Raw genomic sequence first — 179,807 nt, 5'->3', positions numbered from 1 at the left:
ATTCCCCTATTCCCCTATTCCCCTATTCCCCTATTCCCCTATTCCCCTATTCCCCTATTCCCCTATTCCCCTATTTCCTCACCCCATCCCCGTGACATGGCGCAGCCAGAAGGCCAGCGCGATGAAGCCGATGATGGTGGTGACGCCGGTCCAGTCGACATTGGCCTTCTTCACATCGCTGATGATCTTCACCAGCAGCATCCAGGCCACGAAGATGATCGGGAGAATGATGACTAATCTGATCATGCGACACCTCTGCGCAAAGCGATTGCACCTTCCCCAGATGTAGGAAGCAATCTAGGGCTTTTCAGGATGCCCTCGCCGACGGGCCACGCGGCATGCCAGGAAAAAACGGAGTTTTGTCTTTACTGGCGCAACAAATATGCTAACCGGAGCGCCGTGCCCTTGTAGCTCAGCTGGTAGAGCAGCGGTTTTGTAAACCGAAGGTCGGCGGTTCGATTCCGTCCGGGGGCACCAGCACAGTGCGAAATGACAGATTCAAGCAATTAAATCTATCGTCGCCGAGTTCGACCTGCTGCCATTGCGACACCTTTTAAGAGTCGCCCCGCCCAAGGACAATTCCTACGGCAACCGTTCTGTAGAGGCTCAACGTCGACAAGGCGCCGCGCGTCCGCGTGCAACCATTGATCCCTTTCTGCATTGTTACCCGCATAACGAGCGGAGATAGCAACAATGTGGATCTTGGCGGCTGTTTGTATTGGGTTCGCGTTAGCCTTGTCTCTGGGGTGGGCTATGGGGCTTTCGAAGTAGGTGCACATAGTGATCCGCCCACTGAAGCAGTGTTCGCCTTCCAATACGCGGACTTGCTCTAATGAGAGGGTCGCCTCCGTTCGCTGCTGTTGGGTGTTGCTGATTGAGCAGTGTCGACAGCGCCGTAATAATCTGGGGAGGAAGAATGGCTTGACGATCATCACGCTGTCTGGGACGCCTTCAGACCCCCACAAATCTGCACTATCGCCGCTGATGTAGACCACAGGTAGGCTTGAGTTGCCTCGCCTTACATGCCTGGCTATTTCCCACCCAGATTCTCCTGAGCCGAGGCGAATGTCCGTAAGGAGGCCGGCGAACTTGCTTGGATCCTCATCAAACGCCTCCACGGCGGCTTCGGCATTCGGCACTCCTACGACGAGAAAGCCAGCTTCCTGCAAAGCTGTTTCAAGGTCGAGCAGGATCAGGGGTTCGTCTTCGACGACCAGAATAGCAATGTCGCTCATGAGGCCCCCTACGTCGGCCAAAGCAACGGCGGGACAGAACTTTAGTTCCATCTAAAGGGTAACTTGGATGTGATATGGCTTGGTATGAAACCAACCTACGCCTCGCTTTTGACCCGCCTATGAACGCCATTGACACCGTGCTGAATGACCTGGAGCTAGCACGTGCCCTGCGCGCCAGCCTTGCGCATGAGCGGGCCCGAATGCGTGCGCTGCTCGACGATATTGCTCATGTTCGCATGGAAGTCAGAGACGCCGCCGCAATCCGGTCTCATGTGCGTTCTTCACCCGACGACAAAAAGTTCTTACGGTTTGAAGAGGCCAGCGCGCCGTGTCTCTTCCCGCCCGCAACATAGCAACGGAGCCATTGTACGAATCGTACCCAACGGCTGGTTTGACGTTTAAATGTAGCCACTGATCGGTTTCAGGAGGATAAATCTCCATCGCCTGCTAACTTTTTGGGCGCAGGCGACTGAGAGATAGCTGAGATGCGGTGCTCTTGCCCCAAACTGGGAGGCGAGAGCGTGGCTCAGCTTCATCAACCGCACATCCGTAATCGGCTACTGACGTCTTTGTCGCCAGATGACTTCGCGCTCATCGCGCCGCATCTCGAACCGGTCACGTTGGGGGTCCGCGAACACTTGTTCAAAGCGGAGCAGCAGATCACGCATGTAACCTTCCCGGAACGAGGGATTGCCTCAATTGTCGCCGACACTGAGGAAGGACGGTTTGAGGTAGGCATGGTCGGATCAGAGGGCCTCGCGGGAATTTCTGTCGTGCTCGGCGTCGACCGCACGCCTCATACCTGCATGGTTCAGGCTGCGGGTGAAGCATTTCGTATTGGGGCGGCCGAGTTGCAGGCGGCGATGGACCACAGCCCCACGCTGCGCGAGCTTCTTCTTCGCTTCGTGCATACCTTCATCGTGCAAGTCAGTCAGACCGCGTATGCCAATGCTGGCTACTCCATCGAGGAGCGGCTGGCGCGCTGGCTGCTTATGACCCATGATCGGCTGGAACAGGACGACATGCCTGTAACTCATGAGTTCATGAGCATCATGCTGGGCGCGCGTCGCCCCGGTGTGACCCTTGCGGTGCAGATGCTGGAGGGCGTCGGTGCGATCAAGAACACGCGTGGTCAGATCCTGCTGAAGGATCGCGCCAAGCTGGAATCGATCGCAGGACAGGCCTATGGTTATGCCGAGAGGGAATACTCGAACGTGTTCCAGTTCCCCATCAAGCGAGAGCAATGAGAGGGGCACTTGCGCTACTTCATGAACGTGCGCTGCCGGGGAAGGCTAATCCCCGACCACGAGGGCGACGAACTGGCCGATGACAGCGCCGTGCACGGCCATGCATTGGCGAACGCGCGTGATCTCGTTTTCAACACTCGCATGGACACGATGCGCAGTTGGTTCGACTGCAGCTTCGAAGTCACGGACGAGAGCGGCAGAACGGTGCTCGTGATGCCGTTCAGCGAGGTGGTTGAGGATCGGTTCTGAACTGCCACCCGCTGCCCCATTCACGGCAGCGGCGGGCGTGTCCAAGGAGGACGTGCCGGGAGGGCGGTCCCTGCCAAGCCATAACCATTAGCATTACCTGATGTTCCATCAAGTAGGCCCGGACCACTTGGGTGAGTACCGATGCGGGTCCGACCAAGGTTGCCCTTTCTTCGACCAGCAGCGCGGGGCGCGCTGCCGCTAAGAACCCCTAAATCATCGGGCAGCCCTCATGTCCCTTCATTGGTAAGCGGTCTCGGCCGCACAATGTTCAAATCAAACTTGGTTGGCAGGTCGGGTCCCGTATTGTGAATGGCGGTGGTCGTCATTCGATGGACGGGCGGGATGATTACCATCCGGACGTTTCGTTCAGGCCAGAGCGGCTTTCCGAAGATCAGGAACGCGACTGCTATCAGGACGGCGACCAACCCCGCTGCAAATGCGTTCGCAATGATCTGGCCAAGCTGCATGCGCTCTCCGTGAATGATTACCCGCCACGCCAAGCGAGCCGTGGCGGGTAATCAACGAACCGGCGATGAAGGGACGATGATCGACGGCCACGTTCCCAATGTCGAAAAGGCTGTGTTGTTTCAGGGGTCAGACCTTTGCGCCTCGGCATCGGGCTTTAGTCGGACCCAAACAAGGCCTTCGCGGTTGCGTCATTGGCAGAGGGTTGGCGTAGCAGCGTCAACGCGAAGGCCCGTCACTGATCAGCAATGACGAGCCCAGCCTCGAGACCACTTGGCGGGGGGCTAAGCCAAGCTAGCAACCAAACTTCATTTTCAGAACCAGGTTCCCTTGACCTGCAAAAATCGGAGTTTCAGTGGGGCCGCCCCCACTTCCGGGCAGAGGCGGACCGGCCGAGGCTTGGGTGCCTCGACCGGCAGCGGGCACGCTGCCGCTTTTTCCAACCCGCATTGGCAGCTCGTCGAGCTCCCGCCTCCTGTCCTGGATGACATCGCGCTAAGGGCGCCCATCCACAGCGGACCGGAACTATTGCCGAGTCCGCCGCGTTGCCGGTCATGACTGACTACAACGAAACCACAAACCCGATCCTGACCGGTTTCAAGGGCCAGTGCCCACGATGTCAGCAGGGACACCTGTTCGCAGGTTACCTGAAGCTTGCTCCACGTTGTGATGTCTGCGGGCTCGATTTTTCCTTTGCCGACCCGGCTGATGGGCCTGCATTTTTCTCAATGTCGATAGTTGCATTCCCGGCCCTTGCCTTTGCTCTTTGGCTTCAGTTGCGGTTCGAGCCACCTTTCTGGATACACATTCTCACAAGCCTGCCCCTGACCATCGGGGCATGCATATTGTTGCTTCGACCGCTTAAAGGCTGGCTCGTGTGCTCTCAATATTTCCACAAGGCAGCAGAAGGTTCGATTGACCGAGATTGGCATGCCGCTGAGGCCGACCGCCAAAGGTTGGAGCCGCACGGCAAATAGATGAGGCATTGGCCCCTGCCGCGTGATATCAATCACTCGCCCCGCAGCACGCGCCAGATATCGGCCCAATAGGCTGTGACATGCGAGGCCGGCGCCGCCGCAGCCATGCCAGTGACGCCCAAGGCCCCCAGGCCCATCAACTTCCAACGGGTGACCTCGGCAGTTACAGGCTTCACGCCCGTAATATCCCGTTGAGCTTGGTAAAGCGGATATCATGAGCGAGCGCGAATGCACGTCTTGCTTGAACAGCTTGCTCACGTCCGAATGCTCGTTAGAGACGCCGCCGCCGCGATCCGCGCCCATCTGCGCCCGGCCCTTGCGTATCAAACCGTACGTTGAATCCTTCTTGGGTCACGCGTGAGAAGAGAGTAAATAAATCCTTGCGAGGAAGGGAGGCCGCGATGGTTGAAACGCATATGGAAGTCGCACGCGCGGCTATAGAAACCAGCTTTCGGTTGCGGCACCATTCCCTGGCCGGAACTGCCTCATTTCGCCGTGATATGGATCACTCCCGGCGCGCAATCGAGGCCTCGCGCGAACTGCTCAAGCGCCTCCGCCAACGTCACCGCGATGACATGGCCCGAGGTTGGGAAGATCCGGACCCGACTCCTGCTTCCGTCTCCGCCTTCGATGCTGATATTCTTCGCTCTGCATTTCGAGCCCTGGTCAGGGATATGAGCGTGCCTGAATGTCAATGGCGCGATTTGGCAGAGAGCCTGGTCCGCGAATATGTCGGGTGCGAGCAGATCGATGTTGGCTTGTTGGATTGGATCACCCACAAGTAGTCACCAACGCAAAACAGCCCGTCCCGCCCACATTGCCGGTGACACGAAACGGGCTGCAGAAGCCGGCATGCGGTGCTTCCTGCAATCCAACTTTGTGCGCGCACGGTTGTTCCGTCAGCTTCTGCTGAAAAGCGGGTACATTCTGCTGCCGTGGCCATTCGACAGTCGCTGGTAGAGTAGACCCGCCGCTCCATTTGCGAAGCGACGGGCTCTCGCCCACCCCATACCTGTCAGAGCAATTTAGATGCCAAACTTTTTGACCCGTTATGGGGCACAGCCGTCGCCTTTGCAGTCGGTTCTACCCCGCCGTAGGAGGCACCGGCCCAGTAATGTTCCACCGGATGAACTCGACTTCCTTCCCGGTGACTTCCCGCAACGCGTTTAACAGCACCTCATGCAGGACGCGCGTCTGCCTGAATCCGATTCTGCCTGAATCCGATTCTGCCTGCCGATCACCGCGCGCAGTTCGGGTTCTCCCCCCTCGCGCTTCACGGATTCGATGAACATCAGTTCGCCGAGCCCGTGATGCTCCAAATATTCCAAGTTTGCTGTCTTTTATGACACGCTCGCGACCTGGGTGGATGCCCCAACCCCGGTGAACGTGTTCCGGACCCTGACGGACTTGTAGACGTAGGCGACCCAGAGCCCTGTCAGCACAAACGAGACTATCGGGGCCACCAGCGCATCGCCTGCGAGCACCAGGCTCACCGGAACGCCCAGAACTGACGCAACCCAGATCGTGTCCAGGATGAAAACGACAGGAATCGCCAGCCACTGGAGCAGAAACAATTGCGGAAAGCGGTGGCTTCGCCGCAGCATCGAAACGAGCACAACCAGCTGAAGCGCCAGAAATGCCAGATTGAGAGCAAGTTCGCCATACACCGCCAGGGGTCCGTTCGGGAGGGTCATGAGTTGCTGGTAGCCGTCGGCCGAATTGGCGAAGTCGGCAAGTGTGCGCAACGGTGATAACGTCTGACCGATCGCCAGCAGCATTAACCATCCGCCGAAGCCCACAAGAGCCTCGGGATTCTGCGACGGCTTCGCGGCTGATCGAACAGCAAAGAAAACAGGCACGCCGATCAACAGCAGCAAGATCGCCCAATGCCAGATAGAAAACGTCCCCATTTACCCCTCCCCCGTTTTTGCTCCTATAAGTTGTATCAGGTTTTAAATTCAACTCAAGAGCCGACCTGCATCTGAAACCAGGTCTTATGCGGAAGCAACGCTTTCTCCTGCCCTTTCCTGCCACTCACACCGCAATCGCCGCCACCAGAATCCTGTTCTGCCTCCGTACCGCCGCCCGCAATTCCGCAATCCTCGCCGCATCGCGCTTCACGAATTCGATGAACATCATGTTCATGTTGTTGAAGATCAGTTCGCCGAGCGCTGCCCCGTCGATGTCCTGCCGCACAAGGCCGAGCGCTTGCAGGCGGACGATCAGGGCGCGGATCTGTTCCGTTAGCGCGCGGTCGAGCGCGGTGTAGGCTTGGCCGAACGGGCTATCGGGCAGTTGCGTTGAGATCGCCATCGCCTGCCGCCACATCTCCTTGCTGAGATAGTGCAGCGAGTGCTCGATATAGATGCCGATCAGCGTGTCCAGCGCGTCGCCGACATTGGCCGGCGGCCGGGCGACGACGCCCTGACCGGCATTCAGCACCTCGTTGACCTCCAGCGAGACGATGGCGCCGAGGATGTCGCCCTTGTTTTCATAGTAATTGTAGATGGTGCCGACCGAGACCTCGGCCTGGGCGGCGATCGCCTCGATCTTGGCGCCTTCGTAGCCGGCCTCGCGAAACAGTTCCGCCGCCGCCTCGATGATGCGTCGGTGCCGGTCTGCCTTTTGCCTTGCCCGCAATCCGCTCATGTCAGCCTCTTGCCATAAAAACAGAATTGACTCAATTTTAGAATTGGTTCAATTTTTTGCAAGAAGCCACAAAGGCAAGGGAGAACACTCGATGTCACACACAGCCAGCAATCCGCTTTCCATCCTGAGGACCCGTTTGCGCACAGCTGCCGCAGCCGCGGCGCTGCTGCTTTCGACGGGCGCGCAGGCCGCCGACCTCAACGCGCTGATCTGGTGCGATCATGCCGATCCGGCCTTGCTGCAGCCGTTCGAGGAGGCCAATGGCGTCAAGGTCAACGTCAAGGAGTTCGAGGGCACCGGCGCTGGGCTGGCCATCGTCGAGCAGTCGCAGCCGGGCGATTGGGACGTGATGGTGATCGACAGCATCGACGTGCCGCGCGGCGTCGAAAAGGGTCTGTTCGAGCCATTGCCGGACGACAAATTGCCGTTGGCCGATCTGTTCCCGCAGGTGAAGATGGACGGCTCCACCGTCGTCGGCGGCAAGCGCTACGGCATCACCGAAAAGTTCGGCTACAACACGATCGGCTACAACAAGACCAAGGTTGACCCCGCCGACATGCAGTCGATGGCAGCACTCACCGGCGACAAGTACAAGGGCAAGGTCGCCATCTACGACTACTACCTGCCGGTCATCGGCATGGCCGCGCTCGCGATCGGCAAGAAGACGGCCGAGCTCACCGAAGCCGACCTGCCTGCCCTCAAGGAAGAGCTCTTGAAGATGAAGGCCAATGCCAAACTGGTCGGCGAAGTGACCGCCAGCCAGACGGCGCTTGCGACCGGCGAGGTCGACATATTGGTCGGCGGCGGCGAATGGGTGACGGCGGGCCTGGCCAAGGAAAACCCGGCGCTCGACTTCTCCATCCCCAAGGAGGGTGCGGTGCTGTGGTCGCAGTCGCTGGCCATGTTCAAGGATTCCAAGAACAAGGACATGGCGCTGAAGTTCATCCAGTACATTATGAGCCCGGAGGGCCAGGCGCGCCTTGCCACCTCCTCCTGCTACTGGGGCATGCCGGCGAACACCAAGGCGGCTCTGACCGACGACCAGAAGAAGGTTTTGCGCTTCGACGAGCAGCCGGGCTTCCTGGCGCGCGCCCAGGCCTATCCGGCGCCGAACGCCGATCTCGACAAGAAGATGCAGGATATGTGGACCGAAATGCTGCAGGCAAAATGAGCCGATACCGCTCATGAGCAGCTCGGCAAATAACCCCCTGCCCCGGGCGGGCCGTGCTCTGACCCGGGCGAGTTCTACTCTGCCCTGGGCGCTGGTCACGCCGGCGCTCGGCTGGACGCTGTTGTTCTTCGTGCTGCCCTTCATCGCCATGGGGTTTTCCAGCCTGACGGCGCATGAGGGCGGTGGCCTCACGCTGTCCAATTACAGCCAGTTCTTCACCAACCCCTCCTACTGGCAGGCAATGGTGAACTCGCTGCAGGTGACCGCCATCGTCACCGTAATCTCGGTGCTGCTCGCCTACCCCTTTGCCTGGATCCTCGCCGAACAGGTGCCGGAACGCTGGCAGCGGCTGGCGCTGATGCTGGCCGTGCTGCCGTTCTGGACATCCTATGTCGTGCGCTCCTACTCCTGGCTGCTGGTGCTGGCGCAGAACGGCGTCGTCAACCGGGCGCTGACCGGCTCTGGCCTGATCAGCGAGCCGCTGCAACTCGCCAACACGCGTTTCGCCACCGTCACCGGCTTCGTGCACTTCTTCGTCATGCTGTTGACGTTGACCATCTTTGCCAACCTCAAGCAGCTCAGTCCGAGCTATCGCAAAGCCGCCGCCGATCTCGGCGCCGGGCCGGTGCGCACCTTCCTGCATGTCGTGCTGCCGCTGACCTTGCCCGGCATCATGGTCGGCGCCTTCCTCACCTTCGTGCTGTGCATCGGCGACTACATCACGCCGCAGATTCTCGGCGGCAACAACGAGCTTCTGATGCCGCAGCTGGTGATGATGCAGATCGGCCGGCGCGGCGATTTTCCGCTGGCTTCGGCGCTGTCGATTATCCTGATGGCCGTCGTCACCATCGCCTACCTCGCCTGCGCCCGTTGGCTGAAGATCGAGCGGGCCTGAGATGCGCAGGATTGTCCGCATCGCCTCCTGGCTCTACGCGATCGCCGTCTACGGCTTCATCTTCCTGCCGGTGGTGGTGCTGGTGCTGTTTTCGCTGCAGGCAACGTCGTTTCCGATCCCGCCCTTCACCGGCCCATCGCTGCGCTGGTACGACGCGGTGCTCTCCGACGTCAGGCTGACCTCGGCGCTGGTCAATTCGCTGCTGGTCGCGTCCATCTCGTCGCTCGCCGCCGCCACGCTCGGTTTCCTATCCGCCTGGGGCTTTGCCCGTTTCGTCCTGCCGGGCTCCGGCCTGCTACGCGGGCTGATCACGCTGCCGCTGACGGTCAGCTATCTCATCATCGGCATGGGGCTGCTGGTGCTGTTCAACTGGGCCGGCTTGCCGAAATCGCTGCTTGCGGCAGGGATCGGCCATGTCGTGATCAACCTGCCGCTGTGCTTTGCCATCATCTACAGCCAGATGGGCGACCACCAGATCAACATCGAACGCGCCGCGCGCGACCTCGGCGCGCCGGAATGGAAGGTGCTGCTGTTGATCACCGTGCCGGTCATGGCGCCGGCCATCTTCGCCGGCTTCTTCCTGTCGATGACCTTCTCCTGGGACGAGTTCGTGATCTCCTTCCTGCTCACCCGCTTCGACACCACGCTGCCGGTCGAAATCTGGAACCTCTTGCGTTCCGGCCTCAACCCGAAGACCAACGCCGTCGGCTCGCTGGTTTTCGCCGTTTCCATCGTGCTGGTCGTGCTGTTCGAATTGACATTGCTGCGCAGGAGAAAGGCATGACTGCGCCTTTGGTCGATATTCGCTCCGTCTCGCATCGCTTCGGCCAGCATACGGTGCTGAGGAACGTGTCGCTGCAAATCGAGCCCGGCAGCTACACGATCCTGCTTGGCCCCTCTGGGTCCGGCAAGACGACGCTGCTGTCCATTCTGGGCGGCTTCGTCACGCCCAGCGAAGGCAAGGTGTTCATCCGTGGCGAGGACTGCACGTCCGTGCCGCCGGCCAAGCGCCCGACGACGACGGTGTTCCAGGACTATGCGCTGTTCCCGCATATGAGTGTCGGCAGCAATGTCGGCTTCGGCCTGCGCATGCAGGGGGTCGATGGCGCGACGCGGGCGGCAAAGGCGCGCGCGGCGCTGGCCCTGGTTGGTCTCGCCGCTGCTTTCGACAAGAAACCGCACCAGCTTTCCGGCGGCCAGCGGCAGCGCGTGGCTCTGGCGCGGGCGCTGGTGATCGAGCCGGCGGTGCTTCTGCTCGACGAGCCGCTCGGCGCGCTCGATCTCAAATTACGCCGGCAGATGCAGGACGAGTTGAAAGCAATCCAGAAGCGCGTCGGCACCGCCTTCATCCACGTCACCCACGACCAGGAAGAAGCGATGGCGCTGGCCGACCATTGCGTGGTGATGAATGACGGGCGCATCGAGGACGAAGGCCCGCCCGAGCGCGTCTACGCACGGCCGGCGACACGCTTTTCGGCGACCTTCATGGGCGAAAGCACGATCCTTGCCGGCACGGTCACGGAGGCCGGGGACCGGACAGGCACTGTCGCGACGCCGGTCGGGCCGGTCTCGGTACCCGGCGCCTTGCCGGTGGGCTCTGGCGTTGTGCTGGCCATACGACCGGAGCATCTTGTGCTCGGCGCGGCTGCAGGCAGCGTCAAACTCGGTACTGCCAGAGTGAGCGACATCGTTTTCCAGGGCAGCTTCAAACGCGTGCTCGCCGTCTCCGTCGAAGACCCCTCGCTTCACTTCATCGCCAGGCTGCCCGCGATAGCTACCGTCCGGCCGGGCGACACGGTTGCCGTTTCGTGCGATACCGACCAGATCATTCTGCTGACGGATTGAAATGGGCACGCTCGCGGTCATCGAGGCACCAGACTGGTACGAGACCATCCGCATGAGCGATGGCGTGACCTTGATCCACGAGCCATGGATAAAACCGTTCTTCCGCTGCAACATGTGGCATGTGCGCGGCCGCGACCGCGATCTCCTCTTCGACACTGGGCTCGGCCATTTCAGCCTTCGGCGTCATGTGCCGCTGGTCAGCGAGCGCAAGCTGATTTGCGTCGCCAGCCATACGCATTTCGACCATATCGGCTGCCATCACGAATTTCCCGACCGCTGCGTACACGCCGCCGAGGCCGACATCCTCGCCGATCCGCGCAACGAATGGACGGCAGCCGGCACCTATGCGACCGACGAGATGTTCGATCGCATGCCGCAAGGCTGGGACACGGCGCGCTACGGCATTTTGCCCGCACCCGCCGGCCGTCTGCTCGACCATGGCGATATCGTCGATCTCGGCGACCGGGCCTTCGAGGTGATCCACACGCCCGGCCATTCACCCGGCGGCATCGCGCTTTACGAAAACAGGACGGGCATCCTGTTATCCGGCGACATCATCTATGACGGCCCGCTGATCGACGACGTCTACCACTCGGTTGTCGGTGACTATGTCGCCACGCTGCTGTGTATGCGCGACCTCGATGTCTCGGTGGTGCATGGCGGCCATTTCCCCAGCTTCGGCAAGGTGCGCTACCGCCAGCTTGTCGACGAGTATCTGGAACAGAAGCGGCAGGCCGGCTGCCATCTGCGGCAGCCCTGAAGCGGTTAGCGCATCAGTTCGAAATGCCGCGGGAACGCCTGATGCAGCAGGAGCAGCATGGTCTTGCGCAGCACGTTGGTGTCACGGCTGGACGGATTGAGATGGTCCCAATACCAGGCGCCATGAACCAGATAATTCAGGCTCTCCGACAGCGTGTCGATGTCGACGCCGGTATAACCGCCGCTGCGCGAAATCTCGATCAGCAGCTCGCGCGCCTCGGCGGTGTAGGCGAGATCGCTCGGAAGGCCGATCTCGTCGTAGATCTGCATGCTCTTGCGGTCGCTGGAGAACACGACAAAGACCGAAACCCATTTCGGGTGCTGGCGGGCGAAACGTTGCGCGCAATCGACCGCGCCCAGGGCCCGCTCAACCGGAGACAGGCCGGGCGCCCGCACCAACGTCACCCACAGCTCGTCATAGCGATCGCTGAGATACTGCAGGACGGCGCGAAACAGGTTCTCCTTGCTGCGAAAATGGAAGACGACCAGGGCATTGGACGAGCCGACATGTTCGGCGATGCGCTGCATGGTGACGCTTGCCAGCCCCTCCTCCGCGATGAGCTCGATGGTGGCGTCGATGATCCGCTGCACGCTGGCTTCGCCGCGTTCGCGCCGACGGTCCTTGGGCGGCGCGGCATCGTTTGCCGCACTTCCATTCTTCGCCATTGCGCCTTTGCGTTTTGCCGCCGCGGCCTTTTGTTGCGCCATCTTCGTCCAGCTCCTTTCGGACCTTCTGGCGGCGATCACCGGCGCCGCCACGGATCCGTCTATTCGAGATGTCCGGCGCCGGCTCACCACAACCGAGACCGCGGATCAAGCACCGGTGCGGCAAGGGCCGCAGCGCCCTGTTATAGCGACGGGCGCGTTTCGGCGTTTGTGTACCACTGCCCCTTGGCCGTCTCATAGGCCATGGCCGCGCGGAAAACATCGGCATCGCAATAGGTGCGGCCAACGATCTGGATGCCTGTCGGCACGCCGCTTGCCGCCCGGCCCGAAGGGATGGACAGAACCGGACAACGGCTCATCATGTTGAACGGCGTCGTCATCACCCAGCCAAGCGACGGGTTCACCTGCTTGCCGTTGATCTCGACCGTGCCCGTGGTCTGATCGAACTCCGCCGGCACGGAGGGAAGCGCGTTGGTCGGGCAGACCAGCACATCATAAGTCTCAAGCAGCGGCCCCAGCGTCTGGTACATCCTGGCCGCCACATCGAGGGTTCCGACAAAATCCGTGGCTTTGGACTTCTGCCCGTCCTCGGCGAATTGACGTGCATAGGTCGTCATGTCCTTGCCGTGCTCCTTGAGCAGCTGCGACAGCGAAGCGCCGAAGAGATGTTCGAGATAGGCCATGCCCGCCCTGAGCACGTCGTCGCCCCAGCCCAGATCGACTTCCTCGACCGTGGCGCCGAGCGAGCGGAACACGTCGCAGGCGGCAAGCGTGTTCTTGCGCACATCGGCGTCCACTTCGAAAGAACCGAGGTCCATCGAGAAAGCAATCTTCCAGCCCTTGATCGGCTTGTAGTCGCTGGGCAGGCGCAGTTTGGGGCGCAGCGTGGCGATGTCGAGCGGGCTTGGCCCGGCCATCACGTTCTGCAGCAGGATCGCATCCCCGACGTTTCGTGCCAAAGGTCCGGTGTGGCAGTAGAAATCGAGGTTGAACGGCGGCTCGTCCGGATTGCGCCCGTAAGGCGGCTTGAAGCCGACAAGACCGCAGGCCGACGCGGGAATGCGGATCGATCCGGCAATGTCCGAACCGGTGGCGATCGACGACGTGCCGGATGCCAGCGTCGCCGCGGCACCGCCCGACGAACCGCCGGGTGTGAAATCCGGGTTCCACGGATTGCGCGTCACGCCCCAGCGTTTCGACCAGGTATAGCCGGCGCAGCTGAATTCAGGCGTCGCTGTGCGGGCATGGACAATGCCTCCGGCCTTGATGATGCGCTCGTTCATCGTCGAGGTATGGCCGCCTATCGCATCCCCGGACAGCAGCGAGCCGTGCGAGGTCGGCTTGCCCTTGATGTAGCTCTCGTCCTTGATGCCGATCGGCAACCCCTCGAGCGCCCCGGTCCGGGCGCCCCTGGCGTATTTCGCCTCGGCCTTCCCAGCCAGGTCCATCGCCTCGTCGAAATGCGTGAAGGTGAAGCAGTTGATCGTCGCCTTGGTTGCCTCTGCGCGGCGGATGGTGGCCTGCATCAGTTCGACAGGCGAAAGCTTCTTCGCCTTGAACAGCCGCAGCGCCTCGCCGGCCGGCATGTAGCAAAGGTCGAGATCGGTCATGGGAAGTCTCCTGCGATCTGCGCATCGCGTTTGGCATGGACGGGAGATGACCGCGCCGCATGCAGCGGCGCGGGAAGTCATTTCATTTCTGCAGGTCGGTCCAGATCTTCGTGTAGAGCGCCTGCACATCCGGCGGGCAGGCCTGCATGAACTGACCCTTGGCGGCGAACTCGGCGGGAATGTTGACTTCCGGCGCGGTCTTCATGTCGTCGGGCATGAAGGCTTCCGAGCCCTTGATGCCGTTCGAATAACGCGCAAAGGCTGAGATCAGCGCCGCATTCTGCGGATCCATGATGAAGTTCTGGAACAGCTTGGCGTTGTCGACATTCTTGGCGTCCTTGAGGACAGCGACATTGTCCATCCAGATCGGATAGCCTTCCTTGGGATAGCCATAGACGATCTTGTCGTTCTCAAGCCGCTCGCGCAGCGATATGCCGTTCCAGTTGACGCCCGCGGCGATGTCGCCCCTGCCCAGACCATCGACAGCCGCATAGTCGAGCGAAAGCCATTTCGCCTTCGCCTCCACCAGCTTGTCATGCACCTTTTTCAGCATCTGCATGTCGCTGCTGCAATATTTGCCACCCTCGTAAGCAATGGCGAGGAACATGATGTCACCCATTTCGGGTACGACATTGATCTTGCCGACGAGTTCGGGGGGTGGGTCGAGGAAGATCGCCGATGTGTTCGGGTCGCCGGCATAAACCGACTTGTTCACCGAAATGCCGGTCGTGCCCCACTGCCATGGAACGGTATATTTACGGCCTGGATCGAATGGAACATCGACCCATCTGGGATCGACGTTTTTGAAGTTTTCCATCTTGTTGGGATCGGTCTCCAAGAGCAGACCTTCGCTGATCCAGACCGGCACGACGCTCGCCGAGGGCACGACGATGTCATAGCCGGAGGCGCCCTGCCGGACCTTGGCCAAGGCGGTGTCGTTGGAATCATAGTCGGTGACGGTGACCTTGACCTTGTAGGTCTCTTCGAACTTCTTGATCAGGTCGGGGCTGGTGTAGTTGCCCCAATTGTAGATGTTGAGCTCGCCTTCGGCACGGGCCACGCCCGTGACAGTCAGCAACGACAGGCCGATGGCCGTCGCGGTCAGTTTCCAGTTCATGCTGCATGCTCCCATTGTTGGGACCGGCGGCACTACGGCCCCAAGTCCGTTTCCTGCTGACGAAAAGATGGCCGCGACAATGCCGATGGACGGCACGAGAAAGGCCGTCGACATCGCATTTGCGGCGCGCCGGCAACGGCAAGCCGCATGGCAGTCAAGATATTCCCCCCTTTATTGTGGCCATTCACCGGCTGGAACCCGGCTGTCCAACTCAATTCTCGACCTCAGGAATAACTATGACTAAACATACAGTCAATATCTTATCGTGGATACGGCCATGGCTCGCCCATTGATGCGCCCGATGCGGTGGTGACTCAGTGAGCAGCCAGGAAAGAGGTTTAGCCGCGATGCCGGACGCGTCAGGCCGTTGAGGCCGAAATGCTCGCGGCCGCAATTCGCGGTGGCCGACCGGCCACTGCTTTTAAGGAGAGAAACTGCCGCGCGATGTCGCGCACCGAAGCGGCCGCCAATGCCGCCGGTCCTCCGAAAGGATGATCAGGTTACAGCGCTACAGCGCCCTTTGCGGACATGGCGCTCCGGCTGCGTCACCACAGCGCGACGCCGTGGGCTGCGGCCGGAAGCTCGTTTCTTCGGACTGGCGCACCAGTTCGGCAAAGAGCAGCGCGAAGCTTCCCAGCATCAGAAAGACGATGATCAGGCGTGTTACCGGCAATATGTCGGCCTCGACTGGCTAGCCCCCACGCCACCCCTCCACTGCCGGCTAACATGACCGATCCGGCTTTACGAGACTTTAAGGCCGGTCTTAACCATCACATTCGCGTAGCCTTTGACATGATACGCGAACGGCAAGCCCGCATCCGCCGTCCTGCGGCCGCCTTGCCATCCGGCATGGGTCGCATCGGGATGACAGCTCCCTTTGCAGACGTACCCCGCCCATGCTACCCCGGCGCTGGCGCGGCCCTGCCGCTGCCAATCGGTCGTCATCGGGGAGCCATGAGCAAAGCCGCCAGCCGCATCGCCTTCGTCTCGTCCGACACCGCTGACGCCAAGACGGCGCTGGAAAGCCTGTCGGCGCGCTATGGCCAGTCTTCCGTCGAGGAGGCCGGGATCGTCGTTGCCCTTGGGGGTGACGGCTTCCTGCTGCAGACCCTGCGCGACACGATGGGGACCGGCAAGAAGGTCTACGGCATGAACCGCGGCACCATCGGCTTCCTGATGAACGAGTATCGTTCCGGTGGCCTGACGGAGCGTCTCGAAGCCGCCGTCGCCGAGACGATCCGCCCGCTGGAGATGCTGGCCGTGACCTCGGAAGGCGAAACGATTTCGGCACTGGCGATCAACGAGGTGGCGCTGTGGCGTCAATCGTACCAGACGGCCAAGATCCGCATCACCGTCGACGAACAGGTACGGCTTGAGGAACTGAACTGCGACGGCGTCATGATCGCAACCCCGGCCGGGTCCACCGCCTACAATCTTTCGGCGCACGGACCGATCCTGCCGCTCGATGCGCCGCTGCTGGCGCTGACCCCGGTCAGCCCGTTTCGCCCGCGCCGCTGGCGCGGCGCGCTGCTCTCCAACAAGGCGACCGTACGCTTCGACATCCGCGAGCCGGAAAAGCGGCCGGTGAACGCCGCCGCCGACCATACCGAGGTCAAGGCGGTGACCTCGGTAACGGTGCGAGAATCACCCACGGCGACAGCAACGTTGTTGTTCGATCCCAATCATTCCTGGAACGAGCGTATTCTCGCCGAACAGTTCCGCTATTGAGCCGGCGCTGCGGCCGACAGGTCGATTAAGCATCCCGATTAAGGTTACAACTTCACAATCGTGCCATTGCTGCCCGTTTCTGTTGACAAATCGAGGGCTTGCTCCTAATTGCAATACCAATCTTGCAGGCGCGTGGCGCTTGCCGCGACAGACGCCATTAGACGCCGTTGCGCTTCCCCGAACCAGCCAAAGACAACAACACTTGTCCTCAGACACCACGACCGCTCAAGAAGCGTTGACCTTCGCAGACCTCGGCCTGTCGCCGAAGGTCCTTTCCGCAGTCACCGACGCCGGCTATACCCAGCCGACGCCGATCCAGGCTGGTGCGATCCCACACGCCTTGCTCGGCAAGGATATTCTGGGCATCGCCCAGACCGGCACTGGCAAGACGGCTTCCTTCGTGCTGCCGATGCTGACCCGCCTCGAAAACGGCCGAGCCCGCGCCCGTATGCCGCGCACGCTGATCCTGGAGCCGACGCGCGAACTCGCCGCGCAGGTCGAAGAGAATTTCATCCGATACGGCAAGAACCACAAGCTCAACATCGCGCTCTTGATCGGCGGTGTCTCATTCGACGAACAGAACAAGAAGCTGGAGCGCGGCGTCGACGTGCTGATCGCGACGCCCGGCCGCCTGCTCGACCACCGCGAGCGCGGCAAGCTGTTGCTCAACGGTGTCGAGATCCTCGTCATCGACGAAGCAGACCGCATGCTCGACATGGGCTTCATCCCCGATATCGAGCGCATCTGCGAGATGATCCCGTTCACCAGGCAGACGCTGTTCTTCTCGGCGACGATGCCGCCGGAAATCACCAAGCTGACCGAGAAATTCCTGCACGCGCCGGTGCGCGTCGAGGTCTCGAAGGCAGCATCCGCGGCGACCAACATTATCCAGCGGCTGGTCAAATCAGGCTCCAAGCCATGGGACAAGCGCGAGACGCTGCGCAATCTGATCAAGGCCGAAGACGCGGAGCTGAAGAACGCCATCATCTTCTGCAACCGCAAGGTTGAAGTGGCGGAGCTGTTCCGCTCGCTGCTGAAATATGATTTCGACGCCGGTGCGCTGCATGGTGACATGGACCAGCGCGCGCGCATGCAGATGCTGGCCAATTTCCGCGACGGCAAGCTGCGCTACCTCGTCGCTTCCGACGTCGCCGCGCGCGGCTTGGACATCCCCGATGTCAGCCACGTCTTCAACTATGACGTGCCGATCCACGCCGAGGACTATGTCCACCGTATCGGCCGTACCGGCCGCGCCGGACGCTCCGGAAAATCCTTCACCATCGCGGCCAAATCGGACACCAAATACATCGATGCCATCGAACGTCTGATCGGCAACAAGATCGAGTGGCATGACGGCGACTTGTCGACGGTTGTTGCCAGCGAAGGCGGCGAGGATGATGCTCCGCGCCGTGGCAAGGGCGCACCGCGCCGCGCCGGCCGCAAGGACGACGATCGCGGCAGGGAAAAGGGCGGCGAGCGCAAACCGCGCGAACGCCACGCCAAGCGCAGCGAAGACACGGCACCGGAAACAGTCCGCGAGGATCAGCCGGTGGCCGAGGCCGCAGCCGCCGACGTCGGCGAACGGCGCTCGCGCAAGGAAGCGATCCGTTCGGAAAACACCGAGCGCAAATCATCCGATCGCAATGAACAGCGCGCACCGGAACGCGGCGACACGAGGCCGCAGCGCGACAACAGCCGCCCTGCCCGCCAACGACACCAGGAAGACAACGATTCCACCGTCGGCTTCGGCGATGACATGCCGGCCTTCATGCGGATCGTCGCCAAGGTCTGATTCCCGACCGCTTCAAAGGCAAGCCAGCCATCCGGCTTGTCTTCTCGGCAAAGGTTCCTGCCTGACTCGCCCGTTACATCGGCCCAGGCATCATCTTGGTCGGTTTTTCCAGCATCGGAAACTCGGCCTTGTTGCATTTCACGTTCGGATTCGTCGGACTGAACATGCCGTTCGGATTGTCCCCGAGCCAGGCATGCAGGTCGTAGTGGACGAACTCCTTCGGGATGAGAGGGTAGTGCCCCTCCATAGGCCCCATGAAGGTCTGGCCAAACAGCTTCGGGGGTTCCTTGATGTCCGGCGTCAGAGGCACCAGCCATTCCACGCCGACCAACTTCAGGCCTTTCTTGGTCGGCTCGTAGATCAGCACGTTTGGCCTCATCGGATCGAGCTTCTGGCCGACACTCGGGACATTGACGAAGTGGATACCCATGGCGCCCTTCGGGTAGTCCATCGCACCCGCTATCTTTTCTCCGCTGTAGTAGACGCAGCCGACCGTCGACAGATAGAGGTCGCGGACGGCGACGGTGTAATCGTCATATTTGGCGAGCGACTTTTTCAAGGCTTCGATGTCGGCCTTGTTGGCGTCCTCGGCCCGAGCCGAAGCAACGTTCAGCCACGCGCCCACCAAACCTGTCAAAACGAGGACGCCGCAGCGCCCAAGGCTGGCTGTTCTTGTCATGCATTCCTCCCAGATTTCTGATCTGGCCGTGCAAGACCGAGGCGGAAAAATGCTGATTGCGCGGCCAGTGACACCGCCTCATCCCCTCAGGAACAGCGATGATGCTATTCCTTTCCATAGCTCCGGGAAAGCTATATTTTAGCAATAGCTAATTCAACAACGCCAATATCCGCGCAAACAAAAACGGCCCCCATGGGAGCCGTTTCGCATTGGTTTGCCGTGCAAATCAGGTGAGCGGCGACAGCTGGATCTCGACGCGGCGGTTCTGGGCGCGGCCTTCGGACGTGGCATTGGATGCGACCGGGCGCGTCTTGCCGAAGCCGGTGACTGCGAAGCGGCGCTGATCCACGCCCTGACCGGACAGATAGTTCGCGACCGCCAGAGCACGACGCTGCGACAGATCGAAATTGTGCTGGTCGCCACCGGTCGAATCGGTGTGGCCGAACACGTCGACCGTGGTCTGCTTGAACTTCTTCAGCACCAGCGCGACAGAGTTCAGGACCTGGTAGAAGCCGGGCTTCACCGCATCCTGATCCGAGTTGAAGGTGATGTCGGACGGCATGTTGAGAATGATCTGGTCGCCGCTGCGGGTGACGCTGACACCGGTGCCCTCGAGCTGCCGGCGCAGTTCGGCCTCGTTCTGGTCCATGGTGGCGCCGATGGCGCCGCCAGCCAGCGCGCCGATGCCGGCGCCGATCAGTGCGTTGCGGCGGTCATTGCCGCCGGCAAGCAGGCCAAGGCTGGCGCCCGCTAGGGCGCCAAGGCCGGCGCCGGCCGCCGTGTTGGAAATCTTCTGGTCGCCCGTATACGGATCGGTGGTGGTGCAGGCGCTCACGAGCACAGCCGTCGCCACGACGACGAGCACAGTCTTTTTCATAGGATGGTCCCTCTCCAAGTCACGCCTTGCGGTGGCGCCAAATCAGCCCTTCCCGCGACTTGTACCACGAATTGCGGCGAAAAGCGGAATGGCGAAAGCGCCGCTCACGGCTTTTCCCGAGAGATAATACCCGGCGGTGGCGCCGCATCGCCGTGCCGGAATGGTCTGGATCAGGCTACCAGAGGTTCTTGCCGTCTATGACAACCACTTCGACCTTGTCGAGATCGAAATCGTCGAACAGCCGCGCGTTGACGCTGATCTTGGGATTGTCGAAATCCGGCTCGCCGGTCGACCAGTCCGGCGTTTCGGTAAAGGTGCCGCAGCCGCAGGTGGCGCAAAAACCGTGCTTTACGGTTTTCGATCCCCAGCGGTAGAAAGAGACGTTCTCCATCGGGCTGGTGAGCTTGAATTGCGAAGGCACGTAGTAGGCCCAGAGCGAGCCGCGCTTCGAGCAGAAAGAACAAGTGCATTGCGTCACCGTCTGCGGTGCCTGCGAAACCTCGAATGTCGTCGCCTTGCAATGACAGCTTGCCTTGATGGTCATCAACGAACTCCTCCTGTCGCCCGCCACCCTGTGCGGCAAAGGCACCATAAAGAGGTGCTCCTGACAACTGTCTGTCAGCAGGCATCACCCGAACCGCGCAAACCCGGCCTGCGGCCCCGGTCACACGCGACCGCGGACGTCCGACCGCCGTCCTGTCGTCAATAGGAGCGCGGCGGCACGAACAGGCAGATTGTCTTGCCGGCGTCGAGGCCCGCTTGGTGCGCGCACCAATGGAACTCGCCGTCCGGGCTGTCCTTGACACGCTTGTCGGTCATTGGAACGATCTCACCCGTTCCGGCGATGACATAGCCCTCGGGTTTCTCCAGCACTTCGCCTGTATGGGTCGTGCGACAATCATAGTTGGCGCAGCATGCGAACGGATAACTCCAGCCCTGTGGCTTTGCCGCCGTGGGGGTGGCGTCATGCGCGAAGGCAGGTGCCGTCAGCATTGCCATCGCGCCGATCGCGAACAGGGAAAACAAAAGTCGGCCAGCCGGTTGAACGGCATTGGCCGATCTGAGTGTGGCAGCAGACATGACGCGTTCCTTTCAAACGAGCTCAAGCGTTTCGCTTGCCCGTTCCCGGAACGTATCTTCCCAGTGGCCGGATCGTCGGGTCGCAGATATGCCGCGTCCGGCCATAAATGCTTTTGCACTCCCAGCCCTTGGATGCTGGGCTGATTCCTTGGTCGGCGCAAGACGATGCATTCCCGACATCGTTCTATAGACGTCAGGTATCCGCTACCGCCGACGAGATGAGGCCAAGGTCAATTCCCGGCAAACGGGCGTCGGATAAACGGAATAGGCCCGCTGTGGTTCCAGCCTACTGCTGGTCAGAGCCGGCAATCACGTGCTCTTGATACTGCGGCAGGTCATCGGTGATGGTGAACCAGCCCGCCTTCGAACCGACGAAGATGTGCGCGGTCGGGCGGATGGATGGGTCGTCGACGAGGGTTCCCATGGCGACATGGACATAGGCCCCCTCGCGCACGAGCGAATAAAGCAAGGAGCCGCACCGGCCACAATGCGCGTTATGGCCGCTTTCGTCGCCGAAGATCAGGAGCTTGTCCTCGCCTTCGGTGAGGACAAGCTTTTCACGCTCGATACCGGCGAAAGGCTTGAAGGCCGAACCGGTGGTGCGCCGGCAGTCCGAACAATGACAATTCGCGGCATAGATGAATTCGTCAGTGACCTCGTAGTGAACCGCACCGCAGAAGCACTTTCCGGTGAGCTTGCTCGGCACCCTCTCCTCCGTCGCTGTGGTGCGCAGGGGTATGTCAGATTGAGGTCAGCTAACCTCACCTGAACATATCCTAATCCAGGTCTGCTACGGCTTCGCCCGCGCCGCCCTCGATGCGCTGCGACAACGAGGCTTCCATGAAATCGTCGAGGTCGCCATCGAGCACGCTCGACGGGCTGGTGCTCTCGACGCCGGTGCGGAGATCCTTCACCAACTGGTAGGGCTGCAGCACATAGGAGCGGATCTGGTGACCCCAGCCTATATCGCTTTTCGACGCTTCGGTGGCGTTTGCAACCGCCTCGCGCTTTTTCAGCTCTTCTTCGTAAAGGCGCGAGCGCAGCATCTCCCAGGCCTTGGCCTTGTTCTTGTGCTGCGAACGTTCAGCCTGGCATGCGACCGCGATGCCGGTGGCCAGATGCGTGATGCGCACCGCCGAATCGGTGGTGTTGACGTGCTGGCCGCCCGAGCCTGACGAGCGATAAGTGTCGATGCGGACATCGGATTCGGAGACGTCGATCTCGATCGTGTCGTCGATGACCGGATAGACCCAGACGCTGGCGAAGGACGTATGCCGGCGCGCATTGCTGTCATAGGGCGAGATACGCACCAGGCGATGAACGCCCGATTCCGTCTTCATCCAGCCATAGGCATTGTGGCCTTTGATCATCAACGTTGCGGACTTGATGCCGGCCTCTTCGCCGTCATGCATTTCCAGCACTTCGACCTTGAAGCGACGGCGCTCGGCCCAGCGCGTGTACATGCGCAGCAGCATCGAGGCCCAGTCCTGGCTTTCGGTACCGCCGGCGCCGGCATGGATTTCGAGATAGGTGTCGTTGGAGTCTGCTTCACCCGACAGCAACGTCTCGACCTGGCGGGCCTTCGCTTCGCCTTGCATCGAGCGGATCGCGGCTTCCGCCTCGGCGATCACGCCCTCGTCGCCCTCTTCCTCGCCGAGCTCGATCAGGCCGATATTGTCTTCCAGCGCCTGCGTCAGACCTTTCACTGAGGCGATGCCCTCTTCGAGGCCCTGGCGCTCGCGCATCAGCTTCTGCGCTTCCAGCGGCTCGTTCCAGAGGCTGGCGTCCTCGGCGCGCACATTGAGGTATTCAAGCCGCTTTATGGCCTGATCCCAGTCAAAGATGCCTCCTCAGCAGGGTTATCGCCTGCCTGATCTCGTCGACAATATTCTGCGTTTCCGCGCGCATGGCTGGCTGTTCTGTCCTGTTTGCTGAAGTCGGTTGGCGCGATACATAGGCAGGCCGCCGCCGGCTGTAAAGCAAAATGGGCTGGCGCCAAGGCCAGCCCATCCGCTCCTGAAAATCATCAGTAGAGGCCGCCGCCGCCGGACTGGATGGCTTGATTGGCCTGCGGCGACAGCGCGCCACCGGTGGCATTGGAGCCGTCGGCGCCCATGCCGATCACCCAATAGCTGTCGGCGGGACCGGTGCCCGGCTTGAAGGCTTCGATGATGGTTCCGGGATCGCCCGATGCGGCACGCATGCCGGTCTTGCGGTTGATGGCAACCAGGTTCATGCCTTCGGGCACCTTGAAGTCGACATTGGGCGTGCCATCCAGCGCCACCCGCATGAAGTCCTTGAAGATTGGTGCTGCGAGACCACCGCCGGTGGCGCCATGGCCGAGGCCGCGCGGCGTGTCGTAGCCCATGTAGAGGCCGACGACGAGGTTGGGCGTGTAGCCGATGAACCAGGCGTCCTTTTCGTCGTTGGTCGTTCCGGTTTTGCCGGCGATGTGGCGGCCGAGTTCATTGATGGTGGCGCCGGTGCCGCGCTGCACGACGCCTTCCATCATCGAGGTGATCTGGTAGGCGGTCATCGGATCGAGCACCTGCTCGGAATTGTCGACGAGTTCCGGCTCCGGCTGGTTCTGCCATTCGGGCGCATTGCAGCCTTGGCAGCCACGCTCGTCCTGCTTGAACACCGTCTTGCCGTAGCGGTCCTGGATGCGGTCGATGAGCGATGGTTTGATCGACTTGCCGCCATTGGCCATGATCGAATAGGCCGACACCATGCGCATCACGGTGGTTTCGCCGGAACCCAGCGCCATCGGCAGATAGGGTGCCAGATGGTCGTAGACACCGAAGCGCTCGGCATATTCGACGACCAGCTTCATGCCCATGTCATTGGCAAGCCGCACCGTCATCAGGTTGCGCGACTTCTCGATGCCGGAGCGCAGGGTCGCCGGACCGGCGACGGTGCCATCGTAATTCTTCGGCGTCCAGCTCGTGTTACCGCTCTGGATCGTGATCGGCCCGTCCATGATCACCGACGCCGGCGTATAGCCATTGTCGAGTGCGGCCGAATAGACGATCGGCTTGAACGAGGAGCCCGGCTGGCGCATGGCTTGCGTGGCGCGGTTGAATTCGGACTGCGCGTAGGAGAAGCCGCCGACCATGGCCAGCACGCGGCCGGTGTGCGGGTCCATGGCGATGAGGCCGCCTTCCACTTCGGGCACCTGGCGCAGGCTGTAGGCGCCATCGGCACCATCGTTTTTCTGCACGAAGATGACGTCGCCCGGCTTCAGCACCTCCGCCGGCGACTTGGCCTTGACGGTCTTGCCGGCAACCACATGGCGCATGGCGAAACCCATGTCCTCCTTGCTGATGGTGCCTTCGACGCGCTCCTTGACGATCTCGCCCGACGCCTGCCGTGCCGGCTGCAGGCCGATCGACAGCCCGGTCGCAGAACTGTCGAGCACGACGGCGAGCGACCATTCGGGGACATCCTCCAGCCCCTTGACGGCGCCAAGCGGCACGCCCCAGTCGCCAGACACGTCGATCGATGTCACCGGCCCGCGATAGCCGCGCAGCGTGTCGTATTTCATCAACCCGTTCTGCATCGATTTGCGGGCAATGAGCTGGATCTTCGGATCGAGCGTGGTGCGGACGGAGAGACCGCCTTCGTAGAGCGCGTTCTCGCCGTAGCGGGCGATGATCTGGCGGCGCACCTCTTCGGTGAAGTACTCGCCGGCGAACAGATAGGTGCCGCTGCGCCGCGGCGTCACGCCCAGCGGCTCGGCCTTGGCCTTGTTGCCCTCCTCACGCGTGACGTAGCCGTTCTCGACCATCTGGTCGATGACCCAGTTGCGGCGCTCGATCGCGCGATCGGCATGCTTGAAAGGGTGGTAGTTGTTCGGCCCCTTGGGCAGCGAGGCCAGGTAGGCGGCCTCGGCCACGGACAGTTCGTTGACCGACTTGTCGAAATAGGTCAGCGCCGCACCGGCGACGCCATAGGCTCCGAAGCCGAAGAAGATTTCGTTGAGGTAGAGCTCGAGGATGCGATCCTTGGGATAGGCCTGCTCGATGCGGAAGGCGAGGATCATCTCCTTGATCTTGCGCTCGTAGGTCTGGTCCGAGGACAACAGGAAGTTCTTCGCCACCTGCTGGGTGATCGTCGAGGCACCGACCTGACGCCGGCCCGAGCCGAGATTCTGCAGGTTGACGATGATGGCGCGGCCGAGGCCGGTCACATCGATGCCCGGGTGGTTGTAGAAATTCTTGTCTTCGGCCGACAGGAAGGCCGCCTTGACGCGGTCCGGTATGGCCTGGATCGGCAAATACAGGCGCCGTTCGCGCGCGTATTCGGCCATCAGCGCGCCGTCAGACGCGTGGATGCGGGTGGTCACCGGCGGCTCGTATTTGGCCAGCACCTCGTAGTCGGGCAGATCCTTCGACAAATGGCCGATATAGATGGCAACGCCCGCCGCGACCAGAAGGGCCAGCGTCGTGCCGATGCCGAAAAAATAGCCAATGAGACGAATCATACCCGCTCCAGTCCTTGGTTCGGGAATTTCCTAAACGAAGCCGCCTTTCGCGCAAGCTTTCGAGCCGGTCCCAATCCGTAATCGAAAACCCTTGTCGCCGCCATGTGGACAAAATACGGCAATGCCTGATTTCGCGGTCGCGAGCCGGAAATAAAAGCATTGGGTGTTGTCGTCGCGCAACGCCGCCTCTGGTTGCAGGCGCCGCCGGTCATGTCAACCTCCGGTTCCCGGTCCGGCCTTGGCCGACGCGAACAGCGCGACGGCGTTGGTTATGCTCTGGGCCGCCTTGCCGCGCCAGTCGGCGTTGAGCAACTGCGCCTCGTCCTTGGCGTTCGAGAGATAACCGAGTTCGACCAGCACTGACGGCACGTCGGGTGCCTTGAGCACCTTGAAGCCCGCCGAACGCTGGGGATTGTTGATCAGGCCGACGCTGGTCGACAACTGGCCGACCAGCGTGTGGGCGAAACTCATCGAGAAATTGTGCGTTTCGCGGCGGATCAGGTCGATCAGGATGTCGGTGACTTCCTTGTTGTCGTTCTTGATTTCCATGCCGGCGAACTGGTCGGAGAGGTTTTCTCGGTCGGCAAGCGCCTGCGCCTCGGGATCCGAAGCCTTGTCGGAGACGGTGTAGACGGTGGCGCCGCGAATGCCTTTGACGCTGATCGTGTCGGCATGGATCGAAATAAGCAGGTCGGCCTCATGCTGACGGGCAATGCGCACGCGATCGTCCAGACGCAGGAATTCGTCTGTGTCGCGCGTCATGAACACATCATAATTGCCGATGGCTGCGAGTTTGTCCCGCAGCTCCGTGGCGAAGGCCAGCGTGACATTCTTCTCGATGGTGCCGTTCAGGCCCTCGGCACCGCCGTCGATGCCACCATGGCCGGGATCGATGACGACGGTGAACCGATGGCCTGGATTGGAGACCGGCCCGGTGCCGACCCGCCCTCCCTTGTCGGTCGAAACGGTCGATCCGGTGGTCAGCGCCTGATTGGCCAGCGCCACATCGAACTCGCGCTCGGATGCCGCCGACATGTCGATGGCAATGCGGTAGCCGGTACCGTCCTCGTTCTTGAGCACATCGAGCTTGTCGACCGCAAAGGGACCCTTGCCGGTGAGGACCAGCCGCGAAACGCCCTCGCCGAGGGCGCCCAGGCGCACGCTCTTGACCAGGCCCCGCGCCTTCAAATCCTTGGCATCAACGGCGAATCTCGTATTCGCGAGATCGATGACAAGACGGTTGGGACCGCGCAGCAGGAACCATTTGATACCGGGTTCGCGATCGAAGTCCATGACGATGCGCATCTTGGTGGCATCGCCGGCCATCTTGTAACCTTTTGCCACGAGCGGAGCGTCGGCGGCATTGGCATTTGAGGACAGGGCAGATGAGACCGCCAGCAGCAGCAAGAGGCAGAAAGCGGCCAGGATCCGGCCGCCGACACGACATCCCTTGTCTGTGAAGTCCGCCAATCCCATCTCTCTTCCAGTCGCTCCCGGTTTGGCGCCCGGCGCCCGGTCATTTCGTCCATATGCCGGTTAGGCCGCGAACTCGATTAACGATTGGTATCCAGAGAAGGTTAACCAAGCCTTTTCATGCAAGGCCGCAAGCCTGGCTTACGCTACGGAACGGCTTTTTGCCGGCATCGGAAATCGGGGTTGCCTTCCATCCCGCCAAATCATAAAAGCGATAGTGGATCACTGCAATCCTGGAACCGCCCTCCTCCGCAGCTTCTTGCTACAGGGTCAGATGTAAAGGCGGCTCCTTTCGCTTCAGGCGAAAAGGGTTCAGGTGATCGCGACGAATTTCGCAGGCGTGCTCCCGTGGCGGGGGAATCGCCTGCGTGAGGAAAACGGCCGGGTTTGTTCCCGCGCCGGCTCTGTATGAGCAAACAAGCTGGTCCGGTTCATCCGGGCTTTGGTTCAAAAGGTTCTGTTGGTGACGATGGCTTCAAGCGCAATCATGGAAAGGTCCGCATCAAACCGCGCCATTATGGCTGCGGGCGGCACCGCCATGGCGCTCAAGCGGCGGCCGGCGGACGTTCAAATATCCGGCACCCACATTCCAGACACGCAGCAGCAGGCTTTGCCTCGCAAGCTGCGGCTGACGGCTGCCGGGGGGAAACGAAATAATGCCCAACAAAATGCTGATAGACGCCTCCCACCCGGAGGAAACACGCGTTGTCGTCGTACGCGGTAACCGTATTGAAGAATTCGACTTTGAATCCCAGGACAAGAAGCAGCTCAAAGGAAACATATACCTAGCCCGCGTAACGCGCGTAGAGCCCTCCCTTCAGGCAGCCTTTGTCGAATATGGCGGCAACCGCCACGGTTTTCTCGCCTTCAGTGAAATTCACCCCGATTACTACCAGATTCCGGTCGCCGATCGTCAGGCACTGCTACGCGCGGAAGCGCAGGAGGCCGAGGACGAGGAGAACGAGGACGGCGACGGCGATGACCGTCAGAGCCGCGATCGCGGACGGCGCGGCCGCCGGCGCGGCGGAAAGCCCCGTGACCGGGGTGAGCACAAGCGCGATGCAGCCGATTCCGGCGAGGCAAACGACGCTGCCGACGAGGCAGAAGAAGGGGCCGACGCTGGTTTCGAAGAGATCTCGCACACGTCCGAGATCATCGAACATGCGGCCGATACGTCCGAACATGCCGATGCGTCCGAACATGGCGAGGATTCCGCCGAGCAGGACGAAGGCGAAACCCGCGAAGGCGGCCCGACGTCGATCGCCGCCTCGGTCGAGGCCGATGTGGTTTCCGAAGCCGTTCCGCAGGCCGAACAAGGCAGCGAAGCGACCTCCGGCGACAATGATCGCGGCATGCTGGAAGAAGTGCAGTCCTCGCATCCGGACGATCACGAGGTCGAATCGGTCGGCGCCGAGGACGCGCTGGAGGAAGTGCGCAACCGCCGCAAGCCGGTGCGCCGCCAGTACAAGATCCAGGAAGTGATCAAGCGCCGGCAGATCCTCTTGGTGCAGGTCGTCAAGGAAGAGCGCGGCAACAAGGGTGCGGCACTGACCACCTACCTGTCGCTTGCCGGCCGCTATTCGGTGCTGATGCCGAACACGGCGCGTGGCGGCGGCATTTCGCGCAAGATCACCAGCGCGGTCGACCGCAAGCGCCTGAAGGAGGTCGTTGCCGATCTCGAAGTGCCGCAGGGCATGGGCGTGATCCTGCGCACCGCCGGCGAGAGCCGCACCAAGGCCGAGATCAAGCGCGATTACGAATATCTGATGCGGCTTTGGGAAAATGTCCGCAATCTCACCTTGCAGTCCACGGCCCCTGCCCTGGTCTACGAGGAAGGCAGCCTGATCAAGCGCTCGGTGCGCGACCTCTACAACAAGGATATCGACGAGATTCTTGTCTCCGGCGAGGAAGGCTACCGCGAGGCCAAGGACTTCATGCGCATGCTGATGCCGAGCCACGCCAAGGTGGTTCAGCCGTTCCGCGACACGACGCCGATCTTTGTGCGCAACGGCATCGAGGCACAGCTAGACCGCATGCTGCAGCCGCAGGTGACGCTGAAGAGCGGCGGCTACATCATCATCAACCAGACCGAGGCGCTGGTTGCCATCGATGTCAATTCGGGCCGCTCCACCAAGGAGCACTCGATCGAGGACACCGCGCTCCACACCAATCTGGAAGCGGCCGAGGAAGTCGCGCGTCAACTCAGGCTGCGCGATCTCGCCGGCCTAATCGTCATCGACTTCATCGACATGGAGGAGAACCGCAACAACCGCTCCGTCGAGAAGCGGTTGAAGGATCACCTCAAGAACGATCGTGCGCGCATCCAGGTCGGCCGCATCTCGCATTTCGGCCTGATGGAGATGTCCCGCCAGCGCATCCGCGCCAGCGTGCTGGAATCGACCATGAAGCCTTGCCCGCATTGCGGCGGCACCGGCCATGTGCGCTCCGATTCGTCGGTCGCGCTGATGGTGGTGCGGGCGATCGAGGAATTCCTGCTCAAGGATTCGCGCAGCCACATCACGGTACGGACGCCGGCGGCGACCGCACTCTACGTGCTCAACCATAAGCGCGGCACGCTGGTCGAACTCGAAAGCCGCTTCGGGCTGACGATCACCGTCGAGGCCGACGATTCGGTCGGTTCGCAGCACTATGCGATCTTCCGCGGCGCGCTGGCTGAAAAGCCGGAAGGCTTTGTCGAGGCGCGCAGCTTCCCGGCCTATGTCGAGCCGGAAGAGCCCGAGGACGAGATTGTCGTCGCCGAGGAGGAGGATGACGAGGCGCCGGTCCAGGCCGAACAGCCACGCCAGCAGCCGCAGCAACAACCCCGACCTGCTGCCGCCGGTGGCGAGGAAGGCGAAGGCCGCGACCGCAAGCGCCGCAAGCGCCGGCGTCGGCGCGGCGGCAAGGATCGCGATCGCGAACATGGCGCCCCGGCGGACGGTGCTTCCGTCTCGGCTCCGGCCGGCGAGTTTTCGGACCCAGACTCGGCCGCCAGCGACGGCGACACGGAAACGGACGACAACGCCCCTGTTGGTGTTGCCGAAACGTCCGAGACAGTTGAGGCTTCGGACGAAGGCCAAGGCAAAAAGCGCCGGCGCGGCAAGCGCGGCGGCAAGCGCAACCGCCGCGAAGACGGTGAAGGCGAGGCCGAGGCAAGTGCTGGCGAAGCAGCCGACGCGTCCAAAGGCGAAGTCTCGGCAACCGAGGTGATCGCCAGCGAGCCGGTCGTTGCTGCACCAGCCGAAGAGCCGGTGGCGCTTGCTCCGGCCAATGACGACGCGCCGAGCACGGAGAAGCCGAAGAAGCCACGTCGTGCCGCCAAGCCGAAGAAGGCCGCGGCCGAAATCGTCGCCGAAGAGCCGGCTGCCGAGGCGGAAGCACCGGTCGAGACGCCGGCCACGGCGTCCGACGAAGCAGCGGCTGTGGAGAAGGCACCGAAGGCCCGCCCGTCGCGGCGCAAGCCGGCGGCGGTGAATGCGCCGGTCGAGCCCGTGGTGTCTTCGACCGTAGCGGAAGAACCCGCGGCCAAGGCTGAGGACAAGACCGAGGACAAGCCGAAACGCGGCGGATGGTGGCAGCGGAAGGGCTTTTTCTAAGCCTTTCAATCGCATGAGCTAGTTCTTTGACAAAAAAATCCCGCGCCGTCTCGAAGACGGTGCGGGATTTTCTTATCTGGCGTTATGCTGGATCGCGAAAGGCTAAAACGCTTCTTTGATTCCAAGCATGTCGTTGTCCCAAAACCGCTGCGCACTTTTGGGCGACATGCATCACGGCGCGAAGATCGACCAGTTCATCATCCTGGCCAGCTTTTCCAGCGCGATCGACCCCAGCTTGGAGTTGCCGTTGGCATTGAGGCCCGGCGACCAGACGGCAAGCGACGCCACGCCCGGCACGATGCCCAATATGCCGCCGCCGACGCCGCTCTTGCCGGGAATGCCGACGCGGAAGGCGAAATCGCCGGAACCGTCATAGTGACCGCAGGTCAGCATCATCGCGCCGATGCGGCGCGCCCGTTCGGCCGACACCACGGAATGCCCGGTCGCCGGGTTCTTGCCGCCATTGGCGAGAAAACGGCCGGCGAGCGCCAATTGCCGGCAGCTCATGGCGATGGCGCAGTGGTGGAAGTAGACGCCCAGCGCCAGCTCCGGCGCGTGGTGGAGATTGCCGAAGGATTTCATGTAGTTGGCAAGCGCGAAGTTGCGATAGCCGGTGGCCCGTTCGGACGCCGCGACCTCGCGGTCGATGATAACAGTCTCGTCGTCGGCCAGGAACTGGATGAAGCGCAGGATCTCGCCGATCGCCTCGCGCGGCTGGTGGCCGGCAAGCAGGATGTCGGAAATGACGATGGCGCCGGCATTGATGAACGGATTGCGCGGAATGCCGTTCTCATGCTCGAGCTGCACGATCGAGTTGAACGGATTGCCTGACGGTTCGCGGCCGACCCGCTGCCACAGCGCGTCGCCGACATTGCCGAGCGCCAGTGTCAGGGTGAACACTTTCGAGATGCTCTGGATGGAAAAGGCCTGGTCGGCGTCCCCTGCCGTCAGCACGCGGCCGTCATTGGTGACCGCTGCGATGCCGAATTTCTTCGGATCGACCTTGCCCAACTGCGGAATGTAGGAAGCGACATCACCGCGATCGATGCGATCGGCCATTTCGGCGGCGACTTCGGCCAATGCCTGATCAAGTTTGGGGGCCTGATCAAGTTTGGAGGCCTGATCAAGTCTGAGGGGCTGTTCGAGTTCCGGCATGGTGCTACCTCAACCAGCGTTCGATGCGCGCCATTGCCTCGACCATGTCGTCGTGGCTGCCGGCATAGGAAAACCGCATCGTCCGGTGCCCAGCCTGAGTGTCGAAGTCGCGGCCGGGCGTTGCCGCCACATGCGCCTCAGCCAGCATCTTGCGTGCGAAGGCCATGCTGTCATTGGTATGCCTGGTGACGTCACAGAAGGCATAGAAGGCGCCGTCCATGGGCGCTGCCAGCGGAAAGCCGAGTTCCGGCAGGCGTTTCATCAAAAGCTCGCGATTCCAGGCGTAGCGGCCTTTTACCGCCTCCAGCTCCTCGGTCGCCCTGAACGCTTCGATCGCGGCGATCTGCGACAGTTCCGGCGGCGAGATGTAGAGGCTCTGGGCGACGCGCTCGACCGGCCGCACCAGCTCTTGCGGCAGCACCATCCAGCCGATGCGCCAGCCCGTCATGCAGTAATATTTGGAGAAGGAGTTGATCACCGTCACGTCGCCGCCATAGGCCAGCGCCGTGGTGTCGGGGGCGGCATAGGCCAGCCGGTGATAGATTTCGTCGGAGATGACGGCGATGCCGAGCTCTTGTGCCGTCCTCACCAGAACCGCCAGTTCATCGGCCGGTATGACCGCGCCGGTTGGATTGGCGGGGCTGGCGAAGAGAACGCCTTTCAGCGGCTTTTCACGATGCGCGGTCTCGAGATGGCCGGCATGCAGATAGGCGGCGTCGCCGAGCTCGATCTCGACCACCTCGATGCCGAGTGCGGCCATGATGTTGCGATAGGCGGGATAGCCGGGTGCCGCGATGGCGACCCGGTCACCCCCATCGAACATCGCCAGGAAGGCGAGGTTGAAGGCGGCCGACGATCCAGTGGTCACCGCGATCCGGCCGGGCTCGATATCAAGCCCGTAGTGATCGGCATAGTGTCCGGCGATCGCCTTGCGCAAACCTGCCAGTCCCAGCGCATCGGTGTAGCCGATGCGTCCATCCTGCAGCGCCTTGGCGGCTGCGGCGCGAACCAGAACCGGTGCGGGATCGGAGGGCTGGCCGACGGCCATCGAAACAACCGGCACGCCCTGGGACTTCAGCCGGTTTGCCTCTGCCAGAATGTCCATCGCATGGAAGGGCTCGACATTGCCACGGCGTGAGAGCGAAACGACCATTTAACCAGTATTCCCGATGACTGACGGCGCCACGCACTGGCGCATGTGCCGCACAAATGCCCGATTGATGTGAGGATCACAAGTTGAGGAAGTTTCCGGCGCCGACTTTTCATCTTTCGCCCGCTCGTCTACCAGTGGAGCCATCATGTTGAGCCGACCCAGATCGACGATTGCCCAGGCAGCGCGCGTCTTCGCGACGCTTTCGCTTGGCGTTGCCGTTGCAATGGCGAGCTCGGTCAGTGCCTTCGCCCAGAACGTGCCGGTGGTGCGCGACGCCGAGATCGAGGCGCTGGTGCGCGATTACGCGCGGCCGATCTTCAGGGCGGCCGGCCTGGCGAATGACGGCATCGACATCGTTCTGGTCAACGACCAGAGTTTCAACGCCTTCGTCACCGGGCGCCGGCTGTTCATCAACACCGGCGCGCTGATGACGGCTGAAACGCCCAACGAGATCATCGGCGTCATCGCGCACGAAGCCGGCCATATCGCCGGCGGCCACCAGCAGAAGCTGCGCGACCAACTCGAACGAGCCAAGACGATGGCCGTCATCGCGACATTGCTTGGCGCCGGCGCCATTGTCGCCGGTGCCACAACCAGCAGCCGCGGTCTCGCCGGCGCTGGCATGGGCGTGGCCGCTGGCGGCGGCGAGATGGCACAGCGCAGCATCCTCGCCTACCAGCGCACCGAGGAGATGACGGCCGACCGCTCGGCGATCACCTATCTCAATGCCACCGGCCAGTCCGGCATGGGCATGCTGAAGACATTCCGCCGCTTCCAGACCGCACTGTCGCTTTCGGGCGCCCAGGTCGATCCGTATCGGATCAGCCATCCGATGCCGCAGGACCGCATCGCCAATCTCGAAGTGCTGGTGAAACAGGACCCCAATGTCGACAGGCCGGACCCGCCCGCGCTGCAGCAGCGCCATGACATGATGCGGGTGAAGATCGCCGTCTACATGGAAGGCCAGGCGGCCGCGTCCCGGCTGATGCGAAAGATGCAAGGAACCCTCGCCGCGCAGTACGGCGACGCCCAGTCGACCTACCTGTTCGGCAACATCGCCGCCGCTCTCGCCAAGACCAATGCACTGATCAAAGCGCAGCCGAAAAATGCCTACTTCCAGGAACTGCGCGGCGACATCCTGATGAAAGCAAACAAACCCAAGGAAGCTGCGGACGCTTACGCCAAGGCGGTCAGCCTCGATTCGGCTCGGTCCGGTCTGCTGCCGGTGTCCGTGGGTCAGGCGCTGATGGCCGTCGGCACGCCCGACTCCCTCAAAAAAGCCGTCGTGCAGATCAACAATGGCCTCGGTCGCGACAAGGAAAATTCAGCCGGATATCGCTATCTGGCACAGGCCTATGGCGAGTTGGGCGACATATCCGGCGCTGAACTTGCCACCGCCGAAAGCCATTTTTATTCCGGCAGCTACAAGGATGCGAAGATTTTCGCCATGCGGGCGCAACAGCAGATGAAACGCGGCGAGCCGCGCTGGCTTCGCGCCCAGGATATCATAAACTACAGGCCGTCAACCAAGATCAAGTGAACCTTCCGGTCGCGCGCCACGACATAGCCAGACCGGAAAACAGGTAGAAGGAACAGGAACGATGAAAAAGGCACTGCTGCTGGGCACCACGGGGGTTGCGGTCGCCCTGGCCATGCTGGCTTTCGGATTCGTTGCCGGAAACCCGCAGATCGCCAAGGCCGGTACCGGGCAGCCGGTCGAGACGGCGGCGGCCAATACCAAGATCGACCGCACCGAGGTCGAAGGCATCATCCGCGACTATTTGTTGAAAAACCCGGAAGTCCTCCTGGAGGTCCAGGATGCGCTTGAGGCCAAGCAGAAGGAAGAGCAGCGCATCGCTCATCTCGGCGTGATCAAGGATGCCAAGGACCAGATCTTCAACTCCGCCTTCGACGGCGTCGTCGGCAATCCCAACGGCAAGGTCACCATCGTCGAGTTCTACGACTACAATTGCGGCTTCTGCAAACGCGCCATCGACGACATGCAGGCGCTGACCAAGACCGATCCGGACCTGCGTTTCGTGCTCAAGGAATTCCCCATCCTCGGACCGGATTCGCAGAAGGCGAGCGTGGTCTCGATGGCCTTCCACCTGATGCACCCGGAAAAGTACGGCGAGTTCCACAATGCGTTGCTCGGTGGCCAGGGGCGCGCCACCGAGGCGGCGGCCATGAAGGTCGCGCTATCGCTCGGTGCCGACGAAGCGGCGCTGCGCGAGAAGATGAAGGACCCGACAATCAACGAGGCCCTCGCCAAGACCTACGATCTTGCCAACAAGCTGGCGATCACCGGAACGCCGTCCTATGTCGTCGGCAACGAGGTGGTGTTCGGGGCGCTCGGGCAGGAAGTGCTGGCTGAAAAGATCGAGGCGGCGAAAGCCGCGCTCTGATCTTGCTCGCCAGCTATTTCTCACGGGCACATTTCCGCCTGTTGTGGACAGTGAAAGAACGCACTTGCGCTCTTTCCGCGGGCGGTTATGCCCATTATAGAGGGCCCAGCGCGCCGGCTTGATGACGGCGCCGGGAAAGGTCGGCTTTTTGAAAACGGTTTTCGTCCTGAACGGTCCCAATCTCAACGCGCTCGGCAAGCGCGAGCCGGGCATCTATGGCGGCAAGACGCTTGCCGCGATCGCCGACGACTGCAAGCAGGCAGGCACGGCGCTGGGGTTCGAGATCGATTTCCGCCAGTCGAACCATGAGGGCGACCTTGTCGACTGGATTCAGGAAGCCGGCGACAAGGCTGTCGGCATCGTCATCAATCCGGGCGCCTACAGCCACACCTCGATTGCCATCCACGACGCCATCCGCGCCGTCGCACCGTTGCCGGTGGCCGAAGTTCATCTTTCCAACATCCATGCGCGGGAACCATTCCGCCACGTCTCCATGGTCGCGCCGGTCGCCGTCGGCATGATCTGTGGCTTTGGGCCGCTCGGCTATACGCTGGCGCTACAGGCGCTGGCCGCACGCCTATGACCGGCCAACAAACAGAAGGCTCGAAAATGTCGATAAAGAAGACCGGTGTTGACCAGCAACTGATTCGCGATCTGGCGGGCATACTGAACGACACCAACCTCACCGAGATCGAGGTTGAACTGGGCGACCTGAAGGTGCGCGTCTCGCGGCAGGCGCCGGCTGTTCATGCAATCGCAGCGCCGCAGCAGGCCTATGCGCCGGCAGCAGCGCAAGCTGCCTCCGTAGCTCTGCCCGTTGTGGCAGATATTTCCAAGAACGCAGTCACCTCGCCGATGGTCGGCACGGCCTACCTGGCGCCGTCGCCGGACGCCAAGGCATTCATCGAAGTCGGCCAGAAGGTCAAGGAAGGCCAGACGCTGCTGATCATCGAAGCAATGAAGACGATGAACCAGATCCCCTCGCCACGCGCCGGCACGGTGACCGCGATCCTTTTCGAGGATTCGCAGCCGGTCGAATATGGCATGCCGCTCGTCGTGATCGAGTAGAGCGGGCCTGATGTTTCAGAAGATCCTCATCGCCAATCGCGGCGAAATCGCCCTCCGGGTGCTGCGCGCCTGCAAGGAACTCGGCATCCAGACGGTGGTGGTGCATTCGACCGCCGATGCCGACGCCATGCATGTGCGGCTCGCGGACGAGAGCGTCTGCATCGGTCCGCCGCCATCGCGCGACAGCTATCTCAACATCCATCAGATCGTTGCGGCCTGCGAAATCACCGGCGCCGACGCCGTGCATCCGGGCTACGGCTTCCTGTCGGAGAACGCCAAGTTCGCCGACATACTGGCCGCGCACAACATCACCTTCATCGGTCCGTCCGGCGACCATATCCGCATCATGGGCGACAAGATCGAGGCCAAGCGAACCGCCAAGCGCCTCGGCATTCCGGTTGTGCCCGGTTCGGACGGCGCCGTCACCGACCAGAAGGAAGCCAGGCGCATTGCCGCCGAGATCGGCTATCCCGTGATCATCAAGGCATCGGCCGGCGGTGGCGGGCGCGGTATGAAGGTCGCCCTCACCGAGGCTGACCTGGAGATCGCCCTGCAGACGGCGAGCACCGAAGCCGGTGCCGCCTTCGGCGACGATGCCGTTTATATTGAAAAATATCTGGAAAAGCCGCGCCATATCGAAGTCCAGGTGTTTGGTGACGGCTTTGGCCGCGGCGTGCATTTCGGCGAGCGCGACTGTTCCTTGCAGCGCCGCCACCAGAAGGTCTGGGAAGAGGCGCCCTCTCCCGCCCTCAATGCCGAAGAGCGCGCCCGCATCGGCGGCATCTGCGCCAAGGCGATCGCCGACCTCGGCTATTCCGGCGCCGGCACGATCGAGTTCCTCTACGAGAATGGCGAGTTCTACTTCATCGAGATGAACACGCGCCTGCAGGTCGAGCATCCGGTGACCGAAGCGATCACCGGCATCGATCTCGTGCACGAGCAGATCCGCGTCGCCTCCGGCGGCGGCCTCTCGGTGAAGCAGGAGGACATAAAGTTCAACGGCCACGCCATCGAATGCCGCATCAACGCCGAGGACCCGCGCACCTTCACCCCCTCGCCCGGCACGATCACCCATTTCCACACACCGGGCGGCCTGGGCATCCGCGTCGATTCCGGCGTCTATTCCGGCTACAAGATCCCGCCCTATTACGACAGCCTGATCGGCAAGCTGATCGTGCATGGGCGTAATCGCGTCGAGTGCATGATGCGCCTGCGCCGCGCCCTGGACGAGTTCGTCGTCGACGGTATCAAGACGACGCTGCCGCTGTTTCGCGATCTCGTCGGCAATGCCGACATCGCCAATGGCGATTATGACATCCACTGGCTGGAAAAATATCTGGCCAAGGAAGAGTAGCGCGGAGACGCGATGACCCGCCCCTACGCGCCCGGCTATCGCATCCCCACCGACCTGCTGCTCAAGGCCTACGCCTCGGGCGTCTTCCCAATGGCAGAAAGTGCCGGCGACCCGGAGGTGTTCTGGGTGCGGCCGGAGACTCGCGGCATCATCCCGCTCGATGGTTTTCACGCACCGAAGAGCCTGAGGAAAACGATCAAGAAGAACCCCTTCGACATCCGTTTCGATTTCGATTTCGAAGCCACGATCGACGGTTGCGCCGAGAAGCGGGTGGAACGGCGCTCGACCTGGATCAATGCGCCGATCCGCGAAGCCTATGTCGAGTTGCATCGGATAGGCCATTGTCATTCGGTCGAGGCGTGGCGCGAGGACCGGCTGGTCGGTGGCCTCTATGGCGTGTCGCTCGGCCGGGTGTTTTTTGGCGAGAGCATGTTCGCCAGGGAGACGGACGCTTCCAAGACCTGCCTTTTCTATCTCGTGGAGCGCTTGAAGGCACGCGGATTCGCGCTGCTCGATACGCAGTTCACCACCGAGCACCTCAAGCGCTTCGGCGCCGTCGACGTGCCGCGCGGCAAATATGAAAAGATGCTGGCCGACGCGCTGAAGGGCGAGGCCGTATTCTATCCCTGACGCCCAATTCTATCCCTGAAGATTGAGCCTACTTCCCAGTGGCGGCTTCCAATGGCGTCTGCGAATGGAACATCATCTTCCAGCCGTTGACGCGATGGACATAGCCGGTGCTGACCAGCGCGGCGTAAGGTTCGCCGTTCTCGCGTGTCGCATGTGCCTCGTAGGTCAGCATGATGATGTCGCTGCCCGGCTCGATAATACCCTTGAGGTCGATTTTCAGGTCGCGCCAGCGGTTGGGCTTGGTTGCGGTCTTGGCGAGATCCGCATTGTCCATCGCCTGTGCCATCTGCGGAAACGCCACCAAGCATTCGGTGTCGGCATTGGCCGCATAGTAGGCCGCGTCGCCCGTCCAGAATCCCTTTTCGAGTTCCAGCAACTCTGTCTTGCCGGCCGTGATCCGCTTGCTGTCTGACATCGGAAGATCCTCCCTGCGCATAAATGCGCGCTCATCCGTGCCCCAACGTATGGTGGCAAGGACGGTTCCGGAGGATCAGTTGGTGTCGGTCGTATCGGGGTCCGAAGCGTCCGGCTCCGTCACGCCAGGCTCTGTCACGTCCGGAGCGGTCGCGGCTTTCGGTTTGGCCGCGGCGGGCTTGGGCGCCTCGGCTTTGGTCGAGTCTGCCTTGGCGCCATCGGGCGCCGGCACATCCGACTTCTGCTTGCAAGCCTTCAGCCAGACGTCATAGACGGCATGCTCGACGGCATTGAGGCCGGGGCTTTCGGCAAACATCCAGCCGGTGAAGATGCGGCGGATCTTGCGGTCCAGCGTGATCTCGTCGACCTCGACGAAGGAATCTGTCTTCGGTTCTTCGGTCTGTGGCCGCGAATAGCAGACGCGCGGCGTCACCTGCAAAGCACCGAACTGCACCGTCTCGTCGATATAGACATCGAAGGTGATGATGCGGCCGGTGATCTTGTCGATACCGGCAAACTCGGCAACGGCGTTGGTAACCCGGTCCGATCCCGGGGCTGGCGCCGGCGCGGGGGCGGCGGGGGTCGGCGAAGCGGCAAACGCCGCGGTGCTGACGGCAAGACCGGCGGCTAGCGTCAGACCGCCCATCGATGTCAGGTTGAAAAAGCTCATGCAAGGATACCGGTGGTTCGCGCCCGGGTGATTCTGTCGATCGCCAAGGCTAGTCGCCGTTTTCTGATCAGCAAGCAGCTAAACACCAATTGTGGCGATAAAGCACCGGCCTGCACCCTACCATTACGACCCGGGCGTCCAGGCGTCGTAGTCGCCGGTAACCTGCGGACGATGCTGATTGGTCAGCACCGAGCCCTTCGGGCGATAGGCCGCCGGGCTGCCGGTCAGATTGGGCTGATGCGGCTTTTGCCAGTCGCGCGGCTTGTAGTCCTCGCTGGACGGCGCGACGTCGACGCGGTGGTGCATCCAGCCGTGCCAGCCGGGCGGTATCGCCGAAGCTTCCGAATAATTGCGGTAGATGACCCAGCGGCGCGTGCGGCCTTCCGAATCGATGCCGCCTTCGTAGTAGAAATTGCCGGTTTCGTCTTGGCCGACCTTCTTGCCGTACCGCCAGGTGTGCAGGCGCGTTCCAATCGTCTGGCTGTTCCACCAGGTGAAAAACTGCGTAAGGAAAGTCTTCATTTCAAAACCCTCGCGCCGGCAGCGCCCGTTTTCCTGCTTATGGCGTCAGGCCTTGCCGAAGGCAAGGCTTTTGCCACGGCGTGCGCGCAAATGGCTTGCCGGAAACCCGACACAAGCCTGTGATCCTGCCGGTCACTGCATGCACGCTTGCCAAGCCTTTACGGTATTTCTAAAGCTCTGCGCGCCCATGCCTGCATCCAGCCCGGCTTGAGGCCAAAGGAGGTGACGATTGGCCACGGAATTGCCGACCACCGACATTCGCATCAGCGCCGAGGCGATTCGCCACCGCAAGGGCGGCACGCCGATCGTTTGCCTGACCGCCTATACCTATCCCATCGCCCGTCTGCTCGATCACCATGTTGACCTGCTTCTGGTCGGCGACAGTGTCGCCATGGTCCTGCATGGCCACAAGACGACGCTGGGCGCCTCGCTGGAGATGATGATCGCACATGGGCAGGCCGTGATGCGCGGCTCGGCCAGGGCCTGCGTCGTCGTCGACCTGCCGGCCGGCAGCTATGAGGCAACGGCAGCGCAAGCCGTCGCCTCGGCGCGGCGGGTCGTCGACGAAACCGGCTGCCAGGCGGTGAAGCTCGAAGGCGGCCTCGACATGATCAGCCAGATCGAGGCCATCGCCGCCGCCGGCATTCCGGTCATGGGACATATCGGCCTGCAGCCGCAATCGGTGGAGAAGGATGGCGGCTACAAGATCAAAGGCCGCACCGAGGAGGCTGTTGCGGCATTGCTTCGCGATGCGCTTGCCGTCGAGAACGCCGGCGCTTTCTCGGTCGTCATCGAAGGCACGGTCGAGAGGGTCGCCGCCGAAATCACCCGCCGCATCGCCATTCCAACCATCGGCATCGGCGCCAGCGGCGACTGCGACGGCCAGATCCTGGTCATCGACGACATGGTCGGGCTGACCGTCGATCGCGTGCCGAAATTCGTCAAGGAATACGCGGATCTGCGCAGCGTGATCTCGCGTGCAGCTGAAAGCTACGCAGCCGAGGTGCGGGGCCGGACATTCCCCGGCCCCGGCCATGTCTTTTCGGCGACAAACAGCAGGGACGACGCATGAGCCAACCCGTCGTCGTCGACAGCGTGGCCGCACTTCGCGCGCAAATCCGGGACTGGCGGCGCGACGGCCTTCGTGTCGCCATGGTGCCGACCATGGGTGCTTTGCATGACGGACACATCTCGCTGGTCAGGATCGCGCTCCAAAAAAGCCGAGCGCTGCGTCGTGTCGATCTTCGTCAATCCGACGCAGTTCGCGCCGAGCGAAGACCTCGACAAGTACCCGCGCCAACTCGCCCGCGACCTCGACCGGCTGGGCGCGGCAAAAGCCGACCTTGCCTTCACACCGACGGTTGGCGAGATGTATCCCGCCGGCTTCGCCACGAAAATCTCGGTCGGCGGCCCCTCCGCCGGGCTCGAATCGGACTTTCGGCCGACTTTTTTCGACGGCGTCGCCACCGTGGTGGCAAAGCTCCTCCTGCAGGCAACGCCCGACTGTGCGGTCTTCGGCGAGAAGGACTACCAGCAGCTTTGCGTGGTGAGGCAGCTCTGCCGCGACCTCGACCTGCCTGTCGAGATCATCGGCGCACCGACGATCCGCGACGCGCATGGTCTCGCCATGTCGTCACGCAACGCCTATCTCGATGAGGCCGAACTGAAGATCGCCCGCCAGCTCAACGTGATATTGCGCAATACGGCTGCGGCCCTGGCGGCAGGCGCCGGCCAGAGCGACGCAACCGAAGAGGCCAGCCGCGCCCTCATCGCCGCCGGCTTTCAGAAGGTCGACTATGTCGAGGCACGCCAAAGCCTGACGCTTGCGCCATGGCGTCGAAACCGCGAAGGGCGTCTTCTTGCGGCAGCATGGCTCGGCAAGACGAGGCTGATCGACAATGTGGAGGTTCCCGCTGCCTAGCGAGAAGGCTTCGGCCAGATAGACACGGGCCGCGACCAAGGTCGATGGTCCCGCACTCCCGGCGGATTGCCGCCGCGCCTAGCTCTCGCTCTTTTGTCCGCCGGCCCTGACGATCAGGTGTCCCGCCACGATCCCAACCACCCCGGCAAGGGCTTTCACCAATGCATCGATGAGGCGTGCATGGCGACCGGGATCAATGAGCTGAAGCAGTTCCAGCATGCCGGCGGTCACAGCCACAAAGATCACGACCTGATACAGTCGGTTGGGAAAGCCGATCGCCAGGGCGAAGCCCAGCAGGACATAAGCCAAGGCACGCTCGACATTCGCTTCAGCGAGGTGCGGCCGCATCTGGATCGGCGACAAGGTCGCGAAAATGATGATGGCGAGCAGCGCCAGCGCTGTAATGCGGGACAGTTTGGTCATGCCCTTGCATATCCGTCGTGAGCCGGCACAGCAAACGCCGCGATGACGCATGGCTTGATCGCTCTATTCATCCCGGTGGTCTATCCCAGCGGTTTCTCGAAACTCAGCGTCGTCGGCCTTGAGGTATCACGGGACTCTTCCGCGGCACTGACAGGCAAGAACCCTTTCGACCGATAGAAGGCGATGGCACCGCCATTGGCCTCCTCGACCTCGACGCGCAACGTTCGCGCTTCCGGGAAACTGGCTTCGACCTCGTCGAGCAGTGCTTGCCCGATCCCCCGCCGCTGACAGTCCGGATGGACGTAGAGCTGGTTCAACAGGATGATTTTCGCATCGGCGGTGGCGGCGGCGAAAGCCATGCCGCCGATCCGCTTGCCGTCATCGGCCACCAGGAATTCCGAGTTGGGCCGCGTCAGCCGCGAGCGGAGCGAAGCGATCGAGTGCCATTCGTCGGTGATCTCGGCGACTTTGGCAGCGCCATAAATGGCGTCATAGGTCGCATGCCACGTTTCCACCAGCAGCGTCCGCACAGCGGCAAGGTCGCGTTCACCTGCGGTGCGGACGAACACGGCGCTACTCGATGCCCAGCTTGGCCTTGACGAGGTCGTTGACGGCTTGCGGGTTGGCCTTGCCGCCGGTCGCCTTCATTACCTGGCCGACGAACCAGCCGGCCATGCTCGGCTTGGCGCGCGCCTGTTCGACCTTGTCAGGGTTGGCGGCGATAACGTCGTCGACGGCCTTCTCGATGGCGCCGGTGTCGGTGACCTGCTTCATGCCACGGCTCTCGACCAGTTGGCGCGGGTCGCCGCCCTCATTCCAGACGATCTCGAACAGGTCCTTGGCGATCTTGCCGGAGATGGTGCCATCCCTGATCAGATCGATGACCGCACCGAGCTGCTCGGGCGAAACCGGAGCGTTTTCAATGTCTTTTCCGGCCTTGTTCAATTGCCCGAGCAGATCGTTGATGACCCAATTGGCGGCAAGCTTGCCGTCGCGGCCGGCGGCCACCTTTTCGAAATAGTCGGCGATCGGCTTTTCCGAAACCAGGATCGAGGCGTCATAGACGGACAGGCCGAGCGACGCGATCAGCCGCGCCTTCTTGTCGTCCGGCAGTTCCGGCAATTCCTTGGCCAGCGCATCGACATAGGCCTGGTCGAATTCCAGCGGCAAAAGGTCGGGATCGGGGAAGTAGCGGTAATCATGCGCCTCTTCCTTGGAGCGCATCGAGCGCGTCTCGCCCTTGACGGCGTCGAACAGCCGCGTCTCCTGATCGATCTTGCCGCCATCCTCGAGGATGGCGATCTGCCTGCGCGCCTCGTAGTCGATGGCCTGGCCGATGAAGCGGATCGAGTTGACGTTCTTGATCTCGCACCGCGTGCCGAACTCGCCGCCCGGCTTGCGCACCGAAACGTTGACGTCGGCGCGCATCGAACCTTCGTCCATGTTGCCGTCGCAGGTGCCGAGATAGCGTACAATGGTGCGCAACTTGGTGACATAAGCCTTGGCTTCGTCGGCCGAGCGCATGTCCGGCTTGGAGACGATCTCCATCAGCGCCACGCCGGAGCGGTTGAGATCGACATAGGACATGGTCGCATGCTGGTCGTGCATCGACTTGCCGGCATCCTGCTCCAGATGCAGCCGCTCGATGCCGACCTCGATGTCCTCGAATTCGCCCTGGCGGTCCGGGCCCACCGAAACGATGACCGTGCCCTCGCCGACGATCGGCTGCTTGAACTGTGAAATCTGGTAGCCCTGCGGCAGGTCGGGATAAAAGTAGTTCTTCCGATCGAAGACCGACTTGTGGTTGATCTGCGCCTTCAGCCCCAGGCCGGTACGGATCGCCTGCTTGACGCATTCCTCGTTAATGACCGGCAGCATGCCCGGCATCGCCGCATCGACCAGGCTGACATTGGCGTTAGGCGGCGCGCCGAAGGCCGTCGAGGCGCCCGAAAACAGCTTTGCTTCCGAAGTGACCTGCGCATGGACCTCGAGGCCGATGATGATCTCCCAGTCGCCGGTTGCGCCGGGGATCAGGCGTTTTGCGTCAGGAGTACGGGTGTCGATAAGGGACATGGCGGCCTGCGAACTGGAATGATGGGAAGCTGCATTAATGCACATTCTGATTTGCAACTTCGCTAGTGCAAACCGCCAAAAGAGACAAGCGCAAAGCCACGGACTGGCCTTTTCAGCCGCGTTCGCCTATAGGACGCTCATTCCAATGGAGAGTGGATGTCCACTTACGCTCAGTCCCGGTAAGGCCCTGACCTCCTGGCGAGGCAGGGCAGAAAACCGAAACCCCGTGCCGCGAAGCTTCGCGGCGGCGGCATTTTTTGTTTTCCCGGAAAACTCTCACATGGACATTTCGCGCATAGAACAGCGCATCCTGCACCTGCTCGCGCAGGGTGGACGCATTGAAATCGAAAAGAACGAGAAAAAGCGGATCGCCTCCGTCAAATGCCTGACCCGCGACGGCTGGCATTATCCGGGCGTCGATCTCGATATGTTTCGAAAACTGAAGCGTAAGAAGGCGGTTTCTTCGTCGGGAGGCGGCCCTTACCGCATCACCCGGCGCGGGCTCGCGCTCGTCCGCTCCGAACTCGACAACAGGTAAACCACGGCTCCGCCGGTCGGTTCTCCGGCCGGCGGTTCGCCTCGCCGCTCAGGCGGTGGCGATATAGGCCCTGATCTCGTCGGCCTCGCGCTCGACATCCTCGATGCGGCGCTTGACCACATCGCCGATGGACACGATGCCATCGAGCATGCCGTCCTTCTCCACCGGCAGATGGCGGAAGCGGCCTCGGGTCATGATCTCCATCACCTCGTTGACGGTGTGATTCTCGTTGCAGATCTTCACCTTCGGCGTCATTGCCGAGCGCACGGCGATATCCAGCGCGGCTCCACCTTCGCGGGCGACAACCCGGACGATGTCGCGCTCTGACAGGATGCCGACGATCTTGCGATCGCCATTGGTGATGACCAGCGCACCGATCTTGTGCTCTGCCAGGATGCGGATGGCTTCGCTAAGCTTTTCGTTCGGCCCGAGCGTCAACACGTCATGGCCTTTTCTCTCGAGAATTGCCTTCACCGTCATGGCGTCCTCCTCTGCTTTGCCTGCCGGTTCCTGCCCTGACCGGCCTTCACGTAAGAGTGAACATCGTGCGCCGTGATCGGTTGCATTTCAAGTGCGGTGGTCGGTCGTCTCCCATTCAGGCGCCTGCCATCGCCTGTCGAACCAACGCAAGCCGAAGAAGCCCGCGAAAAAGCCGCCAATATGGGCCTCCCAGGCGATCTGACCATCTACCCCTGGGGCAAACCCGAGCAGGCCGGTGGCGAGATTGATGACCATCCACATGGCGAGGAAGATCACGACACCGCGCAAGCGCAATACGAATGCGATCGGCAGCACAGGGCCGGCGAAGGCGGCCTTGCCGGCCGAACGGTCGGTGCGGAAGCCGAAACGCGCCGCAGCCCCCATCATGCCTGATATCGCACCGGAAGCCCCGACCAGCGGCGCCTCACCATAAGGATGGATCGCCCAGAAAAGCGCGACCGAAGCCAACCCGGTTGCGGCAAAAAACAGCGCGAACCACAGCGTTCCCAGGCGGTTTGCCAATGGTGAACCAAACGCGGCGAGCCACACCATGTTGATGGCGATATGAGCAAAGCCGCCATGCATGAAGGCATAGGTGAAGGGCCGCGAAAACAGGAACCAGTCGAAGCCGTATTGCCCGGTGTAGAGAACGGGGATGAAGGCCCCGTCATACAGCAATGTCATCTGCTGGGATTCGCTCAACACATATTGCTGCAACAGGTAGACGACGACGCAGATGCCGATCACCGCCAACACGACGGGTGGCAGGTTGAACACCGGCTCGCGCCGTCGTCGCGGCGCGTCGTCCATCTGTTCCGTGTCCGAAGGGTTTACCGGTTCGTTCATGCGCATCTGGTCCAGGAATTCCTGCGCGTCCTTTAGAGCAAGGATGTCCGGGTTGGAACAATTCTGTTTTCTCAACAGCGAACGCCCGGCACCGCATCGTCTTCATTTGCTACGAAACCGAAAGGAAGCGAAGTGGAAATGCTCCGGGATTTGAAAAACTCGCAATGAGCGTTCTCGGAAGCGATGGGCCTCCCCCCTAGAATGCGGCCAATTTCAAAGGGGTCTCCACATGATCAAGCATATTCTTTCGCTGGCGGCAGCCGCCGGCATAGCCGGTCTCGCCACCGCGGCTTCGGCGCAGGGCATATCCGGCGCGCCGGCACCCTTCGATAAGGGCGGCGTCAAGATCGCCGTCGTCAGCTTCCTCGGCTCCGGTGACTGGCTCCAGGCATTCGAGGCCGGCGTGAAGCGCCAGGCCGATGCGCTCGGCATCGAGGCCAACATCTCGCAGGCGCGCAACGACATCAACACCGAGCGGCAGTTGATCCAGCAGGCGATCAATCTCGGCGTGCAAGGCATCATCATCAACAACGGCCAGCCAGAAGCCATCAAGGACGTCGCACAGGCAGCGCTTGACGCCGGCATTCCAGTGGTGGCCTACGACACCAACCTCGACAACCCCAAGATCCCGCAGGTCGAGCAGTCCGATGCCGACATGGCGCGCCTCGTGCTCGACCAGGCGGTCAAGGACCAGGGCGAGAAATTCGACGGCGGCGTCCTCTATGTCGCCGGCTTCGCACCGCTCGACCGCCGTTATGCGGTGTGGAAGGATTTCGGCAAGAAGTACCCAGGCATCAAGGAAGTCGCCACCTGGGGCGTGGTCAACGACACCGTTGCCGCTTCGGTCGCCGACCAGACCAAGGCTGTGCTCACCGCCAACCCGACGCTTTCGGTCGTCTTCGCCCCATGGGACGAGTTCGCCCGTGGCGTGAAGCTCGCCATCGACGAGCTTGGCGTGGCAGACAAGGTGAAGATCTACGGTGTCGATATCTCGACCTCGGACATCCAGGCCATCCTCGAACCGAATAGCCCGTGGGTGGCGACGGCGGCAACCAACCCGGCCGTCGTCGGCGAGGCTTCGGTGCGCGCGCTGGCCCAGCTGATCGCCGGACAGAATCCCGGCCATTCGGTGCTGATCCAGCCGACGCTCGTCACCAGAAAGGACCTCGTCGACAACAACATCAAGACGATCGAGGACCTGCAGGCGAAATTCCCGGCCTTCAAGGACAGCGATGCCGCAAAGGCACCGTGGATCCCGGCGACGAATTGAGCTTCAGCGCCTTCACAAAATCAGCGATCCAAACAATCATCCCCCGGCCTGCTGGGGGATGATTGCGCCTGCCTCCGCCACACCACCCGCTGCGACAGGCAAAGTACGCCGGACCGACCTTTTGAAAGACAATTATGGTTTCTGTCCCCACCCCCGACTATTCCAGGAACATGCGCCTGATCGGTCATTCCGACCAAGGCGGGCGGCCGGACGGATTGCAGGTGATGGTGCATCGCGGCTTCGCCTATGTCGCGCATCCCTGGTCACAAGGCTTTTCCATCATCGATGTACGGGATCCCAAGAATCCGGGCGGGACGGTGTTCGTGCCCGCGCTGCCGAATACCTGGACCATCCATCTGCAGACGCATGAGGATCTGCTGTTGGTCGTCCATGCACGCGATCTGTTCGCCGACGCCGCTTTCGCGTTCGACGAGAAGGTCTACTACACCCAGTCGATCGGCGAGACGATCGGCACCGCGTCTGGTTCGGGCGCGGCGCGGACCTGGTCGGCCGGCATGGCCGTCTATGACATCTCGAAGCCGACGCAGCCTCGCCAGATCGGCTTCTTCCCGGTCGACGGCATCGGCATCCACCGCATCTGGTACGTCGGCGGGCGCTACGCCTACGTATCGGCGCTTCTCGACGGCTACAGCGACTACATCCTGCTGACGGTCGACCTTCAGGACCCGGCACGGCCAGTCGAGGCCGGTCGCTGGTGGATTCCAGGAATGCATCTTGCCGGCGGCGAGACACCCGGCTGGCCCGACGGCCGCCGCTATGCGTTGCATCATGCGGTCGTCGAGGGTGATACCGCCTATGCCTGCTGGCGCGACGGCGGGTTGACCGTCCTCGATGTCGCCGACCCTGCCCTGCCGAGGCTGATCAGCCACAGGAACTGGTCGCCGCCCTATGGTGGCGGCACCCATTCGGCGCTGCCGCTGCTCAAACGCGGCTTGCTCGTTGTCGCCGACGAGGCCGTGCTCGACCATGAGGAGGATGGGCGCAAGCTCACCTGGATCTTCGACATACGCGATCCGGCGAACCCGATTTCGATCTCGACCCTGCCGACCCCGGACGAGACCGATTACACCGCCAAGGGCGGACATTTCGGTCCGCACAATCTGCACGAGAACCGGCCGGGCAGCTTTGTGTCAGACACCCTGATCTTTGCAACCTACCAGAATGCCGGCGTGCGCGTTTTCGACATCTCCGATCCCTATCGCCCAAAGGAGACCGGGGCGCTGGTGCCGCCGGCTCCCAGCCGCATGGTCGACAAACGTCCGAATCGGCCGCAAGTGATCCAGTCGACCGACGTATTCGTCGACGCCAACGGCATCGTCTATTCGCCGGATTACAATGCCGGACTGGCGATCATGGAATATGGCGGCTGACAATTACGACCGTGCCCCGTTGGCTTGCTTGCCTTTCCCAGTTCCCGCTCAACCTGTAACCGGCTGAACCAATTGTCCCTCACCGCCGCCCCCATTGCCGTCGCTGTCGCCGGGATCGAAAAATCCTTTGGCCCGACGCGCGCGCTCGCTGGAGCCGATCTTACCGTGGCAGCCGGGGAGGTCGTGGCGCTGATGGGCGCCAATGGCGCCGGCAAATCGACTCTGGTGAAAATCCTTTCAGGCTCGCATGTACCCGACGCCGGAACGATCACCCTGGGCGGCGGGATCGTCGCCCTCGCCTCGCCCAGCGCCGCCAAGGCCGCCGGCATCGCGACCGTCCATCAGGCGACGGATCAGGCGGGGGCTGCCGGACTGACGGTCGCGGAGAATCTTCTGCTCGATGAACTTTGCCAGCCGGGCGAGCGCTTCTTCGTCTCGGCCCGGTCGATCCGCAGGCGTGCGCGCGCCATCGCGGCGCTGATCGATCTCGACCTGCCGCTCGACCGCGACTTCATCGACCTGCGGCCGGCGGAGCGGCAATTGATCGCCATCGCCCGCGCCGTCGCGGCCAAGGCCTCCGTTCTAATCCTCGACGAGCCGACATCCAGCCTCTCGGCCACGGAAGCGGACCGGCTTTTCGCCATCATCCGGCGGCTGCGCGCGGGCGGCATGGCAATCCTCTACATCTCGCACAGGCTGGGCGACCTTGCCGCCATCGCCGACCGCGCCGTGATCATGCGCGGCGGTCGCATCGTCGGCGCCTTTGCCAAACCGATCGATTTCCCGGCCGCCGTTGCGGCCATGATCGGGCGGACGCTGGAAGCCGCCACCCATGACGGCAAGATTTCGGCGGCCCCAATCATCGCCTCCATCAAGGGTGCGCAACTGATTCCCGGTGCGAGGCCTTTCGATCTCGATCTGCGCTCCGGCGAGGTCGTCGCTCTGACCGGCACGCTTGGCTCTGGCAAGAGCCGGCTGTTGCGCGCGCTTTTTGGTCTGGAAACGCTGGCGCAAGGCAGCTTCGTGCTCGATGGAAAACCGTGGCTTTCCAACGGGCCGGCGCGATCGATCGAAAACGGCGTCTTCATGGTCGCCGAGGACCGCTGGGCATCGTCGCTGCTACCGCCCGAGGTTCCCGGCGCCTCGATTGCCGGTACTATCGCCCTGCCGCATCTGCGGCGCTGGTTTCCGGACGGCCTGCTGCGGGTCGCGCGCGAGCGCAAGGTTGCCGCCGAGGCGATCGCCCGGCTCGGCATCAAGGCGCGCGGCCCCGATGACACGCTCGACGAGCTTTCCGGCGGCAACCAGCAGAAGGTCGTGCTCGCCCGCTGGCAGGCGGCACCTTGCCGGCTGCTGCTGCTCGACGAGCCCTTCCAGGGTGTCGACGTCGGGGCGCGTGCCGACCTGATCTCCGCAATCCGCAACAGCCAAAGCGGTTCCGCCACGCTGATCGCGACCAGCGACACCGAAGAGGCGCTGGAGGTTGCCGACCGCATCCTCGTCATGCGCGATCACTCCCTTCACGAGGCCGGTGACGGCCATGGCCCGCTGACCGACCAGATCGGCAAGGTCGAGAGCGAAAAGGCCGGAGAGCATCGATGACGAACCCGACGACGGTCCAGCAGGCCGCCCCGCGCACATCGCTTTTCCGCGAAACGCGCCGTTACGCGCTGTTCGTGCTGCTGGCACTGATGGTGATCGGCTTCTGGTACGCGCAGCCCGCCTTCATCCGCTCGGCCAACCTGTTCTCCATCCTGCAGGCGGTTTCGGTCGTGGCGATCCTCGGCGTCGGGGTCTCGATCACGATGTCGGCCGACGGCTTCGATCTCTCGGTGGGCAGCATCGCCGCCTCGTCGGTGATGGCGGCAAGCTATGCCATGGTCGTATGGCAGCTGGATGCGGCCCAGACCATGGGTCTGGTCTTGCTGATGGGCGCCTTCATAGGCCTCCTGAACGGACTGCTGATTGTCCGCATCGGCGTCCCCGATCTTCTCGCCACGCTGGCGACAATGTTCCTGCTCGCCGGCCTGCAGCTAATCCCGACCGGCGGCCGCTCCATCACCGCCGGCATGGTGCTGCCCGACGGCTCGTCCGTTCCCGGTGCTTACGATCCGGCTTTCCTGATCCTCGGCCGGTCACGGCTCTTCGACACCGTACCCCTGTCTGTCGTGGTCATGGCGGTGGTCGCCATCCTCGCCTGGTTCCTGATGGAGCGTACGCGCTGGGGACGCGTCTTCTATGCGATCGGCGGCAACGAAACGGCCGCGCATCTATCCGGCGCGCCGACCAAGGCATATCGACTCTGGGCCTATATCCTGTCCGGCACGCTTGCTTCGTTGGGAGGGCTGATCGTCGCTTCGCGTGTCGGCCGCGGCGACGTCTCGGCCGGCAACTCGCTCCTGCTCGATGCGGTGGCGGCCTCGCTGATCGGCTATGCCGTGCTCGACAAGCGTCGCCCGCATGTGATCGGCACGGTGGCCGGCGCAATTTTCGTCGGCGTCCTCCTGAACGGCCTCACCATGCTGAACGCGCCCTACTACACGCAGGACTTCGTCAAGGGTGTCGTGTTGGTTGGCGCTCTGGCGCTGACCTTCGGCCCGGGGAAGAAGCGATAGTTCACACCAGCCGACCACGGAACGCAGATTTTTCGTCGCATAGCGATCGGACGATGCCGCCTTAGCGACCGCCGGGATGGTTGCCAGCACTTGTCGGCAGGTAGAAATACACGCCCGCCGTTAACCCCGAATCGCCTGGCGCGAATCAAAAAAGAAGCCGTTCAAGGTTTCCCCTGAACGGCTGGTCGAGCCCCCTGCTCCCCTAAAACTCTGACTGAAGTGCTGCCGATCGTCGCGAAACGACCGCTTCTGGAGTGGTTTTTGTGTGCCACGGGGCTCGCTTCTATGCAACGTAAACCACTTGTTAACCTTAACGGCCCCGACCCGTGAACAAGTGTTAACGACGCTGGCACGCTTCCTGCTCCGCAACGCATGTAGGTCATCGGAGGGCGCCCTTCTGTTCACCGATGGGACATCAGACGACAGAATGCGCGGAGCAGCATAGCATGAATCAGAATGGATCGATCACGCTGTTCCAATATTGGAATCGCCTGCGTGACGGACGCCCTGCCCCGAAGCGTTCGGAGGTCGAGCCGGCCGACATCAAGTCGCTGCTGGCCGACACCTTTATCCTGGAACGTGACACGCGCGGGCAAGCCGTATTCCGGCTGGCCGGCACGAGGCTTTGCGCCTGCTACGGCCGCGAGCTCAAGGGGTTTTCCTTTCCGTCGCTGTGGCGCGAGAAGGATCAACGGCTCGTCTCGCGGCTGATCCACGGCGTCTTCGAGCAGAAGTCGGTCGTGCTCATCAGCTATGAGGGCTTCAGCCGCAACGGGCGCTCCAACAAGTTCGAACTGCTTGCCCTGCCGCTTGACGGCGGCGTCGAAAATCCACGCTGCCTGGGCGTCATCAGCGCCGTGGAGAAGCCCTTCTGGCTGGGTGCCGACCCGATCACCGACGCGTTGATCGATTCGATCCGCGTCATAGATCCGGAGAAGGAGCTCCTCAACAACCGTCCGGCGATCGATGTTCCCTCGCTCGTTCCCGATGAACTTGGAGCACCCGAGACGATCTCGGCGCTCGGCCGGGCGCGCCGCATCCGCCATCTCGTCGTCTTCGATGGCGGGCGCGAGGAATAGTCCGTTTGCGGCCTGATGCACGTCGCCCAAAACCGCGCCGCTGTTTTGGCACCACGGCCTGCAAAAAGGAAACCTTGGAGCGCCCGCTTTTTCCCTTTGTTAACCCGCCTTGTTGTACTTCTCTGATGAAGTTCCTCGCATCGGCGCGCGGGATGCCAAACGGGGTGTAGGCAGTCATGAGGTCAGCGGCGGTCGACTATGCGCCGTCCCAAGCTGAAAGGCGTAACTTTCAGCGCGTCCGGGTCAAAATCTACGGACGCTTCATGCTGGAAGACCGCACCGAACACCCCTGCCAGGTCGTCGACATGTCACCGGGCAACGTCGCGTTTCGCACCGACCGCATCGGCATGCCCGGCGAAAAAATCATTGCCTACATCGATCATATCGGCCGCATCGAAGGTGTCGTCACGCGCACCTTGCAGGACGGTTTCGCGATGACCGTCATCGCGTCGGATCGCAAGAAGGACAAGCTGGCCGCGCAATTGACCTGGCTCGCCAACAAGCATGAACTCGACCTGCCGGAAGATCGCCGCCACGAGCGCGTCGCGCCGCGCAATCCGACCAGCGTGCTGCAGCTCACCGACGGCCGCCAGTACCAGTGCCGTATCATCGACCTTTCGCTCTCCGGCGCCGCGGTCGAGATCGACGTCAAACCGGCGATCGGCATCCAGGTCATGCTTGGCACCATGCGCGGGCAGGTCGTGCGTCATTTCGAGGACGGCGTCGCCATCGAATTCGCTGTGATCCAGCGCCCCGAAACGCTCGATTCCGAATTCAACACGCCACGCACCTGAGCAGGCCCGACAGCGACACTCCAGGAAACCGGCCCTTGTGGCCGGTTTTGTTTTCGACGCCATGACCGGCATGCTTAGCCCACTCTTGGCGGGCTTGGGAGCCCTCCGCGCGCCGAGATTCGCGCCTCAAGATCCAAACGAATTAATACTCAAATGATTCAAATTTTATTTTTATTCTACTGGAGTTTTACTCAATATCTACTTCGCGCTTTTGCGTCAAATAAATCCACATGTGGCAATGTCTCCTTCGAACGGGGAGACTACAACAATGAAGAAAACGAGGGGCAAGCTGTTGCTGGCGGCAATGGCGATGCAGTTTTCCGCTTGGGGATCAGCATATGCCGCGGGACCGGCCTATATGCACACCGGCGGACGCACCACCCAGCCTGTTGGCCATTATGAGTTCTGCCAGCGCAGTCCTGGCGAATGCAGCGAAAGGACCCCGAAGGGTGCGCCGGTCGAACTGACCCGCAAATTGTGGGCGACGATCGTCAACATCAACAATTCGGTCAACACCCGCATCAAGCCGCGCACCGACATGGAAAACTACGGTGTCGAGGAATATTGGGCCTATCCGGCCAATGGCTATGGCGATTGCGAGGATTACGCGCTGGAAAAGCGCCGCGAGTTGATGGATGCGGGCATGCCGGCCGGCAATTTGCTGATGACGGTGGCGCGCCAGCCGAATGGCGACGGCCACGCAGTGCTGACCGTGCGCACCAGCCTCGGAGAATTCATCCTCGACAATCTCGAGACCAAGGTCCTGTCCTGGACGGACACCGACTACACCTATCTCAAGCGCCAGTCTGACCAGAATTCCGGTGTTTGGGTAACGATCAACGACGGCCGCTCCGACGCGGTCGCCAGCGTCCGCTAAAACAGAGATCAAGCGCGCCGCATGAATGCGACCGCTTAAGGAGAAACCCGGTCGAGTCCCCACCCTCCCCGTCCCCAACGACCGGGTGAAAGGAGCCGGCCCCGTCCCCGGGCCGGCTCCGCCATTTCTGGCGGTCCATTGAAATCTTGACAATGTCACGATTTCTATTCCTTAGATTCCTGTTTGCAGCCCACCTCTGCTACAACAGCAAGTAGCGCGAACCGTGGTTTGGCAATGGTTTCGCCGGCTAGAGTTCGAATCTTGAGAGGGCGCCAGCCGCAGGAAGTGTCGCATGCCTCCCGAGCCCCGATCACCTCGCCTTGCGGTTCTTATCGACGCCGACAACGCTTCCGCCAAGATTGCCGACGGCCTGTTCGCGGAGATCGCGAAGATTGGTGAAGCCAGCGTCCGCCGCATCTACGGTGACTTTTCAAACGTCCGGTCGAAGGGATGGACTGACGTCTTGTCAAAGCATGCGATCATTCCGCAGCAGCAGTTCGCCTATACCACCGGGAAGAACGCCTCAGATATCACGCTAGTGATCGATGCTATGGACCTGCTCCATAGCGGTCGTTTCGACGGTTTCTGTCTGGTTTCTTCCGACAGCGACTTCACCCGGCTTGCCGCCCGCATTCGCGAACAGGGTGTCGATGTATTCGGGTTCGGCGAGCAGAAGACACCGGAGAGTTTTCGGCAGGCATGCCGCCGTTTCATCTACACCGAAAATCTTCTACGTGGCGTGGCCAATATTCAAGATACCGCGCCTGCAGCCAAGCCGCTTCAATCGTCCAGCGCTGCGATGCCCATACTCAAGAAAGTCATTGGTCAGATGGACAGTGAGGATGGTTGGGTATTGCTCGGCACATTTGGAAAGCAGCTGTCAAACCTGTTTTCAGATTTTGACCCTCGCACCTACGGCTTCAGCAAACTGAGCGATCTGGTGAGGAGTACGGATGCATTTGAAATCGAAACCCCTAAGGGTGGAGGCATGCGAATACGGACCAAGCCTACGGCAGGGAAGAAAGCAAAAAACAAAGCCGCGTAGCGGTGGCCAGGGGACCACATATCCCAACGAGCGCATCAGAACGTCGCGACCACCTTTCCGCCGGCAGCAGATCGAGGCACTATAGGCCGTCAGTTTCGCCTTCTGGATCACGGCGATGTTGGAAATCCCCGAAGATCGGTGCGAACGTCATCGTCTGTTCAAGGCGATCGACGATGCCTTCAAGGCCGGCGATTTCGAAGGCCTCGGCGTAGCCCTGGGCGGCTCGCCCCGCTGGTTCGATGAGCGCATGCCGTTTGAACTCGGCCTCGGGCATCCGCTGGAATATGCGATCTATTGGAGCCCCGTCGGTTTCATCTCGACCTTGCTGGATGTTGGCTCGGATCCGAACTATCAGGATCACGGCGGGTTTCCTTCCGTCATTGCGGCGCTGTCCACCGACCGGGCCGACAGGCTGGACATCGTGCGGGTATTGATCGACGGCGGCGCCGACCCGAACATGCGGGGTGTGAACGATTGGACGCCGCTTCACTATTCGGTGGCAATCCGCAGTGCCGATGCGATCCGCCTGCTTTTGGTGGCGGGCGCCGACCCGGCACTCGAAACCCGCATCGATAACTACAGGACGGCCGTGGAAGAGGCCGAGATTGCCGGCTTTGAAGCCGGTGCTTCATTGCTGCGCGATGCGATGGCCGGGCGCAGCTCCAACGAACAGTGAGTTGGGGCGCGACGAACCCTCGCCGACAGGTGGCCAAACCGGCCTCAGACCTTCTTCAACCCAACCTTGAAGCGCTTGCCGTTGGCGACATAATGCGCCGCCGAGCCGCGCAACCTGGCCACGGCCGCGTCGTCCAGCACCCTGATCGCCTTGGCAGGTGAACCGACGATCAGCGAATTGTCCGGGAATTCCTTGCCTTCGGTGACCAGCGCGCCGGCGCCGACCAGAGAATTTCTGCCGATTTTCGCGCCGTTCAGCACGATGGCGCCCATGCCGATCAGGCTGTTGTCGCCGATCGTGCAGCCATGCAGCAAGGCGCGGTGGCCGATCGTGCAGCCTTCCCCGATCGTCAGCGGGAAGCCGGGATCGGTGTGCATGACGGTATGTTCCTGCACATTGGTGTCGGCGCCGATGACGATGGGCTCATTGTCGCCGCGGATGACGGCGCCGAACCAGAAGCCGGCATTGCGTCCGACCCTGACGTCGCCGATCAGCGTCGCATCGGGCGCGATCCAGTTCGAGTCCGCATCGGCGAAGCTGGGCTCTGTTCCGTCGATCGCATAAAGCGGCATTTCTGGTCTCCGAATCGTCTCAGCCTGGCAGTTCGGACCCTAGGAGACGGACCGTCCATGAGGCAATGGCAAGCACGACGACGCCCAGCGCGAAGGTCCACGCAATTGCCGTGCAGCCGCAGGACATCAGCGCCAACGTTGAAATGCGGCGCTGACGCCGGGCATCGATGGCATCGTTGACCAGCATGAAGGGTCCGGCACAGGCCGTGGCGAGCAGCGAGCGCAAGACATGTGACGGCGACACATAGGGTTCGGTGAAGGCGACCTTGCGGCCCGACACCAGTTCCATGGCCGATCCGGCCAGCCCGCAGGCCGTCAACCCGACGGCAAAAGCAAAGAGTGTGAGTTCCAGCGGTCCCATCTTAACTTTCCATTTACCATGAAATTGCACAGTCGTTCCATGCAGGCTGCAAGAGCCGTGCCGTGCGATGTGTGCCGCCCAGGGACACTGGAGGCGGACGGGCGGCCCGAGATTCGAGGACTGAGATGAAGCAGGCAGCGCTCGCCAACGAACTTACCGTGGTCGATTCCACGCTGATGAAGCGGGTGCTCTACGGGTTCGCGGCGCTCGCCCTGTTGTCGGTGGCGATCAGCCTTGCCGGCAAATGGTTCGGCCACTCGATCGCCATGGCCGGATACACCGACGACGCAACGGTGCACCAGGTGGTGATCGGCAACAATGTCATCACGGTCCCGGCCAACGCCATCCGTTTCGCCCAAGCCCGGCGCGACGGCATCGCCTCGCGGCTCGACCTCTATCTGCGCTATCCCCAGATGGACGGCTACAGCGAGCCGGCGCGCAACGATTTCAACCACACGGGCACAGTCAAGAACGTCGTCTTTCTGTCCTTCGAACAGCAGATGATGTCGCGTGACATGAGTGGCCGCTTCACGCCGATCTACAGCGCGTTGATCACCCGACCCGGCATTGCCGGGCCTGGCGGCACGATGATTTATGGTTTCAACGAGAAATCAGGCTATCTGAACGAGGTGCTGGTTGTCGGCAATCGCCCCGGCAAGGAGCCGTTCGTGGCCCGTTGCCTGAGCGGGCCGAGTGCCGAGCAATCGCTGGCGCCTTGCGAGCGCGACATTCAGGTCGGCGACGAACTCAGCCTCACCTATCGCTTCCCAAGGGAGTTTTTGGGCGATTGGCAGGCGCTCGACGCGGCAATCGCCACTGAAGCCGGGCGCGTTCTGAAGGCGGGAGGCTAAGAACGCTTCGAGGGAACCGGCTGGCCGGCCGCATGAGCCGACCGACCGCAAGATTTGCTGCTCAGGCCAGATCGATGTCGAGAATTGCCATCGAAAAATTGTAGTCGCCGTCGTCCTCGTCCTTGAAGACGATGCCGAGGAATTCGTCGCCGACATAGACCTCGGCCGAATCGTCCTTGCGCGGCCGCGCCTTGACCTCGAGCTTGGGGTTTTGGAAGACGCGCTTGAAATAGGCGTCCAGCTTTCTGATTTCGTCCGGCTTCAACAGTCTTCTCCGATCATCGGGCTTGCTCGTTCGAACGCGCTTCTGGCACGTCGACAATGGCGATGTAAAGGCAAGCGGCCTGATAAGGCGAGACAACCACCCGCTCATGCCCGCGGCCGGAATCCCGCAGCAGACGGTGGGCCCTGTGAAAATCAGATGTCGAAGCTGACGACCTGATCCATCGTCTGCGACGGCAGAAGCTGGTCCATCTGGCGCGACGGCTGATCGCAGCCGGTCTCGCCGACGACGCGGGCCGGCACGCCGGCAACCGTCTTGTTGTGCGGCACCGGCGACAGCACCACCGAGCCTGCCGCGATCTTCGAGCAATGGCCGATTTCGATGTTACCGAGGATCTTGGCGCCGGCGCCGATCAGCACGCCATAGCGGATCTTGGGGTGACGGTCGCCGCCGGCCTTGCCGGTACCGCCCAATGTCACGCCATGCAGGATCGACACGTCGTCCTCGATGACCGCGGTCTCACCGACCACCAGGCCGGTGGCGTGGTCGATGAAGATGCCCTTGCCGATGCGGGCGGCGGGGTTGATGTCGGTCTGGAAGACCGAGGACGAGCGGCTCTGCAGATAGAGCGCGAAATCCTTGCGTCCCTGGTTCCACAGCCAATGCGCCAGCCGGTGGGTCTGGATGGCGTGGAAACCCTTGAAATAGAGCACAGGCATGATGAAGCGGTCGCAAGCCGGATCGCGATCGTAATAGGCCTGGATGTCGACACGCACCGTCGTCGGCCACTCCTTGTCGTCGGCCAGCATGGACTTGAAGGTCTGGCGGATGAGATCGGAGCCGATGTCCTGGTGCGCCAGCCGCTCGGCCAGCCGATGAATGACCGCCTCCTCCAGGCTGTCCTGGTTGAGGATGGTCGAATAGAGGAATGCAGCGAGCAGCGGGTCGCGGTTGACAGCCTCCATGGCCTCGTCGCGGATCGAACGCCAGATCGGATCGACCGGCTTCAATGCGCTGTGTCGGGAAATGCTGATGCTGTTCATCGCCGTCTGGTCCTGCGTCCTGCCTGGCTTGCCTGTAGTGCTTGCCTGTTGCCTGGCCGCACATATAAGCCAGATCATAGCACGATTGAACTCAATTTTCCTTAGTGCTTTGTCAAATGGATTTGGTTCGCGGGAATTCAAGCAGCCATGGAAAACGAACCCTTGATCGACGACGCGCTGAAAAGCGAGCTTTCGGCTCTCTATCGGGCGCCAGGCCGCCACTATCACAACCTTTCCCATATCGAAGCAATGCTGGCGCTCGCTGGCGACTATCGAAGGTTGCTCGGCGACCCCGAGGCGATCGAAGCGGCGATCTGGTTCCACGATGCCATCTACGACAGCAAGGCCAAGGACAATGAGGCGCAAAGTGCGGCCCTTGCCGAGAAAGAGCTGGCGGGCCGCGCGGATTCTTCACGTCTCGACCGCATCTCGGCAATGATCGTCGCCACCGCCACGCATCAGGTGCCGCCGTTCGACGACGCGGCGGCCATACGGGACGCAAGTCTGTTTCTGGATATGGACCTGTCGATCCTGGGAGCCGCGCCGGACGCCTTCGACGCCTATGAGCGCGCCGTGCGGCGCGAGTATCACTGGGTGGAGGAGCCGATGTGGCGAGCCGGACGCAGTGCGGTGCTGAAGAATTTCCTCGCCCGCCCACACATTTTCCACACCGAGGAATTCCGGCAACGCTTTGAACGGCAGGCCCGGGAAAACATGGCGCGGTCGCTGGCGGCTCTCACCACAGGCTGAGGGCAGTCACGTCCCGCGTCCCTCGCCGTCCGCTCAGAGCGGATTCTCGGCATAGAACTCCAGCACGCGCTGCTTGAAGGTCTTGTCCCCGACGGCCAGCATATGATCCCGGCCCTCGATGTGAAAGGCGCTGGCGTTCGGCATCAACGCTGCAAGCTCGTCGGGCGAGCCGCCAATGTCGTCGGTGGTTCCGACGGCGACAAGCGTCGGCTGGGCGATGCGCGCGATATCCTGCTCGCTCAGCAATTCGCGCGATTTGGCGATGCAAGCGGCCAAGGCACGGCGATCGCTGCGGGTCTGGTCGGCGAAGGCGCGAAACGACCGGCCGCGCGGATGGCTGGTGGCGGCCGGATCATCGGCAAGCAGGGCGGCGGCGATCGGATCCCAATCGCCGACACCGTCGACCATGCCGATGCCGAGACCGCCGAAGACCAGCGTCGCCACCTTGTCCGGATCGGACAGCGCCATGAACGCCGCGATGCGGGCGCCCATCGAATAACCCATGACATGAGCGCGCCCGATGCCGAGATGGCCGAGCAAGGCAGCGGCATCGGAGGCCATCTTGACCGGCGTATAGTCGGCTTCGTCATAGCTCTTGGACGACGCGCCGTGGCCGCGATTGTCGAAGGCGATGGCGCGGTAACCGGCATCGTTCAGCGTCTTGAACCAGCCGGGCGATACCCAGTTGACATAATGGCTCGAGGCGAAGCCATGGATCATCAGCACCGGATCGCCCTCGCCTGATGCCGGCTGGCGGTCGAGGAAGGCAAGCTCGAAGCCGTCATGGGTGAAAAACTGCATCTGCGATCCCGCCTGCGTGCTCAACCGCCACCGCCATTCGGCGCATCGCCATTGTCGGCTGGTGGCATGCCGGGGCCGGATACCGTGCCCACGGCCGGGTGGCGCAAAAGGTCGCCATACTCGATGCCGTTTCTGGCGGCAGTGCCGGCCTTGAGCTCGAGCACGAAGCGCACCGGTACGCCGGGCGAAATGACGGCGTCCGATTGCGGCTCGCCGTGCTTGACCGCCCGGATCTTGCCATCCTGGCCGACGAAAATCAGATCAAGCGGCATTGGCGTGTTGTGCATCCAGAAGCCGACCTGCTGCTGGACCTCGAAGACGAACAGCATGCCGTGGTTGTCCGCCATGTCCTGGCGGTACATCAAGCCGGCCTCGCGCTCCGCGGCGGTGTCGGCGACTTCGATGGAAAAAGAGCGATCACCGCCTTTCGTCACCACGACCAGTGGCGCCGGATCGGCCGGAAGGATCATCGCCCGGCTGTCCGCCGAGGTCGGCTTTTCGGAATAGAAGTAACCACCGGCGGCGGCGATGAAGGCAATCGCGCACATCGCGCCCGCGGTCAGCCAGTTCCTGTAAGCCATTCGAAATCCTCGGCCGGAAACGCCCTAGTGCGACACCGGCAAGGTCCCCATATCGGGGTGAATTTCGGCGGCCATAAGGCCTTTGTCGCCGCGCCCGAAACGAACCAGCACGACCTGTCCGGGCCGAAGCTCGGTGATACCGTAACGGCGCAAGGTTTCCATATGGACGAAGATGTCCTCGGTGCCCTCGCCGCGGGTGAGAAAACCAAACCCCTTGGTGCGGTTGAACCATTTCACCAAGGCGCGTTCGAGACCGCTCTCCGGCGTCACCGCGACATGGGTGCGCTGCTCCTGCATCTCGGCCGGGTGGACCGCGGTGGTGACGTCCATGGAGAGCACCCGGAAGGCCTGCAATCCGCGGTCGCCATGTTTGACGAGGCAGACCACGCGCGCGCCCTCCAGGGCCGTCTGAAAGCCGTCCTTTCGAAGACATGTCACATGGAGGAGGATGTCGCCCGAAATGCCGTCATCCGGGAGGATGAAACCATAGCCCTTGGCCACATCGAACCACTTGATGGCGCCGGCAATTTCTCGCAGGTCGGCGGCGTCGCCGCCTTCGTCACGCTGCGGGGCGTCGCCAAGGGGTCCGTCCCGCCCCATGAAAGAGGCCTTTTCCCCCATAAGAATGCCCCCTCTTTTCAAGAACACCGCAACTGATTCTTGCCAACAGATTAACACTGCGGCTTCCGGTCTGTGCAAGACCTGCCGTGCCTTTTTTCACGGTTCATTTGGGCAATACCGGATTTGTTCTTTGCCGGCATTGCGCACCGCCGCACGATTGCCCTTTGACAGGGCCGACCCTATGTTGCGCCGCAACGCAATTTATCAAGGAAATCACATGCGCTATCTGCACACCATGATCCGCGTCACCGACGTCGATGCCTCGCTCGACTTCTACTGCAACAAGCTCGGCCTCAAGGAAGTGCGCCGCTACGAAAACGAGCAAGGCCGCTTCACGCTGATCTTCCTCGCGGCCTCCGAAGACGAACAAAGCGCCATCGCCGACAAGGCGCCGCTGGTCGAACTGACCTACAATTGGGACCCGGAAGACTACAAGGGCGGGCGCAATTTCGGTCACCTCGCCTATGAGGTCGACGACATCTACGCCACCTGCCAGCACCTGATGGACAATGGCGTCATCATCAACCGGCCGCCGCGCGACGGCAACATGGCCTTCGTCAGATCGCCGGACGGCATTTCGATCGAGCTTCTGCAGAAAGGCCCGGCTAAGGCCAAGGCCGAACCATGGGCTTCGATGGCGAACACCGGAATCTGGTAGCCGATCACGCTGTCTTGAGCGGACAATGGCAGTCTGACGGCCCGGTACTGTTTGGTTTTTCAGGGACGGCGCCTATCTCTCTGGCTGAGGCGCCAGGCTTGGGCCGGTGCCCCGGCCACGCAACAGGCGCTTGCCCAGGAGAATTCATGCCGACCAGCCATGCCGACGTCGCCACCGAACATGCCAGCCGCTACCTGCAGCAGCTGTGCAAGCACTGGGCGCACAAATTCCCGGTCGAGTTCGATCTCACCCACGGCATCATCGATCTCTCAATGGGCCGTACCGTCATGGATGCCGATGCGGCAACGCTTCATATCACGGTGTCGACTGACGAAGCAGGATCGATCGAGCGCCTGGAAAGCGTTGTCGCCGATCACATCAAGCGCTTTGCTTTCCGCGAAGAGCTGACCTTCGACTGGAAACCCACCTCCGCCTAGGCAGTGACCTACTTCTCACCGGCGTGTGCGGCCATCTCCAGCAACGCCTGCACGGAGCGCCAATTGCGCGCGGTTCCCGGCACTTTCAGCGTGCGCGGGATCAGCCCGGCAAACACCGATTTGCCCAGCCCGTCCGGTGCGCTGAGGTAGAGCACATCGCCCTTGATCTCGAAGCGTTCGGGGCCGGTACACTTTTCGGTCAGCCGCGCCACCTCGTCCGCTGTCGGCTCGCGCTCCAGCACATAGGCGTGCAGCTTCGTGTGGTCCGCGGCAATTTCCGGATAGGGATTTTCGCTCACCAGCCGCTCGAACCACGAGAGATCACGCACCATGATGCGCGAATAAAAACCCCATTTCTTCTCGAAGGCTGCTTCGATCTGTTTCGTCAACGTGACCGCTTCGCCCTCTTTCGCCCGGAACACGGCATTGCCGCTCTGCACATAGGTGGCGACATCGGAGAAGCCGAGCCCCTCGAAGAACGACCGCAGCTCCGCCATCTTGACGATGCGATTGCCGCCGACATTGATGCCGGAAAACAGCGCGACGAAGATTTTTCCCGGCTCAATCATTTGATCTCCGATCGCTCATATGATGAACCCGGCCAGTGTCTCGTTGTCGGTGATGTCCTGATACTGGACGCCCTCGGCCTCGAACTTCGCCTTGAGCAGATCGAAATTGCGGCGGTCCCTGGTTTCGATGCCGATCAGCACCGAACCGAAATTGCGCGCCGATTTCTTCAGATATTCGAAACGGGCGATGTCGTCGTCGGGCCCGAGCAGTTCGAGGAAGTCGCGCAGCGCGCCGGGCCGTTGCGGAAAACGGATGATGAAGTATTTCTTCAGGCCCTCGAAGCGCAGCGCCCGTTCCTTGACGTCCGGCAGCCGCTCGAAATCGAAATTGCCGCCCGAAACCACGGCGACGATGGTCTTGCCCCTGATCTCCTTCTTGGAGAAATCCTTGAGCGCATCGATCGCCAGCGCGCCGGCCGGCTCCAGCACGACGCCTTCGACATTGAGCATCTCGATCATGGTGGCGCAGAGCCGGTTTTCCGGGATCAGTCGCACCGTGTCAGCTGGAAAATCCTTGAGATGACGCAACGGCTCGCGGCCGATCTCGGCCACCGCGGCGCCATCGACGAAATTGTCGACCTTGGCGAGTTTGAGCCGTTTTCCCGCCGCGAGGCTCTCGCGCAGGCTCGGCGCGCCGGCCGGTTCGCAGAAGACGAACCGTGCTTGCCTGCCCTGATCGGCGAAATAATGGGTGACGCCCGCGGCAAGTCCGCCACCGCCGACCGGCAGCATGACGATATCGGGCATGCGGGCGCCCGGCATCTGGTCTGCGATCTCGTAGGCGACGGTTGCCTGGCCCTCGATGATGTCCTTGTGATCGAAGGGTGGCACCATATGGGCGCCGGAACTGCCGGTGAATTCCAAGGCAGCGCGATAGCAGTCGTCGAAGAAATCGCCGACCAGTCTGATCTCGATGAAATCGCCGCCGAACAGCCTGGTCTTGTCGATCTTCTGCTGCGGCGTCGTCACCGGCATGAACACAACGCCTCGCCTGCCGAAATGGCGGCAGACGAAAGCAAAACCCTGCGCGTGGTTGCCGGCCGACGCGCAGACGAACAGTTCAGCCTCGTTGCCGGCCGCCAGTGTCTTGCGGAAGAAATTGAAGGCGCCGCGGATCTTGTAGGAGCGGACCGGCGACAGATCCTCGCGCTTCAACAGCACCCGCGCACCGGTCTTTTTCGACAGATAATCGTTTTCCTGCAGCGGCGTTTCAGGGAAGATCTGGCGGATCGCGGCGGCAGCGGCAGCAACACGGGAAGAGAAACTGTTCATCGGAAACCACCCTTGGGAAAGCCGCCTTGCGTTGCACGCTGTCCGCGGACCTCTATCATTGATCGGGTCGCGCACGTCGGTTGTTGAGCGCCCGGACAAGGTGCGGCGCGAGCCCGCGTATTGCATATCCGGCTACGCGGCGCCATCGTCCATCATGTGCGTCCTTCCGGGCGGAAATTTTGCGGAATACTTTCAGCTACTTGCGGGTGCATTCTAATGCCCCCTCGCACCGGGCGGCTTGAAATCGCTATCTCTGCGGGAATTGGAAGGCCGGCGGCGACGGCGCTTATTGCGCGGATCACGCAGGCGTTTTCCGCCATTTTGGCTTTCGCGCAACACTGCGATGCCCGCAGCGGGGCGCCGATCACATTTCGACTGGACATGACTTAGTTCTGCCGCACTCTGCCTGTCCGGGAGGTATCGTGAGGATAGACAGGCCTTTCGGCCGGAGTTGGAAATTCAGGCGTGCCTTTGAAGAAGATTTTTACCGTTGTCCTGGCCTTGTTCGTCGCCGGCTGCGCCGGCCAGCAAACACAGGAATTGCTGGGCAGCGCCATGGTGTCCGCGCCGGTGACGGAGATTGCCGGCAACCACTCGATCTTCATCGCCACGACGCGCAAGAAATCCGACGATCCCAACAAGGTTTTCGACGGCGAACGCTCGGCGACGCTGAACTATGCCCGCGTCAACGTCACCGTTCCGGGGCTTCACAAGACCGGCCAGATCGAGCGCCGCTCGCGCGGCAAGTCGGACGACCCGGCCAAATATTTCATGGCTTCCGAGGTCGTCGGCTACGACACGCAGCCGAAATTCTCCAGCGCGCTCAACGCCGACATCGCGGCGCGTGGCGGCCGCGTCATGGTCTTCGTGCATGGCTACAACACCGGCTTCGATGCCGCCGTCTATCGCCTGACCCAGATCGTCCATGATTCCGGCTATCCCGGCACACCAGTGCTGTTTTCCTGGGCATCGGGCGCCAGGACCACCGACTACGTCTATGACAAGGAAAGCGCCAGCGCTGCCCGCGACCAGTTGGAGGTGACGCTCAGGATGCTGGAGCAGTCCGGCGCGCGGCGCATCGACATCGTCGCGCATTCGCTCGGAACCTGGGTCACCATGGAAACGCTGCGCCAGATGGCCATCACCGGCGACCGCGACCTCGGCGGCAAGCTCGGCGACGTGGTGCTGGCCTCGCCCGACATCGATGTCGACGTGTTCAAGAGCCAGATGCGGCGCTATGGCAAGCCCGACAAGCCATTCATCCTGCTGTTGTCGGACGACGACCGCGCGCTGCGGCTCTCCGGCCTGATCGCCGGTTCACGGCCGCGCGTCGGCGACTACAAGGATGCCGCCGATCTTGCCTCCTATGGCGTGACGGTCGTCGACCTGTCCAAGGTCAAGGGATCGGACAGCTTCAACCATACGAAGTTCGCCGACAATCCGACGCTGGTGAAGATGATCGGACAGCGGCTACGCGAGGATGACGGCTTTGCCAGCGACCGTGACGTGACCGATCGTATCGGCCTGCTTGGACAATAGATGCGGTCCCGCGGTTTTCGCCGTGCCTGTTCACCACTGCGGATGTATCGATTCACTTTGAACTGGACCGCGCCGGTCTCCGGCCTTATCGGAATAGCCAGCGACGTCATGCGTTTGACGTCCCCCTTTGCGGGAGCCGGCGTATGACCATGCGTTCGAAGAGTTATCTCGTCGTTGCATTGACGCTCGCTGTCACCGGCTGCGCCGGCGGGAAAACGCACGACCTGCTCAACAGGACGACGGTCACGGTGCCCGCTTCCGACATCGCGGCCACGCATGAGATCTTCGTCGCCACGACACGCCAGAGGGCAACAAAAGACCCGCGACAGGTGTTCGACGGCGATCGCTCGCTGACCACCAGCTTTGCCCGTGTCGACGTCACCGTCCCGAAAAACCATCAGGTCGGCGCCATCGAGCGGGCCAAGGGATCCGCGAACAGCAATCCGGCCAAGGATTTCACCGCCAAGGACGTCACCTTCTATGAAGGCGCGCCGCAATTCGCCAAGGCGGTCGGCGCCGACATTTCCATGCGCGGCGACCGTGCGCTGGTTTTCGTGCACGGCTTCAACAACGGTTTCGACGACGGCATCTACCGGCTGACGCAGATCGCCCACGACACGAAATATCCCGGCACGCCGGTGCTGTTCTCGTGGGCTTCGAGCGGCAAGACCACGGGTTACATCTACGACAAGGAAAGCGCCAACGCAGCGCGCGACGACCTCGAGGCGACGCTCAGGATGCTGGCCAAGACCAAGGTCAAGAGCATCGACATCATCGCCCATTCGATGGGGACCTGGGTGACCATGGAGGCGCTGCGCCAGCTTGCCATCACCGGCGATCGCGATCTCGACGACAAACTCGGCTACGTCATCCTGGCCTCGCCCGACATCGATGTCGACGTGTTCAAGAAACAGATGATCCGTTACGGCAAACCCGACAAGCCATTCGCCATCCTGCTCTCGGCGGATGACCGGGCTCTCAAGCTTTCCTCCCTGATCTCGGGCGATAAGCCGCGCGTCGGGGATTACGGCGATGCGGCCGACCTCGCCAGCTATGGCGTGTCGGTGGTCGACCTTTCCCAGGCCAAGGGCGGTGACCGCCTCAACCACGCCAAATTCGCCGACAACCCGATGCTGGTGCAACTGCTGGGCGACCGGCTGCGGGCGCCTGCCGGCCTTGCCTCGGACGAGCCCGTCCCGACTCAGCTCAACAATCTCGGCCAGGGCCTCGGAAAGGCCGTCGGCTCGGTCGCCGAGATCGTCATCACCACGCCGTTCAAGGTGCTGACCATCGCCACCGGCGGGTGAACCGGCCGAGCGCAGACGGCTGATCTCAAACGAAAAGATCAACCTTCTGGAATGTCGTCACGTCGATCAGGCCGACATCGGAAATCCTGAGTTCGGGAATGACGACCAGCGCCAGCAGCGAGTGCTGCATGTAGGCGTTGTTCAGCGAACAGCCCATCTTGCGCATCGCCTCGGTGAGCTTCTCCGCCTTGGCCGCGACGATCTCGGCCCGCTCGTCCGACATCAGGCCGGCGATCGGCATTTCGACCAGCGCCAATTCCTTGCCCTTGGAGAACAGCGCGACGCCGCCGCCGACCTCGCCCAGGCGGTTTACCGCCAGCGCCATGTCCTGCTTGTTGGTGCCGACGCAGATGATGTGATGGGCGTCATGCGCGACGCTGGACGCCATGGCGCAGTCGCCCATATAGCCGAAGCCGGAAACGAAGGCGTTGGTGACGCCGCCCGTGCCCCGGTGGCGCTCGACCAGCGCGATCTGGCAGATGTCGTTGCGGCGGTCCATGGCGACCAGCCCGTCCTCGACCGCCAGATCGGCCTCCAGCGCGCGCGTCGGCGCCTGGTTCTCGATGACGCCGATAACACGCACCCGCACCTCGTTGGCGCCTTTGGGAGCAACGATATCGAAGTCGCCGCCCTTCAGCTTCTTGCCGAGCTTGACGGTGTTCTTCGCCGTCTTCGGGTAATCATAGGCCGGAATATCGATTTCGAGCTTGCCGCCCTTGGCCAGCCTGACGCCGCGTGCATAGACCTCGTCGATGGTCATTGCGGCGAGATCCGATACGATCAGCAGGTCGGCCAGCCGGCCCGGCGCGATCGAGCCGATCTCGCGCTCCAGTTTGAAATGCTGGGCGGTGTTGAGCGTCGCCATCTGAATCGCCGTCACCGGCTTCAACCCCTGTTGGATGGCGTGGCGCACCACGCGGTCCATATGGCCTTCCTGGACCAGCGTGCCGGAATGGCTGTCGTCGGTGCACAGGATGAAGTTGCGCGGGTCGATGCCGCTCTCCGTCACCGCCTTGATCTGCGAGGCGACGTCGTACCAGGCCGAGCCCAGCCGCAGCATCGCCTTCATGCCTTGGCGCACCCGGGCAATGGCGTCCTCGGCGCGTGTGCCCTCATGGTCGTCCTCGGGGCCGCCGGCGGCATAGCCATGGAACGGCAGGCCGAGATCGCGCGAGGCATAGTGGCCGCCGACCGTCTTGCCTGCATGAACCGTCGCCGCGATCTCGCCCGACATGACAGGATCATTGGCGGCGACACCGGGAAAATTCATCACTTCGCCCAGGCCGATAATGTTTTCCCAGGTCATCGCCTCCTCGACATCGGCGACCGTCAGCTCGGCGCCGGCATGTTCCAGCCCCGGCGCCGAAGGCACGCAGGACGGCATCTGCACATGCACGTTGATGGGCATGGCGACCGCTTCGTCATGCATCAGCCGCACGCCGGGCAGACCCAGAACATTGGCGATCTCGTGCGGGTCGATGAACATCGAGGTGGTGCCGTGCGGAATGACGGCACGGCAGAACTCGGTCACCGTCACCATGCCGCTTTCGACATGCATGTGCGCGTCGCAGAGACCGGGCACCAGATAGCGCCCGCCGGCGTCGACCACCGTGGTGCCCTGCCCGATGGCATGGCTGGCATTGGGCCCGCAATAAGCGAAGCGCCCGCCGGCAATGGCGATGTCGGTGCCGGCGATGATCTCGCCCGAATGGACGTTCACCCAGCGGCCGTTGCGCACGACCAGGTCAGCGGGCTTCCGCCCCATGGCGACATCGACCAGATGTGTCGCCATCTCGGTCCACGGTCTGGGTTTTGTGGGCGTTGCTTTCGTCATTGGCGATTCCTCGGTTACGGCCAGTCTCGCAAATGTCGGCGGGCGCCGCCAGAGCCGTCGGTCCGACACGCCGCGCAGGCCGGGCTTGTTGACTAATCCGGCTGGAAGGCGATGCTGACCGCGGTCCGAACCATATGAGGGAAAAAACATGACCCGTTTTTGGAAAGCGTTCGCCATCGTCATCTTGTTCGCCGCCTCGAGCGCTTTTGCCGCCGCCGAGGAACGTTGGCAGACCTTGCCGGAGCCTGCAGCCATGCCCAAACCCGATCAGAGCGGATATGCGCCGGTGAACGGCATCCAGATGTACTACGCCGTTTTCGGAGCGGGTGACCCCGTGCTGCTCATCCATGGTGGCCTCGGCCACGCCGACATCTGGGCCAGCCAGGTGGCCACGTTTTCCAAGACGCACAAGGTGATAGTCGCCGACAGCCGTGGTCACGGCCGCTCCACCCGCACCGAGCAGCCCTATGGCTATGACTTGATGGCGTCGGACTATCTGGCGCTGCTCGATCACCTGAAGATCGACAAGACCGCGCTCGTCGGCTGGAGCGATGGCGGAATTATCGGTATCGACATCGCACTGCATCATCCGGAGCGGCTGACAAGGCTCTTTGCGCAAGCCGCCAACGTAACCACCGACGGCGTCGATCCGGGCGTGATGACCAACAAGACCTTTGCCGCCTACATCGACCGCTCCGGCCGCGAATACAAGAAGATGTCGAAAACACCGGACCAGTATGACGCCTTCGTGGCGCAGATGAGCCATATGTGGGAGACCGAGCCGGCGTGGACCAAGGAGCAGCTCGCTGAGATAACCACGCCGACGGCGATCGTTGCCGGCGACCATGACGAAGCGATCAAGCGCGAACACACCGAATATATCGCCTCCGTCATCCCGGGCGCGAAGCTGATTATCCTGCCCAACGCCAGTCATTTCGCCATGCTGCAAGCGCCGGATGAATATAGCCAGGCTGTGCTGGACTTCATCGACGCCAAATAGAGGATTCTGTGCGGCGACAGGGGGATTGCGATTGCGGCGAATGCGGTTATCCTTCTGGCGAGGACCTTTCTGAATCGTCATTTGGGGAGTTCGATGCGTCGACTGATAGTCGCAAGTGCCGGTTTTCTTGCCGTTCTGGCCGTGCCGGCTTTTGCAGCCGACCCAGCGGTCGACGTGCCTATGACCGCGCCCGGCTTCGACTGGACGGGCTACTACGCTGGTCTGCAGGCCGGCTATGGCTGGGGCCAATCCGATATATCGGTGACAGAAGGCGCGCCGTTTTCCATCGCGCCCGACATTGACGGCGGTTTTGTCGGCGGCCATGTCGCAGGCCTGTGGCAGTTCAACCAGGCGGTGCTCGGCGCCGAGGCGGACCTCAACTATTCCTCGGTCGGCGGCACGACGGTATCGGCGCTGGGAAGCACATTCGGCACCGACATCAAGTGGTTCGGGTCGGTCAACGCCAAGGCCGGCTACGCCATGGATCGCCTGCTGGTCTACGGCATTGGCGGCGTCGCCTTTGCCGGCATCGAAACATCGCAAGTCGCGGGTCCGGCGTTCGCCAGCACGCGCACGAATGTCGGCTGGACCGTGGGTGCCGGCGTCGACTACGCGTTGACCGACAAGTTCGTCGTCGGCGCACAGTATCGCTACTATGATTTCGGCTCCGAGCACTACGACGTGGCGGAACCCTTCAACGATCGCGATCAGAACGTGAAGCTCAACACGGTAGGCATCAATTTGAGCTACAAGTTCTGAGCAGGGCCACAATCGCGACGCTGCCGGACCAGGCAACCACTCAAAGGGCTCTTTCATGGAAGGGTGGCCGACGCTCCCAGTGGGCGGGGGGAATGGGTTGGGCCTGAGAGGCGCCGGCCTTGGCAGATCAAATCCACCACACAGGCATCCTACCACTACCCGCCGCGCCGATAATTCCGTGATCGCGCCAGTATCATCAAGCCGCCCCGTCTGTTTGCACGTTCGGCGAACGCTCAACAACACGACTTGACGGCCTGTGTCAGGCGTCTGAAAAGGGCTGGCCTGCGGACGTGGCGGAATTGGTAGACGCAAGGGACTTAAAATCCCTCGATCTCTGATCGTACGGGTTCGATTCCCGTCGTCCGCACCAGCCTTCGCTCTTCGAGCTTGGGGTGGCGGGCCACCTGAAGCTCGTTAGTGCATGTCGCCCAAAGTGACCTCGGTTTTGGGAGAGCGACATGCACAAAGACAAAGACCTGAAGCGGGTCGCCTGAAGGCGCGACACCGCTTAGACAAAGGAGCGTCCTCCGAAGCCTTGGCCAAGGAGGACCGGTTCGAATTTCATCCGTTCAGGCGCACCAATTTCACCAGCCAGGGCTTGTTGGCATCTCTACGCCTCGAACACTTTCTGTGTGAACCATTCCGCCAGCCTGGCAAGCTCAGGCCCCAGCACACGATCGGCACCGACAGGCGGCACGATAGCTCTGATTTGATCGACGAAGGAGCGCAGTGCCGGCGGCGGCGTCCGTTCGGTGACGTGCAGCGCCTGCGAGGCGATCATCGCCAGCATCGCCATGGCGGCATCGACGCAGCGGCCGGCGGTCGCTTCCTTGGTCCATGCGAAGAATGCCGTCGTGGCGACGTCGTCCTGCCCCGCACCGGCCGATTCCGTGCCCGGAATGAAGGTACGTTGCGCCGCCAGCTTGGCCTGCTCGAGATAGCCGGTGATCGCCATCGGCACGTAGCCGACATTGCCGTGGCCATCGCTGTCGGCCGAGTGTCGTCCGGTCATCAGAAGATCGGGCAGCAGCGACACCTTGCCGTTGAGCAGCTTGGAGGCGTGGCGATCACAAAGCAGGCAGATGTCGGCCCATATCGCCGCCAGATCATCCAGCGCCGGCGTCGCCATGGCGTTGTGATAGCCGCCGGTCGAGATGCAGCGGCCGAGCGGATGTGCATCTTCGGGCGGGATATAGACCGGATTGTCCGATATAGAGGCCAGCGACACATTGGCTGCCCGCTCGGCCGACGACAGCGCACGATGCGCCTGGCCGAGGACGCGCGGCACGATGCGGTAGCTGACCGGCGCCTGATAATTGCGTCGCCCATCGCCGGCGCCAACCAGAAATTCCCGCAAACCCTGCAGGGCCGCGGCCTCATGCTCATCACCCCAGAGCGTATCGAGGGCGGCGTCATAGTGTTCGAGCGGGGCGCGAAACGCCTCGATCGACAGCGCGAACACTTTTTGCGCCATGCGGATCCGGCGGCGCGCCGCGAGCGCCGCGTCCGCTACGAGGGCTGCAGCGCAGGGCGAGCCGTTGATCAGCGAGCCGCGTTCCTTGACCTCGAGATCGAAGCGCGTCGAAAGCTCGGCAAACAGCGGATAGAGCGCCAGGATTTCGCCGGCGCCGCCCTGGCCCGAGGCCGGCACTGTTGGCATCGGCCCACCATTGAGCATTGCGGCCACGGCAAGCGCGATGCGTGGCGAGGTGGCGGCGTTGCCCTCGATGAAGTTCGTCAGGCGGGCAAGCACGATCGCCCTGACCACGCGATCCGGCAAGGGATCGCCGAACGAGGTGGCGGCGGCAAACGCCTTGATGCGCGCATGGCGATCCCGCTCGTCGAGTTCGAGCTTGCGGCTCGCCAGCTCTCCCATGGCGGTGGTGACGCCATAGATGACCGGTGGCGGATCGGATTCAATCAGCCTGAGAAACGAGGCGCGGCATTCGGCGATGCGCTGCAAGGCCTTCTCGTCGATGTCCACCGTGTCCTTCTTCCAGGCGACGCGGAAAACAGTGTCGAGGTTGATGTCCTCACGCGTCGACAGGCTAACTGGCATGTTTCACACCACTGCAAATAAGGGACTTAGTAGAGTGGTTCCTCGAACAGCGTCTTGTCGCCGTCCACCAGCGCCTTGATCTGCGCGGTGCCGTCGCCGGCGAGCGCAAGACGGATGCCGAATGGCCGCACCCGCATGTCGTTCTGGATCGCCATCCCCTCGCCTTCCGGCAGATAGAAGCGTTCGATGCCATAGTCCGGCGCGATGGTCATCCCTTCGCCGCGAAGATCCCAGCCCTCGGCGATGTGGCCTAAAATATCGGCCTCGTCCGCAGCGGCCGGCTTCGGCGCCTTGCCGAACCAGGCTGTCGTCGGCTGCCAATAGCCGTCGGAGCCCTTCTTCAGGCGCACGACAATCGAGGTGTCGTCGCTGGAAAACTTGTCGGGCGGAATGTTGGCGATCATTTTCACCGGTATGCGCGAAATATCGTAGCCCAGGATAATATAATCGCCGCGCAGGAGGTCGCGCGGATCGACGGGCTCGATCTTCAGAAGCACCTCTTTGCCGTTGCGCAGGATCGCCGCGCGGCCGGCGATGATCCAGCTCAGGAAGCCGATCTGGACGAGCGCCAGCAGCAGTGCCGAGATGACAAGCCTTTTCCCGGTGATCATGCCGTGGCTCCTTTGGCATCTGGACCTTTCATACGCTTTTCCACGCGGATGATGACGATCGCAAGGATGCCGAGCAGCACTGCGGCGGCCAGGAAGAAGCCGGCTGTATCGAGCATCGATTGCAAGGTCACCACATAGATGATGGCGAGTTCGAAGGCGAAGCCAAGATAGGCAAACCAGCGCAGCCCACGGCTCTCCCGTCCCGCCAGCACGATTGCCCCGACGATGCCGCCCAGCGCGATCACCGAAGCGAGGGCAAAACCGCTGTTGTAGGTGCTCTCGTCGGCGAGTTCGAACTGGATCATCGCCAGGCCGGTGAGGAAGCCGAGCAGTGCGTGCAAGGGCAAGCGGCCGCCGAGCTGCACGACCCGGTCGACCGGATCCGGCGCGAAGACCGAGGCCGCGAACAGCAGCGCCGAGACGACGACCAGCGGGATAGCCACCTGCAGCGTGTCGTGGTTGGTGACGAGCAGCACAAGATAAAACAGAACCGACAGGATGATCAGGTGGCGCGCCGCCTGGCTGCGGGTCCAGAACGAGACGGCAAACAGTACGATCGCCATGATCACGAAGGCATGCGGAAATTCGCTGCGGCTGTAGTAGTCGAAGCCTTTGAGGAACAGCCAGGCATCGGCGATGCCGACCGAAGCGACCGTCAGCGGATTCGAACGCAGCGCAACCGCCGCCAGCGCCGTGCCGGCGCCCCAGGTGACCAGAGCAGACGCCTCGTCGCCCGAGAGATGATACATCTGGCCGATCAGCGCGATCGAGCCGCCGAAAGCCGCGGCCGCCACGATCCACAGCGCTTCGCCGAGCGCCGCATGGTCGCGGGTCTTCAGCACCGCGCCGCCGACATAGCCGCCGAGGATGACGGCAAACAGTGCCACCACGCGTGCCAGCCGCGGGATGGCGTCCCAGTTGGCGGCGACGAAAATCAGGATGGCGGCGCCGAAAAGCAAAGCGGCCATCATTGCCAGGATAGAGCCGAAGCTGAGCGACTCGCGCGCGTTGGCCTCGACATTGCGCGAAAGCGAATCGGCTGTGGCGGCGTCAATCAGCCCGGCCTGCAGCCAACGCGCGATATCCGCCCTGACTCGCGACGAATACCCCGCCATGCTGTGTCTCCCCCACGTTTGGTCTTTTTTCAGCCGATCCGGTCAAATCGTTGACGCGGCGGCATTTTCCGATTCGGGTTTCTTTGTGTCAGGTCCGTGAACGCCCGTTAATGCTGCATTGCACAATTTGCATTGCTGCCATGCAGCCATAGCGCTTTTAAATCGATAAGGGTCCGCCTATTTATAGTTCGTACACAAACGGAATGATCCGCAAGAAAGACGAAACGAGAACTACCATGAACCTGATCCGCAACTACCGCAACTGGCGCCGCTACAGGGACACCGTGTCCGAGCTGAGCCGCCTGAGCAACCGTGAACTGACCGACCTCGGCATCAGCCGCAGCGACATTCCTTACGTCGCTCGCAAGGCGGTCTAATTCTTCGGACCGCGAATGGTCCGAACCAGTTTTGAAAAAGAGAACGACAATGAACCTGATCCGCAACTATCGTAACTGGCGCGTTTATCGCGAGACGGTTACCGAGCTGGGTCGCCTTTCCAACCGCCAGCTGCATGATCTCGGTATCGTCCGCGACGAAATCAAGATCATCGCCCGCCAGGCGATCTAGACAGAATTTCGGCAGGGTCGACCTCCTCCCCGACCTTGACGAATACGGTCACCCCTTACCTCCTCCCAAGGGTTGACCACAAAAACGGCGCCCGCCGCACCTCCTCCCGCGGCGGGCGCTGTTTCCCCGGGCAAATCAAATTTGCCCAGAAGGGTTTCGCCCCTTTCAAAATTAGCGAAAGAGATTTCGTCAAAGCCGACCTCCTCCCCGGCAATGACGAATAGGTCCGACCTTCACCTCCTCCCGAAGGTTGGCCACCAAAACGGCGCCCGCCGCACCTCCTCCCGCGGCGGGCGCTGTTTCCCGGCCCCAGAAGGGTTTCGCCCCTTTCAAAATTAGCGAAAGAGTTTTCGTCAAAGCCGACCTCCTCCCCGGCGATGACGAATATGGTCGGCCTTCACCTCCTCCCGAGGGTCGACCCCAAAAACGACACCCGCCGGACCTCCTCCCCCGGCGGGTGTTGTTGTTTTCAGGGGCGCTCCGATCAGCAGCTGTTTGCTCCGCACCGCGCACGGCAATTGCAATCGCCGCACCAAGCGATTATTCCGGCGTTCATGAGCAAAAACCCAATCCACATCATCGGCGGCGGCCTCGCCGGTTCCGAAGCCGCATGGCAGGCAGCCGAGGCCGGCGTGCCCGTCATCCTGCATGAAATGCGGCCCGTTCGCGGCACCGATGCGCACAAGACCGACAGCCTGGCCGAGCTGGTCTGTTCGAACTCCTTCCGCTCCGACGACGCCGACAACAATGCCGTCGGCCTGTTGCATGCCGAAATGCGGCTGGCCGGCTCGCTGATCATGAGCGCCGGCGACGCCAACCAGGTGCCTGCTGGCGGCGCGCTCGCCGTCGACCGCGACGGATTTGCCGACGCGGTGACGAAAAGGCTTGAAGCGCACCCGCTGATATCAATCCAGCGCGAGGAAGTGCCGGGCCTGCCGCCGGCGGATTGGGACCAGGCGATCATCGCCACGGGTCCATTGACCGCGCCCTCACTTGCCCAGTCGATCGCGGAAGCGACCGGCGCCGATGCGCTAGCCTTCTTCGACGCCATCGCGCCGATCGTCCACTTCGACACGATCGACATGGACATTTGCTGGTTCCAGTCGCGCTACGACAAGGTCGGGCCCGGCGGCACCGGTAAGGACTACATCAACTGCCCGATGGACAAGGACCAGTACCTTGCCTTCGTTCAGGCGCTGGTCGACGGCCAGAAAACCGAATTCAAGCAATGGGAAGGCACGCCCTATTTCGACGGCTGCCTGCCGATTGAGATCATGGCCGAACGCGGCGTCGAGACGCTCCGTTACGGCCCGATGAAGCCGATGGGGCTGACCAATGCACACAATCCGACGGTGAAGGCCTATGCCGTCGTCCAGCTGCGGCAGGACAATGCGCTGGGCACGCTCTATAACATGGTCGGCTTCCAGACCAAGCTGAAGCACGCCGAGCAGGTGCGCGTGTTCCGCACCATACCAGGTCTCGAAAACGCCGATTTCGCCCGCCTCGGCGGCCTGCACCGCAACACCTACATCAACTCGCCGACCTTGCTCGACGCTTCGCTGCAGCTGAAGTCGCGCCCCGGCCTGCGTTTTGCCGGCCAGATCACCGGCTGCGAGGGCTATGTCGAGAGTGCCGCGATCGGCCTGCTCGCCGGCCGTTTCGCCGCCGCGGAAAGGCTCGGCCATGCGCCGTCGCTGCCGCCGCTGACCACGGCCTTCGGCGCGCTGCTCAACCACATCACAGGCGGCCACATCGTTTCGGATGACGAGCCGGGAAAGCGCTCCTTCCAGCCGATGAATGTCAATTTCGGCCTGTTCCCGCCTGTGGAAGCGCCGAAGACCGAGGGCAAGCGCATGCGCGGCAAGGACAAGACCGTCGCCAAGCGCCACGCCATCACCTCGCGCGCACGCGCCGATTGTAGGGAGTGGCTGGGACTTCCGGCACAAACAGAAACGGCCGAAGCGGCGGAGTAGTCTATGGCTAAGCCTGCCCCAGCTTTTGCCGCCGGGGCTCCCGCCAAGTGAAGAACCGTTCACCGGTGAATATGAAATCATCTGGAGCGTCTACGTCAAATGCAACAACCTGCAGAAGTTGCGCGGCACACATATACCGGCGCTTGAAGCATTGAGCGGCCAGCCCACGGCGGGAAGGGCTGGGTGGTTGACAACGAGGGTAACAATGAGAACCGCGATAGAAGTTTGAAGAGGATTATTGCTGTAAAGCGCCTTCAGGGCCCCTACATGGAACAGTTCCTCCTCGATTTCATGAAGACGCTCTATTCGCTGGCGCCGTCTTGGAACATCCAAGCCCGGCTGAACCCGTTACATCCACATGGGGTGTATGTCTGCGCTCATTTCTCAAGGGAGACCGCCTCAGAGGCGCCGGCAGTCGTCGACGCGCTGGTCGGGACATGTTGACGTTTACGTCAAAGCGCAGGCCAGCCCTTGCTCGCGCGACGCAGCAGCAGCCAATGCCGGCGCAAGGCCGACAGCCGCGCCACGCCTTCGAGCGGCGAACCATTCTCCATCTTGCCGAGATAGGCACGTGACAGGGCGAGCGGCAGGAATGCCGGACGCAGCGATACAGGCAGAGCCGGAGCGCCTCGCTCGAAGGCGGAAAGATGTTCCCGTGCCAGCGCCATCATCGCCGCCACCGCGCGTTTGGCGCCGGGTCCGCCATCACCGGCAACGAACTCCTGCGGCGAAGAGCCGGCCGCTGCAAGGATATCGGCCGGGACAAAACACTGTCCGCGCCGGCGATGCAGCGGCAACAGCAGCAGCAGGCCGGTCATCGCCTGCGCACAGCCTGCCCTGCCCGCCAGATCGGCAAAGCGCGGCGCCTCGACAGGATCGAGCACCATCGCCGCAAGCTGGATGAGTGCTGCGGCCGTCTCGCCGCAATAGCCTTCCAGATCGATGCGCGACGGCATCGGGTCGTCGTAGAGGTCGAAGATGCGCGCATCGAGCATGTTCTCGAAGGCCGGCTCCGGGAGGCCGAACGTCGCTATCGTGGCGTTCAAGGCTTCGGCAGTGGGATGGCCGGCGCCGGCCTCGCCGCCGGCGGCAATGACATCGCGCCACCATTGCAGCCTCACCTCGCCCGGCAACGCTTCATGGATGCGATCGCGGATGCCTGCGATCTCGGCATTGAAGGCGTAGAGCGAAAACAGCGCGTCGCGCTTGTCGTCGGGCGCGTAGAGCGCGGTCAGATAGCGATCATGGTCGGCGACGCGCACCGCGTCCATGACGATTTCAGCGCTTCGAGACATGTCAATCGACGGCAATGAGCGCCGCGGCCACCGCGCGCTCTTCCGCCAGAAGGACATTGTAGGTCCGCACCGCGGCCCCCGTCGACATCGGGTCGGATGCAATGCCGGCGGCCTTCAGCGCGGCCCGCAATGCGGCGGGCAATGGCCTGAGATCCCTGCCCATGCCGACCAGCAGGATTTCGACCTTGTCGGCCTCAGCCAGCAGCCTGTCGAAATCCGCCACCGTCAGCGCCAGGGGATCAGCCGGTTCCCAGCCATGGATGCCGGATGGCAGGCACATGAGCGAACCGCGATGCGACATGTCGGCAAAGCGGAACCCGCCATTGCCATAGGCTTCGATCGGCGCGCGGCCCGGAAAATGCGCCTCGCGGATGACGATGCCTTTGCTGGTCACCGTTGTACCCCTTCGGGGCGGCGCGTCAGGTCGCGACCGCCTTGCCGCCATTGACCGGCTTCTCCTCGTCGGCCGTAGCCTGCGGCCGCAGCTTGAATAGGATCAGCAGCGGTGCGGCGATGAAGATCGAGGAATAGGTGCCGAAGACGACGCCGAACAGCATGGCCATGGTGAACGAGCGGATCACCTCGCCGCCGAACAGCACCAGCGCCAGCAGCGCCAGGATCGTCGTCACCGATGTCAGTGTCGTCCTCGACAGAGTCTCGTTGATGGCGTTGTTCAACAGTTGCGGCAGCGGCATCCGCTTGTATTTTCGCAGATCCTCGCGAACACGGTCATAGACCACGATCGTGTCATTCAGCGAATAGCCGATGATGGTCAGGATCGCCGCCAGTGACGACTGGTTGAACTCCAGCCCGGTGATGACGAAGAAGCCAAGTGTCATGACCACATCGTGCACCGTCGCCACGATGGCGCCGACCGCGAACTGCCATTCGAAGCGGAACCAGACATAGACCAGGATGCCGAGCAGCGCGATCAGCATGGCGATGGTGCCTTGCTTGGCGAGTTCTCCGGAGACTGTCGGTCCCACCACTTCCACGCGGCGGAAGTCATAATTGTCCTGCAGTTCGCCGCGCACCTTGTCGATGACGGTCTGCTCGGCATTCTCGCCGCCATCCTGCGTGCCGACGCGGATCAACACGTCGTTGGGCGTACCGAACTGCTGAACCTGGACTTCGCCGATGTTGAGCTCGGTCAGGCGCGAGCGGAGGTCGGCGAGGTCGGCATTGCCGCTCTTGGCCTGTACCTCGATCAGCGAACCGCCCTTGAAATCGATGCCGTAATTGATGCCGACGGTCATGAACATCACCACCGAGAGGATCGACAGTGCGCTTGACAGCGTGAACGTCCAGCGACGGATGCCCATGAACGGAATTTTCGTGCCGGGCGGAACGAAGGTCACCGGCGCGCGCGGCAGTTCCTTCGGGCGAGCCCGGCGCAGCCAGATCGAGACCAGCAGCCGGGTGAAGGTGAAAGCGGTGAACACGGTCGTCAGGATGCCGATGGCATAAGTGATGGCAAAGCCCTTCACCGGCCCGGTACCGAGATAGAACAGCACCACGGTGGCGATCAGCGAAGTGATGTTGGAATCGACGATGGTCGCCAGCGCCTTGGTGAAACCGGTATCGATCGCCTGGATCACGGAGCGGCCGGCGCGTCGCTCCTCGCGGATTCGTTCGTAGATCAGCACGTTGGAATCGACCGCCATGCCGATGGTCAGCACGATACCGGCGATACCAGGCAAGGTCAGCGTCGCGCCAAGCAACGAGAGCACGCCGACGATCATCGCCACGTGCACCGCCAGCGCGATGTTGGCCAGGAAGCCGAGGAAGCCGTAGGCGACGAACATGAAGGCGACGACGAGGATAGAACCGATGATGCCGGCGACCTTGCCGGCATGGATCGAATCCTGGCCAAGGCCCGGACCCACCGTGCGTTCTTCGATGACCGTAAGCGTTGCGGGCAACGCACCGGCGCGCAGCAGCACCGCAAGGTCGTTGGCGCTCTGGGCGGTGAAGTTGCCGGATATCTGGCCGGTGCCGCCGAGGATCGGCTCGCGGATCTGCGGCGCCGAAATCACCTGGTTGTCGAGGATGATGGCGAACAGCTTGCCGACATTCTGCGCAGTGGCCTGGCCGAAGCGCGCCGCCCCTTTCGAATCAAAGCGGAACGACACCACCGGCTCGTTGTTCTGCGAATTGTATGTCGCCTGTGCGTCAACGAGGTTTTCGCCCGAGACGATGACGCGATTTTCGATCAGATACGGAACCGGCGGATCGTCCTGCGAGTACAGCACCGACGAGCCGGCTGGCGGACGGCCGTTGAGGGCATCCTGCACCGGCATCGACTGGTCGACCATCTGGAAGGTCAGCTTGGCGGTCTGGCCGAGGATTTCCTTCAGCCTTTGCGGGTCCTGAAGACCCGGCACCTGGACAAGGATACGGTCGTCGCCCTGTCGCTGCACGATAGGTTCGGTCGTGCCGAGTTCGTTGACGCGGCGCTCGACCACCTCGATCGACTGCGTCAGCGCCGTCGATGTGCGATATTTGATGCCGGCGTCGGTGACGTTGAACTTGAGCAGGCCGGGCTCGGAATCATCGAGCGTCATTTCCTGGATGGAGCCGCCGGTGAACAGGCCGGCAGCGACCGGATCGGTCAGCGTCTTCAGCGCCGTCTTGGCGGCATCGATCTGGGCGGGATCGGTGATACGGACCTGCAAGACACGTCCGGTGCCGGCGAGGCCGGTGTAGCCGATCTTGGCGTCACGCAGCAGCGTGCGGATTTCGTCGCGCGTCGTCTCCAACCGGTCCTTGATCAGATCGTTCTGATTCATCTCCAGCAGGATGTGCGAGCCGCCCTGCAGATCGAGGCCGAGCGTCATCTGCCGCTTCGGCACCCAGTCGGGAAGCTTGGCCAAAGTGCTTGCGGGGATGAGATTGGGCGCGGCGAGGATCACCGTGATGGCCACGGCCACCCAGATCAGGATCATCTTGAAGCGCGAAAAATACAGCATATGGCGTCGTCCGTCAGAGCGTGTCCGCGGATCGCTCCGCCTAAAATTCGGTTATTTCTTGGCATTCTGGTTCGCCACCGGCTCACCATTCATCCGCGCATCTGTGGTTGTCGAGCACAAGGCGGTCACTTTGGTGCTGCCATCGGACTTTCTTCAACTATTGTCAATCGTGCGGGTAAGCGGCCATTGCGTAATAGCACGGCGAGATCGTTAGCGTCCTCGACAGTGAAATTGCCCGATATCTGGCCGATGCCGTCAAGGATGGGCTCGCGGATTACCGGTACTGAAACCACCCGACCGTCCAGCACGACTGCAAACGAACTGCCGACATTCTGCGAGGTCTCCCGGCTTAGCCGTGCGGTTCCTTTTGAATCGACCCGAAACAGGACAATCGGCTTGTTACTTTGCGGGCTGTAGGCCGGCTTCGCATTGATCAGGTTGTCATCCGAAACGATGACACGGTTCTCGATCAGGTAGGGGACCGGCGGATCGTCGTGTGAATAAAGCATGCTGGACGAATTGGGCAGCGGCCCATTAAGCGCGTCTTTCACCGGCATCGATCCATCAATCATCTGGACAGTCAGCTTGGCGGCACGAACAAGGATATTACTTAGCCTATGCGAATCCTTGAGGCCCGACACTTGGACCATAATCCGATCATCGCCTTGCTGCCGCACGATCGGCTCCGAAATGCCCGATTCAACCCTCCTGAAGTCATGGATGCGATGCTTGATGACCTCCACTGACTGCTTCAAAGCCGCGGACGTTAGGTATTTGATGCCGGCGCCCGTGATGACGAATTTGAGCAAGACTGGTCCGGACTCATCCAGCACCAGCTCCTGGACTGCGTCATCATCGGCAGACGGATCGGTCAGTGTCTTTAGCGTTACTTTGGCCAAAACAAGCTGAGCGGCATCCGAAATGTGTACCTGAACCGCGCGACCCGATACAGCCAGACCGGTATAGCCGATGTGAGCGGAACGCAGCAGTGAGCGGATTTCGTCTTGGGTCGTCTCCAGCCTGCCTTTGATCAATTCGTCCAGATCCAGGCCGAATACGAAGCGCGAAATGCCCTTTTGATCGAGGCCAATCGCCGTCTGGATTTTTGGTGCCCAATAAGGCTGCTTCGCGAGCGGACTTGCCGCGAAAAGGATGGACACATCAAGCACTGCTGTAATGACCGCAGCCACACAGATCAGAACTATCCTGAAGCGCGAAGAAGGCGGCAAATGGCGTCCTCCGTCAGGCATGCTGGCGGATCCCTCCGCCGACAATTCGGTTATTTCTTGGCGTTCTGGTTGGCGACCGGCTCGCCCTTGACGCGCACATCGGCGATCGTGGAACGCAGCGCCGTCACCTTCATGCCACCGCCGAGGTCGATCTCGAGCTCGTTGTCGTCGATCACCTTGGTCACCTTGCCGACGAAGCCGCCGCCGGTGACGACCGTGTCGCCGCGACGGACCGCGGCCAGCATCTCGCCGCGCTTCTTCAGCTGCGTGCGCTGCGGCCTGATGATCAGAAAATACATGATCACGAAAATCAGGACAAACGGCAAAATGCTGATGAACATGTCTGGAGAAGCGCCGACGCCTTGGGCGTATGCCGGTGTCACGAACATCGAGGTACTCCTGAATTTTGAAAACAGCCGCCAATCTGGCGGCCCCTTGAAATTTGGCCGGAATATAGTCGGTAAAGTTGTCAATGCAACTGCGCGGCCGCCCAAATCGGCTGCTTTTCCGGCCTGTTGAGCCGTGTTAGAGCAGGATCGCGAAAAGCGCGAGCCAGTTTTTGGAAAAGATCACGCTCGAACAAAAGGTTGCAGCCGGTTTTGTATCAGACGGAATCGGCCAGCTTCACGCCCCCACACGTCAAAACGCGAAACAAAAGACAGCCATGACCGACAGCAGCATTGAAGCCCTGAACCAGAAACTCGACCGGCTGATCGAGGCGGTGAGCCGTCTTGCCCCGCCGCCGGTACCCCAAACCGACATCGGCGCGGCCGATTGCTTCGTCTGGCAGGCCGATCCGGGCTATCTGGAACCGGTGCGCAGGGTTAACCGCGTCGACATCGGCCTGATCCGTGGCGTCGACCGCGTCCGCGACATCCTTGTCGACAACACCGAACGCTTCGCTGGCGGCTATCCGGCCAACAACGTATTGTTGTGGGGCGCGCGCGGCATGGGCAAATCGTCGCTGGTCAAGGCCGTGCATGCCCAGATCAACGCCAGGACCAAGTCCGACCTGCCGTTGAAGCTGATCGAAATCCACCGCGAGGACATCGACACGCTGCCGAAGCTGATGGGATTGCTCAAGGCGGCGCCCTTCCGCTTCATCCTGTTTTGCGACGACCTCTCCTTCGACCATGACGACACCTCCTACAAATCGCTCAAGGCAGCGCTCGAAGGCGGCGTCGAGGGCCGCCCCGCCAATGTCATCTTCTATGCCACCTCGAACCGCCGGCATCTTTTGCCCCGCGACATGATCGACAACGAGCGCTCGACCGCCATCAACCCGTCCGAGGCGGTCGAGGAAAAAGTGTCGCTGTCCGACCGGTTCGGGCTGTGGCTCGGCTTCCACAAATGTTCGCAGGACGAGTATCTCGACATGATCGACGGCTATGTCAGGCACCATGGCCTTGTCGTGGATCCCGAGCAACTGCGCGCCGAAGCACTGGAATGGGCGACCACCCGCGGCAGCCGCTCAGGTCGCGTCGCCTGGCAGTTCACCCAGGACCTGGCTGGCCGGCTCGGCAAGCCACTGAGGGACTGATACGTTGGGTGGCGTCGCCAACGCCATCCAATGACAAGATCATTTGGGCTGCGACCGCCGCAAGTCACGCGGCGTTTGGCCGATCTCACGACGCATCCAATGCGCCAGGTGTGACTGGTGCGCAAAGCCCGTCAATTCCGCAACCTCGCTTGTGCTGAGATCCCCGCGCCGGAGCAGGACGCGTGCGCGTTCGACCCGGCGTCGCAACACGTACCGGTGCAGGGTGAAGCCTGTCGCCGCCTTGAACCAAGCCCGCAAGTGCGAGCTGCTCGCCCCGGCAACTCGGCTCAGTCGGAGGATCGAAAGGGGCTCGTGCAGGCCAGCCTCAATATGCTCCAACACACGCTTGAGCTGGGCATCTGACAACCGGTTTCTTCGGTCGACATCGAGATTGTCAAGACCGAGCAGCCTCACCGCAAGAGCTGCGCCAATGCTGTCGGCAAACAAAGGTCCACTCGGTGAGTTTGCGTTGACATCGCTCTCGAGTGCTCGGGCGAGATGTTGGATGCGCTGATCACGAAGCAGGTGACGTGTGTCGAGCGGCAATGCGCGCGCCTTGCCGCCAAGCTCAGCCGCCACCCTTTCCATCAGGGCTGGTTGTAACGCGATCTCGATCGTGTCGAACGGGGTTTCAGTCTCGAAACCGCCCTCTTGGCCAGCGGGCACCAGGTCAATATCGCCGGCGCGCCTCACGAAATATCGACCAACCTCATTGCAGTAGGAACGCGTCGCCGCGCTTGCATGCACCATGATGCGATGATGGGCCGCTTTGGAGAGACGATGGACGCCCGCTTCAATATGCCAGAAGGCCATTGTGACGTCGGGCGGAAATCGAGCCGGAACAGACTGCGAATGCATGCTTTCTCACTTCATGGCAAAACCTGTCCAAGAATTGGCAATTTCCGCGCGATTTTCAATGCCGGGGACATGTACCTACGCCTCTCCATAGAGTTTGGACGAGAGGTTGCCATGGGTTTTTATGTAGTTGTCGGAGCAGGCCCGGTCGGGCACGAGACCGCGCGCCTTCTGGGAGAAGAAGGACATGATGTCGTTCTCACGAGCCGGAGTGTCGGCTCAAACGGGTTGCGGAACGTCCGGGCGGTGCAGGCCGATGCCACCGATGGCGTTGAACTGGCGCGTATCTGCCGAAACGCCGACGCCGTTTTCATGTGTGCCATGGCCGCCTATCACCGGTGGCCGACCGACTTTTTCCCAATCATCGACGGCACCGTGCGGGCCGCGGAAGCGGTCGGCGCGAAGCTTGTGATACTCGGAAACCTCTATGGCTATGGCGAACATGCCGATAGTCCGCTTCACTCCGACCTGTCTCTGGATCCGACTTCGAAGAAAGGAACCGCCCGGACGATCATGTGGCAGCGCGCGGTCCGTGCGGACGTGCCGGCAGTCGAAGTGCGGTCCAGCGATTATCTTGGACATGGCGCGATCAGCTCTTTCTCACTGGTCGCGCTGCCCTCCATAATCGAGGGGAGGCCGACTGCTTTCATTGGAAACCTCGACGCGACTCATGCCTGGTCCTTCACGAAGGACGTGGCCAGGACACTGGTCGCCGCTTCCCGCTACACGGGCGAATGGGGACGAGCATTCCATGTTCCATCGCAACACGCCTCACCCCGGGAACTCATCCTAACGACGGCGGCAATGCTTCACCGTGAAATTCCAGAGACACGTTCCTATTCCATCCCCGAAATGGAGGCATCGGGCATGCATGAGCTCATCGAAATGAGCTACCTCTTCGACAATCCCTTGCTGGTCGATTCCTCCGACGCGGAGACGCTTCTCGGCATCAAGGCCAGCAGCCTTGGCGTCATGATCGCCGACACCCTGCGTGATCATCTTTGAAGCTTGAAGACTGGCGCGTCGCGTTGAAGCTGAAAAAGCCCGCTCCTTTCGGAACGGGCTGAGCCGGCGGGCCGGACTGGAGGTCAGACGGCCCGCAAAATTGCTTTTTTTCTTCTATTCGAGATAGCCTCGACTATTCGAGATAGCCGGACGGATCGACCGGGGCGGAGTTCTTGCGCACTTCGAAGTGCAGCTTCGGCGAGTCCGTCGTGCCGCTCATGCCCGACAGCGCGATTTCCTGGCCGCGCTTGACCTTCTGGCCGCGCTGGACCTCGATCGAGCTGGCGTGGCCGTAGACGGTGACCAGGCCATTCTCGTGGCGCACCAGCACCGTGTTACCGAATTCCTTGAGGCCGTCGCCGGCATAGATGACGACACCGTTTTCGGCTGCCTTGACCGGTGTGCCTGAGGGTACGGCGATGTCAACGCCGTCTTTGCCGGAGCCGAAACCGGAAATCACGCGGCCGCGCACCGGCCAACGCATCTTGCCTATGCCGGTGGCGTCTGGCGCGACGGCATCGTCGGCCTCGGCCTGCTGGATGACCTTGGAATCCTTTTTCGGCGGCGTGTAGGACGCCAGCGTTTCCGACGGCGTGGTCTTTGCCGCGGGCTGCGTCGTGGCCGTCGTCACCGGATCGACCTTGGCCGGCTTGGCAGCGGCGGCGGTCGCGGTTCCACCGGCCGGCACCTTCAGCGTCTGGCCGATCTTGAGCAAGCCATCCTTCATGCCGTTGGCCTGCTTCAGCGCAGTGGCGCCGACGCCGGTCTTCCTGGCAATCGAGGAAAGCGTGTCGCCCGACTGCACCGTGTAGGTGCCAGCAGCGCCAGTCGCCTTGGCCACCTGCGGCTTGGGTGCCTTGGGCTGGCTTGCTGCGGCCGGCGTGTCGACCTGAGCGGCGGATTTGCCTTCCTTGAGTTTCGGCTGCTGCGGCAGGACGGCGACCTTGTCGGGCGCGGTGGCCGGCAGGTTGTGCTTGGTGTCTTTCGCCGGCTTGGCATCCGCGAGCTTCGGCTCGCTCTTGCTCGAATAGGCGTAGGCCGGGATGACCAGCTTCTGGCCTGTCTTCAGCCCCTTGGTCGCGCTCAGCCCGTTGACCTTCATGATCACGTCGGACGGCACCTTGTAGCGCTGCGCAAGGCCGCCGATCGTTTCGCCGTCCCTGACGACGATCTCGGTTGCATGCGGAGTGCCGGAAGCAGCCACGCGGGGTTCGTCAGGTTGCGAAACCTTGAAAGGCGACGCCACTGGGGCGACGGTGCCGGTCGTGGTCCTGTCGACATGCGGTGCCGGGGCCAATGCGGTGCGCACCGGCTTCGATACCGGCGCCACTTCGGGAGCCTGGGCAGCGGGCGGCGGCAGCGGCCGCGTCGAGACCGGCTCGAGGCTGGAGCGGCTGACCGACTGTGTATGGCTGCCATCGAGTGGAGCGGCCGCGACATCGCCCGGATAGGGCTGCTGTACGGCATCCCGCTTGTTGATGATGGCGCGCTGATTGTTGGTCGAGGATGTAAAGACATCGTCGACGCCATTGAACCGCGAAACCTGGGAACTGCACCCCGCAGCAGCACCCGCGACCATCAGTATGGCGCAGCCTCGCGCCAGATTGCGACCGTTTGTCTTCAAAACACTGAGTTGCATCGCACTAACCCGCACATACCCGGTACAAACTAGGCATGATTAAAGCGCGTTAATGTTACTCGACGGTTAACCCCATGGAATCCGACGCAATTTTTCTTAAAATATTAGAGAGCGAGCCCAGGGGAGATTTTCAGGTCATGCCGGCCGGGGTCGAAGACGGCGCGCGCACCCGACGCGGCGCGGCCTGAACATCGACATACGCGCTAGATGACAGCGGCGACACCGCGCAGGATCGGCTGCAGGCGAACGAGGCCGATGTCTTCACGCTCGAAGCGGCTGCCGACCTTGGTCAGCTTGGCCAGCACCTGTTCGCCCTCTTCGGGGCCGATCGGAGCGATGACGATACCGCCGCTCGACAACTGGTCGAGCAGGAAGCGCGGCAGGCTGTCGAAGGCAGCCCAGGCGACGATACGGTCAAATGGCCCTTCATTCGGCAGCCCGCCGGAACCATCGGCGTGGCGCACGATCACATTGCCGATGCCGAGCGCCTCGAAGCGCTGCCGCGCCTGCTCGGCGAGCGTCTTGTAGCGATCGGTGGTGATGACCCGCGCCGCCAGCCGCGACATCACCGCCGAAGTGTAGCCCGAGCCGGTGCCGATCTCGAGCACGCGGTTGCCCTGCTCGATAGCGAGCGCCGCGATCACCGCCGCCTGCATGTCGGCACCTTCGATCGCCTCGCCGCATTCGATCGGCAGCATACGGTCCGACCAGGCGATCTGATGGAACTGGGCCGCCAGGAAGCCGCGCCGCGGCGTCGCCTCGAAGGCCGCGATCAGCGCCTTCGGCACAGTCCCCCGGCCGCGCAGGCGCAGCAGAAAGGCAGCAAAACCTTCGCGGTCATCGATCGGGAGGCCTTGGTTCATGCAAGCGCCTTGCTCAATTGGTCACGGATTTCATGCGCGGTCAGGTCGAGCTGCAGCGGCGTCACCGACACCAGCCTGTTGCGCAACGCGTAGAGATCGGTGCCTTGCTTGCCCTCGACCGGCTCGCCGCCGAAGCGCAGCCAGTAGTAAGGCAGGCCGCGCCCGTCGCGGCGCTCGTCGACCCACAGGGAGTGCACGAGCTTGCCTTGCGTGGTGACCACCGTGCCCGCGACCTCTTCGGGCGTGCAGTTGGGAAAATTGACGTTGAGCAGCACGCCGTCCGGCAACGGCGTCGCGACAAGTTTCTTCAGCAGCGCCGGCGCCAGCACTTCTGTCGTCTCGTAGGGCACGACGCGATCTTCGCCGACATAGCTGTAGCCCTGGCTGAGCGCGATCGAGCGGATACCGAGCAGCGCGCCTTCCATGGCGCCGGCGACGGTGCCCGAATAGGTGACGTCATCGGCGATGTTGGCGCCCGAATTGATGCCGGACAGGATCAGGTCGGGTGCGCCAGGCAGAATTTTCTTGACGCCCATGATGACGCAATCCGTCGGCGTGCCGCGCACGGCAAAATGCTTCTCGCCGATCTTGCGCAGCCGCAGCGGCTCCGAGATCGACAGCGAATGCGCGTAGCCGGACTGGTCCTGCTCGGGCGCCACCACCCAGACATCGTCGGACAACGTACGTGCGACGCGTTCGAGCGACGCCAGGCCCTCGGCATGAATGCCGTCGTCGTTGGTCAGGAGGATACGCATTATTTCGCTTCGATCTTTTCCAGACCGCCCATGTAAGGCCGCAGCACTTCAGGAATGGTTACGCTGCCATCTTCATTCTGGTAGTTTTCGATGACAGCGATGAGCGCGCGGCCAACGGCTGTGCCCGAGCCGTTGAGCGTGTGGACGAAGCGGTTGCCCTTGCCGTCCCTGTCCTTGTAGCGGGCGTCCATGCGGCGCGCCTGGAAATCGCCGCACACCGAGCAGGACGAGATCTCGCGATAGGCGTTCTGGCCGGGCAGCCAGACCTCGATGTCGTAGGTCTTGCGCGCGCCAAAGCCCATGTCGCCGGTGCACAGCGTCATGGTGCGGAACGGCAGGCCGAGCCGCTTCAGCACTTCCTCGGCGCATTGCGTCATCCGCTCATGCTCGGCGAGTGACGATTCCTGGTCGGTAATCGACACCAGCTCGACCTTGTAGAACTGGTGCTGGCGCAGCATGCCGCGCGTGTCGCGCCCGGCCGAACCCGCTTCCGAGCGGAAGCACGGCGTCAGCGCGGTATAGCGCAGCGGCAGTTTTTCATGCGCGGTGATTTCTTCGCGCACAAGGTTGGTGAGTGGGACCTCGGCGGTGGGAATCAAGCCAAGCCTGCCCTCCCCGTGCGGCGTGAAGAACAGATCTTCCTCGAACTTCGGCAATTGGTTGGTGCCGAACAGAACATCGTCCTTGACCATCAACGGCGGGATGACTTCCTCGTAGCCGTGTTCGGTCGTATGCAGGTCCAGCATGAACTGGCCGAGCGCACGTTCCATCCGGGCCAGTCCGCTTTTCAGCACCGTAAAGCGCGAGCCCGACAGCTTTGCCGCGCGCTCGAAATCCATCATGCCGAGCGCTTCGCCGATCTCGAAATGCTCCTTCACCCAGTTCGGCCGCGTCGGCACCTTGCCGACGATGTGCTTGACCACATTGTCGTGCTCATCCTTGCCGACTGGCACATCGTCGAGCGGCACGTTGGGAAGCACTGCCAGCGCGTCGTTCAGCGCCTTGTCGAGTTCGCGTTCACGCGCCTCGCCGTTCTGGATGAAGACCTTGATCTCGCCGACTTCGGCTTTCAGCTTTTCGGCCAAGGCGGCATCGCCCGAACGCATGGCGTTACCGATCTCCTTCGACGCGGCATTGCGGCGCTCCTGCTTGGTCTGCAGTTCGGTAACGTGCTCGCGCCGCGCCTCGTCCGAGGCGATCAGCCCGTCGACCATGGACTGCGCCTCGTCAGCCGACCACGAGCGCTTCACCAGCGCCTCGACAAGGGCCTTCGGGTTGTCGCGAATCCATTTGATGTCAAGCATGGTTTGAACGCTCCTGGGTAGCATGTCGCCCAAAAGTGCACAGCGATTTTGGGACAACGATATGCTCAAAACAAAACTGAAACGCATCGCTTTGAGCGCGATGCGTTTCAGCCAGAGGGCGTAAACCGCATCCGAGATCGATGCAAGATGGGCGGGGCGACGACTATGTTTTTCCGCCGCTGCAGCCGCTCTGTTGCCTATGAGGAGGCAGGTGCCGGGGGCTCGTCCGGTGCTTTGTCCGCCACCTCGTCCGCCGCATCCTGCTTCTCGCGTGCCACGCGCTGCTTTTCCCGATCGCGCTCGATCAGCCGGGCAGCCCAGATGGACACCTCGTAGAGAAGGATGGTCGGGATGGCCAGGCCGATCTGACTCATCGGATCGGGCGGCGTCAGTATCGCCGCGACGACGAAGGCAATGACGATCGCCCATTTGCGCTTCTCGGCCAGTCCCTTGGACGACAGCATGCCGACCCGTGTCATCAGGCTGGTCACCACCGGCAGCTGGAACACCAGGCCGAAGGAAAAGATCAGCGTCATGATCAGGCTGAGATATTCCGACACTTTCGGCAGCAACGAAATCTGCACCTGATCGTCGGTGCCGGCCTGCTGCATGGCGAGGAAGAACCACATCACCATCGGCGTGAAGAAGAAATAGACCAGCGACGCACCCATCAGGAACAGGATCGGCGACGCGATCAGGAACGGCAGGAAGGCATTCCGCTCGTTCTTGTACAGGCCGGGCGCGATGAACTTGTAGATCTGCGTGGCGATCAGCGGAAAGGCGATCACCATGCCGCCGAACATGGCGAGCTTGACCTGAGTGAAGAAGAATTCCTGCGGCGCCGTGTAGATCAGCTCGACCTTGTGCGGATCGAGCCCTGCCCATTGCGTCGCCCATTTGAACGGCACGACCAGGAGGTTGAACAGTTTCTTGGCGAAGAAGAAACAGACCAGGAAGGCAACGAAGAAGCCGCCCAGCGACCAGATCAGCCGCCGGCGCAACTCGATCAGATGCTCCATCAGCGGCGCCGACGATTTCTCGATATCGTCCTTTTCGGTGTCCGAAACGCTCACTTGGCGGCTCCAGCCGTCTTCTTGGCCACCGGCTTCTTCACCGCTGCAAGCTTCGGTTCGGCTTTCGCCCCCGTCTTGGTCGCTACAGTCTTGGCCGCGACAGCGTTGGCCGCAGCGGGCGTCTTGGCCCTGAGCGTTTCAGGCTGTGCCGTCGTCACGGCCTTCGCCGGCGTCTTGGACGCAGACGCTGCCTTCGCGGCTACCTTTGTACCATTTGCCGAAGCTTTTGCAGCCGGCGTCGCTTTTGCCGATGCAGGCTTGGTTAGTTTCTTCGCCGCGGATGCCTTCGGTGCCGCAACGGGTTCCGCCGGCGCTGACGAGGTCACCACCGATTCGTCGGTCATCGCCGGAAAAATCGGCGCTGCTGGCGCTGCTTCCGGCCCGTTGACGCCAGGCATGGTCGTTGCACCGTTCTTCAACGGCTCGGCCGCCTGCGGGGTCGAAGCGACAGAGCTTGCCGGACCGGCTGCCGGCTTCGGCTTCATTGCCGCATCGACGCCGGAGCGAACGTCGGCCGCGGCCTGTTCGAACGGATTGAGCTGCTTCCTGATCTCGGCCATCGGGCTGAGGCCCCTGAGCTCGTCGACTGACTTCTTGACGTCGTCGAGCTCGGCTTCCTTCAGCGCCTCGTTGAACTGTTTCTGGAAATCGGACGCCATGGCGCGCAGCTTCGCCGTCGTGCGGCCGAAGGTGCGCAGCATATTGGGCAAATCCTTGGGTCCGACGACCACGATCATGACGATCGCGATGACCAGCATTTCGGTCCAGCCGACTTCAAACATGGCACTCTGTTCCGACTAGAACCTTGGGCTCAGCTCTTGCTGGCTTTTTCCTTCGCGGCCGCAACGGTCTCGTCGGCACGGTGTTCGACGGTGCGCTTGTCTTCGGCAACCTCGTCGTCGGCCATGCCCTTCTTGAAGCTCTTGATGCCCTTGGCCATATCGCCCATCAGCTCGGGAATCTTGCCGCGGCCGAACACCAAAAGCACGATCACCAGCACGATCAGCCAATGCCAAATCGAAAATGAACCCATAGCAAATCTCTCTCGAATGTTTTCCCTGGCGATGATCTATGCGTTTTCGCGTTGGGATTCAAACACAACTGCGACAGAGTTTATGAAAGGGTGACGGATGTCACGCATTTTCGACGGGAACGCCCGCTACGAATCCGCGCATCCTCATCAAGTTCGCCGCCAATGCCAGTCAATCTTCCGTGACGCGCGGCGTCAGCAGGCCGAGTTCCTCGAGATCGATATCGGTCAGCGCATCCTCGTCGTCGGTCAATGCGTCGGGATCGGCCGGCGGCTGCGGAATGGAGAAATTCGACGGCATGCGGCCCGAAAGCAGTCCGGCCCCCTTCAGTTCCTCCATGCCGGGAAGATCGCGAATCTCTTCCAGCGCGAAATGGTCGAGGAAGGTCTCCGTCGTGCCGTAGGTCACAGGGCGTCCGGGCGTCTTTCGCCGGCCGCGCATGCGCACCCATTCCGTTTCCAGCAGCGTGTCGAGCGTACCTTTTGAGGTCTCCACGCCCCTGATGTCCTCGATCTCGGCACGCGTCACCGGCTGGTGATAGGCAATGATCGCCAGCACTTCGAGAGCCGCGCGGGAGAGCTTCCTTTGCTGGACGGTATCGCGGCTCATCAGGAAGGCCAGGTCGCCGGCGGTGCGGAACGCCCAAGCGTCGCCGACACGCACCAGATTGACGCCGCGCCGCGCATAGATCTGCTGCAGCTCGGCCATGGCCAGGGCAATGTTGATGCCGTCAGGGAGGCGGGCCGCAAGCTGCTTTTCGCTGACGGGTTCAGCGCTGGCGAACACGATCGCCTCGGCCATGCGCACGGCCTCGGCCAGATGCAGCCGTTCGGCCGGGTTCTGTAGCTGCTGCTCGGCCGGATCCTGGGAAAGCGACTCCTCTTCGGGTTCATCGCCGACCTTGAACGGGACAACCGAAGCGTTGGCGCGTTCGCTCATGATGCCACCTCGACTGCCTTGATTGCCTGCGTGCGGCCGCGCAGGTAGATCGGCGCGAACACTTCGTCCTGCCGCACCTCCATCGTGCCGTCGCGCACCAGTTCCAGTGTTGCCGCGAAGGAACTGGCGATCGCCGTGCGCCGCTCCTCGGGGCTGGTCATGTACGCGATGAGAAAACTTTCCATCGTCGTCCAGTCGCTCACGGCCCCGACCAGGCGGGTCAGGATGTCGCGCGCGTCCTTGAGCGACCAGACACCGCGCCTGGCGATCGTCACATTGTTGATCGCCTGCTTCTGGCGCTGCTGGGCATAGGCGGTCAAGAGATCGTAGAGCGAGGCCGAATATGCGTTACGCTTTTCGACGATGACCATTTCCGGCATGCCGCGCGCGAACACATCGCGGCCGAGCCGGTTGCGGTTGACCAGGCGCGCCGAGGCGTCGCGCATGGCTTCCAGCCGCTTCAGACGGAACTGCAGCACCGCCGCCAGTTCCTCGCCGCTTTCGCCCTCGTCGCCGGGCTGCTTGGGGATCAGGAGCTTGGACTTGAGGAAGGCCAGCCACGCCGCCATCACCAGATAGTCGGCGGCAAGCTCCAGCCTGAGCGCCCTCGCCGTCTCGACAAAGGTCAGATATTGCTCGACCAGCGCCAGGATCGAAATGCGCGCCAGATCGACCTTCTGGGTGCGGGCCAGATGCAGCAGAAGATCAAGCGGACCTTCGAAGCCGGCCACGTCGACAACCAGCGACGGGTCGCCGGTAACGCGTGAATCGTCATTCTCGGCCCACAGACGGTCCATCGGTGCGGCCTTCGCGGCCTTGCTTTCCAATGTTTCCGCCACTGCCTGTCGCTTTCCCTTTGCTATGCCATCGCATCGAAGTAGGTGGCGAATTCGGCACGTATTTCGGTTTCTTCAACCGTGTCACGGTTCTTTATATAGGTCAGCGCCCGCTTTGCGCGCTCCAGCGACGTGCCCTCAAGCCCCGTGGTCCGCGATGCGATGCCGGCCATCTCCTCAAAAACGCCATTGCAGTGAAGGACCAGATCGCAGCCCGCTGCAAGGATCGAGGCCGCCTTTGTCGGGAAATCCCCAGAAAGTGCCTTCATCGAGGTGTCGTCGCTCATCAGCAGTCCGTCGAAGCCGATTTCGCGCCGGATGATCTCGTCGATGACCTTGCCGGAGGTGGTCGCCGGATTGTTGGGGTCGATCGCGCTGTAGACGACATGAGCTGTCATCGCCATCGGCAGATGGCTAAGCTCCTTGAACGGGGCGAAATCATGCCGCTGCAGATCGCTGAGCGAGGCATTGACCACCGGCAGTTCGAAATGCGTGTCGGCAAAGGCACGTCCATGACCCGGAATATGCTTCATGACCGGCAGCACGCCGCCCGACATCAGCCCTTCCGCGGCTGCGCGGCCGAGCTCGATCACCGGTCGCGGATCCTTGCCATAGGCCCGCGCGCCGATGACATCGCTGGCGCCTTCGATCGGCACATCGAGCACCGGCAGGCAATCGGCTGTGATGCCGTAGCGCAGCAGGTCGAAGGCATGCAGCCGCGCCATCAGCCAGGCCGCTCGGGCGCCGGCATCATGATCGTCGCGCCACAGCGCGCCGAGCGCGCCGCCGGCGGGATAGTTCGGTGCCAGCGGCGGTCGCAAGCGCTGCACACGGCCGCCTTCCTGATCGATGAACACCAGCGCGTCCGGACGCCCTATGCAGTCCCGCATCTCGGCGACCAGATCGCGGATCTGTTCGGTCTCGCCAATGTTGCGCGCAAACAGGATGAAGGCCCACGGGCATTCATTGCGATAGAAATTGATTTCTTCGCGGGTAAGCGATTTCCCGGCACAGCCGAGGATCATGGATTTTGATTCGGTCATGTCGGCAGTTTAGGGCTTTGCGCGATCAAAGGGAATCGCCAGGGATTCATCCGGGACAATGCCGGATCTGCTTTCCCCATGAAAAAGCCGGCGCGGTGGACCGCGCCGGCTTTTGATGGTTGGCTCCGGCTTTAGCGCGAGACGAAGCAGTTGCCGCCGGCGGCCTTGTAACTGGTGCACAAATTGATCGCGTCATTGCGTGACTGGGCCGGAACGCGCACGCGGTAGAACGTGCCTTTGCCGGCGATCTCGGCCTTGACGATGTTGGCGGTACGCCCGGCAAGCACGCTGCCATAGCGGCGCTGCAGATCCTGATAGCTGGACTGGGCGCTTTCGACGGTCGGCTGCGAGGCGATCTGCATCGACCACGAGCCACCGCCGGCCGCGGTCGATGCCGGATCTATGGACGCAACCTGATCGGGCTTGACCTCGCCGACAACATCGACCGGCTGGTCGGACGGACGCTGCGGCGCGAGCGGAACCTTTGCCGGCGTGTTCGCCGATTGGGCCTCGGCTTTCGGCTTGGCGACCGGCTTGAGGGCCGGCTCGTCGTCCGCCTGGGCGGCGGCAGGCGCCACGGTGCCGGTCTGGTCCGCATCGGCTTGCGCCGCCGGGGCGACATGCTGCGGCGCCGGATCGACCGGCTCGGTAGCGGCCATTTGCGGAGCGGCGGGCGCTGCCGGATCTTCACGCGGCACCAGCGAACCGTCCGACTTGACCACCATGGTCCTCACCTTGCGCGGCGCAACGGCGACGACATCGGCATTGGTGCCCTTGTCGGCATCCTGCAGCACCTGCGCGATGCGATCCTCGGACTTGGGCGCCGGCGCAGTGCTATCGGCAGAAGCGTTGTCGGCCGAAGCGGCGCCGGACATCGGCGCGGCATTGCCGACATCGGTTCCAGCGGCGGCTGCATTCTGGTCCGGCGAAAGATCGATGGCGCGGGCCGGGTCCTTCGCCTGCACGTCAACCGGCTCTTCGACGTTGGTGACCAGCTTTTCCTGGACCGGCTCGGCTGGCTTTGCGCCCCTGACCGCGTCGTAGACCTTGTTGTCCTGGTTGGGCACCACGGCGCCGCCCGGATTCTCCGGCTTAACCTTGATCGGCGCGTTGTCGGCCTTGACGATGACAGGCGCTTCGCTGCCGCCCTTGCCGCCAAAGGACAGCGCAAAGGCACCGAGACCGCCCGCGACGGCGACCGCGCCGACAATCGCGGCGATGAACAGGCCGCGTCCGCGCGACGGCCTCGCGGCCTCACGCTCGCCGAGCCCCGGGACAGCCATAGCCTCGTCGAGTTCGGGATCGTAGTCGAGTTCATCGACGGTGAAATCATCGGCTTGCGAAACCGGCTGGCTCCCTGGCAGACTGTCAAGGTCGAAACCAGAGGCGTCGGCATAACCCGTGGGCGCCGCCGCGCGGGCGGACATGTCCATCGGCCGCGCGGCATAGGTCCGCGCTTCCGGCTCATAGCCCGGCTTGATCCCATCATAGCCCGGCTTGACCCCGTCATATGCCGGCTTGAGGCTGTCATAGCCCGGCTTGAAGCCCGCGGCATAGGAGTCATCATCGTAAGACGCGCCGGCCAAATTGCCTGTGGGAGCGGCAGCGACCTCCACCGCGTTCATCTCGGAGAGAAGGCTGGAGAACTCCGCATCGAGATCGTCGTAGCCAGGCGACGCTGGCTGGTCTTCCTCGAAGTGCAGTTCGGGAATATCGAGATCGTCCGCCAGCGCGACGACACGCTCGGGTACATCGACCGTTTCGACGTCGGGCATGTCTTCGTAATGCGCCGGCTGGCGCGATTGCGGCGCCGATACCGGGGCAGCGGGAGCCACGGCCTCGACCGGCTCGGACGAACGGTAGGATGTCATGGCGGCGACTGCCGGCCCGGCGGCCACGGATGCCACCGAAGCGGCCGGCTGAGCACCAAACGCAGGCTGAGCGCTGAATGACGGCTGCTGCGGAACCGGCGTCACGCGGCTCCACGAACGCGGCGGCTCTGCCGGTTGGGAACGCTCCGCAAGCCAATCGAGAGAATCCGCCGAATTGTCCCGGTCAGCGGCTTCGTCACGCGGATCAAGATCCTTGGGCAAAGCCGCGTCGAACGCATCATCGTCGAAATCGACATCGCCAACCGTGTTCCAGGTCGTATCCTGGAGTTCATCAAGCATAAGGTCGTCAATATCCGCATCGGCCGCTTGGGCCGTGCCAACATGCCGGTCCTGCTCAGGCGCGGGTTCGTCAAGATCCCAGTCGAGGTCGCCGACAAGGTCGGCCGGTTCCTCGGCGGGCTCGGCAACAGGCGGCAGGGCAGCGACAGCCGGCTGAGCCGTGACGGGCTCACTGGCCACCGGCACTGTGCGCGCCGTCATGGCACCCAGCAGCGCATTCAACTCGTCTTCCAGGCTCCGTTCGTCCGCGGTCGGGGCATGCACCGCGGCTGCGATGTAGGCTTCCGGCGCCGCCGGCTGGGCGGCAACGGCGGCAACCTCTGTGACCGGCTCTTCGACCGTTTCGGCAAACGCGTCGTCCAAATTCAGGTCAAAAGCATCGTCCGGCACGCTCTCAGGGCTGGGAAGCTCGCCCTTCGCGTCAGCGACATCGGCAAACGCATCATGCGTTGGCGGCTCGTCGAAGGCATTCGGCTCATCCGCGCGAACGTCGAAATCCATGTCGACATCAGCCATGGCGTCGTCGAAATGGCCGGCAAAGCTTTCATCGGAGATTGCATGGCCGTCACGCGCCGCCGCTTGCTCCGGCATGGGATACTCGACGGGCTCGGCGACCACGAATGACTGTTCGGCCGCCGAATGGTCGTCGAGCACCAGCTCGTCTTCAAGCGAGACTGCCACCGCATCGTCGAATTCGTCATCTGAGGCAACTGGCTCGACAGAAGCGTGCGTGTCGGCAACGGCGTATTGGGCCTCTTGGGCTTCCTCATCGATCCGGAGGTCCTGGTCGAGCGAAGTGGCAAGCTCGTCCGCCATCGACTGATCGTCCTCGAAGGGGGAGACGTCCTCAAGCGAACCGGCGACGGCATCGTCAAAATCAGACGCGAAAGCCGGCTCGACGGACGGCGCGGCTTCAGCTGCGACCGCATGGCTGGTGCCGGCGACGTGGCCGTCGATCTCAGCCATGTCCAGTTGGAAATCGTCGTCGAGCGACACCGAAAGCTCGTCGTCCATCGCGCTGGCGTCAGCCGCTTGGAATGCCGGCTCATGCTCGAAGGTCGGCTCATGAGCCTGGACAACCGGAGCGGCGTCGCTGTCGTCAGCGCCGAACTCGCCCATCATTTCTTTCTCGAGATCGATATCGAAATCGCCCTCTTCGAGCCCGCGATCGGCGGCTGGGGCCTGCGGCTGGGCGGGCGATTGCGGCCTGACCGGCTGGCGCGGGTCGAATCCCATGATCCTGGTCAGTTCCGCGAACGGATCATCGTCAGCGATGTCGTTGTTGTCGGCTACTCTCAGCTGGGTTCTGTCTGCCATTATTGTTCCCGAACTCGCACTCATTCGGACGCCATGGACGTCGCGTAGGGTTGGCCCTTACCAGCGCAATGTGGGCAAAAGGTGACAGGTTATTTAGTCAAACCTAACGCATTTCGGTGGGCGCGGCGGCCCCGATCAACGTCAGGCCGGACGTCAAAACGTCCGAAACAGCCTGCACCAGCCCTAGTCTGGCATGCGTCAATTGTCGGTCGTTAACCTTAACAAAACGTAAGTCCGGATTATCCGTGCCACGGTTCCAGTGTCCGTGGAAGCTGGAAGCCAGATCATAGAGGTAAAATGCCAGCCGATGCGGCTCGAGCGCAAGGGCGGCGGACTCGATCAGCCGCGGGTATTCGGCGAGCTTGCGGATCAGGCCGATCTCGCCCTCATCGGTCAGCAATGCCGCGGCCGACGCCAGGCTGTTGCGGTCGAAATTGGCTTCGCCCAGTTGCTCGCTCGCCTGCCGGAACACCGAATGACAGCGCGCCGAGGCGTACTGGACATAGAACACCGGATTGTCCTTGGACTGCTCGGTCACCTTGACGAAATCGAAATCCAGCGGCGCATCGTTCTTGCGGTAGAGCATCATGAAGCGGATCGCGTCGCGGCCGACCTCCTCCACCACTTCGCGCAGCGTCACGAAATCGCCCGACCGCTTCGACATACGCACCGGTTCGCCCTCGCGAAACAGCTTGACCAGATTGCACAGCAGGACAGTGAGCTTCACCTCGTCGCCGGCAATCGCCCGCGCCAAGGCCTCCAGCCGCTTTACGTAGCCGCCATGGTCGGCGCCGAGCACATAGATCAGGTCGACGAAGCCGCGATCGACCTTGTCCTTGAGATAGGCGACGTCGGCGGCGAAATAGGTGAACGAGCCATCGGACTTGACCAGCGCCCGGTCCATGTCGTCGCCGACCGCGGTCGAGCGGAACAGCGTCTGCTCGCGGTCCTCCCAATCGTCGGGTTTCTCGCCCTTGGGCGGCGGCAGCTTGCCCTTGTAGATATGGCCCTTCAGCGTCAAATCGTTGATCGCCGAGCGGATCTTCCTGGCATTGTCGGCGTGCAGCGTGCGCTCGGAGAAGAACACGTCGTGATGCACGTTGAGCATCGCCAGGTCCTCGCGGATCATCGCCATCATCGCATCGATGGTGCGATCCTTGACGATGGCGAGCGCCTCGTCATCGGGCATCTGCAGAAGCGAGCGGCCGAATTCCGCGACCAGCGCCTGGCCGACGGGCACCAGGTAATCGCCGGGATAGAGACCGGCGGGTATTTCGCCGATATCGTCGCCCAGCGCTTCGCGGTAGCGCAGGAATGCGGAACGGCCGAGCACGTCGATCTGCGAGCCGGCATCGTTGATGACATATTCCTTGGTCACATCGTAGCCGGCGAAGGCCATCAGATTGGCAAGCGCGTCGCCGACGACAGCACCCCGGCAATGGCCGACATGCATCGGCCCGGTCGGATTGGCCGAGACATATTCGACATTGGTCTTCCTGCCGCCGCCAACCGTCGAGCGGCCATAGTTGCGGCCCTCGCCGAGCAGTGCGGTCAGATGTGTCTGCCAGAAGCCGTCCTTGAGCCTGAGATTGACGAAACCGGGCCCTGCCACTTCCGTCGCCGCGACATCCTTGTCGTCACGCAGCGCCTGCGCCAGTCTTTCGGCCAGCGCGCGCGGGTTCTGGCCGGTCGGCTTGGCCAGCACCATCGCCGCATTGGTCGCCAGGTCGCCGTGGCTGGCGTCGCGCGGCGGCTCGACGGCAATGCGCGACAGGTCAGCCGAAACGCCGTCTTTGTCTTTCAGATCAAGCGCTTCGACGGCTTTTATGATTCGCGCGGTGAAATCGGCGAAGATGTTCATTTGTGTGACTCTGGGGTCTGGCTCTGGCGGCTTTGCAGCGAATCCGGCTCGTTGGCCGGCAAAATCGAGCCCGCCCTAGCCCAATTCAGGCGTATGGTCAAACAAACGCCGGTGTTCCTTGAGCGCGTAGGTGTCGGTCATACCCGCCAGGAAGTCGGCGACGCTGCGCGCCTTGATGCGGTCGTCGGCCCGATCCAGCCCCTCGCGCCAGCCATCCGGCATGGCGCGCGGATCGGCGAAATAGGCGTCGAACAGATTTTTGACGATCTGCTCGGCGTCCGCGCGCACCCGCATAACCTCCGCATGCCGGTAGAGGTGCTTGTACAGGAAGGCCTTCAGTTCTTTCTCCAAGGCAGCCATTTCGGCCGAGAAAACCACCATCGTCTCGCCAGCTGCCCTCACTGTATCGGCGCTCCGCGGCCTGATGCGATCGAGATTGGCGGTCGTCGACTTGATCACGTCCTCGACCATGGCGGTTATCTGCCGCCGCATCAGCTCGTGGCCGGTGCGCACATCATCGAGGGAGGGATAGCGTGAGCGAACGCCTTTCAGGATCGTTCCCGGCAGCGAAACCGTCTCCAGCATGTCCAGTGTCAGTAGCCCTGCCCTCAAACCGTCATCGATGTCATGCGTGTTGTAGGCTATATCGTCGGCGATCGCCGCGCATTGCGCCTCGATGCCGGCGAACCGGTCGAGTTCGAGATCGTGCAGTTCAGAGTAATCACGGATCGCCTGCGGCACCGGCCCTTTCAGACCCTTGCCGTTGGCGTCCGTCAGCGGCCCATTGTGCTTGACCAGGCCTTCCAGCGTTTCCCAGGTCAGGTTGAGCCCATCGAACTCGGCGTAGCGCGCCTCCAGCCTCGTCACGATGCGCAGCGATTGCGCGTTGTGGTCGAAGCCGCCCCAGGCGGCCATCTTCTCGTTCAGTGCGTCCTCGCCGGTGTGGCCGAAGGGCGTGTGGCCGAAATCATGCACCAGCGCCACCGCCTCAGCGAGATCCTCGTCGCCGCGCAGCGCCCGTGCCAGGGCGCGCGCGATCTGCGCCACTTCGATCGAATGGGTCAGCCGGGTGCGATAGTGGTCGCCTTCATGCGCGATGAAGACCTGCGTCTTGTGCTTGAGCCGCCGGAAGGCCGTCGAATGGATGATGCGGTCACGGTCACGCTGGAACGGCGTGCGGGTCGGGCTTTCCACCTCGTCGAACAGCCGTCCGCGCGACTTTGCCGGATCGCAGGCATAGGCGGCGCGTGGCCGATAGCCGAATCCGATGTCGCCCAACTCATTGGTCATGGCTGATGCTGCCGCGTTTGACTTAGCCAGGTTGACTTGGCCCGTCGCGCTTCATACCTATCATGTGAAACCGAAAGCAAGGTGACGCCCATGGGCGCTGATGCCAAGACTGCCATGAAAGTCGATATGACCGAGGCCGCCGCCAAGCGGATCGCCAGGATTGTCTCGAACGAGGCCGGCAAGACGGCGCTGCGCGTGTCGGTCGAAGGCGGCGGCTGCTCGGGCTTCTCCTACAAGTTCGATCTGGTCGATACGCGCAATGACGATGACGTCGCCATCGAGAAGGACGGCGCCACCGTGCTGATCGACGATCTGTCGCTGGTCTATATGGGCGGCTCTGTGATCGATTTCGTCGACGATCTGATGGGCCAGTCGTTCCAGATCCGCAATCCGAACGCCGTCGCCTCCTGCGGCTGCGGCACGAGTTTCTCCATATAGAATGCCTGCTATCGGTGCGGTCCGTCAGATCGCGCTGTCGGCTGGCCGTGATCTCGACGCCACGCTGGCTTTCTGGCGCGACGTGCTCGGCATGGCGGTTCATGCGCGCTTCGACCCGCCGGGCATCGCCTTCATCATGGCCGGCGATATCAGGCTGCTGTTCACCGACGGCATACCGGCCGGAACCGTCTATCTCGACATATCGGGCCTCGATGACTTCCATGCCTCTGCGGTCGCGGCAGGCGTACCCTTCACCGCGCCGCCAACACTTGTCCATCGCGACACAGAGGGCCAGTTCGGTCCAGCGGGGGAAAGCGAATGGATGGCCTTCCTAAAGGACCCGGCTGGCAATACGATTGGCCTCGTCGAACGCCATCCGCCGCAAGAATCCAACTGAACAGCATCGAGACCGCCATGAAAATCGTCACCTGGAACATCAACGGTGTCCGCGCCCGCATTGGCAACCTCACCCATTGGCTGACCGAGAGCGCACCCGACATCGTCTGCCTGCAGGAGATCAAGTCGGTCGACGAGCAATTCCCGCGCGCCGAGATCGAGGCGCTTGGCTACAATGTCGAAACCCACGGCCAAAAGGGTTTCAACGGCGTCGCCCTGCTGTCGAAGCTGCGCTTCGACGAGGTGATCCGAGGCCTGCCCGGCGACGATGCCGATGAACAGGCGCGTTTCATCGAAGGGGTTTTCTCGACTGACAAGGGCGCGCTGCGCGTCGCCTCGCTCTATCTGCCGAACGGCAATCCGATCGATGACGAGAAGAAGTTTCCTTACAAGCTGTCCTGGATGGCGCGGCTGGAGCGCTGGGCCGAAGAACGGCTGAGACTGGAGGAGGCTCTGGTGCTCGCCGGCGACTACAACGTGATTCCCGAGCGGATCGACGCGCGGTTTCCGGAGAACTGGCTGGGCGACGCGCTGTTCCAGCCGCAGACGCGACAATCCTTCCGGCGGCTGCTCAACCTTGGTTTCACCGAGGCGGTGCGCGCGGTCACCGACGCACCCGACACCTACACATTCTGGGACTATCAAGCCGGCGCGTGGCAGAAGAACAACGGCATCCGCATCGACCACCTGCTCTTGTCGCCGGAAGCCGCCAACCGGTTTTCTTCCGCGTCGATCGAAAAGCACGTGCGCGCCTGGGAAAAACCGTCCGATCACGTGCCGGTGGCGATCGATCTCGCACTTCAGCCGGCCTGAGAGAACCCTCGCCGGGCACGTCTGCGCTGGACCTCATATCGCCACATTTCGCGCCGCTCATTGCGGGCCAGCATGGCGGCTGGGGTTCCATGAGCACACGATTTCATCTTTGTCCGATCGGCCTGGCATTTGCCATGGCCGCTCCCGGTGCGGCATTTGCCGACCAGGAATGCCTGGCCAATGGAAAATCCTACCAGCTTGGCCAGGTCGCCTGCCTGACGCTTGCCGACCGGAGCCATCTGGCTCGCTGCGACATGGTGCTCAACAACACATCGTGGACGAAGATCGGGGATAGCTGCCCGGAAAACACGCTGGCGCCACAACCCCATGTCACGCCGATCTCGACGCCGGCGCCCAGCATGGTGCCGACGGAGCCGATCGAGAACTGATCACGATCGAAAATCGAGTGCTGCTGGTGAAGCTGACGCGGCCGCGAGATTACTGATCCGCGTTGTTGCCCTTGGTGAGGATATCATCGGCCAGCGAGATGGCGGTGCGGCGGTCGGCCTCGCCGGCGGTGGCAAATGCCTCTTCCTGCATGCCGCGGATCCAGGGCTGGTCAGCCGGCGAAGCGCGTTCGAGCGCTGCCGTCATCATCGCCAGGCCACGAACGATCTTGCCGCTCTGGAACAACAAATGGCCCAGTGTCGCCTGTGCGCCGGCATGGCCTTTCTCGGCGGCGAGTTGGAACCAGCGCCCGGCCTGCTTGACGCTGGCCTTCACGCCGCCCTCGCCCTTCAGGAACATCTGCCCCATTTCGAACTGCGCGTTCGGATTGCGGTAGTTGGCGGCGGCGCGCATGTAATATTCCTGGGCCGCCACCTCGTTCTCGGCGACCGGGCTGCCGGGAATGCCCGTGCGCAAATAGTCGCCAAGCGCCACCAGCGCGTCGGAGACATAGCTTTCCTCAGGCGAGCCGGGCTCGACGTCCTGATCGACGATCTCGGAGAAGAACTTGAACGCCTCGTAGTCGTCACGCGCCACGCCGTCGCCCTCGGCATACATGCGGGCAAGCTTCCAGGTGGCGCCGATCTGGCCGTTTTCGGCGGCGTATTTGTAGGCCTCGGCAGCCTGTTCCTTGTGGCCGTTCTTGTAGGCGGAGAAGCCGAACTGGAAGACCGCCCATGGGCTGGATTGCGGCTTCACCCCGGTCTTGTCGTCGAACACCTTGTCGTCGAAGGCCATGGCCTGGCCCACGGCGCCAAAGGTCGCGCCAAAAGTGGCGATCACGACCAGTGCCGAAAAGACAGACGACCTCAACAACTCTGGTGTTGACTTCAACAACTCAGATGTCCGCATAACAGTGTGTTTCTTTCGCACCGCCTGGATGGGTCACCGCGCCATCGCGCGCCGGCCCTACCGTCTGTGCATATTTCCATATCGCGCCCGACTGATAATCGGTCGCGCGCGCCTTCCATGTCTTTGCCCTCGCCGCCAGTTCGCTATCGGACAACGCCACGTCGATCGTGCCGTTCACCGCGTCGATCGAGATCACGTCACCATCCCTGAGCAGTCCGATCGGGCCGCCTACGGCTGCTTCGGGGCCGACATGGCCGATGCAGAAACCGCGCGTCGCGCCCGAGAAGCGCCCGTCGGTGATCAGCGCCACCTTGCCGCCCATGCCCTGGCCGTAAAGTGCTGCCGTCGTCGACAGCATCTCGCGCATGCCGGGGCCGCCGCGCGGCCCCTCGTAGCGGATGACGAGAACTTCGCCTTCCCTGTAGTTGCGCTGCGTCACCGCCTCGAAACATTCCTCTTCCGAATCGAAGCAGCGTGCCGGGCCGGAGAACTTCAACTCCGCCATGCCCGCGACCTTCACGATCGCGCCTTCGGGGGCAAGGTTTCCCCTCAAGCCCACGACACCGCCGGTTTGGGTAATGGGTGTGTTGGCCGGGCGGACCACGTCCTGATGCTCATTCCAGACAACGTGCTGCATGTTTTCGGCCAAAGTGCGGCCAGTCACGGTCATGCAGTCGCCATGCAGATAGCCGTGGTCGAGCAGCGTCTTCATCAGCAGCGGAATGCCGCCGGCCTCGAACATGTCCTTGGCGACATATTTGCCGCCCGGCTTGAGGTCGGCGATGTAAGGCGTCTTCTCGAAGATCTTGGCCACGTCGAACAGGTCGAACTTGATGCCGGCCTCGTGGGCGATCGCCGGCAGATGCAGTGCCGCGTTGGTCGAACCGCCGGTGGCCGAGACCACGGTCGCCGCATTCTCCAGCGCCTTCAGCGTGACGATGTCGCGCGGCCGGATGTTTTTCGCGATCAGTTCCATGATCTTTTCGCCGGAGGCGAAATTGAACCGGTCGCGCATTTCATAGGGAGCCGGCGCGCCGCAGGAATAGGGCAGCGCCAGGCCGATCGCCTCGGCGACGGTGGCCATGGTGTTGGCGGTGAACTGGGCGCCGCAGGAACCGGCCGAGGGACACGCGACCTGCTCGATCTCAAGCAGTTCGTCGTCGCTGATCGTGCCGACCGAGTGCTGGCCGACCGCCTCGAAAACATCCTGCACGGTGATCTGGCGGCCGCGATAGCTGCCGGGCAGGATCGAACCGCCATAGATGAAGATCGACGGCACGTTGAGCCGCACCATGGCCATCATCATGCCGGGCAGCGACTTGTCGCAGCCGGCCAGCCCGACCAGCGCGTCGTAGCAATGGCCGCGCATGGTGAGTTCGACCGAATCGGCGATGACCTCGCGCGACACCAGCGATGACTTCATGCCCTGGTGACCCATGGCGATGCCGTCGGTGACGGTGATGGTGCAGAATTCGCGCGGCGTGCCGCTGGCCGCAGCGACGCCCTTCTTGACCACCTGCGCCTGGCGCATCAGCGAGATGTTGCAGGGCGCCGCCTCGTTCCAGCAGGAGGCGACCCCGACCAGCGGCTGCGCAATCTCGGCCGCCGACAAACCCATCGCATAGAGATAGGAACGATGCGGCGCACGCGCCGGACCGACGGTCACATGGCGGCTGGGGAGCTTAGCCTTGGAGATGACTTTGGCGTCCATACTCTTCCTTGCCCCATCTTCCCTGCAAATGGGGCGGAGCGGCCTGCCCCCTCGCCGAGCCTTTTGGCGCGTGTCCCGAGACAAGATCGAGGTGCGCCGGGTTTATGGCGGGAAATGGGCAATTTCCTCAGCCCGGCTTCCAGCGCAGGGGTTGTTCAGAAAGTGTTGCCAAAACGTCACAACCGCACGGGGCGAAAGAGGTGCGGCTAAGATGCAACGCAGCTTGGATACGGGGCGCACGGGCGATGCCGGCTCAAACGAAAAAGGCCGAGCAACGCCCGGCCTTTTGCTTAGAATTTTCAGTTGCTTAGAACTTGATCTTGATACCGCCGGAAATTGCCGTGACCAGATCGTTGCCGAAGTCATAGCTGTCATCGGTGCCCGCGATATAGCCGTTCTCGCCAGCCAACTCCCCTGAATGGCCGCTGGTCAGCACACCGACCGCACCTGCCAGACGAACCTCGATATTCGGCCTGGGCGTATAGGCAACGCCACCACCCAGCGTCCAGGTATCGGTCTGTGCACCATAGCCATGCGACGTGCCACGATCCCAGGAAAGCTGCCCAGCGGCACTCCACTGATCATTGAACTTGTGACCGATACCGCCCGTGACAGTCCAGCCATCACGATACATCAGGTCGAGTGAAGTTAGTTGGCCCAGACCATTCGTGACGCAGAATGAGGAGGGTGTACCCTGGGCACAGATCGGAACGCTTTGCAGGACGCTCCAATTGACCCACTTGATCGAACCGAAAGCGAGCCAGCCAGGTGCGATGCCCGACTGCAGTTTCAATTCGAGCGAATCCGGCATTGACTCCGTCGCACCATAAATCGGTACAGAGACGACGCCGCCGATGTTCAGAGTACCAGAGATATTGTCGAGCTTCACTTGCGAATTGTAGACAAGGCTGGCGCGCAGCGCGATATCTGGAATTTCATAAGCGACGCCCGCACGCCAGCCCCAGCCATCGGCCTCCAGATCGACACGACCGACCATCGTGCCGAAGCCAATATCTGTGTAGTTCTCCTTGAAGCCATAGATCTTCTGGTAGAAAACACCGCCTATGAACCGAAGCTGGCCTTTGCCGGCGTCCATCTTGTAGGAGCAGGTAGCCGCGTAGTTGTCGCTCTTGATGTCGGTTTCGATATTCGAAAACGCGCCGTTCCACGCATTTCCCGGCGCGGTATGTGCACCCCAGGGCTGCGAATAATCGACCATGCAATCCACGCCTTGCACGACCTGGACCTTGGCTCCAATGCGTGGAACCCAATAGCCCTCGGCTCCGTCGGCCGAGGTGCCCAAACCGAGATCGGCTCCGCCCGGGCCGCGCGCATTCTTGTACTTGCGGTCCGGCATCACATAGGTCGCTTCCGCTTCGGTCGCGAACGGAGCCGGATCAAACAACAGGTCGATATCGTAGCCAGCACGCTCCAGGCCGCCGGCATGTGCCGGGTTCATCGCCGTCCCGATCAAAGCCAGCGAAAAGCAGCCCGCCCCAAGCAGCGCTTTCAGTCGCAGAATAGTCATGAAATGTCCTCCCCGAATTCGAGTGCATCAAGCTAGAACCAATTCGGGTTAACGGTGCAACAACGAATTCAAGAGCGTACATGTACACATTCGCCAGGCGCATTTTCGAGGAAATGCAACCGGATGCGGCAAGGCCGAAAACGGTCCGTGATGGCGGATCTGCTTCCAAAAAACAGAGGAAACCCATCCAAAAAGGTTCGAAAACAGCGTTTTTTGCGGTCCGGGAGCCCCATTGTTACATTATGGCAACAATGGGGCTAAAACTTCCGTTTACGTCAAAATTAACGCAACGGCATGCTGATTTTCGAGGCGGAAAACCAGCAGTTTAGAGAGGGCTAAAGTCTCGCGAATCTATCCTTAGCCGGCGTCGCGAACCCTGGCCAACGCGACTGACAGCTTGCCCTGCGCATCGCGGTATTCGGCGAGCTTTTCACGCTCGGCATCGACGATCTCGGCCGGCGCGCTGGCGACGAACCTTTCGTTCGACAGTTTCTTGTGCAGGCGCGCGATCTCCTCGGTCACCTTGGCCAGTTCCTTCTGCAGCCGTGCCGCCTCGGCGGCGAGGTCGATCAGGCTGCCAAGCGGCAGGCAGACCGTCGCCTCATTGAGCACGATCTGCGCCGAGCCCTTGGGCGCGACATCGGCAAGCGAGATGTCGCCGACCCGCGCCAGCCGCTTGATCGCCGAATCCTCGCGAACGAGGCGCTCGCGTGTCACATTATTGGCGCCGACCACGACGAGCGGTGCAATGGCTGCCGGCGGCACGTTCATCTCCGAACGCACGGAGCGAATGCCGGAGACGAGTTCGACCAGCCAATTGATGTCCGCTGCGGCCTCGGCGTCTTCGAAATCCGGTGACGGCCATGCCGCATGACACAGCAGCGAGAGGCGTTGCTTGCCTTCGCCAGCGGTCTGCGCCCACAGTTCTTCGGTCATGAACGGCATCATCGGGTGCAGCAGCTTATAGATCTCATCCAGCACGAAGGCGACGCAGGCGCGGCTTTCGGCCTTGGCCGCCTCGTCGGCGCCCATGAACACCGGCTTCAGCAATTCCAGATACCAGTCGCAGAACAGGTTCCAGACGAAGCGGTAGGCGGCACCCGCCGCCTCGTTGAAGCGGTATGAGGTGATGCCGTCCGTGATTTCGCGCGCCGCGCGCGTCAGTTCGGTCAGGATCCAGCGGTTGACCGCCAGCTTCGCGTCATTCAGCCAGAACTCGTCATTGCGCGCGACCTCGTTCATTTCGGCGAAGCGCGTGGCGTTCCACAGCTTGGTGCCGAAATTGCGATAGCCGGCGATGCGCGCCGGGTCGAGCTTCACGTCGCGGCCTTGCGCCGCCATCACCGTCAGGGTGAAGCGCAGCGCATCGGCCCCGTATTCGTCGATCAGGTCGAGGGGGTCGACGACGTTGCCTTTCGACTTCGACATCTTCTGCCCGTTCTTGTCGCGCACCAACGCGTGCATGTAGACGGTGTGGAACGGCTCCTCGTCCATGAAGTGCAGGCCCATCATCATCATACGGGCAACCCAGAAGAAGATGAGGTCGAAGCCGGTCACCAGCACGTCGGTCTGGTAGTAGGTCTTCAGCTCCGGCGTCTCATCAGGCCATCCCAATGTCGAGAACGGCCACAGCGCCGACGAAAACCAGGTGTCGAGTACATCCTCGTCGCGGGTCAGGATCTCGCCCGGCTGGAAATTCTCCAACTTGTCCTCGACCCAGCCCTTCCAGGGTCCTTCCAGAGCCAGGTAGTATTCGATCGCGGCGCCGAGCGCCTCTTCCTCGGTCTTCTCGACGAAGACGCGCCCATCCGGCCCGTACCATGCCGGGATCTGATGACCCCACCACAGTTGGCGTGAGATGCACCAGGGTTCGATATTTTCCATCCACTGGAAATAAGTCTTTTCCCAATTCCCGGGTATGATCTTGGTGCGCCCCTCGCGCACCGAAGCGATCGCTGGCTTGGCCAGTTCCGCCGCATTGGCATACCATTGCTCGGTCAGGAACGGCTCGATCGGCACGCCCCCGCGATCGCCATGCGGGACGGCGTGGCGATGCGGCTCGACCTTTTCGAGGAAGCCGCCCTCTTCCATCAGCTCGACGATCTTCTTGCGCGCGACGAAGCGGTCGAGGCCGTCGAGTTCGTCCCAGACAATTTGGCGCTCCGGCGTCACCTCGAGGCCGGCAAGGAAATCCTCATTATCCCTGAGACTTACCGCCGCCTCCGTGGTCAGGATGCTGATCGCCGGCAGCTTGTGGCGCTTGCCGACCTCGAAGTCATTGAAATCGTGCGCGGGCGTGATCTTGACCGCGCCCGAACCCTTTTCCGGATCGGAGTACTCGTCCGCCACCACAGGAATCCTGCGACCGACGATCGGCAGGACGATGTTCTTGCCGACCAGATGCCGGAAGCGCTCGTCGTCAGGGTGCACGGCGACGGCCGTATCGCCCAGCATCGTCTCCGGGCGCGTCGTCGCCACGGTGATGAAGGTTGTTGGGTTTTCCGGGTCGAAGACCTGGCCCTCTACGGGGTAGCGGAAGTGCCAGAGATTGCCGTTGACCTCCTGCTGCTCGACCTCGAGATCGGAGATCGCGGTGAGCAGCTTGGGATCCCAGTTCACAAGGCGCTTATCCTTGTAGATCAGCCCTTCCTTGTAGAGCGTGACGAACACTTCGAGCACGGCCTTGGACAGGCCTTCGTCCATGGTGAAGCGTTCGCGTGACCAATCGGCCGAGGCGCCGAGCCGCTTTAACTGGTTGAAGATCGCGCCGCCGGATTCGGCCTTCCACTCCCACACTTTCTCGATGAACTGCTCGCGGGTCAGGTCGCGGCGATGGATCTGCTTTTCCATCAGCTGCCGCTCGACCACCATCTGCGTGGCGATACCGGCATGGTCCATGCCCGGCTGCCACAGGACATTCTTGCCGCGCATGCGCTCGAAGCGCACCAGTATATCCTGCAGCGTGTTGTTGAGCGCGTGTCCCATATGCAGCGAGCCGGTGACGTTCGGCGGCGGGATGACGATGGTGAAGGCTTCCGCCCCCTCCTCGGCCCCGGCACCGGCGCGAAACGCGTCGGCCTCTTCCCAGACTTTGGCGATCTTCGGCTCGACGGTTTTGGCGTCGTAGGTCTTTTCAAGCATGGGAAAATGGTCCGCGCTGTCGGGAGTTTTGCTGGTCCGCTGTAAATCGGAAGGCTTTGACCAAGTCAACCGCAAGGGCTGTCTCGGACCCTCACAACCAGATAGGCGCGGCCTTGGTCATTTCAACGGAAAGCGATCCGTCGTCCTGCCAACAAGCTGACCTCACCAAAGGAAACGGCGCCACGAGGGCGCCGCTTCCTTTGGTGATCGGCATGGGGAACTACTGCGCCCCGCGCGCCACGCGCTCGATCTCCTCGCGCACCAGCCTTTCGACCAGTGTCGGCAGATTGTTGTCGAGCCAATCCTGCAGCATCGGCCGCAGCATCTCTTCGGCCATTTCGTCGAATGTCTTCTTGCTGCGGCTGGCAAACGCGTCGGAAAGCTCGCCAAAGGCAGCCGCGACCTGCCGGCCGGTGTGCTCGGAAACGATCGCCGGACGCGGCGCGTCGCTGGCCGCCACCGGTCGCACCACGCTTGCATCCGGACGAGACGGCTCGACGGCTGCTTTCGCGGTCGGTTCGTCACTTGGAGTCTCCACGGACGGCTGGGCAGCGGTCTTGGGGGCTTCGCTCCGGTCCGACACCGCCCTCGCCTGCTCACCGACCGCGGCGATCTCGCGACGCCAATCGGCGATGGAAGCGTCGGCGACAGGACGCGATCCCGGCGCTTCAACCGTGATTGGCTCGGCGGCGACGCGGGCGCTGACCTCGGCAAGTGTCATCGATGGCTTTGCCGGGCCGGGATCGGGGCGCACCGGCGTTTCCATGCGTGCGGCCACCGGCTCGGCCGCCGGCAACTGTGCCTGGACTTCCGCCAGCGTGACCGGCTTCCTGCCGTCGGGGGCGGCATGCAGGTCGGCACGGAATGCTTCCACGTCGGGGGCTGCATAGGCGCTCGACGCGCGCTCCAGATCCTGGCTCAACTCATCGGCGTCGCCCGGCTGCTTGCGGCCGCCGTCGCTGTCCTCGATGATCCGCCTGATGGAAGCCAGTATCTCTTCCATGGAAGGTTCGCGCTGTGCGCTGCTTGCCGTTGCCATCGTCACATCCGCCGCCCTTGTGACCCCTGTTGGGTTTTCCGATCCGGCAGAGCCGGATCGAATCATGGCGACAGCGTAACCGACGGATCGCCGCACGAGAATCCCCAATCTGGGGACTTGTGGGATTTCAACAGATTAGCGCGATCTGAACCCGAGAGCGCAGTACGAAAGATCCTGCTCAAACGAGGAGCACGGCCAGTCCTGGCCGAACGCTTCAGCGGCCGTCCGGCGTGCGCAGGCCGTACCACTTGTCCTTGACCGCGTTGTAATGCTCTTCAGGCTTGTATTTCGCTACCTGCAAGCCAAGGCGGTCGACGGACAGACGGCCGGTCGCCTGCAGGATGGCGTAGCTCGCCACCACCACATCATGTTCGTAACCGGCCTGGTTGATCTGGGCGGTGATGACCGTCGCCTGCGCGTTGAGGACGTCGAGCGTGGTGCGCTGGCCGACATTGCGCTCTTCGATGACACCGTTCAGTGCCAGCTTCGCGGCCTCGATCACCTGCCTGTTGGCCGTCAGCTGCTGCTGCGCGGCGGTGTACTCGGTCCAGGCGGCGGTGACGGCCTGGCGCACCTGGTCGCGGCTGACGTCGACCTGGATGCGGGCCTGGCTGAGCGATTCCTTGTCCTGGCGCACGATCGCCGAGGTGCGGCCACCCGAATAGATCGGGATGGTCAGCGTTGCCCCGACACTGGCCGAATTGGTCGTGCCATCCTGCGAACCGACGCCCGGCAAAGGCGAGGTATTGCGATAGGCGCTCGAAACGCCGGCGGAAGCCGACAGCTGCGGCAACAGCGCGCCTTCGGCCGACTTCACCGAAAACGCGGCCGCGTCGACCAGATGCTGCGTGGCAAGGATGGCCGGATGCTCGTTCGAGGCCACCCCGACGGCGGCGGCGAGGCTCGACGGCAACAGCTTTGCCACCGGCGAAGCGCCCTTGAGCTTGCCCGGCTCGTCGCCGACGATCTGGCGGTAGATCGCCGCACTTGCCAGCGCCTGCGCCCGGGCGGCACTCAGCGATGCCACGGCGGCGGCCCGCGAAGCATCGGCCTGGGCGACATCGGTGCGCGTGCCTTCGCCAACTTCGAAACGCGAACGCGCCGCGCGCGCCGTTTCGGTCAGGAACTGAAGGTTCTGCTCAGTCAGCACGGCGACCTGCCGGTCGCGAATCACGTTCATATAGGCTTGGGCCGCGCTGAACAGGATACCCTCTTCGGTGTTGCGCAGGCTTTCGACGGAAGCGCGGACCTGCGCTTCGGCGGCAGCGACATTGTTCCTGGTCTGAAAGCCATCGAACAGCATCTGGTTTATCTGGACGCCAAAATTTCCGGTGGTCAGCCTCACGCTTGAATTGGTGCCATTGAGATGGCTGCTCGAATAATCAATATCCGCCGAGCCGGTGACAATCGGGCGGTAGCCCGACTTGGCGATGGCGACACCCTCGTCGGTGACACGAACGCCGGCGCGGGATGCATTCAGCGAAGAATTGTACTGATAGGCCTTTGCAAGCGCGCCGGAGATGCTTTCGGCTGAAGCCGCCAGTGGGGACAGCATGGTCGCCGAAACGAGGACGGCGGTGAAAAGTGACTTGCGTAAAGACGGCACGGTTAAACCCTCATTCGTTTTCCATGGGAACCGCGCCGCGCCTGCTTCTCTCATAGATCAGCCGGCGCCGCGTGTTCGATGTTCCCTGCTGCTCACCCCAAAGTGCCCCCAGTCTGGGATCCGCAGCGATCGTTCAAATGCAAGCGACCATGACACAGCCTCTCCTGCAAGGCCAAATCATTCAGAATTCGAAAGCACGAATGCGTTCAAACCCCGGTAGTGGCTTAATTGCCGCATTAAATGCACGTCTTCCGGTTACAACCCCCCCGGCCTTGAAAAAGAGACGGGCCACGCCGGAATTGCCCTGCCCTTCGACGGCGACAAGGCGGCCGCCTTCGGCGAGTTGGTCCAGCAGCGCCACCGGCACTTCCGCGACGCTGCCACCGACGAAGATGACGTTATAAGGCGCCTTAGCGGCATGCCCCTGCGGCAACGCGCCCTGGACGACGGTCACATTGCCGCAGCCCAGCGACGAAAGCGTCGATCTGGCGGTTTCCGCCAGCGCCGAATCACTTTCGAGCGCCACCACGGACCTGGCCAGTCGCGACAGGATGGCCGAGGCGTAGCCGGTTCCGCAACCGACATCGAGCGCCGAATCGGTCGGGTTGATCTCCGCCAGCTGGATAAGCTTGGCCAACGGCGATGCTTCCATCAGGTAGCGCGCGCCGTCCGCGCCGGCGGCAATGCGGATGTCCTCGTCGATATAGGCCAGATCGCGCTGGGCGGCGCCGACAAACATCTCTCTTGGGACGACAAGCATTGCATCGAGCAGCGGCGCGCTGGTCACATCGGTGGTGCGGACCTGGCCGTCGACCATCTTGACGCGTAGTTCGGAGAAATCAGCGCTCATGTCCCAACCAATCCGCTTGCCGCGCCAGAACCGCGGTCCATTGTGTCAGGAACTTCAGGCCCCTGCGCTGCCGCGCGGGGGCCCGGGCATTGGAGGCCTCGCCCGGAATCGAACCGGGGTGCAAGGATTTGCAGTCCTCTGCGTAACCACTCCGCCACGAGGCCTCATTGCTCCCGGCGTTCCACCCGGTTCCAATAGGTTGCGGCGAAAATGACGTCAAGCGGCCACCGTGCATTCCGAACGGTTTCCTCGCGTCAGTCCGGACGGCACCCGGCAAATCGTCGGATCGGGCCTGACCGCTCCATTAGCGGACAATTAAGCATAGCCTGCCCGGAGAAGAAACTCATCGGCGGCCGTGCGTTGGACATGGCAGGAGGAAGAGCCATGCACCGGACAGTGGCAGCAAATACAAGTGCCTCGTCCGGCCTGTCCCTGCCACAATGCGGAGAGCCTATGCATTACGCAATCGACCGTCTGTCCATCGAAGGTGCGGACAGCCTGTCGCCGCATGACAGGGCAAGGCTTGCCTCGGCCGCGGCGATTCTCAAGCAGATCCGTGAGGCGCTGGAAGAGCACGCCGCCCGCTGAACACCCGCCTTGCGCTATCGGCGGTCAATCGGGCCGGCGACGCCGTTCCCACCAGACGACAAAGCGACGCCGGTGACGGCGAACCATGGCGAATTCATAGGACAGCACCAGCAATCCGAGCGGAACCATCCAGAAGCCGAGGATCGGCAGGAAACCGAGGACGCCGCCAACGGTCAGCAGGATGCCGATCGTGATTCTGAGCCCGCGCGAGCGCGGCATTTTGAACTCGCGCCCGAAAACGGAGATTTTCCGCGCCGGCATCTGGTTGTCTTGTGCTGTCATCGTCTCGAAAGATTGACCCGTTTGATTGTTCGCAAGCATGCTTGAACCAAAGCAGCCGCCGCGCTTTCGGTTCCATATCCCCGCCAAGACGGCTAATATGAGGGCTTCCTTCGACGATTGCGAGAAACGCCTGCGCGAAAAAGCCTCGGAAAAATGTGAAAAGCTTCTTTGCAAAGCCGAAAAGGGCAGCTATAGGCTGCGCCACTCACATAAGAGCATCCGTTCCCCGGTAGCTCAGTGGTAGAGCAACCGGCTGTTAACCGGTTGGTCGCTGGTTCGAATCCGGCCCGGGGAGCCAATCTTTTCAAAGCCTTGAGACGGTCAGGTCGCCCATAGGGGCTGATCTATGGCATGTCTGCAAAATCGCGGTCAGCAGGTTGATTCTCAACTTGACCTGGCCCCGCTGTCCAGCGCCGTCGATGACGCCGCGGCATCGGGACGGTTCGCGGGAGCAGGCATAAGGCCTTGCTTCGATCTCGGCGATCTCATCTCTTGTCGCCGTTCGGGTTGGGTGCCGGTGCCTCTCGCACATCTCGCGGTGGCGGGTCGACATGCTTAAGCTCTGGCGGGACTTCTTTGTCCCGGCGTTGCACAGGTATCTTCTCCGGTGCGGGCTTCGATGGTGGCTCTTTGATCTTGCTCGGCATAATCGAGTTAACCGCCCTGCCGGTCTCTTGTTCCGTAGCGAGCAGAAAACCTGAATGCGTGGGGAACCGGGAACATCGAAGAGCGTTTTCTCGCATGCTGAAGAAGATCGCCCTCGCCGCCGTGCTGGTCCAGGTTGCCGCGTTTTCGGCTCTCATCACCCAGACGGTCCTCTTCGCGTCCACGGCCACACAGGCCGCCGACGCGAAGCCCGGCGACGCAGTCGCCGTCACCATTGAGAACGAACGGGACAAGGCGGCGCAACCTATTGTTGCCGGCCAATGTCCAACGCGGCTTGTGGCGAGCAAGGTCTTCACGAGGAACGTAATTACGGCGCAACAATAGCTCGCCATCGATGCCGGCCATCCGTCGATCCCCCCAATTTAAGTCAGGGCAATGTGCTTGAAAGCACAATGATTCCTGTTACTTGCGACGTAGGGCGAGTGCGTTTGGGTTGGGCAAGAATTAGTATGATTTCATCGAATATGGAATGCCCGCGCTGTCATGGCAGCGGCAGGGTTTTCGACTGCTCCAAGTGGTATGCGTCAAACGGGCACTGCTGCCCGCAGGGAACCCATCGGGGTGGCTGCCCTGGAAAGACGGGCGCCTGCGCGGAATGCGACGGCCTGGGGACGATGGCGGAGCCTCCGCTGAGAGCCGTGGCGTAATCTGCGAGAGCCGCGCATGCCGCTGATGACGGCGCGGAGGCGCCCGAACGAGCATATTTTACTCTGTTGGTGTTTCTACGGGTGGTGCGGCCAGAACCGTGATGTCCATCCTGGCGATCTTGGATGCCGCGCGGCCTTGCGCGCCAGCATCCATATCGCCGCCTGCGGCAACCATGATTTTGGCCAGATGTCCCACGGCGTCCGCGCTGCGGCCCGGCGAAAATCCTTCCCCGGTTTGCGGCTTCCCCACTGCCGTTTGTTTTTCCGGGACATGCGGATGTTGACTTACGATAGCGGAAACCATTGAACCTCCTGTGGCGACGCTTCGAACATTATATTAGCGTTGACTGTTGCGAGGCTGACCTAGCCAGTCGCCAAAAACCGCACCAGGGAGTTCGAACAAAAGATCGAGCCGCCCCGCTACAAGGTGAACTGGTAGGGCAGCTCACCTTGCAGCGATGTGAAAACGACGATGCAGGCCCAGCCGTCCTGGTAGCGCCGCCCCTTTTATCAAGGCTAAGCGGTAATCCCACCGCGACCTGACCTTGTGTCCATCCAAGGGAACTGAGCAAGCGGGTCCTGCAGGATCTTGACGGATCTTGCGAAGCCGGCGACGGCATCGCGCGCCACCGTCAGCGGAACCTGGCCGTCGTAAGCACGCTGGCAGGCTCGAAAGGCCGTTTCGAAAATCGGACCCCGCCTTTCCCTTGGCCACTCGTCAAAGAAGTCAAAGGCGTCGTCGAGGCACCCTATTTCTTGAATGAACTCGCCATTCTTGACCAGGACCGGTTGGTCGAACGTCCTGTCACTCATGTAATCCTCCATTCGGCACGGTGGGTTGTTGCTGGTTCGGGTCATCATGCGATTGCATGCTCCGGCTCGGCCAACATGCCGCCACCTCCACGCCCAGGCGGTACCGTTGCAATGGCCGGGATTGGCGGCGGATCATCGTCGTCATCTCGCCAGGGGTGCCGCATCCAACCGAGGCGGCTCTTCCTGCGGCGCCGGTCGAAAGACGGGCTGACGGTGCCCGGCATCTTTGAAATACGCGGTTCCCGCCCGGATTCGTCCAGGAGGTGGAGGGCGCGAAGTATGTCGCTGACTTCCACGATGGCGCCGTTGTCCAATTGCCGCAACGCGGGATTGTCAGGAACCGCATGAACGTCGGAAGCCCAGAAAGCGAGCAAAGCCCGCTTTGCGCCGATTGTCATCGTCTCCTCGTTCAGGACGTCATCTGGCGTCCGCAACTCAGCGGATTCCGCGGCAAGATTTTTCGGTTCGGGTTGGTAAAAACTGTAAGCTTCGGTTCTCATCTCCATTCTCCGCGAGCTGTGCCTCCCGGCCGAACCGGGAGGCGGACCGTAGATCTAGGTTCCAGGGAATCAGGCGACCTCGCGCTGAGGCTCCGCATCGGAATCGATCAACTGCTTCTTGCCGGGTTGCTCGAGCGAAACCGCCTTGGCTTCGGACCCTATCTCAATGCGCCGAGGCTTGAGTTCCTTGGGCACTTCGCGGATCAGGTCCACCGACAGCAAGCCATTCTCGAGGTTGGCCGCCTTGACCTTTACGTGATCGGCAAGTTTGAACACCTGCTTGAAGTTGCTCGTCGCCAAGCCGCGATGAAGGACCTCCCGATTTTCCTGGTCGGGTTTCCTTTGGCCGATGACAGACAATTCGGGGCCGTTCTGTATGAGTTCGACTTCATCGAGAGCGAAGCCGGCGATAGCCATCGTAATGCGATAGTCGTTCTCGCCAATCTTCTCGATATTGTAGGGAGGCCAGTCGGAGCGCCCGCTTTTCTCGAGCATATCGAAGAGACGGTCGAAGCCGACCGTTGTGCGGTAAAGAGGGGTATAATCAAAGCTTCTCATAGCCATATCCTCCGTGAAGCAACATGGGTTACGAGGCTGTCGCAGCGCCGCTGCGACGCCAATATGTCGAGCCGAAGCCTCGACGGAAAACGATCTGGTAATCGTGTTTTTTTCCGTCAAGAGGGGCGTAAAAAATTTTCTGGCCGGCAGGCAGATCCAGCGAGCCATGCTCTTCGGCGGGGAATTCCGCCACACCGTACGAGGTCCGCTGAAGCGGGTGCCCAAGGCGCTGCCTTGCGTGCTGGCGGTCACTGCGCGATGTTGGCGGCGGGGTGGAGCGAATCATGCGAAAAATTTTGATGTCCGGACTGCTGCTCGCGGTGGCCTTTTCCGCGAACCCGGCCCACGCGCTGGACAGCAGCGGCACGCCTGTCGTCGTGACCCCTCTTGCGTCGCGCACGACGACCGCGTCCGGCCAGCCGATCACGCTGCCGCAGAAGAACGTGCAGGTGCTGGTCTCGAGCTACGACATCGCGTCGGGCGCGACCTTGCCGGTCCACAGGCACCCCTTTCCGCGCTACGCCTATGTCCAGGCCGGCACGCTGAAGGTCACCAATGTCGAGACCGGCATCAGCAACACCTACAAGGCTGGCGATTTCATCATCGAAATGATCGGCCAGTGGCATCAGGCCACCAATATCGGTGATGTCGAGGTGAAGCTTCTGGTGATCGATCAGGTCGAGCAAGGCGCCAAGAATACGGAATTGCGCCAATAACCGCGAAGTCTGTGCCCGAAGGCGGAAGGCTGTTCGCGCTTTCGCAGCAGCCGGCCCGGTGCTAGGGCTGGCCGGGAAATCATGGACTGGATCGCCCCTTGACCAAAGCTCTCCGCCTGCCGCTGATCGAAATCTGTGTCGAAGGCATTGACGGCCTGCTCGCGGCGCAAGCCGCTGGCGCCGACCGGGTCGAATTATGCGCCAGCCTCATCGAAGGCGGCATCACGCCGAGCCTCGGCACGGTCCGCGCCGCCATCGAGCAGGCAAGCGTGCCGTTTCACGTCATGGTGCGGCCGCGCGGCGGCGATTTTCTCTACAGTGAGACCGAATACGCCTCGATGCTGGCCGATGTCTCGGCACTGCGCGAACTCGGCGTGCCCGGCGTGGTGTTTGGCTGCCTGAACGCCGATGGCACCATGGATGAGGCGCGCATGAGCGAACTGACACAAGCCGCTGGCCCCTTGAACGTCACCTGCCATCGCGCCTTCGACATGACGCGCGATCCGGCCGAGGCGCTCGAATCGCTGATCCGCAGCAAGGTCGGCCGCGTGCTGACCAGCGGCCAGCGTGACACTGCCGTCGAAGGCTTGCCGCTGTTGGCGGATCTGGTGCGGCAGGCCGGCGACCGCATCGTCATCCTCGGCTGCGGCGGCCTGGATTTGCACAACATTGCCGAAGTGCGCAGCAAAACCGGCCTGTCCGAAATGCATTTTGCCGCCCTCAAGGATGTGCCGAGTGCCATGGACTACCGCAATCCCCATGTCGGCATGGGTGGTTCCGATCTCGATCGCGAGTATCGCAACACGCTGACCGACACACCGCTGGTGGCGGCAACGATTGCGGCAGCCAAGGCATGACCTCTACCCCTGCCCCGATAGCCCGTGTATCGGCCGCAGACGAAGCGGCGATCCTGGCGCTCAACAACGAGCATGCCGCCGAACTGTCGTGGCTGGAGGCTGAGCGGCTGTCTTTCCTGCTTGGCGAAGCGTTTTACACCAGGCGCATCGGCGATCTCGAAGCCTTCATCATGACCTTCGACCAGGACGCCCGCTACGACAGCCCGAATTTCCTGTGGTTCCGCGAGCGCTATAAGCGCTTCGTCTATGTCGACCGCGTCGTCGTGGCGGCGCATGCGCGCGGCCGCGGCCATGCCCGCCGGCTCTATCAGGATCTGTTCGGCCATGTTGAGCGCGCCGGCTACAATCTGGTCACCTGCGAAGTCAACACCGCCCCGCCGAACCCTGCCTCGGATGCCTTTCACGCCGCCCTTGGCTTCACTGAGGCCGGCGACGCCGTCATCCATGGCGGCAAGAAAGCGGTCCGCTATTACATCAGACGAACCTCCGTCTGAGGCCAGGCGGATCGAACTGAAGACAGGGCTACTGGAACAAGGCTGTCGCACTCACCAGCGTCATCCAGAACCCCCAGACCAACGGGATGCCGACCAGCAGCCAGGACAGCGTCAGTTTGATCGAATTGCCGTTGTCTTGCGCCATGGTCGGTCTCCTCAGAGCATGATCCCGAAATTGGGCTCCGGTTTCGGAAAAGATCATGCTCAAACAATACGATAGAGCCCATCCCGATTCTATCGGGATGGAACTGGCTCTAAGCCACCGCTGGTTCGGTCTTCATGTGGAAGCGCGCATTGACCGGCCGCATCATCAGGTTGAGCAGGAGGCCGATGACCAGCAGGCCGGCCATGATGTACATGGTGACCGTGTAGGCGTCGGCCTTCGCCACGCCGCTGTCGATCTGGTACTGCCTGATATAATTCACCAGCACCGGGCCAAGCACGCCCGCCACCGACCACGCGGTCAGCAATCGGCCGTGGATGGCGCCGACGTAACGCACGCCGAAGACGTCGCGCAGGTAGGCGGGAATGGTGGCGAAGCCGCCGCCATACATGCTGAGGATGATCCCGTAGAACAGCACGAACAGGAAGACGCTGCCGGTCTGGCCGGTCCAAGGCACCGCCGCATAGAGGACGACGCCCAGCGCGAAGAAGATGGCATAGGTTGTCTTGCGGCCGATATAATCGCTGGTCGAGGCCCAGAAGAAGCGGCCGAGCATGTTGAAGATCGACAACAGGCCGACGAAACCGGCAGCAGCGGCCGGCGAGATGCGTCCCGGGAACATCTCCTGGCTCATGGCCGAGGCTTGCCCGAGCACGCCAATGCCTGCCGTGACGTTAAGGCACAGCACACCCCAAAGCAGCCAGAACTGCGGCGTCTTCAACGCATCGTCGAGATGGACATTGGACGTCGTCACCATCGCATCCTGTGCCGCCGGCGGCGTCCATCCGGCGGGCCGCCAGCCCTCCGGCGGCACCCTGACGATAACAGCCCCAATCAGCATGAAGACGAAATAGACGATGCCCAGCACGAGGAAGGTTTCAGCGACGCCGATATGCTCAGGCGTCGAAAACAGCTTCATCAGATAAACCGACAGCGGCGAGGCGATGAAGGCGCCGCCGCCGAAGCCCATGATCGCCATGCCGGTTGCCATGCCCGGCCGGTCCGGAAACCAGGTGATCAGCGTCTTGACCGGCGAGATGTAGCCGAGGCCGAGACCGATGCCGCCCAGCACGCCGTAGCCGAGATAGATGATCCACAACTGGTGCAGATAGACGCCGAGCGCCGAGACAATGAAGCCGCCACCGAAACAGCAGGCAGAAGCGACCATGGCTTTGCGCGGCCCGACACGATCCAGCCAGCCGCCGCCGAACGCCGCCGCAATGCCCAGGAACAGGATCGCGATCGAGAAAATCCAGCCAAGGCCGGTCAGCTTCCAGTCGTCGGGCGCCGAGTCGGTGATGCCGACCAACTTCGACATCGGCAGGTTGAAAACGCTGAACGCATAGGCCTGGCCGATGCAAAGGTGTATGCAGAGCGCCGCTGGCGGCACCATCCACCTGCTGAAGCCAGGTTCGGCGACGGTGCGTGAGCGGTCGAGCCAGCCGCCCGCCCTCTCCCCGGTCGTGTCCATTCCATCCTCCCAGATGCGTCTTCGAACCATCTTCTCAGATGTGTCCTGCGAACAAACTAGGAGGGTGAGCCGGTGAGGCAATAAGGAATGCCCGTCATAAGACCAATGTCTAATGAGACTGGCCTATATCGAAAGCAGGTCATTACTTTCCAAAAAATTATATTAGAGATAATTAATTGATTGTCTGCTTATGAAGCGCGATCCACTCCACCTGCACTCGCGATCATCTGGCCGGGCACGACGGCATTCACCAGTTGCGGTTGAGCCATTCGCGCGCCGGGCGCTCGATGAGGTAGTAGCTGCAGAGCGCGCAGGCAAAAACGCCGGCCAGCATCGGGATCGGCGCGCTGCCTTGTTCATAGACGAATTTGTAGAACGGCTGCTGCCACAGATAGAGCGAGTACGACCACAGGCCCAGCGTCGCCATCGGCCAGGAGGACAGCAATCCGGAAAAATACCGTGGGCTGAAATCGAGTGCGTTGACGGCCAGCGCCAGCAGCGGCACCGCGAAGAGATAGTGGATCGGCGTCGGCACCTGATCCAGGAACAGGACAACGGCACAGAACGTTGCCACCAGGGCCACATGCTTGCCTCTCAAAAACGCAGGCAGCCTGCCATCGGCCTTGAGCAGGCAGATCGAAGCCGACAGCAGGATCGACGCGATGTGCACGTCGGTGCGCCAATAAGTGGTTTCGTAGTCCATCCCGAAGACCCAGTACGAAACCGCGCCATTGGCCATGGCCAGCAAGGCCAGCGCCAGGAGCAGCACGACCACGCGAGAGCGACTTGAGACGATGACGCTGATCAGCGCCAGGATGATGTAGGCGTGCTCCTCGATGCAGAGCGACCAGATATGGTCGAGCGCCCCTGCCCGCGTCAGGAGAATGCCGGCATAGTTGTAGGTGAATGTCAGCGCCGTCAGCGCCGCCTTCCATTTGAAGGCGATGAACGTGCCGGCCAGCGCGATCATCGCGACGACTACGAAGACCAGAAGAGCTGGATAGATGCGGGAGAAGCGGCGTTTGAAGAATTTTTTCAGCGGGTAGCGTTCGATGAACAGGATCTCGCCCATCAGCCGGCCGCTGAGCACGAAGAAGAATTCGACGCCCAGCACGCCAAGATTGATTCCCGGAACCGGAAAGAAATGGCCGATCAGCACCAGCGCGATCGAAAGGCCGCGCCAGCCGTCGAGATAGGCCAGTCTTGTTCTGGTTGATCTGTCGGCGGCGGATCGGGACGGAACGACATGCGTCGCGGAAATGTCGGTCATGCCGATCCTCTCGCAATAGGTATGCGAAGGGTACGACGGTACATTTCGAACCCAGCTCGCATTCCCGCCCAAATCCATATTGCAGTGCAATATGGATTTGTGCAAGTGCGAGATTGCCGCCGGTGCAGTTCCAGGTGAAGTGTCGGCGGAAGAAATTGCTCAGGCAAACGATTGGTGCGGGGGGCGATTCCATCAAAATTGGACAACTACAGGTCGTCCCAAAAAGGAAAAGGGGCCGCATGACCCCTTCTCCCGTGTTCACAACTGACCGTATCAGGCGTTGGCGGCAGCCACCGCGCGCTTGGCCATCACCGCGATCAGATTGGCGCGATAGTCGGCCGAGGCATGGATGTCGGTCATCAAATTCTTCGCCGGCACTTTTACCCCTTCGAGTGCCGAGGCCGCGAAGTTCCCGGCTAATGCTGCCTCGATCTCCTTCGAACGAAAAACGCCGTCGTCGCCGGCACCGGTGACGGCGACGCTGACGCCATCCTTGCCCTTGGCCACGAACACGCCGACGATGGCGTAGCGCGATGCCGGATTGCGGAATTTTTCATAGGCCGCCTTGGCCGGCGCGGTGAAGGTGACGGCGGTGACGATTTCGCCATCCTTCAACGACGTTTCGAACAGGCCTTTGAAGAATTTGTCGGCTGATATCTGGCGCTTGTTGGTGATGATGGTGGCGCCCAGCGCCAGCAGCGCCGCCGGATAATCGGCCGCCGGATCGTTGTTGGCGATCGAGCCGCCGATCGTCCCCTTGTGGCGCACCGCCGGATCACCGATCAGCGATGCCAGATGAGAAAGCGCCGGACAGACCTTCTTCAGCTTCTCGTCATTGGCAACAGCGTGATGCGTGGTGGCGGCGCCGATGGCGACGGTCTTGCCCGACACCGTGACGCCCTGCAGCTCCGTGATCCGCGACAGGTCGACAAGGTCGGACGGCGCGGCAAGCCGCGTCTTCATCGCCGGGATCAGCGTCATGCCGCCCGAAAGCAGCTTGGCGTCGCCGGTCTTGATCAGCTTGGCGGCATCGGCGACCGAGGCGGCGCGGTGATAGTTGACTGCGTACATTTGTCTTTCTCCCCTGGGTGAAAGAGCGAACAGGAAGTAGCGAACATCGCGTTCTCCCCCTATTCGCTACTCCCTATTCGCCATTCGCGTTCAATGTTTCGTCGCGCGGATCGCGGCCCACACGGTGGACGGCGAAGCCGGCATGGCAAGATCGTTGCTGCCGATGGCATCGGTGATGGCGTTGATCACCGCCGGCGGTGAGCCGATGGCGCCGGCCTCGCCGCAGCCCTTGATCCCCAACGGATTGCCCGGGCAAGGCGTGTTCGAGGTCGAGACCTTGAACGACGGCAGATCGCCGGCGCGCGGCATGGTGTAATCCATGTAGCTCGCGGTCAGCAATTGTCCGCTGTTGTCGTAATAGGCGCCTTCGAGCAGTGCCTGGCCAATGCCTTGCGCCAGCCCGCCATGCACCTGGCCCTCGACGATCATCGGGTTGATGATGTTGCCGAAATCGTCAGCGGCGACGAACTGGACGATCTCGGTGACGCCGGTTTCCGGGTCGACCTCGACCTCGCAGATATAGCAGCCCGCCGGGAAGGTGAAATTCGACGGATCGTAGAACGCCGTCTCCTTGAGCCCGGGCTCCATGCCGCCCGGCAGGTTGTGGGCAGTGTAGGCGGCCAGCGCCATCTGGAACCACGGCACGTTCTTGTCGGTGCCGGCCACCTTCAGCGCGCCGTTCTCGATGATGATGTCGCCTTCGTCGGCCTCGAGCAGGTGCGCCGCGATCTTCTTGGCCTTGGCCTCGACCTTGTCGAGCGCCTTGACGATGGCCGACATGCCGACCGCACCCGAGCGCGAGCCATAGGTGCCCATGCCCATCTGCACCTTGTCGGTGTCGCCATGGACGATCGAGACCGAATCGAGCGGCACGCCGAAGCGCTCATTGACCAGTTGCGCGAAGGTCGTCTCATGGCCCTGGCCGTGGCTGTGAGAGCCGGTCAGCACCTCGATCGTACCGACCGCGTTGACGCGCACTTCCGCCGATTCCCAAAGGCCGACACCGGCGCCGAGCGAGCCGACGGCCGCAGACGGCGCGATGCCGCAGGCCTCGATGTAGCAGCTCATGCCGATGCCGCGCAGCAACCCCTTGTTGGCGGCGGCGGCCTTGCGCTTGGCGAAGCCGGCATAATCCGACGCCTGCATTGCCGCATCGAGCGAAGCGGCATAGTCGCCGGCGTCATAGCACATGATGACCGGCGTCTGATGCGGAAACGCTGTGACGAAGTTCTTGCGCCGCAGCTCAGCCGGCGAAACGCCGAACTGGCGGGCCGCCGTCTCCATCATGCGCTCCATGACGAAGGTCGCTTCCGGCCGCCCCGCCCCGCGATAGGCATCGACGGGCGCGGTGTTGGTGTAGATCGCCTTCACATTGGCGTGGATGGCCGGGATGTTGTACTGGCCCGACAGCAGCGTCGCATAGAGATAGGTCGGCGTCGCCGATGAAAACAGCGACATATAGGCGCCAAGATTGGCTTGGGTTTCCACCTTCAGGCCGAGGATCCTGTGGTCCTTGTCGAAGGCCATTTCAGCATGGGTGTGATGGTCGCGGCCATGCGCGTCGGTCAGAAAACTTTCGGTCCGGTCGGCCACCCATTTGACCGGCACGCCGGTCTTCTTTGACGCCCACAGGCAGACGATCTCTTCGGGATAGATGTAGATCTTCGAGCCGAAGCCGCCGCCGACATCGGGCGCGATCACGCGCAGCTTGTTTTCCGGCGCGACATTGTAGAAGGCGCTCATCACCAGCCGCGCCACATGCGGATTCTGCGAGGTCGTCCAGCAGGTATAGTGATCCTCGGCCTTGTCGTAATGGCCAAGTGCGGCGCGCGGCTCCATGGCGTTGGGCACCAGCCGGTTGTTGATGATGTCCATCTTGACGACATGGGCCGCCTTCCCGAAGGCCGCCGCGGTGTCGTCGGCATTGCCGATGTCCCAGTCGAAGATCAGATTGTTGTCGGCTTCGGGGTGGATCTGCGGCGCACCCTTGTCCATCGCCTTGGAGGCATCGACGACGGCCTTCAACTCCTTGTAGGTGATCTCGACCGCCTCGGCGGCATCACGCGCCTGCCCCTTGGTCTCGGCGACGACGATGACGACGGCGTCGCCGACATAACGGACCCGGTCGAACGCCAGTGGCGACCATGCCCCCATCTTCATCGGCGAGCCGTCCTTGGAGTGGATCATCCAGCCACAGATGAGATTGCCGATGCCGTCGGCCTTGAGTTCCTTGCCGGTCAGCACGCCGATGACCCCGGGCATGCCCTGGGCCTTCTTCACATCGATCTTCTTGATCTGCGCATGCGCGTGCGGACTGCGCACGAACGCGGCGTGCTTCATGCCGGGAACCACCATGTCGTCGACATAGCGGCCGGCGCCCGTGATGAACCGTTTGTCTTCCTTGCGCGCGACCCGAGCGCCAACACCTTCAATGCCCATCAGAAATTCCTCCGGAATTTATGGGAGTAGGGCAGTAGGGGAGTAAGGGAGTAGGGAAAAAGAGGCCTCGTTGCGTTGGCCTTTTTGCCCTACTCCCCTACTGCCCTACTCCCTTATTCCCTTGCCTAAGCAGCTTGTTTCGCCTTACCCTTCGACCCCTTCATCGTCGTCGATGCGGCGAGGATCGCCTTGACGATGTTGTGGTAGCCGGTACAGCGGCAGATGTTGCCGTCGAGCTCGGCGCGCACCGTCGCCTCGTCGAGCCCTTCGGGGTGGCGGCTGATCATGTCGGTCGCCGTCATGATCATGCCCGGCGTGCAGAAGCCGCACTGCAGCCCGTGATGTTCCTTGAAGGCGGCCTGCACCGGATGCAGGTCGGCGCCATTGGCCAGGCCCTCGATCGTCAACACGGTGGAGCCGGAGGCCTGCACCGCAAGCATCGTACAGGATTTGACCGCCTTGCCATCAACGTGGACGACGCAGGCACCGCATTGCGAGGTGTCGCAACCGACATGCGTGCCGGTAAGACCGAGATTTTCCCGTAGGAAGTGAACCAGAAGTGTTCGGTCCTCGGCAGCACCGCTGACCCGCTTTCCGTTCACCATCAACGAAACGTCCGACATGGTCCCTCCCTGGGTATCAACCTTGGTATCCACGCTGCCGACGCGGTATTCGCGCTTCGGTGGTGCATTATTCGTACACCGCACATCGGACAAAAAACAGCACGTCGCAAACGCGGAACATTGTACTTTCGGTCATGGCCGCGCCCAAACATGCGGTGCCGGTGGCCCCATTGCCAAACCGCCGATTGAAGGCAACAATGTCGGTCGACGCCCGCGCGCCAGAAGCATTTAAAAACAGCCGCGCACAAAAAAGCGTCGGAGGAAATGCGGAGAACATCGCTGGCCAATTCACAGACGCGCTATGCATGCGGCCTGTCGGCGCTCACCACGGACGAGCCCGACATGGAGGCGTTCGCCAAGGCGATCGCACTGGAAGCAGCCGCCATCGACGCAGGCTTTGCCCTGCTGTTCTTTTCCCAGAGCCTAGTCGAAGCCAGCGCCCTTTCCCAGGCGCTCATGACCCACGCACCGGCGCTCCACCACGCCGGCTGTTCGACTGCCGGCGAGATCACGCCGCAAGGTCTCGAGGATGGTCATGTGCTGGCCATGCTGCTTCCGTCCACCGCGTTCACCGCCGTTAGCGTGATGGTCGAAAATCTGTCCTCGTCGGGTATGGACAGGATCACCGGCGAGGTGGAGACCCTGCGGCGATCGCTGCGCGCGCGCCTCGGTTGCGATCGGACCAAAGGCACTTTCGCGCTCTGCTTCATCGACGGGCTCTCTTATGCCGAAGAAGCGGTGAGTTCAGCCATCCACTGGGGCCTCGATGACATACCGCTGCTTGGCGGCTCCGCCGGCGACGATCTGAAATTCGAGACGACGCGCCTGATCTCGAACGGCAAGGTCACCTCCGACAGCGCCATCATCGTGCTGATATCGACCGAAATTCCCTTCCATGTCTTCAAGACCGACAACTTCGTTCCCACCGATGAAAAACTGGTGGTGACGGCTTCCGATCCCGATCACCGCATCGTGCGCGAATTCAACGCCACCAATGCAGCGCAGGAATATGCCGCGTCCGTCGGCATCGTCGCGCAGATGCTGACGCCACTGAGCTTCGCCTCGCATCCCGTGGTGGTGAAGGTGGGCGGCCAATATTATTGCCGATCGATCCAGAAGATGCATGCCGACGGCTCGCTGTCGTTCTTCTGCGCCATAGACGATGGCGTCGTGCTGTCGATCGCCCAACCAAAGGACATGGTCGAATCGACGCGCGCCGCCCTGCGCGATGTCGAGGAGAGGCTTGGCGGCATCGACATGATCCTCGGCTTCGACTGCGTGCTGCGCCGGCTCGACGCGCGCAATCGGCAGGTGTTTCGCGAGATTTCGGAACTCTACCGGGTCAACAATGTCATCGGCTTCGGCACCTATGGCGAACAGTACCGGTCGATGCATCTGAATCAGACTTTTACCGGCATCGCCTTCGGCGAGCGCCAGGCGGCGGAATAGGACGGCGCAACAAGATGCCGCTGAGGGACATAAACGATCTTGAAAAGCTGAAGAAGATCAACGCGGCACTGGTCAGCCGCGTCGAGCGCTCTATGGACCAGCAAGGCAACGCCTTTTCGCTGTTCCAGACCGCGATTTCGCTGGAAAACCGGGTGCGCACCCGCACCGAGGAACTGCACTCGACCTTGCGCCGGCTGGAGCAGTCGAACATCGACCTCAGCGCCGCCAAGGAAAACGCCGAACTGGCGAACCTGTCGAAAACCCGTTTCCTCGCCGCTGCCAGCCACGACGTGCTGCAGCCGCTGAACGCGGCCCATCTCTCGGTTTCGGCGCTCGCCGAAGTTCAGACCAGTGACGAGGGCAAGAAACTGGTGCGGCAGGTCGAGCGCTCGCTGGAAACGATGGAGGACCTGCTGCGAACCCTGCTCGACATCTCCAAGCTCGATGCCGGCGTGGTGCAGCCCGACATAAGCGATGTCAGCCTGGAGGCGCTGTTCTCGTCGCTTCGCTCGGATTTCCTGCCGGTGGCGGAGATGAAAGGCCTGTCGCTGAAATTCCGGCCGGTCCATGCGGTGGTCCGCTCCGACCGCACGCTGCTGCGCCGCATCCTGCAGAACATTCTTTCCAACGCGCTGGGCTATACACGCTCGGGCGGCGTGCTTGTCGGCACCAGACATCGCGGCGACACCATCCGCATCGACGTCGCCGATACGGGCTGCGGCATTCCCGACGACCAGCGCGAGGCGGTATTCGAGGAGTTCCATCGCGGCACCTCGCCGGCCAATGCCGAACTGGACGGTGGCGGTCTCGGGCTCGGGCTTGCCATCGTGCGCCGCATGGCCAGCGCGCTCGGCCATCCCGTGACATTCTCGTCGAAGGTCGGACGCGGCACGATCTTCCACATCGATGTTCCCGTCGGCATCGGTGCGCCAGCCGATGCCATCGCTAGCGTTGCCGATATGGAACGGCCGCGCGGCTATGGCCTGTTCGGCACCAAGGTGCTGCTGGTCGAGAACGATATCGAAGTGCTGCAGGCCATGACCTTCCTGCTCGAACGCTGGCAATGCCTGGTGCGGGCCGCGACCTCGACCGACGATGCGCTCGACATGCTTGGCGACACCGACTGGGTGCCCGACATCGTCATTGCCGACCAGCATCTCGACGGCGGCGATCTCGGCACCACGACCATCGCCGAAGTCCGCGATTATCTCGGCCGCGCCGTGCCGGCGCTGATCGTCACCGCCGACAGTTCGGAAGCGGTCGCCAAAGCCGCCCGCTCCGGCGGCATCGAACTGATGCGCAAGCCGCTGAAGCCGGCACAGCTAAGGGCGCTGCTGGCACATTTGCTGGCTTAGACAATAACCAATTCGATGCTTAACTACTTGGAAAGACGGAGGCGTCACTTTTGAGATCGCCACCGTTTAAATATTGGAAATTCCGAAAAAAAGTTGACGATGATCTTCCGGAAGTCCGCATACATTACGTATCCGCACGCAGTAGTTTGACAATTTGGATCGAGACCTCTTGGACATTCCTTTTCATCCAGTCGCAAGGACGTGCTTGATAATTTTGGCGTCCCCATAAAAAGCGGCACGGCAGATGGGATAAGGAAGGTAACGCTCATGCGCGCTGACGCGGTGCCGTGATTATGAGGGGCATCGTCCAGGCGCGACTGTGAGATCCGGCAATTACGGTGACAGTGCACTCTTAATATGTCCTCCCGGCCCATAGTGCATACTGTCAACGCATTTGATAGCGCAAAGGTGATGATTGAAAGAGGAGCTACCTATGTCCGATGACGACACGCATTTAGTTCAAGCCAAGGAAGCCCTCCACAAGGGTGAAGTGGAGAAAGCAATATCAATTCTCTTAGACGCAATGAACTATGAGAGCAAGAAAGCGGCGGCGGCGTATTCTCTGGGGATAGTTTATGACAGTAATACCGATTGTCACGATGATGATCTGGCGGTAAGTTACTATTCGATTGCAGAAAGTGGCGGAATCGAAATGGCAACTTATAGAATTGCTGGGTTGAAACAAAGAATTGGCGACAATATTGAATCTTTAGAGCTGTTTAAAAAAATCTCCACCCGGAACCCGTCCGCCGCCTACTGGTGCTATCGCTTGATACAGAAAAATGAACCGACTGATCCGGATGCTGAAATATTTCTAAAAAGCGCTGCATCTCAAGGCCACATTCTTGCGAAGAGGGATATATTAATGGAGAAACTGAAAGGAAGGCGAGGCGCTGCTCAAATGGTTATCGGCGCGTTTGGTATGATAAGACTATTTAGAGAAACGATGGCTGCATATGCGGCGAGGGATGAGCTACTGTACCAATAGATGTAGAGGCCGAAATTGTTGCGATTTTCGAATTACGGTGACAGTGCACTTTTACCACGTTCGCCCAGCCAGTGTTGAGCGTGGTGGTGACAACCCTACTTGGATGAGGGACGGCGAGCCTCAAAACCCAGCCTGATCCCGAAACAGCTCCGCATTGTCCAGCTTCGAAACCTCGATCACCGCCTGCGTGCGGCTGTAGACATTGAGCTTGCGCAATATCTCCGAGACATGCGCTTTCACGGTGGTCTCTCCCACCTGCAGCTCGTAGGCGATCTGCTTGTTGAGCAGGCCCTGGCGCAGCATCTGCAGCACGCGCAGTTGCTGGGGCGTCAGCGTCGACAGGCGCTGCACCATGTCGGCGCGGTCGACGCTTTCAGCGTCGGGTGTGCGGCCTTCATAAGTTTCCGGCACATAGATCGCGCCTTCCATCACCGAGCGTATGGCGGCGGCGAGGTCGCTCTTGCGCGCCGATTTCGGGATAAAGCCGGCGACACCATAGGACAGCGCCTCGGAAATGATCTTCGGCTCCTCATAGCCCGAGACGATGACCACCGGCAGGCGCGGATAGCGGGTCCGGAGCTGCAGCAGGCCTTCAAAGCCATGCACGTCGGGCATGTTGAGGTCGAGCAGCGCGAGATCGAACGGCTTGGCGCCGGCCAGAAGGTCCAGCGCCTCGGTGATCGAGCGCGCCTCCACGGTGTCGACTTCCGGGTAGGCCATCTGCACGGCGCTGTGCAGCGCCTCGCGAAACAGCGGGTGATCGTCGATGATCAGGAACCGGGCGCGATCGTGGGTTGCGGTCATAGGGGTTCATTTCAGTTCGTGGGCGATTAGAATAGCCTCGTCAGCATGGCCAGATTATTGCCAAATAGTATATCGCCATCTCCGGCGGAAAGTGCCGCCGGCACTTTCTCGACCAATCGCCTTGTCCAGGCCCCCAAATCGGTCGAATGTTCCGGCAACCAAGCAGAGACCCACATGACAGAATTCGTCCTTCCCTTGCCCGCAACCGCATCGGTGGCCATTGCGGGCTCGTCCGATCGTTTCGCGGTGCGCCGTATCTACTGCGTCGGCCGCAACTACGCGGCGCATGCCCGCGAATTCGGCAATGACGAGCGTGATCCGCCCTTCTTCTTTACCAAGCCGGCCGACGCGGTGGTCGATTCCGGCACCGCTATCCCCTACCCGCCGCTGACGGCCGATCTACACCACGAGATCGAATTGGTGGCTGCGATCGGCAAAGCCGGCTTCCGCATTGCCCGCGACAAGGCGCTGGACCACGTCTGGGGCTACGGCGTCGGCATCGACCTCACTCGCCGCGATCTGCAGGACGAGGCCAAGAAGGCCGCCCGTCCGTGGGACTGGTCGAAGGCCTTCGACCGCTCCGCGCCTTGCGGCCCGCTGATCCCCGCGGCGAAATCCGGCCACCCACAGAAGGGCCGCATCTGGCTCGCCGTCAACGGCAAGGTCAGGCAGGATGCCGACCTCGCTGAACTGATCTGGCCAATATCGGATATCGTGTCGATCTGCAGCGAGGCGATGGAGCTCGAGCCCGGCGACCTGATCTTCACCGGTACGCCGGCAGGCGTCGGCGCGGTTGGCCCCGGCGACACGATGACCGGCGGCGTCGACGGCATCGGCACCATCGAAGTGACCATCGGCCAGCCGAAGTGAGCGCATGAGCGGCCTCGTCCTGCATAATTACTACCGTTCCTCCACCTCCTACCGGGTGCGGATCGCGCTGGAGATGAAGGGGCTGAGCTACGACTATGTCCCGCATCATCTGCGCCATGGCGAACATCTGGAACCAGCCTATCTCGCGGTCAATCCGCAAGGCCTGGTGCCGGCGCTGGTGCTCGGCGACGGCACGCTGCTGACGCAATCGCTGGCGATCATCGAGTTCCTCGACGAGACCAAACCGGAACCACCGCTGCTGCCGAAGGACCCGGCCGGCCGGGCACGCGTGAGAATGCTGGCGCAGATGATCGCCTGCGACATCCACCCGGTGAACAATCTGCGCGTGCTGACCTCGCTGCGCACGCTGTTCGGCGCCGGCGACGAAGACATCGCCAACTGGTTCCGCCATTGGGTGAACGAGGGCTTTCAGCCGCTTGAAAAGATCATGGCGTCGGCGGCGGAGAGGGGTACATTCTGCCATGGCGACGCGCCGGGCCTGGCCGACATCTGCCTCGCCGCGCAGATTGCCAGCAACGCCCGCTTCGGCGTCGACTTGACCCCCTACCCGACGATCGCGCGCATCAATGCCGCCTGCATGGCGCTGCCGGCCTTCCAGAAAGCCGCGCCCCGGAACCAGATCGATGCCGAGTAGAAAAGCCACCGACCCAGGTGAAGCCAAGGCGCTGGCCGATATAGAGGCTTATGGCTGCCACATCTTGCATGTGCTGGAGGAAGGCGACGATCCGCCTTTCACCTATTCGGTTGGAATAGAGCACAACTTCAAGGCGCCGGAACTCATCGTCATCGGCCTGAAGCCGGAAATCTCCCAGTTCATCATCAACGAGTATTGCAGCCGCGTCCGCTCCGGCGAGGTTTTCCAACCAGGGCAGCGATCGTCCGGTTTTATCGAAGGTTTCGACTGTCAATTCGGCGCCGTTCATATCGAACACTATCGCGAGCATTTCGGCTGGGACCTCTGGTTCTACGACGGCCTGGATTTCGGTGTTCTCCAGCTGATCTATCCCACTGTGGACGGCATCTGGCCGTGGCAGGCCGAGGCGAGCGACTGGTTCCGAGCCTGGCAGCCGCTTCTCGACACCGCGCCGTGGCCATAGGCTTATCTGCCGACGCGCAGCGTCAACGCCCAGAACAGCAGCGCCAACAGGCCGATGCCGGCGCCAAGCACACAGACGCCATTCCAGCCCATTGCACCATAAGCCATGGTCGAGGCGATGGAGCCCAGGGCGCTGCCGACCGAGTAGAAGATCATGTAGCCGCCAACCAGTCGGCTGCGCGCATCCGGCCGCCGGGCGAAGATCAGGCTCTGGTTGGTGACGTGGACGGCCTGGATCGCCAGATCCAGCATGACTATGCCGGCGACGAGCAACCACAGAGACATGCCCATGAAGGCGATCGGCAGCCAAGCCGCCATCATCAGCAGCAGGCTGAGGCCGGTGACCAACTGGCCGCATCCACGATCGACGAGGCCGCCGGTCCAGCGCGCACCGAGCGCGCCGGCGACGCCCGCAAGGCCGAAAAGCCCGATCTCGGTATGCGAAAGTGAAAATGGCGCGACGCTGAACGGCAGTACCAGCGGCGCCCACAGCACGTTGAAGCTGGCGAAGATCAGCATGGCCAGCACCGCCCGCACGCGCAGCAGCGGCTCCTGCGCGAACAGCAGCAGCACCGAAGCGAGCAGGCGTGGATAGGATGTGCGTGGCCGCTCCGCCTCGTGGCGCGGCAGGATCAGGTAGAGAACCATCGCCATGACGAGCGTCAACATGGCCGAGACAAGATAAACCCAGCGCCAGCCGGCGAAATCGGCGACGACCCCCGAAGCGAAGCGGGCAAGCAGGATGCCCAGGATGACGCCGCTGGTGACGGTGCCGACCGCCCGCCCCCGCTCCGATGCTACAGCGAGGTCGGCAGCGAAGGCGACCAGCACCTGCACCACCACCGCCAGCAGCCCGACGACCGCGAGGCTCGCCAGCAGCATCGCCGCGTTGGGCGCGATCCCGACCGCCACCAGCGCCACGGCAGACAGAATCGCCTGCCCGGCAATCAGCTTGCGGCGATCGAACAGGTCGCCCAGCGGCACGATGAAGAACAGGCCGAGCCCATAGCCGATCTGCGTGACCGTCACCACGATGCCGACCGAGGCCGGCGCGATAGCAAAATCATGCGCTATGGCGTCGAGCAGCGGATGAGCGAAATAGATATTGGCGACGCTCAGGCCGCAGGCGATGGCGAAGATCAGCGCGGTCAATCGTGACAATCCCGTAGGCGGCGGCGCCACCCGATGCGGCCCATCGGATTGCTCGAGGCTTGTTGCACCGCTGTTCGCCACCTGCATGTTCATGTCTCTCTCCACAAAAGGTTTCAACTTGAAACCTCTTGCTGGATAGGCGGAACAGTTTTATGTTGCAACCGAAATTAGAGCATTGGACCGACGACTGCCATGGTGAAACGAACGAGCCACCACGAAGCGGATTGCTTCATAGCGCGACCACTGGACGCGATTGGCGACTGGTGGTCGCTGCTCATCGTGCGTGACGCCTTCGACGGCTTGCGGCGCTTCGGCGAATTCCAGAAGAGCCTCGGCGTCGCCAAGAACATCCTGTCGTCGCGGCTGCGCAATCTTGTCGCGCATGGCATCCTCGAAACGGTCCCGGCGCCCGACGGCAGCGCGCATCATGAATATGTGCTGACGCAAAAGGGACGCGGCCTGTTCTATGTCCTGGTTGCCCTGCGGCAATGGGGCGAAACCTACTTCGCCGGACCGGGCGAACCCTATACCTTCATGGTCGACAATCTCACCAGCCGGCCGATCAAGCGACTGGAAGTACATGCCGAGGACGGGCGGCAGCTTGCCCCCGGCGAAACCCGGCTTGCCGACTTTCGCAACCGCGGAACCGGTTAAGAGCTGCTGCCTGCCAACAGGCCTGGCGGAATCGATTTCTGCTCGACCAGACAGGGAATCGGCTATCGTTTCCTGCAGCACAGAGGGTGGAGTGACCGATGAAAGCCGTCGTCTTCGAGAAATTCGGCGAAGCGCCGAGGATCCAGACCGTTCCTGATCCGAAGCCGGCCGCTGATGGCGTCGTCATCAAGGTCGAGGCGACCGGTCTGTGCCGCAGCGACTGGCATGGCTGGATGGGTCATGACGACGGCATCACGCTGCCGCATGTGCCGGGCCACGAGCTGGCCGGCGTCGTTGTTGCCGCCGGCAAGCAGGTCACCCGCTGGAAAGCCGGCGAGCGCGTCACCGTGCCGTTCGCCGTCGGCTGCGGCCGCTGCTTCGAGTGCAATTCGGGCAATCACCAGGTCTGCGAACACCAGACACAGCCTGGCTTCACCGGCTGGGGCTCGTTCGCCGAATATGTCGCCATCGAACACGCCGATACCAATCTCGTGCGCTTGCCCGACGAGATGGAATTCGCCACCGCCGCCAGCCTCGGCTGCCGCTTCGTCACCTCGTTTCGAGCCATCGTCGACCAGGGCCGGGTGAAGCCGGGCGAATGGGTCGCGGTGCATGGCTGCGGCGGCGTCGGCCTGTCGGCGATCATGATCGCCAGCTCAATGGGCGCCAATGTCATCGCCATCGATCTCACCGACGAGAAACTGGATTTCGCCAAAAAGATCGGCGCCGTCGCCACCATCAATGCATCCACGACACCGAACGTGGTCAAGGCGGTCAAGCAGATCACCAATGGCGGCGCGCACATGTCGATGGACGCGCTCGGCCACCCCACCACCTCGTTCAATTCGATATCCAATCTGCGCCGGCGCGGCCGCCATGTGCAGGTCGGCCTGATGCTGGGCGAGCATGCCCGGCCGCAGGTGCCGATGGACAAGGTGATCGCCTTTGAACTCGAAATCCTCGGCAGCCACGGCATGCAGGCCTACCGCTACCAGGCGATGATGGACATGATCCGCAACGGCAAGCTGAAGCCCGAACTGCTGGTCGGCAAGAGGATCAGCCTCGACGAGGCGCCCGCGGCCCTGATGGCGATGGGCGGCTTCGAGGGCATTGGTATTGGGGTGGTCACGAAGTTTTAGGCGAGGACGGTACCGTCGTCAGGCGATCGCGCGTCGTGGCAATTCCTGCTTCGCGAATCGCTTGGCGCCGACGACGCAAAGCACGACGCCAAGCGTGACGACCACCATCAGCGGGCTGACCTGCTCGTGCAGCAGCGTCGCTGCCAGTGCCAGTCCGAAAAATGGCTGCAGCAGCTGCAACTGCCCGACCGCGGCGATGCCGCCTTGCGCCAGCCCGCGATACCAGAACACGAAGCCGATCAGCATGCTGAACAGCGAGACATAGGCAAGCCCTATCCACGCACTGACGCCGACGCCGTCGAACGACGGCGGCATGGTCATCAGCGTCAGCACCAGCATGATCGGCAGCGACAGCACCAGCGCCCAGCAGATCACTTGCCAGCCGCCAAGCTTGCGTGACAGCGCGGCACCCTCGGCATAGCCCAGACCGCAGGCGATGATGGCGGCCAGCATCAAACCATCACCCACCGGCGAGGCCGTCACGCCCTGCGTCAGGGCAAAACCCGCGACCAGCGCGCTGCCGATGCATGAAAACAGCCAGAACGCCGGGCGCGGCCGATCGCCGCCGCGCAGCACGCCGAAAATCGCAGTGGCCAGCGGCAGCAGGCCGACGAAGATGATGGAATGGGCCGTGGTGACGTGCTTGAGCGCCAGTGCGGTCAGCAAGGGAAAGCCGACCACCACGCCAAGCGCGACGATCACCAGCGACAGCAGGTCGCCGCGCTCCGGACGCTTTTGCCGAAACAGGAGCAGCAGTGCCAGGCCAAGCAGTCCGGCAATCGCCGCTCGGGCCGAAGTCAGGAATGTCGGATCGAAATCCCTGACCGCCACGCGCGTTGCCGGCAGCGAGCCGCTGAAGATCAACACGCCGATGAATCCATTCATCCAGCCGCTCGCGGTCTTGTCCATCGTATGCTCCGTTTGTCGGCTCCGTATCGCGCGGAGCCGGTAGTATCGCCAGAGACAATGCGGTACAATTACACACAACTGTCATGCTTAGAAGAGCAGTACGGATGGACAAACAGACAACAGGAAGCGAGAGCAGCGGAACGCTGGTCGAAGGCGTCATGGCGACGATCCGCCAGCGGATCGCGGCGCGCAGCCTGACGCCGGGAGCGCAATTGCCGTCGATCCGCACCTTTGCCAAATCCATGCGAGTGTCCAAATCCACCGTGGTCGAAGCCTATGAGCGGCTCGCCGCCGAAGGTGCGATCCGCTCGCGGCCGGGCTCCGGATTCTATGCCGCCGGATCGCTGGCGCCGCTGTCGCTGGCCGAGATTGGTCCTCGCCTCGACCGCGCGGTCGACCCCCTCTGGATCTCACGCCAGTCCCTGGAGGCCGGCGACGACATGCTGAAACCCGGCTGCGGCTGGCTGCCGGCCTCGTGGATGCCGCAGGCAGGTCTGCGCCGGGCACTGCGCACGGTAGCGCGTGCCGACGATATCGCACTGGTCGATTACGGCACGCCGCTCGGCCTGCCACCGCTGCGGCAATTGCTGGCGCGGCGTATGGCCGGGCACGGCATCGAGGCCTCTCCCGGGCAGATCATGCTGACGGAATCAGGCACGCAGGCCATCGACCTGTTGTGCCGGTTCCTGATCGAGCCGGGCGACACCGTGCTGGTCGACGACCCCTGCTACTTCAACTTCCACGCTCTGTTGCGCGCCCACCGGGCCAAGGTCGTCAGTGTCCCCTACACGCCGTCGGGGCCGGATATCGATCTATTCGCGCAAGCGTTGGCCGAGCACCGGCCGCGCCTCTACATCACCAATTCCGCCATCCACAACCCGACCGGCGCGGTGCTGTCGCCAGTCACCGCCCATCGGCTGCTCAAGCTCGCCGACCAATCGGATCTGACCATCGTCGAAGACGACATCTTCGCCGATTTCGAACATGCGCCCGCCCCGAGGCTGGCGGCGTTCGATGGTCTCAACCGCGTTGTCCACATCGGCAGCTTCTCCAAAACGCTTTCGGCGTCGGTTCGCTGCGGCTTCATCGCTGCACCGCGCGACTGGATCGAGCCCCTGACCGACCTCAAGATCGCCACTACCTTCGGCGGCGGCCGGCTCGCGGCCGAACTGGTGCTGACGCTGCTCAAGGACGGCAGCTACCGCAAGCATATGGATTTGCTGCGCGCGAAGCTTGCCCGCGCCATGGGCGAGACCAGCGTTCGTCTGAAGGCGATCGGTATCTCACCCTGGATCGACCAGCCGGCCGGCCTGTTCCTGTGGTGCAGCCTGCCGGATGGCGTCGATGCGGCTGAAGTGGCCCGCCGCGCTTTGGCCGACAACATCGTGCTGGCGCCCGGCAACGCGTTCAGCCTGTCTGGAACGGCCAGCCGCTTCCTGCGCTTCAACGTCGCCCAATGCACGGACGAGCGGATTTTCACGGTGATCGAAGCTGCGATGGCGCGTTGATGCCCATCAAGCTGATCCTGTTGCCTGGGCAACCTTCGGCTGCTAGGGAACCGCGAGCGCACTCGAGAGAATGTCCGCGCAATCATTCCGGGATAGTGGTTATGGGAACCAGCAAGTCAGCAGACAAGTAGGCCGCAACAGCAGTTCGTTGTTGCGGCGGCCCGTCATTTCCCATTTTCAGTGAGAACGGCAGATCGCCGCCAAATGTAGCCATTTGAGCGGATGTTCAATCATGCCTTGTCCAAAAAACCCGACATGGACCACTTCCCTGCCAGCAGCCATGGTGCTGATGGCGCCCTTCGACATCCTGGCCTCGCTGGCCATGGATATCTACCTCCCGATCGTCCCGGCGATGCCGGGAATCCTCAAGACATCGCCTGATGTCATCCAGCTGACGCTGAGCCTCTACATGATCTGTCTTGGGCTCGGCCAAATCGTCTTCGGCCCGATTTCCGACAGGATCGGCAGGCGTCCGGTGCTGATCGGCGGCGCGCTTTTATTTGCAGGCGCTTCCGGCCTGCTCGCCTGCACCTCGCTGGCCATGGTGTTCGTCGCCTTGCGGGTCGTGCAGGCCATCGGTGCATCCGCCATTCTCGTTGCGACCTTTGCAACGGTTCGCGACGTTTATGCGCAGAGGCCTGAAAGTGCCGTCATCTACGGCCTGTTCAGTTCGATGCTGGCCTTCGTGCCGGCGTTGGGGCCGGTTGCCGGTGCATTGATCGCCGACAATCTCGGCTGGCGCGCGATCTTCCTGACGCTCGGCGGTCTGGCGGTAGCCGCCACCCTCAACGCATGGCCGAGATGGCATGAAACACGGCCCACCAATGGCAACGACAGGCGAATGGCGTTTCGTCCCATTCTCTCCAGCTTAGCCTTCTGGACCTATACGCTCGGCTTCAGCGCCGCCATGGGCGCCTTCTTCGTGTTCTTTTCGACAGCGCCACGGGTGCTCATGGATCGCGCCGGCTTTTCACAACTCGGTTTCAGCCTTGCCTTTGCCACCGCGGCACTGGTCATGATCGTGACCACCCGCTTCGCCAAAAGGTTCATTGCACACTGGGACATCGCGGGCAGCGTCGCGCGCGGCATGGCGATGTTGCTGCTCGGCGCGGCACTGCTGGCATTCGGACAGGTATTCGCGGCACCGTCCTTCGTCACATTCGTCGGCCCGATGTGGGTCATCGCCGTGGGCATCGTCTTCACTGTTTCGGTCACCGCGAACGGCGCACTCGAGGCCTTCGGCGATGTCGCGGGAACCGCCGTCGCGCTCTACTTCTGCATCCAGAGCCTTGTCGTCGGCATCCTCGGCACGCTGTTCATCATCCTGCTTGATGGAGACACGGCGTGGCCGCTGGTGGGCTACTGTTCGGTCATGGCGACGCTCACACTAAGCGCGCTGAGATATTTGCGGAAACGCCAAACCGAATAAACGGGACAGATGAGAAGCCTGGGCGATTGGCGCAGGCTTCTCATCGTTGTCAGCGAGACGCCGCGCAGATCTCCCGCACGCAGTCGCGCAGCCAGCGTTGCGCCGGATCGGCATCCAGGCGCGGGTGCCACAGCATGGAGATGGTGACCCCAGCCGTGGCAACAGGCAGGGCAAAACTGTGCATGCCGACGCGTGCGCCCTCGGTGTGCCGCTCCGGAACGCTGGCGATCAGGTCTGATGTGCGGGCCATGGCAAGGGCTGCCGAGAACCCGGACACCATGCACACGATTGTCCGCTGCAGCCCGAGCCGGTTCAAAGCCTCGTCGATCGGCCCTTTCTCGCGGCCACGCCGTGAAACGCTGATGTGCCGGCCTGCGGCATAGCGCTCTGGCGTCACCGTGCCCTCGCTCAACGGATGGCCCATTCGCACGGCGCCGATGAAGCGGTCGCGAAGCAATGCCTGGATGCGCACCTCCGGTCCGGTCTCGCCAGCGACGCCTATGTCCAGGTCGATCGCCACATCGCGCAGCGACATGACGTCTCCATCGGACTTCGGTGCAAAGCGGAGCCGCACGCCGGGCGCATCGGCCTGGATACGGGCAACGAGACGAGGGGCGAACTCTTCGACGAAGCTCTCATTGGTGCGCAGCGTGAAGACCCTGTCCAGGCTCGGGAGATCGAGCAAGGTGGCAGGACGCAGCAGCGCCTCCGCATCCTGGACGACACGACCAGCCTGTTGTCGCAGTTCTTCCGCACGCGGCGTCGCCACCAAGCCGCGACCGGAGCGAACCAGCAGCGGATCGCCCGTCGCCTGGCGCAGCCGCGCCAGCGTCCGACTCATCGCCGAGGGGCTGAGGCGCAGGCGGTTGGCGGCGCGCGCCACGCTGCCTTCGGTCAGCAGGACGTCGAGAGCGAACAGCAGATTGAGATCGGGCGATGTCATCGGCGGATCATGGCATGATATGGCGCCAAACGCACGAGTAAGATGCAAACGCTGCGCCTTCCGCCACATCTGCCAAGGGACTAGATCTCCAGCAGTTCCGGTTATGGACTGATGGAAGGGGATCGCCGTGGCAATTGCCGAGCAAAATCTGGACGGGCGCGCATCGGCGCCGCCACGGATGCAATCCGCCCGCTGGGCGCTGGCAAGCCTGTCGCTCGCCACGCTGCTGTCGTCGTTGGGAACCAGCATTGCCAGCGTCGGGCTACCGTCGCTGATGCAGGATTTCGACGCGACGTTCCAGTCCGTGCAATGGGTGGTTCTGGCCTATCTGCTCGCCATCACCACACTGATCGTCAGCGCCGGACGGCTGGCCGACATGTTCGGGCGCAGGCCGTTGCTGCTTGGCGGCATCGCGCTGTTCACATCGGCATCGGTGCTCTGCGGCCTGGCGCCGACACTCTGGCTGCTGATTGCCGCACGCGCCGTGCAGGGACTTGGCGCGGCGCTGATGATGGCGCTGACGCTGGCCTTTGTCGCCGAAACCGTGACCAAAGACAGAATTGGCAGCGCCATGGGCCTGCTCGGCGCCATGTCCGCGATCGGCACGACACTTGGCCCTTCGCTCGGCGGCCTTTTGATCGCCGGCTTCGGCTGGCGAGCGATCTTCCTCGTCAATGTCCCGCTGGGTGTGCTCACCTTCGCTCTCGCCTGGCGTGCCCTGCCGGCACACAGCAAGACAGCGCAGCAGGTCGACCGAGGCACGTTCGATGTCGTGGGCACCGCCTTGCTGGCCTTGACGCTGGCCGCCTATGCACTGGCCATGACGTTTGGCCGAGGCAATTTCGGCGCACTCAACATCAGCCTGCTGATAGCTGCCGGCATCGGCGTGTTTCTCTTCGCCGCCGCGCAGGCGAGAGTGAAAAACCCCTTGATCCAGCTTGCCAGCTTCCGCGACCTCCAACTGAGCGCCAGTCTCGCCATGAGCCTCGTCGTCGCCACGGTGATGATGGCGACCCTGGTGGTGGCCCCGTTCTACCTGTCGCGAGGACTTGGGCTCGATGCCGCAATGGTCGGCCTCGCGCTGTCGACCGGGCCGCTCGTCTCGACCTTGTCGGCGCTGGTGGCCGGACGCCTGGCCGACCGCTTCGGCGCCCACAGGATGATGGTCGCAGGCCTGCTCAGCCTCGCGACAGGCACGTTCCTGCTGTCGCTCGCCGTGACCAGACTCGGCATTGCCGGCTATGTCGTTGCGATCACCGTCACCTGCATCGGCTATGCCCTGTTCCAGACATCCAACAATGCAGCCGTCATGACCGGTGTCGGCGCCGGCCAGCGCGGCGTCGTTTCCGGCCTGCTCAACCTTTCGCGCAATCTCGGGCTGATCACCGGCGCATCGGTGATGGGCGCCATATTCGCCGTCGCATCGGCCAAAGGGCAGGAAGGCATTGGACTTCTGAGTTCCGAGGCCGCAGCACGGGGAATGCAGGTCACATTTCAGACGGCCACGGTGCTGGCGCTGGCTGCACTGTTCCTCGCACTGCTCTCGGCCCGCGCCGAGTTCAAGCGGCAGAGGCTGGTGGAAGTATCACAAGACCTCTGATTTTGCGCTCCAGGTGAACAGCCTCTCACGCCCCTGCCCGCTTGCGGCGTTCATAAAGCATGACCAGCGTTTCGGCCATCAAAGCAGGCTTTTCCTCGCCTTCGATCTCGACCGTGTTGGCGGCCTTCATCAGATACTGGCCGGGGCCCCTGTCCTCCATGGACAGCAGCGTGATGCGCAGTCTGATGCGGGCACCGACCTTGACCGGTGCCAGGAAGCGTACCTTGTCGAAGCCATAATTGAAGGCGGCCTGCGTATTCTCGGGCACGATGCCCATGCCGAGCGCCAGTGCGCCGATGATCGACAGCGTCAGATAGCCATGCGCGATCGTCGTGCGGAACGGGCTTTGCCGCCGCGCCCTTTCAGGGTCGACATGAATCCATTGATGGTCGCCGGTGCATTCAGCGAACTGGTCGATGCGGTTCTGGTCGACCGTCGTCCACTCCGACACGCCGAGTTCCAGCCCGGCCATCGTCCTCAACTGCTCGTAGGTAGGCGGCGTTTTAGGCCGTATTTCGTTCATTCCTGGTTTCCCGATCGCTTCCAGAGCCTCCGGACCACGAACTGACGGCCTCTGTCAATTCGCTCTGCGCGAATCCGTTCCGTCGATTTCGGCCGCAATCGTGCCACGCCGCCGGCGCAGTCGCAGGTCAAATCGGGCTTTCCGGGCTTCAGGGCGCTGTCGGCAGCAATGAGCCGGCCCCGGCCACATCCGCTACTTCTTCTCGTAGCCGGCGCGGATTTCCTCCATCGCCTCCTTGATGCGGGTGCGCAGGATGTCGACCGATTCGGCACCGGATTTCTTGACCAGTTCAGCCACTTCGCCCGCATTCTTCAACGCGGCCTCGAAGGACTTCCTGGCAAACTCCCTCCGTTTGGCCATCAGTTCCTGCGGATTGCCCGGCGCCCTGTAGCTTTGCGCGATATCGGTGACCTCGCGCAGCGTATCCTGCAGCATCTCGCGCTGCCGGGACAACAGCGAGGTGGCGCCGGCGGCACCGGCTCGTGCCGATTTCTCCAGCGCTTCGATGTTCTTGCGATGATGGGCGAGGATCGCCTCGACATCGACATTGGGCACCTTCAGGTCGCGGCCGAACCTGCCGAACATGTCCATGAAAGAATCGGATTCCGGTTGTTTTGCCATGCTCGTTTGCTCCCCTTTGCCGCATGATGCGGGCACCCTCGGCGGGAGAATAGCACTCGCATGCCGCGAGTCCATGAACGCGGAGGAATGAGCGCCAATCGGGCCGCGCATCAATTCACGAGGAACAGCCGCTCGGCCACATAGAGCACGACACCGGCGAGGCCGCCGATGATCATGCCGTTGAAGCGGATGTATTGCAGGTCCTTGCCGATGTTCATCTCGATCAGCCGCGTCAGCTGGGCAAGGTCCCAGCGCTTGACCTGGTCGGCGATGAATGTCGACACGCCGGCCTTCTGGCTCTCCACGAACGACGCCAGCGCCACCACGAACCCCTGGTTCATGTCGGCCCGGATCTGCGCATCGCCGGCAAGATGGCGGCCGACCTCGACGAACATGTTGGCAAGATGCGCGCGGACAACCGAATTCGGCGCCTTGGCGTCCTGCTCGATGAACTGGCTGAGGCTTGCCCACATGTCGCCGGCCAATCCCCTGACTTCCGGCCGGGCCAGGAAATCGCGCTTCAGCTTCTCGGCACGTTTGGCGTATTGCTTCGATGTCCTCAGCTTTTCGATGAAGCCTTGAGCGAAATGGTCGAATTCGGCGCGCATCGGGTGATCGGGATCGGCCCTCACCTCGTCGAGCAGCGAACCGGCCGAGGCGACGATCTTCTTCAGGAGATAGGCGTCGGCGCGGAACAGGTTGAACAGCGACGGCAGTTCCTCGCGGATCTTCTCGCGCATCGTCGCCAGCGCCTGTTCGTCATTGAGGAACCTGCCGATCACCTTGGTGAACTCGTCGAACAGTTTCTGGTGGCGGCGGTCGTCGGTAAGCGCTGACAACAGCTCGGCGGCCAGCGGCGCCAGCGGCACCTTTTCAATCTGTTCGAGCATGCGGCTGGTGACGAAGCCGCGCAGGCCGGATTGCTCTATCGCCGCCAGCGTCTGCGGCACCAGCCGCACGACGAAGCGCGACAGGCCGGCGGCGCGCTCCGCATCGGCCAGCCAGTCGGCGACGAGTGCCGAGAAATCGACCTCGGCGAGCTTTTCACGCACCGGTTCAGGCGCCAGGAAGTTGACCTCGATGAAGCGGCCGAGATTGTCGGCGATGCGGTTCTGGTTCTCGGGTATGATGGCGGTGTGCGGGATCGGCAGCCCCAGAGGTCGCCTGAACAGCGCCACCACCGCGTACCAGTCGGCCAGCCCGCCGATGGTCGCCGCCTCGGCAAAGGCAGCGACGAAGCCGAGCCACGGGTGGATGTGCTCGAACGATTTGGCGAGCGCAAACACCGCCACGCAAAGCGCCAGCGCGGCGGCCGCGAGGAATTTCGTCCGCCGCAACGCGGAAAGCTTGGCATCCGCTTCGGCATCGAAACGGACCGGCGCCAGGGGCGAAGCCGATTGTGACATGGGTGAGCCGCTCCTCGTCGATCTCAGCCTATTTAGTGTTCCGAGCGCCGAAATACCCGCGACAGCGGGTTTCGTCCGGCATCTTCTCCGGCTGCGCACACAAAGTTGAGGAGAAAATTCATCTATCGCACGAAGCTAGTCTGGAATTATTCCAAGGTATAGGCCATATTCCGCCCGAGCCAATGTGGCGAATCCGGAAATTCGGGTCAAAGCCGCATCAGCAAGAATTTCCAGATCTGGCGTGGTTGCACCGCACCAGTGCCTTGTGAGGACAAAATGCGGCTTACGCGCCAGACCAATTATGCCATGCGCATCTTGATGTATTGCGCGGCCAATGATGACCGATTGAGCCGCATCCCGGAGATCGCGGCCGCGTATTCGGTGTCGGAGCTTTTCCTGTTCAAGATCCTGCAGCCCCTGGTCGAGCACGGCCTTGTCCAGACCGTGCGGGGCAGGAATGGCGGCGTCAAGCTTGGCCGTGCCGCCGAAGCCATCAGCCTGTTCGATGTCGTGCGCGTGACAGAAGAGAGCTTCGCCATGGCCGAATGCTTCGAGAACGATGCCGCCGAATGCCCGCTGGTCGACAGCTGCGCGCTGAACTCGGCGCTGCGCGAGGCGCTGAACGCGTTCTTCGCCGTGCTCGCCCGCTACACGATCGCCGATCTGGTAGCGGCGCGGCCGAATGTGCGCAACCTGCTCGGCATCGACATGTTGGAGCGCCGCGCCCCGGCTGCCTAGCCCAGCCAGGGGCGCGGGCTAGGTTTGCAATAAATTAAGCTGCTGACTGAGGCAGCACGAACGGCATATTGCCGGCCGGCAGCACGCCGACCCTGAGCCGGCAGTCGAACACTTTTTCGATCAGGTCATCGCTCAGCACATCCCGCGGCGACCCGGTGGCGGCGAGCCGGCCGCGATGCATGACGAAGATCCGGTCGGCATACATGGCCGTCAGATTGAGGTCGTGCAGGATGGCGACCACGCCGCCGCCCCTTCTGGCGAAGTCGCGGGCAATGTTCATGATGATCAGCTGGTGCTTGATGTCGAGACTGGAAACCGGCTCGTCGAGGAACAGAAAGCGCGGCTTGCCGTCGAGCACCGGCGCCCAGACCTGGCACAGCACGCGTGCGAGCTGAACGCGCTGTTGCTCGCCGCCCGAAAGCTCCTGGTAGAAACGGCCGGCAAAGCCGTCGAGATCGACACGCGCCAGCGCCCGTTCCGGCAGCCGCGCATCCTCGCCCGGCAGGACGCCTGAGCGGCCGCCGACAAGGCCAAGCTTGACCACTTCCCGCACGGTGAACGGGAACGACAGCGTCGTCGCCTGCGGCAGCACAGCGCGATGGACGGCCACCTCGACCGGCTTCATCGTCGAGAGATCTCGGCCGTTGAGGGCAACGCGCCCGGTATAGGCGAGTTCGCCGGAGAGTGCTTTGAGGAAGGTCGTCTTGCCCGAACCATTGGGGCCGACGATGGCGGCGATCTCGCCGGGCCGCGCGTGGAAATCGACACCACTGACGATAGGCTTGCCGGCGATATCAACCGAAACATCCTTGGCCTCGATCATCAAGCCTCACAAATCAACCACGCCGCGCTTGCGCAGCAGGATCCAAAGGAAAAACGGCGCGCCCGCTATCGCGGTGACGATGCCTATCGGCAGTTCGGCCGGCGCAACGATGGTGCGTGCGACCGCATCGGCCAGAAGCAGCAGCGAGGCGCCGAGCAGCGCCGACGCCGGCAGCAGATAGCGATTGTCCGGACCAATCAGCAGGCGCAGCAGATGCGGCACCACGATGCCGACGAAGCCGATGCCGCCGCTGACGGCGACGGATGCGCCGACCGCGGCAGAGACGCCGACGATAGCCGTGTATTTCAACCGCTGCACCGGAATGCCGAGATGACCGGCGGTCGCCTCGCCAAGCGCCAGCGCGTTGAGGCCGCGTGCCAGGAACGGCATCGCCGCCAGCGCCAGCACGATGATCGGCCCTACCGACGCGATCTTCGCCCAGGTCGCGCCACCGAGCGATCCGAGTTGCCAGAAGGTCAGGTCGCGCAACTGGCGATCGTCGGCCATGAAGATGAGGATGCCGGTCAGCGCCATGGCGAGCGCCGCCAGCGCGATGCCGGCAAGCAGCATTGTGGCAACCGAGGTTTGCCCCCGCCGCGTCGCGACCTGATAAAGCACCAGCGTGGTGGCGAGCCCGCCACAGAAGGCCGCCAGCGGCAATGCGAGCGTGCCGAGCAAGACGGTCACCGGAGCCAATATCGTGGCGCCGAGCACGATGACGGCAACCGCGCCGAGGCTGGAGCCGCCCGAGACGCCGATCAGGCCGGGGTCGGCCAGCGGATTGCGGAACAGTCCCTGCATGACCGCGCCGGAGACCGCGAGCGCCGCGCCGACCAGCATGCCGAGAATGATGCGCGGCAGGCGGATGTCGTAGACAATCAGGCTGTCGCGGGCGCTCACCGCGGCGTCATCAGGCACTGTGCCGAACAGCCAGTCGCCAATGACGTTGACGGCCGAAGCGTCCGAAGCCCCCGATGTCAGCGACAGAAAAATGGCAGCCGCGAGCCCCAGGCACAGCAGAAGGATGACGATGCGGGCGCGGCCCGACCGGTCGCCTTCGGATACGCTTGCCATCACCGGGCCGGCGATCGATTGATCGACCATGATCCGCCCGTTCAGTCCGTGACCTGCCCGCCATAAAGCGAGACAGCGAGGTCGTGGATGGCATCGGCCGTGCGTGGCCCGAAGCCGAGCAGATAGGCACCGTCGATGCGGATCAGCTTGCGCGCCGTTCCGGCCGGCGTCGAGGCGATCGACGGATTGCCGAACAGTTCGTCGTCCGACACCGGAGGCCCGGCATTGCTCATCATCAGGATCACGTCCGGTCTGGCGGTTATGATCGCCTCGTCGGACATTTGCTTGTAGCCGGAAAAGCCCTCGACCGCGTTGACGCCGCCAGCCAGCTTGACCATACCGTCGGCCGCGGTCTCGCTGCCGGCCGCCAGGATCTTGCCGCCCTGTATCGACAGCACGAACAGGATGCGCTTGCGCTCCTTGATCGACGCCGTCTGCTTCTCAGCTGCCGTGAGCTTGGCATCGAGCTCCCCGGCGAGCACCTCGGCCTTGGCATCGACGCCGAGCGCCTTGCCGACGATACGGACCTTTTCGAGGATGCCTTCGTGGCTATAGTGCTCGGGCACTTCGATGAACGGGACGCTCGTCTTCTTCAAGACATCGACGGCTTGCTTGGGACCGCTGCCATGCAGCGCCAGGATGCCGGTCGGGTTAACCGACAGCACCCCCTCCGGCGACAGCCCGCGCATGTAGCCGACATCGGGCAGCTCAAGCGCCGCCTTTGGGTACCGGCTGGTGGAATCGCGAGCCACCAGATGCTTTTCCTCGCCGAGCGCATAGACGATCTCGGTGATCGAGCCGCCAACGGCCACGATTTTCGAAGGATCGGCAAACACGGCCGTGCCTTCCATGGCGCTGGCGGATTGCAGTGCGATAACAGCCATGGAGAGACCGATCACCGGCCCGAAAATAGATCCGCGCACGGTCGACAATCTTGGGAAAAAACGCATCGCATTTTCCTCAGGCTGCGGTCGGGCTTGGGATGCGCGGCAGGTTTTCCGCCAGGAAGCGCCAGTCGTCCCGCTCGCTTTCGCCTTCATGACGCTTGCCGAAGAACTGGATGAACATCTTGCCGTCGGCGTCATAGACCTCAAGCGAGGTGACATGACCGTCCTTGGTCGGCTTGCGCACCGCCCAGACCTCCTGGATGTGGTCGGTCCGCAAATGCAGGTGGAAGGTTTCGTCCAGCACGTTGATCCATGGCCCCATCGGCTTGATCGACTTGATCGGACCGGAATGGATCTGGATGCATCCGCGGTTTCCCACAAAGCACATGATCGGCATCTCGCCCTCCGCGGCGTGATGGAACATGGCACGGACGCCATCATTGTCGAGTTGCCAGGCATAGTCTTGCCCGACCAGGCGGACCGCCTGCCGGCGGCTCAGCTTCAGCGTCTTCAGCATGCCGAAGAACTGGTGCACGTCGGTCAGCCGGCTCCAGCGGTCGCGCAGATCGTCGAGATTGGCGCTCGCTTCGTCGCCATGGATCTCGTCATCGGGGAGTGGTCCTGAAATGTCGACCGTCGGCTCCTGATTGGACGATTCGAGCGCGGCAACCAGTTTCTGATAGGCATAGAGGCTGGAGGCCGGACGCAAATGCACCTTGTGCACGGCCTCGCCCGCCGCATCGAAAAACTGCAGGCTGCGGCGGATTTCGTCGCCGTCTCGCTTCTCGACGGCAAAGCCGTGTGCCCAGACCTTCGGGAAGATGCGCAGGTCGATGTTTTCGCCAAGCACCATGGCATTGTGGTTGCCGGTGACGACTTTGTCATAGACGCCGATCTTCTCGTGCACCGCGCTTTCATTGCGGGTCAGCGCCATGACCTCGCCGACGGCTTCGAGACCGGTCAAAAGATCGTTGACGCGTGGCTCGACACGGACGACGCCGTCGCCGCAGTGGGCTGCGACCAGCTCGGCCTCCGAAATGCCGAGCTGGGCGGCGAGATCACGCTCGCGCGTCTTCGGATTGTCTGTCCGTGCCCGCCGGATTTCATGCGGGGCGGGTTTTACGCGCTGGTCCATGTCTTGGTCCCTGTGGCCTTGCCTTACTTGTTGAGAATGAGCTTGCCCTGGCGGGTGATCTTCAGCCGATAGAGCGCGCCATGATGCTCGATGCCGATCTCGTGCTCGCCCTGGAACAGGGTGTTGCTGGACAGGGTTCGCACCGCCAGCGGAACCCGGTCGAAACGGGCGGAGGCATCGTCGGAACGGCGGACGCGATAGCGAAAATCGTTGGGATTGTGGGTGTTCATCTGGATGGATCCCTTTCCTGTGCCGGGCGTCTGGCTAGGCGTTGCGTAATCCGATTCATTTCTTGACTTGAATAATCATGTTTACTAGTCAGTGCAATACCGGATTAAATGAGTCAACATTTAAGACCCCGGACATGATCAAAAATGCCAGCCAGCCCCGGGCCAGCCAGCATGAAACCTGGACTTTGGAGTTGGGGCATGGGGTTTGTGACTTGGGAATGGCGCGGCCGGTCGGCGGCGAACGGCGCAGCGGCTTTGCTGGCAAGCGTGGCGGCGATCGCCTTGTCGGCGCAGCTGGCCAACGCTCAGCAGGCGGCGCAGCCGGCGGACCAGCAGACAGATCAAACGAAGAAGGCCGACGAAGAAAAGGCGGCACAAGCGGGCGCAACGCTGCTCGACAAGATCCTCGTCATCAGCCGCACCGGCGAAACGGCGATCGAATCGCTGGCATCGACCAGCCATGTCGGCCAGGAACAGCTCGACCGCCGCATGGCGACGACGCCGAACGAGATGCTGCTCGGCGTGCCCGGTGTCGCCGCGCAGGCCGACGCCAGGCGTGTCAGCACCAGCATCAACATCCGCGGCTTGCAGGATTTCGGCCGCGTCGCGGTCATTGTCGACGGCGCGCGCCAGAATTTCCAGCGCTCAGACCACGGCACGCAGTCGACCTTCTACATCGACCCCGAACTCGTCAAATCCGTCGACGTGATCCGCGGTCCTGTCGCCAACACCTACGGCTCGGGCGCCATCGGCGGCGTTGTCTTCTTCGATACCAAGGACGCCGGGGATTTCCTCAAGCCGGAAGAAACATGGGCCGGCTCCGTCACGGGACGCTATGAGAGCAACGGCAAGGGCTGGACAACAAGCGCATCCGGTGCCTACCGCCTCAACGAGAACTGGGATGTGCTCGGCAACATCGTCTACCGCAACTATGACGACTACAAGGATGGCGGTGGCGACACGGTCAAGGGCACCGGCTTCGATGTGCTGAGCGGTCTGCTCAAGACCACCATCCGCCCGACCGACAACAGCGAACTGAAGCTCGGTTGGGTCGGCTCGAGCGACGGCTGGAACGAGATCAGCGGCGGCGTGCCGGTCAATGACGTCGACCTGAAGTCGAACACCTTCACCGCCCGCTACAACATTACGGATGAGGACAAGAGCTGGCTCGATCTCCATATCAACACCTCCTACAACAAGACCAATCTCGATCTGACCAGCCTCGTGCCTCTCAACCGGTTTGATCCGAGCACCGGCCTTCCAGTTGTTTTGCCGGCTGGCTCGACATCGACATTCGACATCGGCACGACCAGCATCGACATTTGGAACACGTCCAGATTCGAGACCGCGGGAATCGCGCACGAACTGACCTATGGCGGCGACTGGGCCGGCGATAACGTCGAGACCGGCGGCACGGCCGGTGGCGACAGCTTCTATACGCCTTCCGGTAAGCGGAACGTCTCCGGCGCCTATGTCCAGGACAAGCTCACCTGGGAGTGGCTCGAAGTCATCGCCGGGCTGCGTTACGACAATTACAGCCTCAAGGATGACACACACGAAACGTCGGGGGACCGGTTGTCGCCGCGCATCACCGTCGGCGTCTCGCCTTTCGACAGCGCCAGCCTTGCCGGCCTGCAATTCTACGGCACCTATGCGGAAGGATACCGGTCACCCTCCCTGTCGGAAACACTGATCAGCGGTCGCCATCCGGCGGGTGTCACCTTCCCGTTCCTGCCCAATCCCAATCTGCGGCCGGAAACCGGAAAGACCGTCGAATTCGGCGTCAACTACAAGCAGAATGATATCCTCGAAGCCGACGATGCGCTGCGCATCAAGGCAGCCTATTTCAACAACGATGTCGAAGACTACATCGATGGCGTTACCCTGTCGCGGTTTGACCCGACAGCCGGCTGCCCGAGCGGACCCGGTATCCCGATATGCTTCCAGTACCAGAATTTTGCCAAGGCGAAGATCGACGGCTTCGAACTTGAGGGCGTCTATGATGCCGGATGGGGCTATGCCGGGCTTTCGGCCTCAATCACCAATGGTCATACCATTTCCTACAGGGACGTTCGGGCCGATCTGCTGACCATCCCCTCATCCCAGGTCACCGCGCAGCTCGGCTTGCGCTTCCTCGAGGACAAGCTAACCGTGGGCGGCGAAGTGCAATACAATGGCAAGCCCAAGGGCAACCCGATCGCCGAGGACTACACGCTGGTCAATGCTTTTGCCAGCTACCAGGCGACGGACAATTTGAAGATTGATTTCCGCGCCGACAATCTGTTCGATGTCAAATACGCCAACCCGCTCAACCTGACCACGGCCGGCCAGCCGCCGCAGCCGGTCTTCGCGGCCTACGAGCCCGGCGTCACCCTGAAGCTGGCGGCGACGATGCGATTTGGAGGCTGATGACCATGACGAGCTTGATGACATCCCTTCGTCTGCTGACCTCGATGCTGGCGATGTCGCTTGCGATGGTTCCGGCGTGGGCACAAGAGTCCGCGCCGGTCCCCGCACTCACCCTAGAACTCAATGGTGCGCAACCTTCCGACAAGGGTTGCCGCCTGACGTTCGTGGTCAACAACAATCTCGGCGCCGACCTGTCCAAGGCTGCGTTCGAGATCGCCTTGTTCAACGAGGCAGGCGTCGTCGACCGGCTGACCGTGCTCGATTTCAAGGAATTGCCGGCGGGCAAGACCAAGGTGACGCGTTTCGATCTGGCCGGCACCGAGTGCTCGAAAGTCAGCCGCGTGCTGATCAACAGCGCGACCGAATGCACCGGTACCGGCGTCGAACCGAACGCCTGCATGCGCAAGCTGAAGACGGACACCAAGACCGGGATCGCTTTCGGAGTCTAAGGTGGGACTGCATCCCGCATTCCTGCAAAACAATGCGGCGTGGCCAGTTGCCGGCCACTGCCGACTGCCGCTGCGAGCGAACGATCTTGATTTGACAATTCTGCTCTTGTCGCTGCAGGTCTCGCGGCGAGACATGCAGGATATCAGTCCCCTCCCCGAAGCCAGCGCCGAGCTGGCGATAGAGCCAACCGAGCCGCTCGCGCTACCGCGGCCATCGGCCTGGAACCGCAAGTGGACGGCGGCGATCGTCGTCTCCTGCCTGCTCCATGCCGCGGTGGCAGCGGCCTTTCTGATCTCCCCTACGGGGACTTCCAGTTTCCAAGATGCCGAGCAGCCGGAAGGCAGTGAACAGTCGGGCACCAACGTGGTCGGCAGCGCGCTGGACAAGGACCCGACGGCAATAAACGTTGCACTGGTGCCGAACCCGCAACCCGCCAAACCACAGCCGGCAACGCCGCCCAAGCCAACGCCGCCAACAGAGCCTTCGCAACCCGCGAAGGACGCAGCAAAGCCGCTCAAGCCTTTGCCGGAACCTGCCAAACAGCAGACGGTGACGCCCGACATATTGGTGGCCGGCGCCCCTCGCCCCGATGACCAGAGCGTGGCTCCCAAGGCCGAAACGCCGGCGCAGCCGATCGTGCAGGCCGAGAGCGCCGAAGTGCCTGTCGCCGTTCCAGAGCAGCCACCGATCCCCAGCGCCAGGCCAACGTCGGCAGCTGCCCCTTCAAAGACGGCGGATGAGAAGCGCGGCACGGCGAATGGCGAGGACCGGTCGGCGCAAGCAGCCAGCAAGGGCAAAAGGCAAAAAGAGGCAGGCACGGCCGCGGAAGACAATTACCGCGGCGATGTTTTTAGAAAACTCGGCAGCGTCAATCGCACCCTCCCGCCTTCCCTACAGCTGGCGGCACGCAACAATGCGGTTGTCACATTCGTCATAGGCAGGAAGGGCAACATAAACGAGTTGCGCATCCTGGAGACCTCAGGGTCGGCGGCTTTCGATCAGGCGGCGCTTGGCATTGTCCGCAAGGCAGCCCCCTTCCCTCCAATTCCACCACAGGCAGCAAGCGCAAATTTGGAGTTCGAGACCGAAATCGGCCCATTTTGAATGTGCGCAGAACAAACGCTGCAGCCGCCAATCATCAACATCCGCACGAAAGGAACCGCCATGTACATCGCCATGAACCGCTTCAAGGTGCAGACCGGCTCGGAGAACGATTTCGAAGCCGTGTGGAAGAACCGCGATTCCAGCCTCGCTGAGATGAAGGGTTTTCGGGAATTCCACCTGCTGCGTGGCCCGGTCAACGAGACCGAAGGCTACACGCTGTTTGCGTCGCACACGGTGTGGGCGAGCCACGAGGATTTCATCGCCTGGACCAAGTCGGAGAATTTCCGCGCCGCCCATCGAAATGTCGGCACGACGAAGGTCCACTATCTCGGTCACCCCCAGTTCGAAGGTTTTTCGGTCGTCGAAGGCGCTTAAATACTGGCCGGGCTCAAGCTCCGGCCAGCAGGCTCGCATTGCCGCCGGCGGCGGTGGTGTCGACGCAGACAGCCCGTTCATGTGCATAGGCCGCCGGGTTCAGTACCTCGCTGACCAGCGGCACGATCGGGCCGGAGCGGTCGGCGATGACCTTGCGCACGATGCGTGCAGCCTCCGGCGTGCCCGAAAAGGCGACGACATCGACGCGCAGTGAGCGTGCTTCGACCGGATCCGGCCGACCATCGATGGCGGCCAGCGGCAAGCCCTTGCCGGTCAATGGGGAAAGGGCAGCCGGTGCGCCGGGCGCCACGGCCAGCACCGCATTGCCGGCGGCGAGCGCCTGGATCGTCTGCGCCAGCAGCGTATCGCCATCGGGACCGAGGCACAGCACCCGTCCGCGTGGCGAGAGCGAGAGCGTGTTGGCCTCGCCGGTCGGCCCGGGCAGGTCGATCTGGCCGAAATCGATGCCGGCGGCCGCACCTATGGCCGCAGCACCCTTGCCGCGCAGATGCTTCCTCAGAATGGCGATCCGGTCCGGACGCGTCGACCAGCCGCCAAGTGTGGGATCAGGCAGATTGTCGGCAAGCTCGGTCGCCGTGACCTTATGGCCATCCTGCAAATGGGTGCCAGCCTCCGGCCCTTTGCGGAACCGGCGGAGGTAGTGCGGGCCGCCGGCCTTCGGCCCGGTGCCTGAAAGCCCCTCGCCACCAAACGGCTGCGAGCCGACCACGGCGCCGATCTGGTTGCGGTTGACGTAGATGTTGCCGGCATGGATGCCGTCGACGAAATGCTGCACGCGGCCCTCGATACGGGTGTGCAGGCCGAAGGTCAGGCCATAGCCCTTGCGGTTGATGGCGGCGATGACCGCGTCGATTTCGTCGGCGTCGAACGTAGCGACATGCAGCACCGGCCCGAACACCTCGCGCTCCATGTCCTCGATGCCCTTGACGCGGAAAACATGCGGCGCAACGAAGCGACCTTCCTTCGGCGCTTCGAGCTTGGCAATCAGCCGGCCCTGCAAGCCCATTTTCGTGCAGTACTCGCGGATAGAGCTTTGCGCCTCGTCGTCGATGACAGGGCCGACATCGGTCGAAATCCGCCAGGGATCGCCGATGCTGAGCGCCTCCATGGCGCCCTTCAGCATCTCCAGCATTTTCTTCTCCACGTCCTTCTGCACATAGAGCACGCGCAGTGCCGAGCAACGCTGGCCGGCACTCTGGAATGCCGAGGCGAGGATGTCGCGCACCGCCTGTTCGGGCAGCGCGGTGGAATCAACGATCATGGCGTTGAGGCCGCCCGTCTCGGCGATCAGCATGGCGTTGGGCGCGGCCGTCTTGGCCAGTTGCTTCTCGATCAGCTTGGCGACCTCGGTCGAGCCGGTAAAGCAGACGCCGGCGATGCGCGGATCTGATGTAAGCGGCCCGCCGACCGACGGGCCGTCGCCAGGGAGCAACTGGATGACGTCTTCCGGCACACCGGCCTCGCGCAGCAGCTCGACAGCCCGGAAGGCGATCAGCGGCGTCTGCTCGGCCGGCTTGGCGATGACCGAATTGCCGGTGACAAGTGCGGCCGCGATCTGGCCGGTGAAGATGGCGAGCGGGAAATTCCACGGCGAAATGCACACGATGGCGCCGCGCGCTTGCGTGCCCGCCTCCGCATTGGCCGCCTCGGTGGCGTAGTAGCGCAGGAAGTCGACCGCCTCGCGCACTTCGGCGACGCCGTCGGCCAGCGATTTGCCGGCCTCGCGGGTGGCGAGTGCAAAGAACTCGACGGCTTTGGATTCATAGAGAACGGCGGCACGGTTGAGGATGGCAGCGCGCTCGGCGACGGAACGTTTTGCCCATGCCGGCTGCGCTTCCACCGCAAAGCGCACGGCGGTCGCGACTTGCTTGGCGGCGGCTTCGCTGACCGTACCGACCACTTCGGAAGGCTTTGCTGGGTTGACTATGGGACGCTGCTTGCCGTAGCCGGCGGCACGGGTGATCGGCTTGGCATGCCAACGATCCGGCCCAGCGAAGGCCACCCTGGCCTTGTCGATCGCCGCCAGCGTCACCGTGTCGGTGATGTCGAATCCTTTCGAATTGCGACGCCCGGCCCCAAAAATCTCGGAAGGCCGGGCAATCGCCGGATTGGTGGCCGGACCCTGGCTCTCGACCGTTTCGAGCGGATCGCGCGCAATGTCCTCCGGCTCGACGTCCTCGTCGGTCAGTTGGTGCACGAAGGAGGAATTGGCGCCGTTCTCCAGCAACCGGCGGACCAGATAGGCCAGCAGATCGGAATGCGCACCGACCGGCGCGTAGATGCGGCAGCGTGTGCCTTCGGACCGTCGCACCGTCTTGTGCAGCGCCTCGCCCATGCCGTGCAGGCGCTGGAACTCGAAGGAATCGCGATTATCCGCCATCGCCAAGATGGCGGCGACGGTGTGGGCATTGTGGGTGGCGAATTGCGGATAGATGCGGTCGGTCATCGATAGCAGCTTTTTCGCGCAAGCCATGTAGGAAACGTCGGTGTTGGTCTTGCGGGTGAAGACGGGATAGCCTGACAGTCCGAGCGTCTGCGCCCGCTTAATCTCGGTGTCCCAATAGGCACCCTTGACCAGCCGCACCATGATGTTGCGGTCGTATTTCCTGGCCAGCGCATAGAGCCAATCGATGGCGAAGGCCGCGCGTGGCCCATACGCTTGCACCACCACGCCGAAGCCGTTCCAGCCGGCGAGCTCCGGCTCGGCCAGCACCCGCTCGATGACGTCGAGCGACAGATCGAGGCGATCGGCCTCCTCGGCATCGATGTTGAGGCCCATACGCGAATGGCGCGCGGCAAGCGCCAGCGACAAGAGCCGCTCGGCCATCACAGGCAGCATCTCTTCCTTCTGCGCCACCTCGTAGCGAGGATGCAGCGCCGAAAGCTTGACCGAAATGCCGTGGTTCTGCCTGATGTCAGGACCGTTGGAGCCGGAATCGAGCGACGAAATCGCGTCGGCATAGGCCTTGTGATAGCGCAAGGCGTCGGCCTCGGTGCGGGCCGCCTCGCCCAGCATGTCGAAGGAATAGAGGTAGCCCTTCTGCGTCATCGGCCGGCCGCGCTTGACGGCTTCCGTGATGGTGCGGCCGAGCACGAACTGCTCGCCCATCTCGCGCATGGCGGCGGCCACCGCCTTGCGGATGACCGGCTCGCCCAACCGCCGCACCATCGAGCGCAGCGTGCCTTCGATGCCGCCCTCGCCCTCATCGAGGACGCGGCCGGTCAGCATCAGCGCCCAAGTCGAGGCGTTGACGAAGATGGAGCTCGAACCGCCCGAATGCGCCGACCAGTCGTGCGGCGCGATCTTGTCGGCGATGAGGTCGTCCATCGTTTCGGTATCGGGCACGCGCAACAGTGCCTCGGCCAGGCACATCAGCGCGACGCCTTCCTTGGTGGAGAGACCATAGGCCGAGAGGAAGACTTCCATCAGCCGGGGATCGGACGAACCGCGCACCGCCCGCACCAGATCGGCGGCGCGGGCCGAGATCGCCTTGCGGTCTTTCCCGGAGAGCGCCGTCGCGTCGGCAAGCCGCTTCACGGCCTCGTCTTCATCGGGCAGGTAGTTGGCGCGGATCTGCTGGCGGATGGCATCGAGCGCTGGCATGGCGGTCCCATGGATCGAGCAAAGGGATCGGGCCGGCGGTCACCGGACCGAATGGTGGAAGCTAGCACAGATGCGAATTTTCAATCGGTCCGAAGAAATCGACATTGCAGGTCATTCGATCTATCGTAGCAGCTCAAAACCGACATATGGACTGCATTTTCGATGACAGAAGACCAATTGGACCGCATCGACAGGAATATCCTGGCGGCGCTGGCAAGCGATGGCCGGCTTTCGATGTCAGAACTGGCGGCAAACGTCGGCCTGTCGAAAACGCCGGTGCAGGCGCGGGTGAAGCGGCTGGAGAAGGACGGCTACATCAGGGGCTACCAGGCGATCATCGACCGCGAGCGCATGGGCGAAGGCCATGTTGCATTCGTCCAGGTGAAATTGTCCGACACCAGGTCCGCCGCGCTCGATGCCTTCAACCGATCCGTGCAGGCCGTGCCGGAAATCGAGCAGTGCCACATGATGGCGTCGAGCTTCGACTATCTGCTGAAAGTCCGCACCAGGGACATCGCCGCCTACCGCCGCGTCCTCGGCGAACGCATCTCGGCCCTGCCCCACGTCGCCCAGACCTCGACCTTCGTGGCGATGGAGACAGTCAAGGATCGATGACCATGATCCCGAAAAGTGGAAGCCGGTTTTCGGACAAGATCATGGTCAAACGTAGAGCCCCATCCCGATACATCGGGATGGATCGGGCTCTAACTCACTCCGAAAGCGTCTTCAGGAAAGCCACCAGCGCCGCACGTTCACGATCCGACAGCCCCAGCGGATGAACTTCGGACGTACCCTCCACGCTGGGTGCAGCCTTGGCGTAGTGCGCCACGACCTCGTCGAGCGACGAAAACTGCCCGGCATGCATGTAGGGCGACCGCGTTGCCGCACCGCGCAGCGATGGCGTCTTGTAGGCGCGAACGAGTTCGGGCGCATCCTTGACCATGAAGCGCAACTCGCCGCAGGCGCTGGCGTCGCCATCGCGATAGGCGCCGAAGCAGTTGAACGGGTCCGCCTCGACTTGGCGCACGGCATCGATGCGGCCGCGGTCCGGCGGCAGGCCCGCAATGGGTGGCACGCCGGTGTTGTGAAAGCTGTTGTCGGTGAAGCGCGGGCCGTTGTGACAGGTCACGCAATTGGCCTTGCCGATGAACAGTTTCAGCCCAAGGATTTCTTGCTTGGAAAAGACCGCATGGCCTTTCGGCTCAGCGCCGGTGACGAGATCCAGCGCAAAACGGTCGAAACGCGTCGGCGCCGGCTCGATCGAGCGTTCGAAGGCGGCGATCGCCTTGCCGATATTGGCAAAGACGCCGTCGATTGCGCTGCGCTGCGCGCCGCTCATCGCATTCCAGGCCGCCTTCTCGGCATCGTTTCCAAGCGGGCTGGCATTCGACGGCATGCCCGAAAGATCGGGCAGCGGCCCGAAGATGCGCTCATAGCGCTCGCCGAAGCGCGCCTTGATGTAATGCGCGTAGGCGGTGCGGTTTCCCGCCTGCTCCAGCGGGTTTTCGAGCGGCGTCAGCGCTTGCGCCCACAGGCTGTCGCGGCGGCCGTCCCAGAAGAACCAGGGATCGCGCGCGACGCCGGCCAGCGGCATGGTCCGCCGGCTGGTACGGCCGACGCCGACGGCTTGCGGCAGGTCGTCCTGGAACTGGCGGTCGATCTTGTGGCATGTCGAACAGGATATCGACCCGTCACCGCTCATGCCCTGGTCGAAGAACAGCGTCGAGCCGAGTGCGGCAGCCGCCGGCACGTCGGCAAAACGATCGGTGGTGTCGGGCTTGAGCGCCGGCAGCGACGACAGCGCCAGCGAGGCGATGGTCGTCTTCTCGGCGTCGGAAAAATCCGGCTTCGTGCAGCCGGTAAGGACAACGGCCACCATTAGCGCCAGAAAACGCGAACGCCGCCTCATGTCCTGCTCACAGCACCACGTTGAAGAGCACCGTATCGGAGCCTGCGGTGGCCGAGATGGCGAAATGCAGCTGCCACCAGCCGCTCATGGTGAATTTCACCCCTTCGATCCGGTAACGCCCGTCGCCGAGATAGTCGGTCGCTTGCGGGCTGGTCGGCAGGCCGTGACTGTGCAGCGGCATGCCGCCGGAGATCGCGATCGCCGCCCCTTCCACCGGAGCTCCAGCCTTTGTCTTCAGCGTCAGCAGCCAGGATTGCAGTTGGCCTAGCCGCACAACGCCTCGCTCCGGCGCGAAGCTTGCCACGAACAGCCCGTTGGCGGTGTTCTTCGTCCGAGAGACATCCGGGCCGGCGGGCCGCGCCGACCGCGGCGCCGTCAGGTAAACGACCGCGAGAATGCCGACCAGCAAGGCAGCCAGACCAAGACCTGCCAGAAGATAACGCCATATCGATGCCAAACCGGTTCCTCTTCTGCAGACAACGCTCTGCCGAACGGATCGCATCCCGCCAGCCTGTGGGAAAACGCTGTGGCGGAAAAAACCCTGCTTGCCAAGCATGGCGCTGCCGGTGGCAAAAAGCTACAGCACCGAGATCACTGGAGGATTGCAGATGGCGGGAAACGGCGTCGCCTCGATCGGCGAATGCATGCTCGAACTGTCGGGCCAGACGGGACCGAACTGGCGCATAGGCTTTGCCGGCGACACGTTCAACACGCTGTGGGCGCTGCATGCACTGAGCGCTGAGCGGCCGGCAACCTATGTCTCGGCCTTCGGCGACGATCCATTCTCGCAAGGCCAGATCGATTTCTTCGCTGAAAACGGCATCGGCATCGGCTCCAGCCCGCTCATAGCGGGCGCGCGGCCCGGCCTCTATGCCATCACGCTGACGGGAGCCGAACGTTCCTTCACCTATTGGCGTGGCGACGCCGCCGCGCGGCAGCTTGTCTCGGACCCGGCCGCATTATCGAAAAACCTGGAAAATCAGGCACTTGTCTATTTTTCCGGAATCACTTTGGCAATTCTGGACGAAGCCGCGCGCGCTGAGTTGCTGGCCGCCGTCGCCAAGGCGCGTTCGGCTGGTTCACTTATCGCCTTCGACCCCAACTATCGGCCGCGGCTCTGGCGTGAGCGCGAGGATGCGCAGGCAGCGATCGTCGAAGCCCTTGCCGCCACCGACATCGCATTGCCGACCTTCCCCGACGAGCAGATGCTGTTCGGCGATCCAACACCGCAAGCCACAGCGAAGCGGCTTGGGCAACTCGTCGGCGAGGTCGTCGTCAAGAACGGCGAAGCACCGGCACTGATTGCCCAAGCAGGAACGCTGCGCGAAGTCCCGGCAATCCATGTCGCCGCTCCCGCCGATACGACGGGCGCCGGCGATTCCTTCAACGGCGGCTATCTTGCGGCTCGACTTGCCGGCCACGACCCGCTTGAAGCAGCACGCCGTGCGCATCGCGTCGCCGCCGCCGTGGTGCAGGTGCGCGGCGCGCTGGCGCCGTTCGAGACGCTGCGCGCGGCCTTCGCCGGCTAAAGTCTGTTGCGATTCTGGTCAGGCGGGCTTCACCTGAACATTGGCAGGCCTCAGGGCAGACGGAATCTGTATTCCGTCACGTGGTGGTAGATCGCGCCCGGCCACAGCGTCGCCTGCGGGAAATAAGGCCGGTTCGGCGCGTCCGGCCAAATCTGCGGCTCCAGGCAGAAGCCGCAAAAAGCCTTGTAGTCGCGGCCTTCCAACCCGGTGCGCGGCGTCACGTACTGGCCGGTATAGAGCTGGACGCCCGGCTCAGTGGTCCAGACCTCCATCTCGACACCGGAACTGGCGCCTTGCGCCCATGCCGCCTGCTTGAGCGGCCCGCGTGCCGAAGCGAGGCAGAAATTCTGGTCGTAGGGCAGCTGTTCGCCCTCGGTCTCCATGCGCAGCGGCCGCGCCTGGCGGAAATCGAACGGCGTACCGTCAACCGGCTTGACCACGCCGGTCGGGATCATGTCGCCATCGACCGGCAGGTAGGCGCCGGCATTCAGCATCATCCTGTGGTCGAGAATGTCGCCGGCGCCGCCATCATCCAGGTTGAAATAGGAATGCTGGGTCAGATTGCACAGCGTCGGCTCCTCGCAGGTGGCGGTCAGCTCGACGCTGAGCGTGCCGGGGATCTTCAACCGGTAGGTGCAGGTGACATCGAGCGCGCCGGGAAAACCCATCGCGCCGTCGGGATCGTGCAACGTCAGCGTGACGAAATCCCTGCCATGCAGCGAAACCGTCCACGGCCTGTGGGAATAGCCTTGCGAGCCGCCATGCAGCGTATGCTTGTCGAGGAAGTTTTGCTCGGTCTGGTAGCGGCTGCCGGCGATGGTAAAGCGGCCGTCGCGGATGCGGTTGGCATAGCGGCCGACAACCGCTCCAAAGAAGCCCGTATCCGTCTCGTAGGCCGCCAGATTGTCGTAGCCAAGCACCAGCGGCGCATCGTGCCCGGTCAGGCGCAGATCCTGGATGATCGCGCCCAGACCGATGATGTTGGCGGTGATACCGCCGCCCCTGATCGTGAAGCGACGCACCGGCTCGCCTGCCTGCGTCGTGCCGAAAACCTCGCCGTCCTTCATCGCCATGCCCGTAAATGCCAGTTGATCCAGAAGACTTCGGCTGGTTTTCCCATGAGAGATGGGCAGGCTATCGGCCTGCTCATCTCCGGGATAGAATATCAGAGGCCGAGGCCGCCGATGCAGACATATTTGGTGTCGAGGTAATCCTCGATGCCCTGATGTCCGCCTTCCTTGCCGAGGCCGGATTCCTTAACGCCGCCGAACGGCGCCTCCGGCGTGGTGATGAGGCCTTCATTGACGCCGACCATGCCGTATTTCAGCCCTTCCATGACGCGGAAGGCGCGGCCGAGATCGCCGGTGTAGAAATAGCAGGCGAGGCCGAATTCGGTGTCGTTGGCGAGTGCTATCGCCTCCTCTTCGGTCTCGAACTTGAACACCGGTGCGACCGGGCCAAAGATCTCTTCCTTCATGAAGCGCATCTTGGGCGTCGCATTGGCAATGACCGTCGGCTGGAAGAACGAACCGCCGAGCGCATGGCGCTTGCCGCCGGCAACGATCTTGCCGCCCTTGGATGTGGCGTCGGCGATCAGTTCTTCGACCTTCTCGACCGCCTTCTCGTCGATCAGCGGCCCCTGCTGCACGCCGTCCTCGAGGCCGGAGCCGACCTTCAGCCCGTTGCTGGCGGCAGCGAGCTTCTCGACGAACTTGTCATAGACACCAGCCTGGACAAGGAAGCGGTTGGTGCAGACGCAGGTCTGGCCGGAATTGCGATACTTGGCGGTGATCGCACCAGCGACCGCACGCTCGAGGTCGGCGTCATCGAAGACAATGAACGGCGCGTTGCCACCGAGCTCCATCGACACTTTCTTGACGGTGACCGACGACTTCTGGATGAGAAGCTTGCCGACTTCGGTCGATCCGGTGAAGGTGATCTTCGACACCAGCGGATTGGCGCAGATCTCGTCGCCGATCTCGCTTGCCGAACCGGTCAGGATGTTGACGACGCCCTTGGGGAAGCCGACCTCCGCTGCGAGCGCACCCCAGGCGAGGCCCGAATATGGCGTCTGCGAGGCCGGCTTGACCACTGCGGTGCAGCCGGCGGCGAGCGCCGGGCCGAGCTTGCGGGCCAGCATCGAGGACGGGAAATTCCACGGCGTGATGGCGGCGATGACGCCGACCGGTTCCTTGGTCACCAGGATACGGCGATCCGCCCACGGCGACGGCACCACGTCGCCATAGGTGCGGCGGCCTTCCTCGGCGAACCACAATATATAGGCCGCGGCGGAGCCGATCTCGCCCTTCGATTCGAACAGCGACTTGCCCTGTTCGATGGTCAGCAGTTCGGCCAGCACGTCCTGATTGTCCATCATCGCGTCATGCAGCTTGCGCAGCAGCTTCGAGCGCTCGAGCGCGGTCGTCTTGCGCCAGGTCTTGAAAGCTTCCGCGGCGGCTTCGATGGCGCGGCGGGTCTCGGCTTTGCCCGACTTCGGCACGGTGCCGATCTTGAGACCGGTGGCCGGGTTGTTGACGTCGACCGTCTGGCCGCTGTCGGCCTGCACCCATTCGCCATTGATGAGATTGGCCTGCCGCATGAAATGGCTGGTTTTCTGAAGCATGGTCTATCCTCCGTTCGGCGCGCTGACGGGCCGGTCTGTGAAATCTTCGGTGAGCGTGCGCCATGGACTGAAGCCGGCACGCCGGAGCCACTGCTCTTTACCGAGGGCAAGGCCCGCAAGCAATCGCAAGATGGCATATAGGGGTTGGACCAGCCCGAGGCGAGAGCAGGCCGGACATATGCCGTGCCGATCGCTGGCCGCACCATCTGACTATCGACATATCCTATCCGAAAACGTGGAGCACCACCGTCAGCCAGAAGGCGGTTGTAACAACCGCGCTCGCCGTGGCGATTGTCATCTGGTTCGACGCCAGCGCCTGGCCGCTGTTGAACTGCACGGCGATGAGATAGGAATTGATGCCGGATGGTAGCGCCGCCACCACCACCGCCACTTTGGCCGTCAATGGCGGCAGGCCAAGCAGCCAGACCAGACCGAGAACCAGAGCCGGCATCAGGAACAATTTCAGCACCGAAAGCGCCAGAGCCGGCCGGACATTGCCGGAGATACCGAAGCGGCGCAGGCTGAGGCCCATGGCGAACAGCGCCACTGGCCCGGCAGTGTCAGCCAGCGCATCGACCAGCCGCGTGGCAAGGTTCGGCAGCGGCGCGCCGGTTAGGCGCCATGCCAGCCCGGCCAGGATGCCGATGATCAGGGGATTGGTGAACAGTCTTCTCAGAAAGCTCTGGATGATGCGCAGCGGGTGTACGGGCTCGCTGCCACCGCGGCCAAATATCTCGAACATGATGATCGACGCCATCATCATGGTCGGCAGATGCACGGAAACGAGCAGCGACAGCACTTCGAATCCGCTGGACCCGAATACGCCGAGAACGAAGGGAATGCCCAGCAACACCACATTCGAGAAGGACGACGACACTCCACCGACGATACCTGTGCGTGCGTCCCGCCCGAAGATTCGCGTCGTCACCAGATGGCCGGCAGCCCATGTCATTGCAACCGCGGTGAAGTAAGCGCCCCACAGCGACCATGGCGCCACGCCATGGAAATCGGAATTCACCATCGTCCGAAACAGCAGCAGCGGCATCGCCACGTTGATGGCGAATTCGGAGATGCCGTCCCCGCTGGCCGGCTTTAGATAGCCGGTGAGCCCGGTGAGATAGCCGAGCGCGACGAGGCTGAAGACGAAAAGAACGGTTTCGGTGAGCGGCGACATTTTTCAGGGATAGGCGAGCCACGGCCGCGGCGCAATCGCGCCCGAATTTGATCATGCCCTAATTTGATCATGGCCAAATTTGATCATGGTCCATTGGCAGCGTTATAGAGGGCTTGGATCATCAGGGCGGATGCGAACGACAAATGACCTTTGTCGAAACCTCGAAGCTTAATCTTTTGCGGCGGGCATGGCTGACGGCTTTCATCGCCGCACTGCTTTGCCTTGCCGCGACCGCGCTTGCAGTTGCAGAGACGAAAAGCCTCAAAGGCGTGGCGCTGATCATCGGCCAGTCGAATTACCTGCATATCGCCGCCCTCCCCAACCCCGCCAACGACGCCCGTGACATGGCCAAGATGCTGACCGACCTTGGCTTCGACGCGCGCAGCGTCACCGACCGTGACGCCACCAAGCTGAAGCGCGACCTGGAGCGGTTCACCGAAGATGCCGACGGCGCCGACGTCGCCTTCATCTACTACTCCGGTCATGGCATCGAGGCCGGCGGCGAAAACTATCTGGTTCCGGTCGATGCCGACGTCCCGTCGCTGAAGGATGCCGGCACCAGCCTTGTGCCGATATCGGCCGTCATGGAGGCATTGAAAAAGACAGTGCCGGTGACGATCATGCTGCTCGACGCCTGCCGCACCAATCCATTCCCCGCGGATGCCATGGTCCGGCGCTCACCGACCGCTTCCGCCTCGCCCATCGGTGCCGGCGGGCTGGAACCTGTGCGCGGCGCGAAGGCGCTCGGCAATGCGCCGGCGGCCGACGCGAGCCTGGGTACGGTGATCGGCTTTGCCGCAGAACCGGGTCGTCCGGCGCTCGATGGCGCCGCCGGCGAAAACAGCCCTTATGCGTCCGCTTTGCTGCGCCACCTCGCGGCAATGAAGGGCACCGAATTCGGCTCGGTCATGCGCATGGTGACCGAGGAGGTCTATCTCGACACAAAGGCAAAGCAGCGCCCCTGGGTCAATGAAAGCTTGCGCCGGCTGCTCTATTTCGGCGTCGCGCCGGCGGAGCCTACCGGCGACGACGGGCTGATCACCGGCGAAAGGCGCCAACTCCTGCTGACGATTTCCGACCTGCCCGACCCGAAACGGGCGCAGGTGGAACTGGCCTCGCTGCAGGAAGGCGTGCCGCTCGATGCGCTTTATGGCGTGCTGAAAGCGCTCGGCACGGAAAAGATCCCGGAGGATCCGTCCGACCTGCAAAAGATGCTCGACGCCCAGGCCGAGCGCCTGAAGAAGATAATGTCCGAGCGCGCCGCGCTGCGCACCGACGATCCGGAGATCAAACGCCTGATCGCCTCCGCCGACAAGGCGATCGGCCAGGGCGCCATCGTGACGGCGCGGAAATTCCTCGACGATGCAGTCGGCCGGGTCGAGCAGACCGACGATGGGGTCGATGAAGCCGAAGACCTCGTCAAGCAGAAGCGTCTTGCCGATGCCGCGATCTACGCCAGGCGGGCCGACGCCTCGGGGCTGGTCTTCGACTACAGATCCGCCGCCGGCGACTATGCCAAGGCGTTTTCGCTGGCCGAAAAATGGGACGACAAGCTGCGCTGGAACTACAAGAACCAGGAAGCCGAGGCGTTGAACGCCTACGGCTACGCCACCGGCGATCTCGATGCGCTGCAGCACTCCATCGAGGCCTATCGCACCATCCTGAACTTCATCCCAAATGGCGAACAAAACCGCGATTGGGCCATCACTCGCAACAACATGGCGGTAGTGCTGCAGACCATCGGCGAGCGAGAGACGGAGACCGCGCGCCTTGAAGAGGCAGCGCGGATCTTTCGCGATTCGCTTGTCGTGTTCGAGCGCGAGAAGGACGATCTCAACTGGGCCGCCGCGCAGAACAACCTGGCCAATGTGCTGTTGAAGATCGGCGAACGCGAGAGCGACCCGAAGCGCCTGAACGAGGCGGTGGCGGCGATGCGCGCCACACTCGAAAAACGCCCGCGCGACAAGGTCCCGCTCGACTGGGCCGCTTCGCAGAACAATATCGGCCTGGCGCTCTATGCGCTTTCCGAGCGCGAGGCCGCCGGCGAACATCTGACGCAAGCCGAGGCGGCCTACCGGCTGGCGCTTGAGGAATACACACGCGAAAAGGCGCCGGTTGAATGGGCGATGGTCGAGAACAATCTCGGCAACACGCTGGTGTCGCTCGGCATTCAGCTCAACGACAAGGCGAAGATAAACGAGGCGGCCAACGCGTTCCGTGCCGCGCTTGAAGTGCGAACCCGTGAAACCTTCCCCGTCTCATGGGCGACCAGCAGGCTCAACCTCGGCAACGCGCTGAGCGGTGTCGCCCGTTTCGATATGGGCACCGGCGCGCTTGAAGAGGCCGCGGCCGCCTATGACGATGCACTGACGGTGTTTACCCGGCAGCGTTTCCCGAGGGACTGGGCGTCGGCGCAGAACAATCTCGGGTCGATCTACCAGACACTTGGCCAGCGTACCCGCGACGCGGCCAAGCTGGAGCAATCGGCGGCGGCGTTCCGGACCACGCGACAGGTCTATGTCAGACGGAAATTCCCGCAGGACTGGGCAATGAGCCACTACAATCTCGGCAACACGCTGCAGCTTCTGGGCGGCGTGACCGACAAGCCGGAACATTACGGTGAGGCCATTGCCGCCTACCGCGATGCGTTGCGCGAGTACAAGCGCGAGACGAACCCGCGCCAATGGGCGCTGGCCCAGGCCGGCCTCGGCTCGACGCTGCACTGGCTGAGCATGAGCAATGCCGACCCGAGGACCTTGCTGGAGTCCATCGCGGCCCGCCGGGCAGCCCTCGAAGTGCTCACCGTCGACGCGGCACCGGTCGACTGGGCCAACGCCCAGAACGGCATCGGCATGAGCCTGCTCAACCTCGGCAATCTCGAACGCACCGGCAAATACCTCGGTGATGCCGAGGCCGCCTTCGCGGCCACGCTGAAGGTATTCACCAGGGAAAGCCTGCCCATGCAATGGGCCTTCGCGCAGAACAATCTCGGTGACGTCAGCTGGAACCGAGCCAGCTATGGCGGGGGCAAGGCCGAATATCAAAAGGCGATCGAATTCTTCGAGAACGCCAAGCAGGGCTTTACCGAAGCCGGCTACACAATCCCCATCCCGCTCACCGACCAGAAGATCGATCTGGTGAAGAAGCAGATGGCGAAGAAGTAGGTCTACGCATCCCGCCGACCGCGCCTTGTCTTTCGGCTGGCTTTACCGTCCCTATATGTCCCGTCACCGGAACCCATTGCCGGGAACCGGAGAAGGATAGCGGATGATTCGATTTGCCTTGGCGTTGTTCCTGTTTCTTATTCCCGGCGTGGCCCACGCCACGGATGCAGGCTGGGCGCTGCTGCGCGATGGCGGACATGTCGTGCTGCTGCGCCATGCCATGGTCACCGGCACCACCGACCCGGCCAATTTCGACATCGACAGTTGCGCCACCCAGATGAACCTGTCGGCCCGTGGCAAGCAACAGGCGAGCAAGATCGGCGCTCTGTTTGCCGCCCGTGCGGCACCGATCGAGCGCGTGTTGTCCAGCCGCTATTGCCGCTGCCTCGATACTGCCCGCATCGCCTTCGAGGCCGAGCCGGAGCTGTTTGCTCCGCTCGATCTCCTGAAGGGCGACGAGGCGCAGAAAGCCGCGCAGATCGCGGCGATCCTGAAAGAAATCCGCGCCTATTCCGGCTCCGACAATCTGGTCATGGTCACCCATCTGGAAGACATCGTGGCGCTGACCGGCATCTCGCCGCGCGAAGGCGAGGCCGTGGTCGTGGAGCCGCAGGGCGATAGCCTGCGCGTGCTCGGCCGCGTCACCTTCTGAGCTCCCTGCGCGCGATCGCTGACGTCGAAAGCGGTGTTGCCGAAATGCCACCGCCGCAAGAAGCCGCAAATCCGCCACGACAATGCCGCTTGCGACAACCCGTCGCAGGGGCTATAGGCGCGCTCCCGGTCACGAGAACCGAAGCGAGCACAACGGTTGGAGCTTTCGCCTCCGCCCGTGCAGGCGGCTTTGCCGCCCTGTATACGGCGCCGCTTTGGGGATTGAGATCGCGGATGTAGCTCAGCGGGAGAGCGCCGGATTTGGGTCCGGAGGTCGGGGGTTCAATTCCCTTCATCTGCACCACGGATAGCTCAGTTTGGTTAGAGCATCAGATTGTTAATCTGACTGTCGAAGGTTCGATTCCTTCTCCATTGGCCTGAAAAGCCATCCGAAAAACGGTCAGGGGACTGGAATGCGAAAGACTGAACGGATGGCCCAAGCCCTCGGGCGCGGATCATCCCAAGCGTCTTTCGCCATCGGCTCGCGGCCAGGCCCGCGGTGACGATCAAGGCGCAGTGTCGCCGGCAAAGGAAGCTCGGCCTCCGGCGCCCGCTTCGCTGCCCCGCGATCCGCTCCCGAAGGCCCGCCACGGATTGATGCCACCAGTCCCCGGATCATTCGTGCCCGGACGATGACGCAAGACGACGATGTGAAACGAGAAACGAAAGGAACGATCGACGCATGACTTGACGCCTCGCATGGGGCCATGCCCGACAGGAGTGAAACAATGACAATTCTCGACAAGGTTCTTGGACGCGAGCGCGTCCTCGTAAAGGAAAACGAACGTGCCCTCACCCTCCACAAGGGTGAGATCAAGACTGTCCTGCTGCCGGGCGAACATTGGCTCGCCAACCGGCGCGGCAGCCTTGAAGTGTCCCGGCACGATCTGAAGAACCCGGAATTCGTTTCGGCATACGAGAAGGCGTTGTTCGACAAGCTCCCGGATGTGGCCGCGCGTCATTTCACCGTCGTTCGCACCGGGCGCACGGATGTCGCCATCATCGAGCGTGACGGCAATCTGCACGCCGTTCTGGCGCCGGACCGCAAGCTCGTGCTGTGGACGGATGCCGGTCCGTGGAAGGTGACGCTGATCGACACATCGGTCGATCTCGCCATCGATGCGGCGGTCATGCGCCGGCTCGGCCAGGCCCGGAAGGCGGAATTGATGTCCGTCCACCCGGTCGTCGACGGTCAGGCCGGACTGCTGTTCATCGACGGTGTCCTGGTCAGGACGCTGACGGCGGGCGTGCATGGCTTCTGGAACGTCGGACGCATGGTGCAGATCAAGGTCGTCGACCTCAAGCGCCAGTCGCTCGACGTTGCCGGGCAGGAAGTGCTGACCAAGGATCGCGTGACGATCCGCGTCAACATCGCAGCCGAATACCGGGTCGTCGATCCTGTCAAGGCGGTGAGCATGGTGAAGGACTTCTCCGAAGCCCTTTACCGCGCCCTGCAGTACGCCTTCCGCAAGACCCTTGGCGCGCTGACACTCGATCAGATCCTTGAAAAGAAGGTGACGATCGACGAAGAAGCCGCTGGCAAGGTCCGCGCCGATATGGCCGAGATCGGGGTGGAGGTCAGCGATATCGCCCTCAAGGATGTCATCCTGCCGGGCGAGATGCGCGAGATCCTGAACCAGGTGGTGTCGGCCGAAAAGCAGGCCGAGGCCAACATCATCCGTCGCCGCGAGGAGACGAACGCGACGCGTTCCCTCCTCAACACGGCCAGGGTGATGGCGGAAAACCCGGTGATGCTGCGGTTGAAGGAGCTTGAGGCTCTGGAAACCATAGCCGGCAAGGTCGAGCGGCTGACCGTCCACAACGGAACGGGCGGGCTGCTGAACGATCTGGTCAAGCTCCGCGACAGTTGATGCATGTCGCCCAAAGTGAGTCCGGTTTTGGGAAAACGACATGCCTCGAAACAAAGGCTGACGTAGCGTCAACAAGAAGGGCCCCCGGGGAAACCGGGGGCCTTCTTGCGTTTTCCAGACACCCTACCCATCTGCGCCCGGCGTATCAGCCCTTTTCCTGCCGGGAAAAACCGATTAGACAGCGCCCAAACAAGATGCGGACAGATTCCGCCCGCAACCGAAGGAAAAGCCCTTGTCCACCACGTTCGACAAAGTCGCCAAGATCATTGCCGACACCAGCGAGATCGATATCGAAACCATCACGCCCGAGAGCCACACGATCGACGATCTCGGCATCGACAGCCTCGATTTCCTCGACATCGTCTTCGCCATCGACAAGGAATTCGGCATCAAGGTGCCGCTGGAAAAATGGACCCAGGAAGTCAATGACGGCAAGGCTTCGACCGACGATTACTTCGTCATGAAGAACCTGTGCGCCAAGATCGACGCACTGGTTGCCGCCAAGACCGCCTGACTTCGGTTGAGCGCGTGATCTTGACGCGCCCTGCCGCCTGACCCACAAAGCCGCTCATGAGCAGCCCCCGCGACGTCGTCATCACTGGTATCGGCCTTGTCTCCTCGCTGGGGGAAGGTCCGGACGCCCATTGGCAGAAGCTCGCGCAGCCGGGCCTGGAACCGGTGCTCGAAGCGGCGCGCTTTGCACCCTATACCGTCCATCCATTGCCGGAGATCGACTGGAACCTGCAGATCGCCAAACGCGGCGATCAGCGCCAGATGGAAACCTGGCAGAGGCTCGGCACCTATGCCGCAGGCCTGGCGCTGGACGACGCCGGCATCAAAGGCAATGACGAACTCTGCACGACCATGGACATGGTCGTGGCCGCAGGCGGCGGCGAACGCGACGAGGCAGTCGATGCCGCCATTCTCGCCGCTTCGGAAAACCGCAACGACCGCGATGTGCTGCTCAACGAGAAATTGACCACCGAATTGCGGCCGACATTGTTCCTGGCCCAGCTTTCCAATCTGCTCGCCGGCAACATCTCCATCGTCCACAAGGTGACGGGCTCATCCAGAACCTTCATGGGCGAGGAAGGTGCCGGTGTCGCCGCCGTCGAGACAGCAGCCGCGCGCATCCGCTCCGGCCAGTCGACGCACATCCTGGTTGGCGGCGCCTTCCAGACCGAACATTCCGACATGCTGCTCGGCTATGAACTCGCCGGCTATTTGCATCGCGGCCCGTGGAGGCCGGTCTGGCAAAGACAGGGGGCTGAGGGCGGCGGCGTCGTGACTGGATCCGGCGGTGCCTTCCTGGTGCTGGAGCAGCGCGAACACGCGATGAGCCGCGGCCGCAAGATCTATGCCGAGCTTGGGCCGGTCGTCTCCGGCCGCGCCAGGCGCCCACGGGGAGAACTCGACGCCGAGATCGCCGCACTGCTCAAGCAGGCTGCAATGCCGAACGGCAAATTGCTGGCCCTGTCGGGCGCGTCGGGCGCCCATACGGCAACCATCGCCGAGAAAGCCGCGCTCGACGCCAATCCGGCGATTGCCGCGCGCGGTTTCTCGACGCTGACCGGACACATGAAGGAAGCACAGTTTCCCTTCGCTGTGGCACTGGCGGCGCTGGCCGTCGATCGCAAGGCCGCCTACCCCGTTTTTGATGCCGCAGCCGAGAAGCCGTTCGAAGGGGTTCCCGCAACCGTCCTTGCAACGGCGATCGGCTATCACCAATTCGAGGGCATGGCGCTCGTCAACGCCGCCTGAGGCGGTGGTCCACGATCCATGCCGCAACGATAGACGATCGAGGGCTACCGCATGGCCAATTTGAACGATCATATGGGCAGGCCGATCGTTGCCGTCACCGGCATCGGCGTGGTGACCTCGCTTGGCGTCGGCAAGGCCGACAATTGGGCGGCGCTGACCTCGGGCAAGTCGGGCATCCACCCGATCACCCGTTTTCCGGTCGATCATCTCAACACCCGCATCTCCGGCATGGTCGACTTCCTGCCATCGAGCTCGAAGGGCTCCAGCCACCTCACCTATGAACTGGCGGAAACCGCCGCGCGTGAGGCCGTGGCCGAATCCGGCCTCGATTCCGGTGATTTCGGTGGTCCTCTCTTCCTCGCTTCACCGCCGGTCGAACTCGACTGGCACGACCGCTTCGCGCTCTACAATTCCAACAAACTGGACTCCGGCGGCGAACGGCTGCTGCGGGTGGCGCGCGGATTGAAGGAACTAGACATTTTCGAGACCACGCAGTTCGGCTCGATCGCCGACCGGCTTGCCGACCGTTTCGGCACACGCGGGCTGCCGATCACGCTGTCGACCGCTTGCGCTTCCGGCGCCACCGCCATCCAGCTCGGTGTCGAGGCGATCCGCCGCGGCGAATGCGACCGGGCGCTGTCGATCGGCGCCGACGGTTCGGCAACCGCCGAGGCGCTGATCCGCTTCTCGCTGCTGTCGGCGCTGTCGACCCACAACGACATTCCCGAAAAGGCGTCAAAACCCTTCTCCAAGGAGCGCGACGGCTTTGTGCTGGCCGAGGGCTCCGGCGCTCTCGTGCTGGAATCGCTGGAAGCTGCGATGGCACGCGGCGCCACGATTCTTGGCATCCTGCGCGGCTGCGGCGAAAAGGCGGACGATTTCCACCGCACCCGCTCGAAGCCGGACGCTTCGCCGGCGATCGCGGCGGTCCGTGCTGTGCTTGCCGATGCCGGCTTGAGCGAAGACGAGATCGACTACGTGAACGCTCACGGCACTTCGACGCCCGAAAACGACAAGATGGAGCATCTGTCGCTGTCGACCGTGTTCGGCGAGCGGATCGGCTCGATGCCGGTTTCGTCGAACAAATCGATGATCGGCCACACGCTGTCGGCGGCGGGCGCCGTCGAGGCGGCGTTCTCGCTGATGACGATGCGCGAAAGCGTCATTCCGCCGACCATCAACTATGACAATCCCGACCCCGCGATCGTGCTCGACGTGGTGCCGAACAAGAAGCGCAATGCCGAGGTTCGCACCGTTCTGTCGAACTCCTTCGGCTTCGGCGGCCAGAACACTTGCCTTGTCATGGCGCGGGAACCGGTCTAAGCGACCTTTTTCAGCCAGACCGAAACCGACAGGCCCAATGCGCGCATTGCAACTTATCGAGGACCGCCGTCTTGAAACGGTGGACCTGCCGCCCCCCTCACCGCCGGCACTTGGCGAAGTCACGCTGCGCATCAAGGCGGTGGCGCTGAACCATATCGACGTCTGGGGCTGGCGCGGCATGGCCTTCGCCAAGCGCAAGCTGCCTCTGGTCGTCGGCGCCGAAGCCTCCGGCGAGGTCGAGGCGGTAGGCCCCGGCGTTTCCAGCCTGCTGCCCGGACAATTGGTATCGATCTACGGCGCGCGCACCTGCGGCCTCTGCCGAGCCTGCCGCGAAGGCCACGACAACCTCTGTGAACATGTTTCGGGTGTGCACGGTTTCCATCTCGACGGTTTCGCGCAAGAGAAGATCAACCTGCCGGCTCGCCTGCTGGTCCCTGCCCCGCCCGGCGTGACCGACATCGGCGCGGCGGTCGCGCCCGTCACCTTCGGCACGGTCGAGCACATGCTATTCGACAACGCCAGGCTACAGCCCGGCGAGACGATCCTTATCCATGCCGGCGGATCCGGCATCGGCTCGGCGGCCATCCAGCTGGCCAGGCGGATGGGCTGCACCATCATCACCACGGTCGGCTCCAACGACAAGATCGACAAGGCCAAGGCGCTCGGCGCCGACCATGTCATCAACTACCGCGACGACCGTTTCGAGGGCGTCGTGCGCAAGCTGACCAAGAAGAAGGGCGTCGATGTCGTCTTCGAACATGTCGGCGCCGACACTTTTGCCGCCTCGATGTTGTGCCTGAAGCGTGGCGGCCGCCTGGTGACCTGCGGTTCGACTTCCGGCGTGTCGACGCAGATCAACCTCATGCAGCTGTTCCAGCAGCAATTGAAACTGCTTGGCTCCTTTGGCTGCCGCATGGAGAACATGGCAAACGCCATGCAGAAAATGGCGGCGGGACAGGTCGCACCTGTCATCGACACCGAAGTCGACTTCGACGGTATAGATGCCGCGCTGAAGCGCATGGAAGGCCGCGACGTGTTCGGCAAGATCATCCTGCGCGTCGGCTAGAGCCTTGACCTCTGTGTTCAAGAAGTTCCGCCGGGATCTAAAATTTCGTTACGGCAGGCAACTGCGCCAGCTCAATTACTGGCTGGTGGCGCGGGCGGCGATGATGATCATCTCGGTCCTGCGTCTGCTGCCGGCCGACAGTGCGCTGAATTTCGCCGACCGCGTCGCACGCCTAGTCGGCCCCCGGGTGGGACGCCATCAGGTTGCCGTCGACAATCTGCGCAAGGCCTATCCGGAAAAGAGCGAAGCCGAGATCCAGGCGATCGCCTCCGACATGTGGGGCAACATGGCCCGTCTTGCCGCGGAATACATCTTTCTCGACGCCCTCTTCGACTATGACCCCACGGCCATCAAGCCCGCCCGCATCGAGGTCAAAGGAGCGGACCACTTCGTCGAAATCGCTGGCGAACAGAAGCCGCACATCGTCTTTACCGGCCATCTCGGCAATTTCGAATTGCTGCCGGTGGCGGCGGCGACCTTCGGCATGAACATCACGGCGCTGTTTCGGCCGCCCAACAATCCTTATCTTGCCGACTACATCCTCTCGACGCGCCGCTCGACCATGGGCTCGTTGCTGCCATCGATGGCCGGTGCTTCATTCGCCTTGGCCGGGGTCCTGGAGAACGGCGGCAACATCGGCATCCTTGTCGACCAGAAATTCTCCAATGGACTGGATACGACGTTCTTCGGCCGTCCGTGCCAGAGCAATCGGGTGCTGGCCACCCTTGCCCGTCACTATGACTGCGACGTCTATCCGGCGCGCTGCATCAGGCTGCCAGGCAACCGCTTCCGGCTCGAAATCGAGGACAAGCTGACATTGCCGCGCACCGCTGACGGCAGCGTCGATGTCCACGCCACCACCCAGCGTCTCAACGATGTCGTCGAACGCTGGGTGCGAGAAGATCCCGGCCAGTGGATGTGGTTCCACAAAAGGTGGGAGATCAGCGGCGGGCGTCGAAAGCGGCCCTCGCAGGCAAAAGCGGTCCCAAACGCTTAAACAGAACTGCTGGCGAGGGTGTTAGCCCTGCGCCAGCCGACAACAGCGAACCTGAATCTCTTCAGTTCGTCACGACAATCCGCGTATTGCCGAAGCCGGCTTGCCGAACCATCGCATAGAAGGCGGCGGCGTTGGTCGGGTGCAAGCGCACACAGCCATGCGATGCCGGGCGCCCGAGCTGCCTCACCGCGCCGGTGCCGTGAATGGCATAGCCGCCGCGGAAGAACACGGAATGAGGCATCGGCGACATGTCGTATTTGCGCGAATACCACATCCGCGCCGTCCGTTGCGGCCGATAGCTGCCGCGCGGGGTAATGTAGCCTTTGCGCGCGGTGGAGACGCTCCACCGGTAAACCGACGCACCATATCTGACGGTCATCGTCTGCGACGACACGTCAATATTTGCAACGAGGCTGGCTGCCCAGCCCTGCCCCGAAGCACCGAACAGCATCGCAACAAACACGGCTGCCATGAGAACTGTCTTTTTCATGCGATCAAACCCCTTTGATTGCCCCTAACCTGTCTGCCCTCAAATTGTCTTTCATCTTTTTAATGGCAGATGAACGGGCTAACACACACACCTTGACCAATTCGCCAATCCAAAGCAGCGAATTTGAACGATTTCCCGCAATAGTTGCCGCAACGACACGCCGCCCAGGCTCGATCACCAACGGGCTTGCAAAACCGCTGAGATCGCTGCTCAACTCTGGGTATGAACGAGCGACTCCTCCGGGCAATCGATGACAGGCGCGACGATGTCGTCGCGCTGACCACTGAGCTGATCCGTTTTCCGACCATCAATCCACCCGGCGAGGCCTATCGGCCATGCGCCGAATATCTCGGCGCGCGGCTGAAGAAGAGCGGTTTCGAGACCGAATTCATCCGCGCAGAAGGCACGCCCGGCGACACCGACCGCTACCCGCGCGTCAATGTCGTTGCCCGTTTCGACGGAAGATCGTCAGGCGCCTGCGTCCACTTCAACTCACACATCGACGTGGTCGAAGCTGGCGACGGCTGGACCGTCGATCCTTTTGCCGGCATCGTCAAAGACGGCAAGGTCTACGGCCGCGGCGCCTGCGACATGAAGGGCGGTCTTGCCGCCTCGATCGTCGCAGCCGAAGCCTTCCTGGAAGTCTTCCCCGATTTTCCCGGCGCCATCGAAATATCCGGCACGGTCGACGAGGAGTCCGGTGGTTTCGGCGGCGTCGCCCATTTGGCCAGGCTCGGCTATTTCTCGAAGCCCAGGGTCGACCATGTCATCATTCCCGAGCCGCTGAACAAGGACCGCATCTGTCTCGGTCATCGCGGTGTCTGGTGGGCGGAGATCGAGACCAAGGGCGAGATCGCGCACGGCTCGATGCCGTTTCTCGGCGACAATGCCGTACGTCACATGGGCGCCGTGCTGAGGGCTTTCGAGGACGAGCTGTTCCCCGCACTCGACCGCAAGATGACGCGCATGCCGGTCGTGCCCGAAGGGGCAAAACGCTCGACCATGAACATCAATTCGATCCATGGCGGCCAGACCGAGGACTTCCGGCCCGGCCTGCCGTCGCCCAACGTGCCCGACTCCTGCCGGCTGACCATCGACCGCCGTTTCCTGCTGGAGGAAGATCTCGACACCGTCAAAGGCGAAGTGACCGGTATTCTCGACCGGCTAAAGCGCGAGCGGACAAAATTCGACTACGAAATCCGCGACCTGATGGAAGTGCTGCCGCTGATGACCGAGCGCGACGCCCCGGTGGTCAAGGCGGTTGCGCAAGGCATAATGGCGATCTTCGACCGCGAACCCGACTACGTCATTTCGCCCGGCACCTACGACCAGAAGCACATAGCCCGCATCGGCCATATCTATGATTGCATTGCCTATGGGCCGGGCATTCTCGACCTCGCCCATCGGCCGGACGAATGGGTCGGCATATCGGACATGGTAGAA

General features: G+C 62.5%; 174 protein-coding genes, 6 tRNA genes and 2 pseudogenes (1 of these 182 only partly in view). 85 read left to right on the top strand and 97 right to left on the bottom strand.

What is annotated here, in order from left to right:
• Positions 1 to 78 precede the first annotated feature (78 nt).
• A complete protein-coding gene (locus NKI66_RS08455) occupies positions 79 to 246 on the bottom strand; it encodes a hypothetical protein (protein ID WP_127268088.1) in 168 nt (55 codons plus the stop codon).
• A gap of 155 nt (positions 247 to 401) precedes the next feature.
• Between NKI66_RS08455 and NKI66_RS08450 the strand changes: the two genes are divergently transcribed.
• Positions 402 to 477 (top strand) — tRNA-Thr (locus NKI66_RS08450).
• Between the two features lie 35 nt (positions 478 to 512).
• Here NKI66_RS08450 and NKI66_RS08445 read toward each other — a convergent pair.
• Positions 513 to 1,235 (bottom strand): response regulator, encoded by a 723-nt coding sequence (locus NKI66_RS08445; RefSeq protein ID WP_352751405.1) that lies wholly within the window; start codon positions 1,233 to 1,235, stop codon positions 513 to 515.
• Between the two features lie 74 nt (positions 1,236 to 1,309).
• On the opposite strand from NKI66_RS08445, the gene NKI66_RS08440 reads away from it, so the two are divergent.
• The 3 genes from NKI66_RS08440 to NKI66_RS08430 all read left to right on the top strand — a co-directional run bounded on the left by NKI66_RS08440 (position 1,310) and on the right by NKI66_RS08430 (position 2,731).
• Entirely contained in the window at positions 1,310 to 1,588 is a 279-nt protein-coding gene (locus tag NKI66_RS08440; RefSeq protein ID WP_352736706.1) for a hypothetical protein, read from the top strand.
• A 168-nt stretch (positions 1,589 to 1,756) separates the two neighbouring features.
• Positions 1,757 to 2,482, top strand: a complete 726-nt coding sequence (locus tag NKI66_RS08435; protein WP_127291332.1) for a Crp/Fnr family transcriptional regulator — start codon at positions 1,757 to 1,759, stop codon at positions 2,480 to 2,482.
• A 9-nt stretch (positions 2,483 to 2,491) separates the two neighbouring features.
• The gene (locus tag NKI66_RS08430) at positions 2,492 to 2,731 is read left to right on the top strand and encodes a DUF6894 family protein (RefSeq protein WP_127291335.1); all 240 of its coding nucleotides are present in this window, start codon (positions 2,492 to 2,494) and stop codon (positions 2,729 to 2,731) included.
• 227 nt (positions 2,732 to 2,958) lie between these two features.
• Here NKI66_RS08430 and NKI66_RS08425 read toward each other — a convergent pair whose 3' ends face one another.
• Complete coding sequence (locus tag NKI66_RS08425) at positions 2,959 to 3,198, bottom strand: hypothetical protein (protein WP_127291337.1); 240 nt, start codon at positions 3,196 to 3,198, stop codon at positions 2,959 to 2,961.
• A 552-nt stretch (positions 3,199 to 3,750) separates the two neighbouring features.
• Here NKI66_RS08425 and NKI66_RS08420 point away from each other — a divergent pair.
• Entirely contained in the window at positions 3,751 to 4,173 is a 423-nt protein-coding gene (locus NKI66_RS08420; RefSeq protein ID WP_127291340.1) for a DUF983 domain-containing protein, read from the top strand.
• 32 nt (positions 4,174 to 4,205) lie between these two features.
• Here NKI66_RS08420 and NKI66_RS08415 read toward each other — a convergent pair.
• A pseudogene (locus NKI66_RS08415) lies at positions 4,206 to 4,361 on the bottom strand (DUF1515 family protein); the annotation flags it as partial.
• Positions 4,362 to 4,574: 213 nt separating this feature from the next.
• Between NKI66_RS08415 and NKI66_RS08410 the strand changes: the two are divergent.
• Complete coding sequence (locus tag NKI66_RS08410; protein WP_127291343.1) at positions 4,575 to 4,958, top strand: hypothetical protein; 384 nt, start codon at positions 4,575 to 4,577, stop codon at positions 4,956 to 4,958.
• A 555-nt stretch (positions 4,959 to 5,513) separates the two neighbouring features.
• On the opposite strand, the gene NKI66_RS08405 is transcribed toward NKI66_RS08410, so the two are convergent.
• Together NKI66_RS08405 and NKI66_RS08400 are read right to left on the bottom strand one after the other, a co-directional pair.
• Positions 5,514 to 6,083, bottom strand: a complete 570-nt coding sequence (locus tag NKI66_RS08405) for a DUF2569 family protein (protein ID WP_128305852.1) — start codon at positions 6,081 to 6,083, stop codon at positions 5,514 to 5,516.
• A 124-nt stretch (positions 6,084 to 6,207) separates the two neighbouring features.
• Positions 6,208 to 6,822 (bottom strand): TetR/AcrR family transcriptional regulator, encoded by a 615-nt coding sequence (locus NKI66_RS08400; RefSeq protein WP_352629460.1) that lies wholly within the window; start codon positions 6,820 to 6,822, stop codon positions 6,208 to 6,210.
• 91 nt (positions 6,823 to 6,913) lie between these two features.
• Here NKI66_RS08400 and NKI66_RS08395 point away from each other — a divergent pair, with 91 nt between their 5' ends.
• The 5 genes from NKI66_RS08395 to NKI66_RS08375 are packed head-to-tail and all read left to right on the top strand — an operon-like array spanning position 6,914 to position 11,493.
• Positions 6,914 to 7,993: a polyamine ABC transporter substrate-binding protein gene (locus NKI66_RS08395; RefSeq protein ID WP_352751402.1), complete on the top strand. Its 1,080-nt coding sequence runs from the start codon at positions 6,914 to 6,916 to the stop codon at positions 7,991 to 7,993.
• A gap of 13 nt (positions 7,994 to 8,006) precedes the next feature.
• Positions 8,007 to 8,888 carry an ABC transporter permease gene (locus NKI66_RS08390; protein WP_352751400.1) on the top strand — a complete coding sequence of 294 codons (882 nt, stop codon included), beginning with the start codon at positions 8,007 to 8,009 and terminating at the stop codon, positions 8,886 to 8,888.
• A gap of 1 nt (position 8,889) precedes the next feature.
• Positions 8,890 to 9,672 (top strand): ABC transporter permease, encoded by a 783-nt coding sequence (locus tag NKI66_RS08385; RefSeq protein ID WP_352751398.1) that lies wholly within the window; start codon positions 8,890 to 8,892, stop codon positions 9,670 to 9,672.
• A complete protein-coding gene (locus NKI66_RS08380; RefSeq protein ID WP_352751396.1) occupies positions 9,669 to 10,733 on the top strand; it encodes an ABC transporter ATP-binding protein in 1,065 nt (354 codons plus the stop codon). Before NKI66_RS08385 ends, NKI66_RS08380 begins: the two co-directional genes overlap by 4 nt.
• 1 nt (position 10,734) lies before the next feature.
• Positions 10,735 to 11,493 carry an MBL fold metallo-hydrolase gene (locus NKI66_RS08375; protein WP_352629453.1) on the top strand — a complete coding sequence of 253 codons (759 nt, stop codon included), beginning with the start codon at positions 10,735 to 10,737 and terminating at the stop codon, positions 11,491 to 11,493.
• Between the two features lie 5 nt (positions 11,494 to 11,498).
• Here NKI66_RS08375 and NKI66_RS08370 read toward each other — a convergent pair whose 3' ends face one another.
• From NKI66_RS08370 to NKI66_RS08360, 3 genes are all read right to left on the bottom strand, one after another.
• Entirely contained in the window at positions 11,499 to 12,200 is a 702-nt protein-coding gene (locus NKI66_RS08370; protein ID WP_352751394.1) for a TetR/AcrR family transcriptional regulator, read from the bottom strand.
• 140 nt (positions 12,201 to 12,340) lie between these two features.
• Positions 12,341 to 13,768: an amidase gene (locus tag NKI66_RS08365; RefSeq protein WP_352552289.1), complete on the bottom strand. Its 1,428-nt coding sequence runs from the start codon at positions 13,766 to 13,768 to the stop codon at positions 12,341 to 12,343.
• Positions 13,769 to 13,850: 82 nt separating this feature from the next.
• Positions 13,851 to 14,885, bottom strand: coding sequence for an extracellular solute-binding protein (locus NKI66_RS08360; RefSeq protein WP_023812115.1), 1,035 nt, complete (start codon positions 14,883 to 14,885; stop codon positions 13,851 to 13,853).
• A gap of 954 nt (positions 14,886 to 15,839) precedes the next feature.
• On the opposite strand from NKI66_RS08360, the gene NKI66_RS08355 reads away from it, so the two are divergent.
• Entirely contained in the window at positions 15,840 to 16,613 is a 774-nt protein-coding gene (locus tag NKI66_RS08355) for an NAD kinase (RefSeq protein ID WP_023812117.1), read from the top strand.
• Between the two features lie 202 nt (positions 16,614 to 16,815).
• Positions 16,816 to 18,405 (top strand): DEAD/DEAH box helicase, encoded by a 1,590-nt coding sequence (locus NKI66_RS08350; RefSeq protein WP_031213506.1) that lies wholly within the window; start codon positions 16,816 to 16,818, stop codon positions 18,403 to 18,405.
• A 73-nt stretch (positions 18,406 to 18,478) separates the two neighbouring features.
• Here the strand turns inward: NKI66_RS08350 and NKI66_RS08345 are convergent, their stop codons facing one another.
• The 8 genes from NKI66_RS08345 to NKI66_RS08310 form a co-directional block, all read right to left on the bottom strand.
• On the bottom strand, positions 18,479 to 19,084 hold the full coding sequence (locus NKI66_RS08345; protein WP_023812119.1) for a hypothetical protein: 606 nt from the start codon (positions 19,082 to 19,084) through the stop codon (positions 18,479 to 18,481).
• A gap of 226 nt (positions 19,085 to 19,310) precedes the next feature.
• On the bottom strand, positions 19,311 to 19,961 hold the full coding sequence (locus NKI66_RS08340) for a YiaD family glycine zipper/OmpA-like lipoprotein (protein WP_023812120.1): 651 nt from the start codon (positions 19,959 to 19,961) through the stop codon (positions 19,311 to 19,313).
• A gap of 175 nt (positions 19,962 to 20,136) precedes the next feature.
• Positions 20,137 to 20,505: a GFA family protein gene (locus tag NKI66_RS08335; RefSeq protein ID WP_023812121.1), complete on the bottom strand. Its 369-nt coding sequence runs from the start codon at positions 20,503 to 20,505 to the stop codon at positions 20,137 to 20,139.
• Between the two features lie 158 nt (positions 20,506 to 20,663).
• Positions 20,664 to 21,041: a hypothetical protein gene (locus tag NKI66_RS08330; protein ID WP_023812122.1), complete on the bottom strand. Its 378-nt coding sequence runs from the start codon at positions 21,039 to 21,041 to the stop codon at positions 20,664 to 20,666.
• A 286-nt stretch (positions 21,042 to 21,327) separates the two neighbouring features.
• Positions 21,328 to 21,747 (bottom strand): GFA family protein, encoded by a 420-nt coding sequence (locus NKI66_RS08325; protein WP_023812123.1) that lies wholly within the window; start codon positions 21,745 to 21,747, stop codon positions 21,328 to 21,330.
• Positions 21,748 to 21,817: 70 nt separating this feature from the next.
• Positions 21,818 to 22,949 (bottom strand): peptide chain release factor 2 gene (prfB, locus tag NKI66_RS08320; protein ID WP_127291384.1). Its coding sequence is split into 2 segments (ribosomal slippage): positions 21,818 to 22,882 and positions 22,884 to 22,949, totalling 1,131 coding nucleotides; the frame shifts between segments, so codons are not numbered across the junction.
• Between the two features lie 118 nt (positions 22,950 to 23,067).
• On the bottom strand, positions 23,068 to 25,524 hold the full coding sequence (locus NKI66_RS08315) for a penicillin-binding protein 1A (RefSeq protein WP_352679400.1): 2,457 nt from the start codon (positions 25,522 to 25,524) through the stop codon (positions 23,068 to 23,070).
• Between the two features lie 213 nt (positions 25,525 to 25,737).
• Positions 25,738 to 27,000, bottom strand: a complete 1,263-nt coding sequence (locus tag NKI66_RS08310; protein WP_023812126.1) for an N-acetylmuramoyl-L-alanine amidase — start codon at positions 26,998 to 27,000, stop codon at positions 25,738 to 25,740.
• A gap of 653 nt (positions 27,001 to 27,653) precedes the next feature.
• Here NKI66_RS08310 and NKI66_RS08305 point away from each other — a divergent pair.
• Positions 27,654 to 30,593 (top strand): Rne/Rng family ribonuclease, encoded by a 2,940-nt coding sequence (locus tag NKI66_RS08305; protein ID WP_352751390.1) that lies wholly within the window; start codon positions 27,654 to 27,656, stop codon positions 30,591 to 30,593.
• Positions 30,594 to 30,764: 171 nt separating this feature from the next.
• Here the strand turns inward: NKI66_RS08305 and NKI66_RS08300 are convergent, their stop codons facing one another.
• Both NKI66_RS08300 and NKI66_RS08295 read right to left on the bottom strand, forming a co-directional pair.
• Positions 30,765 to 31,748 (bottom strand): glutaminase, encoded by a 984-nt coding sequence (locus NKI66_RS08300; RefSeq protein ID WP_050592706.1) that lies wholly within the window; start codon positions 31,746 to 31,748, stop codon positions 30,765 to 30,767.
• A 4-nt stretch (positions 31,749 to 31,752) separates the two neighbouring features.
• Positions 31,753 to 32,901 (bottom strand): pyridoxal phosphate-dependent aminotransferase, encoded by a 1,149-nt coding sequence (locus NKI66_RS08295; protein WP_023812129.1) that lies wholly within the window; start codon positions 32,899 to 32,901, stop codon positions 31,753 to 31,755.
• A gap of 145 nt (positions 32,902 to 33,046) precedes the next feature.
• On the opposite strand from NKI66_RS08295, the gene NKI66_RS08290 reads away from it, so the two are divergent.
• From NKI66_RS08290 to aat, 6 genes are all read left to right on the top strand, one after another.
• A complete protein-coding gene (locus NKI66_RS08290) occupies positions 33,047 to 34,441 on the top strand; it encodes a M48 family metalloprotease (protein WP_023812130.1) in 1,395 nt (464 codons plus the stop codon).
• A gap of 61 nt (positions 34,442 to 34,502) precedes the next feature.
• Positions 34,503 to 35,306, top strand: coding sequence for a DsbA family protein (locus tag NKI66_RS08285; protein ID WP_023812131.1), 804 nt, complete (start codon positions 34,503 to 34,505; stop codon positions 35,304 to 35,306).
• Positions 35,307 to 35,454: 148 nt separating this feature from the next.
• Positions 35,455 to 35,889, top strand: a complete 435-nt coding sequence (gene aroQ / locus NKI66_RS08280) for a type II 3-dehydroquinate dehydratase (RefSeq protein ID WP_013531359.1) — start codon at positions 35,455 to 35,457, stop codon at positions 35,887 to 35,889.
• Positions 35,890 to 35,915: 26 nt separating this feature from the next.
• Positions 35,916 to 36,374 carry an acetyl-CoA carboxylase biotin carboxyl carrier protein gene (accB, locus tag NKI66_RS08275; protein WP_023812132.1) on the top strand — a complete coding sequence of 153 codons (459 nt, stop codon included), beginning with the start codon at positions 35,916 to 35,918 and terminating at the stop codon, positions 36,372 to 36,374.
• Between the two features lie 10 nt (positions 36,375 to 36,384).
• Entirely contained in the window at positions 36,385 to 37,728 is a 1,344-nt protein-coding gene (accC, locus tag NKI66_RS08270) for an acetyl-CoA carboxylase biotin carboxylase subunit (RefSeq protein WP_023812133.1), read from the top strand.
• A 12-nt stretch (positions 37,729 to 37,740) separates the two neighbouring features.
• Complete coding sequence (gene aat, locus NKI66_RS08265) at positions 37,741 to 38,358, top strand: leucyl/phenylalanyl-tRNA--protein transferase (RefSeq protein WP_023812134.1); 618 nt, start codon at positions 37,741 to 37,743, stop codon at positions 38,356 to 38,358.
• 28 nt (positions 38,359 to 38,386) lie between these two features.
• Here the strand turns inward: aat and NKI66_RS08260 are convergent, their stop codons facing one another.
• The 3 genes from NKI66_RS08260 to NKI66_RS08250 all read right to left on the bottom strand — a co-directional run bounded on the left by NKI66_RS08260 (position 38,387) and on the right by NKI66_RS08250 (position 39,964).
• Complete coding sequence (locus tag NKI66_RS08260; RefSeq protein ID WP_023812135.1) at positions 38,387 to 38,773, bottom strand: hypothetical protein; 387 nt, start codon at positions 38,771 to 38,773, stop codon at positions 38,387 to 38,389.
• 75 nt (positions 38,774 to 38,848) lie between these two features.
• Positions 38,849 to 39,442: a DUF2155 domain-containing protein gene (locus NKI66_RS08255; RefSeq protein WP_023812136.1), complete on the bottom strand. Its 594-nt coding sequence runs from the start codon at positions 39,440 to 39,442 to the stop codon at positions 38,849 to 38,851.
• A 123-nt stretch (positions 39,443 to 39,565) separates the two neighbouring features.
• Entirely contained in the window at positions 39,566 to 39,964 is a 399-nt protein-coding gene (locus NKI66_RS08250; protein WP_013531353.1) for an NADH:ubiquinone oxidoreductase subunit NDUFA12, read from the bottom strand.
• 229 nt (positions 39,965 to 40,193) lie between these two features.
• Here NKI66_RS08250 and panB point away from each other — a divergent pair, with 229 nt between their 5' ends.
• Both panB and panC read left to right on the top strand, forming a co-directional pair.
• A complete protein-coding gene (panB, locus tag NKI66_RS08245) occupies positions 40,194 to 41,036 on the top strand; it encodes a 3-methyl-2-oxobutanoate hydroxymethyltransferase (protein WP_023812137.1) in 843 nt (280 codons plus the stop codon).
• Positions 41,033 to 41,885 (top strand): annotated as a pseudogene (gene panC / locus NKI66_RS08240) (pantoate--beta-alanine ligase). Before panB ends, panC begins: the two are co-directional and overlap by 4 nt.
• 78 nt (positions 41,886 to 41,963) lie before the next feature.
• On the opposite strand, the gene NKI66_RS08235 reads toward panC, so the two are convergent.
• The 3 genes from NKI66_RS08235 to gatB all read right to left on the bottom strand — a co-directional run bounded on the left by NKI66_RS08235 (position 41,964) and on the right by gatB (position 44,381).
• Positions 41,964 to 42,308: a VanZ family protein gene (locus NKI66_RS08235; protein ID WP_023812139.1), complete on the bottom strand. Its 345-nt coding sequence runs from the start codon at positions 42,306 to 42,308 to the stop codon at positions 41,964 to 41,966.
• Positions 42,309 to 42,388: 80 nt separating this feature from the next.
• Positions 42,389 to 42,877, bottom strand: coding sequence for a GNAT family N-acetyltransferase (locus NKI66_RS08230; protein ID WP_023812140.1), 489 nt, complete (start codon positions 42,875 to 42,877; stop codon positions 42,389 to 42,391).
• Positions 42,878 to 42,881: 4 nt separating this feature from the next.
• On the bottom strand, positions 42,882 to 44,381 hold the full coding sequence (gatB, locus tag NKI66_RS08225; RefSeq protein ID WP_128304038.1) for an Asp-tRNA(Asn)/Glu-tRNA(Gln) amidotransferase subunit GatB: 1,500 nt from the start codon (positions 44,379 to 44,381) through the stop codon (positions 42,882 to 42,884).
• A gap of 280 nt (positions 44,382 to 44,661) precedes the next feature.
• Between gatB and NKI66_RS08220 the strand changes: the two genes are divergently transcribed.
• A complete protein-coding gene (locus NKI66_RS08220) occupies positions 44,662 to 44,919 on the top strand; it encodes a YjhX family toxin (protein WP_128304037.1) in 258 nt (85 codons plus the stop codon).
• 48 nt (positions 44,920 to 44,967) lie between these two features.
• Here the strand turns inward: NKI66_RS08220 and NKI66_RS08215 are convergent, their stop codons facing one another.
• Together NKI66_RS08215 and NKI66_RS08210 are read right to left on the bottom strand one after the other, a co-directional pair.
• The gene (locus NKI66_RS08215) at positions 44,968 to 45,399 is read right to left on the bottom strand and encodes a CBS domain-containing protein (protein ID WP_023812142.1); all 432 of its coding nucleotides are present in this window, start codon (positions 45,397 to 45,399) and stop codon (positions 44,968 to 44,970) included.
• Positions 45,400 to 45,486: 87 nt separating this feature from the next.
• Positions 45,487 to 46,245 carry a rhomboid family intramembrane serine protease gene (locus NKI66_RS08210; RefSeq protein WP_023812143.1) on the bottom strand — a complete coding sequence of 253 codons (759 nt, stop codon included), beginning with the start codon at positions 46,243 to 46,245 and terminating at the stop codon, positions 45,487 to 45,489.
• A 229-nt stretch (positions 46,246 to 46,474) separates the two neighbouring features.
• On the opposite strand from NKI66_RS08210, the gene NKI66_RS08205 reads away from it, so the two are divergent.
• The 9 genes from NKI66_RS08205 (at position 46,475) to NKI66_RS08165 (ending at position 55,992) form a co-directional block, all read left to right on the top strand.
• Complete coding sequence (locus NKI66_RS08205; protein ID WP_023812144.1) at positions 46,475 to 47,515, top strand: substrate-binding domain-containing protein; 1,041 nt, start codon at positions 46,475 to 46,477, stop codon at positions 47,513 to 47,515.
• A 134-nt stretch (positions 47,516 to 47,649) separates the two neighbouring features.
• Entirely contained in the window at positions 47,650 to 48,906 is a 1,257-nt protein-coding gene (locus NKI66_RS08200; protein ID WP_023812145.1) for an LVIVD repeat-containing protein, read from the top strand.
• A gap of 72 nt (positions 48,907 to 48,978) precedes the next feature.
• Entirely contained in the window at positions 48,979 to 50,508 is a 1,530-nt protein-coding gene (locus NKI66_RS08195) for a sugar ABC transporter ATP-binding protein (RefSeq protein WP_023812146.1), read from the top strand.
• Positions 50,505 to 51,521, top strand: coding sequence for an ABC transporter permease (locus NKI66_RS08190; protein WP_023812147.1), 1,017 nt, complete (start codon positions 50,505 to 50,507; stop codon positions 51,519 to 51,521). Before NKI66_RS08195 ends, NKI66_RS08190 begins: the two co-directional genes overlap by 4 nt.
• Before the next feature lie 446 nt (positions 51,522 to 51,967).
• Positions 51,968 to 52,600 carry a PAS domain-containing protein gene (locus NKI66_RS08185; RefSeq protein ID WP_023812148.1) on the top strand — a complete coding sequence of 211 codons (633 nt, stop codon included), beginning with the start codon at positions 51,968 to 51,970 and terminating at the stop codon, positions 52,598 to 52,600.
• 176 nt (positions 52,601 to 52,776) lie between these two features.
• Positions 52,777 to 53,394: a PilZ domain-containing protein gene (locus tag NKI66_RS08180; protein ID WP_023812149.1), complete on the top strand. Its 618-nt coding sequence runs from the start codon at positions 52,777 to 52,779 to the stop codon at positions 53,392 to 53,394.
• Positions 53,395 to 53,662: 268 nt separating this feature from the next.
• The gene (locus NKI66_RS08175) at positions 53,663 to 54,271 is read left to right on the top strand and encodes a transglutaminase-like cysteine peptidase (protein ID WP_023812150.1); all 609 of its coding nucleotides are present in this window, start codon (positions 53,663 to 53,665) and stop codon (positions 54,269 to 54,271) included.
• Positions 54,272 to 54,563: 292 nt separating this feature from the next.
• Positions 54,564 to 55,316, top strand: a complete 753-nt coding sequence (locus NKI66_RS08170) for an NYN domain-containing protein (protein ID WP_023812151.1) — start codon at positions 54,564 to 54,566, stop codon at positions 55,314 to 55,316.
• Positions 55,317 to 55,431: 115 nt separating this feature from the next.
• Positions 55,432 to 55,992, top strand: coding sequence for an ankyrin repeat domain-containing protein (locus NKI66_RS08165; protein ID WP_023812152.1), 561 nt, complete (start codon positions 55,432 to 55,434; stop codon positions 55,990 to 55,992).
• 44 nt (positions 55,993 to 56,036) lie between these two features.
• Here the strand turns inward: NKI66_RS08165 and NKI66_RS08160 are convergent, their stop codons facing one another.
• Together NKI66_RS08160 and NKI66_RS08155 are read right to left on the bottom strand one after the other, a co-directional pair.
• Positions 56,037 to 56,564: a gamma carbonic anhydrase family protein gene (locus tag NKI66_RS08160; protein WP_023812153.1), complete on the bottom strand. Its 528-nt coding sequence runs from the start codon at positions 56,562 to 56,564 to the stop codon at positions 56,037 to 56,039.
• Between the two features lie 19 nt (positions 56,565 to 56,583).
• A complete protein-coding gene (locus NKI66_RS08155) occupies positions 56,584 to 56,925 on the bottom strand; it encodes a DUF6949 family protein (protein ID WP_023812154.1) in 342 nt (113 codons plus the stop codon).
• A gap of 125 nt (positions 56,926 to 57,050) precedes the next feature.
• On the opposite strand from NKI66_RS08155, the gene NKI66_RS08150 reads away from it, so the two are divergent.
• Entirely contained in the window at positions 57,051 to 57,776 is a 726-nt protein-coding gene (locus tag NKI66_RS08150) for a hypothetical protein (protein ID WP_023812155.1), read from the top strand.
• A 61-nt stretch (positions 57,777 to 57,837) separates the two neighbouring features.
• Here the strand turns inward: NKI66_RS08150 and NKI66_RS08145 are convergent, their stop codons facing one another.
• Positions 57,838 to 58,041: a DUF3126 family protein gene (locus NKI66_RS08145; RefSeq protein WP_013531334.1), complete on the bottom strand. Its 204-nt coding sequence runs from the start codon at positions 58,039 to 58,041 to the stop codon at positions 57,838 to 57,840.
• Positions 58,042 to 58,193: 152 nt separating this feature from the next.
• The gene (gene cysE / locus NKI66_RS08140) at positions 58,194 to 59,042 is read right to left on the bottom strand and encodes a serine O-acetyltransferase (RefSeq protein ID WP_013531333.1); all 849 of its coding nucleotides are present in this window, start codon (positions 59,040 to 59,042) and stop codon (positions 58,194 to 58,196) included.
• A gap of 147 nt (positions 59,043 to 59,189) precedes the next feature.
• On the opposite strand from cysE, the gene NKI66_RS08135 reads away from it, so the two are divergent.
• Entirely contained in the window at positions 59,190 to 59,792 is a 603-nt protein-coding gene (locus tag NKI66_RS08135) for an HD domain-containing protein (protein ID WP_128304032.1), read from the top strand.
• Between the two features lie 33 nt (positions 59,793 to 59,825).
• Here the strand turns inward: NKI66_RS08135 and NKI66_RS08130 are convergent, their stop codons facing one another.
• The 3 genes from NKI66_RS08130 to NKI66_RS08120 are packed head-to-tail and all read right to left on the bottom strand — an operon-like array spanning position 59,826 to position 61,774.
• Entirely contained in the window at positions 59,826 to 60,593 is a 768-nt protein-coding gene (locus NKI66_RS08130) for an alpha/beta fold hydrolase (protein WP_164892932.1), read from the bottom strand.
• 20 nt (positions 60,594 to 60,613) lie between these two features.
• Entirely contained in the window at positions 60,614 to 61,174 is a 561-nt protein-coding gene (locus NKI66_RS08125) for a DUF192 domain-containing protein (RefSeq protein ID WP_027160409.1), read from the bottom strand.
• Between the two features lie 24 nt (positions 61,175 to 61,198).
• Positions 61,199 to 61,774: a cold-shock protein gene (locus NKI66_RS08120; protein ID WP_348625598.1), complete on the bottom strand. Its 576-nt coding sequence runs from the start codon at positions 61,772 to 61,774 to the stop codon at positions 61,199 to 61,201.
• Positions 61,775 to 62,012: 238 nt separating this feature from the next.
• Between NKI66_RS08120 and gloA the strand changes: the two genes are divergently transcribed.
• Positions 62,013 to 62,453, top strand: coding sequence for a lactoylglutathione lyase (gene gloA / locus NKI66_RS08115; protein WP_023812159.1), 441 nt, complete (start codon positions 62,013 to 62,015; stop codon positions 62,451 to 62,453).
• Positions 62,454 to 62,599: 146 nt separating this feature from the next.
• Entirely contained in the window at positions 62,600 to 62,890 is a 291-nt protein-coding gene (locus NKI66_RS08110; protein WP_023812160.1) for a DUF2218 domain-containing protein, read from the top strand.
• A gap of 8 nt (positions 62,891 to 62,898) precedes the next feature.
• Here the strand turns inward: NKI66_RS08110 and NKI66_RS08105 are convergent, their stop codons facing one another.
• Together NKI66_RS08105 and ilvA are read right to left on the bottom strand one after the other, a co-directional pair.
• The gene (locus tag NKI66_RS08105) at positions 62,899 to 63,459 is read right to left on the bottom strand and encodes a DUF1697 domain-containing protein (protein ID WP_023812161.1); all 561 of its coding nucleotides are present in this window, start codon (positions 63,457 to 63,459) and stop codon (positions 62,899 to 62,901) included.
• Between the two features lie 15 nt (positions 63,460 to 63,474).
• Positions 63,475 to 64,731, bottom strand: a complete 1,257-nt coding sequence (ilvA, locus tag NKI66_RS08100) for a threonine ammonia-lyase IlvA (RefSeq protein ID WP_023812162.1) — start codon at positions 64,729 to 64,731, stop codon at positions 63,475 to 63,477.
• A gap of 465 nt (positions 64,732 to 65,196) precedes the next feature.
• Here ilvA and NKI66_RS08095 point away from each other — a divergent pair, with 465 nt between their 5' ends.
• Together NKI66_RS08095 and NKI66_RS08090 are read left to right on the top strand one after the other, a co-directional pair.
• Entirely contained in the window at positions 65,197 to 66,270 is a 1,074-nt protein-coding gene (locus tag NKI66_RS08095; RefSeq protein WP_023812164.1) for an alpha/beta hydrolase, read from the top strand.
• A gap of 143 nt (positions 66,271 to 66,413) precedes the next feature.
• The gene (locus NKI66_RS08090; RefSeq protein ID WP_023812165.1) at positions 66,414 to 67,577 is read left to right on the top strand and encodes an alpha/beta hydrolase; all 1,164 of its coding nucleotides are present in this window, start codon (positions 66,414 to 66,416) and stop codon (positions 67,575 to 67,577) included.
• Positions 67,578 to 67,602: 25 nt separating this feature from the next.
• Here NKI66_RS08090 and ade read toward each other — a convergent pair whose 3' ends face one another.
• The gene (ade, locus tag NKI66_RS08085; protein ID WP_023812166.1) at positions 67,603 to 69,411 is read right to left on the bottom strand and encodes an adenine deaminase; all 1,809 of its coding nucleotides are present in this window, start codon (positions 69,409 to 69,411) and stop codon (positions 67,603 to 67,605) included.
• A gap of 148 nt (positions 69,412 to 69,559) precedes the next feature.
• On the opposite strand from ade, the gene NKI66_RS08080 reads away from it, so the two are divergent.
• The 3 genes from NKI66_RS08080 to NKI66_RS08070 all read left to right on the top strand — a co-directional run bounded on the left by NKI66_RS08080 (position 69,560) and on the right by NKI66_RS08070 (position 71,540).
• Complete coding sequence (locus NKI66_RS08080; RefSeq protein WP_023812167.1) at positions 69,560 to 70,411, top strand: alpha/beta fold hydrolase; 852 nt, start codon at positions 69,560 to 69,562, stop codon at positions 70,409 to 70,411.
• A 93-nt stretch (positions 70,412 to 70,504) separates the two neighbouring features.
• A complete protein-coding gene (locus NKI66_RS08075) occupies positions 70,505 to 71,170 on the top strand; it encodes an outer membrane protein (RefSeq protein WP_023812168.1) in 666 nt (221 codons plus the stop codon).
• 284 nt (positions 71,171 to 71,454) lie between these two features.
• Positions 71,455 to 71,540 (top strand) — tRNA-Leu (locus NKI66_RS08070).
• Between the two features lie 240 nt (positions 71,541 to 71,780).
• Here the strand turns inward: NKI66_RS08070 and NKI66_RS08065 are convergent.
• From NKI66_RS08065 to NKI66_RS08055, 3 genes are read right to left on the bottom strand one after another with little or no spacing between them, the layout of a single operon-like run.
• Positions 71,781 to 73,229, bottom strand: a complete 1,449-nt coding sequence (locus tag NKI66_RS08065; RefSeq protein ID WP_023812169.1) for an aromatic amino acid lyase — start codon at positions 73,227 to 73,229, stop codon at positions 71,781 to 71,783.
• Between the two features lie 26 nt (positions 73,230 to 73,255).
• On the bottom strand, positions 73,256 to 73,840 hold the full coding sequence (locus NKI66_RS08060; protein WP_352439912.1) for a GDYXXLXY domain-containing protein: 585 nt from the start codon (positions 73,838 to 73,840) through the stop codon (positions 73,256 to 73,258).
• Positions 73,837 to 74,955 (bottom strand): DUF2157 domain-containing protein, encoded by a 1,119-nt coding sequence (locus tag NKI66_RS08055; protein WP_023812171.1) that lies wholly within the window; start codon positions 74,953 to 74,955, stop codon positions 73,837 to 73,839. The genes NKI66_RS08060 and NKI66_RS08055 overlap by 4 nt, the downstream gene beginning before the upstream one ends.
• A gap of 236 nt (positions 74,956 to 75,191) precedes the next feature.
• On the opposite strand from NKI66_RS08055, the gene NKI66_RS08050 reads away from it, so the two are divergent.
• The 3 genes from NKI66_RS08050 (at position 75,192) to trmFO (ending at position 77,495) form a co-directional block, all read left to right on the top strand.
• Positions 75,192 to 75,332 (top strand): DUF1127 domain-containing protein, encoded by a 141-nt coding sequence (locus NKI66_RS08050; protein ID WP_013531315.1) that lies wholly within the window; start codon positions 75,192 to 75,194, stop codon positions 75,330 to 75,332.
• Between the two features lie 49 nt (positions 75,333 to 75,381).
• On the top strand, positions 75,382 to 75,522 hold the full coding sequence (locus NKI66_RS08045) for a DUF1127 domain-containing protein (RefSeq protein WP_013531314.1): 141 nt from the start codon (positions 75,382 to 75,384) through the stop codon (positions 75,520 to 75,522).
• A gap of 554 nt (positions 75,523 to 76,076) precedes the next feature.
• Positions 76,077 to 77,495, top strand: coding sequence for a methylenetetrahydrofolate--tRNA-(uracil(54)-C(5))-methyltransferase (FADH(2)-oxidizing) TrmFO (gene trmFO / locus NKI66_RS08040; protein WP_023812173.1), 1,419 nt, complete (start codon positions 76,077 to 76,079; stop codon positions 77,493 to 77,495).
• A gap of 452 nt (positions 77,496 to 77,947) precedes the next feature.
• Here trmFO and NKI66_RS08035 read toward each other — a convergent pair whose 3' ends face one another.
• The 5 genes from NKI66_RS08035 to yajC all read right to left on the bottom strand — a co-directional run bounded on the left by NKI66_RS08035 (position 77,948) and on the right by yajC (position 83,377).
• Complete coding sequence (locus tag NKI66_RS08035; protein ID WP_352720008.1) at positions 77,948 to 78,790, bottom strand: phytoene/squalene synthase family protein; 843 nt, start codon at positions 78,788 to 78,790, stop codon at positions 77,948 to 77,950.
• 1 nt (position 78,791) lies between these two features.
• Entirely contained in the window at positions 78,792 to 79,235 is a 444-nt protein-coding gene (locus NKI66_RS08030) for an Mth938-like domain-containing protein (RefSeq protein ID WP_050592707.1), read from the bottom strand.
• Positions 79,210 to 81,759 carry a protein translocase subunit SecDF gene (gene secDF, locus NKI66_RS08025; RefSeq protein ID WP_128304016.1) on the bottom strand — a complete coding sequence of 850 codons (2,550 nt, stop codon included), beginning with the start codon at positions 81,757 to 81,759 and terminating at the stop codon, positions 79,210 to 79,212. Before secDF ends, NKI66_RS08030 begins: the two co-directional genes overlap by 26 nt.
• A gap of 125 nt (positions 81,760 to 81,884) precedes the next feature.
• Positions 81,885 to 83,009, bottom strand: a complete 1,125-nt coding sequence (locus NKI66_RS08020) for a SecDF P1 head subdomain-containing protein (RefSeq protein WP_155930585.1) — start codon at positions 83,007 to 83,009, stop codon at positions 81,885 to 81,887.
• Between the two features lie 29 nt (positions 83,010 to 83,038).
• The gene (gene yajC, locus NKI66_RS08015; RefSeq protein WP_023812178.1) at positions 83,039 to 83,377 is read right to left on the bottom strand and encodes a preprotein translocase subunit YajC; all 339 of its coding nucleotides are present in this window, start codon (positions 83,375 to 83,377) and stop codon (positions 83,039 to 83,041) included.
• A 275-nt stretch (positions 83,378 to 83,652) separates the two neighbouring features.
• On the opposite strand from yajC, the gene NKI66_RS08010 reads away from it, so the two are divergent.
• Positions 83,653 to 84,528 (top strand): ATP-binding protein, encoded by an 876-nt coding sequence (locus tag NKI66_RS08010; protein WP_023812179.1) that lies wholly within the window; start codon positions 83,653 to 83,655, stop codon positions 84,526 to 84,528.
• A 39-nt stretch (positions 84,529 to 84,567) separates the two neighbouring features.
• Here NKI66_RS08010 and NKI66_RS08005 read toward each other — a convergent pair whose 3' ends face one another.
• Positions 84,568 to 85,386 carry an AraC family transcriptional regulator gene (locus tag NKI66_RS08005; RefSeq protein ID WP_023812180.1) on the bottom strand — a complete coding sequence of 273 codons (819 nt, stop codon included), beginning with the start codon at positions 85,384 to 85,386 and terminating at the stop codon, positions 84,568 to 84,570.
• A 111-nt stretch (positions 85,387 to 85,497) separates the two neighbouring features.
• Here NKI66_RS08005 and NKI66_RS08000 point away from each other — a divergent pair, with 111 nt between their 5' ends.
• Entirely contained in the window at positions 85,498 to 86,388 is an 891-nt protein-coding gene (locus tag NKI66_RS08000) for an NAD-dependent epimerase/dehydratase family protein (RefSeq protein ID WP_023812181.1), read from the top strand.
• A 133-nt stretch (positions 86,389 to 86,521) separates the two neighbouring features.
• On the opposite strand, the gene NKI66_RS07995 is transcribed toward NKI66_RS08000, so the two are convergent.
• The 13 genes from NKI66_RS07995 to NKI66_RS07935 form a co-directional block, all read right to left on the bottom strand.
• Entirely contained in the window at positions 86,522 to 88,027 is a 1,506-nt protein-coding gene (locus NKI66_RS07995) for a LysM peptidoglycan-binding domain-containing M23 family metallopeptidase (protein ID WP_023812182.1), read from the bottom strand.
• A 203-nt stretch (positions 88,028 to 88,230) separates the two neighbouring features.
• Entirely contained in the window at positions 88,231 to 88,890 is a 660-nt protein-coding gene (locus tag NKI66_RS07990; protein WP_023812183.1) for a protein-L-isoaspartate(D-aspartate) O-methyltransferase, read from the bottom strand.
• Positions 88,887 to 89,645, bottom strand: coding sequence for a 5'/3'-nucleotidase SurE (gene surE, locus NKI66_RS07985; RefSeq protein ID WP_023812184.1), 759 nt, complete (start codon positions 89,643 to 89,645; stop codon positions 88,887 to 88,889). The genes NKI66_RS07990 and surE overlap by 4 nt, the downstream gene beginning before the upstream one ends.
• Positions 89,645 to 90,949: a serine--tRNA ligase gene (gene serS / locus NKI66_RS07980; protein ID WP_023812185.1), complete on the bottom strand. Its 1,305-nt coding sequence runs from the start codon at positions 90,947 to 90,949 to the stop codon at positions 89,645 to 89,647. The genes surE and serS overlap by 1 nt, the downstream gene beginning before the upstream one ends.
• A gap of 197 nt (positions 90,950 to 91,146) precedes the next feature.
• The gene (gene tatC, locus NKI66_RS07975) at positions 91,147 to 92,022 is read right to left on the bottom strand and encodes a twin-arginine translocase subunit TatC (protein ID WP_352751383.1); all 876 of its coding nucleotides are present in this window, start codon (positions 92,020 to 92,022) and stop codon (positions 91,147 to 91,149) included.
• Positions 92,019 to 92,804 (bottom strand): Sec-independent protein translocase protein TatB, encoded by a 786-nt coding sequence (tatB, locus tag NKI66_RS07970; protein ID WP_023812187.1) that lies wholly within the window; start codon positions 92,802 to 92,804, stop codon positions 92,019 to 92,021. The genes tatC and tatB overlap by 4 nt, the downstream gene beginning before the upstream one ends.
• A gap of 29 nt (positions 92,805 to 92,833) precedes the next feature.
• Positions 92,834 to 93,055: a twin-arginine translocase TatA/TatE family subunit gene (locus NKI66_RS07965; protein ID WP_023812188.1), complete on the bottom strand. Its 222-nt coding sequence runs from the start codon at positions 93,053 to 93,055 to the stop codon at positions 92,834 to 92,836.
• A gap of 169 nt (positions 93,056 to 93,224) precedes the next feature.
• Positions 93,225 to 93,992, bottom strand: a complete 768-nt coding sequence (scpB, locus tag NKI66_RS07960) for an SMC-Scp complex subunit ScpB (RefSeq protein ID WP_023812189.1) — start codon at positions 93,990 to 93,992, stop codon at positions 93,225 to 93,227.
• Positions 93,989 to 94,789, bottom strand: coding sequence for a segregation and condensation protein A (locus NKI66_RS07955; RefSeq protein ID WP_023812190.1), 801 nt, complete (start codon positions 94,787 to 94,789; stop codon positions 93,989 to 93,991). Before NKI66_RS07955 ends, scpB begins: the two co-directional genes overlap by 4 nt.
• A gap of 62 nt (positions 94,790 to 94,851) precedes the next feature.
• Positions 94,852 to 95,871, bottom strand: a complete 1,020-nt coding sequence (nagZ, locus tag NKI66_RS07950; RefSeq protein ID WP_352751381.1) for a beta-N-acetylhexosaminidase — start codon at positions 95,869 to 95,871, stop codon at positions 94,852 to 94,854.
• A gap of 131 nt (positions 95,872 to 96,002) precedes the next feature.
• Positions 96,003 to 99,359 carry an SPOR domain-containing protein gene (locus tag NKI66_RS07945; protein WP_352751379.1) on the bottom strand — a complete coding sequence of 1,119 codons (3,357 nt, stop codon included), beginning with the start codon at positions 99,357 to 99,359 and terminating at the stop codon, positions 96,003 to 96,005.
• Positions 99,360 to 99,462: 103 nt separating this feature from the next.
• The gene (argS, locus tag NKI66_RS07940; protein WP_352609614.1) at positions 99,463 to 101,220 is read right to left on the bottom strand and encodes an arginine--tRNA ligase; all 1,758 of its coding nucleotides are present in this window, start codon (positions 101,218 to 101,220) and stop codon (positions 99,463 to 99,465) included.
• A gap of 75 nt (positions 101,221 to 101,295) precedes the next feature.
• Positions 101,296 to 102,510, bottom strand: coding sequence for a deoxyguanosinetriphosphate triphosphohydrolase (locus NKI66_RS07935; RefSeq protein ID WP_352609613.1), 1,215 nt, complete (start codon positions 102,508 to 102,510; stop codon positions 101,296 to 101,298).
• Positions 102,511 to 102,600: 90 nt separating this feature from the next.
• Between NKI66_RS07935 and erpA the strand changes: the two genes are divergently transcribed.
• The 4 genes from erpA to NKI66_RS07915 all read left to right on the top strand — a co-directional run bounded on the left by erpA (position 102,601) and on the right by NKI66_RS07915 (position 104,546).
• Positions 102,601 to 102,948, top strand: coding sequence for an iron-sulfur cluster insertion protein ErpA (gene erpA / locus NKI66_RS07930; protein WP_013531288.1), 348 nt, complete (start codon positions 102,601 to 102,603; stop codon positions 102,946 to 102,948).
• Position 102,949: 1 nt separating this feature from the next.
• Positions 102,950 to 103,345 carry a VOC family protein gene (locus NKI66_RS07925; RefSeq protein ID WP_128304007.1) on the top strand — a complete coding sequence of 132 codons (396 nt, stop codon included), beginning with the start codon at positions 102,950 to 102,952 and terminating at the stop codon, positions 103,343 to 103,345.
• A 17-nt stretch (positions 103,346 to 103,362) separates the two neighbouring features.
• Entirely contained in the window at positions 103,363 to 104,157 is a 795-nt protein-coding gene (gene xth / locus NKI66_RS07920; protein ID WP_023812197.1) for an exodeoxyribonuclease III, read from the top strand.
• 89 nt (positions 104,158 to 104,246) lie between these two features.
• A complete protein-coding gene (locus NKI66_RS07915) occupies positions 104,247 to 104,546 on the top strand; it encodes a hypothetical protein (RefSeq protein WP_023812198.1) in 300 nt (99 codons plus the stop codon).
• A 49-nt stretch (positions 104,547 to 104,595) separates the two neighbouring features.
• Here the strand turns inward: NKI66_RS07915 and NKI66_RS07910 are convergent, their stop codons facing one another.
• The 8 genes from NKI66_RS07910 to NKI66_RS07875 form a co-directional block, all read right to left on the bottom strand.
• Positions 104,596 to 105,456: a tetratricopeptide repeat protein gene (locus tag NKI66_RS07910; RefSeq protein ID WP_031213511.1), complete on the bottom strand. Its 861-nt coding sequence runs from the start codon at positions 105,454 to 105,456 to the stop codon at positions 104,596 to 104,598.
• Positions 105,443 to 107,167: a dihydroxy-acid dehydratase gene (gene ilvD, locus NKI66_RS07905; RefSeq protein WP_352751376.1), complete on the bottom strand. Its 1,725-nt coding sequence runs from the start codon at positions 107,165 to 107,167 to the stop codon at positions 105,443 to 105,445. The genes NKI66_RS07910 and ilvD overlap by 14 nt, the downstream gene beginning before the upstream one ends.
• A gap of 307 nt (positions 107,168 to 107,474) precedes the next feature.
• Complete coding sequence (locus NKI66_RS07900; protein WP_128304005.1) at positions 107,475 to 108,695, bottom strand: OmpP1/FadL family transporter; 1,221 nt, start codon at positions 108,693 to 108,695, stop codon at positions 107,475 to 107,477.
• A 357-nt stretch (positions 108,696 to 109,052) separates the two neighbouring features.
• Positions 109,053 to 111,836 carry a valine--tRNA ligase gene (locus NKI66_RS07895; RefSeq protein WP_128304004.1) on the bottom strand — a complete coding sequence of 928 codons (2,784 nt, stop codon included), beginning with the start codon at positions 111,834 to 111,836 and terminating at the stop codon, positions 109,053 to 109,055.
• Positions 111,837 to 112,056: 220 nt separating this feature from the next.
• On the bottom strand, positions 112,057 to 112,875 hold the full coding sequence (locus NKI66_RS07890; protein WP_128304003.1) for a PopZ family protein: 819 nt from the start codon (positions 112,873 to 112,875) through the stop codon (positions 112,057 to 112,059).
• A gap of 214 nt (positions 112,876 to 113,089) precedes the next feature.
• Positions 113,090 to 114,481, bottom strand: a complete 1,392-nt coding sequence (locus NKI66_RS07885) for a TolC family outer membrane protein (RefSeq protein ID WP_023812204.1) — start codon at positions 114,479 to 114,481, stop codon at positions 113,090 to 113,092.
• A gap of 181 nt (positions 114,482 to 114,662) precedes the next feature.
• The gene (locus tag NKI66_RS07880) at positions 114,663 to 115,331 is read right to left on the bottom strand and encodes a protein-L-isoaspartate O-methyltransferase family protein (protein WP_023812205.1); all 669 of its coding nucleotides are present in this window, start codon (positions 115,329 to 115,331) and stop codon (positions 114,663 to 114,665) included.
• A 90-nt stretch (positions 115,332 to 115,421) separates the two neighbouring features.
• Positions 115,422 to 115,495 (bottom strand) — tRNA-Cys (locus tag NKI66_RS07875).
• Between the two features lie 289 nt (positions 115,496 to 115,784).
• Between NKI66_RS07875 and NKI66_RS07870 the strand changes: the two genes are divergently transcribed.
• Entirely contained in the window at positions 115,785 to 115,919 is a 135-nt protein-coding gene (locus NKI66_RS07870) for a hypothetical protein (RefSeq protein ID WP_023812206.1), read from the top strand.
• 24 nt (positions 115,920 to 115,943) lie between these two features.
• Here NKI66_RS07870 and NKI66_RS07865 read toward each other — a convergent pair whose 3' ends face one another.
• Entirely contained in the window at positions 115,944 to 116,201 is a 258-nt protein-coding gene (locus NKI66_RS07865; RefSeq protein WP_023812207.1) for a hypothetical protein, read from the bottom strand.
• Positions 116,202 to 116,424: 223 nt separating this feature from the next.
• Here NKI66_RS07865 and NKI66_RS07860 point away from each other — a divergent pair.
• Together NKI66_RS07860 and NKI66_RS07855 are read left to right on the top strand one after the other, a co-directional pair.
• Positions 116,425 to 116,499, top strand: a tRNA-Asn gene (locus tag NKI66_RS07860).
• A 443-nt stretch (positions 116,500 to 116,942) separates the two neighbouring features.
• The gene (locus NKI66_RS07855; RefSeq protein WP_023812208.1) at positions 116,943 to 117,191 is read left to right on the top strand and encodes a hypothetical protein; all 249 of its coding nucleotides are present in this window, start codon (positions 116,943 to 116,945) and stop codon (positions 117,189 to 117,191) included.
• A gap of 381 nt (positions 117,192 to 117,572) precedes the next feature.
• On the opposite strand, the gene NKI66_RS07850 is transcribed toward NKI66_RS07855, so the two are convergent.
• The 4 genes from NKI66_RS07850 to NKI66_RS07835 all read right to left on the bottom strand — a co-directional run bounded on the left by NKI66_RS07850 (position 117,573) and on the right by NKI66_RS07835 (position 119,385).
• The gene (locus NKI66_RS07850; RefSeq protein WP_023812209.1) at positions 117,573 to 117,818 is read right to left on the bottom strand and encodes a hypothetical protein; all 246 of its coding nucleotides are present in this window, start codon (positions 117,816 to 117,818) and stop codon (positions 117,573 to 117,575) included.
• Positions 117,819 to 118,030: 212 nt separating this feature from the next.
• The gene (locus NKI66_RS07845) at positions 118,031 to 118,327 is read right to left on the bottom strand and encodes a DUF982 domain-containing protein (RefSeq protein ID WP_023812210.1); all 297 of its coding nucleotides are present in this window, start codon (positions 118,325 to 118,327) and stop codon (positions 118,031 to 118,033) included.
• A gap of 44 nt (positions 118,328 to 118,371) precedes the next feature.
• The gene (locus NKI66_RS07840; RefSeq protein ID WP_023812211.1) at positions 118,372 to 118,827 is read right to left on the bottom strand and encodes a hypothetical protein; all 456 of its coding nucleotides are present in this window, start codon (positions 118,825 to 118,827) and stop codon (positions 118,372 to 118,374) included.
• A gap of 69 nt (positions 118,828 to 118,896) precedes the next feature.
• The gene (locus NKI66_RS07835; protein WP_023812212.1) at positions 118,897 to 119,385 is read right to left on the bottom strand and encodes an Hsp20 family protein; all 489 of its coding nucleotides are present in this window, start codon (positions 119,383 to 119,385) and stop codon (positions 118,897 to 118,899) included.
• 284 nt (positions 119,386 to 119,669) lie between these two features.
• On the opposite strand from NKI66_RS07835, the gene NKI66_RS07830 reads away from it, so the two are divergent.
• From NKI66_RS07830 to NKI66_RS07820, 3 genes are all read left to right on the top strand, one after another.
• Entirely contained in the window at positions 119,670 to 120,101 is a 432-nt protein-coding gene (locus tag NKI66_RS07830) for a cupin domain-containing protein (protein ID WP_023812214.1), read from the top strand.
• Between the two features lie 98 nt (positions 120,102 to 120,199).
• Positions 120,200 to 120,958, top strand: coding sequence for a copper homeostasis protein CutC (locus NKI66_RS07825; protein WP_023812215.1), 759 nt, complete (start codon positions 120,200 to 120,202; stop codon positions 120,956 to 120,958).
• A complete protein-coding gene (locus NKI66_RS07820; RefSeq protein WP_023812216.1) occupies positions 120,955 to 121,452 on the top strand; it encodes a GNAT family N-acetyltransferase in 498 nt (165 codons plus the stop codon). The genes NKI66_RS07825 and NKI66_RS07820 overlap by 4 nt, the downstream gene beginning before the upstream one ends.
• Positions 121,453 to 121,480: 28 nt before the next feature.
• On the opposite strand, the gene NKI66_RS32660 is transcribed toward NKI66_RS07820, so the two are convergent.
• The 6 genes from NKI66_RS32660 to NKI66_RS07795 all read right to left on the bottom strand — a co-directional run bounded on the left by NKI66_RS32660 (position 121,481) and on the right by NKI66_RS07795 (position 128,489).
• A complete protein-coding gene (locus NKI66_RS32660) occupies positions 121,481 to 121,597 on the bottom strand; it encodes an MFS transporter small subunit (RefSeq protein ID WP_023812217.1) in 117 nt (38 codons plus the stop codon).
• A gap of 109 nt (positions 121,598 to 121,706) precedes the next feature.
• Positions 121,707 to 123,086: an L-lactate MFS transporter gene (locus NKI66_RS07815; RefSeq protein WP_023812218.1), complete on the bottom strand. Its 1,380-nt coding sequence runs from the start codon at positions 123,084 to 123,086 to the stop codon at positions 121,707 to 121,709.
• Between the two features lie 247 nt (positions 123,087 to 123,333).
• Positions 123,334 to 124,356 carry an acyltransferase family protein gene (locus tag NKI66_RS07810; RefSeq protein ID WP_023812219.1) on the bottom strand — a complete coding sequence of 341 codons (1,023 nt, stop codon included), beginning with the start codon at positions 124,354 to 124,356 and terminating at the stop codon, positions 123,334 to 123,336.
• Between the two features lie 273 nt (positions 124,357 to 124,629).
• The gene (locus NKI66_RS07805; RefSeq protein WP_023812220.1) at positions 124,630 to 125,427 is read right to left on the bottom strand and encodes an FAD binding domain-containing protein; all 798 of its coding nucleotides are present in this window, start codon (positions 125,425 to 125,427) and stop codon (positions 124,630 to 124,632) included.
• A gap of 90 nt (positions 125,428 to 125,517) precedes the next feature.
• Entirely contained in the window at positions 125,518 to 127,866 is a 2,349-nt protein-coding gene (locus NKI66_RS07800) for a xanthine dehydrogenase family protein molybdopterin-binding subunit (RefSeq protein ID WP_023812221.1), read from the bottom strand.
• A 125-nt stretch (positions 127,867 to 127,991) separates the two neighbouring features.
• Positions 127,992 to 128,489 carry a (2Fe-2S)-binding protein gene (locus NKI66_RS07795; RefSeq protein ID WP_023812222.1) on the bottom strand — a complete coding sequence of 166 codons (498 nt, stop codon included), beginning with the start codon at positions 128,487 to 128,489 and terminating at the stop codon, positions 127,992 to 127,994.
• Positions 128,490 to 128,753: 264 nt separating this feature from the next.
• On the opposite strand from NKI66_RS07795, the gene NKI66_RS07790 reads away from it, so the two are divergent.
• The 3 genes from NKI66_RS07790 (at position 128,754) to NKI66_RS07780 (ending at position 132,281) form a co-directional block, all read left to right on the top strand.
• Positions 128,754 to 129,938, top strand: a complete 1,185-nt coding sequence (locus tag NKI66_RS07790; RefSeq protein WP_050592709.1) for an FIST signal transduction protein — start codon at positions 128,754 to 128,756, stop codon at positions 129,936 to 129,938.
• A 14-nt stretch (positions 129,939 to 129,952) separates the two neighbouring features.
• On the top strand, positions 129,953 to 131,293 hold the full coding sequence (locus tag NKI66_RS07785; RefSeq protein ID WP_023812224.1) for a hybrid sensor histidine kinase/response regulator: 1,341 nt from the start codon (positions 129,953 to 129,955) through the stop codon (positions 131,291 to 131,293).
• A gap of 433 nt (positions 131,294 to 131,726) precedes the next feature.
• Entirely contained in the window at positions 131,727 to 132,281 is a 555-nt protein-coding gene (locus NKI66_RS07780) for a tetratricopeptide repeat protein (RefSeq protein ID WP_031213515.1), read from the top strand.
• A 120-nt stretch (positions 132,282 to 132,401) separates the two neighbouring features.
• On the opposite strand, the gene NKI66_RS07775 is transcribed toward NKI66_RS07780, so the two are convergent.
• Positions 132,402 to 133,085 carry a response regulator gene (locus NKI66_RS07775; protein ID WP_023812226.1) on the bottom strand — a complete coding sequence of 228 codons (684 nt, stop codon included), beginning with the start codon at positions 133,083 to 133,085 and terminating at the stop codon, positions 132,402 to 132,404.
• A gap of 174 nt (positions 133,086 to 133,259) precedes the next feature.
• Here NKI66_RS07775 and NKI66_RS07770 point away from each other — a divergent pair, with 174 nt between their 5' ends.
• The 3 genes from NKI66_RS07770 to NKI66_RS07760 are packed head-to-tail and all read left to right on the top strand — an operon-like array spanning position 133,260 to position 135,073.
• The gene (locus NKI66_RS07770) at positions 133,260 to 133,955 is read left to right on the top strand and encodes a fumarylacetoacetate hydrolase family protein (protein ID WP_023812228.1); all 696 of its coding nucleotides are present in this window, start codon (positions 133,260 to 133,262) and stop codon (positions 133,953 to 133,955) included.
• A 4-nt stretch (positions 133,956 to 133,959) separates the two neighbouring features.
• Positions 133,960 to 134,610, top strand: a complete 651-nt coding sequence (maiA, locus tag NKI66_RS07765) for a maleylacetoacetate isomerase (protein WP_023812229.1) — start codon at positions 133,960 to 133,962, stop codon at positions 134,608 to 134,610.
• Complete coding sequence (locus tag NKI66_RS07760) at positions 134,600 to 135,073, top strand: DUF4262 domain-containing protein (RefSeq protein WP_023812230.1); 474 nt, start codon at positions 134,600 to 134,602, stop codon at positions 135,071 to 135,073. Before maiA ends, NKI66_RS07760 begins: the two co-directional genes overlap by 11 nt.
• Before the next feature lie 2 nt (positions 135,074 to 135,075).
• Here the strand turns inward: NKI66_RS07760 and NKI66_RS07755 are convergent, their stop codons facing one another.
• Positions 135,076 to 136,317, bottom strand: coding sequence for an MFS transporter (locus tag NKI66_RS07755; RefSeq protein ID WP_023812231.1), 1,242 nt, complete (start codon positions 136,315 to 136,317; stop codon positions 135,076 to 135,078).
• Positions 136,318 to 136,416: 99 nt separating this feature from the next.
• Here NKI66_RS07755 and NKI66_RS07750 point away from each other — a divergent pair, with 99 nt between their 5' ends.
• Both NKI66_RS07750 and NKI66_RS07745 read left to right on the top strand, forming a co-directional pair.
• Complete coding sequence (locus NKI66_RS07750; protein ID WP_023812232.1) at positions 136,417 to 136,878, top strand: winged helix-turn-helix transcriptional regulator; 462 nt, start codon at positions 136,417 to 136,419, stop codon at positions 136,876 to 136,878.
• 98 nt (positions 136,879 to 136,976) lie between these two features.
• Entirely contained in the window at positions 136,977 to 138,017 is a 1,041-nt protein-coding gene (locus tag NKI66_RS07745) for a zinc-dependent alcohol dehydrogenase family protein (RefSeq protein WP_023812233.1), read from the top strand.
• 18 nt (positions 138,018 to 138,035) lie between these two features.
• Here the strand turns inward: NKI66_RS07745 and NKI66_RS07740 are convergent, their stop codons facing one another.
• On the bottom strand, positions 138,036 to 138,926 hold the full coding sequence (locus tag NKI66_RS07740; RefSeq protein WP_023812234.1) for a DMT family transporter: 891 nt from the start codon (positions 138,924 to 138,926) through the stop codon (positions 138,036 to 138,038).
• A 104-nt stretch (positions 138,927 to 139,030) separates the two neighbouring features.
• On the opposite strand from NKI66_RS07740, the gene NKI66_RS07735 reads away from it, so the two are divergent.
• Entirely contained in the window at positions 139,031 to 140,434 is a 1,404-nt protein-coding gene (locus NKI66_RS07735; protein WP_023812235.1) for an aminotransferase-like domain-containing protein, read from the top strand.
• Between the two features lie 232 nt (positions 140,435 to 140,666).
• The gene (gene cml, locus NKI66_RS07730; protein WP_023812236.1) at positions 140,667 to 141,863 is read left to right on the top strand and encodes a CmlA/FloR family chloramphenicol efflux MFS transporter; all 1,197 of its coding nucleotides are present in this window, start codon (positions 140,667 to 140,669) and stop codon (positions 141,861 to 141,863) included.
• 49 nt (positions 141,864 to 141,912) lie between these two features.
• Here the strand turns inward: cml and NKI66_RS07725 are convergent, their stop codons facing one another.
• Positions 141,913 to 142,806 carry a LysR family transcriptional regulator gene (locus NKI66_RS07725; RefSeq protein WP_023812237.1) on the bottom strand — a complete coding sequence of 298 codons (894 nt, stop codon included), beginning with the start codon at positions 142,804 to 142,806 and terminating at the stop codon, positions 141,913 to 141,915.
• A 127-nt stretch (positions 142,807 to 142,933) separates the two neighbouring features.
• Between NKI66_RS07725 and NKI66_RS07720 the strand changes: the two genes are divergently transcribed.
• A complete protein-coding gene (locus NKI66_RS07720) occupies positions 142,934 to 144,406 on the top strand; it encodes an MFS transporter (RefSeq protein ID WP_023812238.1) in 1,473 nt (490 codons plus the stop codon).
• A gap of 25 nt (positions 144,407 to 144,431) precedes the next feature.
• Here NKI66_RS07720 and NKI66_RS07715 read toward each other — a convergent pair whose 3' ends face one another.
• From NKI66_RS07715 to NKI66_RS07705, 3 genes are all read right to left on the bottom strand, one after another.
• Positions 144,432 to 144,929 carry a MaoC family dehydratase gene (locus tag NKI66_RS07715; RefSeq protein ID WP_023812239.1) on the bottom strand — a complete coding sequence of 166 codons (498 nt, stop codon included), beginning with the start codon at positions 144,927 to 144,929 and terminating at the stop codon, positions 144,432 to 144,434.
• 192 nt (positions 144,930 to 145,121) lie between these two features.
• Positions 145,122 to 145,550, bottom strand: a complete 429-nt coding sequence (locus tag NKI66_RS07710; protein WP_128303992.1) for a phasin family protein — start codon at positions 145,548 to 145,550, stop codon at positions 145,122 to 145,124.
• A 110-nt stretch (positions 145,551 to 145,660) separates the two neighbouring features.
• Positions 145,661 to 146,956 (bottom strand): DUF445 domain-containing protein, encoded by a 1,296-nt coding sequence (locus tag NKI66_RS07705; protein WP_128303991.1) that lies wholly within the window; start codon positions 146,954 to 146,956, stop codon positions 145,661 to 145,663.
• Between the two features lie 276 nt (positions 146,957 to 147,232).
• Between NKI66_RS07705 and rirA the strand changes: the two genes are divergently transcribed.
• Positions 147,233 to 147,694, top strand: a complete 462-nt coding sequence (gene rirA / locus NKI66_RS07700; protein WP_023812242.1) for an iron-responsive transcriptional regulator RirA — start codon at positions 147,233 to 147,235, stop codon at positions 147,692 to 147,694.
• Positions 147,695 to 147,728: 34 nt separating this feature from the next.
• Here rirA and NKI66_RS07695 read toward each other — a convergent pair whose 3' ends face one another.
• Genes NKI66_RS07695 through hemP form a run of 5 tightly spaced genes read right to left on the bottom strand, consistent with a single transcriptional unit; the run spans position 147,729 to position 151,843 of the window.
• Positions 147,729 to 148,517, bottom strand: coding sequence for a heme ABC transporter ATP-binding protein (locus tag NKI66_RS07695; RefSeq protein ID WP_023812243.1), 789 nt, complete (start codon positions 148,515 to 148,517; stop codon positions 147,729 to 147,731).
• Positions 148,518 to 148,523: 6 nt separating this feature from the next.
• Positions 148,524 to 149,621 (bottom strand): FecCD family ABC transporter permease, encoded by a 1,098-nt coding sequence (locus tag NKI66_RS07690; RefSeq protein WP_023812244.1) that lies wholly within the window; start codon positions 149,619 to 149,621, stop codon positions 148,524 to 148,526.
• An 11-nt stretch (positions 149,622 to 149,632) separates the two neighbouring features.
• Positions 149,633 to 150,541 carry a heme/hemin ABC transporter substrate-binding protein gene (locus tag NKI66_RS07685; protein WP_023812245.1) on the bottom strand — a complete coding sequence of 303 codons (909 nt, stop codon included), beginning with the start codon at positions 150,539 to 150,541 and terminating at the stop codon, positions 149,633 to 149,635.
• Positions 150,542 to 150,551: 10 nt separating this feature from the next.
• Entirely contained in the window at positions 150,552 to 151,613 is a 1,062-nt protein-coding gene (locus NKI66_RS07680) for a hemin-degrading factor (RefSeq protein WP_023812246.1), read from the bottom strand.
• 23 nt (positions 151,614 to 151,636) lie between these two features.
• A complete protein-coding gene (hemP, locus tag NKI66_RS07675) occupies positions 151,637 to 151,843 on the bottom strand; it encodes a hemin uptake protein HemP (protein WP_023757683.1) in 207 nt (68 codons plus the stop codon).
• Between the two features lie 198 nt (positions 151,844 to 152,041).
• Between hemP and NKI66_RS07670 the strand changes: the two genes are divergently transcribed.
• From NKI66_RS07670 to hmuQ, 4 genes are all read left to right on the top strand, one after another.
• On the top strand, positions 152,042 to 154,252 hold the full coding sequence (locus NKI66_RS07670) for a TonB-dependent hemoglobin/transferrin/lactoferrin family receptor (protein ID WP_352609578.1): 2,211 nt from the start codon (positions 152,042 to 152,044) through the stop codon (positions 154,250 to 154,252).
• Between the two features lie 5 nt (positions 154,253 to 154,257).
• The gene (locus NKI66_RS07665; protein ID WP_023812248.1) at positions 154,258 to 154,701 is read left to right on the top strand and encodes a hypothetical protein; all 444 of its coding nucleotides are present in this window, start codon (positions 154,258 to 154,260) and stop codon (positions 154,699 to 154,701) included.
• A gap of 91 nt (positions 154,702 to 154,792) precedes the next feature.
• The gene (locus NKI66_RS07660; RefSeq protein WP_348625595.1) at positions 154,793 to 155,806 is read left to right on the top strand and encodes a TonB family protein; all 1,014 of its coding nucleotides are present in this window, start codon (positions 154,793 to 154,795) and stop codon (positions 155,804 to 155,806) included.
• A 60-nt stretch (positions 155,807 to 155,866) separates the two neighbouring features.
• A complete protein-coding gene (hmuQ, locus tag NKI66_RS07655) occupies positions 155,867 to 156,181 on the top strand; it encodes a heme-degrading protein HmuQ (RefSeq protein ID WP_023812250.1) in 315 nt (104 codons plus the stop codon).
• A gap of 13 nt (positions 156,182 to 156,194) precedes the next feature.
• Here the strand turns inward: hmuQ and putA are convergent, their stop codons facing one another.
• Complete coding sequence (gene putA / locus NKI66_RS07650; RefSeq protein WP_352751372.1) at positions 156,195 to 159,806, bottom strand: bifunctional proline dehydrogenase/L-glutamate gamma-semialdehyde dehydrogenase PutA; 3,612 nt, start codon at positions 159,804 to 159,806, stop codon at positions 156,195 to 156,197.
• A 162-nt stretch (positions 159,807 to 159,968) separates the two neighbouring features.
• Between putA and NKI66_RS07645 the strand changes: the two genes are divergently transcribed.
• Entirely contained in the window at positions 159,969 to 160,421 is a 453-nt protein-coding gene (locus NKI66_RS07645; protein ID WP_023812252.1) for an Lrp/AsnC family transcriptional regulator, read from the top strand.
• Positions 160,422 to 160,515: 94 nt separating this feature from the next.
• On the opposite strand, the gene NKI66_RS07640 is transcribed toward NKI66_RS07645, so the two are convergent.
• Positions 160,516 to 161,715, bottom strand: a complete 1,200-nt coding sequence (locus NKI66_RS07640) for a cytochrome-c peroxidase (RefSeq protein ID WP_023812253.1) — start codon at positions 161,713 to 161,715, stop codon at positions 160,516 to 160,518.
• A gap of 7 nt (positions 161,716 to 161,722) precedes the next feature.
• A complete protein-coding gene (locus tag NKI66_RS07635) occupies positions 161,723 to 162,172 on the bottom strand; it encodes a FixH family protein (protein ID WP_023812254.1) in 450 nt (149 codons plus the stop codon).
• 151 nt (positions 162,173 to 162,323) lie between these two features.
• Here NKI66_RS07635 and NKI66_RS07630 point away from each other — a divergent pair, with 151 nt between their 5' ends.
• Complete coding sequence (locus tag NKI66_RS07630) at positions 162,324 to 163,244, top strand: sugar kinase (protein WP_352751411.1); 921 nt, start codon at positions 162,324 to 162,326, stop codon at positions 163,242 to 163,244.
• A gap of 50 nt (positions 163,245 to 163,294) precedes the next feature.
• Here the strand turns inward: NKI66_RS07630 and NKI66_RS07625 are convergent, their stop codons facing one another.
• The 3 genes from NKI66_RS07625 to NKI66_RS07615 form a co-directional block, all read right to left on the bottom strand.
• Entirely contained in the window at positions 163,295 to 164,317 is a 1,023-nt protein-coding gene (locus NKI66_RS07625) for an aldose epimerase family protein (RefSeq protein WP_023812255.1), read from the bottom strand.
• Positions 164,318 to 164,409: 92 nt separating this feature from the next.
• Entirely contained in the window at positions 164,410 to 165,867 is a 1,458-nt protein-coding gene (locus NKI66_RS07620) for an NAD-dependent succinate-semialdehyde dehydrogenase (RefSeq protein WP_352720050.1), read from the bottom strand.
• Between the two features lie 223 nt (positions 165,868 to 166,090).
• Positions 166,091 to 167,041, bottom strand: coding sequence for an AEC family transporter (locus tag NKI66_RS07615; protein WP_127291664.1), 951 nt, complete (start codon positions 167,039 to 167,041; stop codon positions 166,091 to 166,093).
• Between the two features lie 143 nt (positions 167,042 to 167,184).
• On the opposite strand from NKI66_RS07615, the gene NKI66_RS07610 reads away from it, so the two are divergent.
• The 10 genes from NKI66_RS07610 (at position 167,185) to NKI66_RS07565 (ending at position 177,874) form a co-directional block, all read left to right on the top strand.
• Positions 167,185 to 170,205, top strand: coding sequence for a caspase family protein (locus tag NKI66_RS07610; RefSeq protein WP_352751369.1), 3,021 nt, complete (start codon positions 167,185 to 167,187; stop codon positions 170,203 to 170,205).
• 103 nt (positions 170,206 to 170,308) lie between these two features.
• Positions 170,309 to 170,857, top strand: a complete 549-nt coding sequence (locus NKI66_RS07605) for a histidine phosphatase family protein (RefSeq protein ID WP_023812259.1) — start codon at positions 170,309 to 170,311, stop codon at positions 170,855 to 170,857.
• Between the two features lie 229 nt (positions 170,858 to 171,086).
• Positions 171,087 to 171,160 (top strand) — tRNA-OTHER (locus NKI66_RS07600).
• Positions 171,161 to 171,162: 2 nt separating this feature from the next.
• Positions 171,163 to 171,232 (top strand) — tRNA-Asn (locus NKI66_RS07595).
• 352 nt (positions 171,233 to 171,584) lie between these two features.
• A complete protein-coding gene (locus NKI66_RS07590; RefSeq protein ID WP_023812260.1) occupies positions 171,585 to 172,727 on the top strand; it encodes a slipin family protein in 1,143 nt (380 codons plus the stop codon).
• Positions 172,728 to 172,959: 232 nt separating this feature from the next.
• Positions 172,960 to 173,241 (top strand): acyl carrier protein, encoded by a 282-nt coding sequence (locus NKI66_RS07585; RefSeq protein ID WP_006203389.1) that lies wholly within the window; start codon positions 172,960 to 172,962, stop codon positions 173,239 to 173,241.
• 56 nt (positions 173,242 to 173,297) lie between these two features.
• Complete coding sequence (locus NKI66_RS07580; protein ID WP_023812262.1) at positions 173,298 to 174,488, top strand: beta-ketoacyl-ACP synthase; 1,191 nt, start codon at positions 173,298 to 173,300, stop codon at positions 174,486 to 174,488.
• A gap of 51 nt (positions 174,489 to 174,539) precedes the next feature.
• Complete coding sequence (locus NKI66_RS07575) at positions 174,540 to 175,811, top strand: beta-ketoacyl-ACP synthase (protein WP_023812263.1); 1,272 nt, start codon at positions 174,540 to 174,542, stop codon at positions 175,809 to 175,811.
• A gap of 37 nt (positions 175,812 to 175,848) precedes the next feature.
• Positions 175,849 to 176,877, top strand: coding sequence for a zinc-binding dehydrogenase (locus tag NKI66_RS07570; RefSeq protein WP_352751368.1), 1,029 nt, complete (start codon positions 175,849 to 175,851; stop codon positions 176,875 to 176,877).
• A 13-nt stretch (positions 176,878 to 176,890) separates the two neighbouring features.
• Positions 176,891 to 177,874 carry a lipid A biosynthesis lauroyl acyltransferase gene (locus NKI66_RS07565; RefSeq protein WP_352552543.1) on the top strand — a complete coding sequence of 328 codons (984 nt, stop codon included), beginning with the start codon at positions 176,891 to 176,893 and terminating at the stop codon, positions 177,872 to 177,874.
• Positions 177,875 to 177,935: 61 nt separating this feature from the next.
• Here NKI66_RS07565 and NKI66_RS07560 read toward each other — a convergent pair whose 3' ends face one another.
• Positions 177,936 to 178,364 carry a L,D-transpeptidase gene (locus NKI66_RS07560; protein WP_023812266.1) on the bottom strand — a complete coding sequence of 143 codons (429 nt, stop codon included), beginning with the start codon at positions 178,362 to 178,364 and terminating at the stop codon, positions 177,936 to 177,938.
• 222 nt (positions 178,365 to 178,586) lie between these two features.
• On the opposite strand from NKI66_RS07560, the gene NKI66_RS07555 reads away from it, so the two are divergent.
• Positions 178,587 to 179,807, top strand: partial view of an acetylornithine deacetylase/succinyl-diaminopimelate desuccinylase family protein gene (locus NKI66_RS07555; protein ID WP_023812267.1) — the 5' portion only. Its footprint extends 60 nt past the window's final position; 1,221 of the gene's 1,281 nt are visible here — the first part of the coding sequence; it begins with the start codon at positions 178,587 to 178,589; its stop codon lies off the right edge, out of view.

Source organism: Mesorhizobium sp. M0518 (assembly GCF_040321125.1).
Lineage (GTDB): Bacteria > Pseudomonadota > Alphaproteobacteria > Rhizobiales > Rhizobiaceae > Mesorhizobium.
The sequence above is the reverse complement of the archived record's forward strand: the minus strand, read 5'-3'. Positions and strand labels throughout refer to the sequence as shown.

Coding starts and splice junctions, on each gene's coding strand:
- NKI66_RS08455 (WP_127268088.1), bottom strand. CDS start 246: ATGATCAGATTAGTCATCATTCTCCCGATCATCTTCGTGGCCTGGATG.
- NKI66_RS08445 (WP_352751405.1), bottom strand. CDS start 1,235: ATGAGCGACATTGCTATTCTGGTCGTCGAAGACGAACCCCTGATCCTG.
- NKI66_RS08440 (WP_352736706.1), top strand. CDS start 1,310: ATGGCTTGGTATGAAACCAACCTACGCCTCGCTTTTGACCCGCCTATG.
- NKI66_RS08425 (WP_127291337.1), bottom strand. CDS start 3,198: ATGCAGCTTGGCCAGATCATTGCGAACGCATTTGCAGCGGGGTTGGTC.
- NKI66_RS08420 (WP_127291340.1), top strand. CDS start 3,751: ATGACTGACTACAACGAAACCACAAACCCGATCCTGACCGGTTTCAAG.
- NKI66_RS08410 (WP_127291343.1), top strand. CDS start 4,575: ATGGTTGAAACGCATATGGAAGTCGCACGCGCGGCTATAGAAACCAGC.
- NKI66_RS08405 (WP_128305852.1), bottom strand. CDS start 6,083: ATGGGGACGTTTTCTATCTGGCATTGGGCGATCTTGCTGCTGTTGATC.
- NKI66_RS08400 (WP_352629460.1), bottom strand. CDS start 6,822: ATGAGCGGATTGCGGGCAAGGCAAAAGGCAGACCGGCACCGACGCATC.
- NKI66_RS08395 (WP_352751402.1), top strand. CDS start 6,914: ATGTCACACACAGCCAGCAATCCGCTTTCCATCCTGAGGACCCGTTTG.
- NKI66_RS08390 (WP_352751400.1), top strand. CDS start 8,007: ATGAGCAGCTCGGCAAATAACCCCCTGCCCCGGGCGGGCCGTGCTCTG.
- NKI66_RS08385 (WP_352751398.1), top strand. CDS start 8,890: ATGCGCAGGATTGTCCGCATCGCCTCCTGGCTCTACGCGATCGCCGTC.
- NKI66_RS08380 (WP_352751396.1), top strand. CDS start 9,669: ATGACTGCGCCTTTGGTCGATATTCGCTCCGTCTCGCATCGCTTCGGC.
- NKI66_RS08375 (WP_352629453.1), top strand. CDS start 10,735: ATGGGCACGCTCGCGGTCATCGAGGCACCAGACTGGTACGAGACCATC.
- NKI66_RS08370 (WP_352751394.1), bottom strand. CDS start 12,200: ATGGCGCAACAAAAGGCCGCGGCGGCAAAACGCAAAGGCGCAATGGCG.
- NKI66_RS08365 (WP_352552289.1), bottom strand. CDS start 13,768: ATGACCGATCTCGACCTTTGCTACATGCCGGCCGGCGAGGCGCTGCGG.
- NKI66_RS08360 (WP_023812115.1), bottom strand. CDS start 14,885: ATGAACTGGAAACTGACCGCGACGGCCATCGGCCTGTCGTTGCTGACT.
- NKI66_RS08355 (WP_023812117.1), top strand. CDS start 15,840: ATGAGCAAAGCCGCCAGCCGCATCGCCTTCGTCTCGTCCGACACCGCT.
- NKI66_RS08345 (WP_023812119.1), bottom strand. CDS start 19,084: ATGACAAGAACAGCCAGCCTTGGGCGCTGCGGCGTCCTCGTTTTGACA.
- NKI66_RS08340 (WP_023812120.1), bottom strand. CDS start 19,961: ATGAAAAAGACTGTGCTCGTCGTCGTGGCGACGGCTGTGCTCGTGAGC.
- NKI66_RS08335 (WP_023812121.1), bottom strand. CDS start 20,505: ATGACCATCAAGGCAAGCTGTCATTGCAAGGCGACGACATTCGAGGTT.
- NKI66_RS08330 (WP_023812122.1), bottom strand. CDS start 21,041: ATGTCTGCTGCCACACTCAGATCGGCCAATGCCGTTCAACCGGCTGGC.
- NKI66_RS08315 (WP_352679400.1), bottom strand. CDS start 25,524: ATGATTCGTCTCATTGGCTATTTTTTCGGCATCGGCACGACGCTGGCC.
- NKI66_RS08310 (WP_023812126.1), bottom strand. CDS start 27,000: ATGGGATTGGCGGACTTCACAGACAAGGGATGTCGTGTCGGCGGCCGG.
- NKI66_RS08305 (WP_352751390.1), top strand. CDS start 27,654: ATGCCCAACAAAATGCTGATAGACGCCTCCCACCCGGAGGAAACACGC.
- NKI66_RS08300 (WP_050592706.1), bottom strand. CDS start 31,748: ATGCCGGAACTCGAACAGCCCCTCAGACTTGATCAGGCCTCCAAACTT.
- NKI66_RS08295 (WP_023812129.1), bottom strand. CDS start 32,901: ATGGTCGTTTCGCTCTCACGCCGTGGCAATGTCGAGCCCTTCCATGCG.
- NKI66_RS08290 (WP_023812130.1), top strand. CDS start 33,047: ATGTTGAGCCGACCCAGATCGACGATTGCCCAGGCAGCGCGCGTCTTC.
- NKI66_RS08285 (WP_023812131.1), top strand. CDS start 34,503: ATGAAAAAGGCACTGCTGCTGGGCACCACGGGGGTTGCGGTCGCCCTG.
- accB (WP_023812132.1), top strand. CDS start 35,916: ATGTCGATAAAGAAGACCGGTGTTGACCAGCAACTGATTCGCGATCTG.
- accC (WP_023812133.1), top strand. CDS start 36,385: ATGTTTCAGAAGATCCTCATCGCCAATCGCGGCGAAATCGCCCTCCGG.
- aat (WP_023812134.1), top strand. CDS start 37,741: ATGACCCGCCCCTACGCGCCCGGCTATCGCATCCCCACCGACCTGCTG.
- NKI66_RS08260 (WP_023812135.1), bottom strand. CDS start 38,773: ATGTCAGACAGCAAGCGGATCACGGCCGGCAAGACAGAGTTGCTGGAA.
- NKI66_RS08255 (WP_023812136.1), bottom strand. CDS start 39,442: ATGAGCTTTTTCAACCTGACATCGATGGGCGGTCTGACGCTAGCCGCC.
- NKI66_RS08250 (WP_013531353.1), bottom strand. CDS start 39,964: ATGAAGACTTTCCTTACGCAGTTTTTCACCTGGTGGAACAGCCAGACG.
- NKI66_RS08235 (WP_023812139.1), bottom strand. CDS start 42,308: ATGACCAAACTGTCCCGCATTACAGCGCTGGCGCTGCTCGCCATCATC.
- gatB (WP_128304038.1), bottom strand. CDS start 44,381: ATGTCCCTTATCGACACCCGTACTCCTGACGCAAAACGCCTGATCCCC.
- NKI66_RS08220 (WP_128304037.1), top strand. CDS start 44,662: ATGGACATTTCGCGCATAGAACAGCGCATCCTGCACCTGCTCGCGCAG.
- NKI66_RS08215 (WP_023812142.1), bottom strand. CDS start 45,399: ATGACGGTGAAGGCAATTCTCGAGAGAAAAGGCCATGACGTGTTGACG.
- NKI66_RS08210 (WP_023812143.1), bottom strand. CDS start 46,245: ATGAACGAACCGGTAAACCCTTCGGACACGGAACAGATGGACGACGCG.
- NKI66_RS08205 (WP_023812144.1), top strand. CDS start 46,475: ATGATCAAGCATATTCTTTCGCTGGCGGCAGCCGCCGGCATAGCCGGT.
- NKI66_RS08200 (WP_023812145.1), top strand. CDS start 47,650: ATGGTTTCTGTCCCCACCCCCGACTATTCCAGGAACATGCGCCTGATC.
- NKI66_RS08190 (WP_023812147.1), top strand. CDS start 50,505: ATGACGAACCCGACGACGGTCCAGCAGGCCGCCCCGCGCACATCGCTT.
- NKI66_RS08185 (WP_023812148.1), top strand. CDS start 51,968: ATGAATCAGAATGGATCGATCACGCTGTTCCAATATTGGAATCGCCTG.
- NKI66_RS08180 (WP_023812149.1), top strand. CDS start 52,777: ATGAGGTCAGCGGCGGTCGACTATGCGCCGTCCCAAGCTGAAAGGCGT.
- NKI66_RS08175 (WP_023812150.1), top strand. CDS start 53,663: ATGAAGAAAACGAGGGGCAAGCTGTTGCTGGCGGCAATGGCGATGCAG.
- NKI66_RS08170 (WP_023812151.1), top strand. CDS start 54,564: ATGCCTCCCGAGCCCCGATCACCTCGCCTTGCGGTTCTTATCGACGCC.
- NKI66_RS08165 (WP_023812152.1), top strand. CDS start 55,432: ATGTTGGAAATCCCCGAAGATCGGTGCGAACGTCATCGTCTGTTCAAG.
- NKI66_RS08160 (WP_023812153.1), bottom strand. CDS start 56,564: ATGCCGCTTTATGCGATCGACGGAACAGAGCCCAGCTTCGCCGATGCG.
- NKI66_RS08155 (WP_023812154.1), bottom strand. CDS start 56,925: ATGGGACCGCTGGAACTCACACTCTTTGCTTTTGCCGTCGGGTTGACG.
- NKI66_RS08150 (WP_023812155.1), top strand. CDS start 57,051: ATGAAGCAGGCAGCGCTCGCCAACGAACTTACCGTGGTCGATTCCACG.
- cysE (WP_013531333.1), bottom strand. CDS start 59,042: ATGAACAGCATCAGCATTTCCCGACACAGCGCATTGAAGCCGGTCGAT.
- NKI66_RS08135 (WP_128304032.1), top strand. CDS start 59,190: ATGGAAAACGAACCCTTGATCGACGACGCGCTGAAAAGCGAGCTTTCG.
- NKI66_RS08130 (WP_164892932.1), bottom strand. CDS start 60,593: ATGCAGTTTTTCACCCATGACGGCTTCGAGCTTGCCTTCCTCGACCGC.
- NKI66_RS08125 (WP_027160409.1), bottom strand. CDS start 61,174: ATGGCTTACAGGAACTGGCTGACCGCGGGCGCGATGTGCGCGATTGCC.
- NKI66_RS08120 (WP_348625598.1), bottom strand. CDS start 61,774: ATGGGGCGGGACGGACCCCTTGGCGACGCCCCGCAGCGTGACGAAGGC.
- gloA (WP_023812159.1), top strand. CDS start 62,013: ATGCGCTATCTGCACACCATGATCCGCGTCACCGACGTCGATGCCTCG.
- NKI66_RS08110 (WP_023812160.1), top strand. CDS start 62,600: ATGCCGACCAGCCATGCCGACGTCGCCACCGAACATGCCAGCCGCTAC.
- NKI66_RS08105 (WP_023812161.1), bottom strand. CDS start 63,459: ATGATTGAGCCGGGAAAAATCTTCGTCGCGCTGTTTTCCGGCATCAAT.
- ilvA (WP_023812162.1), bottom strand. CDS start 64,731: ATGAACAGTTTCTCTTCCCGTGTTGCTGCCGCTGCCGCCGCGATCCGC.
- NKI66_RS08090 (WP_023812165.1), top strand. CDS start 66,414: ATGACCATGCGTTCGAAGAGTTATCTCGTCGTTGCATTGACGCTCGCT.
- ade (WP_023812166.1), bottom strand. CDS start 69,411: ATGACGAAAGCAACGCCCACAAAACCCAGACCGTGGACCGAGATGGCG.
- NKI66_RS08080 (WP_023812167.1), top strand. CDS start 69,560: ATGACCCGTTTTTGGAAAGCGTTCGCCATCGTCATCTTGTTCGCCGCC.
- NKI66_RS08075 (WP_023812168.1), top strand. CDS start 70,505: ATGCGTCGACTGATAGTCGCAAGTGCCGGTTTTCTTGCCGTTCTGGCC.
- NKI66_RS08065 (WP_023812169.1), bottom strand. CDS start 73,229: ATGCCAGTTAGCCTGTCGACGCGTGAGGACATCAACCTCGACACTGTT.
- NKI66_RS08060 (WP_352439912.1), bottom strand. CDS start 73,840: ATGATCACCGGGAAAAGGCTTGTCATCTCGGCACTGCTGCTGGCGCTC.
- NKI66_RS08055 (WP_023812171.1), bottom strand. CDS start 74,955: ATGGCGGGGTATTCGTCGCGAGTCAGGGCGGATATCGCGCGTTGGCTG.
- NKI66_RS08050 (WP_013531315.1), top strand. CDS start 75,192: ATGAACCTGATCCGCAACTACCGCAACTGGCGCCGCTACAGGGACACC.
- NKI66_RS08045 (WP_013531314.1), top strand. CDS start 75,382: ATGAACCTGATCCGCAACTATCGTAACTGGCGCGTTTATCGCGAGACG.
- trmFO (WP_023812173.1), top strand. CDS start 76,077: ATGAGCAAAAACCCAATCCACATCATCGGCGGCGGCCTCGCCGGTTCC.
- NKI66_RS08035 (WP_352720008.1), bottom strand. CDS start 78,790: ATGTCTCGAAGCGCTGAAATCGTCATGGACGCGGTGCGCGTCGCCGAC.
- NKI66_RS08030 (WP_050592707.1), bottom strand. CDS start 79,235: ATGGCGGCAAGGCGGTCGCGACCTGACGCGCCGCCCCGAAGGGGTACA.
- secDF (WP_128304016.1), bottom strand. CDS start 81,759: ATGCTGTATTTTTCGCGCTTCAAGATGATCCTGATCTGGGTGGCCGTG.
- NKI66_RS08020 (WP_155930585.1), bottom strand. CDS start 83,009: ATGCCTGACGGAGGACGCCATTTGCCGCCTTCTTCGCGCTTCAGGATA.
- yajC (WP_023812178.1), bottom strand. CDS start 83,377: ATGTTCGTGACACCGGCATACGCCCAAGGCGTCGGCGCTTCTCCAGAC.
- NKI66_RS08010 (WP_023812179.1), top strand. CDS start 83,653: ATGACCGACAGCAGCATTGAAGCCCTGAACCAGAAACTCGACCGGCTG.
- NKI66_RS08005 (WP_023812180.1), bottom strand. CDS start 85,386: ATGCATTCGCAGTCTGTTCCGGCTCGATTTCCGCCCGACGTCACAATG.
- NKI66_RS08000 (WP_023812181.1), top strand. CDS start 85,498: ATGGGTTTTTATGTAGTTGTCGGAGCAGGCCCGGTCGGGCACGAGACC.
- NKI66_RS07995 (WP_023812182.1), bottom strand. CDS start 88,027: ATGCAACTCAGTGTTTTGAAGACAAACGGTCGCAATCTGGCGCGAGGC.
- NKI66_RS07990 (WP_023812183.1), bottom strand. CDS start 88,890: ATGAACCAAGGCCTCCCGATCGATGACCGCGAAGGTTTTGCTGCCTTT.
- surE (WP_023812184.1), bottom strand. CDS start 89,645: ATGCGTATCCTCCTGACCAACGACGACGGCATTCATGCCGAGGGCCTG.
- serS (WP_023812185.1), bottom strand. CDS start 90,949: ATGCTTGACATCAAATGGATTCGCGACAACCCGAAGGCCCTTGTCGAG.
- tatB (WP_023812187.1), bottom strand. CDS start 92,804: ATGTTTGAAGTCGGCTGGACCGAAATGCTGGTCATCGCGATCGTCATG.
- NKI66_RS07965 (WP_023812188.1), bottom strand. CDS start 93,055: ATGGGTTCATTTTCGATTTGGCATTGGCTGATCGTGCTGGTGATCGTG.
- scpB (WP_023812189.1), bottom strand. CDS start 93,992: ATGAGCGAACGCGCCAACGCTTCGGTTGTCCCGTTCAAGGTCGGCGAT.
- NKI66_RS07955 (WP_023812190.1), bottom strand. CDS start 94,789: ATGGACCGTCTGTGGGCCGAGAATGACGATTCACGCGTTACCGGCGAC.
- nagZ (WP_352751381.1), bottom strand. CDS start 95,871: ATGACCGAATCAAAATCCATGATCCTCGGCTGTGCCGGGAAATCGCTT.
- NKI66_RS07945 (WP_352751379.1), bottom strand. CDS start 99,359: ATGGCAGACAGAACCCAGCTGAGAGTAGCCGACAACAACGACATCGCT.
- argS (WP_352609614.1), bottom strand. CDS start 101,220: ATGAACATCTTCGCCGATTTCACCGCGCGAATCATAAAAGCCGTCGAA.
- NKI66_RS07935 (WP_352609613.1), bottom strand. CDS start 102,510: ATGACCAATGAGTTGGGCGACATCGGATTCGGCTATCGGCCACGCGCC.
- erpA (WP_013531288.1), top strand. CDS start 102,601: ATGGGCGCTGATGCCAAGACTGCCATGAAAGTCGATATGACCGAGGCC.
- NKI66_RS07925 (WP_128304007.1), top strand. CDS start 102,950: ATGCCTGCTATCGGTGCGGTCCGTCAGATCGCGCTGTCGGCTGGCCGT.
- xth (WP_023812197.1), top strand. CDS start 103,363: ATGAAAATCGTCACCTGGAACATCAACGGTGTCCGCGCCCGCATTGGC.
- NKI66_RS07915 (WP_023812198.1), top strand. CDS start 104,247: ATGAGCACACGATTTCATCTTTGTCCGATCGGCCTGGCATTTGCCATG.
- NKI66_RS07910 (WP_031213511.1), bottom strand. CDS start 105,456: ATGCGGACATCTGAGTTGTTGAAGTCAACACCAGAGTTGTTGAGGTCG.
- ilvD (WP_352751376.1), bottom strand. CDS start 107,167: ATGGACGCCAAAGTCATCTCCAAGGCTAAGCTCCCCAGCCGCCATGTG.
- NKI66_RS07900 (WP_128304005.1), bottom strand. CDS start 108,695: ATGACTATTCTGCGACTGAAAGCGCTGCTTGGGGCGGGCTGCTTTTCG.
- NKI66_RS07895 (WP_128304004.1), bottom strand. CDS start 111,836: ATGCTTGAAAAGACCTACGACGCCAAAACCGTCGAGCCGAAGATCGCC.
- NKI66_RS07890 (WP_128304003.1), bottom strand. CDS start 112,875: ATGGCAACGGCAAGCAGCGCACAGCGCGAACCTTCCATGGAAGAGATA.
- NKI66_RS07880 (WP_023812205.1), bottom strand. CDS start 115,331: ATGAGCGCTGATTTCTCCGAACTACGCGTCAAGATGGTCGACGGCCAG.
- NKI66_RS07870 (WP_023812206.1), top strand. CDS start 115,785: ATGCATTACGCAATCGACCGTCTGTCCATCGAAGGTGCGGACAGCCTG.
- NKI66_RS07865 (WP_023812207.1), bottom strand. CDS start 116,201: ATGACAGCACAAGACAACCAGATGCCGGCGCGGAAAATCTCCGTTTTC.
- NKI66_RS07855 (WP_023812208.1), top strand. CDS start 116,943: ATGCTGAAGAAGATCGCCCTCGCCGCCGTGCTGGTCCAGGTTGCCGCG.
- NKI66_RS07850 (WP_023812209.1), bottom strand. CDS start 117,818: ATGGTTTCCGCTATCGTAAGTCAACATCCGCATGTCCCGGAAAAACAA.
- NKI66_RS07845 (WP_023812210.1), bottom strand. CDS start 118,327: ATGAGTGACAGGACGTTCGACCAACCGGTCCTGGTCAAGAATGGCGAG.
- NKI66_RS07840 (WP_023812211.1), bottom strand. CDS start 118,827: ATGAGAACCGAAGCTTACAGTTTTTACCAACCCGAACCGAAAAATCTT.
- NKI66_RS07835 (WP_023812212.1), bottom strand. CDS start 119,385: ATGAGAAGCTTTGATTATACCCCTCTTTACCGCACAACGGTCGGCTTC.
- NKI66_RS07830 (WP_023812214.1), top strand. CDS start 119,670: ATGCGAAAAATTTTGATGTCCGGACTGCTGCTCGCGGTGGCCTTTTCC.
- NKI66_RS07820 (WP_023812216.1), top strand. CDS start 120,955: ATGACCTCTACCCCTGCCCCGATAGCCCGTGTATCGGCCGCAGACGAA.
- NKI66_RS32660 (WP_023812217.1), bottom strand. CDS start 121,597: ATGGCGCAAGACAACGGCAATTCGATCAAACTGACGCTGTCCTGGCTG.
- NKI66_RS07815 (WP_023812218.1), bottom strand. CDS start 123,086: ATGGACACGACCGGGGAGAGGGCGGGCGGCTGGCTCGACCGCTCACGC.
- NKI66_RS07810 (WP_023812219.1), bottom strand. CDS start 124,356: ATGACCGACATTTCCGCGACGCATGTCGTTCCGTCCCGATCCGCCGCC.
- NKI66_RS07805 (WP_023812220.1), bottom strand. CDS start 125,427: ATGTACGCAGTCAACTATCACCGCGCCGCCTCGGTCGCCGATGCCGCC.
- NKI66_RS07800 (WP_023812221.1), bottom strand. CDS start 127,866: ATGGGCATTGAAGGTGTTGGCGCTCGGGTCGCGCGCAAGGAAGACAAA.
- NKI66_RS07795 (WP_023812222.1), bottom strand. CDS start 128,489: ATGTCGGACGTTTCGTTGATGGTGAACGGAAAGCGGGTCAGCGGTGCT.
- NKI66_RS07790 (WP_050592709.1), top strand. CDS start 128,754: ATGCGGAGAACATCGCTGGCCAATTCACAGACGCGCTATGCATGCGGC.
- NKI66_RS07785 (WP_023812224.1), top strand. CDS start 129,953: ATGCCGCTGAGGGACATAAACGATCTTGAAAAGCTGAAGAAGATCAAC.
- NKI66_RS07780 (WP_031213515.1), top strand. CDS start 131,727: ATGTCCGATGACGACACGCATTTAGTTCAAGCCAAGGAAGCCCTCCAC.
- NKI66_RS07775 (WP_023812226.1), bottom strand. CDS start 133,085: ATGACCGCAACCCACGATCGCGCCCGGTTCCTGATCATCGACGATCAC.
- NKI66_RS07770 (WP_023812228.1), top strand. CDS start 133,260: ATGACAGAATTCGTCCTTCCCTTGCCCGCAACCGCATCGGTGGCCATT.
- maiA (WP_023812229.1), top strand. CDS start 133,960: ATGAGCGGCCTCGTCCTGCATAATTACTACCGTTCCTCCACCTCCTAC.
- NKI66_RS07760 (WP_023812230.1), top strand. CDS start 134,600: ATGCCGAGTAGAAAAGCCACCGACCCAGGTGAAGCCAAGGCGCTGGCC.
- NKI66_RS07755 (WP_023812231.1), bottom strand. CDS start 136,317: ATGAACATGCAGGTGGCGAACAGCGGTGCAACAAGCCTCGAGCAATCC.
- NKI66_RS07750 (WP_023812232.1), top strand. CDS start 136,417: ATGGTGAAACGAACGAGCCACCACGAAGCGGATTGCTTCATAGCGCGA.
- NKI66_RS07745 (WP_023812233.1), top strand. CDS start 136,977: ATGAAAGCCGTCGTCTTCGAGAAATTCGGCGAAGCGCCGAGGATCCAG.
- NKI66_RS07740 (WP_023812234.1), bottom strand. CDS start 138,926: ATGGACAAGACCGCGAGCGGCTGGATGAATGGATTCATCGGCGTGTTG.
- NKI66_RS07735 (WP_023812235.1), top strand. CDS start 139,031: ATGGACAAACAGACAACAGGAAGCGAGAGCAGCGGAACGCTGGTCGAA.
- cml (WP_023812236.1), top strand. CDS start 140,667: ATGCCTTGTCCAAAAAACCCGACATGGACCACTTCCCTGCCAGCAGCC.
- NKI66_RS07725 (WP_023812237.1), bottom strand. CDS start 142,806: ATGACATCGCCCGATCTCAATCTGCTGTTCGCTCTCGACGTCCTGCTG.
- NKI66_RS07715 (WP_023812239.1), bottom strand. CDS start 144,929: ATGAACGAAATACGGCCTAAAACGCCGCCTACCTACGAGCAGTTGAGG.
- NKI66_RS07710 (WP_128303992.1), bottom strand. CDS start 145,550: ATGGCAAAACAACCGGAATCCGATTCTTTCATGGACATGTTCGGCAGG.
- NKI66_RS07705 (WP_128303991.1), bottom strand. CDS start 146,956: ATGTCACAATCGGCTTCGCCCCTGGCGCCGGTCCGTTTCGATGCCGAA.
- rirA (WP_023812242.1), top strand. CDS start 147,233: ATGCGGCTTACGCGCCAGACCAATTATGCCATGCGCATCTTGATGTAT.
- NKI66_RS07695 (WP_023812243.1), bottom strand. CDS start 148,517: ATGATCGAGGCCAAGGATGTTTCGGTTGATATCGCCGGCAAGCCTATC.
- NKI66_RS07690 (WP_023812244.1), bottom strand. CDS start 149,621: ATGGTCGATCAATCGATCGCCGGCCCGGTGATGGCAAGCGTATCCGAA.
- NKI66_RS07685 (WP_023812245.1), bottom strand. CDS start 150,541: ATGCGTTTTTTCCCAAGATTGTCGACCGTGCGCGGATCTATTTTCGGG.
- NKI66_RS07680 (WP_023812246.1), bottom strand. CDS start 151,613: ATGGACCAGCGCGTAAAACCCGCCCCGCATGAAATCCGGCGGGCACGG.
- hemP (WP_023757683.1), bottom strand. CDS start 151,843: ATGAACACCCACAATCCCAACGATTTTCGCTATCGCGTCCGCCGTTCC.
- NKI66_RS07670 (WP_352609578.1), top strand. CDS start 152,042: ATGGGGTTTGTGACTTGGGAATGGCGCGGCCGGTCGGCGGCGAACGGC.
- NKI66_RS07665 (WP_023812248.1), top strand. CDS start 154,258: ATGACGAGCTTGATGACATCCCTTCGTCTGCTGACCTCGATGCTGGCG.
- hmuQ (WP_023812250.1), top strand. CDS start 155,867: ATGTACATCGCCATGAACCGCTTCAAGGTGCAGACCGGCTCGGAGAAC.
- putA (WP_352751372.1), bottom strand. CDS start 159,806: ATGCCAGCGCTCGATGCCATCCGCCAGCAGATCCGCGCCAACTACCTG.
- NKI66_RS07645 (WP_023812252.1), top strand. CDS start 159,969: ATGACAGAAGACCAATTGGACCGCATCGACAGGAATATCCTGGCGGCG.
- NKI66_RS07640 (WP_023812253.1), bottom strand. CDS start 161,715: ATGAGGCGGCGTTCGCGTTTTCTGGCGCTAATGGTGGCCGTTGTCCTT.
- NKI66_RS07630 (WP_352751411.1), top strand. CDS start 162,324: ATGGCGGGAAACGGCGTCGCCTCGATCGGCGAATGCATGCTCGAACTG.
- NKI66_RS07625 (WP_023812255.1), bottom strand. CDS start 164,317: ATGGCGATGAAGGACGGCGAGGTTTTCGGCACGACGCAGGCAGGCGAG.
- NKI66_RS07620 (WP_352720050.1), bottom strand. CDS start 165,867: ATGCTTCAGAAAACCAGCCATTTCATGCGGCAGGCCAATCTCATCAAT.
- NKI66_RS07615 (WP_127291664.1), bottom strand. CDS start 167,041: ATGTCGCCGCTCACCGAAACCGTTCTTTTCGTCTTCAGCCTCGTCGCG.
- NKI66_RS07610 (WP_352751369.1), top strand. CDS start 167,185: ATGACCTTTGTCGAAACCTCGAAGCTTAATCTTTTGCGGCGGGCATGG.
- NKI66_RS07605 (WP_023812259.1), top strand. CDS start 170,309: ATGATTCGATTTGCCTTGGCGTTGTTCCTGTTTCTTATTCCCGGCGTG.
- NKI66_RS07590 (WP_023812260.1), top strand. CDS start 171,585: ATGACAATTCTCGACAAGGTTCTTGGACGCGAGCGCGTCCTCGTAAAG.
- NKI66_RS07580 (WP_023812262.1), top strand. CDS start 173,298: ATGAGCAGCCCCCGCGACGTCGTCATCACTGGTATCGGCCTTGTCTCC.
- NKI66_RS07575 (WP_023812263.1), top strand. CDS start 174,540: ATGGCCAATTTGAACGATCATATGGGCAGGCCGATCGTTGCCGTCACC.
- NKI66_RS07570 (WP_352751368.1), top strand. CDS start 175,849: ATGCGCGCATTGCAACTTATCGAGGACCGCCGTCTTGAAACGGTGGAC.
- NKI66_RS07560 (WP_023812266.1), bottom strand. CDS start 178,364: ATGAAAAAGACAGTTCTCATGGCAGCCGTGTTTGTTGCGATGCTGTTC.